Origin of the sequence: Pseudomonas sp. TCU-HL1 (assembly GCF_001708505.1) — a bacterium.
Lineage (GTDB): Bacteria > Pseudomonadota > Gammaproteobacteria > Pseudomonadales > Pseudomonadaceae > Metapseudomonas.
Map to the genome: position 1 here is coordinate 2,760,217 of NZ_CP015992.1, position 224,380 is coordinate 2,984,596.

The 224,380-nt window shown below is 63.4% G+C and carries 205 protein-coding genes and 3 pseudogenes (1 of these 208 cut by a window edge); 103 read left to right on the forward strand and 105 right to left on the reverse strand.

Annotation, left to right across the window (positions count from 1 at the left end):
- Positions 1 to 180 precede the first annotated feature (180 nt).
- Complete coding sequence (locus THL1_RS12795) at positions 181 to 381, reverse strand: co-regulatory protein PtrA N-terminal domain-containing protein (RefSeq protein WP_069083618.1); 201 nt, start codon at positions 379 to 381, stop codon at positions 181 to 183.
- A 292-nt stretch (positions 382 to 673) separates the two neighbouring features.
- Here THL1_RS12795 and THL1_RS12800 point away from each other — a divergent pair, with 292 nt between their 5' ends.
- Genes THL1_RS12800 through THL1_RS12815 form a run of 4 tightly spaced genes read left to right on the forward strand, consistent with a single transcriptional unit; the run spans position 674 to position 5,236 of the window.
- Positions 674 to 934 (forward strand): DUF2282 domain-containing protein, encoded by a 261-nt coding sequence (locus THL1_RS12800; RefSeq protein ID WP_028628378.1) that lies wholly within the window; start codon positions 674 to 676, stop codon positions 932 to 934.
- A gap of 47 nt (positions 935 to 981) precedes the next feature.
- Complete coding sequence (locus THL1_RS12805; RefSeq protein ID WP_069083619.1) at positions 982 to 1,821, forward strand: DUF692 domain-containing protein; 840 nt, start codon at positions 982 to 984, stop codon at positions 1,819 to 1,821.
- On the forward strand, positions 1,812 to 2,600 hold the full coding sequence (locus THL1_RS12810) for a DNA-binding domain-containing protein (protein WP_069083620.1): 789 nt from the start codon (positions 1,812 to 1,814) through the stop codon (positions 2,598 to 2,600). Before THL1_RS12805 ends, THL1_RS12810 begins: the two co-directional genes overlap by 10 nt.
- Positions 2,601 to 2,647: 47 nt before the next feature.
- On the forward strand, positions 2,648 to 5,236 hold the full coding sequence (locus THL1_RS12815) for a bifunctional diguanylate cyclase/phosphodiesterase (RefSeq protein WP_069083621.1): 2,589 nt from the start codon (positions 2,648 to 2,650) through the stop codon (positions 5,234 to 5,236).
- Between the two features lie 273 nt (positions 5,237 to 5,509).
- On the opposite strand, the gene THL1_RS12820 is transcribed toward THL1_RS12815, so the two are convergent.
- The 6 genes from THL1_RS12820 to THL1_RS12845 form a co-directional block, all read right to left on the reverse strand.
- A complete protein-coding gene (locus THL1_RS12820; RefSeq protein WP_069083622.1) occupies positions 5,510 to 5,710 on the reverse strand; it encodes a heavy-metal-associated domain-containing protein in 201 nt (66 codons plus the stop codon).
- An 88-nt stretch (positions 5,711 to 5,798) separates the two neighbouring features.
- On the reverse strand, positions 5,799 to 6,566 hold the full coding sequence (gene dsbG, locus THL1_RS12825; protein ID WP_069083623.1) for a thiol:disulfide interchange protein DsbG: 768 nt from the start codon (positions 6,564 to 6,566) through the stop codon (positions 5,799 to 5,801).
- A 136-nt stretch (positions 6,567 to 6,702) separates the two neighbouring features.
- Positions 6,703 to 9,087 (reverse strand): heavy metal translocating P-type ATPase, encoded by a 2,385-nt coding sequence (locus THL1_RS12830; RefSeq protein ID WP_069083624.1) that lies wholly within the window; start codon positions 9,085 to 9,087, stop codon positions 6,703 to 6,705.
- Between the two features lie 3 nt (positions 9,088 to 9,090).
- Complete coding sequence (locus tag THL1_RS12835; RefSeq protein ID WP_069083625.1) at positions 9,091 to 9,345, reverse strand: DUF2933 domain-containing protein; 255 nt, start codon at positions 9,343 to 9,345, stop codon at positions 9,091 to 9,093.
- A 98-nt stretch (positions 9,346 to 9,443) separates the two neighbouring features.
- The gene (locus THL1_RS12840) at positions 9,444 to 9,983 is read right to left on the reverse strand and encodes a cupredoxin domain-containing protein (protein WP_069083626.1); all 540 of its coding nucleotides are present in this window, start codon (positions 9,981 to 9,983) and stop codon (positions 9,444 to 9,446) included.
- Positions 9,984 to 10,241: 258 nt separating this feature from the next.
- Positions 10,242 to 10,601 (reverse strand): co-regulatory protein PtrA N-terminal domain-containing protein, encoded by a 360-nt coding sequence (locus tag THL1_RS12845; RefSeq protein ID WP_069083627.1) that lies wholly within the window; start codon positions 10,599 to 10,601, stop codon positions 10,242 to 10,244.
- 206 nt (positions 10,602 to 10,807) lie between these two features.
- Here THL1_RS12845 and THL1_RS12850 point away from each other — a divergent pair, with 206 nt between their 5' ends.
- The 5 genes from THL1_RS12850 to THL1_RS12870 all read left to right on the forward strand — a co-directional run bounded on the left by THL1_RS12850 (position 10,808) and on the right by THL1_RS12870 (position 14,775).
- A complete protein-coding gene (locus tag THL1_RS12850) occupies positions 10,808 to 11,491 on the forward strand; it encodes a heavy metal response regulator transcription factor (protein WP_069083628.1) in 684 nt (227 codons plus the stop codon).
- Positions 11,488 to 12,882 carry a heavy metal sensor histidine kinase gene (locus tag THL1_RS12855; RefSeq protein ID WP_069083629.1) on the forward strand — a complete coding sequence of 465 codons (1,395 nt, stop codon included), beginning with the start codon at positions 11,488 to 11,490 and terminating at the stop codon, positions 12,880 to 12,882. Before THL1_RS12850 ends, THL1_RS12855 begins: the two co-directional genes overlap by 4 nt.
- Complete coding sequence (locus THL1_RS12860) at positions 12,879 to 13,088, forward strand: hypothetical protein (protein WP_069083630.1); 210 nt, start codon at positions 12,879 to 12,881, stop codon at positions 13,086 to 13,088. The genes THL1_RS12855 and THL1_RS12860 overlap by 4 nt, the downstream gene beginning before the upstream one ends.
- Positions 13,085 to 13,819 (forward strand): helix-turn-helix domain-containing protein, encoded by a 735-nt coding sequence (locus THL1_RS12865; protein WP_069086504.1) that lies wholly within the window; start codon positions 13,085 to 13,087, stop codon positions 13,817 to 13,819. Before THL1_RS12860 ends, THL1_RS12865 begins: the two co-directional genes overlap by 4 nt.
- 74 nt (positions 13,820 to 13,893) lie before the next feature.
- Positions 13,894 to 14,775 (forward strand): sterol desaturase family protein, encoded by an 882-nt coding sequence (locus tag THL1_RS12870; protein WP_069083631.1) that lies wholly within the window; start codon positions 13,894 to 13,896, stop codon positions 14,773 to 14,775.
- A 106-nt stretch (positions 14,776 to 14,881) separates the two neighbouring features.
- On the opposite strand, the gene THL1_RS12875 is transcribed toward THL1_RS12870, so the two are convergent.
- Together THL1_RS12875 and THL1_RS12880 are read right to left on the reverse strand one after the other, a co-directional pair.
- Positions 14,882 to 15,571, reverse strand: coding sequence for an alpha/beta hydrolase (locus THL1_RS12875; protein WP_069083632.1), 690 nt, complete (start codon positions 15,569 to 15,571; stop codon positions 14,882 to 14,884).
- 99 nt (positions 15,572 to 15,670) lie between these two features.
- Positions 15,671 to 16,570, reverse strand: a complete 900-nt coding sequence (locus tag THL1_RS12880; RefSeq protein WP_069083633.1) for a bestrophin family protein — start codon at positions 16,568 to 16,570, stop codon at positions 15,671 to 15,673.
- A gap of 300 nt (positions 16,571 to 16,870) precedes the next feature.
- Here THL1_RS12880 and THL1_RS12885 point away from each other — a divergent pair, with 300 nt between their 5' ends.
- Genes THL1_RS12885 through THL1_RS12905 form a run of 5 tightly spaced genes read left to right on the forward strand, consistent with a single transcriptional unit; the run spans position 16,871 to position 21,817 of the window.
- Positions 16,871 to 18,301, forward strand: coding sequence for a c-type cytochrome (locus THL1_RS12885; protein ID WP_069083634.1), 1,431 nt, complete (start codon positions 16,871 to 16,873; stop codon positions 18,299 to 18,301).
- Positions 18,302 to 18,338: 37 nt separating this feature from the next.
- Complete coding sequence (gene ctaD / locus THL1_RS12890; RefSeq protein WP_069083635.1) at positions 18,339 to 20,114, forward strand: cytochrome c oxidase subunit I; 1,776 nt, start codon at positions 18,339 to 18,341, stop codon at positions 20,112 to 20,114.
- Entirely contained in the window at positions 20,111 to 20,800 is a 690-nt protein-coding gene (locus tag THL1_RS12895; protein ID WP_069083636.1) for a cytochrome c oxidase subunit 3, read from the forward strand. Before ctaD ends, THL1_RS12895 begins: the two co-directional genes overlap by 4 nt.
- A 4-nt stretch (positions 20,801 to 20,804) precedes the next feature.
- Positions 20,805 to 21,482, forward strand: a complete 678-nt coding sequence (locus THL1_RS12900; protein ID WP_069083637.1) for a heme-copper oxidase subunit III family protein — start codon at positions 20,805 to 20,807, stop codon at positions 21,480 to 21,482.
- A gap of 17 nt (positions 21,483 to 21,499) precedes the next feature.
- Positions 21,500 to 21,817 (forward strand): cytochrome C oxidase subunit IV family protein, encoded by a 318-nt coding sequence (locus THL1_RS12905; RefSeq protein WP_069083638.1) that lies wholly within the window; start codon positions 21,500 to 21,502, stop codon positions 21,815 to 21,817.
- A 76-nt stretch (positions 21,818 to 21,893) separates the two neighbouring features.
- Here the strand turns inward: THL1_RS12905 and THL1_RS12910 are convergent, their stop codons facing one another.
- Positions 21,894 to 22,448, reverse strand: a complete 555-nt coding sequence (locus THL1_RS12910) for an NAD/FAD-utilizing enzyme apparently involved in cell division (RefSeq protein WP_069083639.1) — start codon at positions 22,446 to 22,448, stop codon at positions 21,894 to 21,896.
- Between the two features lie 262 nt (positions 22,449 to 22,710).
- On the opposite strand from THL1_RS12910, the gene THL1_RS12915 reads away from it, so the two are divergent.
- Positions 22,711 to 23,052, forward strand: a complete 342-nt coding sequence (locus tag THL1_RS12915) for a hypothetical protein (RefSeq protein WP_069083640.1) — start codon at positions 22,711 to 22,713, stop codon at positions 23,050 to 23,052.
- A gap of 84 nt (positions 23,053 to 23,136) precedes the next feature.
- On the opposite strand, the gene THL1_RS12920 is transcribed toward THL1_RS12915, so the two are convergent.
- Together THL1_RS12920 and THL1_RS12925 are read right to left on the reverse strand one after the other, a co-directional pair.
- Positions 23,137 to 24,219 (reverse strand): flavin-containing monooxygenase, encoded by a 1,083-nt coding sequence (locus tag THL1_RS12920; protein WP_069083641.1) that lies wholly within the window; start codon positions 24,217 to 24,219, stop codon positions 23,137 to 23,139.
- Positions 24,220 to 24,260: 41 nt separating this feature from the next.
- Entirely contained in the window at positions 24,261 to 24,608 is a 348-nt protein-coding gene (locus THL1_RS12925; protein WP_069083642.1) for an ArsR/SmtB family transcription factor, read from the reverse strand.
- Between the two features lie 320 nt (positions 24,609 to 24,928).
- On the opposite strand from THL1_RS12925, the gene THL1_RS12930 reads away from it, so the two are divergent.
- From THL1_RS12930 to THL1_RS12975, 10 genes are all read left to right on the forward strand, one after another.
- Entirely contained in the window at positions 24,929 to 25,342 is a 414-nt protein-coding gene (locus THL1_RS12930) for an arsenate reductase ArsC (protein ID WP_069083643.1), read from the forward strand.
- A 7-nt stretch (positions 25,343 to 25,349) separates the two neighbouring features.
- Positions 25,350 to 25,706 carry a metalloregulator ArsR/SmtB family transcription factor gene (locus tag THL1_RS12935; RefSeq protein WP_069083644.1) on the forward strand — a complete coding sequence of 119 codons (357 nt, stop codon included), beginning with the start codon at positions 25,350 to 25,352 and terminating at the stop codon, positions 25,704 to 25,706.
- Between the two features lie 42 nt (positions 25,707 to 25,748).
- On the forward strand, positions 25,749 to 26,219 hold the full coding sequence (locus THL1_RS12940; RefSeq protein WP_069083645.1) for an arsenate reductase ArsC: 471 nt from the start codon (positions 25,749 to 25,751) through the stop codon (positions 26,217 to 26,219).
- 16 nt (positions 26,220 to 26,235) lie between these two features.
- The gene (arsB, locus tag THL1_RS12945; RefSeq protein WP_069083646.1) at positions 26,236 to 27,297 is read left to right on the forward strand and encodes an ACR3 family arsenite efflux transporter; all 1,062 of its coding nucleotides are present in this window, start codon (positions 26,236 to 26,238) and stop codon (positions 27,295 to 27,297) included.
- Positions 27,298 to 27,301: 4 nt separating this feature from the next.
- A complete protein-coding gene (arsH, locus tag THL1_RS12950; protein WP_069083647.1) occupies positions 27,302 to 28,018 on the forward strand; it encodes an arsenical resistance protein ArsH in 717 nt (238 codons plus the stop codon).
- A gap of 18 nt (positions 28,019 to 28,036) precedes the next feature.
- Positions 28,037 to 28,537: a cyclin-dependent kinase inhibitor 3 family protein gene (locus THL1_RS12955; protein ID WP_069083648.1), complete on the forward strand. Its 501-nt coding sequence runs from the start codon at positions 28,037 to 28,039 to the stop codon at positions 28,535 to 28,537.
- A gap of 27 nt (positions 28,538 to 28,564) precedes the next feature.
- Positions 28,565 to 29,569, forward strand: a complete 1,005-nt coding sequence (locus THL1_RS12960) for an ArsJ-associated glyceraldehyde-3-phosphate dehydrogenase (RefSeq protein ID WP_069083649.1) — start codon at positions 28,565 to 28,567, stop codon at positions 29,567 to 29,569.
- A gap of 17 nt (positions 29,570 to 29,586) precedes the next feature.
- Complete coding sequence (gene arsJ / locus THL1_RS12965; RefSeq protein ID WP_069086505.1) at positions 29,587 to 30,816, forward strand: organoarsenical effux MFS transporter ArsJ; 1,230 nt, start codon at positions 29,587 to 29,589, stop codon at positions 30,814 to 30,816.
- Between the two features lie 118 nt (positions 30,817 to 30,934).
- The gene (locus tag THL1_RS12970) at positions 30,935 to 31,363 is read left to right on the forward strand and encodes a DUF1801 domain-containing protein (RefSeq protein ID WP_145928294.1); all 429 of its coding nucleotides are present in this window, start codon (positions 30,935 to 30,937) and stop codon (positions 31,361 to 31,363) included.
- A gap of 118 nt (positions 31,364 to 31,481) precedes the next feature.
- The gene (locus THL1_RS12975; RefSeq protein WP_069083651.1) at positions 31,482 to 31,988 is read left to right on the forward strand and encodes a GNAT family N-acetyltransferase; all 507 of its coding nucleotides are present in this window, start codon (positions 31,482 to 31,484) and stop codon (positions 31,986 to 31,988) included.
- A gap of 83 nt (positions 31,989 to 32,071) precedes the next feature.
- Here the strand turns inward: THL1_RS12975 and THL1_RS12980 are convergent, their stop codons facing one another.
- Positions 32,072 to 33,046 carry an IS110 family transposase gene (locus THL1_RS12980; RefSeq protein ID WP_069081544.1) on the reverse strand — a complete coding sequence of 325 codons (975 nt, stop codon included), beginning with the start codon at positions 33,044 to 33,046 and terminating at the stop codon, positions 32,072 to 32,074.
- 392 nt (positions 33,047 to 33,438) lie between these two features.
- Between THL1_RS12980 and ampC the strand changes: the two genes are divergently transcribed.
- From ampC to THL1_RS30215, 4 genes are all read left to right on the forward strand, one after another.
- Positions 33,439 to 34,614 (forward strand): class C beta-lactamase, encoded by a 1,176-nt coding sequence (gene ampC / locus THL1_RS12985; protein WP_069083652.1) that lies wholly within the window; start codon positions 33,439 to 33,441, stop codon positions 34,612 to 34,614.
- A gap of 500 nt (positions 34,615 to 35,114) precedes the next feature.
- Complete coding sequence (gene katG / locus THL1_RS12990; RefSeq protein WP_069083653.1) at positions 35,115 to 37,298, forward strand: catalase/peroxidase HPI; 2,184 nt, start codon at positions 35,115 to 35,117, stop codon at positions 37,296 to 37,298.
- Positions 37,299 to 37,868: 570 nt separating this feature from the next.
- Positions 37,869 to 38,522, forward strand: a complete 654-nt coding sequence (nfsB, locus tag THL1_RS12995; protein ID WP_069083654.1) for an oxygen-insensitive NAD(P)H nitroreductase — start codon at positions 37,869 to 37,871, stop codon at positions 38,520 to 38,522.
- A gap of 162 nt (positions 38,523 to 38,684) precedes the next feature.
- Positions 38,685 to 38,825 (forward strand): hypothetical protein, encoded by a 141-nt coding sequence (locus THL1_RS30215; protein WP_162493730.1) that lies wholly within the window; start codon positions 38,685 to 38,687, stop codon positions 38,823 to 38,825.
- A gap of 37 nt (positions 38,826 to 38,862) precedes the next feature.
- On the opposite strand, the gene THL1_RS13000 is transcribed toward THL1_RS30215, so the two are convergent.
- Positions 38,863 to 40,764 carry a potassium transporter Kup gene (locus THL1_RS13000; protein WP_069083655.1) on the reverse strand — a complete coding sequence of 634 codons (1,902 nt, stop codon included), beginning with the start codon at positions 40,762 to 40,764 and terminating at the stop codon, positions 38,863 to 38,865.
- 257 nt (positions 40,765 to 41,021) lie between these two features.
- On the opposite strand from THL1_RS13000, the gene THL1_RS30105 reads away from it, so the two are divergent.
- A complete protein-coding gene (locus THL1_RS30105; RefSeq protein WP_161490968.1) occupies positions 41,022 to 41,159 on the forward strand; it encodes a hypothetical protein in 138 nt (45 codons plus the stop codon).
- Between the two features lie 111 nt (positions 41,160 to 41,270).
- Here THL1_RS30105 and THL1_RS13005 read toward each other — a convergent pair whose 3' ends face one another.
- Both THL1_RS13005 and THL1_RS13010 read right to left on the reverse strand, forming a co-directional pair.
- The gene (locus THL1_RS13005; protein ID WP_069086506.1) at positions 41,271 to 43,274 is read right to left on the reverse strand and encodes a peptidase U32 family protein; all 2,004 of its coding nucleotides are present in this window, start codon (positions 43,272 to 43,274) and stop codon (positions 41,271 to 41,273) included.
- Between the two features lie 91 nt (positions 43,275 to 43,365).
- The gene (locus THL1_RS13010) at positions 43,366 to 43,782 is read right to left on the reverse strand and encodes a PaaI family thioesterase (protein WP_069083656.1); all 417 of its coding nucleotides are present in this window, start codon (positions 43,780 to 43,782) and stop codon (positions 43,366 to 43,368) included.
- 167 nt (positions 43,783 to 43,949) lie between these two features.
- Between THL1_RS13010 and THL1_RS13015 the strand changes: the two genes are divergently transcribed.
- On the forward strand, positions 43,950 to 44,732 hold the full coding sequence (locus THL1_RS13015) for a CHAD domain-containing protein (protein WP_069083657.1): 783 nt from the start codon (positions 43,950 to 43,952) through the stop codon (positions 44,730 to 44,732).
- 70 nt (positions 44,733 to 44,802) lie between these two features.
- Here the strand turns inward: THL1_RS13015 and THL1_RS13020 are convergent, their stop codons facing one another.
- Both THL1_RS13020 and THL1_RS13025 read right to left on the reverse strand, forming a co-directional pair.
- A complete protein-coding gene (locus tag THL1_RS13020) occupies positions 44,803 to 46,026 on the reverse strand; it encodes a diaminopropionate ammonia-lyase (RefSeq protein WP_069086507.1) in 1,224 nt (407 codons plus the stop codon).
- Between the two features lie 34 nt (positions 46,027 to 46,060).
- A complete protein-coding gene (locus tag THL1_RS13025) occupies positions 46,061 to 47,308 on the reverse strand; it encodes a Zn-dependent hydrolase (RefSeq protein WP_069083658.1) in 1,248 nt (415 codons plus the stop codon).
- Between the two features lie 144 nt (positions 47,309 to 47,452).
- On the opposite strand from THL1_RS13025, the gene THL1_RS13030 reads away from it, so the two are divergent.
- Positions 47,453 to 47,929: an Lrp/AsnC family transcriptional regulator gene (locus THL1_RS13030; protein ID WP_069083659.1), complete on the forward strand. Its 477-nt coding sequence runs from the start codon at positions 47,453 to 47,455 to the stop codon at positions 47,927 to 47,929.
- Between the two features lie 165 nt (positions 47,930 to 48,094).
- Here THL1_RS13030 and nhaA read toward each other — a convergent pair whose 3' ends face one another.
- Positions 48,095 to 49,459, reverse strand: coding sequence for a Na+/H+ antiporter NhaA (gene nhaA, locus THL1_RS13035; RefSeq protein ID WP_177343829.1), 1,365 nt, complete (start codon positions 49,457 to 49,459; stop codon positions 48,095 to 48,097).
- A 333-nt stretch (positions 49,460 to 49,792) separates the two neighbouring features.
- On the opposite strand from nhaA, the gene THL1_RS13040 reads away from it, so the two are divergent.
- The 3 genes from THL1_RS13040 (at position 49,793) to THL1_RS30110 (ending at position 51,891) form a co-directional block, all read left to right on the forward strand.
- The gene (locus THL1_RS13040) at positions 49,793 to 49,990 is read left to right on the forward strand and encodes a hypothetical protein (RefSeq protein ID WP_069083660.1); all 198 of its coding nucleotides are present in this window, start codon (positions 49,793 to 49,795) and stop codon (positions 49,988 to 49,990) included.
- A gap of 219 nt (positions 49,991 to 50,209) precedes the next feature.
- Positions 50,210 to 51,709, forward strand: coding sequence for a sensor domain-containing diguanylate cyclase (locus THL1_RS13045; RefSeq protein WP_069083661.1), 1,500 nt, complete (start codon positions 50,210 to 50,212; stop codon positions 51,707 to 51,709).
- Positions 51,710 to 51,726: 17 nt separating this feature from the next.
- A complete protein-coding gene (locus THL1_RS30110; protein WP_161490969.1) occupies positions 51,727 to 51,891 on the forward strand; it encodes a hypothetical protein in 165 nt (54 codons plus the stop codon).
- 43 nt (positions 51,892 to 51,934) lie between these two features.
- Here THL1_RS30110 and THL1_RS13050 read toward each other — a convergent pair whose 3' ends face one another.
- Positions 51,935 to 52,615, reverse strand: a complete 681-nt coding sequence (locus THL1_RS13050; protein WP_069083662.1) for a TetR/AcrR family transcriptional regulator — start codon at positions 52,613 to 52,615, stop codon at positions 51,935 to 51,937.
- A 1,516-nt stretch (positions 52,616 to 54,131) separates the two neighbouring features.
- Between THL1_RS13050 and THL1_RS29630 the strand changes: the two genes are divergently transcribed.
- The 3 genes from THL1_RS29630 to THL1_RS13060 all read left to right on the forward strand — a co-directional run bounded on the left by THL1_RS29630 (position 54,132) and on the right by THL1_RS13060 (position 57,334).
- Positions 54,132 to 54,443: a c-type cytochrome gene (locus tag THL1_RS29630; protein WP_145928295.1), complete on the forward strand. Its 312-nt coding sequence runs from the start codon at positions 54,132 to 54,134 to the stop codon at positions 54,441 to 54,443.
- 33 nt (positions 54,444 to 54,476) lie between these two features.
- Positions 54,477 to 55,745, forward strand: a complete 1,269-nt coding sequence (locus THL1_RS13055) for an FAD-dependent oxidoreductase (RefSeq protein ID WP_069083663.1) — start codon at positions 54,477 to 54,479, stop codon at positions 55,743 to 55,745.
- Positions 55,746 to 56,380: 635 nt separating this feature from the next.
- Complete coding sequence (locus THL1_RS13060; RefSeq protein WP_083245875.1) at positions 56,381 to 57,334, forward strand: hypothetical protein; 954 nt, start codon at positions 56,381 to 56,383, stop codon at positions 57,332 to 57,334.
- A 256-nt stretch (positions 57,335 to 57,590) separates the two neighbouring features.
- On the opposite strand, the gene THL1_RS31195 is transcribed toward THL1_RS13060, so the two are convergent.
- Positions 57,591 to 58,283, reverse strand: a complete 693-nt coding sequence (locus THL1_RS31195; RefSeq protein WP_335721734.1) for a hypothetical protein — start codon at positions 58,281 to 58,283, stop codon at positions 57,591 to 57,593.
- 163 nt (positions 58,284 to 58,446) lie between these two features.
- Between THL1_RS31195 and THL1_RS13070 the strand changes: the two genes are divergently transcribed.
- The 3 genes from THL1_RS13070 (at position 58,447) to THL1_RS13080 (ending at position 61,659) form a co-directional block, all read left to right on the forward strand.
- Entirely contained in the window at positions 58,447 to 59,301 is an 855-nt protein-coding gene (locus THL1_RS13070) for a DUF6502 family protein (protein ID WP_069083665.1), read from the forward strand.
- On the forward strand, positions 59,298 to 60,716 hold the full coding sequence (locus tag THL1_RS13075; RefSeq protein WP_237234797.1) for a DUF5666 domain-containing protein: 1,419 nt from the start codon (positions 59,298 to 59,300) through the stop codon (positions 60,714 to 60,716). The genes THL1_RS13070 and THL1_RS13075 overlap by 4 nt, the downstream gene beginning before the upstream one ends.
- 190 nt (positions 60,717 to 60,906) lie before the next feature.
- Entirely contained in the window at positions 60,907 to 61,659 is a 753-nt protein-coding gene (locus THL1_RS13080) for a hypothetical protein (protein ID WP_069083666.1), read from the forward strand.
- A 29-nt stretch (positions 61,660 to 61,688) separates the two neighbouring features.
- Here the strand turns inward: THL1_RS13080 and THL1_RS13085 are convergent, their stop codons facing one another.
- From THL1_RS13085 to THL1_RS13115, 7 genes are all read right to left on the reverse strand, one after another.
- Positions 61,689 to 62,366 carry a hypothetical protein gene (locus THL1_RS13085; protein WP_237234798.1) on the reverse strand — a complete coding sequence of 226 codons (678 nt, stop codon included), beginning with the start codon at positions 62,364 to 62,366 and terminating at the stop codon, positions 61,689 to 61,691.
- A complete protein-coding gene (locus THL1_RS13090; RefSeq protein ID WP_083245876.1) occupies positions 62,363 to 63,556 on the reverse strand; it encodes a methyl-accepting chemotaxis protein in 1,194 nt (397 codons plus the stop codon). The genes THL1_RS13085 and THL1_RS13090 overlap by 4 nt, the downstream gene beginning before the upstream one ends.
- Positions 63,557 to 63,691: 135 nt before the next feature.
- Positions 63,692 to 64,939, reverse strand: a complete 1,248-nt coding sequence (locus tag THL1_RS13095) for an alginate export family protein (RefSeq protein ID WP_069083668.1) — start codon at positions 64,937 to 64,939, stop codon at positions 63,692 to 63,694.
- A gap of 541 nt (positions 64,940 to 65,480) precedes the next feature.
- A complete protein-coding gene (locus tag THL1_RS13100) occupies positions 65,481 to 66,272 on the reverse strand; it encodes an ABC transporter ATP-binding protein (protein WP_069083669.1) in 792 nt (263 codons plus the stop codon).
- Between the two features lie 79 nt (positions 66,273 to 66,351).
- Positions 66,352 to 67,209, reverse strand: a complete 858-nt coding sequence (gene ntrB, locus THL1_RS13105; RefSeq protein ID WP_069083670.1) for a nitrate ABC transporter permease — start codon at positions 67,207 to 67,209, stop codon at positions 66,352 to 66,354.
- A gap of 14 nt (positions 67,210 to 67,223) precedes the next feature.
- Positions 67,224 to 68,507 carry a CmpA/NrtA family ABC transporter substrate-binding protein gene (locus THL1_RS13110; RefSeq protein ID WP_069083671.1) on the reverse strand — a complete coding sequence of 428 codons (1,284 nt, stop codon included), beginning with the start codon at positions 68,505 to 68,507 and terminating at the stop codon, positions 67,224 to 67,226.
- A 629-nt stretch (positions 68,508 to 69,136) separates the two neighbouring features.
- On the reverse strand, positions 69,137 to 69,535 hold the full coding sequence (locus THL1_RS13115) for a MerR family transcriptional regulator (RefSeq protein ID WP_069083672.1): 399 nt from the start codon (positions 69,533 to 69,535) through the stop codon (positions 69,137 to 69,139).
- Positions 69,536 to 69,609: 74 nt separating this feature from the next.
- Between THL1_RS13115 and THL1_RS13120 the strand changes: the two genes are divergently transcribed.
- From THL1_RS13120 to THL1_RS13140, 6 genes are all read left to right on the forward strand, one after another.
- Positions 69,610 to 69,951 (forward strand): mercuric transporter MerT family protein, encoded by a 342-nt coding sequence (locus tag THL1_RS13120; RefSeq protein WP_069083673.1) that lies wholly within the window; start codon positions 69,610 to 69,612, stop codon positions 69,949 to 69,951.
- 42 nt (positions 69,952 to 69,993) lie between these two features.
- A complete protein-coding gene (locus tag THL1_RS30630; RefSeq protein WP_083245877.1) occupies positions 69,994 to 70,200 on the forward strand; it encodes a GDCCVxC domain-containing (seleno)protein in 207 nt (68 codons plus the stop codon).
- Between the two features lie 131 nt (positions 70,201 to 70,331).
- Positions 70,332 to 70,886, forward strand: a complete 555-nt coding sequence (locus THL1_RS13125) for a sigma-70 family RNA polymerase sigma factor (protein ID WP_069083674.1) — start codon at positions 70,332 to 70,334, stop codon at positions 70,884 to 70,886.
- Positions 70,883 to 71,620, forward strand: coding sequence for an anti-sigma factor (locus THL1_RS13130; RefSeq protein ID WP_069083675.1), 738 nt, complete (start codon positions 70,883 to 70,885; stop codon positions 71,618 to 71,620). The genes THL1_RS13125 and THL1_RS13130 overlap by 4 nt, the downstream gene beginning before the upstream one ends.
- A 77-nt stretch (positions 71,621 to 71,697) precedes the next feature.
- A complete protein-coding gene (locus THL1_RS13135) occupies positions 71,698 to 72,258 on the forward strand; it encodes a fasciclin domain-containing protein (RefSeq protein WP_069083676.1) in 561 nt (186 codons plus the stop codon).
- Positions 72,259 to 72,351: 93 nt separating this feature from the next.
- A complete protein-coding gene (locus THL1_RS13140; protein WP_069083677.1) occupies positions 72,352 to 73,242 on the forward strand; it encodes a hypothetical protein in 891 nt (296 codons plus the stop codon).
- A gap of 167 nt (positions 73,243 to 73,409) precedes the next feature.
- Here THL1_RS13140 and THL1_RS13145 read toward each other — a convergent pair whose 3' ends face one another.
- The 6 genes from THL1_RS13145 to THL1_RS13170 all read right to left on the reverse strand — a co-directional run bounded on the left by THL1_RS13145 (position 73,410) and on the right by THL1_RS13170 (position 81,188).
- Entirely contained in the window at positions 73,410 to 74,267 is an 858-nt protein-coding gene (locus THL1_RS13145) for a F510_1955 family glycosylhydrolase (RefSeq protein ID WP_237234799.1), read from the reverse strand.
- 112 nt (positions 74,268 to 74,379) lie between these two features.
- On the reverse strand, positions 74,380 to 77,538 hold the full coding sequence (locus tag THL1_RS13150; RefSeq protein ID WP_069083679.1) for an efflux RND transporter permease subunit: 3,159 nt from the start codon (positions 77,536 to 77,538) through the stop codon (positions 74,380 to 74,382).
- Positions 77,535 to 79,016 (reverse strand): efflux RND transporter periplasmic adaptor subunit, encoded by a 1,482-nt coding sequence (locus THL1_RS13155; protein WP_069083680.1) that lies wholly within the window; start codon positions 79,014 to 79,016, stop codon positions 77,535 to 77,537. The genes THL1_RS13150 and THL1_RS13155 overlap by 4 nt, the downstream gene beginning before the upstream one ends.
- A complete protein-coding gene (locus THL1_RS13160) occupies positions 79,013 to 80,269 on the reverse strand; it encodes a TolC family protein (RefSeq protein WP_069083681.1) in 1,257 nt (418 codons plus the stop codon). The genes THL1_RS13155 and THL1_RS13160 overlap by 4 nt, the downstream gene beginning before the upstream one ends.
- 98 nt (positions 80,270 to 80,367) lie before the next feature.
- Positions 80,368 to 80,712 carry a hypothetical protein gene (locus THL1_RS13165; protein ID WP_069083682.1) on the reverse strand — a complete coding sequence of 115 codons (345 nt, stop codon included), beginning with the start codon at positions 80,710 to 80,712 and terminating at the stop codon, positions 80,368 to 80,370.
- Between the two features lie 104 nt (positions 80,713 to 80,816).
- Positions 80,817 to 81,188: a MerR family transcriptional regulator gene (locus tag THL1_RS13170; RefSeq protein WP_069086512.1), complete on the reverse strand. Its 372-nt coding sequence runs from the start codon at positions 81,186 to 81,188 to the stop codon at positions 80,817 to 80,819.
- 484 nt (positions 81,189 to 81,672) lie between these two features.
- Between THL1_RS13170 and THL1_RS13175 the strand changes: the two genes are divergently transcribed.
- Positions 81,673 to 82,083 carry an RnfABCDGE type electron transport complex subunit D gene (locus THL1_RS13175; protein WP_237234800.1) on the forward strand — a complete coding sequence of 137 codons (411 nt, stop codon included), beginning with the start codon at positions 81,673 to 81,675 and terminating at the stop codon, positions 82,081 to 82,083.
- A 308-nt stretch (positions 82,084 to 82,391) separates the two neighbouring features.
- Here THL1_RS13175 and THL1_RS13180 read toward each other — a convergent pair.
- The 8 genes and pseudogenes from THL1_RS13180 to THL1_RS13215 all read right to left on the reverse strand — a co-directional run bounded on the left by THL1_RS13180 (position 82,392) and on the right by THL1_RS13215 (position 94,169).
- Positions 82,392 to 84,002 (reverse strand): annotated as a pseudogene (locus tag THL1_RS13180) (methyl-accepting chemotaxis protein).
- A 323-nt stretch (positions 84,003 to 84,325) separates the two neighbouring features.
- Positions 84,326 to 85,645, reverse strand: coding sequence for an outer membrane protein transport protein (locus THL1_RS13185; protein WP_069083683.1), 1,320 nt, complete (start codon positions 85,643 to 85,645; stop codon positions 84,326 to 84,328).
- 283 nt (positions 85,646 to 85,928) lie between these two features.
- The gene (locus THL1_RS13190; protein WP_069083684.1) at positions 85,929 to 87,287 is read right to left on the reverse strand and encodes a DUF1329 domain-containing protein; all 1,359 of its coding nucleotides are present in this window, start codon (positions 87,285 to 87,287) and stop codon (positions 85,929 to 85,931) included.
- Positions 87,288 to 87,302: 15 nt separating this feature from the next.
- Positions 87,303 to 89,186 carry a DUF1302 domain-containing protein gene (locus tag THL1_RS13195; protein ID WP_069083685.1) on the reverse strand — a complete coding sequence of 628 codons (1,884 nt, stop codon included), beginning with the start codon at positions 89,184 to 89,186 and terminating at the stop codon, positions 87,303 to 87,305.
- Between the two features lie 117 nt (positions 89,187 to 89,303).
- A complete protein-coding gene (locus THL1_RS13200) occupies positions 89,304 to 91,247 on the reverse strand; it encodes an acyl-CoA synthetase (protein ID WP_069083686.1) in 1,944 nt (647 codons plus the stop codon).
- A complete protein-coding gene (locus THL1_RS13205) occupies positions 91,247 to 92,203 on the reverse strand; it encodes a fumarylacetoacetate hydrolase family protein (protein ID WP_069083687.1) in 957 nt (318 codons plus the stop codon). Before THL1_RS13205 ends, THL1_RS13200 begins: the two co-directional genes overlap by 1 nt.
- Positions 92,204 to 92,378: 175 nt before the next feature.
- The gene (locus THL1_RS13210; protein WP_069083688.1) at positions 92,379 to 93,467 is read right to left on the reverse strand and encodes a VOC family protein; all 1,089 of its coding nucleotides are present in this window, start codon (positions 93,465 to 93,467) and stop codon (positions 92,379 to 92,381) included.
- 87 nt (positions 93,468 to 93,554) lie between these two features.
- Complete coding sequence (locus THL1_RS13215; RefSeq protein WP_069083689.1) at positions 93,555 to 94,169, reverse strand: TetR/AcrR family transcriptional regulator; 615 nt, start codon at positions 94,167 to 94,169, stop codon at positions 93,555 to 93,557.
- A 395-nt stretch (positions 94,170 to 94,564) separates the two neighbouring features.
- Here THL1_RS13215 and THL1_RS13220 point away from each other — a divergent pair, with 395 nt between their 5' ends.
- From THL1_RS13220 to THL1_RS13235, 4 genes are all read left to right on the forward strand, one after another.
- A complete protein-coding gene (locus THL1_RS13220) occupies positions 94,565 to 95,800 on the forward strand; it encodes an NADH:flavin oxidoreductase/NADH oxidase family protein (RefSeq protein WP_069083690.1) in 1,236 nt (411 codons plus the stop codon).
- A gap of 245 nt (positions 95,801 to 96,045) precedes the next feature.
- Positions 96,046 to 99,018, forward strand: coding sequence for a molybdopterin-dependent oxidoreductase (locus tag THL1_RS13225; protein WP_202969629.1), 2,973 nt, complete (start codon positions 96,046 to 96,048; stop codon positions 99,016 to 99,018).
- Positions 99,011 to 99,862: a 4Fe-4S dicluster domain-containing protein gene (locus THL1_RS13230; RefSeq protein ID WP_069083692.1), complete on the forward strand. Its 852-nt coding sequence runs from the start codon at positions 99,011 to 99,013 to the stop codon at positions 99,860 to 99,862. Before THL1_RS13225 ends, THL1_RS13230 begins: the two co-directional genes overlap by 8 nt.
- Before the next feature lie 273 nt (positions 99,863 to 100,135).
- Positions 100,136 to 100,504, forward strand: a complete 369-nt coding sequence (locus THL1_RS13235) for a DUF5064 family protein (RefSeq protein ID WP_069086513.1) — start codon at positions 100,136 to 100,138, stop codon at positions 100,502 to 100,504.
- A 73-nt stretch (positions 100,505 to 100,577) separates the two neighbouring features.
- On the opposite strand, the gene THL1_RS13240 is transcribed toward THL1_RS13235, so the two are convergent.
- Positions 100,578 to 101,231 carry a TetR/AcrR family transcriptional regulator gene (locus THL1_RS13240; RefSeq protein WP_069083693.1) on the reverse strand — a complete coding sequence of 218 codons (654 nt, stop codon included), beginning with the start codon at positions 101,229 to 101,231 and terminating at the stop codon, positions 100,578 to 100,580.
- A 2-nt stretch (positions 101,232 to 101,233) separates the two neighbouring features.
- Positions 101,234 to 102,889, reverse strand: coding sequence for a bifunctional 3-(3-hydroxy-phenyl)propionate/3-hydroxycinnamic acid hydroxylase (locus tag THL1_RS13245; protein ID WP_069083694.1), 1,656 nt, complete (start codon positions 102,887 to 102,889; stop codon positions 101,234 to 101,236).
- Positions 102,890 to 103,216: 327 nt separating this feature from the next.
- Here THL1_RS13245 and THL1_RS13250 point away from each other — a divergent pair, with 327 nt between their 5' ends.
- From THL1_RS13250 to THL1_RS13290, 9 genes are all read left to right on the forward strand, one after another.
- The gene (locus THL1_RS13250) at positions 103,217 to 106,111 is read left to right on the forward strand and encodes an AAA family ATPase (RefSeq protein ID WP_069083695.1); all 2,895 of its coding nucleotides are present in this window, start codon (positions 103,217 to 103,219) and stop codon (positions 106,109 to 106,111) included.
- Between the two features lie 234 nt (positions 106,112 to 106,345).
- A complete protein-coding gene (locus THL1_RS13255; protein ID WP_069083696.1) occupies positions 106,346 to 106,561 on the forward strand; it encodes a hypothetical protein in 216 nt (71 codons plus the stop codon).
- A gap of 117 nt (positions 106,562 to 106,678) precedes the next feature.
- Entirely contained in the window at positions 106,679 to 108,193 is a 1,515-nt protein-coding gene (locus THL1_RS13260) for an efflux transporter outer membrane subunit (RefSeq protein ID WP_069086514.1), read from the forward strand.
- A 29-nt stretch (positions 108,194 to 108,222) separates the two neighbouring features.
- Positions 108,223 to 109,341, forward strand: a complete 1,119-nt coding sequence (locus tag THL1_RS13265; protein ID WP_069083697.1) for an efflux RND transporter periplasmic adaptor subunit — start codon at positions 108,223 to 108,225, stop codon at positions 109,339 to 109,341.
- Positions 109,338 to 112,433 (forward strand): efflux RND transporter permease subunit, encoded by a 3,096-nt coding sequence (locus THL1_RS13270; RefSeq protein WP_069083698.1) that lies wholly within the window; start codon positions 109,338 to 109,340, stop codon positions 112,431 to 112,433. Before THL1_RS13265 ends, THL1_RS13270 begins: the two co-directional genes overlap by 4 nt.
- A gap of 270 nt (positions 112,434 to 112,703) precedes the next feature.
- On the forward strand, positions 112,704 to 113,612 hold the full coding sequence (locus THL1_RS13275) for a hypothetical protein (RefSeq protein WP_145928296.1): 909 nt from the start codon (positions 112,704 to 112,706) through the stop codon (positions 113,610 to 113,612).
- Positions 113,613 to 113,766: 154 nt separating this feature from the next.
- Positions 113,767 to 114,222, forward strand: a complete 456-nt coding sequence (locus THL1_RS13280; protein WP_069083700.1) for an Hsp20/alpha crystallin family protein — start codon at positions 113,767 to 113,769, stop codon at positions 114,220 to 114,222.
- Positions 114,223 to 114,249: 27 nt separating this feature from the next.
- On the forward strand, positions 114,250 to 114,621 hold the full coding sequence (locus THL1_RS13285) for an Hsp20/alpha crystallin family protein (RefSeq protein ID WP_069083701.1): 372 nt from the start codon (positions 114,250 to 114,252) through the stop codon (positions 114,619 to 114,621).
- Between the two features lie 27 nt (positions 114,622 to 114,648).
- Positions 114,649 to 115,152, forward strand: coding sequence for an Hsp20/alpha crystallin family protein (locus tag THL1_RS13290; RefSeq protein ID WP_069083702.1), 504 nt, complete (start codon positions 114,649 to 114,651; stop codon positions 115,150 to 115,152).
- A gap of 355 nt (positions 115,153 to 115,507) precedes the next feature.
- On the opposite strand, the gene THL1_RS13295 is transcribed toward THL1_RS13290, so the two are convergent.
- Entirely contained in the window at positions 115,508 to 116,080 is a 573-nt protein-coding gene (locus THL1_RS13295) for an aminotransferase class I/II-fold pyridoxal phosphate-dependent enzyme (RefSeq protein WP_069083703.1), read from the reverse strand.
- A gap of 677 nt (positions 116,081 to 116,757) precedes the next feature.
- Between THL1_RS13295 and THL1_RS13300 the strand changes: the two genes are divergently transcribed.
- The 6 genes and pseudogenes from THL1_RS13300 to THL1_RS30645 all read left to right on the forward strand — a co-directional run bounded on the left by THL1_RS13300 (position 116,758) and on the right by THL1_RS30645 (position 119,916).
- Complete coding sequence (locus THL1_RS13300) at positions 116,758 to 117,270, forward strand: hypothetical protein (RefSeq protein WP_069083704.1); 513 nt, start codon at positions 116,758 to 116,760, stop codon at positions 117,268 to 117,270.
- Between the two features lie 68 nt (positions 117,271 to 117,338).
- Positions 117,339 to 117,518 (forward strand): annotated as a pseudogene (locus THL1_RS30635) (DUF692 family multinuclear iron-containing protein); the annotation flags it as partial.
- On the forward strand, positions 117,516 to 117,662 hold the full coding sequence (locus tag THL1_RS30640; protein ID WP_257785031.1) for a DUF692 family multinuclear iron-containing protein: 147 nt from the start codon (positions 117,516 to 117,518) through the stop codon (positions 117,660 to 117,662). The pseudogene THL1_RS30635 and the gene THL1_RS30640, both read left to right, overlap by 3 nt.
- Positions 117,655 to 118,401: a DNA-binding domain-containing protein gene (locus THL1_RS13310; RefSeq protein WP_069083706.1), complete on the forward strand. Its 747-nt coding sequence runs from the start codon at positions 117,655 to 117,657 to the stop codon at positions 118,399 to 118,401. Before THL1_RS30640 ends, THL1_RS13310 begins: the two co-directional genes overlap by 8 nt.
- Positions 118,402 to 118,412: 11 nt before the next feature.
- On the forward strand, positions 118,413 to 118,874 hold the full coding sequence (locus tag THL1_RS28935; protein WP_083245878.1) for an Ohr family peroxiredoxin: 462 nt from the start codon (positions 118,413 to 118,415) through the stop codon (positions 118,872 to 118,874).
- A 676-nt stretch (positions 118,875 to 119,550) separates the two neighbouring features.
- A complete protein-coding gene (locus THL1_RS30645) occupies positions 119,551 to 119,916 on the forward strand; it encodes a hypothetical protein (protein ID WP_069083708.1) in 366 nt (121 codons plus the stop codon).
- Positions 119,917 to 120,219: 303 nt separating this feature from the next.
- Here the strand turns inward: THL1_RS30645 and THL1_RS13325 are convergent, their stop codons facing one another.
- Entirely contained in the window at positions 120,220 to 120,456 is a 237-nt protein-coding gene (locus THL1_RS13325) for a DUF2798 domain-containing protein (protein WP_069083709.1), read from the reverse strand.
- A 66-nt stretch (positions 120,457 to 120,522) separates the two neighbouring features.
- The gene (locus THL1_RS13330; protein WP_069083710.1) at positions 120,523 to 121,245 is read right to left on the reverse strand and encodes a cysteine hydrolase family protein; all 723 of its coding nucleotides are present in this window, start codon (positions 121,243 to 121,245) and stop codon (positions 120,523 to 120,525) included.
- Between the two features lie 151 nt (positions 121,246 to 121,396).
- On the opposite strand from THL1_RS13330, the gene THL1_RS13335 reads away from it, so the two are divergent.
- On the forward strand, positions 121,397 to 122,257 hold the full coding sequence (locus tag THL1_RS13335) for a helix-turn-helix transcriptional regulator (protein ID WP_069083711.1): 861 nt from the start codon (positions 121,397 to 121,399) through the stop codon (positions 122,255 to 122,257).
- A 188-nt stretch (positions 122,258 to 122,445) separates the two neighbouring features.
- Here the strand turns inward: THL1_RS13335 and THL1_RS30395 are convergent, their stop codons facing one another.
- The 5 genes from THL1_RS30395 to THL1_RS13360 all read right to left on the reverse strand — a co-directional run bounded on the left by THL1_RS30395 (position 122,446) and on the right by THL1_RS13360 (position 126,976).
- Positions 122,446 to 122,577 carry a LysR family transcriptional regulator gene (locus THL1_RS30395; RefSeq protein ID WP_202969630.1) on the reverse strand — a complete coding sequence of 44 codons (132 nt, stop codon included), beginning with the start codon at positions 122,575 to 122,577 and terminating at the stop codon, positions 122,446 to 122,448.
- Between the two features lie 287 nt (positions 122,578 to 122,864).
- Positions 122,865 to 124,505, reverse strand: coding sequence for a DHA2 family efflux MFS transporter permease subunit (locus THL1_RS13345; RefSeq protein WP_237234835.1), 1,641 nt, complete (start codon positions 124,503 to 124,505; stop codon positions 122,865 to 122,867).
- Positions 124,417 to 125,670, reverse strand: coding sequence for an HlyD family secretion protein (locus THL1_RS13350; protein WP_237234801.1), 1,254 nt, complete (start codon positions 125,668 to 125,670; stop codon positions 124,417 to 124,419). Before THL1_RS13350 ends, THL1_RS13345 begins: the two co-directional genes overlap by 89 nt.
- Before the next feature lie 93 nt (positions 125,671 to 125,763).
- Positions 125,764 to 126,177: a cupin domain-containing protein gene (locus THL1_RS13355; protein WP_069083712.1), complete on the reverse strand. Its 414-nt coding sequence runs from the start codon at positions 126,175 to 126,177 to the stop codon at positions 125,764 to 125,766.
- Between the two features lie 37 nt (positions 126,178 to 126,214).
- Positions 126,215 to 126,976 carry an SDR family oxidoreductase gene (locus THL1_RS13360; RefSeq protein WP_069083713.1) on the reverse strand — a complete coding sequence of 254 codons (762 nt, stop codon included), beginning with the start codon at positions 126,974 to 126,976 and terminating at the stop codon, positions 126,215 to 126,217.
- 259 nt (positions 126,977 to 127,235) lie between these two features.
- Here THL1_RS13360 and THL1_RS13365 point away from each other — a divergent pair, with 259 nt between their 5' ends.
- The 3 genes from THL1_RS13365 to THL1_RS13375 all read left to right on the forward strand — a co-directional run bounded on the left by THL1_RS13365 (position 127,236) and on the right by THL1_RS13375 (position 129,959).
- Entirely contained in the window at positions 127,236 to 128,810 is a 1,575-nt protein-coding gene (locus THL1_RS13365) for a winged helix-turn-helix domain-containing tetratricopeptide repeat protein (protein WP_069083714.1), read from the forward strand.
- A 39-nt stretch (positions 128,811 to 128,849) separates the two neighbouring features.
- Positions 128,850 to 129,089: a hypothetical protein gene (locus tag THL1_RS13370; RefSeq protein WP_237234802.1), complete on the forward strand. Its 240-nt coding sequence runs from the start codon at positions 128,850 to 128,852 to the stop codon at positions 129,087 to 129,089.
- 138 nt (positions 129,090 to 129,227) lie between these two features.
- Positions 129,228 to 129,959 carry a hypothetical protein gene (locus THL1_RS13375; protein ID WP_069083715.1) on the forward strand — a complete coding sequence of 244 codons (732 nt, stop codon included), beginning with the start codon at positions 129,228 to 129,230 and terminating at the stop codon, positions 129,957 to 129,959.
- 155 nt (positions 129,960 to 130,114) lie between these two features.
- On the opposite strand, the gene THL1_RS13380 is transcribed toward THL1_RS13375, so the two are convergent.
- Positions 130,115 to 131,119 (reverse strand): IS110 family transposase, encoded by a 1,005-nt coding sequence (locus tag THL1_RS13380; protein WP_237234745.1) that lies wholly within the window; start codon positions 131,117 to 131,119, stop codon positions 130,115 to 130,117.
- Positions 131,120 to 131,366: 247 nt separating this feature from the next.
- On the reverse strand, positions 131,367 to 131,783 hold the full coding sequence (locus THL1_RS13385; protein ID WP_069083717.1) for an organic hydroperoxide resistance protein: 417 nt from the start codon (positions 131,781 to 131,783) through the stop codon (positions 131,367 to 131,369).
- On the opposite strand from THL1_RS13385, the pseudogene THL1_RS28950 reads away from it, so the two are divergent.
- Both THL1_RS28950 and THL1_RS13390 read left to right on the forward strand, forming a co-directional pair.
- Positions 131,782 to 132,032 (forward strand): annotated as a pseudogene (locus THL1_RS28950) (acetamidase); the annotation flags it as partial. The gene THL1_RS13385 and the pseudogene THL1_RS28950 sit on opposite strands and share 2 nt — an antisense overlap.
- A 407-nt stretch (positions 132,033 to 132,439) precedes the next feature.
- Entirely contained in the window at positions 132,440 to 133,204 is a 765-nt protein-coding gene (locus THL1_RS13390) for an SDR family oxidoreductase (protein ID WP_069083718.1), read from the forward strand.
- Between the two features lie 429 nt (positions 133,205 to 133,633).
- Here the strand turns inward: THL1_RS13390 and THL1_RS13395 are convergent, their stop codons facing one another.
- The 3 genes from THL1_RS13395 to THL1_RS13405 all read right to left on the reverse strand — a co-directional run bounded on the left by THL1_RS13395 (position 133,634) and on the right by THL1_RS13405 (position 137,497).
- A complete protein-coding gene (locus tag THL1_RS13395; RefSeq protein WP_069083719.1) occupies positions 133,634 to 135,001 on the reverse strand; it encodes a DUF1329 domain-containing protein in 1,368 nt (455 codons plus the stop codon).
- 250 nt (positions 135,002 to 135,251) lie between these two features.
- Positions 135,252 to 136,433, reverse strand: a complete 1,182-nt coding sequence (locus THL1_RS13400) for an alkane 1-monooxygenase (protein WP_069083720.1) — start codon at positions 136,431 to 136,433, stop codon at positions 135,252 to 135,254.
- Between the two features lie 29 nt (positions 136,434 to 136,462).
- Positions 136,463 to 137,497: a 2Fe-2S iron-sulfur cluster-binding protein gene (locus THL1_RS13405; protein ID WP_069083721.1), complete on the reverse strand. Its 1,035-nt coding sequence runs from the start codon at positions 137,495 to 137,497 to the stop codon at positions 136,463 to 136,465.
- Between the two features lie 149 nt (positions 137,498 to 137,646).
- On the opposite strand from THL1_RS13405, the gene THL1_RS13410 reads away from it, so the two are divergent.
- Positions 137,647 to 138,657: an AraC family transcriptional regulator gene (locus THL1_RS13410; protein ID WP_069083722.1), complete on the forward strand. Its 1,011-nt coding sequence runs from the start codon at positions 137,647 to 137,649 to the stop codon at positions 138,655 to 138,657.
- Positions 138,658 to 138,845: 188 nt separating this feature from the next.
- On the opposite strand, the gene THL1_RS13415 is transcribed toward THL1_RS13410, so the two are convergent.
- The gene (locus tag THL1_RS13415; protein ID WP_069081451.1) at positions 138,846 to 139,985 is read right to left on the reverse strand and encodes an IS481 family transposase; all 1,140 of its coding nucleotides are present in this window, start codon (positions 139,983 to 139,985) and stop codon (positions 138,846 to 138,848) included.
- A 181-nt stretch (positions 139,986 to 140,166) separates the two neighbouring features.
- Positions 140,167 to 142,530 carry a DNA polymerase II gene (locus THL1_RS13420; RefSeq protein WP_069083723.1) on the reverse strand — a complete coding sequence of 788 codons (2,364 nt, stop codon included), beginning with the start codon at positions 142,528 to 142,530 and terminating at the stop codon, positions 140,167 to 140,169.
- A 224-nt stretch (positions 142,531 to 142,754) separates the two neighbouring features.
- On the opposite strand from THL1_RS13420, the gene THL1_RS13425 reads away from it, so the two are divergent.
- Together THL1_RS13425 and THL1_RS13430 are read left to right on the forward strand one after the other, a co-directional pair.
- Positions 142,755 to 142,985 carry a hypothetical protein gene (locus THL1_RS13425; RefSeq protein ID WP_069083724.1) on the forward strand — a complete coding sequence of 77 codons (231 nt, stop codon included), beginning with the start codon at positions 142,755 to 142,757 and terminating at the stop codon, positions 142,983 to 142,985.
- Entirely contained in the window at positions 142,982 to 143,281 is a 300-nt protein-coding gene (locus THL1_RS13430; protein ID WP_069083725.1) for a cell division protein ZapA, read from the forward strand. Before THL1_RS13425 ends, THL1_RS13430 begins: the two co-directional genes overlap by 4 nt.
- 182 nt (positions 143,282 to 143,463) lie before the next feature.
- On the opposite strand, the gene THL1_RS13435 is transcribed toward THL1_RS13430, so the two are convergent.
- On the reverse strand, positions 143,464 to 144,414 hold the full coding sequence (locus THL1_RS13435; RefSeq protein WP_069083726.1) for a phospholipase D family protein: 951 nt from the start codon (positions 144,412 to 144,414) through the stop codon (positions 143,464 to 143,466).
- Between the two features lie 162 nt (positions 144,415 to 144,576).
- Entirely contained in the window at positions 144,577 to 145,062 is a 486-nt protein-coding gene (locus THL1_RS13440) for a GNAT family N-acetyltransferase (RefSeq protein ID WP_069083727.1), read from the reverse strand.
- A gap of 118 nt (positions 145,063 to 145,180) precedes the next feature.
- On the opposite strand from THL1_RS13440, the gene THL1_RS13445 reads away from it, so the two are divergent.
- Positions 145,181 to 146,110 carry a YeeE/YedE thiosulfate transporter family protein gene (locus THL1_RS13445; protein WP_069086516.1) on the forward strand — a complete coding sequence of 310 codons (930 nt, stop codon included), beginning with the start codon at positions 145,181 to 145,183 and terminating at the stop codon, positions 146,108 to 146,110.
- Positions 146,111 to 146,254: 144 nt separating this feature from the next.
- On the opposite strand, the gene THL1_RS13450 is transcribed toward THL1_RS13445, so the two are convergent.
- Together THL1_RS13450 and THL1_RS13455 are read right to left on the reverse strand one after the other, a co-directional pair.
- Entirely contained in the window at positions 146,255 to 147,070 is an 816-nt protein-coding gene (locus THL1_RS13450; protein WP_069083728.1) for a gamma-glutamyl-gamma-aminobutyrate hydrolase family protein, read from the reverse strand.
- Positions 147,071 to 147,395: 325 nt separating this feature from the next.
- The gene (locus tag THL1_RS13455) at positions 147,396 to 148,310 is read right to left on the reverse strand and encodes a LysR family transcriptional regulator (protein WP_069083729.1); all 915 of its coding nucleotides are present in this window, start codon (positions 148,308 to 148,310) and stop codon (positions 147,396 to 147,398) included.
- A 159-nt stretch (positions 148,311 to 148,469) separates the two neighbouring features.
- Between THL1_RS13455 and THL1_RS13460 the strand changes: the two genes are divergently transcribed.
- From THL1_RS13460 to THL1_RS13470, 3 genes are all read left to right on the forward strand, one after another.
- Positions 148,470 to 149,795, forward strand: coding sequence for a nucleobase:cation symporter-2 family protein (locus tag THL1_RS13460; RefSeq protein WP_069083730.1), 1,326 nt, complete (start codon positions 148,470 to 148,472; stop codon positions 149,793 to 149,795).
- A 37-nt stretch (positions 149,796 to 149,832) separates the two neighbouring features.
- Entirely contained in the window at positions 149,833 to 150,339 is a 507-nt protein-coding gene (locus THL1_RS13465; protein WP_069083731.1) for a nucleoside deaminase, read from the forward strand.
- Between the two features lie 129 nt (positions 150,340 to 150,468).
- Complete coding sequence (locus tag THL1_RS13470; protein WP_069086517.1) at positions 150,469 to 151,566, forward strand: DUF1615 domain-containing protein; 1,098 nt, start codon at positions 150,469 to 150,471, stop codon at positions 151,564 to 151,566.
- Positions 151,567 to 151,687: 121 nt separating this feature from the next.
- Here the strand turns inward: THL1_RS13470 and THL1_RS13475 are convergent, their stop codons facing one another.
- Positions 151,688 to 152,629, reverse strand: coding sequence for a LysR family transcriptional regulator (locus THL1_RS13475; protein ID WP_069083732.1), 942 nt, complete (start codon positions 152,627 to 152,629; stop codon positions 151,688 to 151,690).
- Positions 152,630 to 152,734: 105 nt separating this feature from the next.
- Between THL1_RS13475 and araD1 the strand changes: the two genes are divergently transcribed.
- From araD1 to THL1_RS31340, 5 genes are all read left to right on the forward strand, one after another.
- Positions 152,735 to 153,730, forward strand: coding sequence for an AraD1 family protein (gene araD1 / locus THL1_RS13480; RefSeq protein WP_069083733.1), 996 nt, complete (start codon positions 152,735 to 152,737; stop codon positions 153,728 to 153,730).
- A gap of 300 nt (positions 153,731 to 154,030) precedes the next feature.
- Positions 154,031 to 155,611 (forward strand): aldehyde dehydrogenase (NADP(+)), encoded by a 1,581-nt coding sequence (locus THL1_RS13485; RefSeq protein ID WP_069083734.1) that lies wholly within the window; start codon positions 154,031 to 154,033, stop codon positions 155,609 to 155,611.
- Positions 155,612 to 155,912: 301 nt separating this feature from the next.
- On the forward strand, positions 155,913 to 156,947 hold the full coding sequence (locus THL1_RS13490; protein ID WP_069083735.1) for a GlxA family transcriptional regulator: 1,035 nt from the start codon (positions 155,913 to 155,915) through the stop codon (positions 156,945 to 156,947).
- Positions 156,948 to 157,185: 238 nt separating this feature from the next.
- Positions 157,186 to 158,895, forward strand: a complete 1,710-nt coding sequence (locus THL1_RS13495) for an amidase (RefSeq protein ID WP_069083736.1) — start codon at positions 157,186 to 157,188, stop codon at positions 158,893 to 158,895.
- 739 nt (positions 158,896 to 159,634) lie between these two features.
- Complete coding sequence (locus tag THL1_RS31340) at positions 159,635 to 160,396, forward strand: hypothetical protein (RefSeq protein WP_069083737.1); 762 nt, start codon at positions 159,635 to 159,637, stop codon at positions 160,394 to 160,396.
- 406 nt (positions 160,397 to 160,802) lie between these two features.
- Here the strand turns inward: THL1_RS31340 and dsbG (THL1_RS13505) are convergent, their stop codons facing one another.
- Genes dsbG (THL1_RS13505) through dsbD form a run of 3 tightly spaced genes read right to left on the reverse strand, consistent with a single transcriptional unit; the run spans position 160,803 to position 164,109 of the window.
- Positions 160,803 to 161,576, reverse strand: coding sequence for a thiol:disulfide interchange protein DsbG (dsbG, locus tag THL1_RS13505; protein ID WP_069083738.1), 774 nt, complete (start codon positions 161,574 to 161,576; stop codon positions 160,803 to 160,805).
- Positions 161,573 to 162,388: a TlpA family protein disulfide reductase gene (locus THL1_RS13510; RefSeq protein ID WP_069083739.1), complete on the reverse strand. Its 816-nt coding sequence runs from the start codon at positions 162,386 to 162,388 to the stop codon at positions 161,573 to 161,575. The genes dsbG (THL1_RS13505) and THL1_RS13510 overlap by 4 nt, the downstream gene beginning before the upstream one ends.
- Complete coding sequence (gene dsbD, locus THL1_RS13515; RefSeq protein ID WP_069083740.1) at positions 162,388 to 164,109, reverse strand: protein-disulfide reductase DsbD; 1,722 nt, start codon at positions 164,107 to 164,109, stop codon at positions 162,388 to 162,390. Before dsbD ends, THL1_RS13510 begins: the two co-directional genes overlap by 1 nt.
- 131 nt (positions 164,110 to 164,240) lie before the next feature.
- Here dsbD and THL1_RS13520 point away from each other — a divergent pair, with 131 nt between their 5' ends.
- Positions 164,241 to 164,930, forward strand: a complete 690-nt coding sequence (locus THL1_RS13520; RefSeq protein WP_069083741.1) for a response regulator — start codon at positions 164,241 to 164,243, stop codon at positions 164,928 to 164,930.
- On the forward strand, positions 164,927 to 166,249 hold the full coding sequence (locus THL1_RS13525; protein ID WP_069083742.1) for a sensor histidine kinase: 1,323 nt from the start codon (positions 164,927 to 164,929) through the stop codon (positions 166,247 to 166,249). Before THL1_RS13520 ends, THL1_RS13525 begins: the two co-directional genes overlap by 4 nt.
- Before the next feature lie 79 nt (positions 166,250 to 166,328).
- On the opposite strand, the gene THL1_RS13530 is transcribed toward THL1_RS13525, so the two are convergent.
- The 3 genes from THL1_RS13530 to THL1_RS13540 form a co-directional block, all read right to left on the reverse strand.
- Positions 166,329 to 168,254 (reverse strand): DEAD/DEAH box helicase, encoded by a 1,926-nt coding sequence (locus THL1_RS13530; protein ID WP_069083743.1) that lies wholly within the window; start codon positions 168,252 to 168,254, stop codon positions 166,329 to 166,331.
- Positions 168,255 to 168,530: 276 nt separating this feature from the next.
- Positions 168,531 to 169,052 carry a gluconokinase gene (locus tag THL1_RS13535; RefSeq protein WP_069083744.1) on the reverse strand — a complete coding sequence of 174 codons (522 nt, stop codon included), beginning with the start codon at positions 169,050 to 169,052 and terminating at the stop codon, positions 168,531 to 168,533.
- A 220-nt stretch (positions 169,053 to 169,272) separates the two neighbouring features.
- Positions 169,273 to 169,887, reverse strand: a complete 615-nt coding sequence (locus THL1_RS13540; protein ID WP_237234803.1) for a TetR/AcrR family transcriptional regulator — start codon at positions 169,885 to 169,887, stop codon at positions 169,273 to 169,275.
- Positions 169,888 to 170,078: 191 nt separating this feature from the next.
- Here THL1_RS13540 and THL1_RS13545 point away from each other — a divergent pair, with 191 nt between their 5' ends.
- The gene (locus THL1_RS13545; protein WP_069083746.1) at positions 170,079 to 170,480 is read left to right on the forward strand and encodes an MbcA/ParS/Xre antitoxin family protein; all 402 of its coding nucleotides are present in this window, start codon (positions 170,079 to 170,081) and stop codon (positions 170,478 to 170,480) included.
- Entirely contained in the window at positions 170,480 to 171,166 is a 687-nt protein-coding gene (locus THL1_RS13550) for an RES family NAD+ phosphorylase (RefSeq protein ID WP_069083747.1), read from the forward strand. Before THL1_RS13545 ends, THL1_RS13550 begins: the two co-directional genes overlap by 1 nt.
- Positions 171,167 to 171,207: 41 nt before the next feature.
- Here the strand turns inward: THL1_RS13550 and THL1_RS13555 are convergent, their stop codons facing one another.
- Positions 171,208 to 172,347, reverse strand: a complete 1,140-nt coding sequence (locus tag THL1_RS13555; RefSeq protein WP_069083748.1) for a YbdK family carboxylate-amine ligase — start codon at positions 172,345 to 172,347, stop codon at positions 171,208 to 171,210.
- A gap of 206 nt (positions 172,348 to 172,553) precedes the next feature.
- On the opposite strand from THL1_RS13555, the gene THL1_RS13560 reads away from it, so the two are divergent.
- Together THL1_RS13560 and THL1_RS13565 are read left to right on the forward strand one after the other, a co-directional pair.
- Positions 172,554 to 172,784: a hypothetical protein gene (locus THL1_RS13560; protein ID WP_069083749.1), complete on the forward strand. Its 231-nt coding sequence runs from the start codon at positions 172,554 to 172,556 to the stop codon at positions 172,782 to 172,784.
- A complete protein-coding gene (locus tag THL1_RS13565) occupies positions 172,784 to 173,086 on the forward strand; it encodes a hypothetical protein (protein ID WP_069083750.1) in 303 nt (100 codons plus the stop codon). The genes THL1_RS13560 and THL1_RS13565 overlap by 1 nt, the downstream gene beginning before the upstream one ends.
- Positions 173,087 to 173,223: 137 nt before the next feature.
- On the opposite strand, the gene THL1_RS13570 is transcribed toward THL1_RS13565, so the two are convergent.
- From THL1_RS13570 to THL1_RS13590, 5 genes are all read right to left on the reverse strand, one after another.
- The gene (locus tag THL1_RS13570) at positions 173,224 to 174,678 is read right to left on the reverse strand and encodes an amidase (protein WP_069083751.1); all 1,455 of its coding nucleotides are present in this window, start codon (positions 174,676 to 174,678) and stop codon (positions 173,224 to 173,226) included.
- Positions 174,679 to 174,742: 64 nt separating this feature from the next.
- Positions 174,743 to 175,777: an extracellular solute-binding protein gene (locus THL1_RS13575; RefSeq protein WP_069083752.1), complete on the reverse strand. Its 1,035-nt coding sequence runs from the start codon at positions 175,775 to 175,777 to the stop codon at positions 174,743 to 174,745.
- A 16-nt stretch (positions 175,778 to 175,793) separates the two neighbouring features.
- Positions 175,794 to 176,600 carry an ABC transporter permease gene (locus THL1_RS13580; protein ID WP_069083753.1) on the reverse strand — a complete coding sequence of 269 codons (807 nt, stop codon included), beginning with the start codon at positions 176,598 to 176,600 and terminating at the stop codon, positions 175,794 to 175,796.
- On the reverse strand, positions 176,600 to 177,526 hold the full coding sequence (locus THL1_RS13585) for an ABC transporter permease (RefSeq protein ID WP_069083754.1): 927 nt from the start codon (positions 177,524 to 177,526) through the stop codon (positions 176,600 to 176,602). Before THL1_RS13585 ends, THL1_RS13580 begins: the two co-directional genes overlap by 1 nt.
- Positions 177,527 to 177,554: 28 nt before the next feature.
- Positions 177,555 to 178,676, reverse strand: coding sequence for an ABC transporter ATP-binding protein (locus tag THL1_RS13590; protein ID WP_069083755.1), 1,122 nt, complete (start codon positions 178,674 to 178,676; stop codon positions 177,555 to 177,557).
- Between the two features lie 248 nt (positions 178,677 to 178,924).
- Here THL1_RS13590 and THL1_RS13595 point away from each other — a divergent pair, with 248 nt between their 5' ends.
- A complete protein-coding gene (locus THL1_RS13595) occupies positions 178,925 to 179,824 on the forward strand; it encodes a LysR substrate-binding domain-containing protein (protein WP_069083756.1) in 900 nt (299 codons plus the stop codon).
- 412 nt (positions 179,825 to 180,236) lie between these two features.
- On the opposite strand, the gene THL1_RS13600 is transcribed toward THL1_RS13595, so the two are convergent.
- The 4 genes from THL1_RS13600 to THL1_RS13615 all read right to left on the reverse strand — a co-directional run bounded on the left by THL1_RS13600 (position 180,237) and on the right by THL1_RS13615 (position 183,963).
- Positions 180,237 to 181,154: a biotin-dependent carboxyltransferase family protein gene (locus tag THL1_RS13600; protein WP_069083757.1), complete on the reverse strand. Its 918-nt coding sequence runs from the start codon at positions 181,152 to 181,154 to the stop codon at positions 180,237 to 180,239.
- Positions 181,151 to 181,864: a 5-oxoprolinase subunit B family protein gene (locus THL1_RS13605; protein ID WP_069083758.1), complete on the reverse strand. Its 714-nt coding sequence runs from the start codon at positions 181,862 to 181,864 to the stop codon at positions 181,151 to 181,153. The genes THL1_RS13600 and THL1_RS13605 overlap by 4 nt, the downstream gene beginning before the upstream one ends.
- On the reverse strand, positions 181,861 to 182,604 hold the full coding sequence (locus THL1_RS13610) for a 5-oxoprolinase subunit PxpA (protein WP_069083759.1): 744 nt from the start codon (positions 182,602 to 182,604) through the stop codon (positions 181,861 to 181,863). The genes THL1_RS13605 and THL1_RS13610 overlap by 4 nt, the downstream gene beginning before the upstream one ends.
- Before the next feature lie 75 nt (positions 182,605 to 182,679).
- Positions 182,680 to 183,963 (reverse strand): MFS transporter, encoded by a 1,284-nt coding sequence (locus THL1_RS13615; protein WP_069083760.1) that lies wholly within the window; start codon positions 183,961 to 183,963, stop codon positions 182,680 to 182,682.
- Positions 183,964 to 184,259: 296 nt separating this feature from the next.
- On the opposite strand from THL1_RS13615, the gene THL1_RS13620 reads away from it, so the two are divergent.
- Positions 184,260 to 185,213 (forward strand): LysR family transcriptional regulator, encoded by a 954-nt coding sequence (locus THL1_RS13620; RefSeq protein WP_069083761.1) that lies wholly within the window; start codon positions 184,260 to 184,262, stop codon positions 185,211 to 185,213.
- 230 nt (positions 185,214 to 185,443) lie between these two features.
- Positions 185,444 to 186,241 (forward strand): putative hydro-lyase, encoded by a 798-nt coding sequence (locus THL1_RS13625; RefSeq protein WP_069083762.1) that lies wholly within the window; start codon positions 185,444 to 185,446, stop codon positions 186,239 to 186,241.
- 63 nt (positions 186,242 to 186,304) lie between these two features.
- Here the strand turns inward: THL1_RS13625 and THL1_RS13630 are convergent, their stop codons facing one another.
- The 4 genes from THL1_RS13630 to THL1_RS13645 all read right to left on the reverse strand — a co-directional run bounded on the left by THL1_RS13630 (position 186,305) and on the right by THL1_RS13645 (position 189,172).
- Positions 186,305 to 187,279, reverse strand: coding sequence for an IS110 family transposase (locus tag THL1_RS13630; RefSeq protein WP_069081544.1), 975 nt, complete (start codon positions 187,277 to 187,279; stop codon positions 186,305 to 186,307).
- 387 nt (positions 187,280 to 187,666) lie between these two features.
- A complete protein-coding gene (locus tag THL1_RS13635) occupies positions 187,667 to 188,377 on the reverse strand; it encodes an rRNA pseudouridine synthase (RefSeq protein WP_069083763.1) in 711 nt (236 codons plus the stop codon).
- 120 nt (positions 188,378 to 188,497) lie between these two features.
- Positions 188,498 to 188,806 carry a YgaP family membrane protein gene (locus tag THL1_RS13640; protein WP_069083764.1) on the reverse strand — a complete coding sequence of 103 codons (309 nt, stop codon included), beginning with the start codon at positions 188,804 to 188,806 and terminating at the stop codon, positions 188,498 to 188,500.
- A gap of 81 nt (positions 188,807 to 188,887) precedes the next feature.
- Positions 188,888 to 189,172, reverse strand: a complete 285-nt coding sequence (locus THL1_RS13645) for a hypothetical protein (RefSeq protein ID WP_069083765.1) — start codon at positions 189,170 to 189,172, stop codon at positions 188,888 to 188,890.
- A 167-nt stretch (positions 189,173 to 189,339) separates the two neighbouring features.
- On the opposite strand from THL1_RS13645, the gene THL1_RS13650 reads away from it, so the two are divergent.
- A complete protein-coding gene (locus THL1_RS13650; protein WP_069083766.1) occupies positions 189,340 to 189,843 on the forward strand; it encodes a DUF1772 domain-containing protein in 504 nt (167 codons plus the stop codon).
- A gap of 202 nt (positions 189,844 to 190,045) precedes the next feature.
- On the opposite strand, the gene THL1_RS13655 is transcribed toward THL1_RS13650, so the two are convergent.
- Positions 190,046 to 191,728, reverse strand: a complete 1,683-nt coding sequence (locus THL1_RS13655) for a thiamine pyrophosphate-binding protein (protein WP_069083767.1) — start codon at positions 191,726 to 191,728, stop codon at positions 190,046 to 190,048.
- Between the two features lie 136 nt (positions 191,729 to 191,864).
- Positions 191,865 to 193,262: a 2-oxoadipate dioxygenase/decarboxylase HglS gene (hglS, locus tag THL1_RS13660; protein WP_069083768.1), complete on the reverse strand. Its 1,398-nt coding sequence runs from the start codon at positions 193,260 to 193,262 to the stop codon at positions 191,865 to 191,867.
- Positions 193,263 to 193,726: 464 nt separating this feature from the next.
- On the opposite strand from hglS, the gene THL1_RS13665 reads away from it, so the two are divergent.
- Positions 193,727 to 194,701 carry an IS110 family transposase gene (locus THL1_RS13665; RefSeq protein ID WP_069081544.1) on the forward strand — a complete coding sequence of 325 codons (975 nt, stop codon included), beginning with the start codon at positions 193,727 to 193,729 and terminating at the stop codon, positions 194,699 to 194,701.
- 68 nt (positions 194,702 to 194,769) lie between these two features.
- Here the strand turns inward: THL1_RS13665 and ydiJ are convergent, their stop codons facing one another.
- From ydiJ to THL1_RS13680, 3 genes are all read right to left on the reverse strand, one after another.
- The gene (ydiJ, locus tag THL1_RS13670) at positions 194,770 to 197,817 is read right to left on the reverse strand and encodes a D-2-hydroxyglutarate dehydrogenase YdiJ (RefSeq protein ID WP_069083769.1); all 3,048 of its coding nucleotides are present in this window, start codon (positions 197,815 to 197,817) and stop codon (positions 194,770 to 194,772) included.
- Between the two features lie 4 nt (positions 197,818 to 197,821).
- Positions 197,822 to 199,072 carry a 2-aminoadipate transaminase gene (locus tag THL1_RS13675; RefSeq protein WP_069083770.1) on the reverse strand — a complete coding sequence of 417 codons (1,251 nt, stop codon included), beginning with the start codon at positions 199,070 to 199,072 and terminating at the stop codon, positions 197,822 to 197,824.
- Positions 199,073 to 199,535: 463 nt separating this feature from the next.
- Positions 199,536 to 200,450: a LysR substrate-binding domain-containing protein gene (locus THL1_RS13680; RefSeq protein ID WP_069083771.1), complete on the reverse strand. Its 915-nt coding sequence runs from the start codon at positions 200,448 to 200,450 to the stop codon at positions 199,536 to 199,538.
- A 145-nt stretch (positions 200,451 to 200,595) separates the two neighbouring features.
- Here THL1_RS13680 and THL1_RS13685 point away from each other — a divergent pair, with 145 nt between their 5' ends.
- Together THL1_RS13685 and THL1_RS13690 are read left to right on the forward strand one after the other, a co-directional pair.
- Complete coding sequence (locus tag THL1_RS13685; RefSeq protein ID WP_069083772.1) at positions 200,596 to 202,086, forward strand: aldehyde dehydrogenase family protein; 1,491 nt, start codon at positions 200,596 to 200,598, stop codon at positions 202,084 to 202,086.
- 85 nt (positions 202,087 to 202,171) lie between these two features.
- Positions 202,172 to 203,458 carry an NAD(P)/FAD-dependent oxidoreductase gene (locus tag THL1_RS13690; RefSeq protein WP_069083773.1) on the forward strand — a complete coding sequence of 429 codons (1,287 nt, stop codon included), beginning with the start codon at positions 202,172 to 202,174 and terminating at the stop codon, positions 203,456 to 203,458.
- Between the two features lie 66 nt (positions 203,459 to 203,524).
- On the opposite strand, the gene hpaI is transcribed toward THL1_RS13690, so the two are convergent.
- The 7 genes from hpaI to THL1_RS13725 all read right to left on the reverse strand — a co-directional run bounded on the left by hpaI (position 203,525) and on the right by THL1_RS13725 (position 209,612).
- Entirely contained in the window at positions 203,525 to 204,331 is an 807-nt protein-coding gene (hpaI, locus tag THL1_RS13695) for a 4-hydroxy-2-oxoheptanedioate aldolase (RefSeq protein WP_069083774.1), read from the reverse strand.
- Between the two features lie 103 nt (positions 204,332 to 204,434).
- Positions 204,435 to 205,238: a 2-oxo-hept-4-ene-1,7-dioate hydratase gene (hpaH, locus tag THL1_RS13700; RefSeq protein WP_069083775.1), complete on the reverse strand. Its 804-nt coding sequence runs from the start codon at positions 205,236 to 205,238 to the stop codon at positions 204,435 to 204,437.
- Positions 205,239 to 205,245: 7 nt separating this feature from the next.
- The gene (locus THL1_RS13705; RefSeq protein WP_069083776.1) at positions 205,246 to 205,656 is read right to left on the reverse strand and encodes a 5-carboxymethyl-2-hydroxymuconate Delta-isomerase; all 411 of its coding nucleotides are present in this window, start codon (positions 205,654 to 205,656) and stop codon (positions 205,246 to 205,248) included.
- A gap of 11 nt (positions 205,657 to 205,667) precedes the next feature.
- Positions 205,668 to 206,591, reverse strand: coding sequence for a 3,4-dihydroxyphenylacetate 2,3-dioxygenase (hpaD, locus tag THL1_RS13710; protein WP_069083777.1), 924 nt, complete (start codon positions 206,589 to 206,591; stop codon positions 205,668 to 205,670).
- 111 nt (positions 206,592 to 206,702) lie between these two features.
- Positions 206,703 to 208,163 carry a 5-carboxymethyl-2-hydroxymuconate semialdehyde dehydrogenase gene (gene hpaE / locus THL1_RS13715; protein ID WP_069086518.1) on the reverse strand — a complete coding sequence of 487 codons (1,461 nt, stop codon included), beginning with the start codon at positions 208,161 to 208,163 and terminating at the stop codon, positions 206,703 to 206,705.
- A 5-nt stretch (positions 208,164 to 208,168) separates the two neighbouring features.
- The gene (locus THL1_RS13720) at positions 208,169 to 208,942 is read right to left on the reverse strand and encodes a fumarylacetoacetate hydrolase family protein (protein ID WP_069083778.1); all 774 of its coding nucleotides are present in this window, start codon (positions 208,940 to 208,942) and stop codon (positions 208,169 to 208,171) included.
- Positions 208,943 to 208,952: 10 nt separating this feature from the next.
- Positions 208,953 to 209,612: a fumarylacetoacetate hydrolase family protein gene (locus THL1_RS13725; RefSeq protein WP_069083779.1), complete on the reverse strand. Its 660-nt coding sequence runs from the start codon at positions 209,610 to 209,612 to the stop codon at positions 208,953 to 208,955.
- Positions 209,613 to 209,808: 196 nt separating this feature from the next.
- On the opposite strand from THL1_RS13725, the gene hpaA reads away from it, so the two are divergent.
- The 4 genes from hpaA to THL1_RS13745 all read left to right on the forward strand — a co-directional run bounded on the left by hpaA (position 209,809) and on the right by THL1_RS13745 (position 214,332).
- Entirely contained in the window at positions 209,809 to 210,726 is a 918-nt protein-coding gene (gene hpaA / locus THL1_RS13730; RefSeq protein WP_069083780.1) for a 4-hydroxyphenylacetate catabolism regulatory protein HpaA, read from the forward strand.
- A 727-nt stretch (positions 210,727 to 211,453) separates the two neighbouring features.
- Positions 211,454 to 212,476, forward strand: a complete 1,023-nt coding sequence (locus THL1_RS13735) for a TRAP transporter substrate-binding protein (protein ID WP_069083781.1) — start codon at positions 211,454 to 211,456, stop codon at positions 212,474 to 212,476.
- Positions 212,477 to 212,482: 6 nt separating this feature from the next.
- The gene (locus THL1_RS13740) at positions 212,483 to 213,013 is read left to right on the forward strand and encodes a TRAP transporter small permease (RefSeq protein ID WP_069083782.1); all 531 of its coding nucleotides are present in this window, start codon (positions 212,483 to 212,485) and stop codon (positions 213,011 to 213,013) included.
- Positions 213,010 to 214,332 (forward strand): TRAP transporter large permease, encoded by a 1,323-nt coding sequence (locus THL1_RS13745; protein ID WP_069083783.1) that lies wholly within the window; start codon positions 213,010 to 213,012, stop codon positions 214,330 to 214,332. Before THL1_RS13740 ends, THL1_RS13745 begins: the two co-directional genes overlap by 4 nt.
- A 151-nt stretch (positions 214,333 to 214,483) precedes the next feature.
- Here THL1_RS13745 and THL1_RS13750 read toward each other — a convergent pair whose 3' ends face one another.
- From THL1_RS13750 to THL1_RS13780, 7 genes are all read right to left on the reverse strand, one after another.
- Positions 214,484 to 215,602 (reverse strand): class II histone deacetylase, encoded by a 1,119-nt coding sequence (locus THL1_RS13750; protein ID WP_069083784.1) that lies wholly within the window; start codon positions 215,600 to 215,602, stop codon positions 214,484 to 214,486.
- Positions 215,599 to 216,771: an MFS transporter gene (locus THL1_RS13755; protein WP_069083785.1), complete on the reverse strand. Its 1,173-nt coding sequence runs from the start codon at positions 216,769 to 216,771 to the stop codon at positions 215,599 to 215,601. Before THL1_RS13755 ends, THL1_RS13750 begins: the two co-directional genes overlap by 4 nt.
- Positions 216,772 to 216,783: 12 nt before the next feature.
- Positions 216,784 to 217,653, reverse strand: coding sequence for a transporter (locus tag THL1_RS13760; RefSeq protein WP_069083786.1), 870 nt, complete (start codon positions 217,651 to 217,653; stop codon positions 216,784 to 216,786).
- Between the two features lie 99 nt (positions 217,654 to 217,752).
- Positions 217,753 to 218,736, reverse strand: a complete 984-nt coding sequence (locus THL1_RS13765) for a helix-turn-helix transcriptional regulator (protein ID WP_069083787.1) — start codon at positions 218,734 to 218,736, stop codon at positions 217,753 to 217,755.
- Between the two features lie 140 nt (positions 218,737 to 218,876).
- A complete protein-coding gene (locus THL1_RS13770) occupies positions 218,877 to 220,124 on the reverse strand; it encodes an MFS transporter (RefSeq protein WP_069083788.1) in 1,248 nt (415 codons plus the stop codon).
- Between the two features lie 259 nt (positions 220,125 to 220,383).
- The gene (locus THL1_RS13775) at positions 220,384 to 221,166 is read right to left on the reverse strand and encodes an SDR family NAD(P)-dependent oxidoreductase (RefSeq protein ID WP_069083789.1); all 783 of its coding nucleotides are present in this window, start codon (positions 221,164 to 221,166) and stop codon (positions 220,384 to 220,386) included.
- A complete protein-coding gene (locus tag THL1_RS13780) occupies positions 221,163 to 221,981 on the reverse strand; it encodes a molybdenum cofactor biosynthesis F family protein (RefSeq protein WP_069083790.1) in 819 nt (272 codons plus the stop codon). Before THL1_RS13780 ends, THL1_RS13775 begins: the two co-directional genes overlap by 4 nt.
- Positions 221,982 to 222,113: 132 nt before the next feature.
- On the opposite strand from THL1_RS13780, the gene THL1_RS13785 reads away from it, so the two are divergent.
- Positions 222,114 to 222,890, forward strand: a complete 777-nt coding sequence (locus tag THL1_RS13785) for an SDR family NAD(P)-dependent oxidoreductase (RefSeq protein WP_069083791.1) — start codon at positions 222,114 to 222,116, stop codon at positions 222,888 to 222,890.
- A 158-nt stretch (positions 222,891 to 223,048) separates the two neighbouring features.
- Here the strand turns inward: THL1_RS13785 and THL1_RS13790 are convergent, their stop codons facing one another.
- Positions 223,049 to 223,705 carry a helix-turn-helix transcriptional regulator gene (locus tag THL1_RS13790; protein ID WP_069083792.1) on the reverse strand — a complete coding sequence of 219 codons (657 nt, stop codon included), beginning with the start codon at positions 223,703 to 223,705 and terminating at the stop codon, positions 223,049 to 223,051.
- Between the two features lie 94 nt (positions 223,706 to 223,799).
- Positions 223,800 to 224,380, reverse strand: partial view of an aspartate aminotransferase family protein gene (locus tag THL1_RS13795; RefSeq protein ID WP_069083793.1) — the 3' portion only. 748 nt of this gene lie beyond the right edge of the window; only the last 581 of its 1,329 coding nucleotides appear in the window; its start codon lies beyond the right edge, outside the window; the stop codon is at positions 223,800 to 223,802.

The following is a 224,380-nucleotide window of genomic DNA, read 5'->3' on the forward strand; positions in this document are numbered from 1 at the left end:
CAAAGGAGCCAGCGCTGAACAACCAACGCGTTGAGGCTGCCGCACCAGGTGATTCCTACACCCTAGAGGGCTTGCCCGCGGTCGCCATCCTTGAGGCACGCGGCCGCGAGCATACAAGCTGCCACATCCCAACCTTTCAGATGATTACATTTCTGTAAGGTTGGCCAACGCGCCCCAGACTTAGCAGTTGGCATGCTCAGCCGATTTGGCCTTTTCAGCAACCGACGACTCGGCCTTTTGCTGTTCCAGGCGGTAGGCCTCCATCGACGCCTGGGCGAGCGTGTTGGCACGGGCGATGGTCCGATCACCACCACCAGCGGCCATGGCGAAGGACGAGGCAGTCAGGGTGGCAACAACAATCAGCGCTTTCATGGATTTCATAAGGGTATCCTCGAATAGGGATGGGTTAGCCCGGTATCTGCGGGCTGAGTGTCAGACTCGAAGTCACCTTAACCACCCCGTGCTGTCAGCAACCTGAGGTGAACATTACAGTTCTGTAAGGTTGGCATTTGCTACTTGTGAAGCCTCCCGCTCGCTCTGTAGTGTCCATGGCATGCCGGGTAGAGACTTCCCTTCCATGCTCTGGCCGCGTGTCAGACCCTCCAGTTGCCGCGTGCCAACCCCGCAATGAAAACCCGGCTGAACTTCGACCAACACCATGAGAGATAGCCTTATGTCGACCAAAACTACCGCCGCGACCGGTGCCGCGCTGGCCCTCGTTGCTGCAAGCTTGTTCGCGGCCCTGCCTGCACAAGCCGCTCAAGATGCCAAAACCGCTGACGTGAAGTGCTTCGGGGTGAATGCCTGCAAAGGCCAGAACGATTGCATGACCGCCAAGAACGCCTGCCAGGGGCAAGGCGCCTGTAAAGGCCAGGGCTTCAAGTTGATGCCCAAGGCCAAATGCGATGAGGCTGGTGGCCGGACCAGCGAGTGATGTCTTGCCGTGGGGAGTGCTCGTCACTCCCCCCTTGGGAGCCCTGAATGAACAAGCGCAGCACCCTTGGATTTGGACTGGGGCTCCGCAGCGAGTATTACCACCAGATACTCGAGCAAGACCCCGCCATCGACTGGTTCGAGATCATCTCGGAAAACTACCTGGTCGGCGGTGGCAAGGCGCTCTATTTCCTGGATGCCATCCGGGAGCGCTACCCGCTGGTCATGCATGGTGTTTCGCTGTCGATTGGCGGTCCCCACGCTATTGATCACGACTACCTTCGCCAACTGAAACTGCTCGCCGAGCGGGTAAACCCTCTCTGGATCTCTGATCACCTGTGCTGGAGTCGTGGCAACGCGCATCACCTTCACGACTTGCTGCCGCTGCCGTTCACTCGAGAAAGTCTGCTGCACGTTGCAGCCCGGGTTCACCTGGTACAGGACGTCATCCAGCGTCCCCTGGTGTTGGAGAATGTTTCGGCCTACGTGCAATGGGCAGAGTCGACGATGAGTGAGGCCGCGTTCCTCCACGAACTGAGTGAGCTGACGGGCTGCGAGCTGCTCCTGGACATCAACAATGTCTACGTGAGCGCCCGCAACCAGGGGTTTGACGCCTGGCAGTTCATCCAGGAACTTCCCCCGGAACGCATTCGCCAGATCCATCTGGCCGGTCACAGTGACTACGGCCACTACCTGATCGACACCCACGACCAACCGATTGCCGATCCGGTCTGGGACCTTTATGCGCGGACGATCGAGCACTTAGGCCCCCGGGCAACCTTGATTGAGCGCGACGACCTCTTCCCCCCGCTGAACGATCTGCTGGCCGAGCTGGAGAAAGCCCGGGCGATCGCGGCCACACGGTTGGAGGCTGCGCCATGCACCTGATTGCCTTGCAACAGGCGTTCGAACGCTACCTACTGGACGGCGACAGCACGGCGCCCGCTGAACTGCTGCAACAGCTGCGCGGGAGCGAGGCGCTCTCGGCAGAAGATGGCCTGCGGGTCTATCACCATGCCTACCGGGCTCGGCTGCTGTCCGTGCTACGCGAAGACTTTCCCGCCATCCACTACTGGTTGGGCACCGAGGCCTTCGAACAGTTGGCCCAAGCCTACATTGACGCCTGGCCGCCACGGCATTTCAGCTTGCGCTGGCTGGGTGAGCCGTTTCCCGGGTTCATCAGCGACTTCCTCGCCGAACCCCAGGCATCACAGCTACGAGAGCTGGCCGAACTGGAGTGGGCCTTCACACTGGCCTTCGATGCGGTTGACGAAACGCCTTTGTCGCTCCAGGACATGGCCACCTTCGGGCCCGAGGACTGGACTGGCCTGACGGTGCGACTGCACCCAAGTGCGCGCTGGCTCACGCTGAGTTCGAATGCGCTGGAAGTGTGGAAAGCGGCCAAGGCCTCGGCCGCCACACCAGAAAGCCAGCAACTTGATCAACCATTGGATTGCCTGGTCTGGCGCCAGGGCCTAACCTGCCAGTACCGAACCCTGGGCCAACTTGAAGCGTCTGCGCTTCAGCTAATGGTCAATAAGCAACTGTCGTTTGCTGAACTCTGCACTCATTATTTCGACACGCTAGGGGAGCGGGCCCCAATGCAAGCTGCGATCTGGCTCAAACAGTGGGTAACTGAAGAGCTATTACTTCGAATGAGTGAATAGGCGAGTAAGATCCACTTGTCCTCAGTCGGCTGGTCACAAGGATTTACATGACCTTCCCTAACCTCGCAAATCATCCCGGTATCGATCCGAGCTCCAATACTTGGTTTGCCCGCGAAACACTGGCGCGAGTCACCGCATTGCTCGTAATGGGCTTCATCCTGATTGCTGCTTTCTTGGTCAAGATTGCGCTCAGTCAGAATGAGCAGGCCCTGGAGCAGAGCGTGTTCTATGCCGAGAAAGCGCTGAAAGCGCGACAGGAATACCAGCTTAGGTCCATTGGTGACTACGCATTCTGGGGAGACGCATACCAGCATCTACACTCGCGGGTCGATATCGAGTGGGCCTTCACGCGACGCAACCTGGGGCCATCCCTCTACGAGGACTTTGGCTACGAAGGAGTCTTCGTCATTGGTCCTAACAATCAGACAGCCTACTCGGTGGTCAAGGGGCAATTGCAACAAACTCCTGCCCAGGATTGGCTGCAAGGGGACATATCAGCCCTGGTCAAGCGAGCAAGAGCTTCGGCAGATGAGCCCAGGCCCGTAATCGGCGCCTTCCAGGTTTCTGGAGAACCGGCCTTGGTAGCCGCGGCCGCATTCACCCAGGGCGGTGACCCCATGATTCCCGAGACTCCCGGAGCGCCCTCGGTTCTGCTTTTCGTCGATGTGCTTACGCCAGCAAAGCTGGAAGCGCTCGGGAGAGATTACGGATTGGTCCAGCTTCGCCGACCTCAAGACCGTCAAGATGTCGAGGAGCAGCCGCGCCTGATGCTTTCCTCTGAGGAAGGGTCACCTATCCTCCTGCGCTGGACACCGCTGAAACCTGGTGACGACCTCCTGATATTCGTGTTGCCGTTACTAGGAATGGCTGGACTAATCATTGCCGGGCTAGGTCGGCTGGTGATGCGTCATAGCCTCGCCTCTGCAAAGTTGCTGGATGATAGCTATGCCTCGCTACAAGCGAGCGAAGCACGGTTTCAGGACATTGCTGAAGCGACTTCCGACTGGCTCTGGGAGACTGATTCAGAGCAGCGCGTTACATTCCTTTCCAGTCGATTTGAGATCGTCACTGGGTACAATCCCGATACTTGGATCGGACGCCCCTTGAACGATCTGCTCAAATTCGGCGCAAACTCATTCGCCGACTGGCTTTCCAACCCGGAAGTGATGGAAAAGCCGTATCCGCCCCTGCAGTGCAACTATCTATCTGCCAATGGGAGGTACTGCCTCTGCAACCTCGTCGTGCGGGCAATTATGGGTCCCGACGGCGTAGCCGGTTATCGCGGAACCGCCTGCGATACCACCGCTCAGGCGGAGAGCCAACTGCGAATCCAGCATCTTCAGCATTTCGATGCACTAACCGGTCTGCCCAATCGCACCCGGCTCCTGGAAGTGCTCTCAACCCGCCTCGATTCTTTAAGGTCAGGAAGCGATTTGCTGGCCTTGATGACCATCAATGTTGAGCGGCTCAAGCGGCTCAATGACCGTTTGGGGCGAACCGGCGGTGATCAGATCCTGATTCAACTCGCGGAACGACTGGAGTGTTTTTTCCGTCCAGAGGATCTGGTTTTCCGCTACACCAACGATGAATTCGTTGTATTGCTTGATGGTGACCTGTCCCGTCACGAGCAAATTGAGGAGCTGTGCAAGCGTCTTGTCGGGTATGTGAAGCGTCCACTCTTCATCGCTCAGGAGGAGTTCAAGCTAGACATCCAGATCGGCATTGCAATAGCCCCGAGCGATGCGGATACAGCGCAGGAGCTTCTGCGCTGTGCAGAGATTGCGCTCTTTCAGACCCGTAGTCTGCAGCGGGGTCGTTGGTGTTACTTCAGTCGTGAGCTAGAACGCCGAATGACTTCTGAGTGGCGGCTGGAGTTGGAGCTGCGCCACGCTATTGCGAACGACGAATTACGATTGCACTTTCAGCCGCGTCACCGTGCTACTGATCTGAAGCTCAGTGGTGTTGAAGCCTTGGTGCGCTGGCAACATCCACAGCAAGGTCTCCTTAGCCCCGGCAACTTCATTCCAGTAGCCGAACAAAGTGGACTCATCGTTGAACTTGGCACCTGGGTTTTGCGCGAAGCCTGCGCCCAAGCCAGGCGTTTTTCGGCACCTATCTTCGTTTCGGTCAACCTTTCGGCCGAGCAGTTCCGCCGTCCTGGATTGGTGGCGCAGGTACAGTCCGTTCTGGACGAAGCAGGCTTGCCGGCCGACCGTCTGGAGCTGGAAATTACCGAGAGCATGATGCTGGATGATGCACAAGGCGCGTTGGAAACGCTGAAAGAGCTCAACGCACTGGGCATCCGTCTGTCCATGGATGACTTCGGGACGGGATACTCTTCTCTTAGTTACCTGGGTAGGTATCCTTTCGACACGCTGAAGATAGATCGCAGCTTTATCGCCCAACTCAAAGACAGCAGCAGCCTCGCGGTAGTGCGGGCGATTGTGCAACTCGGACACGCTCTGTCGATGACAGTAACCGCGGAGGGAGTGGAAAGCATCGAGCAACTGACGTTGCTACGCGACTTGAACTGCGATGAGGTCCAAGGTTTCCACTTGGGGCGGCCAGTTCCCGTTGAGCTATTGCATGACCTGCTCGCGAGTACGCAAGGGATGTCTGAACCTGCTGGCAGATGACACCAGAATGTCGCCCGGCGAATAGAAGGCTCCTCCGCGACGTGGCTGTCCGTATACCGGATCTCGCGTCAGATCATGATTTCCGGGCCGTTCAGGCTTGATTTTCAGGATGAACAGTACGGGAGATCTACGGCGCAAGAGCAAAGGTCGGTAGATGGCTGTCGCTGATTTCCCTGCTTTTCCTGTCCTGGCCTCCCGATGAATCCGAATCAGCCCTACTACACATGGCAGCACAGTGCGGAGTTCGCCCCTTCAGCTTTGGAATCACTACCACTAGGCACTGATTCTGGTGGGATAACCCAGCGCTTTCACCAGTTCACTAACGCGCTCGGCGCCAATGAGACTTTCAACGCTCACCTTGCCTGCAATGCGGTCGACGATGACCTTGGCCTGCGAATCAGCTGCCTGAATGGCCTTAGTGATCTTGCTGACACAACTGCCACACCCCATACCGGAAACTTCCAAGACAAACATAACGGGCCCCTCATGCTGAAACGGCATCTCTTGCCGCACATGCAGCTTCGACCTTGACACGATGGCAAGGTCAAGCCCCGCAGATGGCCTATTTCGGCCCCATGATCTCTGCGAGTCCCTGCGCCTGGGGCAACCCTTGTTGCATCTTCAACCGACCGTCGTCATCCCGGTAGAAGATCGCGGGCGTAGCAACCGCCCCAAGCTCGCTCATTAGCGCAAGGTTGGCGTCGAGTTGTTCCTGAACCTTCGTTGGCACCTTATCCAGAGCTTTGAGCATGCTCTTGTCGCCGGCGGTCTCATGTTCCATGAGGGCGACTTCCGGCTGCTTGGCTGTCAACAGTGCGGCGGCTTTGCCCGCGCTGTCGGAACTGAGCAGCCCAACCATGATGTGGCGCAGTTGGACCCTGCCGGATTCAATCCAAGGCCGCGCCTGGTGCCAGAACTGGTTGCAGTAGGGGCAGTTCGGGTCGTCGAACAGATAGACGATGCGGGCGGCATTCTTGTTGCCATCGGCGATCCAGGTACTGCCTTCCATGCGCGCCCACATTTCCTTGGCCATCGGCTCATAAACCAGTCGGTTCAGTGGCGCGCTCGTCAGGTCTTCGCCCTGGGCATCGAACAGGGTACCCACCAGGACGTGCTGGCCATCGGCCGTGAGGTAAAGAGCTAGCCCTTGGCCGTTATAGCGCGCGGCGTAGCCTCGCAGCCCCCCAGGTGCGGTGAACTCGCCCACGACGGTGGCGCCGCGAGCCTCAATCGCTTTGATGGGCGCTGGCAACGCCTCGGCCTGCGTAACCGGGACGAGCAGTGAGCTGACAAGGGCGAGCAACAGGGCAGGGCACTTGTGGCGCATCATGGCTAAGGCCTCTCTCGCGTAATCGCTAGGCCCCCCGCGAGTATCACGGGGGTTATCTCACCGATCAGGCACGACCTGGCGACGGGTCACACCCTGTATCTTCGCGCCGCTTGCAGGGCCTGGGTAGCCGATCGGTTTAGTCAATGTTCGTACGCCGTAGGCGCAGCGCGTTAAAGACCACCGAGGCCGAGCTGATGCTCATGGCCAGCGCGGCGATCATCGGTGACAGCAGATGACCTGTCAGCGGATAGAGCAAACCAGCCGCCAGCGGTATGCCCATCGCGTTGTAGAGGAAGGCAAAGCCCAGGTTCTGGCGCATGTTCTTCACGGTGGCCACGGAAAGCTTGCGTGCACGCAGAATGCCCATCAGATCACCTTTTACCAAGGTCACTTGAGCGCTGTTCATCGCCACGTCAGTGCCGGTCCCCATGGCGATGCCGACATCGGCACGCGCCAGTGCCGGGGCATCGTTGATCCCATCGCCAGCCATCGCGACGCGGCGGCCGTATGCCTGCAGGTCGGCCGCCAGCTTCTCCTTGTCCTGGGGTTTGACTTCGCCGTGGACTTCCTCGATCCCCAGCTGCTTCGCCACCGCACGAGCGGTGGTCAGACCATCCCCGGTGGCCATGATGACCTTCACATCGTCATCCTGGAGACGCTTCACCGCCTCCTTGGAGCTTGGCTTGATCGGGTCCGACACCGCCAGTAGGCCGGCCAGCACACCATCGACGGCCAGGTACATGATGCTCATGCCATCCAGGCGGAGCAGCTCAGCCCGATCTCTGAGCGGGGAAATATCAAGCCCGGCGTCTTCCATCAAAGCGGTATTGCCCAGCTGCAGCTGATGGTCCTCCACCTGGCCACGAACGCCAATGCCGGAGCCGGACTCGAACGCATCCGGCTTGCTCAGGACCACCCCGGCTGCCCGCGCATGGTCAACGATTGCATGGGCCAAGGGGTGTTCGCTGCCCTGGTCCAGGCTGGCTGCCAGGCGCAGGACCTCTGTCGGTGCGAACTGATTTGTGCCCACGACGCTGTGAAACACAGGGCGTCCTTCGGTCAGGGTGCCGGTTTTGTCCACGATCAAGGTGTCGATCTTGCACAGGTTTTCTATGGCGCTGGCGTCCCTGAACAGCACGCCACTACCGGCAGCCTTGCCGGTCGCCACCATGATCGACATCGGCGTGGCGAGGCCCAGTGCGCATGGGCAGGCGATGATCAGCACCGCGACCGCATTGATCAGGCCATAGACCCAACCAGGTTCTGGCCCGAAAAGCCCCCAGCCGACGAAGGTCAGGACCGCGATCAGCACTACCCCCACGACAAAGTAGCCGGCGACGATATCTGCCATTCGCTGCATGGGAGCCTTCGAGCGTTGGGCGTGGGCGACCATCTGCACGATCTGCGACAGCACGGTGTCCGCGCCGACTTTCTGCGCTTCCATCACCAGGCTGCCATGGGTGTTGAGAGTGGCCCCGATGAGCGCCTCACCGGCCTTTTTCATCACGGGTACGGGCTCGCCGGTCAGCATGGATTCATCGACGGCGCTCTCGCCCTCCAGTACGACTCCATCGACTGGGACCTTCTCTCCTGGGCGCACCCGCAGGTGGTCCCCCGTGTGAACGTGGGTCAGGGGAATGTCTTCCTCGCCGCCATCGGCGTTGATACGCCGCGCGGTCTTGGGGGCGAGCCCGAGGAGTGCCTTGATGGCCGCTGAGGTCTGCGAGCGCGCCTTCAGCTCAAGCATCTGCCCCAACAGGGTCAGCGAGATGATCACCGCGGCCGCTTCGAAGTAAACGCCGATGCGGCCGTCCTGCATGAAGGTCGCCGGAAAGACTTGAGGGACCAAGGTCGCGGCGACGCTGTAGAGGTAGGCGGCTGCCGTCCCGAGGCCAATGAGCGTCCACATGTTGGGGCTGCGGTGGCGGATCGAGGCGACCCCACGCACAAAGAAGGGCCAGCCGGCCCACAGGGTTACCGGCGTCGCCAATACGAGCTCCACCCAGTTCTGGGTCGCACCATGGAGCAGCTGCAGTTGGTGTGCGGTCATGGCCAGCAAGGTCACGATCACTGTCAATGGCAGGGTCCACCAGAACCGTCGAGTGAAGTCCTTGAGCTCCGGATTTTCCTCCTCTTCCAGCTCTGGGATTACCGGCTCCAGGGTCATTCCGCAGATCGGACAACTGCCAGGGCCGGACTGGCGGATCTGCGGGTGCATCGGACAGGTGTATTCGGCTACGCCTGCGTCAGGCACCTGCGCGACGGCAGGCTGACCATGGTTGGCGTGCCCGTGGCTCGCAGGCGCCTGGGCGCCGGTTGAACCGGCGTATCGCGCTGGTTCCGCCCGGAACTTGGTCAGGCACTTCTCGCTGCAGAAGCGATAGGTTTGTCCCTGGTACTGCTCGCGAAAGCGACTGTCCGGCTCCACTGCCATGCCGCACACCGGATCGTGCTGACGTCCATCCGGCTGCTCATGTTGGTGTGAGTGGTCATGGTCGTGCTGGCACGATGCGGTGGGCATGGACTAGTTCCCTCTGTTGTCCGGCTTGGTCGAATCTTCGCGGTTCTGGTGAGAATGGCCGCCGTGGTTATGCCCGAAGAGGTGCATCAGCGGGCAGAGCAGCAGGATCAAGTAAGGCAAAGCCAGAGAAAGGTGGCCGTAGTGTTCCCGTGCCACATAGAACAGGCCGATCACAACCAGCATGATCAGCGCGATGCCCCCTTTACTCCGCCAGAAGGGCGTGACCGGTTCGGTGCCATGGCGATGGGATTCCGTCATGATTCAACTCCTGAGCTGAGGTGGAGGTGTCGTCCGCTGCCGCGTACTCCAGCCTAGACGACACCCCGTGTTCACCTGTTGACGCCAATCAATATCGCTCACTTCACGTAAACCGGGCCGACCATGCCGAGTTGGTAGTGGCCGGGAACGTTGCAGGCAAACTGCAACCCGGTGGTTTTGCTGAAGGTCCAGATCAGCTCCTTAGTGGCCCCAGGTTCGACCAGCATGCTGTTGGGGTCGTCGTGTTCCATGCCGACCATCTTCATGCCACCCATCGTATGGTCCATTGCGCGCATTTCGTGATTGCGTCCCGTCGGGCTGAGGGTGCCGTTCTGGAACATGGCGGCCATTTCCTTCTGGTGCGCCGCGTGGGCGGCCGCTTTGCCGAGGTTGAACTCGTGCAGCATCGCACCGTCATTCTTCAGCACGAACCGGATGGTTTCGCCGTCTTTGACATCGATGCTTTCCGGAGCGAAGTAGACATCGCCCATTTTCACCTCGATGGTGCGGTCAACCTCAGCCAGGGTGCCGGGTCGCCCAACATCGTCTTTCGCGTGGCCAACATCGGCTTGAGCGATAGCACCGGTGAGCATGGAGACAATCGCAATCAGGGAGGAAGCGAGCTTGGCGTTATTCATTTTTAACCTCGCAAGATGGTGTGGTTTGAAACGCCTCTGATGCTAGCCAGGCGGAGCTGCCGGCAGGCTTACGCAAAAACTACATATCTGTAAGGTTCGGTGAGGCCTCATGTCCCTGTGAGTGGTCCAGGGAGCATGGGCCGTCGACTCAGCGCATCCTCAAACTACAAATGCGTCAGCAATAAAAAGTGCGGCGCCAAGGAGGCGCCGCTAGGCCAAAGGAGCAATCACGAAAGGCCTGGAAGATGGGGAAATTCGTTATGGATGAATTTCTTTGTCGGCCATCATCAGCTTGTGCTCGCGCATCATCTGCCCCAGGACGTCATCCACCAACTTGTCGTGCTGCTCCATCCAGGCGAGGTGTTCGTCGGCCGACAGGCCGGGCTTGGGATGCTCGTTGTGGAGCTGGGTCATGATGTCGTCCAGCATCTTCATGTGCTCTTTCATATGCACATGGCGCTCAGCGGCCGGCGCCTTTTCCGCCTGGATCAGCACGGCCTCGGCCTGATCCCGCATCTGCTCAATGCGTTGGAAGGTGCGATCGCTCCCGCCTTCGGCCCACACTGCGGACGACAGCAGGAGCGAACCGACCAGAAGCAGGGGTTTCAGTGATCTCATTGGGCAGTCTCCATACACGTAGTTGGGGCCGGCCCTTCTGGATTGTCGTTCGGGGGCCGGGAGAGCACACACTCATCGCTCATGCCTGAACCCTAGACAGCGCTCCCTGACAGAGGCCTGAAGCCAGGATTACATTTTTGTAAGCTTGTGGTTGGGGGGCGGGATTCACTGCAAACTGCGTCCATTCGCCACATGGATACTGCCCAATGAAATTACTGGTTGCCGAAGACGAGCCTAAAACCGGCACTTACTTGCAACAGGGGCTCAGTGAGGCTGGGTTCAATGTCGATCGGGTCATGACGGGGACTGATGCGCTTCAGCATGCCCTCAGCGAATCCTATGACTTGTTGATCCTGGACGTGATGATGCCGGGGCTCGACGGTTGGGAAGTGCTGCGGATGGTTCGCGCCGCCGGGAAAGACGTTCCCGTACTGTTCCTGACCGCCCGGGACGGGGTCGATGACCGTGTGAAGGGGCTTGAGCTAGGCGCCGATGACTATCTGATTAAACCCTTCGCGTTTTCCGAGCTTTTGGCACGGGTCAGGACACTCCTTCGCCGGGGCAACAGCGCTCCGACCCAGGCGATCTTGACGATTGCCGACCTGGAAGTGGATCTGCTGAAGCGCCGCGCCACGCGCGGTGGAAAGCGTATTGAGCTAACTGCCAAGGAGTTCTCCCTGCTGGAACTGCTGATGCGCCGACGTGGCGAAGTCCTGCCGAAGTCTCTGATCGCCTCGCAGGTCTGGGATATGAACTTTGACAGCGATACCAATGTGATCGAGGTGGCCGTCCGCCGTCTGCGAGCGAAGATCGATGATGACTTCGCGGTGAAGCTGATCCATACCGCCCGCGGCATGGGGTACATGCTTGATGGGCCGGACCCAGAATGAGGCACCTTTCGCTGACCGCTCGTATGAGCCTGATGTTCATGCTTGCCGTCACCGCGGTGCTGACTGTAGCCGGGCTTAGTTTCAACCACTTGAGTCAGCGTCATTTCAAGTCGCTGGACCGCCAGGTTCTGGTGGAAAAACTGGAGTCGGCTCAAAGCATCCTTCAGGGACTACCCGGTGTGACCAGCTTTGCCGAACTGAAGCCGCAGCTCAGCGCGCTGCTGGGCGCCCACCGGGACCTTGCTGCGATCATTCTGGACAGCGATGGCAAGGTGCTGTTCGCGGAACCGGCCATGGTGAATGTTCCCCAAGGGCTCCGCGTCAGGTCAGCCCCCACCATGTGGGAGTGGGAAGATCAGGAGTTTATGTACCGCGGCTTGACGGCCGAACTCAATGTCCCGGGTCTGGAGGCCCCATTGACCCTGTTGTTAGTGCTGGACGTGACCCACCACATGGCTTTTTTTGAGGCCTTGCAGCGCTGGTTCACCGTTGGGCTGATCATCAGCGCCCTGGTCAGTGCGGGGCTGGGCTGGGTCGTCGCCCGCAGTGGCCTGCGTCCATTGCGGCAAGTCACCCAGGTGGCGGCCTCGATGTCGGCCAGATCCCTCAAGGAACGCATTCCGATGGAGCCTGTTCCGTTGGAACTGCAGCAGCTGATGACGTCATTCAACGCGATGTTGGCTCGGCTGGATGAGGCCTTCGTGCGGCTCTCCAACTTCTCCGCCGATATCGCCCACGAGTTGCGGACTCCGGTGAGCAACCTGATGACTCATACGGAGGTCGTGCTGTCGAGGAAACGGGACATCGAGGCGTATGAAGAAAACTTGTACTCGAACCTCGACGATCTCAAGCGCATGTCACGGATGATCGACGACATGCTGTTCCTGGCCAAGGCGGACAACGGCTTGATTGTTCCGCAGCGTGAACAGGTCGAGTTGGAGAAGATCGTCGGCAAGCTCTTCGAGTACTACCAACTGATGGCGGATGATCGGGGGATATCGCTGAAGGTTTCCGGATGGGGCAGTGTCCGCGGTGATGTGCTGATGTTGGATCGTGCCGTTTCGAATCTGCTCTCCAATGCGCTGCGCTACACCCTGCCGGGCAAAGCCATTTCGGTGAGGATCGCCCAGACCAGCGCTTCGACCACCCTGAGCGTCGAAAACCCGGGCGACACCATTCCCGCCGAGCACCTCAAGCGCCTCTTTGACCGCTTCTATCGAGCTGACCCCGCGCGCCGAGAAGGCAGTCCCAGTAATGCCGGTCTGGGACTGGCAATCACCCGTTCAATCGTCGAAGCACATCGGGGGCGGATCTGGTGTACCTCAGCGAATGGGCGTACGGCCTTTCACATGGAGTTTCCCTGGTCAGACGATGCCAAGGAGCCCACGTGAAAAAAGCGCAACGTCGAGTGGAACTGCAAGCGTGCAACGTCGTCGAGCGGGAAGGTGGCAAGGTGGTGCTGTATGCCGCTCAGGGCAAGCCTGATCGACACCCCTGGCGCAAGAAACCCAGCCAGGTCGATGAGGCTCTCCACGCGGAGCTGCGCAAGATCGCAGATCAGCGGACGGTGGATACCTGGAAGAGGGCATGCGAGTGAACACAGCACAGGGTATCGGGTGGCGTGGTCAGGCCTGGATATCACCTGGGCTTGGCGTCTTTCTCGGGCAGGCTGGAAGCCACGATTGGCATTGCCACATGGCCCTCCAGATCACTATGGGCCTGGCCACCGAATTGACCGTAAATACCCCGGATTCAACAGTCAGAGCCCGAGCTGTCTGCATCCGCGCCGGCGTCATGCATCGGATCGAAACGGTCGAGATCCTGTCGATCTACCTCGATGCATTGTCCGAAGAGGCCTGTGCCCTACATGCCGGCGCAGACCTGGTGACCGTGGACATCGACGTGCAGGACATCGTCGCTCTGCAGGGCTTATTGGCCAAGGCAGACGCCTCAGCCCAGCAAATGCGCGATAAGGTTCGCCAAGTCCTTCACCTGGCCAACGCTCCTGCCCTTGATCCGCGGCTGCAGGCGGTACTCGCTGCCTTGCGTGAATCGACGCATAGCCGACAGTACCTGGCCAAACTGGTCCATCTGTCGCCGACCCGGTTTTCGCATTGGTTTGTTGAACAGACCGGCCTCCCGCTGCGCAGTTACCGGAAGTGGAGTCGATTGGTGGGCGCGTTGCAGCACATCGCGGCAGGACGGAGCCTGACCGAGGCCGCCCATGCCGCCGGCTTCGCGGATGTCGCACACTTTTCCCGGACCTTCCGCAACCTGTTTGGCGTCGATCCGTCTTCGGCCCTCGGCCAGGTCAGCCTGAGCAGCTGAAGTCAGCTTTTTCGTTCAAGCCTGTCCCCGCCCGAGAGGTTCACAGTGATGGTCATTGCAGGGAGTACTGTACGATGACCAACTACCTCAGGCTCATGGTCCGCTGGTTCAGCTATCCCGCCATCTTTGGCGGCACGGCCGCCTGGATGATCTGGCTGCTTTACGACGGCGTGCCTTACTGGCCGGCCACGCCCCTCATTGCCGCAGTGGGGATTGCGTCAGTGGCCATGCTGGAGCGCCTGCAGCCCTTCAGGGAACAGTGGCTGGAAGATCGCCAGGACACCCTGACCGACGTGCTGCATATGCTTGTAAACCTGTCGGTCATCCAGTTCACCGCCACGGTGCTGGCGCGGCTGGGCGATTGGGTGCCTGATGCAGTCCGCGCCTTTCCAACAGACCTGCCGCAGTGGTGCCAACTGCTTATCGTTGCGGTGGTCCTGGACCTCAGTTTCTACGCCATGCACCGGCTCAGCCATCACGTGCCGTGGCTGTGGCGCCTGCATGAACCCCACCACAGTGCCGAACGGCTCTACTGGATGAATGGCGAACGCCGGCATCCGCTGCACGCGGCGATCATGGCGGGCCCGGGGCTGTTGGTGCTGTTTGCGCTGGGAACCCCGTCCGCGGTCGTAGCAACCTGGTTTGGCATCCTGACCGTGCACCTGGCCTTTCAGCACTCCAACCTCGACTACTCACTCGGCTGGCTGCGCAACGTGATTGGGGTCGCGGAGACGCACCGCTGGCACCACAAGCGCGAGTTCGAGGATGCTCAGGTCAATTTCGGCGAGTATTTCCTGGTCTGGGATCACCTGTTCGGGACCTTCTTCGATAGTGCCGGCAGGCAAGGCACTGCCGAAGTGGGGTTACGAGAGCGTGACTACCCGACAGGGTATGCGGCACAACTGGTCGCCCCGTTCAGGCGCCGGAAGCAAGCGCAGACAGGGCGCAACAGCTGAACCGCCAGCTACTCCAGCTTCGAAGGCGACCACAGCCTGGCGGACTGCTATCTCTACGCGCTGAACAATCCGAATGCGCCAATGAATGGGTGAGGGGCGGCATTGACTACAGCGATTTCACCGCTTCTCCAATCAACTCGAATATTTCCCTCGGCCGCGACGCCAGCGACGCATGGCTGGCATCCAGGGTGATGGTCTTCCTCGTTCCGATGCGTTCGGCCATCCAGGCCTGGGTGGCAGGCGGGATCATGTGATCGCTCGATGAAACCTGATACCAACTGGGTTTGCCGCGCCAGGCCGGTGCTCCGGCCTTGTCTTCGAAGCAGCGCGCAGCAATGGGTTTCTGGGTGACCGCCATGACCTGGGCGTCCCGCTCGGGCAGGTCCGCGCAGAAGTTGGCATGGAAGCTGTCACCCTCCAGCCAGAGGAAGCCTTCCGCATCAGGACGAATACCGCTAGCACCTTGAGGGGGTTCGGCGCGGGCGAAGATGCCGCCCAGGCTATCGCCTTCATCCGGCGCGAAGGCGGCGACGAACACCAGCCCGACCACGTTGGCCGCGTGGCCGGCGCCCGAAATCACAGCGCCTCCATAGGAGTGGCCCACCAACAGCGTCGGTCCGCCAAGGGATTCGGCCAGCTTGCGGGTGCGCGCCACGTCGTCGGCCAGGGACGTGAGCGGGTTCTGCACCGCGCTGACCCGGTAGCCGGCATCCAGAAGCAGCGGAATCAGGTGACGCCAGTGTGAGGCATCGCCCCAGGCGCCGTGGACCAGCAGGATATTGGGGAGATTGGACATGGCCTGATTCCTCACGCGAATGGACGGGACGTCTACCAAGACTAGCCAGCCACGGACCGGCTGCCCGCGTAGTCGCCGCCGACCATCGGATGCCGGGCTTCAGGTCAGTACGTAATCGACAGGCTCCAGCGGCGGAGGCAGGCCACGCTGGCCGAGCGCATCGAGTATTTCACGCTCCAGGGTACGCACCATCGAGTCGGTGGCCAGGTCGTTCTCGTCGCGGCCGAAGGGGTCTTCCAACTGGTCGCCAATAGCATCCAGGCCGAAGAAGGTGTACGCGACGATGATGGTGAAGATCGGCGTCAGCCAGCCCAGGGCCCCGGCCATGGCGAATGGCAGCAGCAGGCAGAAGATGTAGCTGGTGCGGTGGAGCAGCAGGGTGTAGGGGAAGGGCAGTGGTGTGTTCTTGATCCGTTCGCACGTGGCCTGGGCGGTGCTCAGGCCAAGCAGGCGCGTTTCAAGGAGGGTGTATCGCCATTCGTTGATCGCGCCCCGGCTGGCCAGTTGGGCGCATTGGCTGCCAATCCGCCGCAGGATGCCGTCGCTGGTATTGAGACCATAGGCGTCGGGCGTGTCACTAAGCCACGGGTGTGCCGCGTGTTGTTCGTCCTCGCTACGCAGCCGCGCATTGAGTGCATGGACGAACCCGCACAGCTCGCGCAACACGGCTTCGCGCTTGGGCGGCTCGGCAATCGCCACGCTCTGCCGGATGAAGGAACGGACTTCGATGATGACCTGTCCCCAGGCCTTGCGGCCTTCCCACCAGCGGTCGTAGCAGGCGTTGTTGCGAAAGCTCAGGAAGATCGACAACGACAGCCCGAGCAGCGTGAATGGCATCGCGTTGACCTTGGTGAACCAGTCGGGATGCAGGTTCTCGACGACCACGATGAGGCAGGCCAGCAGGGTGATCATCAGCGTGCGCAGCGCAATGTGGCGTGCGATGGAGCCCTTGAGGGTGGTCAAGATGCTGAACAGGTTAGGTTTGGGGCGGACGATCATCGGGGCACCTGGCGCCAGGGAGTCGGTGGGGGAAATTCGTTCAGACCCTAAGGCGCGACGGGCGGTGCGTCCAATCGCTATTGATGACCGGGTTATCAGCCGCCTCTATCGGTAGCGTTGCGGACGATCGTCCGGACGGCGTTCAAGGGGGCAGCGACTATACTTGCCACGAACTTTGCCCTTGGGGGATAGAGGCCGAACTTCCGGTGTACCGGAAGGCGGTAGGCGCAACTGCTGGATTGCCGATGACCGTCGCACGCTCCATGGGCGCACGTGCATCAGGAACGAGGCGACGGAAACATGGCGTTTGCAATCATCCTTGTCATCATCGTTGTCGCGTCCGTGCTGTTCCATCTGCTGGCGCCCTGGCACCTGACCCCGGCTGCGTCCAACTGGGGCTCCATCGACACTACACTGCTCATCACGCTGCTCATCACCGGCGTGTTCTTCATCGCCATCGTCGGCTTCATGGTGGTGGCCATCATCCGCTTTCGCCATCGCGAAAGTTCACGTGCCAGATACGAACCGGAAAGCCGCAAGCTGGAGTGGTGGCTGATCGTAGTGACCTCGCTCGGCATCATGGGCATGCTGGCGCCGGGGTTGGTGGTCTACAGCGATTTCGTCCAGGTACCCAAGGATGCCTATCCGCTGGAGGTAATCGCCCAGCAATGGCAGTGGGCTTTCCGCTTTCCCGGCCAGGACGGCCAGCTCGGCCGCGCCGACGTGAAGTGGGTCAATGCGGGCAACCCGCTGGGGCTGGACCCGAACGACCCGGTCGGCCAGGACGATGTGCTGATCCGCGACAATGAGGTGCGCTTGCCCCTGGACCGTCCGGTAAAGGTGCTGCTGCGTTCCAAGGATGTGTTGCACAACTTCTACATCCCCCAGATGCGCGGAAAGATGGACATGGTCCCGGGCATGGTGTCGCACTTCTGGTTCACGCCAACGGTGGCTGGCAAGTACGAAATCCTCTGCGCGGAGTTCTGCGGGGTCGGGCACTTCAACATGCGTGGGATGATGTTTGTCGAACCTGGGCAGGCCTTTGACCAGTGGCTGGCCGCCCAGCCCACCTTCGCCCAGACCCTGGCCGTCACCAGCAAACCCAGCCAGGGCAACCTGGTCGAGACGGGCCGCCAGCTGGCGGAAACCCATGGTTGCCGTGCCTGCCACAGCCAGGACGGCAGCGCGAGCCTGGGGCCAGGCTGGAAGGACCTCTACGGGCGCGAAGAGAAACTGGCGGATGGCAGTAGCGTGAAGGTGGGCGACGCCTACCTGAAGGAGTCCATCCTCGATCCCAAGGCCCGCCTGGTGCAGGGCTTTCCTCCGGTGATGGTGCCCTATACTTTCAACCAGGATGAGCTGGCCGCCCTGGTCGCGTTCATCCAGTCGCTGAGTGCCGCCGGCCCGCCAGGCGCGGGCGCGGAGCAGGGGCAGCAGGTCGCCCAGTCCCTTGGCTGCCTGGCCTGCCACACGGTAGATGGCAGCACAGGTGTGGGGCCCGGCTGGCAGGGGTTGTACGGCAAGACCGAAACCCTTGCCGACGGTAGCCAGGTGAAGGTGGACGATGCCTACCTGAAGGAGTCCATCCTCAAGCCCGCTGCGCAGGTCGTCCAGGGGTTCGCGCCGGTGATGCCGGCTTTCACCCCCAGCGACGCAGAGCTGGACGCACTGATCGCTTTCATCAAATCCAGGGCGAATCCCGACGCCGTGAAACAGGAACAGGCGCCATAGAACCGGACGGACCCCGACGCGTTACGGAGGGTTTGCGATGGCTCACGTCGAGCAGGCCGAAGCCGATGTGCTGCACGAGCCCAAGAGCTTCTTTACCCGCTACATCTGGAGTCAGGACCACAAGGTCATTGCCATCCAGTACTCGCTGACCGCGATCTTCGTCGGCCTGATCGCCCTGGTGTTGTCTGGCCTGATGCGCATGCAGATCGGCTTCCCCGGCAGCCTGGAGTTCATGGACCCGGCCACCTATTACCAGGCCATGACCATGCACGGGATGATCATGGTGATCTACCTGCTGACGGCACTCTTCCTCGGCGGCTTCGGCAATTACCTGATCCCGCTGATGGTGGGCGCGCGGGACATGGTCTTTCCCTACGTCAACATGCTCAGCTACTGGTTCTACCTGCTCTCGGTGCTGGTCCTGCTGGGCAGCTTCTTCGTGCCGGGTGGGCCCACGGGGGCGGGCTGGACGCTTTATCCACCCCAGGCCATCACCCAGGGTACGCCGGGGGCGGAATGGGGCATCGTGCTGATGCTGGTGTCCCTGGCGATCTTCATCGTCGCCGCTACCATGGGCGGCCTGAACTACGTGACCACCGTTCTGCAGGCGCGCACCCACGGCATGACGCTGTTCCGCATGCCGCTCTCGGTATGGGGCATCTTCATGGCTTCTATCCTCGCGCTGCTGGCCTTCCCGGCGCTGTTCGTCAGCGCGGTGATGATGCTCTTCGACCGTTTGCTGGGCACCAGTTTCTTCATGCCGGCGCTGATCTCCATGGGCCAACCGCTGGACCACCAGGGCGGCAGTCCGATTCTCTTCCAGCACCTGTTCTGGTTCTTTGGCCATCCGGAGGTGTACATCGTGGCGCTGCCGGCCTTCGGCCTGGTGTCGGACCTGATCAGCACCCACGCGCGCAAGAACATCTTCGGCTACCGCATGATGGTCTGGGCCATCGTCGCCATCGGCGTGCTGAGCTTCGTGGTCTGGGCGCACCACATGTACGTCAGCGGGATGAACCCGTACTTCGGTTTCTTCTTCGCGATCACCACCCTGATCATTGCCGTACCCACCGCGCTCAAGGTCTACAACTGGACCCTGACCCTGTGGCACGGCGACATCCATCTGACGGTGCCGATGCTCTTCGCCCTGGCGTTCATCGTCACCTTCCTGGTGGGCGGCCTGACCGGGCTGTTCCTTGGCAACGTGATCGTCGACATCCCGCTCTCGGATACCTACTTCGTGGTGGCGCACTTCCACATGGTCATGGGGGTGGCGCCGATACTTGTAGTGTTCGGCTCGATCTACCACTGGTTCCCGAAAATTACCGGGCGGATGCTCAACGACACCCTCGGCAAGCTGCATTTCTGGATCACCTTCCTCGGCACCTACGCCATCTACTTCCCCATGCACTACCTCGGGTTCCTCGGAATGCCTCGTCGTTACTACGCCTACCCGAACTACGAGTTCATCCCGCATTCGGCCCAGGAACTGAATGCCTTCATCACGGTGGCGGCGCTGACCGTGGGCGTGGCGCAACTGCTGTTCCTCTTCAACCTGGCCTGGAGCACCTTCAAGGGCCGACCCGCGGGCGGCAACCCGTGGAAGGCCGTCAGCCTGGAATGGCAAACTCCGGATACGCCGCCGGTGCATGGCAACTGGCGGGAGAAACTGCCGGTGGTGCATCGCTGGGCCTATGACTACAGCGTGCCGGGTGTGGAGCAGGACTTCGTGCCACAGACGGTTTCGGAGGAAGAGTTGCAGCGCCTGCGCGAGGCGAACGGCAAGGCGACCCGTCTGGAGCAACGGCCATGAGCACGCAACTCTGGAAGCACGCGGGCGGTGCCGAGCCTGGAGGCTGGAACCCATCCGGGCAGCATGGGCCCGAAGCGCCGATCCAGGATCGCAGCAAGACCGCCAAGGTCGGCCTGGGTGTGTTCCTCGGCGTGGTGACCTCGCTCTTCCTGTTGTTCCTGCTGGCCTTCATCGCCCGCTCCCAGGTGTCGGACTGGCGCCCGCTGACCGACCCGCTGGCGCCGCTGGCCCACCCCTGGATGCTCTGGGTGAATACCCTGTTGCTGGCCCTCGGCAGCGCCTGCCTGCAGTGGGCCAAGATGTCGATGGAGCGGGCCCAGGCGGGCAGGGCGATACTGGCGTTCCTGCTGGGGGGGGCCTTCGCCGTCGCCTTCCTCGGTGGTCAGCTCTGGGTCTGGCAGCAGTTCGCCGCCTGGGGTTATTTCGTATCGGGCAACCCGGCCAACAGCTTCTTCTACCTGCTCACCGGCCTGCATGGCCTGCACCTGGCGGGTGGATTGGTGGCCTGGGCCGTGGTGGGGCTGCGCCTGTTACGGGTGGGGCCGAGCGAGCGGCTGCAAACCGGCATGGCGCTGTGCGCCTTCTACTGGCACTACCTGCTGGGATTGTGGCTGGTGCTCTTCGCGCTGCTCACCAGCACGCCGGAAACCTACCAGGCCATCGCGGCCTTCTGCGGGTTGAGGTAGCGCCATGGCCACGACACGGGAAACATCGGCCTACAGTGGCTGGCATGCCATAGCCCAGGATTGGTCGTCTGATCGCGACGCCTTCAAGCAGGTGCCCTGGGGCAAGGCGATGATGTGGATCTTCCTGCTCAGCGACACCTTTATCTTCACCTGCTTCCTCACCGGCTACATGTCGGTGCGCATCAGCACCACCGCCACCTGGCCCAACCCGAGTGAAGTCTTCGCCCTGACCATCGGCGGCACGAGTATTCCGTTGATCCTCATCGCCATCATGACCTTCGTGCTCATCAGCAGCAGCGGCACCATGGCCATGGCGGTGAACTTCGCCTACCGACGCGACCGTGTGCGCAGCGCCGCACTGATGCTGACCACCGCGGCTTGCGGCGCCACCTTCGTCGGCATGCAGGCCTTCGAGTGGAGCAAGCTGATCGCCGAAGGCGTGCGGCCCTGGGGCAACCCCATGGGCGCGGCGCAGTTCGGTGCAAGCTTCTTCATGATCACCGGCTTCCACGGGCTGCACGTGTCGGTGGGGGTGATCTATCTCTGCACCGTGGCCTTCAAGGTGCTGCGCGGGGATTACGAGCAACGCGGGAACTACCAGATCGTCGAGATTGCCGGACTCTACTGGCACTTCGTGGACCTGGTCTGGGTATTCATCTTCGCGTTCTTCTACCTGTGGTAGAGCAGGGGAGAGATGAAATGGAACACGCGCAAGGTCAACAACACCCCATCAGCCTGTACCTGAAAATCTGGGGGCTGCTGTTCATCCTCAGCACCCTGTCGTACCTGGTGGACTATTTCCACTTCGTCGGGTACTTCCGCTGGTCGATGATCCTGATCCTGATGCTGCTCAAGGCGGGGCTGATCGTCTCGATCTTCATGCACATGGCCTGGGAGCGCCTGGCGCTGGTCTACGCCATCCTGGTGCCGCCGATGTGCCTGCTGGTGCTGGTGGGATTGATGGCGGCCGAAGCGGACTATGTGCTCTTTACCCGTGGGACGTTCCTCGGCCAGTGAGGGATGCCCGTAGGAGCGAGCTCTGCTCGCGAAGCTGTTCGCGAGCAGAGCTCGCCCGTCCATGTTTGGGCGTGCGCTAGATCGTCCGCTTGAACTGGTGCCAGCGGTGCAGCCAGGAAACGATCCAGTGCGGTGAAGCCGACCCGGTTCCGGCCAGTCGCAGTTGCGGATGATGGTTGATAACCCGGTCCAGCGTGGATTCCTGCTCCGGCTCCACGTCCACGAAGAAGATGTGTTCGCCTTCCTTGACCTTCTCTTTCAGGTTGCGGAAGTGCGCGTTGGGCACCTGGATGCCAAAGAACCCGCCTTCCCAGATGCAGAAACCCAGCACTACCACCGCCAAGAACGCGAATGGCACCCAGCCTGCCGGTGTATCGGTCCAGCCTGCCAGCCAGGCGCCAACCAGAACCAGGGCGGCCAGCGGGATGCCAATCAGCGCGCCGATCTCACCGGAGTGGACGACGTCCTGCTTCATGAAGGAATTCACGTCATGGAGATGGTGTTGCTCGACATCGGCATCCCTGTCGCTGAGTACGTGGATCTGCTCGGTATTGATGCCGCTGGCCTCAAGCTCGGACTCAACGGTTTCCAGGTCATCGAGGTTGTTGCTGATGTAGTAGTGCCGATTCATGACTCACCTCCGGATTCTTGTTCGAATTGGTCTGCCGCCTCCCGCAACCGACGGTTTTATTCCTGTTGGTTATCGTCGAACCCTGAGTGAAAGTTCAGGGTTCTTTCACTGGAAAATTATAGCATCCGGTCCTTTTGTCGAACGCCTGTAGCCCTTGTGGTACGTGGCCTTTGGCGATGACTGACGCATTCCGGAGGCTGGGCTTGTCTAAACTGCTGATTGAGCATCTGGCGCGGCAACGCCCAAGTCAGGAGATTGTTAGATGAATACCTTGACCATCAAAAGCTGGTGCAAACCCCGTGGTGCGGAGAAGTCCATTGCCATGGGCGAACTGCATTTCCATGTGAATGATGCCGACCACCTGCGGCTTGAAGAAGCCGAAGAACGCCTGCAGAAAACCCACGAGCAGGAAATGCTGATCGCCGCCGATATGGAGCACATGGAACTGGTGACCCCGGTGGAGTGCGGCACGCTCTCCGACCTGCAGTTCCGCGTCTACCTCAGCAAGGGCGACGAACGCGGCCAGTTCCACCTGGTGGGGCACCGCGAAAGCGACGGCAGCCTGGTGTACACCAACTCGGTGATGATCGATCAGTTGGGCTGAGCCCGATCGACCTGGGTAACGATGTCTCCTGGCACAACCGGCGGGGAGTTCCTCCAGGGCTCCTTGCGGGGAGGGGAGTGGATGCTATTGAGTGGCCGCCAGGCGCATTGAGCTGGAGCTGCCCAGGTAATGCAGTAGCGACGGAAGTATGTGTGCGGCGTCTGGCCCGACGCCGCGGAGAGTGGCTGACGCAAAGTTGCGTTGTCGCGGCAGTCCCACGAAGTACAGGCCGGGGACTTGAAGCGCAATACCATGACGCTGGACGACATGACCGTCTTGATCCAGCGCCGGTAGGTCATCCAGAAACGGCACATTCGGGCGGAAGCCCGTGGCAAAAATCAGGCTGTCGACCGCCTCATGCTGTCCGTCCGCCCACACGACCCCGGACGGGGCAACGCGGGTGAACATGGGCTTGCGCTGTAGCACGCCCGTTTTCAAGGCCTTTCGGTAGGTGCCGTCATCCAGTACTGGCGTGCTCTGGTCGTTCAGCCAACGGGTCTTCTCCAGGCCTGTCCACTTCAACCAGGTGTGGAAATCGATCCCCAGGAATCGCTGGGGAACGAGGCGGATCGCCTCGCGTGTCGCTAGCGTGGTGTTGGTCACCTGAGCCAGCTCGTAGGCAATCTGGACCGCTGAATTGGCCGCACCGACTACCACCACCCGTTGCCCTCGGAATGTCTCGACGTTCCGATAATTGGCGCTGTGCAGCAGGCGGCCCTGAAAACCGCCTATTCCCGGAATCGCCGGTAGATACGGACGGCTGAATGCCCCCGAGGCGACGATGACGGCTTTCGCGCTAAAGCGTTGACGATCCGCCGTCCTGAGATCGAATCGGCCTTCCGAGTGCAGCACCCGGGTCACTTCGGTGTGCTGCCGGACGGGCAGTTGGAAGTGGCTCGCATACTGTTCCAGGTAATGCACGACCTCGTCCCGACGGGGGTAGTGCGCGGGCGTACCGGGAGAGGGCAGGCCAGGCAGGGACGAATAGGCCGCTGGCGAAAAGAGTTCCAGGCTGTCGTAGTAGTTGCGCCAGTTCCCTCCAGGAAGAGCCTGTTTATCCAGGATGAGGAAATTCAGGCCCTGGCGTTGAAGGTGCCAACCGCAAGCCAATCCTGCCTGCCCTGCACCGATGACAATCACATCCTGCACTGGAGTATTTGCGTTCATATGTGCGTACTCATGCATTTGTTTGGGCAAATGAAAAGGGCTCATCCCCCACCTGGGCAGCACAGTGCGGCAATGCTTCGGGTGTGTTGAAGGATGGATTCCAGGCGCGTGACGATGGCCGGGCCGTCGACCTCGTAGAACACCTGTCGTCCGGCCTTGGTTGCGCGCACGATGTTCGCCTCCAGGAGTACCTGGAGGTGGCGGGACACTACCGAGCGTTCTTGTGGAAGATCAGCAGCGATTTCGCTGACGTCCGCGCGGCCAAGCTGCATGACACGCTTGAGCACCGTCACGCGGGACGGCTCGCAGAGGGCCTTGAAAAACGTGCCATCCAGCGACTCGATGGCGGCTTCGATGGCTTGGGCGCGGGTGATGGCGGGCGTTGTCATGCTGGAAATATATGTGCATGTCTATGCACATGTAAAGCCGTTGAATCCAGGGGGGAATTCGCGTGGTCTCACTGGCGATAGCGTCCGCCTCAGGAAACACACCCGAAGGTGGCTGTCATGAGAGATTCATAACGACATACAAACATACGTTTAAACGGATATTAAGGGGATGCATGGAAGCATGGGGCATCGCGTTGATGCCGTCTGTTTGTCTTTCTGAAGGATGAAACCGCTTTGGGTAGAGTCAGCTAGATTGGATGGCTTTACCTAACATTCGGAAAATCATATATTCGATAAAACATATCTATCAGGGCATGGCTATGACTCCCAAGACCCGCGTGCTGTTCGTTTGCGTCGCCAATGCTGCCCGCTCCCAGTTTGCCGAAGCGCTGCTTCGCCATGCCGACTCGGAACACTTCGAGGCCTTTAGCGCCGGGACTGCGCCTGGAGGGATCGATCCACGCACCCTTGAAGAATTGCAGCATCTGGGCATCAGCACGGCGGGCCTGCGAAGCAAGTCCGTCGGCGAATTTGCCGGCGAGCGCTTCGACTACGTGATCACCCTTTGCGACAAGTCGGCGCTGGAGTGCCACGCGCTACCTGGTGCCGGCGAGGTTTTAGCTTGGCACTTCGAAGACCCTGTCATCAGCGCCAAGCCTGATGCCTTCCGGCACGCCGCCCATGAAATCAACGAACGCATCAAGATGTTCGTGCTGGTGAAAACCAAACGTTGAGAGCGCTATGACCGACCATCTGACCCCGACCACTGTTTTCAAATGCCTGGCCGACGAAACCCGCGTTCGCCTGATGCTGCTGATCACCCGCGAGGAAGAGCTGTGCGTCTGTGAACTCACCTGCGCCCTGAATGAGAGCCAGCCGAAGATTTCCCGCCACCTGGCGCAGTTGCGCACCTGTGGATTGTTGGCGGATCGCCGCCAGGGGCAGTGGGTGTACTACCGCCTGCACCCCAACCTGCCGGACTGGGTACACAGCGTGCTGACGACGGCGCTGGACGCCAACAAGCATTGGCTGAGTCCTGATTCGAAGCGGCTCAATGCCATGGGCGACCGCCCCGAACGCGCCGCCGCCTGCTGCTGAGTGCAAGCCTGAGATCCCGTTTTGGCCGAGATGGATAGTCCGATGAAAGTCCTGTTTCTCTGCACCGCCAACAGCTGCCGCAGCATTCTTTCCGAAGCTGTGTTCAACCACCTGGCTCCTGCCGGTATCCGGGCCTACAGCGCCGGTAGCCTGCCGAAGGGCGAGGTGCACCCGCTGAGCCTCAAGACCTTGCAGAAGGCCGGTATCTCCACTGCGGGGTTGAGCAGCAAATTCAGCGACGTGCATGAAGCTCTGGCACCGGATTTTGTCATTACCGTTTGCGACAAGGCCGCTGGCGAGGCCTGCCCGGTGTTCTTTGGCCCGGCCATGAAGGCGCACTGGGGGCTTGCCGACCCCTCCGAGTACATCGGCAGCCCTCAGGAGATCGAAGCCGCCTTCGACGCCACCCTGGAGCGAATCAAGACCCGCGTCCAGGCCTTCCTGGCGCTACCCCTCGAGCAATTGAGCGGCGAGCAGCTCAAGGCCGAACTGGCCTTGATCGGAACCCTCTGACTGTGGAGACCTGACCATGCGTAAAAGCCGCCTCGCCTTCCTGGATCGCTACCTGACGGTCTGGATTTTCTTCGCCATGGCGCTTGGCGTCGGCCTCGGCAGCCTGTTCGAGGGCCTGCCGGTCTGGCTGAACAACCTGTCCGTGGGCTCGACCAACCTCCCCATCGCCATCGGCCTGATCGTGATGATGTACCCGCCACTGGCCAAGGTGCGTTACGAAGAGCTGCCGCAGGTGTTCAAGGACAAGCGCATCCTGGCCCTGTCGCTGGTGCAGAACTGGGTCATTGGTCCGGTACTGATGTTTGTGCTGGCAGTGGTGTTCCTGGCGGACAAGCCCGAATACATGACCGGCCTGATCCTGATCGGCCTGGCCCGCTGCATCGCCATGGTGCTGGTGTGGAACCAGATCGCCGGGGGCAACAACCAGTACGTCGCGGGGCTAGTGGCTTTCAACAGCATCTTCCAGATCCTGTTCTTCAGCGTGTATGCCTGGATTTTCCTGGGCCTTTTGCCGCCGTTGTTCGGCCTGGAAGGCAGTGTGATCCAGACCAGCTTCGTCGACATCGCCGAGTCGGTGCTGATCTACCTGGGCATCCCGTTCCTGGCCGGCTTCCTGACCCGCAAGCTGCTGATCAACCGCAAGGGCGAGACCTGGTACCGCGAGCGCTTTATCCCCCGGATCAGTCCGCTGACTTTGGCGGCCCTGCTGCTGACCATCGTTGCGATGTTCAGCCTGAAAGGCGACATGGTGCTGCAACTGCCGCTGGATGTCCTGCGCATCGCCATCCCACTGACCATCTATTTCGTGGTGATGTTCTTCCTCAGCTTCTGGATGGGCAAGTTGCTGGAAGCCGACTACCCGCGCACCACGGCGCTGGCCTTTACCGCGGCCAGCAACAATTTCGAACTGGCCATTGCGGTGGCCATCGCGACCTTCGGTCTGGCATCCCCAGTGGCCTTCGCCACGGTGATCGGGCCGCTGGTGGAAGTTCCCGTACTGATCTCGCTGGTGGGCGTGGCCTGGTGGCTGAAGCGCCGCTGGTTCGATCTGCCGAAGGGCGCGCTTGCTGAGGAGTAGAACCATGACCGACGATCACATTCCCAACCTCGATGCCGACCTGATTGACCTGCCCACCCTGGACAAGCTGGGCAGTCCGCTGTCGGCCACCCACAAGCCGCGCATCCTGCTGCTCTACGGTTCGACCCGCGAGCGTTCGTTCAGCCGCCTGCTGGCCCATGAGGCTGCCCGCCTGCTGGAGCATTTCGGCGCCGAAACGCGGATCTTCGATCCTTCAGGGCTGCCGCTGCCGGATGACGCCCCCGACAGCCACCCCAAGGTTCAGGAGCTGCGCGAACTGGTGCTCTGGTCGGAAGGCCAGGTCTGGTGCTCGCCCGAGCGCCACGGCGCGATGTCGGCGGTGTTCAAGGCGCAGATCGACTGGATTCCGCTAGCCATGGGCGCGATCCGTCCGACTCAGGGCAAGACCCTGGCGGTGATGCAGGTTTGCGGTGGCTCCCAGTCCTTCAACGTGGTCAATCAGCTGCGCGTGCTGGGCCGCTGGATGCGCATGTTCACCATCCCCAATCAGTCTTCAGTGCCCAAGGCCTACCTGGAGTTCGATGAGGCCGGGCGAATGAAACCGTCCTCCTTCTACGACCGGGTCGTGGATGTCATGGAGGAACTGGTGAAGTTCACCCTGCTGCTTCGTGAGCGCTCGGACTACCTGGTCGACCGCTATTCCGAGCGCAAGGAATCGGCTGAAGAGCTCTCCAAGCGCGTCAATCAACGTTCCATCTGATCGCAGGATTTACGTTTCATGGCCCACCCCTTTGACGTACTGAGCGTTTCCCATCTGCCGGGCAAGCTGATCTTCACGCCGTGTCCTGGAACCCGAGATAGCTCGCTAGATGAAGCCTTGGAAACGCTCAAGCAAGCCGGCGCTTCGGCGGTCATCACCTTGATGCCGCTCTCCGAACTCAATGCCAACGGCGTCGACCGGATTGCCGAACACTGCGAGCAACTAGAACTGGCCTGGTTCCACCTGCCGGTCGCCGATGAGCAGGTACCACAGGATGATTTCAACCAGGCATGGGATGGATGGAAGCAACAGATCCTCGACCTCCTGAACAGTGGCAAACACCTCGCCATCCACTGCAAGGGCGGCTCGGGCCGTACCGGGTTGATCGCCGCGCGCATCCTGATCGAGACCGGCGTGCCTCGGGCCGAGGCCATCGCCCAGGTGCAGGCGCTGCGCCCCAAGGCTATTCAACACCCGGCGCATGTGGACTGGATCAACCAGTTCGACGCGGGCCACTGATTTCAGCATCCTCTAGAGAGCAAGAACATGAGCATCAAAGTCGGTATCAACGGTTTCGGTCGTATCGGTCGTCTGGCGCTGCGTGCCGCCTGGGACTGGCCGGAGCTGGAATTTGTTCGCATCAACGATCCGGCGGGCGATGCCGCCACCCACGCCCACCTGCTGAACTTCGATTCGGTGCACGGCCGCTGGCAGCACGAAGCCGGCGCCGAGGACGATTGCGTGGTGATCGGCGGCAAGCGCATCCAGGTCACCGCCAACAAGGCCATCGCCGACACCGACTGGTCGAATTGCGATCTGGTGATCGAGGCCAGCGGCAAGATGAAGACTGTCGCTGTGCTCCAGGCCTACCTGGATCAGGGCGTGAAGCGCGTGGTGGTCAGCGCGCCGGTGAAGGAGAAGGGCGCGCTGAACGTGGTCATGGGCGTCAACCAGCACCTGTTCGACCCTGCGCAGCATCGAATCGTCACCGCCGCGTCCTGCACCACCAACTGCCTGGCGCCGGTGGTCAAGGTGATTCACGAGAAGCTCGGCATCCGCCACGGCTCCATCACCACCATCCACGACCTGACCAACACCCAGAGCATCCTCGACCAGCCGCACAAGGACCTGCGTCGTGCCCGTGCCTCGGGCATGAGCCTGATTCCCACCACGACTGGCTCGGCCACCGCGATTTCGGAAATCTTCCCCGAGCTGCGCGGCAAGCTGAACGGCCACGCCGTGCGCGTGCCGCTGGCCAATGCCTCGCTGACCGACTGCGTGTTCGAGGTGGAGCGCGCCACCTCGGTGGAGGAGGTCAACCAACTGCTCAAGGCGGCAGCCGAGAACGAGCTGAAAGGCATCCTCGGCTATGAAGAGCGTCCGCTGGTATCCATCGACTACCGCACCGATCCGCGCTCGTCGATCATCGATGCACTGTCGACCCTGGTAGTCAACGGCACCCAGGTGAAGCTCTACGCCTGGTACGACAACGAATGGGGCTACGCCAACCGCACCGTTGAACTGGCCAGATTGGTCGGCCTGTCGGGCTGAGGGGGCGAGCGGTGATCATGAAAGCGATGCCAACCCTCTCCACGGAAGTCCGCCAGTACCTGCTGGTGACCGGCAACTACTGGGCCTTCACCCTCACCGACGGCGCCTTGCGCATGCTGGTGGTGCTGCACTTCCATACGTTGGGCTACACGCCGCTGCAGATCGCCGCACTGTTCCTGTTCTACGAGATTTTCGGCGTCATCACCAACTTGGTCGGCGGCTACCTGGGGGCGCGCCTGGGGCTGAACCGCACCATGAATATCGGCCTCGGGATGCAAGTCATCGCGTTGCTGATGCTCACGGTGCCGGCTGCCTGGCTGACCATCCCCTGGGTGATGGGCGCCCAGGCGCTGTCGGGCATCGCCAAGGACCTCAACAAGATGAGCGCCAAGAGCTCGATCAAGCTCCTGGTGCCGGACAGCCAACAGGGCACGCTATACACGTGGGTGGCCATCCTCACGGGCTCGAAGAATGCCCTGAAGGGCGTGGGCTTCTTCCTCGGTGGCGCTTTGCTCGCCCTGCTGGGCTTCAAGGGCGCGGTCTTCGCCTTGGCGGCGGTGCTCGCGCTGATCTGGCTCGGTAGCCTGGTGATGCTGAAGAAGGACCTGGGCAAGGCCAAGGCCAAGCCGAAGTTCCGCGACATCCTCTCCAAAAGCCGGGCGATCAATATTCTCTCGGCGGCGCGGCTGTTCCTCTTCGGTGCCCGAGACGTCTGGTTCGTGGTGGCCTTGCCGGTTTACTTGAGCACGGCGTTCGGCTGGGACTTCTGGCTGGTGGGTGGCTTTCTCGCCGCGTGGATCGTTGGCTACGGCATCGTCCAATCCTTCGCGCCGGCCATCACTGGCAAGCAGCGCGGCCATGTACCGGATGGGCGGGCGGCGTTCCTCTGGGCCAGCGCGCTTGCCGTGTTACCGGCGGCCATTGCCCTCGGCCTCATGGCGGGTTGGTCCGCCCACGTGGTCCTGCTGGGCGGGCTGATGCTGTTCGGCGCCTTGTTCGCCGTGAACTCCTCGCTGCACAGCTACCTGATCGTCAGCTACGCCCGGGAGGACGGGGTGTCGCTGGATGTGGGCTTCTATTACATGTCCAATGCACTGGGGAGGCTGATCGGGACGCTGTTGTCCGGCTGGGTCTTCCAGGCCCATGGACTGGAGGCATGCTTGTGGGTCTCGAGCGTTTTCGTGGCGCTGGCCGCTTTGATCTCCATTGCCTTGCCCAAGCATTCCCACGCCCCGCAATCGGCCTGATTGCCGTGCCCCAGCATTGCCCCTTGTGCGTTATAGCCTGCGCGTCACCACGACGAGGACGCGCCAGTCAGCGATACTCAAGCGGCGAGGGACAACCATGAAGAGGACGATAACCATCATGACGAAGGTGCCAATGGAAGGAGAGGCGGCGGGTACCGCCTCGCAGCTGATCGATGCGCGAATCCTTGATCTGGGCGATTGGCGGGGCGAGACGCTCGCGCGGGTGCGGACGCTCATCAGGCAGGCGGACCCCGACGTGGTCGAAGAATGGAAGTGGAGGGGCGTTCCGGTCTGGTCCCACGCCGGTATCATCTGCACTGGCGAGACATACAAGGCTGCGGTGAAGCTGACCTTCGCCAAGGGCGCTTCGCTGGAAGACCCGTCAGGCCTCTTCAACGCGAGCCTCGAAGGCAGCACCCGGCGTGCCATCGATATCCACGAGGATGAGCCGATCGATGAAGAAGCGCTGAAGGCGCTCATTCGCTCCGCCGTGGCACTCAACCTCGGTTCCCGGAAATCGACGGGCAGCCGTGCGGCGAGGGCATGAACCCGGCGCGTTGTCGCTACGGATTCACGCTGGCCTGCGGCAAGACCTACACATATTCAGATCCATTGCCCGAGGCTCTGCGGAGTGGCATCGAGCACGACACCCAAGAGAAATCCCCATGAACATCATCGTGCGCAATGAGCAGACCGACGACATCGACGCCATTGCCCAGCTCACCAAAGCTGCGTTCGAGCATGAACAGCACTCGAGCCACACGGAACAATTCATCGTCAACGCGCTGCGGCGTAGTGGTCGTTTGACGATCTCCCTGGTGGCCGTTGAGAGCGACGCCCTCGTCGGCCATGTGGCCATTTCGCCCGTCACCCTTTCCTGCGGTATTGCGGGTTGGTACGGGCTCGGACCCATCTCCGTATTGCCTGATCGCCAGGGGCGGGGCATCGGTTCGATGTTGATGGAGGCTTCGCTCGCCGAATTGCGGCGCCAGGGCGGCCTTGGCTGCGTCCTGTTGGGCGATCCGGGCTACTACGGACGCTTCGGGTTCAAGGCCCAGCCTGGCCTGGAACTGCCCGGAGTCCCGCCCGAGTACTTCCAGGCACTGTCCTTCGGCAGCGACCTGCCCAGGGGCAGCGTGCATTACCACGCGGCATTCGACGCCACCGAGTAAGTCTCCGGCGGAGACAACGGCCGGTTCCTTCTGCTACCGGCCGCTCCCGTCTCGCTCAGTCAGCCCCGTAGATACCGTCTTGTTTAGCCCCGGGCAAGGGCCAGTTGGGCATCGAATGGCTGGCCGGATTTCAGTACGCCATAGGCGATATGCAACAGCTTGCGCATGGCCGCGCAGACGATCTGCTTTCCGGCCTTACCGCGGGCGCGCAGGCGCTGTGCCAGGGCATTGATCGCGGGGTTGTGGGTCATCGAGGTGATCGCCGGCATGTACAGGCCCGCGCGTAGCCGCGCTGAGCCCACACGGGAAATGCGTACGTGCCCTTTATGCTTACCCGAATCCTGTAGCTTCGGATTCAGCCCGGCAAAGGCAGTGATCGCTCGCGCGCTCTCGAACTGCAGCGGATCACCCAGTTCCGCCAGGAGCAGGGCGGCAGTCTGCTCGCCGATACCATCGATGCTGGTCAGCAGATCGCGTTTACCCCGCAGGTCTGGATCATCATCGATATGGTCGCGGATGGTTTTCAGGGTCTCGGCAATCTGCTCTTCGACACGCTGCAGCACTGAGTGAATCGACTCTTGCACGCTGGCATCGGCCACCCCCAGACGATTGCGCTCCATCTGCTCGATCTCCTTGAGATCCTGCAGGCGCCGCACCAGGGCACGCAGACGGCGGATCGCGGCAGGCTCGGGTTGCCAGGCGCGCAGCTCATCTTGATGGTGCTCGCCGTAGCTGGCAATCAGCTTGGCGTCGACCTGATCCGTCTTGACCCGTTGCAACTGGCTTCGCGCGTAATAGGCAATCTGCGCAGGATTCATCACGCAAATCCGGTAGCCCAGCGCGTAAAAGTGCTCAGCCAGCGCCTCGTGGTAGGTACCCGTCGCCTCCATCACGATCCAGGCCCCAGGTTCGCTGTGCTTGTTCAACCACTCCTGCAACACCTGAAAGCCCTCTGCGGCGTTGATCAGCTTGGCCTTGCTGCGGTACTTGCCGTTGGCCTGCAGGGTGGCGATATCGAAACTGTGCTTGGCAATGTCAATGCCGACGATGCTGGACATGCAACCTCCTCAATCCATCCAGAGTGATCATCACTGCACCCGGCCCGGCCTTGTGAATGCGAGCTCTCACTTGAAGTGGGCTCTAGATACCGTTCGAGCTATCTGAGTGAGTGTGGAGGGCCAGGGCACTATCTACGGGTCGGGCTCGAGGCCTAAGGGTGGACACGGCTTCCTGGCTCTCCCCCGATGATCAGTCGGGGACTATCACCCCTTGAGAGGGTGGTAGTCGAGATACAAGGGTGGATGGCGCTTTTCCATCCACCAGCGGCGCTATGCCGGGCCTCGAATGGTGGACCGGTGAAGCGTGGTTCACCCGAAACTGAACCGCTTTTGGCACCCGGTGCCCCAGATGCTAGGTTCTCCACCCCGTTCATGATCGAAGGATGACCCCCATGCGCCTCCAGGGAATGCTACGTGCCCAGCTGCTGTTGCTGGCCTGCGCCGTTTCCGCCAGCAGCTTCGCCCTGGCTGACGTGCCGCGTAGCTTCGACGCCAACGTGCAAGGCGCCGCGCGCAGCGTCATGCAGCAGTACGGGATTCCAGGGTTGGCTATCGCCGTAAGCCTCAAGGGTGAACGGCGCTTCTACAACTTCGGCGTTGCGTCGAAGGACACCCGGCAGCCCGTCACGAGCGACACGCTCTTCGAAGTCGGTTCGATCAGCAAGACGCTGACGGTCACGCTGGCCGCCTATGCCGAGGCTACGGGACGGCTGTCGCTCAAGGACAGCCCAGGCCAGTACCTGCCCGAGTTGAAGGGCAGCCCGCTCGACCAGGTGACGCTGATCGATCTGGCAACCCACACGGCCGGCGGCTTCCCGTTGCAACTGCCTGAAAACGTCCGGAACCACCAGCAGCTCATGGACTACTACCGCGCCTGGCAGCCGCAATTCGCCCCCGGCACCTACCGCACCTACGCCAACCCGAGCGTCGGGTTGCTCGGCGTGGTTGCGGCCAAGAGCCTGGACATGCCGTTTGCCAAGGCAATGGAAGGCGAGCTCTTGCCGAAGCTCGGCTTGCGCAGTACCTATATCGACGTGCCGGCGGCTGCACAGTCGCGTTACGCCCAGGGCTACAACAAGGAAGATGCCCCAGTCAGGGTGACCCCCGCTGTGCTGGCCGCCGAGGCCTACGGTGTGAAGACCAGCAGCAAGGACTTGCTGCACTTCATCGAGGCCAACCTGGGGTTGACCGCTGCCGATGCCACACTGCAACGCGCCCTCGATGCCACTCGGACCGGCTACTACTCGCTGGGGCCTATGACCCAGGACCTGATCTGGGAGCAGTACAGCTACCCGGTAGCGCTGGATGCGCTTTTGCAAGGCAATAGCAGCCGCATGGCGCTGGAGAGCAAGGCCGTCGCCGCCATTACGCCACCCTTGCCGCCGCAGGATGCCGTCTGGGTCAACAAGACCGGCTCCACCAACGGTTTCGGCGGCTACGTGGCCTTCGTGCCGTCGAAGAAGATTGGCATCGTGCTACTGGCCAACAAGAACTACCCCAACGAAGAGCGGGTGAAGCTGGCGTATCACATTCTGGATGAGCTGGATAGCGGCACTCACAATCCGTAAGCCTGCGCGGTTGGGCTCGGCTGAAAGCCGGTGCGCATGGCACACCCTACGGTCGTGCGGAGCACTTGTAGGGTGCACCGTGCGCACCGATGAGATCGCGCGGTGCTATACCTGTGAGCGGAAGGGCCATGGTGCACCCTGCAGTGAATCGCGGCTCGGATGCCTCAGCTGACACCTGGTGTAATGAATCGTGGAACGCCATCGCCACCGGCTACCGCTCGACGAGCGAACGATTAAGTGCATCTATGAGCGAAAGATCGTTTCATCATCTTGCCGAGCCAGCTCAGCACTTTGCGTGATAAGCCCTGGAACCCATTGATATCCCGCGAGATATCGCCGCGCTGGCGGCGCCACCCGCGATGCGCGGATGGCCGCTGCAGGCATGGGCTTCACAATCCTTGACTACTATGAATGCCATTTCCAAAACCTATTGGCTGGGTCGGCACCTGGATTCCAAGCTGAATAGAGTGGTTGGCTGACGACAGAAAGAGGAGAGAAGCATGTCAAGCGAAGCAAAATGCCCGTTCTCTGGACAAAACGTGATAGCGGGTGTGACGCCATCAAACGCGGAGTGGTGGCCTAACCAACTGAATCTCAAAATCCTTCATCAGCACTCGGCTGAATCCAACCCGTTGGGCGGGGAGTTCAACTACGCCGAAGCCTTCAAGAGTCTGGACCTCGACGCGGTGGTCAAGGACCTCCACGCCCTGATGACCGATTCCCAGGACTGGTGGCCGGCCGACTACGGCCACTACGGTCCGCTCTTCATCCGCATGGCCTGGCACAGCGCCGGTACCTATCGCATCGCCGACGGCCGTGGCGGCGGCGGTACGGGCTCGCAGCGTTTCGCACCGGTCAACAGCTGGCCGGACAACGGCAACCTCGACAAGGCGCGCCGCCTGCTCTGGCCGGTCAAGCAGAAGTACGGCAACAAGCTGTCCTGGGGCGACCTGATGATCCTCGCCGGCAACGTCGCGCTGGAGTCCATGGGCTTCAAGACCTTCGGCTTCGGCGGCGGCCGCGCGGACGTCTGGGAGCCGGAGGACGACATCTACTGGGGCCCGGAAACCACCTGGCTGGGTGACAAGCGCTACAGCGGCGACCGCGAACTGGCCAACCCCTTCGGCGCGGTGCAGATGGGCCTGATCTACGTGAACCCAGAAGGGCCGAACGGAAATCCGGACCCGGTGGCCTCGGCGCGCGACGTTCGCGAGACCTTCGGCCGCATGGCCATGAACGACGAGGAGACCGTGGCGCTGATCGTCGGCGGTCACACCTTCGGCAAGTGCCACGGCGCTGGTGACCCAGCCAACGTCGGTCGCGAGCCGGAAGGCGCCCCAGTCGAGGAAATGGGCCTGGGCTGGAAAAACGCCCTCGGCACTGGCAAGGGCGACGACTCGATCACCAGTGGTATCGAGGGCGCCTGGAACGCCACGCCGACCCAGTGGGACAACGGCTACCTGGAAACCCTGTTCGGCTACGAGTGGGAACTGGCCAAGAGCCCGGCCGGTGCTCACCAGTGGAAGCCCAAGGGCGGGGCCGGGGACGGCACCGTGCCGGACGCCCACGACCCGAACAAGCGCCATGCGCCCATGATGACCACTGCCGACATAGGCGTGCGCATGGACCCGGTCTACGAGAAGATCGCCCGGCACTTCAAGGACAACCCGAAGGAACTCGAAGACGCCTTCGCCCGAGCCTGGTACAAGCTGACCCACCGGGACATGGGCCCGCGCAGCCGCTACCTCGGCTCGCTGGTGCCGAAGGAAGAACTGATCTGGCAGGACCCGGTCCCGGCCGTCGACCATCCGCTGGTCAATGACCAGGACGTGGCCGCATTGAAAGCCAAGGTTCTCGCGTCCGGGCTGTCGGTTTCGCAAGTAGTCAGTACCGCCTGGGCTTCTGCTGCTTCGTTCCGTGGCAGTGACAAACGCGGCGGCGCCAACGGTGCGCGCATTCGTCTGGCCCCGCAGAAGGACTGGGAGGTCAACCAGCCGGCTGAGGTGGCGAAGGTCATCGCGGCGCTGGAAACCATCCAGAAAGACTTCAACGCCCAACCCGGCAAGAAGGTTTCGCTCGCCGACCTGATCGTGCTGGCTGGCGGTGCTGGCATCGAAGCCGCCGCGAAGAAGGCCGGCGTCGATGTGACCGTACCCTTCGCCCCTGGCCGTACCGATGCGTCTCAGGCGCGGACCGACCTGGAGTCCTTCGCGGTGCTGGAACCGCTCGCAGACGGCTTCCGCAACTACGTCAGGAAGGAATTCGAGGATTCGACGGCCGAGATGCTGGTGGACAAGGCTCAATTGCTGAAGCTGAGCGCCCCCGAGATGACCGTCCTGGTGGGTGGCCTGCGTGTCCTGGGGGCCAACTTCGGCAAGTCCCCGCACGGTGTCTTCACCAAGCGTCCGGAAACGCTGACCAATGACTTCTTCGTGAACCTGCTGGACATGCGCACGAAGTGGCAGCGCTCCGCGTCCGATGCGCACGTGCTGGAAGGCCGTGACCGGGCCAGCGGCGACCTCAAGTGGACCGCCACCGTGGTCGACCTGGTCTTCGGTTCCAACTCCCAGCTCCGGGCGATTGCGGAAATCTACGCGAGCAGCGACTCGCCGCAGGCCTTCGTACGCGACTTCGTCGCCGCCTGGACGAAAGTCATGAACCTGGACCGCTATGACCTGAAGTAACGACAACCGGCGGGCCCTGACCGGTTCGTCTTTCCGACCCTTGACCCGCGCCGCCGGCAGGACCTCCCTGTCGGCGGCGCGGCCGTTTCGGGAGGATGACCTTCGCGTGTGGGGCCATGGAGGGAGGGCGCCCCCGGCGAGGTCGGTCCCGTGTGGGAGCGAATTCATTCGCAAAGGCGGCCACAGGCCTCCCGAAGGTTGGTGCGGGCCACGCTGGTCTGAGCCAGTGAAGCCCAACAGCGGACGTGACCGTGAATCGTTGGGTTTCGCTTCGCTCGAGGAACGCGGCCCGACCCAACCTACACTCGCTTGGGGAGGCGAAACCAGAAACATCCGCAGAACTCGGCAAGCAGCCGGGCTCAGGACGCTCTAGCAACACTCAATGCAGGCATAGCCAACCGGAACGCAGCGCTGCTGCCGTTTCCATCTACTGCACGAAAATATCCAGGAGGAGGCTTTTATTTTCGTGTTTTCTTTGAAAGTCCTTCGCCGCCTTGCCGCTGTTTGCACCGGCTTGCAATCGGCACACTCCCTGCCCATACCCACTCCCCGACCATCCGGAGTCTTTCCATGAATCCTGCTTCCCTTGCCAGCCAGCGATACACCACCAAGGCCTATGACCCGTCGCAGCGTGTTCCCCAGGCGACCATCGACGAGCTGCTGGTCCTGCTCCGTCAGGCACCCTCGTCGGTCAACTCCCAGCCCTGGCACTTCGTGGTTGCGCGCACCGACGAAGGCAAGGCCCGACTGGCCAAAGGCACTCAGGGCGCCTATGCCTACAACCAGCCGAAGGTGATGGACGCCTCCCACGTGATCCTCATCTGTGCGCGCACGGACATGACCGACGCGCACCTGACGCAGGTACTTAAGCAGGAGGAACAGGATGGTCGCTTCCGCGACGGCGAGGCACGCGCCGGGCAGGATCGCACTCGTCAGGGTTACGTGAACCTGCACCGTTATGAGCGCAAGGATTTGCAGCACTGGATGGAAAAGCAGGCCTACCTGGCCCTTGGCACCCTGTTGCTCGGTGCCGCCGCGCTGGGCGTGGATGCGACGCCGATGGAGGGCTTCGATCCGCAGCAGTTGGACGTTGAGCTGGGGCTGCGCGAGCAGGGCTACACCAGCGTGGTGCTGGTGGCGCTGGGGCGCCGCAGTGAAAAGGATTTCAACGCCGCATTACCCAAGTCGCGTTTGCCCGCCGAGTGCGTCATCACCACCCTCTGATCCTTAGGTGACAGGCCAGCGCCCCGCATGACGGGGCGCTGTGCGTTAGTGGCCGGTGGAGCAGGTCGCACGCAGGGTACCGGGCGTCAGCTCGGCCCTGGCCGAGCGACTGACTGGCGGGCGCTACACCGACCTCGATATCGATCGCAGGGTTGCGAGATCATGAGCCGCATCGCCGCGCCCATGATCGGCGGCATGGTCACCGCGCCACTGCTTTCGCTATTCATGATTCCGGCCGCTTATTGCCTGATGCGTCGGCGTCGGCTGCCAGGGACTTCCCGCGTGGTCGAAGGAAACAGCTGAGGCGACGAGGCTCCAGGATGATCAGGGGCCTCGCCCTTCAGATTTCCACCTGGGTTCCCAGTTCGATCACCCGATTCACCGGCAGCTGGAAGTAACGCATGCTGCTGTTGGCGTTCTTGTGCAGGAAGGCGAACAGGCCCTCGCGCCACAGGGCCATGCCCAGGCGCTTGGTGGGGATTACCGTTTCGCGGCTGAGGAAGTAGGTGGTACGCATGGGCGCAACGTTCAGCCCGTCGACCTGGCAGTGCTGCAGGGCCTCGGGCACGTTGGGTTCTTCCATGAAGCCGAAGTGCAGCAGCACACGGAAGAAACCGTCGCCGTACGGGGTCACTTCCAGGCGCTGGTGGTGCTCGATGCGCGGCGTATCGCGTGTCACCACGGTCAGCAGCACGATCTGCTCATGTAGCACCTGGTTGTGCAGCATGTTGTGCAGCAGCGCGTGCGGCACCGCGTCCGGGCTGGCGGTGAGGAACACGGCTGTGCCCTGGACACGGTGTGGCGGTTGCAGGCGGATGCTGTCGAGGAACACGCCCAAGGGCAGGGCGGTTTCGTCCAGGCGTTCGATCAGGATCTGTTTTCCGCCCTTCCAGGTCGTCATGAGCACGAAGAGGATCACCCCGGCGACCACCGGGAAAGCGCCACCCTGAAACACCTTCGGCACGTTCGCGGCGAAGAAGAGTCCGTCCACGATCAGGAAACCGAGCAGCAGTGGGATCGCCAGCCAGCGTGGGGCACGCCACAACAGCAGCATCACGGCAGACACCAGCAGGGTGTCGATCAGCATGGTGGTGGTCACCGCGACGCCATAGGCCGCCGCCAGCGCGCCGGAAGAGCCGAAGCCGATCACCAGCAGCACGACGCAGGTCATCAGCGCCCAGTTCACCACGCCGATGTAGATCTGCCCCTGGGCGGCACTGGAGGTGTGCTGGATCTGCATACGCGGGATGTAACCCAGCTGGATGGCCTGCTGGCTCAGAGAGAAGGCACCGGAAATCACCGCCTGGGAGGCAATGATGGTGGCCAGGGTGGACAGGCCGATCATCGGCAGCAGGGCCCATTCCGGAGCCAGCAGGTAGAAGGGGTTTCGCGCGGCAGCCGGGTTGGACAGCAACAGGGCACCCTGGCCGAAGTAGTTCAGCACCAGGCCGGGCAGGACCAGGCTGAACCAGGCCCGCGCAATCGGTTTGCGACCGAAGTGCCCCATGTCGGCGTAGAGCGCTTCGGCACCGGTCAGCGCCAGCACGACGGCGCCGAGAATGGTCACCCCGACGCCGGGATGGGCGATGAAGAAGTTGACGGCCCACCAGGGGTTGACCGCCTGGAGGACTTCCGGATGACGGGCGATGCCGTAGAGGCCGAGCACGCCCAACACCACGAACCAGAGCACCATGACCGGGCCGAACACGATACCGATGCGCGCCGTACCGTGCTTCTGCAACAGGAACAGGCCGATCAGCAACACCACGGTGACCGGAACCACCCAGTGGCTGAGGCCGGGGAGGGCGACGTCCAGCCCCTCGACCGCCGAAAGCACGGAGATGGCTGGAGTGATCATGCTGTCGCCATAGAACAGCGCCGTGCCGAACAGTCCCAGCAGGACCAGCGTGCCGCTGAGCCGTGGGTAAGCGGCCGTGGCACGACGTGCCAGGGCGGTCAGGGCCATGACGCCGCCTTCTCCGCCGTTATCGGCGCGCAGCATGAACAGCACGTACTTCAGCGAAACCACCCACAGCAACGACCACAGCACCAGGGACAGGACCCCGAACACACCTTCCGGGTTGACCTGCACGCCGTAATGTCCGGCGAAAACCTCCTTGAGGGTGTACAGGGGGCTGGTGCCGATGTCGCCGTACACCACGCCGGTGGCAGCCACCAGCAAACCGAACGAGGACGAATGGGCACGCGAATGGGCCTGTGGCTGCTGGGCGCCAGCGCTCATTGATACACTCCTGAAAAGCGGGCGTGGCGGGAGGGACGGTCAGATCGGACGTGGCGCCTGGGCGTTGGGCGCGGGTCGGACTGAGGCCTGCCACAAAAGGGCGTCAAGTATCCCGTCTGCCCGAAGAGCCCGGCGTAAAAAATGCGTAAAAAAGTAGCTCCGGCCTCACACCGGACCGGCCGGCAGCCGCAGCTTGCAGGCGGCTGGACCGCTTGTAAGCTTGAAGGTGTAAAGGGTCGAAAACTGGGAGGTGTGCAATGAGCGCTAACGCGATTGGCATGATCGTGGTCGGCTGCCTGTTCATCGGTTGCATCGGCATGGTGCTGTGGACCAACCGCCCGTTCCTTCGGGACTGGTTCGAGCACCACCATTGGCACTGGCCACGGTTCCACTGATAACCGCTTCCAGCCCCTCGCTTGAGGGGCTGTTCGTTTTCGGGGGCGCGCAATTCGGAGAGCGCTGCAACGGCTGCCCGGGCACCGCCTTACGGTGCCGGATCAGCCAGGTCAATGCGAAGCGCGGTGGCGAATGGTCTTGAGCAGGTCGTCCGGGGTGATCTGGCCGACCACCTGGCTGGCGGCGCTGCCGGGGACGGGCAGGTCGAGGATATGGCCCTTCATCTTGCCGACCACATGCATTTCGCAGGGTTTGCAGTCGAACTTCAGGGTCAGTACCTCATCGCCGTGGACCAGTTGCATGGGCGCAACCTTGGTCCGTACGCCGGTCACGCCTTTGGCCTGCTTAGGGCACAGGTTGAAGGAGAAACGCAGGCAGTGCTTGGTGATCATCACCGGCACTTCGCCTGTTTCTTCGTGTGCCTCGTAGGCGGCGTCGATCAACTGCACGCCGTAGCGATGGTAGAAGTCGCGCGCCTTCTGGTTGTAGACGTTGTAGAGGAACGACAGGTGCGCCTCGGGGTAAACCGGTGGCGGCACGCTGACCGCTTTGCGATAGCCATGGGGGTGAGCCTTGACGCGGGCCTCGCTCAGCGCCTCAATGGCTTCGCGGCGCAGCGCCTTGAGCTGGGACGCGGGGATGAAGTACGCCTGCGGGGCGTCCAGTTCGACGCCATTGGCGTGGTAATGGGTGGTGCCCAGCTGGCCCAGCAGGTCGTGCAACTGTTCCAGCGCCTGCTCCGGCTTGTTCGCCGTGCCGAAGGGGCCATCCAGGGCGACGCTGGCCATCACGCCTTCTTCGCTGGTGGCGACCAGTTCCAGACGCGCTTCACGGAGGGTGGCTTTCCAGCTGACGCCGATGCGCCGCTCTGCGGAGGTCTTCAGCAGTGCCTGTTGCCAGTTGTGGTCGAGGTTGCGGCTGAGCGGATGGTTGGGCCGCAGGCGGGAGAGGGCGGCCGGCATCTCGTTGGGCTCTACGCGGTAGCGCCAGCGCTTCTCGCCTTCTTCCTCGAACTCACCCTTGAGCTCGGCGATGTTGGCCCGGAAACCCACCACTTCACGCTTGACCAGCACGTTGAGGCCGTCGCCGTTGGACAGCGGCTCACGGGTGACGGCGATCAGGTCGCGCTTACCGACTTTCTCCACTTCCCCGACCAGCAGGCCGGTGAAGGTGGGGGAGTCGAAGGCGCCGATGTCGATCTTGCGCTCGGTGACGAAGTAGTCGGTGCTGCCGCGGTGGAAGGTCTTGTCCGGGTCGGGCACGAAAAAGTGGTCCGTGCGGCCGCTGGAGGCGCGGGCCAGGTCCGGGCGCCCTTCGAGGATGCCGTCCAGGCGCTGGCGGTAGTACGCAGTGATGTTCTTGACGTAGCTGGCATCCTTGTAGCGCCCTTCGATCTTGAAGGAGCGTACGCCGGCATCCACCAGGGCGCTCAGGTTGTCGCTCTGGTTGTTGTCTTTCATCGACAGCAGGTGCTTTTCGAAGGCCACCACGCGGCCCTGGTCGTCCTTCAGGGTGTAGGGCAGGCGGCAGGCCTGGGAGCAGTCGCCACGGTTGGCGCTGCGACCGGTCTGCGCGTGGGAGATGTTGCACTGGCCAGAGAAGGCCACGCACAGGGCGCCGTGGATGAAGAACTCGATGGCCGCGTCGGTTTCATCGGCGATGGCGCGAATCTGTTTAAGGTCCAGCTCACGGGCCAGGACCAATTGCGAAAAGCCCGCCTGGTCGAGGAACCTGGCCCGCTCCAGAGTGCGAATATCGGTCTGGGTGCTGGCATGCAGCTCGATGGGCGGGATGTCCAGTTCGAGGACGCCCATGTCCTGCACGATCAGCGCGTCGACGCCGGCGTCGTAGAGCTGGTGGATCAGCTTGCGCGCGGGCTCCAGTTCATCGTCATGCAGGATGGTGTTGAGGGTGACGAACACCCGCACATGGAACTGGTGGGCGAATTCGACCAGTCTGGCGATATCCGCCACTTCGTTGCAGGCGTTGTGGCGCGCGCCGAAGCTCGGGCCGCCGATGTACACGGCATCGGCCCCGTGCAGGATGGCCTCGCGGGCAATGTTGACGTCGCGGGCGGGGCTGAGAAGTTCTAACTGGTTTTTGGGTAAAGGCATGGCAATCAGGTCCGGCACGGGTGCAGGGGGCGCATTGTAGCGGTCGTGCGCCGCCTGGGCACCCATGGGCTGCCGGATGACTGGCCAGCTGTCAGCACGACCGGTTCGGCGGAATGGAGTAAGTGCCCACCACATGGGCCACCGGCTCCTCCAGCCCTTCCGAATAGAGCGAGACTTCCCCCACGGCCAGGGTCTTGCCCACCTTCATTAGCTGGCACTCGCCAATGAGGCGCTTGCGTGCCTCGGGCTTGCGCAGGAAGTTGATGGTCAGGCTGGTCGTGACGGCCAGGGGAACGATGCCGATTTCGCCCAGCAGCGCGACATAGAGCGCCACATCCGCGAGGGCCATCAGGGTCGGACCGGATACGGTCCCGCCGGGGCGCAGGTCCGTCTCGGCCACCGGTTGCGACACCGTGGCGCAGCGGTCACTGACGGACTCGACCACGACTCGGGCCTGGGGAAATTCCTCGCGGATGAATCGGGCAATCGCTTCTGTCTTGTCGGTCACGACGGGCTCCCTGCTTTTTGAAAATCCACCGGACGCTGCCACAAGCGCCGTTCCGCTGTCCACGCCAGCGGTTGTCGCGGGCGTCAAAGGGCGCGTTGACTTGGTGCAACATCATTCACATGTTTCTTGGCTACGCTCCCCGGACAGAACTTCGAAGGGTAGTCGGGATGTCATTCATCGATTCGATCATCGCCCAGGTGCTGGGGCTGGAAGTCAGCCTTCATCATGCCCATGCACGCCTGGCGTGCCGCACGGATAACGAGGCGCTGCACGACCTTCGGATCAACCTGCGCAAGTTGCGCAGCTTGCTGCGGCCGATGCGGCGACTGGAGGCGCCGCGCATGCTGGACGAAGCCGCCGCCGACGTGGGGCGCCTGACCACGCCCGTACGGGATCTGGAGGTACTGATCGTCGAGCTCGAACGGCAGGGCTTCCATGACCCGGCCATCCGCCGACGTCAGCTCCTGGAGTCGAGTTATTCGGCCATCGACGCGAGCGCCACGGTCCAGCGCTTCATGGCTGTGCTGGACGGCTGGCCAGCGCGAATGCGTGAAGCCCAGCGTGACGGTGAACTGGACAAACTCCACGAGCGCGTGAGGATTCGCCTCCAGCGCCAGTTGCAGCGCTTGCGCGAATCCCTGGCAGACTCCGCATTCGATCGCCATGAGCTGCGCCTGCTGGTCAAGCGCATGCGCTATGCCCACGAGGCCTACCCCAGGCTTTCTCCCCTCCCCGGTGAGGCCGTTCAGGCGCTGAGGGCTGTGCAATCCGCGCTGGGGGGCTGGCACGACCACTTCCAGTGGTGCCTGCGAGCCGAGCACGAGCGGGACCTGCTGGTGCTCAAGGACCGCTGGGAAATTGCCGGTGACGCGGAGCTGAAGGCCGCCGAAGTCGAGCTTTCGATCCTGGCTGAATGCCTGGCGAAGAAGGAACCCAGTCCGGTGGAGTAGGGCGTGGTTCCTCCGGCCGGATCACAGGACCTTGGCGAGTTCAGCCCGTAGGTCGGTGGCGAAAGTGCCGTTACCGCTGCTGCAGCCAACTGCGCTGACGTTCCAGCACAGAAGTTGCCGTCTCGCCCGCCAGCTCGGCATAGAGGCCTGGCGCAGTGGCCCCTTCGGTGCTGATCAACAGCACCCGCGACTGCCGGTCGAGGCCCATTTCGGCGGCCTGGGCCGGCGAGCCCATCACTCGCACGAGCGCCGCAAGCCCGGCCACGGCGGACTCACCAGCCACCAAGGGCAGGTCCCCTGCGCGTCCCTGGGCCAGCCGCCGCATCGCATCAACGGCCTCGCCGTCTTCGATGGTCATGAAGTAGTCGATGCAGCCTTCCAGGAGCCTCCACGCCAGGGGGGAGGTTTCGCCGCAGGCCAGACCGGCCATGACCGAATCCACTGAACCGCTGGCCTTCGCCGCGCGACCCGCCAGGGCGCTCTGGCAGAGGCAGTCGGCTTGCGCGGGTTCGACCACGATCAGGGTTGGCCGCGCCTCGCCGTAGCGTTCCCACAGGTAGCTCGCGATGCCGGCGGCCAGACCGCCAACGCCACCCTGAAGGAAGACGTGGCTGAACGGGCTGGTTGCCGGGGCGGCGTGCAAGGCTTCCAGTGCTTCCGCGGCAATGATCCCGTAGCCCTGCATCACATCGCGGGGAATCGCTTCATAGCCGTCATAGGAAGTGTCGGACACCACCGTCCAGCCGTGCTCGTCCGCCAGGCGGGCCGCTTCGTGCACCGAGTCGTCGTAGTTGCCGCTGATGCGGATGATCCGCGCGCCATAGGCGGCAATCGCCTGCTCGCGCTCGGCGCTGACGTTGGCATGGAGGACGATCACGCAACCGCAGCCGACACTCTGCGCCGCAGCCGCCAGGGCCCTGCCATGGTTGCCGTCGGTGGCGCTGATCACGGTGAAGTCGGCCAAGGCCTGTGCGTGCTCGCCTGCGAGCAGCGACCGTGGTTCGAAACCCCGTTCAGGGAAGCGCCGCAGGATCAGGCGAAGGAGGGCGATGGGCGCTCCCAGTACCTTGAAACTGCCCAGCGACGAGCGCACGGACTCGTCCTTGATCAGCACCTGCGCCAGACTCAGTTCATGGGCCAGGCCGGGCATCTCCCACAGCGGTGTGACGGTTCGCTCGAAGCGATTCCAGGTGGACAGCCAGGCGCGGCTTTCGGCGGCCTGCCGCATGTTCATGATGGCGCGCAGGGTGTCGGGATAAGGGCGGCGGGTGGCCGTGGGATTGACGATCAGCATCTTGAGCTCCAGACGGATGGCGAGGGCAGGGCGGTCAGGGCTGCGCGAGTCGGTGGCGGACGACATCGAGCAGCACCTCGGCGCCGGACAGCAGCAGATCGTCACCCGTGTGCTCGCGAGGGTTGTGACTGACACCGTCCTGGCTGGGCACGAAGATCATTGCCGCTGGCGCGATGCGCGCGATCATTTGCGCGTCATGGCCAGCACCCGAGGTCATGCGTCGGTGGCTGAGCCCCAGGCGACTGGCGGAGGCTTCGATGGCATCGGCCAGCCCGGCATCGAAGACCACCGGCTGGAACCGCACCCATTGTGCGCTCTGGATTTCGACGCCTTCCGCATCGGCGATGCGTGCGACGAGTTGAGCCAAGCGACGCTCGGCTGCTTGCAGGCGCGCTTCGTCGGGGTCGCGCAGATCCACGGTGAAGGTGGCCTTGCGAGGGATGACATTGATCAGGTTCGGCTCGAAGCGCATGCAACCGGCAGTCGCCAGGGTGCCATCGACCGCGATCTCGCGCAGCTGGCTGATTACGCTGCTGGCGACCCACCCGGCGTCATGGCGCAAGTGCATGGGCGTGGTGCCGGCATGGTTGGCACTGCCCTTGACGGTGACCTGCTGCCAGGAGATGCCTTGCAGGTTCTCCACCACCCCGATCTGGAGGCCTTCGGCCTCGAGAATCGGCCCTTGTTCGATATGCAGTTCCAGGTATTCGTGAGGGACCTGGGCACCCGGTTCGAGATCGCCGGCATAGCCGATGCGAGCCAGTTCTTCGCCCAGGCGGGTGCCATCGGTACCGACGGCGTTCAGCGCAGTTTCAACGTCCAGGCCCCCTGCATACACCAGCGAGCCCATCATGTCGGGCTGGTAGCGCACACCTTCTTCATTGGTGAAGGCGGCCACCGTGATCGGGCGGGACGGCGATAACCCTGCTTCGCGATACGCCCGCAACACGGCCAGGCCGGCGAGCACGCCATAGCAGCCATCCAGTGCACCGGCGTTGGCCACGCTGTCGATATGCGAGCCGATCATCAGTGGCGCCTGCTGGTCGTCTGCCGCGCGCAGGGTGCCGAAGATGTTGCCAATGCGGTCGATTTTTACCTCGAGGCCAAGTGCGTCCATCCAGCGCAACAACTGGTCGCGGCCGGCCTTGTCGGCATCGGTGAGCGCGATTCGTGTGCGGCCGTCCTGGTCGGGCTCGACGCCGATCTCGCCCAGGAGCCGGATCTGACACAGCAGCGTCTCACCGTCGAGGTTCAATGAGGTTGAAGCAGGACGTGGGCACATCAGCATGACTCCAGCAGAGCGAAACAGGCGATGGAGTAATAATATTTCCCTTGCCGCGTACTAATTCCTCTCCTTTCCTCGGCGGCGCGCACTTTTAGTTTTAAATATGCCCATCATAATCAATTTTATTGCGAGCCCCTGCCCATGAGTCTGGATGCCTACGACCTCAAGCTGATCAACGAAGTGCAGCAGGATGCCGGGCTGTCCCAGGCTGAACTGGGTAGCCGGGTCAATCTGTCCTCCGCGGCAGTCAACCGCCGGCTGAAGCGGTTGACCGACGACGGCGTCATCCGCAAGACCGTCGCGCTGGTCGATCCTCATCAGCTGGGCCACCCGCTGACCATCATTGCGGAGGTGGAGGTGGAGAGCGAACGGCTCGACCTGCTGGACGCCATGAAGCGCAGCTTCCTCGCTTGCCCGCAGGTGCAGCAGTGTTATTACGTCGCTGGCGAGTTCGATTTCGTGCTCGTCCTGGCGGTCAGGAGCATGGAGCAGTACACCGATCTGACCCGGCAGCTGTTCTTCGAGAGCAACAACGTCAAGCGCTTCCGCACGCTGGTGTCGATGAGCACGGTAAAAGCGGGATTGGAGGTGCCGGTCGAATTTGTCCCGGATGCCTGACGCCGCCCGGTATCACCGGGTGCGCCAGCAGGGTCAGCCCTTTCGCCTCGCCCAACCGCACAAGGGTGGACAGCGCTTTTCTGTCCACCAGGCGGTGCCCGGGAGTACGCAGGGTGGATCGATGAAGCGTGATCCACCCTGCGAAACTACCCATCAGGCCGCTGCTCAGGGATTGCCGGCGAGTGCCCGCCGCGCCCGGCCCACCAGCACGCTGCCGTAGGCCAGCCCGATGACACCGGCGATTGCCGAGGCGACCAGTACACCCAGTTTGGCGGCGCTGAGCAGGTCGGGCTGGGTGAAGGCAAGGTTGGCGATGAAGATCGACATGGTGAAGCCGATACCGGCCAGGCAGCCAATCAGCACCATCCACGACCACGTCATGCCTGGCGGCAGGCTGCACCAGCCCAGGCGCACCATCAGCCAGCTGCAGCACAGAACGCCCAGCGGCTTGCCGACTACCAGGGCAACCGCGACTCCCGTCAGCACAGCCAGCGAGCCGCCCTGGTCGAGGTTTACGCCATTGAGGCTGACACCGGCATTGGCCAGGGCGAACAGCGGCATCACCAGGTAGGCGACCCAGGGGTGCAGGGCCATCTGCACGCGCATGACTGGCGGCAGCAGTTCACGTTGCGCATGGCGAAGCTGCTTGATGGGTTCCATCAGCTCGGCGCTGCCATCGGCCGCCTGCTCGCGCTTGGCGAAATCACGGATGGCTTGTGAGGCCAGCTGCAACGGTGGGTCCATGGCCTTGACCGCACGAACCGGCGTCATCAGCCCCAGCACGACGCCAGCCAGTGTCGGGTGGGCACCGGTTTTCAGGAGGCCGAACCAGAGCAGGGCCCCCGGCAGCAGGTAGGCATAGGCCGAGCCGATGCCAATGCGCTGCAGGCCAAGCACCAGCAAGATGCCCACGCCCGCGACGGCAAAGCCCAGTGGGTCCAGGCCGCCTGAATAGAACAACGCGATGATCAGCACGGCGACAATGTCGTCGATGATTGCCAGGGCCAGCAGGAAAACACGGACCGAAGCGGGTACCGAGCGTCCCAGCAGGGCCAATACGCCGACCGCGAAGGCGATGTCGGTGGCCGTCGGGACCGCCCATCCCTGGCGCAATCCTTCGGTGCTGTTGAACGAGAGATACAGGAGGGCAGGGACGAGGACACCGCCGAACGCAGCCACCATGGGCAACGCCGCGAGCTTCAGGCTGGCCAGTGCGCCTTCGTGGATCTCCCGGCGAATTTCCATGCCCACCACCAGGAAGAACACCGTCATCAAGCCGTCGTTGATCCAGAAGTGCAGCGAGTTCGAGACGACGAAGTCACCGATGCCGAACGAAAGCGGCATGTGCCACAAATGCTCGTAGCTGTTGGCGTAGGGAGAGTTCGCCAGGATCAGCGCGGCCGCTGCCGCAATCAGCAGAACGATGCCACTGACGGCTTCGATGTGAAGGAACTTTTCGAACGCGGAGAATGCCTTGTCGGCAATACGCTGCGCAGCCGGCAGCGCCTTTGGGGAGGGGGCTTGGTTCATGGTCGCCAATACTCGTCAGCTTGTGCGGCGGCCCGACCAACACATGAAACCTGTCTGACTGCACGTACGCGGCCAGACACCCGGCACGTAAAGTACAGCGCCTTTTTCGATTTGACCAGCCACCTTTCACCCCATCGGGGTGACCTGCGGGGTGAGAAACGTCCCACTCAAAGCTCCAGGCTGCGGTTGAGTGCGGTCAACCCAGGGAACCAGCCGACGAACCGCCGGATCTCCAGGCGATGGCACCTGATTCGATTGCTGCAGATCAAAGTGAAGGCAGTTGCTCGGGCGCAGGCTGATTTCATCAACGTAATGTCCCCAGGAGGTGCCAGCATGGCCAGAATCATTCCCTTTCGTCCCGCCCCCGCGGCACCGAAGCGTCCTGCGGGTCTGCGTGGCTGGATCAGACGCTTGCGCAACAGCATCGACTGGCTGGTCTACCAATTGATCAGGATGCCCTCCCGGCGCGCACGCGGCGCGGGCAGCGAAGCTCGGGAGCCGAAAGACGCGAAGGCGCGCGACTGGCGCTAGACGCGTGGTGAAGGATGCTGAGCGGGTACTCGATCTCAGCGCGGGTATAGGGGCGGATGAAATTGAGTGGCCCTTCGGCCAATGCCGGCGCCAGCGCCACGCACTAAAATTTGCAGTTTCCCTGGACGGACCGCTCCAGGAGCCGGGTTCGTAGAACCGTCGTCGCCCTGAGCGGCAGGGCCTGCAGTCTGGAAATGGGACTTTCCGTGTGGTGCGTATGTGAAACGTGATATCCGCCTGGCCGTACTCCTGCTGTCCATCGTTTGCCTGTCGCTGTCACTGGCCACTGCCTGGCAGGTCTGGTCGGCGCGTGAGCGCACGCTGGCCGAAATAAACACCAACAACCTGAACCTGGCGCAAACGCTGGACACCTACGCTGAAGGCATCATCACCCAGTGCGCCATGCTGCTGCTCGGGCTGACTGAGCGCCTGGAGACTGATGGCAGCGGGCAGGCGCAGCTGCTGCGCCTGCAGAAACTGATCGATCGCCAGCAGCACTGGCTGAGCCAGCTCAACGGTCTGGTCATCTACGACGCCAGAGGTGACTGGCTGCTGTCCTCTACCGGGCCCATTCCGGCGGGCGCCAACAGCGCCGACCGGGCCTTCTTCATCCATCACCGGGACAACCCGTCCGCGGACATCTTCATTGGCCAGCCCATCCGCAGCCGCTCAACAGGCGATTGGGTGATCACTGTCAGCCGCCGTTTCGACGCTCCGCACGGGCACTTCGCCGGCGTCATCGCCATCACCCTGGGCGTCGAGAGCTTTCTGCGCCTGTTCGGCAAGATCGACATCGGTGACCAGGGCGCCATCAGCCTGGCTACCGCCAAGGGCCAGTTGCTGGTGCGCTATCCCTTCCGCGAGCAGGATATGGGCCATGATTTCTCCCGATCACCGAACTTCGTCCGCTACTTCACCGGTGCAATGTCCGGTACCGCTTCCTTCAGGTCGGGCCTTGACGGTACGGAGCGGCTCTATGCCTTCCGCAAGAACGACCGCTTCCCCCTGGTGACTACCGTGGCCCTGGGCAAGGACGAGGCACTGCAGCCCTGGCAGCGCCAGGCATGGCTGACTGTGGGCGTGGTACTGGCCCTGCAGGGGCTCGTCGTGGTGATTGGCTGCCTGCTGATCCTCGACATCAAGCGCCGCATCGGCGCCGAAGCCTCACTGCTGTCGGCGCGGGAAGACCTGCTGCAAGCCAATCGTCAGTTGGAGGTCCTGGCTGCGCAAGACCAGCTCACCGGCCTGGCCAACCGCCGCTGCTTCGACGACATGCTGAGGGTGGAATCCAGGCGAGCCGGGCGTCATGGCATGCCACTTTCGCTGTTGCTCATCGATATCGACCAGTTCAAGGGGTTCAACGATACCTACGGCCATATCGCTGGCGACGACTGCCTGCGCAGGGTCGGCCAGTTGTTGCAGCAATGCGTGAAACGCTCCGGGGACCTGGTGGCGCGATATGGCGGCGAAGAGCTGGCGGTGATCCTGCCCAATACCGATGCCTCCGGCGCACACGCAGTGGCGGAACTGCTGCTAGAACGCATCAACGCCCTGGCTATCGACCACCGTGCCAGCCCCTACGGCCGGGTTACCGCCAGCGTTGGCGTCGCCACCCGGCATGGCGCTCAGGCGCGGGACAGGGAGCTGGAGTTGCTCGAAAGCGCCGACCAGGCGTTGTACCGGGCCAAGGCTGCAGGGCGCAATCGCGTGGAAGCCTGAAGCCATGGAAAGTCATCGTGGTCAGCGGTGCCGAGAAACTTGCCGTGGAACGCCTGGCGATAGATGCCTTGCTGAAGAATCCCAAGGGCGAGGCGGGGGATCATCCCATCTACCCGGAGGCACCGACCGAACCTTATGGCTCCCGCCGCTACCGGGTCGGCGAAGACGTGCCAACGTGTTGACGATTCGTTGCCGACAGTAATGTCCGGGAGAGGTCACGACGGCTCAACTCAAGCCCGACGTTCTGAGGTCGGCGCAGAGCGGCATTGCTCTGCCGGTGGAGCAAGAGGCCGTTGGAGGACATGCTTGGACACGCGCCTCTGCGGCCGTGAGCCAGCATAATATCAAGGCAGTGAGGGTGACTACTGCCTCCACTCGCTCAATGTGGCCGCCGATCAATTCTTCAGCAATTGTCCTGGCTGCGCCGAGAAAGCCAATGCAGCGAAGGTGCAGTTGATCCGATGACAAGTGAGAGTAAGGCGCGAGGGCATCCTGGCAAATCGCGACATAGACTTCAGTCAGTTGGCGCAGAACTGCTGACATTTCTGCATTGCCTTTCAGGGCAGCCTGAAGTGCCTGCCACTCTACGCCAACTTCACACGCCCCAGTCACATAGGCATCGCTGACCGCGTAAGCAATTTGCTTCAAATGCGGCGTAGCTAGCTTGAGTTTTGCTAGCAGAATCTCAACCTGGTGCGCATCAACCCGCCCATACAACGCAATCAGCAGACCGGTCCGCGTTTTGAAGTGGCGGTAAACCACGGTATGCGTGATGCCAACTCGCTGGGCGAGTGAGCAAAGGGTCAGGTCTTCCGTCCCTTGCTCGCGGACCAGCATCAGAGCAGCGTTAAGCAGTTGCTCCCGACGCTGGTACTTGGGCAAGCGCTTTGTATGACTCAAATCCATATACGTACCCTCAGTATTGTCACCACCAAAGGGCGCACGACGTGCTTCAGTGTCGGCAGTAAGGATTCAAACACTTGTACGACAGAACATCTCAAGCCGAATCACGGCGTGGGAATTATTCCCACAAATTGAGGTTAGCTCGGTAGCCCCAAGTGTCAATGGCAGGTTTGGTCCTGCGCGACGACCGCCATTGAAGGCGAAGTGAAGCTGTCGGCTCACGGGGCCTGGTCGAGCCGCGGGGAGGCCGGTATTTCGGCACAGATCGATCAGACACAGATTTCCAGTGGCGCCGGCAGCGTAGCCTCCCTGGGTTGGAGTTCGCGCGGTTTCCCGCCGGAAGCTCATTTTCGCGATCCAATATTTGGCTCGCCCTGTTTCGAGTTGGATACCAACCAGGGATCGGCTGCGAATGATGGGAGCGAAAGTGATTGCCGAAAAGGTGGAGCAGCGTATTTCCAGTTTCGATAAATGTGGGACGCCACTGACAATGTCGCCAGAGAGCAAAAGAATAGACGACTAAATATTTATAAATTAGACCCCTGCCACGTCAGAACAGCCAGCCAAACTCTAATTTCAAAGCTAAATGAATCAGTAATCGTGGGCAGCTTGCTCCACATCAAGCGATTCGCACGAAGCTTATAGGCTGCGCTAATGAGCGCTGTCGCTCCAGACTTCTACTACACCATTATTTTATCAGGCAGGGGGATCAAAAAAGGGAGTTGGATTTTCAGTGAAAGCCCAATAATCGTAAACCTTGCCGAAATATCACAACTCATACCGGTGCCTATCTGGACATGCACGACTGGTGGAGTTGAGTGAAACGTCAAAAATCTCGAGTGTGAATGGGAGGGGTCTCTGATTGAACTGAACCTGAAACGGTCAGCGCGTGTGTCTTTTATGCCGCCGCTCGCCCGCTCCCAAGACACCACGCGCTGCCGGTCAAGGGTGAACTGCACCAGCAAGTTGTAACAAGTTGTGTGTAAATGCCCAGCCCAGACATTTCTTGCCCCACCTGTCTCCAACGGGGTAGACCATCCACTTCTACTTGGAGGAAAGGCAACTCCGTATTCAGGCTCCAGGCAGAATCAAGGAGTTCTTCGCTCTGCTTTACGAGTTCATGACCTCCTGTCAAAGCAGAGGTTTGCAGCATGGCAGTTCGCGGCTGCGCTCATCACCTACAGCACTGTATCTTTATCTGTGCGTCTGCACTAGCAATCGTCCCCAGAGAAAAGGCCTTCTTTTCCCGGGGAAGTAACAATATAGAACATGTTTTAGTGCGAGTGCTTCGCAACTGAAAATCACACACTTTCCCTTGTTAGGTTTTGTTTCCGACGAAAAGCACTTGCTAAAGAGTTATCAGCGGCCGAGCGTTGTAAGTTCGCAGACGAATGGTTCGTCTTGGACTCTAACCAAGGAGAGGGCGCTGTTTAAGCTGGTTTGCGTTCACAAATAAGAGCTTCATGGCGCTACGGTTCACCGTATTTCGATTTGAGCTGACGCTCAGGAGGGTTCGACGGTGAAATACCCAACCTTTCAACTCATTCCCTTGGCTGTAATTTTAGCCAGCGGTGCATCTGCTTGGGCTGCTGGATTGCCGGCCGATCCCCCGCCTGGTCGGTTGCTGGCGTCCCAGTGCTTTCAGTGCCACGGCACTAACGGGAAATCCCAAAGCAGTATCGACAGCATCAACGATATGAAGGCTGACGAACTGTTCAAGGAACTCCAGGAAATGAAAGCCTCCACCAAGGTCACGGTTATGAATCAACAGGCCAAGGTCTACACCGATGCCGAGTTGCGGCTGATCGCCGATTTCCTGGGACGCCGCTAATTGAACCGCCACCCACAGAGTGGAGGATTAACTATGAATAGTCTGAATCGTCGTCAGTTTATCCAGATTTGCGGCAGTAGCCTCGTTCTGGCTGCGCTGCCATTGTCGTCGCTCAAAGCTGCCGCGGGCGCACGCATCGTTGTTGTCGGCGGAGGTTTTGCTGGCGCGACAGCGGCCAAGTTCCTACGCCTGCTTGGCGGCGACCTCAGCGTGACCCTGGTCGATCCCGCAGCAGAACACGTTTCTTGTGTTGGTAGCAATCTGGTACTCACGGGCGAGACACCCATCGCGACCCTCACGAAACCGCTGGCCACCCTACGTGACCGCTATGGGGTTCAATTGGTGAGCGATCGGGCCGTCATAATCGACCCATTCACCCATCAGGTACGCCTCGCCAGCGGCGGCACGCTGCCCTATGAACATGTCATCCTGGCGCCGGGCATCGACTTTGAGACAGTGCCGGGTCATGACTTCAATGTGATGCCGCATGCATGGATTGCCGGTGCGCAAACGACTTTGCTGAAGAACCAGTTACTCGCCATGCCGAACGGCGGTACCTTCGTGATTTCCATCCCGAGAACACCGTTCCGGGCACACACGGCGCCCTATGAGCGTGCCACCGTGGTTGCGGACTTCTTCCGTCGTAACAGGCCGGCATCAAAAGTTCTTATCTTGGATGCCAACTCGGACATTGCCGCCATGCGGCGCACTTTCAATGCGGCCTTTACTGGCATCTACCGCAACATTGTGCAGTATGTGCCCAATGTCACGGTGAACTCAGCGGACGCAGCGAACCGTAGTCTCAACATTACTCGCAACGGCGTCACCTCGATCGTCTCGGGTAACGTGATCAATCTCATCCCCACGCAGCGCGCCGGAAAGCTGCTCTTCGACAGCGGACTGGTGCCAAGTGGCAGCAGATTCGCTCCGGTGAATCCGCTGAACTACGAAACGACCCAGGTGCCCGGTTCAAACGTGCACATTCTCGGTGATTCGCAAGCCACGGGGCAGGCAAAGTCCGGCCACATGGCCAACTCCCAAGCCAAGGTTTGCGTGGATGCGATTATTCGCGCGCTGGTCGGCTTGCCACCGGACAGCGCACCAAAGACCACCGCTGCGGCATTCCCCCCCATCACGCGAGACACGGCGAGTTGGACCACCACGACCTTCGAGTTTGACCCGGCCACTGGGACTATGCGGGCGGTTGCAGGTACACCTGCCGAAGCGCCTCAACCGACTGAGGAGATTCGCGAGGAAATGTCGGGTTGGGTGACAAATCTGCTTAGCGACAGCTTCACCTAGTTTAATAATCTGAAGGCGAAGGGCCCGGGCAATCCGGGCCCTCGTGGCTACCGCGCGGGACGCATGCCATTTTCAAGTGTGGCGATGTCGGGGGGCAGTGCTACTTCGGCACGAAGCGCCGCGTTGTTCGATAACCTGCGCCGTTCTCATCTCCGTCACGCGCTTGAAGGCTCTCGGCTACCCGACCGGAGAGCAATGGGTGGAACCAGGGAGCCTCTCCCACATGCCCAGTGGGACTCCATGGCCTCGGTTGATGTTCAGTCGAGCGATGGTGAAACCGCCTCTGCCAGTCAGTCGCCGTGAGGCGGATCTGCACGTCCTCTCAAATCCTATCCCTGTTTGCCCACGTCGTTTCGCTGTGCCCCCTCTTGCTGCTCTCGTGGCTCCAATCTGGTTACGAGGATGCAGCCCCCGCGAGTCCTGACAATCGGTCGTTGACACCGAGACTGACAGCACTAGCCTCAATGTGTGGGAAATATTCCCACGCCAAGATGCTGACTGGTTCGAAAGGATAGTGCGGGACCGCAGTGGCCATTTCATGCTGCAGGTATTGGTCGCGCTGGTTGGCTGGCCGCTTCAATGGGCGGACGGACATTAACTGGTTAGTGTTTTCCTGTTTGCATGAGGACTGCATCATGAACAGCCAATGGGTTTTACCTGCCTCTGCGACACTCCCCATCGCCAAGAAATCCGCGCTGATGGGCGCCGGCTTGACAGCGCTTGTAACGTTTTCGTTCGGCCTGCTCAGCGAACAGGCCGAAGCCGCAAAGTCCGCGGGCTGCGACGGGGGTGGATTCTCCGTTTTGCTTCCCGGCGGAACCGTAAGCGGCGTACCCGAAACAGTGGTACCCGCCGGTTCGGTTGGGACCAGCTTCCTGGTCCAGGGCAAGTTCGTGGAGTTCGAGGTTGACGCGGCCACACTGGGCATCCGCAACTACACCCTGACCGGTGCGCCGAATCCGCAAGACATGACGGGTGGTGTGCTGACCACCATCTTCTCGAGCAAGGCACCCGATCACAGAGGGCTGGTGTTGAACGGGGACCTGACGGTCTCGCTTGACGGGCAGGATATCCTTATCGAGCGGAGCGGCACCGGTTTGGGCATGAAAATCCAGGCCAAGGACTGCGCCCAGGGCGGGATCTTCCAGATGGAGCCGTCTCGCGCTGACGGCTCCACTACGGATATCACCCATGTGCTGGCACCCGGGGTGTTTTATTTCGATAACCCCAACTTCAGAAACGTTTCACTACCGCTGTGCACCCCTCCGAACTTCACCCCCAGCTGCGCCCCGGTGCCGGTCACGCCACGGGTGAATTTCGCTAACGATCTCTCGGCCAACTTCGTCGGCCGGGATAGCCCGCAGGTCGCCACCCGTATCAGCCAGTTCGGAGGCCTGACGGTGTGGCGCGTAGCCAGCGGCGGACGAATGGGCGGTGTACTCGGCGAAGACGCGGTTGAAGTGGCTCCGCCGGCCACGAATTGCATCAAGAACTGCCAGGCGCAGAACCGTGTGCGCGGCAAGTTTCCGGTACTGGGTTTTCCCTTCCCAGTCCCCGACGCGAGCCGACTGGCACCACGCCTGCCGTGACGTGACACGTCCGGTTTGAGTCCGGAGCACCACCTCGTCGGCGCAATAGCCTCGGCGAGGTGGTTCGCTTTCCTCACCGTCAGCCCATGCGTGGTGTGTCCTGATAGCCGGTCGTTGACACTCGGGGTGACAGCACTAATCTCAAGTTGTGGGAAAATTTCCCACGCAACAATGCCGACTGGTTCAGAAGGATCGTGCGGAAACCGCAGTTGCCTGTTCGCTGCAGAGAGTTGGCCGCACTGGTTGGCGGGCCGCCCTAATGGGCGACGAGGTATTTACTGTTCGGAAGCAACCACGCAACTCCAAGCGGAGGTTCATCATGCTCCTCAAGAAATGTTTGCTGGCTCTGGCAATTGGCGGAGTCCTGTCGGCATCGACGGTCCTGGTACCTGATTACATCGGTAGCTTCTCCAGTGTCTACGCCAAAGAAGGCGGTGGCGGCGGCGGTGGTGGTAGCGGCGGTGGTGGTGGCGGTCACGGCGGTGGCGGCAGTGGTAGCGGAGGCGGCGGAGGCGGCGGAGGCGGGCACGGAGGCGGCGGCAGTGGTGGTGGCGGAGGTGGCCACGGAGGCGGCCACGGCGGTGATGGAGGCGGTGATGGCGGCGGTCACAGTGGCGACGGAGACGGCGGAGGCCGCGGCAGCAATAGCGGACCTGGGAGCGCAAACAGCGGGCGTGGTCATGACAATGCCGCAGATCACGAGGCCGGTGGACCGCACGGCGTCGGTCACGGCGCGGATGACGGTGCCGACCACGATGTAGGTGAGGCCCATGGCGTCGGTCATGGGGCGGATGATGGAGCCGACCATGACGTAGGCGAGGCCCACGGAGTCGGCCAGGGCGCGGATGACGGCCCCGACCATGATGTCGGTGACGATCGTGGCGCGCACGCAGGTGGTGAGCCGGGCGACGACCGTTCCGGGACTTGAACTGTCGAGCCGGTCGTTCACAAAACCCGGAGTTCCTCCGGGTTTTGTGGCGCGGGGTTGATGGCGTAGCCGGTTGTTATGCTCTAAACGATGGAGGTGGATTTGCAGAGAATCTCGGGCGAAGCGCTGGGTGACCACTCAACGGCGCTTTCCCTCTCGGCACTGTTTTTGAGGAATGCCTTGAATGCAATTACCCACTTTGCCTCCCTCTTTACTGTCGGCGCTGCAACATGTCATGCGCCCTTTAGTCAGGCTGATGCTCAAAAAAGGGGTCACCTATAACAGCTTTGCCGAGCTGCTCAAGGAGGTATTCGTCGATGTCGCCGAGCGCGAGTTTCGCCTGGGCGACAAGCCTCCGACTGACAGCCGGATAAGCCTGCTGACGGGGGTGCATCGCAAGGATGTGAGGCGCCTGCGGGCCAAGGCGACCGAGCAGGAGGCCAGCTTGCCCAGGGTCATTTCGTTTGGGGCTCACCTGGTCAGTGTCTGGCTCAACAATTCGCCGTTCTGCGAGAAGCCCGGTAGCCCGCTGCCGCTGGCTCGCCTGGCCAGCAACGGTGGCGAGTGTTCGTTTGATTCACTGGTGGCTCAGGTCAGCACGGACATCCGCGCTCGTGTGGTGCTGGATGAATGGCTGCGCCTGGGCATCGCTCGCATGGACGAGCAGGACCAGGTCCACCTGGAAACGATGGCGTTCATTCCGCAGCGTGGATTTGACGAAAAGGCCGCCTATTTCCGGCACAACCTCCATGATCATGCCTGCGCCGCCGTGTTCAACCTGACCGAAGCCGGAGAGCCTTTCTTCGAGCGTAGTGTCCACTACGACAGCCTGTCTCCCGCCGCTGTTAGCCAACTGCGTGAAGCCGTGAAGGTTGAAGGCATGCAGGTGCTCATCGGCTTCAACCAGTTGGCTGCCGAGCTGGAGGAGCGAGACGTTCCGCCCCCCGAAGCGAGGCAACGCATCACCATCGGCCTTTACTTCTACGCTGAACCCAACCCACCCGCGATTTCCACCCCTCCCAAGGCCAGTTCGTCATGAACACTGCCTCTCGCTTCCTGTGCGCCTTAGCTCTCCTGTGCGGCCCATTCCTGCCGCTGAGTGCAGCTCCCGTTTGCCTTGAACCGGGCGGCATTGGCGGAACAGGGGCGGTTGCCACCGGCGGCATTGGCGGTACCGGTGCGCCCGCCGATAACGGCGGACTCGGTGGTACCGGCGCGCGCGCCGACAATGGCGGGATCGGCGGCACCGGGGCACCGGCCGACGACGGTGGAATCGGTGGTACGGGCATTGTCGGCACCATCACGGGCTTTGGTTCCATCTGTGTCAACGGCGTGGAAGTACATTTCGACAACAAAGTTGCGCTCAGCGAGAACGGCGTACCCGCCAGCAGTGACCAGCTGGCTATCGGTCAAGTCGTGGCGGTGGAAGCTGGGCCTTCGGCCCGCGGGCTACAGGCTCGCAGCATTGCGATCCTGCATGCCTATGAAGGTCCGATTACGAATGTGGCTGCTGGATCCGCCTCCATGCGCGTGATGGGGCAGCCTGTTCACTTCGCTTCGGGCGCTCGTGTGGCGGAAGGGCTGCGCATCGGTGAGCCGGTACGGGTCAGTGGATTGCGCAATGCACGCGGCGAAGTCGTTGCCAGTCGGATCGATCGCGCGCCGAACCTGGCGCAGGCCAGCGCCATTGGCGCCATCGAACGGGCCGGTGACCTGCAGGGGCTGGCCCTCAGCAAGCCGCTGGCACCCAGTAACGAGGTCCTGGTTCGCGGGACCTGGAATGGCAGGCAGCTGAATGTTGTCCAGACCCGTAGCGACCCCGGCATGCCCTTCGCCGGACGGGTGCGTAACGCGCTGGTGGAAGGCCTGGTGCGCGCCCAGCAGGGCAATCGCATTGAAGTTGGTGGATTTACTGCCTATGTGGATCGCAGTACGGCCTATTCCGGCGGGCTGGCCGCCGACCTTGCAGTCGATCGACGCGTCCGGGTGAGCGGGGTATTCGGCAAAGGGCGCGATATCCGGGCCGCGCGTATCGAGTTCGCCCAGGAGCAACCTCCATCCTCCCTTCGGCAGGGCTCGGGACACCACGGCTCGTCTACGACAGAAACGGAGCAGCATGAAGAAGGGGGCTCCGGCCAGGACGGCAATGAGTCACGCGAGCGGACCGAGGATGGCGAAACGAGGGAGAGGATCGAGCGTACACAGGAGTCCGCCTCCGGCGAGCTGGAGCGGCGTGAGAGGATAGAGACACGCGAGTCCGATGGCCGTCTTGAAATACGTGAGCGGATTGAAATCTTCGAGAACGGTGTGCGGGTCGAACGGATCGAGAGAATCGAGCGAATCGAACGACCGGACCGCGTTGATAAACCGGAGCGGGTTGAACGCATAGAGCGGGTCGAGCGACCAGAGCATGTTGAAAAGGTGGAGCGGGTCGACCGGTCCGGGCCCAACTAACGCCCGAACGTATCGCAGGCATAGACCCAAGCGCACAGCCAATAGCCGGCTAAGCTATGCAGGGCGAGCTGTCGCCCCAGCTCGTCTGGTCGGGGGAGTAGCGGTAACCGTGCGCTAGGGAGGTCCCATCGTCAGGCCAGTCAAGGATCGTCATGTGCATGTCGATGTCTGGATCGCAACGAGGTAAACAATGAGAACCGCTTGCGTGACCTTGCCAGGCCTCTTGGCGTTCCTGGCCACACCAATCCTGGCCGAAGAGTTCACGGTTTCGACAGGGGTTGATTACTCGCGGGGGAGGTATGGAACTCCGACGACCAGTGAGACCTGGTATGTCCCGGTGATCGCCAAGTACGAAACCGGCCCCATGATCTACAAATTGACCATCCCGTACCTGCGCATCACCAATCCCTCGGTGGGGCCGGATGGCGAACCTTTGTCGGGGGATTGCGGCAGCATTGAAAGCGGTCTGGGGGACACCGTGGCCAGTGCGGACTTTGCGTTGTTGGACGGCAGTCGGGGTGATGGGCTGATGGTGGACCTGATTGGCAAGGTCAAATTACCGACCGCCAATGAGGACCACTGCCTCGGAACCGGCAAGACCGATTACTCCGCCCAGATCGACCTCGTGCAGACCTTTGGCGTTATCAGCGGTTTTGCCACGCTCGGCTGGAAGAAATTCGGCGACCCCGCGGACTCTGATTTCCGCGATCCGATATTTACGTCGCTCGGACTGGTTAGCAGACTTGCGCCTGCAACGTCCGTGGGAGCGGTCTATGACTGGCGACAGAAGGTGAGCTCCGATGGCGATGAAACCCAGGAATTCACTCTGTTTCTGACCCAGAGGCTCAGCCCCACCTGGAAGGTCCAGCTCTATGCGCTCAAAGGTTTTTCCGATTCCAGCCCCGACTCCGGCGGTGGGTTATTGCTCAGCCATTCGTTCTGAATTGATTGCGATTGGAGGTGCCCAGGAAATCAGATACTGCTTTGTATGGCTTCGATTCGCGTGTCGATCAACGGAGTGAACAAGGCATAGAGTTCGGCAGGCTGAAGAGTGGTTCGCTTTACGTCCAGCAGGTCATCGGTCAGGCGTGCCAGCGCCGTGCGAAGGGCCACGTCCGCATTCATCAGAAGGCGATCGTGCAGGTACTGCAGCTGGATGCGAAGCTCCAATGGGCAGTGTTGTTGGGCGGCCGCACGAATCGACAGGCCCCGCAGCCGGCCGAGTTCTTCGACTTGCCAGCAGCGCTCGGCGACCACCGGCGTCAGTTTCAGCAGGTGGCAGCGTTGCAAATCCAGGTGCTGGATGTGGGCAAGCAGGTTCTCCAGCAGGCGGCAGTGTCCGTCGAAGTCCTCTGGAGTACGCAGCAGGACTTGCCAGGCCCGGTAGCCTCCAGCGTCTCCCCAGGCACGCCAGGAGTGTTCCAGCTGGGCTTCAAGCTTCCGACGATTGTGTGTGGCCTCGCTGCTGACCTGGCCACCTAGCGCACGATGACGCTGGACGCCCTGCATGAGCACCAGGCCCAACTGCAATATGGCGCTCAGCTCATCTCGCTTACGCTTGTGCCGGCGTCGATCGTCCAACTGCAGGGCCATGCACGCTGCGACCAGGGCGGCCAGAACGGCCAGTGCGGGCAGGGTCTGAATGATCATGGCGTCGCTCCGCCTGTGAGTCGGGTGAGGTAGCGGGTCAGGTCATGCAGGTCATGGGTTTGCCTGCTTTGCACCTGCAGGCTTGTGCTGATCTGCTGCAGTTGTTCACCGAGGGACTGGTTCGCCTGGTGATGTTCGACCAGCGCCTGTTGCATGTTGTCGAAGCGCTGCAGATTTTCCTGGCTCTTGCGGGCCAGCCGGTCAAGGCTCTCGGCGAGGCTGTTGCTCTGCCCACTGCCACGCTCCAGCAGTTCGCGGTGATGCTCGACCTCCTTGCTCACCTGGTTAACGGCCCCTGCGATGGCCGTGGCCGCCGAGATGATCTCGCGCGTGGTCTTGTCGGTAGCCGTTGCCATCTGCCGGACTTCATCCGCCACCACCGCGAAACCGCGACCTTGCTCGCCGGCACGGGCAGCCTCGATCGAGGCGTTCAGGGCCAGTAGCTGGGTTCGCCTGGCCAGATCCTGGATTCCTTGCACTGACTGCTCGACGAGTGCGGTGCCCTGCAGCAATTGCGTCACCGCGCGGGCGGTATCGCCCAGGCTGCTGCGTATGTCGGCCATCCCTGACCCCAGTTCCCGCGCCGCCCGGCATCCATCCTCTCCCTGGATATGCGCTGCGGCGAAATCCGACCGGGCGCTGTTGGCCATTTCGTCGACGCTGGCCAGGCTGCGTTCAATTTGTTCGCTGGCGGCCGCGATCATGTTCACCCGCTGGCTTTGCTCGCTGCCCTGGACATTGGCCTTTTGCGCCAGCTGCTCCAGCGCCTGGCTGGCAAAGCGCACCTCACTGTTCAGGCGATCCGTACCGCGCAGTCGTTCACTGCACGCGACCAAAAGCGCCGCCTCATCGTTGGCAGATCGGGACCGGAGCAGGCGCGCCAGTTCATCGAACCAGAATGCCTCGCTGCAGCGCTGGCGCACCTGATGCAGATGCAGGGAGAGGGCCAGGTAGAGCGTCCCCAGGACAAGCCCAAGGGCCATTACCGGCTGAGCTGCGTACGCGCAGGCCGCAGCGCCAAGTGCGGTACCGATGGGCAGCCACGCGCCGTCCTGAATGCGGGCAACCAGGGCGATACCTGGCTCGAATGGCAGACAGGGCATCCGTTGCCCAGGCGTTCGTTGGATGTCCCGAGTGAGTCGGGTCGCTCCATCGATAACAGGTTCACCGGAGTCTGCGAGATTGCTCATGGTCGGATTCCCAGGTGGAGTGAAGGCTGTCCTTCGTTCAGGGTCGTGCTGCGTCCTTGCAACCTGGCAGGCCAGGTCGGTGTGGGGCGCAGGAGCCCGCACACCGATGGCCCACCAGTTACGGGCCGGGGTTCGTCAGTAGGTGTATTGCACCTGCACCCAGAGCTTGTCGGTATCGACCGTGCGGGCTCGATCATTCGAGTCGTAGCTGGCGTACTTGACCAGTCCGGCCAGGCCTTTCACGCCCGGAATCGGATGGCCATAGGACAGGTCGATCTCGCTGCCGTAGTCGTCGCTACCCTGCTCGGTGTCGAAGTCGTGGTACCAGGCTTGCAGGCTGCCGCCAGCCAGTGGCGCGGTGAACCCCAGGTAAGCGTCCTCGATGCCGTCGGCCGGCGTGGTCAGGAACTGGTCGGCCCAGCCCTGGAAGATGTGCTTGGTCGCCAGTGGAGTCTGGAACGCACGGTTGCCTGGGCCGCTGTCGCCTCCCAGCACCTCGTAGCCGCCCTTTAACTGCACACCCTTGAAGACATACCCCAGTTCCGCCAGGTAGTACTCGCTGTCCAGGTCCAGCGGGTTGCCGGCGTAGTCCTGCTGACGCGCGTACTCCAGCACGTAGCTGAAACCGCCCCGCGCACCGTTCAGGCGCAGGCCGTGGGTTCTGCTGGACAGGCTGCCCAGCGGGGAGGCGGCGGTGGTCGCGATGTTGTCCAGGCCGAGCAGGTAGCTGTAGGCGGTTACCGCGAGTTCGGGCATCACCAGGTACTGGGCGTTGAACAGGTGGCTGTGGCCTTCGATGTTCGCCGGGTTGGTGCGGTTGTCGAAGCGACCGTTTTCCGGCCCGAAAATGGTGTTGATGTTGTCGAGGTAGGCGTAGGTCAGGGTCAGGCCGTCGAGGGGTTTGAGTTGGCCAAGGGCCGCGTCGTAGGTCTGCTCGTTCTGCCGCCAGGCGGAGCCGCCGACGAAGCGCTGGTTGTCCAGATTGATACGCTGGCGACCCAGCACGGCGCTGCCGAAGGCCTGGTCGTAGCGCAGCAGGGCCTGGTTGATTTCGGTGCCATCGGGGTCGGCGACCATGGTGTAGTGGGTCTGGCCGTTACGGGTGCTGTTGTAGGCGGCATCGCCCAGGCGGCTGACGTTGTCCACTTCCACCAGGCCCGACAGGCCGTACCACTTGCCGCTCTGGAAGCCGACGCGGGTGCGCAGGGTCTGGGCATTGGCGTCACGCAGGTTGTTGTTCTGATCGACGTTTTCAAAGCGATAGCGGGCATCGAGGATCGGCTTGCCCTGGGTGAACAGGTTGCTAATGTTTTCTGCGGCCAGGGCGGCGTGGCTGGTGCCGGCAACGGCCAGCGACAACAGGGCGGGTTTCAGCATGTGCATAGCGGTCTTCCTGAGTCTGTTAAGCGCAAAAAAAAACGCCACGGTGCCCGCGCTCCTGATGGGGAGGGGGTTCCGCGACGTCGTTGTCGGTTGAGTGGCAGACACGCCGTTGTGCTGACCGGGGAAGGTCTAAGCAGGCACTGTGCCAGTTTGCTCAAAGGGCTGATTTAAAAGGACTTTATTCAGCGGAAAGAACATTTCGCGATTAAGCCCTGCACATTCGTGGGCCAGGCTGCATTGGACGGGTGCGAGGTACGCTACCAGGGCCCCCGCATGGGGCATGTGAGCAGGCGGCAATGCGCAAGGGGCGTCCCGCCTTCGCAACAGGCTGGCACCTCGTAGCCCGGATGAAATCCGGGAGCGGCGGTTGGACTTTCCCCGGATTTCATCCGGGCTACCGGCTGTTCACAACCAAGAAAAAACGCCGCCTGTCCTTCAGCAGGACGGCGGCGCTTTTCGAGGTATGTCCCCCTCGTAGGAGCGAGCTCTGCTCGCGAACCAGCCTCCTTCGCGAGCAGAGCTCGCTCCTACAGGGCCTTCCCTAGGCGGCGGGGCGCTGCTGGCGTTGGTAGAGAAACTCCAGCACTGCCGTGCGGTACTCGTGATAGCGGGCATCGTTGGCCAGGGCGAGGCGCTCGCGGGGGCGATCCAGGTCGACCTTGACGATATCGCCGACGGTAGCCGCCGGGCCGTTGGTCATCATCACGATGCGGTCGGAGAGCAGCACGGCCTCGTCCACGTCATGGGTGACCATCACCACTGTGCTGTGCGTCTCGCCGACGATGCGCAGCAGCTCATCCTGCAGGTGGGCACGGGTGAGGGCGTCCAGCGCGCCGAAGGGCTCGTCCATCAGCAGTACCTTGGGTTCCATCGCCAACGCACGGGCGATGCCCACGCGCTGTTTCATGCCACCTGAGATCTCGTTGGGGTGCTTGTGCGCCGCATGGTCCAGACCGACCATCTGCAGCGCCGCCGCGGTGCGTTCCTTGAGCCGGGCCTTGCTTTCGCGAGCGCCAAAGACCCGTTCCACCGCCAGGTAGACGTTGCCGAAGCAGGTCATCCAGGGCAGCAGGCTATGGTTCTGGAACACCACCGCGCGCTCCGGGCCGGGGCCATCGATTTCCCGCCCGTTGCAGATCAACCCGCCTTCGCTGGCGTCCAGCAGGCCGGCGATGAGGTTGAGCACGGTGGACTTGCCGCAGCCGGAGTGGCCGATCAGCGAGACGAACTCGCCGCGGGCAATGCAGAGGTTGACGTTGCTGAGGGCCTGGAAGCGGCCCTTGCGGGTATCGAAATGCTTGCTGACACCGGTCAGCTCGACGAACTTGTCCATCAGGGTTCTCCTGCTCTTGGTAGGAGCGAGCTTGCTCGCGAATGCGGTTCGCGAGCAGAGCTCGCTCCTAGAGGAATGCTCAGTTGGTGTAGTCGAAGCGCTTGGCCAGCCACAGCAGGCTCTGCTCCAGGGCCAGGCCTACCAGGCCGACGATGATGATGGCGATGAGGATGTGCTCGACGTTCAGGTTGTTCCATTCGTCCCACACCCAGAAGCCCAGGCCAGTGCCGCCGGTGAGCATTTCCGCCGCCACTATCACCAGCCAGGCGACGCCGATGGCCAGGCGGATGCCGGTCATCAGGTGCGGCAGCACGGCGGGGAAGAGGATGTGGGTGAGTACCTTGAACTCGGAGAGCTTCAGCACCCGCGCCACGTTGAGGTAGTCCTGCGGCACGCTGGCCACCCCGGCGGCGGTGTTGAGGATGATCGGCCAGATGGAGCTGATGAAGATCACCCAGATCGACGCGGGGCCGGCGGCCTCGAACACCAGCAGCCCGATGGGCAGCCAGGCCAGCGGGGAAACCGGCCGCAGCAGGCTGATGATGGGCGACAGCATCCCGGCGAGGAAGGCGAAGCGGCCGATGGCAAAACCCAGCGGAATGCCCACCAGCGCGGCCATGCCGAAGCCCAGGCCGACCCGGCCCAGCGAGTGCAGGATATTCCAGCCGATGCCCATGTCGTTGGGGCCGTTGTCGTAGAAGGGATCGGCGAAGAGTTCCAGCGCCGAATGCCAGGTCGACAGTGGTCCCGGCAATCCCTCGCTGCGCGCCGCGACCAGGGCCCAGAGGCCGACGAACAACAGCAGGCCGAGCAGAGGCGGGACCAGTGCCCGCGCCAGGTTGCGGAAGGTCTCCGCGCCGGGCCAGGCCAGGCGCGGGGCGTTGCTGGGTACAGCCTTGGCTGCCGCCGGCAACGGCGTGTTCAAAGGAGCATTCATGGTGGCCTCCTGGTTCAGGCTTTGATGGCGAAGGATTGCGCGTAGGCGGCGGGGTTGGAGCCGTCCCACAGCTTGCCGTCCATCAGGGTGCTGCCGCGCATGGCGGTGGTCGGCACCGGAAGGCCGAGGGCGCTGGCCGCTTCGCTGAACAGCCTGGTCTGGTTGACTTGGGCGGCGACGGCCGCGTAATCCGGGTCCTGCTTGATCAGGCCCCAGCGCTTGAACTGGGTCATGAACCACATGCCGTCGGAGAGGTAGGGGAAGTTCACCTGGCAGTCCTTGCAGAAGGCCATGGCGTGCTTGTCATCCCATTTGTTGCCCAGGCCGTCCTCGTAGTGTCCGAGGAAGCGCTGTTCGATGACGTCCACCGGCGCGTTCACATAGGCCTTGCCGGCGATCAGTTTGGCGGTGGCTTTCTTGTTTTCCACGCTGGCCTCGATAAAGCGGCTTGCATCGAGCAGCGCCATCACCAGGGCCCGCGCCGTATTGGGGTTCTGCTCGACGAACTCGCGGGAGCAACCCAGCACCTTCTCCGGGTGGTCCGCCCAGATCTGCTGGGTGGTGGTGGCGGTGAAACCGATCTTGTCGAAGATGGCCCGCGCGCCCCAGGGTTCGCCCACGCAGAAACCGTCCATGTTGCCGACGCGCATGTTGGCGACCATCTGCGGCGGCGGCACGGTGATGGTCTTCACATCGGTCATGGGGTTGATGCCATAGCTGGCCAGCCAGTAGTAGAGCCACATGGCATGGGTGCCGGTAGGGAAGGTCTGGGCGAAGGTCAGCGGGTTGCCGCCTTTTTTGATATGAGCGGCGAGCTGTTCGCCGTTGGTCACGCCGGCTTCCTTCAACTGGCGGGAGAGGGTGATGGCCTGGCCGTTCTGGTTCAGCCCCATGAGCACCGCCATGTTCTTCTGCGGTCCGGCCACGCCGAGTTGGGAGCCGTACATCATGCCGTAGAGCACGTGGGAGGCATCCAGCTCGCCGGTGTTCAACTTGTCGCGCACACCCGCCCAGGAGGCTTCCTTGCTGGGCGTGATGGTGAGGCCGTACTTGGCGGCGAAACCCTGGGTGGCGGCGACCACCACCGAGGCGCAATCGGTCAGGGGAATGAAACCGACCTTCAGGGCGGCCTTTTCCGGGGCGTCCGAGCCAGCGGCCCAGGCCGCGCTGCGCAGGAAACCGGGGGCGGAAAGCCCCAGGGCGGCCACGCCGCCGACGGTGCCGGCGATGGCGATGGACTGCTTGAGGAAGTTACGGCGGCTGTTGTTCACCGGGTCTTTGGAATCACGTTCGCTCATGGTGTTGTCCTTGTCGGAAGGCAAAACAAAAACGGCGTACGCCAGAGCTCCCGAGAAGGGGAGGAGCTCTGACGGACGCCGTTGTCCGAGATCCGCGGCCCACCGCCGTTGGCGCGCTACGCAGGAATCTGTCGAGGGACGTGCAAAGGCCTTGCCAGATTCTCCTGTCATCAGGTGAACGACACCGATGCGTGCCTTGGTAGCCTACGATTACCTTGTAAATCAGCGACTTGCCCTTCATGTGCTACGGCAGAGCTGAGTGGCCAAGTGGTCCATTGACGTGCGAAGCCTGTGCAGCCTGAACAGTTTTGGTTCGTCCGGCGTATAGCGCCTAGTGCGGATTTTGTAGGTTGGTGGAGAGCGAAGCGAAGCCCAACAAAGAGTGCGCAGCGCTCTCGAGCTTGTTGCCAGGGAATGTTGGGCTTCGCAGGCTCAGACCAGCGTGGCCAATAATTACATTTCGGTGTTCCAGCATTTCATCCCGCCAGGCATCCGACTTGCTTACGTGTGTTCGTGGCAAATTTCCGCTACTTGAGAGGCTTTCCCGGTCCACCAAGCCAACTGACAAAGAACTTGGAGAAGTCCGGGTTAAGTAGGTCGAGGCCAGCGACCTTGCTCGTCGTCCTGGATCAATCCTGGATCAGGAGTTCGATGATCGGGCAGTTCACATCGCCTGTGTTCGCATCGCATTGGCGTATCAGCTCATTCAGAGCCCGATGCATCGCCGCCAGCGCAGTCAGCTTCGCTTCGATGAGTTGTGCCTTGTGAGCGGCCAGTGACCGGACATCCGCACAGCAGCGGCCATCGGCCAGCGCCAGGAGGCTGCTTACTTCTGCCAGGGTGAACCCGAGAGACTGGGCCCGCTTGATGAAGCGCAGGCGCTTGACCTGGTCGGGCGTATAGCGCCGCTGCCCGTCCACCGACTTGGCCGGCTGTTCCAGCAGGCCCTGGCGCTGGTAATAGCGCACTGTCTCGACCCCAACGCCGGCCAACGCCGCCACCCTGCCGATACTGAGTCGCTCGGTCATCGTCGCCCCTTGAATCCGTACCTGGGTACAGGCATTAGACTAGTTGAGAGGCAGGTCCTCCCCAGGCAAATGTCATGGCCTTCATCACGGTGACCCGCGCGTTGTTCGCCAGCGTGCTGACTGGGATGGGGGCGTCGTTGTGCTGCTACGGACCCGCAATCCTGATGGCGCTGGGGGTCGGAGCCTGGGCGCTGTACCTGACCACCGTGTCCTCTTATCGACCTTTGCTGGTCGGGTTAACTTTGCTTTGCCTGGGCTTTGCGCTTAATCGCCTTTATCTGTTGCCGGCCTATGCGGCGAACTGGTCGCGTGCCCAGCGATGCGCACTGGCACGCCAGCGGCGCTGGTTCTGGTGGACGGCAACCCTGGTGCTGGGCTTGCTTGCGGCGCCCTGGCTTGCGCCCCTGTTCCGTTGAGCGCAGCGTTTCACCCACCTCCTCGACAGACCGGAGGTCAGAATGCCTGGCATCACGCTCGATTCCGACCTTAGGTGTCCGAACTGTGGCTTCATCATGCGGATGACCATGCCCACGGACGCCTGTCAGTACTTCCATATATGCAGTCGCTGCCAGGCCGTCCTGCGGCCCAAACCCGGCGATTGCTGCGTCTTTTGCTCCTATGGTTCCGTGAAGTGTCCGCCACGCCAGCGACAGCAGGAACGTTAAGGCGCCCCTTGCTGGCTGGCGAGCTGCCACTGTGGGTAGAACAAGACCAGCCGCCCTGGAGGTTGACGCAGCCCCAAGGCTGGACTCAGCTTGGTGAAACTCGAGGTCTTTGAAGCGCCAGGAGCATCACGATGCGGGATACCGACGAAAGCGGACAACTCCTGGGAGGGCTACTGACTGCCGTCGCTCTGCAAGACCGTAATGCTTTCGCCGCGCTGTATCGGCTAACGTCGGCCAAGCTGTTCGGGATCTGCCTGCGCATGCTGCCGCAACGAAGCGACGCCGAAGATGTGCTCCAGGAGGTGTATGTCACCATCTGGCACAAGGCCGCGCAGTATGACCACCAACGGGCCAGTCCGATCACCTGGTTAGCGATGGTCGCCCGCAACAAGGCCATCGACCGACTGCGTGCTGCCACCCAACGGCATCACGAGCCGCTTGAGTTGCTCGAGCCCGTGTCGGGCGCCCAGCGTATCGAGGACGCCGTCGCGATGGATGTCGAGCGGCTGCGCCTTGACCGCTGCCTGGGCAGCCTGGAGGAAAAGCAACGCGCGGCGATCCGTACGGCGTTCTTCGACGGCTGCACCTATGAGGATTTGGCCCAACGTAGCGGCGTGCCTCTGGGAACCTTGAAGAGCTGGATTCGACGGGGCTTGCTACGCCTCAAGGAGTGTCTGGAACGATGACCCCCACCGACGCCCCCACCGACCGCGACGACGATTTACGGATCGCCGAATACGTCCTGGGCGTGCTGAACGCCCGGGAACGTGAAACCGTGGAAGCCCAGATCGCGAGCAGTGCGGAGTTCGCCCGACGCCACGCCGCCTGGCAGGAGCGTCTGGCGCCCCTGGTCGAAGAGATTGAGCCGATTCCTGTACCGAATGACCTGTGGTCGAGGATCGAGGCCCAGCTGGACCTGGCGACGGCACCGGCGCGCCAAAGGCCGGTGCCGGCAGAGAAACCGGCCACCTTCTGGGACAACCTCGCACTGTGGCGCTGGGCCGGTGTGGGCGGCCTGGCCCTGAGTCTGGTCCTGGGCAGCGTGATGCTGTGGTCCAGCCTACCCATCGGAATTACTTCGCAGCCGACTCTCGCCGCAACGCTGCAACTGGACAGTGGCCAAGCGGTATTCGCGGTCACAGTTGATCCGTCACGGGAGCGGCTCGTCATCATCCCCACCGCTCCCGTCGACCTGGTCGATAGGGCGGCGGAGCTCTGGCTGATTGCCCCGGGGCAACAACCCGTCTCCCTGGGCCTGCTCGCCAGCGACCGCGCGCTGAGTCTGGCGATACCGCCCAACCTGCAGGACAGCGCCCAGCCCAAGACCCTGTTCGCCGTCTCGCTAGAGCCCCCCGGTGGTTCGCCCACTGGACAACCCACCGGACCGGTCATCGCCAAGGGTGAAATCTTCAGTTTCTGAGTGCATCCAGCCAGCGAGTTGCTCCGTACCTTCTACGCGTCTCGATTGGACGCCTACTTGAACTACGGAGATGCACCATGAACCTGATTCGTCATAGCCTGGCTACCGTCTTTCTCGTCGTCGCCACGAGCAGCGCCTTGCCCGCCCTTGCTGCAGAGAGCGTGATGGTTGGCGGCGCCCCCATGTACCCCAGCAAGACCATCGTCGAGAACGCCATGCACTCCAAGGACCACACGACCCTGGTGGCCGCCGTGAAGGCCGCGGGGCTGGTCGACACGCTCAACAGCAAGGGCCCGTTCACCGTCTTTGCTCCCACCAACGAAGCCTTTGCCGCACTCCCGGCGGGGACCGTCGACGGCCTGCTGAAGCCTGCCAACAAGGCGACCCTGAGCAAGATCCTGACTTACCACGTGGTGCCCGGTAACTACAGCGCCCACGACTTGATGGCCGCGATCAGGAAAGGCGGTGGCTGGATCAAGCTGACCACCGTGGAAGGTGAGCCGCTGACCATCAAGGATGACGGGAAGATGCTGTGGATCACCGATGCCAAGGGGATCACATCCAGCGTCACCATTGCCGACGTCAAGCAGTCAAACGGCGTTATCCATGTGGTCGACAAGGTGCTGATGCCCAAGTAGCCCGGAGTTGTGGCGGAGCCGCCCAGCTTTGCGGCCCCGCCACAACCCACTGCCCCCTCGGTGCTAGCAGCACCCTCTGCGAGGAACTCCATCATGCGTACCTCCATCCGCCAAATGTTTCCCACCAGAGCGCCGCTCATTCTGCTAATGGCCTTGCTCGCCGCGGGCCTGCTCGCCAGTGAGTTGACCCTGGCCGCTTCGCTGTCCGATCCGCAGCGTCCCATTGCGGTTAACCAGACCGATGGCTTCGGCAACGAGCGCCTGGTTGCCTTTACCTATTTCCAGAACTTCGATTGCGTGCACGGCCCCTTCGACAATTTCGACAACAACACCGATGCCCAGGGCAACCCCAAGGTCGCCGCGATCGACCCGGACCAGTTCCAGACGGGTGATCCCCGTGCTGGGCAAACCTCGGGCTGCGTAGTGGGCGTTCAATCGGGTCTGGACCCGGCGGGCAAGCCCGTTGGGCAGACTGAGAAACTGTTCGTCATCGTGCCTTTTTTCGACAAGGGCGGTGAGGCGGCCACTCCCGAGTTGACGGCGGCGTTGCGCCAGTTGTTCGGCTTCGTCCCGGAAGCCTTCAACCCGACACCGCAGGTGGCGGTGCAATGTCCGGAGCCAGGCCAGCCGCTGACCCAGCACAAGGGGGACTTCGGCACCTGCACCATGCATCCCAAGCAGGTGGACCTGGGGCCGGTGCTGACGGCGCTGGGCAAGAACCCGGACAAGCACCCCGTCAACGTGCCGCTGCCCAATCACAGTCACATCATTCGCGGTGCCAACTTCGGCGCCGTGTGGTGGCAAATCGTGGTCGTATTGATCAATGACGCCAATTTCTGGCCGGATGTGAATGGGCTGACGCCTTCCGGGCAAATGCTCAACTCGGTCGAAGCGCTGCGTGCCGCACAGAGCGCCGGCAAGGCTTCGGCGGACGTGCCAAGCAACTTCTTCCTGTTCTTTGATTCACGGCAGTTCTCGCATTGAGGCAAGCCTTACCGGCGCCAGCTTGGTGCAGGCCGTCATCATCGCTTTGTACGCCGAGATGTATGGCTTCCCGCCTGCTGACGGGCTTCTCCGGTCATCTGTGGGCCACTTTGCTGGGCTACGCCAGAACTCTAATCTCAACCTGCTTGCCAAGGCCCGCTACGCGGTCATTTCAGCGTCTGACCGGCCTTGGCAATGGCGCTCCAGGATTTGCCGCCATCCTTCGACACGTAGACGTCACGCTTGAAGGTGGCCATCGCCCACTCCTGCGGCTGGGTCGGGTTTTGTGCCAGGTAGGCCACGGCATCTTTTTTCAGCTCGGGCACGCTGAGCGGGGTAACCTGGCCGGTCGCAAGCTCCAGCCTCGACAGCTTCGCGCCGTTACCGTAGCTACCGAACCACAGGCTGTTACCGTCCAGGCTGAAGGCGAGGCCCACGGTCTGTTCGCCCTGGCTGAGGGCCTGGAAGCTCTGGCCGGCATCGCGTGACACGTACAAGCCGGTGCTGGTCGTCAGTGCGACTACTTTGCTGTCGGTCGGATGCACCGCCAGGGCGACGGGCGCTTCAGATAGCCCCTGCGCGGCTGCGCGTTGCCAGTTGAGGCCGCCATTCAGGCTGAAGTACAGGCCGGGCGCGCTCATGCGCGAATTCGGCCGACCATTGAAAACATACAGCGCGCCGTTGTCGAAACCGGCGGCCAGCAGGTGGAAGTCCGCCTCGCCCTGCAGGCCCAGCTGTTGCCAGGTGCGGCCGTCATCGCTGCTCTTGATCAGGCCGAAGGGGTTGGTCAGGCCGCTGCCTTGGGCCGGATGACCGCTGCTGTAGATTGCCCGGCGGGTCACGGCATAGCCCATGTAGTCGTGTTCCGGTCCGGCGGCCTTGCGCCAGCGTCCGGCGCTGTAGATGGCCAGCCCGTGGTGGCTGGGAATCGATAGCCGTTGACCGTCCGGACTGTATGCCAGGCCATGCACATGCGTAAGGGTAACCGCCGCGTCACCGCACGCGGTGAGCAGCGCGAAGGCCATCAGACATCCGAGCGTCATCGCTCGGTGTAGTCGCTGTTTCAGTTGCATTGTCAGTCCTCCAGGATCATTCGTTGAAGCGCGTCTGCGTTCGTGACGGCAATCAAAGGCCTTTTCATATAGCGGCTCCGTTATGGGCGGTGGCTACAGTAGGGAGGTGCCGGCGACGCATCAGGCGGTAGGCGGCCGGCAGGACGAACAGGGACAGCAGGGGCGCGGTGACCATGCCGCCGACCATGGGCGCGGCGATACGACTCATGATTTCGCTGCCGGTACCGCTGCCCCAGAGGATCGGCAGCAAACCGGCGATGATCACCGCCACCGTCATGGCCTTGGGCCGCACGCGCTGCACGGCCCCTTCGCGAATCGCCGCAAGGAGCCCGCGCTCGCTGGCGTCGCCGGCATCCTCGCGTTCGGTCCAGGCATTCTTCAGGTAGAGCAGCATGATCACGCCGAACTCGGCGGCGACACCAGCCAGGGCGATGAAGCCCACGCCGGTGGCCACCGACAGGTTGTAGCCGAGCAGGTAGAGGAACCACACCCCACCGGTGAGGGCGAAGGGCAGGGTGGCCATGATCAGGAAGGCCTCGTCGAAACGGGCGAAGGTCAGGTAGAGCAAGACGAAGATGATCAGCAGCGTGGCTGGTACCACCAACTTGAGCCGCGCGTTGGCCCGTTCGAGGAATTCGAACTGCCCCGAGTAGGCCAGGCTCATGCCCGGCTGTAGCTTGACCTGTTCGCTAACGACCTGGCGCAGGTCCGCCACCACGGAGGCGATGTCCCGGCCACGCACGTCGATGTAGACCCAGCCGGACGGCCGCGCATTTTCGCTTTTCAGCATGGGCGGGCCGTCATTGACGCGAATGCGGGCCACGGTGCCCAAGGTGATCTGCAGGCCCTGCGGCGTGTAGATCGGCAGTTGCTCCAGGGCACCGGGCGAATCGCGCCACTCCCGTGGGTAGCGCACGCTGATAGGGAAGCGCGCCAGTCCCTCGACGGTTTCGCCAATGGTCTCACCGCCGATGGCACTGGCGACGATCGACTGCACGTCGGCGATGTTCAGCCCGTAGCGCGCCGCGGCTTGGCGGTCAATATCCACGTCGATGTAGCGCCCGCCGGTGAGGCGTTCGGCTAGCGCCGAACTGACGCCCGGCACCGTCTTGGCGGCGCGTTCGACTGCCTGGGTGGCGGCATCGATATCCGCGAGATTAGGGCCGGCGACCTTGACCCCGATCGGGCTCTTGATTCCGGTGGCGAGCATGTCGATGCGGTTGCGGATCGGCGGAATCCAGATATTGGTCAGTCCCGGCACCTTGACCACCCGATCCAACTCCTCCACCAGCTTTTCCGGGGTCATGCCGGGCCGCCACTGCTCGCGTGGCTTGAACTGGATGGTGGTCTCGAACATCTCCAGGGGCGCTGGGTCGGTCGCGGTCTCGGCGCGCCCGGCCTTGCCGAAGACGTGTTCGACTTCCGGGACCGTCTTGATCAGCCGATCAGTGATCTGCAGCAGCTGGCTGGCCTTCTGCGCCGACAGGCCGGGTAGCGCCGAGGGCATGTAGAGCAGGTCGCCCTCATCCAGCGGCGGGAGGAATTCGCCGCCCAGCCGCGAAACCGGCCACAGGGCGCTCAGGAAGATCAGGAAGGCCGCCGCCAGGGTGAGCTTGGGATGGCGCAGCACCTGGTCCAGGGCGGGCTGGTAGATCCGGATCAGCCAGCGGTTCAGCGGGTTCTGCTCCTCCTTGGGGATATGCCCACGAATCCAGTAGCCCATCAGCACCGGTACCAGGGTCACCGATAGCCCGGCGGCCGCCGCCATGGCGTAGGTCTTGGTGAAGGCCAGCGGGCCGAACAGCCGGCCTTCCTGGGCCTCCAGTGTGAACACCGGGATGAACGACAAGGTGATGATCAGCAGGCAGAAGAACAGCGCCGGCCCGACCTCTGCGGCGGCCTCGGTCATCACGTGCCAGTGATGCTCACCTTTCAGCGTCTCGCCGGGATGGGCGGAATGCCAGGCCTCGATCTTCTTATGGGCGTTCTCGATCATCACCACCGCGGCGTCCACCATGGCACCGATGGCGATGGCGATCCCGCCCAGGGACATGATGTTGGCGTTGATCCCCTGGTAGCGCATGACGGTGAAGGCGATCAGCACGCCGATCGGCAGGGAGATGATCGCCACCAGCGAGGAACGCAGGTGCCAGAGGAACACCGCACAGACCAGGGCGACCACGATGAATTCCTCCAGCAGCTTGTGGCTGAGGTTTTCCACGGCACGATCGATCAACTGGCTGCGGTCATAGGTGGTGACCAACTCCACCCCGGCCGGCAGGCTTTTCTGCAGTTCGTGCAGCTTGGCCTTGACCGCGGCGATGGTCTCGCGGGCGTTCTTGCCGCTGCGCAGGATCACCACGCCACCGACGGTCTCGCCCTCGCCGTCGAGCTCGGTGATGCCTCGGCGCATCTCCGGCCCTTGCTGAATGGTCGCCACGTCGCCGAGGGTGACCGGTATGCCGCCGGCGCTGAGTTTGAGCGGCACGGAGCGGAAGTCGTCCAGCGTTTTCAGGTAGCCGGAGGCGCGCACCATGAATTCGGCCTCGGCCATCGTCAGCACGGCGCCGCCGGTTTCCTGATTGGCCTTGCCGATGGCGTCGATCACCGCATCCTGAGTGAGCCCCTGACTGGCCAGGCGGATTGGGTCCAGTACCACCTGGTACTGCTTGACCATGCCGCCCACGGTGGCCACCTCGGCGACGTTGGGCAGTGTCTTCAGCTCGAACTTGAGGAACCAGTCCTGTAGGGCGCGCAGTTGCGCCAGGTCATGCCCGCCACTGCGGTCCACCAGGGCGTATTGGAAGATCCAGCCGACTCCGGTGGCGTCCGGCCCGAGTGCGGGCTTGGCGGTGGCGGGCAGGCGCCCCTGGATCTGACTGAGGTATTCCAGCACCCGCGAGCGCGCCCAATAGAGATCGGTACCGTTGTCGAAGATCACGTAGACGAAGCTGTCGCCAAAGAAGGAATACGCCCGCACGGTTTTTGCCCCCGGCACCGAGAGCATGGTGGTGGCCAGTGGATAGGTGACCTGGTTCTCGACGATCTGCGGCGCTTGGCCTGGGTACGGCGTGCGGATGATCACCTGGACGTCGGAGAGGTCCGGCAACGCGTCGATCGGCGTGGTCTGTACGGACCAGATGCCCCAGGCGGTGGCGAACAGCGTGGCCAGGATCACCAGAAAGCGGTTTGCTACCGACCAACGAATCAGCGTGGCAATCATGGCTGGCCTCCCTGTTTCTCCAGGCGCTCGACCAGCAGACCGCTGTCGCTTTGGCGCACGGCGACGCGCACCTTGTCGCCGGCCTTGATGCCGACCATCAGAGCCGGGTCAGCCAGCGGGAAGGTCATGGTCATGCCGGGCATGCCCAACGTCTTGAACGGCCCGTGGGCCAGGGTTACCCCGGCATTGTCGATGGCCATGACTTGCGCTTCAGCCTCGTGCAGCACGGGCGCTGCCGTGGTCGTGAGTTGTTCTGCAGTAGGGGCGGTCAGGCCTTTCAGGCTGGCTTCGGAATCCAGCAGGAATTGCCCGGAGGCGACCACCTGCTGGCCTTCCGTGAGCCCTTGGGTGACCACGGTCTGGCCGGCGCTTTCCGGCCCGAGTCGGACTTCCACCGGCCGGTAGCGCCCACCGTCTTCGGCGAGCATCACCAGGGCGCGGCGGCCGGTGCGGATGATGGCTTCGCTGGGCAGCCACAGCACGTTCTGTGCCGTGGACCGGTTCAGGCGGACCTGCGCGGTCATACCAGGCCGCAGGCGGCCGTCCGGATTGGGCAGTTCTACCCGCACCCGCAGCGTGCGGCTGTCCGGATTGGTCTCCGGCAGGATCGCATCGACAGTGCCCGCCAACACTTCGCCGGGAAACGCGGGCAAGCGCGCTTCAACTGCCTGGCCCTGGGCGATGGCCCCGGCCTCGGCTTCCGGAACCGCCAGGCTGAGCCAGACGCTGTCGAGGCCGTTGACCCGGGCCAGGGTGGCGCCTGCCGCTACGGTCATGCCGTTGCGTACGTCCAGTTCCTGCACTACACCGCCGATGGGGCTGTCCAGGGTCAGGACCGCTTGCGGCTTGCCGCTACGTTCCACCTGGTGAATCAGCGCCGCCGGCATGCCGGCGAGGCGCAGACGTTGGCGGGCCGCAGCCAGCAGGCCGGCATCACCGCTGTGCTTCAGGGCGAGGAACTCTTCCTGGGCGGCGGCCCAGTCCGGAATCAGAAGGTCGACCAGCGGCGCCCCAGCCTGGAGCACATCGCCCGGCGCCCGGGCATAGACCCGCTCGACGAAGCCATCGGCGCGGGCCTGGACTACCGCCACCTCGCGTTCGTTGAAAGCGAGTACGCCAATCACCTCCAAGCTGTTGGCGAGTGAGCCCCGGGTGACGGAGGCCAGTCGCAATCCGAGGTTCTGGGTCAGGCTGGGGTCAATGCGAATGGCAGAGGTCTCCGCAGCAGCATCGGCGTACTGCGGGATCATTTCCATGTCCATGAAGGGCGACTTCCCCGGCTTGTCGAACTTCTGCTGCGGGTACATGGGGTCGTACCAGTACAGCACCTTGCGGCCGTCCTGGGTCGCTGTGACGGGCTTGGCCGGCGAGCCCGAAACCTCTGCCATGCGGGAGTTGGCGTACCAGTAGCCGCCCGCCAACCCAAGGGCAATCGACAAGCCGCTCAGCAGCGCGCTTTTCCAAAGTCGTGCGCTCATGGATGGTTCTCCCCGTAGGTGAAATGGAGCCTGGCGCTGGTCAGGGCGCGCTGGCCCTCGACGTCGATCTGCTTCAGACGTGCCTCAATCAGTTCGCGGCGCGCCGCGATGACGGAGGACAGGTCGCCCGTGCCGGCGCGGTAGCTGGTCGTGGTCAGGTCGACTTTCTCCTGCGCCAGGGGCAGCAGGCTTTCTCGGCCGCGGAGGACAGCCCGTTCCAGGCGCTGGTAGTCCGCCAAATCCGCTTCCAGTTGCTCGGCATGCTCGCGGGTCAGGGCTTCGCGCTCGGCCTCCAGCTGGTTGAGTTCGGCGTGGCGGGCGGCAATCGTGGGGTTCTGCCGGGAGCCGGGGAACAACGGCAGGTCGAAGGTGAACTGCACGCTCACCATGTCGCCGAACTCGCGCCCCCGGCGCTGGTAATCGACCTCCCAGCTCCAGTCGGATTTCTTCTCCGCCTCGGCCTCTCGCACTTTGGCTTCCGCCTCGCGAGTGATGGGGGCGAAGGCCGTCAATTCGGGATGTTGTTGCAGTTTGTGGGTGAAGCCGGGAGCTTTGATCGGCCACACCGGGAGGTCGCCCATCAAGGGGGCGTCCGCCGCGGGGCCTATCCAACGCCGCAACCCGGCGCGAGCCTGGGCGTGCTGACTGTCCAGTTCATCCTGCCGTTCAGCCAGTTCGGCCGCCTCCTGTTTGGCGGTAACCGCGTCCGAAGCCGGTGCACGTCCCCCGGCGATCTGCGCGCGCACGGTGGTGGCCAGCAGGCGATTCTCACGGAAGAACTCTTCAAATAGGGCCTGCTTGCGCTCCACCGAATGGCGGGTGATCCATGCCTCAGCCGTAGCCTGGCGAACCTTCAGGCGCTCGACGCGGCCCTCCGCGGCGGCGCGTTCGATGGCCGCATTGGCGACTTCTCTACGCGCCCGACGTTTGTCGCGGTTGGGCATTTCCTGCATGACCCCGACCATCTGCATGGTCATGAAGTCCTGATCGAGGGTCCAGCGGTCAGGGCCGCCCACGGGATAGTTCTGCACGCCGAGCAGCAACTTCGGATCGGGCAACTCACCGGCGGGAATGGCGGCGCTGCTGGCAGCCTGCAGTTTGGAGGCCTGGGCGGTCAGTGATGGAGCGTTTTCCTCGGCCAGGCGCAACGCCTCGTCAAGGGTCAAGTCGGCGGCCAGGCCTGGCAGGGCCATTACGGACGCCACCAGGGCGGCCGCGATGGGCCAACCGGTGCAATAGCGTGTGCGGTTCATCGTCACGATTCCTGTGAGGTTCCACTGCGCGGCGCACGGACGCGCGCGCAGGTCAGCCGCAGCGCGTGAGCGGCGCGGCAGTCAGCGGGGAACAGGAATCAAACGCGGGGTGGGCGCCAAACCCCGGAAGGGGTTCGCTCGGGCAGGAATTCGCTGAGGGAGGTCGTTGCAATGGGGGAGGACAGGTCGACTACGGGCTTCACATACCGCACCTGCAGGATGCTGACCGTCTTGCATTCCAGACCAGGCTTGCAGGGTTTGTCGTGATCGGTAGTGCCACCCTCCATGTCGTGGCAGCAGCCCTGGCCCATGTCCAGCATTTTGGCCATGCCGGCGGTCTTCATCGGGCAGGGCTCCGACGGCGACTGAACGCCCGCCATCCCGCTGAGGGGAAGCGTGAAGCTGAGCAGGACGAGCAGACACAGTCGCAGGTAGCGTTTCATGCGGGGCAGTTTAGACCCTGCTCCGCGGGCGAACAATTACCGTTCTGTAAGGAAGTCAGATTTCACGGTGGCCTGCAGCAATCTCCGGCCAGCCGGTTAAGTTCTCAGGTCCCCGTCCCACTGGAAACGTCATCGCTGTCGCACGTGTTGGCGAGGTGCATGACGGCCGCGCGCATCGCTTGCAGAGCGGTGATGCGAGCGTTCAGGGCCTCTATGTAGATGAGGGCTAACGCTCGGACCTCATCATCTAGCCGAGAGCGGTCACGCCAGAGCGAGAGTAGAGTGCGCACTTGTTCAATAGAGAAACCCAAATCTCGGGCGTGGTGGATGAAACGTAACTGTTGGACATCCTGTTCCGCATAGACCCGATATCCGGCCCTGGACCGTGCTGGTCGAGAAATCAGTGCAATGCGCTCGTAATACCGGATGATCCTTGCGGAAAGGCCGCTCTCTTGTGCGGCAATGCCGATGTTCATGCCTGCCATCCCCGAGAGTCTCACGCATCAATCCAGCAGGCGTCCAATGTTTGCCTGCGGACTGCTTCTCTCTTCTTTCAGGGTGAGCTTTACTGCTAGGGGAAGGTCAAGCAACCGACTTGAGACTTGAATCCAGAGCGGACGTGGGCAGGGCCAAACGAGCTGTGCTGGATAGCACTCAGTGGTTCTCTGCCTTGGAAGGGGGGAGCCTTTGCGGTACGGACTCAATCGACCTGGTTACCGGGTGGAGGAGGGAACGGAAAATCTTCTCGATCCTTCACAACGGCAGCGAGCTTGTGCCGAGGTATGCACTGGATGAAAACGCCAGCTACCGCACCCTGGGGGTTATAGATCTTCTACAGCAGTTACAGCTGGCCCCCCACTCAGCCTCGATGCGTTCGCCGGCGCCACTCAGCTGGCTCGGAACCAGTTCACACCGATCACCCCCAATCTGCCGGGGTACGGCTATATTGCCGGCGGTTTGATGCTGGCTGTCCTGCGGGTAATCCGAATCGAGATTCCGCTGGCGATGCTTGCCAGCAGGGTATTGCTGTGCCTGGCAGCCGGCCATAGCCCACAGGAAAGCCTGTACAGCCTCAGCCTCGGCGGCTTGCTGTTCACCGCCTTTTTCATCGCCACCGATCCGGTCACCAGTCCCGATACGCGTGCCGGCCGCATCCTCTTCGGCGTGGCCATTGGCGCGCTGACCGAATTGATTCGCGAATTCGGGCTTTATGCCGATGGTCTCTGCTTCGCCGTGCTAGCCGCCAATCTGCTGGTGCCGCAGATCGACCGGTTGGTGCTGCGCATACAACGCCCCTGGTACACGCGAACACCTTGCACTGAGAGCGTGCGCAGCGACGTAGGTGGCGCGCCGGGTGAGCGCAGCGAGTAGCCCGCGAGTGGAGCAACGGTTGCAATGACTTCCACTTCGCGCCATAGCATGGACAAGGTTCTCGAAGTGGCTGGGCAGCGCGGGGGGAGGGGAACGCCATGCGGTACTGGTGGCACCGATAGCGGCATGCGCTCCATTCGCATGACAAATACGAAGCCCAAATGGTAGTTCCGGCTTCGTTTGCCGACGTCCTGCCAACGACACTGCAGCGGCTCAACAGCTCCTGATTCCTAAGAAATCCTGGTTGAGCATCTCTGTTTTTAATGTCCTAACTGCGGTGGCGTTTCTCGAGCTGCGGCGTTATGTAACTACTTTTTCGTTGCCCGCTCGCTCACGCTGAATTGCCCAACCAGCTGAGGAAGCTGGTTTTCCGTATGCCGCACTAGTTCTGAACTGCTGCGCAGGACGTCGACCGACTGGCTCATTTCGCGGGAGGCCAGGTCCACGCTGCGGACGGTCTGGCCGTAATCGAGACTCTGCTGGTTGAGCTGCTTGATGATCTCGAACATGCGCTCCACGGTGCGGTGCAAGTGCAGGTTCTCGCTGGACGCCTCTTCGGTGAGGCGCAAGCCGTCATCTACGTTGCGCACGTCCGACTCCATGAATTCCACCGCCTGGCGCGTGGCGGACTGCAGGCCCTCGACCCGGTTGCGGATGTCCTCGGCGGCGCTGGCGGTGCGTTGCGCCAGATTGCCCTCGCCCTCGGCGATGGTGCGCACTAAGTCCGTCATCTCCTGCATGCGCGCGGCCAGACGGCGCGGGCCAAAGCTACGGAAGCAAAGGGCGCCAGCGGCCAGCAGCAGCACCTGCAGCAGATACAGCCAGTTCTGCGGCAGGCCGCTGAAGCGCTGCAGCAGGAAGCCGGCGCCGGTCACCACGATCAGAGTCAACAGGGAAGTCTTCATCAGCTCGAAGCTGAGCGAGCGGCGGCGATAGACCTCCTTCAGGTCGGCCTCGCACATCATCCCCCAGCGGTCTGGCGAGCCCGGCAGCTGGAAGGTCACGCCCTTGCCGATAACAGGGATGTGGCGGTAGTCGGAATAGCCCGGGTAGCAGACGAAGAGGTTGGAGCCCTTGTGGATGGTTTCTCGCACGCCGGGGTGGAGCTGGCCGGTGGACGGATCGGTGAAGCGCAGCTCCAGTTCGGTGTGGCGGCTGACTCACACGGTGCCGAAGGCGATATGCACGCCCTGCTTGAGGTTCTCGCCATGGGTGAAGGTGGCGTCCTCGAAGCGCGAGCGCGACAAGGCGGTGCCGGCCTGGATCGACGCATCGAAGCGTGAATCCACCATGAACAGGTAGTTGTCCCCGGATTCGGGATAGATGTGCCCAGCCTCGCGCTGGATCAGGTCGCCCAGCACGTCATTGGGAACACGCCCGCAAAGGCAACCGACCACCCGCCCTTCGAACTTCAGCGGCTGGTAGAACATCAGGGGCACGGCATCGTGGAAGCGCGAAGTGCTGGGGCCGATGGCGAGGGTCTGGGCATCGCTGTAGGGTCCATGCAGAAAGGGCCCAAGCAGCCCACGGGCCACAGCCTCGGGCGTCTGGTCGCGAGCGCCGCAGCGCGGGGCCCAGGTAGAGGTGGTGATGCAGCCCTGGGTGTCCACCAGGAACAGCTCGGAAAGATCCAGCATTTGCTCCAGACGGGCCTTGAGCAGCTGGGGATCCGGGGGGAGGTCCTGGCCGAGGCTTTCGGCCAGCTCGGCGAGGTGCTGCCACTGGCTGGCGGTCCAGTCTTGCAGCAGCTTCGCACGGGTATCTGCGATGCTCTCGAAGATCTGCTCCACCTGCGGATAAAGCGCGCGGTTGAGCCAGCAGGACCAAGCCATGGCGAGCTTCCCGGTCCGACCCAGCCATGGTAGCCAAGCTCGCTCGCGTGAGGACAAGGGCATAAAGCTGCTTTGAAGCACAGTCATAGTGAACCCCTATTCACTAACAGCGACAAGTGCCGGCACGGGTGAGTAATCAAGATCAGAGCGTCCTCGGCTAACATCAAACCGATAATGGCGATGCTCTACTTTTCCGCTCGTCCAACGCCGAATTGTCTTTACCTGCGGGGCGTAGTTGTGCCCCGTTGGCGTAGTCCTGCAAACCAGACAGTGCCTCTATGCAATGTTTGGTGTCGTGCGTGTATCGATGCGCTGAATTGATAAGAGTTGAAAGTTTCTTGGCGGTTGAGAGCGGCTGAAAGAATATTTTCTAATTCAAGATTTTCGAATATGAGCGTGAGAATTATTGATTAAAATTGATATGTGAATTGTACGGCCAGTCCATTAGCACTATTGTCGAAATTCGCGCTGTATGCTGGTTGGAGCGCAGCGTCCCCTGGTTGATTCACTGACGCCTTGGAGTCCCAGAGATAACCGTAGGCGAAGTCCACCGTCAGGTCGGGGCTTGGCGAATAGCCGGCGCCAATTGTCACGGCCTTTCGATTGCCAACGGGAATTCGCACACTGCGGTCGGCATTTCGAACCGGGGAAGGGTCATACGCGTAACCGGCCCTCAATACCCACTGCGGATTAAGTTGGTAGGACACTCCGATCGCAGTGGTCCAGGTGTCGTGCCAGTTCAGTGTCTCGCCGACCCGATTCAGTCCCACAATTTGGCCGATGGCGGAAACATTGCTATTGACCGCCTCGAATTTTTGAAGTCGACTCCAGCGAGTCCAGGTGGCACCAAGGTATCCGGTCCAGCGGCTATTGAAACTATGAGTAATAGACGTATCTACTGATTCGGGCATTTCAAGATCCACCTTGGCGTCGTAGTTTCCGTCAAGAGAGAGAAAGGCCGGGGAATCGGAAACCGTGGTATGTCCTTTTAGGTGATAGCTCCGCTTGGAGTGATAGGTAATGCCCCAGGTGGTTGCGTCGCTCAAATCAACCAAGAGCCCGATGTTGTAGCCAAGTGCTGTGTCGTCGCCCTTGATGGTGACCAGCGTCTCCGTACCGTTGTTCAGGTCGCCGGTGGCCAGATAGTTTTGCAGCTCCGCATCAAAGCGGTTCAGGGTCAGGCCGCCGCCGATGGATAGAAAGTCATTGACCCGGTAGGCAATGGTCGGTTGCAGGGTGATTTCCCTTGTCTCGCTGTAAGAGCCGTAGTGGCGGCCTTGGAAAGTGCTTTCGTAATCATTGATGAGACCACTCGGGGCATAAAGGCCAAGACCAATCGAAAAGCGATCATCAAGCGGTGTCGACATATAGGCGAAAGGCATTAGCCCCATCGGCACCGAGTCTCCTTTGTTCGTTCCAGTGGCGCTACCTTGCGCATCACTGATGTCGTTGCTGACCGATATTAGCGCTGCTCCGCCGCTGATCTGAGTGCGCCGCAGTTTGGTCAGGCCGGCAGGGTTTCCATATATGGTGCTGGCATCCAACGCGGATGACGACCTTCCCGCATAGGCGGTTCCAGCACTGCTGGCGCTTTGTTCGTTAAGGGCGATGCCGTTGGCACTTGTGGTTGTTGAAAGGCTGAATATTGCGGCGGCAAAGGTGAGCTTGGTCCATAGGGGGAGTTCTTGGGCGTTGGAAGTGTATTGAGTTGCATGGCTATTGAGTTTCATCTTTCATCTCTTGTTGCTTTTGTTTGTCGCACACAGACCAAACTTTTGGGCAGGGCTTCACTTTTCCGAGCACTTTTCAGTGTCAGTTGGAGTGGGCCGAAGTTGCGTAATGTGCCTTGGCCGGCCAAAGCCAGGGCGGGGTATTCAGGTTTACGGAGTTGATTTGCTACTTACTTGAACCAGTTACCCTGGAAGCTCTAACGACCGAGAACGATAAAAAAGGCCGCCAGTCGTGGTGGCGGCCTAGGTCTCGGGCTTGTGGCCTTCAACTAAGTAACGTTGTTTAACGGACCCCGGCGTTGCGCAAGGCGGCAGGGGTGTAGTCGGCGGCAAGGGCTTTGACCCCGAACTCGACACCCTTACTTTCCTCGTTCTTCATGCCTGAAACGATGTAGCGACCGTTCAGCAGGTCATACACGATTTCCACGGCCAACCAGGGCACCTGGACGTTGTAATAGGGTTGTAGATGGCCTTCGCCAACCCTCCAGAGAGTACCGCGCGCGTCGTAGTGGTCGGCCAGGACTATTTGCCAGGAGTCCTCATCAATGAAGAACACTCGCTTGGCATAGACATGCCGCTCGCCGGGCTTCAGGGTGGCCTCCACTTCCCAGACCCGGTGCAGCTCATAACGGGCGAACTCCGGGTTAAGGTGCCCGGCCTTGACGATGTCATCGTATTTCAGCTTGGGTGAGTCCAGCTTGAAGCTGTTGTAGGGGATATACAGCTCGCGCTTGCCGATCAGCTTCCAGTCGTAACGGTCCTGCGCGCCGTTGTACATGTCGAAGTTGTCGCCCACGCGCAGCCCCTCGGAGGCGGGGTAGGGGCCGTCGTAGGCCACTTGGGGGGCACGTCGCACGCGACGCTGGCCCGCGTTGTAGAGCCAGGCCAGGCGTGGCTCCTTCACCTGGTCGAGGGTCTCGTGTACCAGCAATACACTACCGGCCAGGCGCGCGGGGGATACGACTTCCTCCTTGTAGTAGAACAGCACATTGCCCGGATTAGCCGGATCGAAGTCCTTTAGCTGATCGCGGTAGGTGAACTCCATCTTGAATGTCACCGGCGTGAAGGCACCGCTTTTCTCCGGCGTAGCCTGTACGCTGATGCGTTTCATGCTGCCGCCGCGGTAGCGAGTAAGGTGGTTCCAGACGACTTCCTGGCCATTCTGCGGGATGGGGAAGGGGTAGGCGGTCTGGAAGTTGGTCAGGCCATTGCCACCTGCCACGAGTTGGGTGTTCTGCGCATTGGACCGTGCTGCGGCGTAGACGGAGTCCGGGAGTGCGACGCTGCGGTGGCTGGGGTAGACCGGCAGCCGATACGAGTCGGGATAACGCTTGAGCATGGCCAACTGGCCGGGGCTCAGCTTGTCCTTATATTGCTCCGCGTTCTGTGCAGTGATGGTGAAGAGCGGCTGTTCACTGGCGTATGGGTCGTCGAGAAAGCCTTGGGGGTTCTGCTTGCCACTGTTCTTGCCGAGGCCACCAGTCCAGGCCGGAATGCTGCCGTCGGCATTGCCCGCTTGCTCTGCACCGAGCGGGGTCAGGTTCTTGCCGAGCTGAGCGGCTTGCTCCGGGGTGACGGCGGCCAGCGCCGCGCCAGTCAGCAGCGAGAGACTCAGGGTCGTGCTTTGTATCAAGAGTTTCATGGTCTGCTCTCCTGCTCAGAAGGACAAGCCGACGCTGAGCGCGATGAAATCGCGATCGACGCTGGTGTTGTAATCGCCGCCGAAGAAATCGGTGTATGACAGGCTGGCGTTGTAGGTGTTGCGGTACTCGGCATCCACGCCCAGGCTGATGGCCTTGCTGCCTTCGTTGAAGCCCGGCTCGGGACCATAACCGTCAACATCGTGGGACCAGGCCAGGTTCGGCTTGAGCGTCACCGCCGGAATCAGGTCGGTGTATTCCCAGATCGCGCGTGCGCGATAGCCCCAGGAGGTGGTGGTGAGGAAGCCATCGTCGTTGCAGTTCTGCGGCGTGGCGGAGCTGGTGAGGCACAGGCTGTTGTCCGGGAGCAGCTCGCCCTGGCCGAACACCGCATCGCGGCCATAGCGCAGGCCGCCTCGGCCTTCCAGATCACCGATATGCACCATGCCGATTTCGCCGACCAGGGTCAGGCGGTCGGCGCCCATGATTTGATCGAAGAAGTGCACGGCGGTGATCTGCGCCTGGGTCACGGGTTTGCGTTGATAACCCTGCACTAGCGCGTTGTTGGTCGCCTGATAAGCCCCCGAGGAGAGCAGCGGAGAGATGGCGGCGACGCCCGTGCCGGCGAGGACCTGATCGTTACCGTTGAGTTGCAGTGGCAGGTTGGGTCGGTAGCTGATTTCCCCGGATAAGGCAGTGCCGGTCGGCAGGGTGGTGGCGAAGCTCAGGCCATAGAGGCGGATATCCTCCGGGTAAGTCACCTGATACTTCGAGGTGCCGAGGCGATATGCCCCGATCAACTGCTGGCCAATGGCAGAGCTGGCGACTCCGGCACAGACCGCAGGGTCGGTGATGCCGACGTTGGCGCAGAGCTGCGGTACGAAGGACAGGTCGGCGACGTTCGGGCTGGAGATCGAGCTAACGTAGGGCTGACGACTGTGATAGTTGAGGAAGTAGGCGCCGAATTCGGTATCCAGGCTGGGCACGAACCAGCGTAGGGCGGTCCCCCACTGGCCGCCATCGCGCGCATCGTCATCGCCGGCGCGCGGCACCTCGATGCTTTCCGCGCCCAGGCTGATGCCGAAGGGGCTCAGGGCGGCCTGGGCCAGCGGGTTGGCGCTGAGATCCGGGCCGACCGGGAGGGGCTGGCAGCCATCGGCGACGAAATCGTTTTGCGAGAAGAAGGTGCCGCAGTTGTCCACCACCGTCTGCTGCCAATCCAACTGGTAGAAGGCTTCGGCCGTCAGGTTCTCGGTCAGGTTCTGCGACAGATAGAACATATTGACCGGGATCAAGCCTTCCTTGATCTCGGCGCCGGGGCGGCGGAAGGCGGACACGTCCACCGGGTTGATGCTGTTGATCCCGCCCTGGATAAAGGTGCTCTCGCCCCAGCTGACCACCTGCTTGCCCAGACGCACGATGCCGGGTAGTTCGCCGATCACATAGTTGTGATAGATAAAGGCATCCAGCAACTCGGCGCCAGAAGACTTGGCGCCTTCTTTGCGGCCGCTGTCGGAGATGTCCTTGAACGGACGACTCTCGTCCTTCAGCTCGAAGTCGTACCAGTATTTGCCACGCACGAACACCCCGGTCTCGCCGTACTTCAGCTCGAGGTCGTGGATGCCCTTGAATATCTTCGAGAAGGTCTCACCCCTCTTGAAGTTCAGCCGGCCGTCGTCCGTGACGCTGGCATCGCCCTTGCCACCGTTGGTCGCGCCGATCAGTTCGGGGTCGGCGCCTCGCTGCGCCCAGCTGGCTCCGACGCTGAGCGAGGAATCAAATTGCCCTTCGATCTCGCCGAGGTTGAAGTTCAAGCCAAACGCTGGCGTGGTCAGACTGCCGGCCAGGGCGATGGCCAGCGGTAGGCGGGCGCGCCGCCAGGGAAATCGCGTGTTGCTCATGTTCACTACCTCTTGTTGTTGTTTTGCACGCTGTTCGACTGGGATTTGCGGTACTGACTCCGGCGCTAAAAGTGGAACTGACGGGTTTGCATAAGGTCTGCGTCGACCTTGGTAACGCTACTGGCTACGGGAATGACAGAGAGTGGAGGTCGATGCGGTTGATGGCAGCCACTCGACTTGAAAGCTGTACCGCCCTAGACGAGAGGCCAAGGTTTCCTGGTTGGTGCAACCTCGGATGCATGCGACCAGGCCGCGGCGACTATCCTGGATGACCTCCACCGCAACGCCCGACAGCGCCAGGTGTTCGACTTCCTGAAGGACCACTCTGGCAACCTCCTGCTGCTGCAAGGCAGGCTTGAAAATCTTGCCCACGGCAGTCAGTGGCAGGGCATCGAGTATTTCGATGCGCTTGGGAACGGCGGCTCGCTCGCTGATGTTGAGATTGGCGAACTCCTGCAGTTCTTCCACCGTGCAAACCTGCCCCTGACGCAGTTGGGCATAGGCCACAGGAACCTCGCCCGAGTACGCATCGGGGCTGCCGATGGCAGCGACCAAGGCAACCGCAGGATGAGCCTGTAGGGCCTCCTCAATCTGCTTGGGATCGATATTGTGACCGCCGCGGATGATCAGTTCCTTTTTGCGCCCGGTCAGCCAGAAGTAACCCTGCTGGTCCTGGCGACCCAGATCGCCCGTATTCAGCCAGCGCTCACCGTTGATATCGATCCACAGGCCCCGGTTATGGCTCTCCTCCAGATAACCGTCGAATAGGTTCGGACCGCTGATCGTGATCAGACCGATCTCATCCACGGTGGCGTCGCGCAGGTACTCTCCAGAGTCATTGAGCAAGACCGCGCGCATGTTCTGGTAGGCGATCCGTATGCCGATGGAGCCAATGTGGCGCTCGCCTTGGGGCGGGTTGACCGAGGAAACGCAGGCGCCTTCCGTGAGGCCGTAGCCTTCAAGGATCTTCACCCCGGTGCGTAGTTCGAACTCGCGGAAAAGCTCGACCGGCATCGGCGCGGCGCCACAGAGCGCATAGCGCAGGCTAGAAAGATCGCGGCCCTTCAGCTCGGTCTGCAGGAGCGCTGCATAGACGGTGGGAACGCCGGAGAAGAAGTTGATACCGAAGTGTTCCACCATCTCCCAGAAGCGGGCGATCACGCCCTCGCCGCGGTAGCCTTGCGGTGTGCCGAGGATCACATGGTCGCCCTGGGTCCAGGGCATCAGGCCCGTTACCAGTTGTCCGTTGACGTGGAACAGCGGCAATCCGCAGAAAATGACCTGGCTGCTGTTGCGCGGCGCCAGGTGGGCAGCCATGGCCCAGGCGTTGAACACTTCAGAACCATGAGTGCGGGCGGCGATCTTGGGCAGCCCGGTCGTGCCGCCGGTGCAGAAGAAAGAGGAACGCTCCTCGGTGCGGATTTGCCGGCCGCTCTTGAGGTGCGTGCCGGGCTGCGCGTCCATCAGCGCGCGCAATTCGTGAATCGCGGCACCGCTGTGCAGTTCACGTTCCTTCTGTGCCAGGGATCCAAGGGACTCACGCGTGGCTACGTCGATATAGGGGCCCATGCTGACCCAAACGATGTGCTTGATCGAGGGCAACTGATCCAGTTGCGAGGCCAGCTTGGGCCACAGGTCGCTGCCTGGCATCGGCGCGAGCGTAAGCACCACACTCGCCTTGGCGGCATGTAGCAAGCCTGCCATCTGCTTTGCGTCCAGCAGCGGATTGATCGCCATGACGATGCCCGCCGCCTCGCCACCCCAGATGGTGAAGTGGGTCTCCGGCAGGTTGGGCAGGATGAAGGCGATGACTTTGCCGGGCGTAATGCCCAGGTCATGGAAGGCATTCGCTGCGCGAGTGATATCCGCGAACAGCTCGGAATAGCTCCAGTCGTGGGTGTTCTTGAAGTATGTGGCGTCGGCGAAGAAGCTCAGCGCGGGCGCATCCGGGGTGCGCTCGGCGGTGCGTCTCAGTGCTTCATAAGTACTGGAAGCCAGATCACGCTCCGATAAGGGGACCAGCTCGAGCTCCTTGATGTCGTTCAGGCACTGCACGGTCATCAGGCTTCCTCCACGACTCGGTTACGTTGCACACCCAGGTCGATCACGCCATCCGCACTGCGAATGCGCGCTTCGACCACGTCGCCAGGCTTGAGGTATTGCGGCCGGCTCTCCTGGGCCTTGAGGAACATTTGCCATTTGGTGGCTTCCGGCAGCAGGGCCGCGATACGTTGTTTGGCGGGGGAGGGGATCGTCAGGGCACAACCCGCCGGAGTGCCTGTGGCGATCAGGTCACCGGGGGCGAGATCTTGTACGGAGGAGAGTTCGGTCAGTGTTTCAGCGGGGCCATAAACCAGGTTGGCCGTGCTGTCGCTCTGACGCACCTGGCCATTGACCGTCAGGCGCAGCTGAAGGTCTTTCAAGTAATGTACGTGCTTGGCATCCAGCAGGCAGAGGTAAGGGCCGACCGGGCCGAACGTGCGGAAGCTCTTGCCCTTGTAGAACTGCATCTGGGGAATCTGGATGTCGCGCGCCGAGTAGTCGTTCACGATGACGACGCCGGCGATGAACTCATGCAGGTTGGCGTCGGTGACGGCAACGGCGCCGCTGATCGCGCGCTTCATCACCAGTCCCAGTTCGATCTCGTAGTCCAGGAAACGCACGTTGCGCGGCTTGATCAGGTCGCTGTCCGCTGCCACCAGGCAGCTCGTCGCCTTGGTGAAGATCATGTTGTACTTCTTCGCGTCAGGGTCCATGCCCGACTCGATCATGTGCTGGCGGTAGTTGGCGCCCTGGCAGACGAACTGTTGGTTACGGGTCAGAGGCGACAGCAGTTTCACCTCGCCCTCATCCAACTCCGTACCTCTAACTTGAGCGAGGTCGTCGATACCGTTCTGGCGAATGAAGTCACCGGTGGTTTCAAAGGTACCGGGGACGACCGTGATGCGGCCCTGACGTATCACGCCCCAGTGGATACCGTTCTGATATTCAAAGCGGACTACATGTACAGCAGACATTGAAGGCACTCCTGGAGCAGCGTCTATTCCGCGCTCGGTGGCGCGAGGACTTTGGTGTTGTTCTGAATTGGGGCCGGCAACGCTGTAGACCAGTGAGCCGCCGGCGATCAAGGCGCCGGCTTTGAGCACATCCCGCCGGCCTAACTTGGTTGAACTGCCCGACATGGCGGTAGCTCTACCCGAACATCCGCATGAGCGTTATCAACTTGCGCAGCGTCAGGTCCGGGCTGCGTCGCAGGTTACGGACCAGCGTGCGCAGATTGGCCAGGCTCAGCTTGGGCTGCGTGAAGCTCTTGGGCATGCGTTGCCCCCACTGCGCCATGGCCTCGGGGCTCACGGGATGAATGCCCGTGGGCAGTGCGGCGGTGAAGATATCCCCGTCGCAGTAGTGTTCGTGCTTGTCACCCCAGGGGTCCTGCCAGTAATCGAAGATCTGGCTGCCCAGAATGTGCCGGCCGATTCCCCACGCGTGCTTCCAGCCGCGCTCCCGCATGACGCGCTGCCCCATGCCCACTGCATCGGCATCCACGAGCTCATAAGCGCTGTGGCTGTAGGTCGCCATAAAGCTCTGGGCGATGGCGAGGGTATGGTGATCCGCCGGCGTGTCGCCGCGGTCCAGGCGCATGAACGTGACGATGGGCGAGCCATCCGGGAGCACCTGCACGTCGCTGGGAATGAAACCGAGGTGCTGGGTATACCAGGCGCAAGTCGCCTGGTAGTCAGCGACTTCCATGACGACATGGCCGAGCCTCAGGACTTCCGGCGGCGCTACCGGCGGTCGCTGAGTGCTGTTGACTCGCGGATGCTCGACCAGATTCAGCAGAAGCGCGGCTCTGTGCGGGAGCGGCTCACTGGGGGCCTGCCCGTAGATGGCTTCCACAATGAATCCGGAGGGGTCAAGCAGCCTGACTTGTTTGCCGCCGCCCGGACGACTGATGTCTTCGATGCCGGACGCTCCGTCGAGTTGGCTGAGCTCTCTCAGGTCATCCAGGTTGCGAACCTCCAGGCCGAAACCGAGAAAACGCGCCTGCGCCGCGCGATGGATGCGGTAGCAGTAGGGCGAAGGCTCTGCCGCACGGAGATAGAGCGTATCGGCATCCTGATGGCTGACCGTCAGACCGAAGTCGGTCAGGAAGCGTGCCGCCTCATCGAGGTCAGGTCGCTCGAAGATCAGGTGGGCAAGGCGTTGTGCCTTGACCGTGGGAGCCGGGTGCCTGGCAGGTTGTGGTGTCGCCAACTGGGGCATTTCATTTCTGCTGTTCATTGTTTTTCTTTTCCGGTTTTTTGGAGCAAAGCCGACCCCGCACCCCTGAAATGGCAGGGGTGTTGTTTGGTTGAGTCGGTTACGAGATCAGTCGAGGGTAGGAAGTGCCGGTAACTCTTCGGTCGCCAACGCACGAGCCTCCTCTGGCGGCACACCCAGCGCTCGGAGCACTAGCTCGGCTGTGTCAGAACCGGATTCGCGCCACGTCTTGTGCCCTTCCAGCACCAGGAAAATCGAGCCCAGGACGCTGCTCGAAATCAGCGTCATGACTGAGAGCAATTGCTCCTGTCGGAACTTGTATCGCCCACTGGAGAGTCCGCTCAGAAGGTCTGTAGTCGCTTGGCTGGTGAACATTTCGCGCAACGACGTATTGCTCATGGCGAACTTGTGGATGAACGCCCCCCACTGGGAGTCCTCGTGAGCGCGACGAATGAAGAATCGGATTCCATTGGCAAGGCGTTGAGCCGGATCGGAGAGGGAGTCGAAGCTCTTCTTGACGCGCTCATGCATCTCCCTTGCGAGGTGACCGGCGACTGTCTCGAACAGACTCTCCATGCTCTCGACGTTGCTATAGATCGTTCCGCGCGCGACTCCCGCCTCTTGCGCAAGGTCGAGGATGTTCACCTGGGAGGTGCCTTTTTCTGCGAACAGGCGAAAAGCGGCCTGATGAATGCGGCGCTGTGTCGGATTCAGGGATTCCACGCTTCTTTCTCCAGGATTGTTCATGGCTTGATTGAACACGCGTGTTCTATTTCCGTCAACAAAGATTTTGAATAGAGAGCCCGTCATGCAATGCGCAAAACGCTATAAGCCAATATGGCTGGGGATTTTCTGCTTCGCGGCGGGCTAATTGAGACCGTCCGATATTCTGCATATTGACTAGACTGGACACGCGTGTTCAGCTTTTGGCGTTTCTGGCTCACACCTCGACCGGGGCATCAAGCCGTCGGGGTGATGTGAACCATCCCGACCTCCAGGCTGCAGGCTGGCCGTGCCTCAGGAATTTGAGAAGTCCGCAGGAGCACCGTGCTTGCCGACCTGTTGCTCAAAAGGCTTCGCTATGGCGGGCCGATTTTTCATCAGTTGAAGGACAGAACATGACCAGCTCAAAGCTCTTCGAACCGCTGCGATTGCCCAATGGCGCGGTGATTCCAAACCGAATTGCCAAGGCAGCGATGGAGGAGAACCTGGCCGATGCGGATCACGCACCCGGACAAGCACTGGTCAGGCTCTACCAGTGTTGGGCGGAAGGCGGGGCAGGCTTGATCATCACTGGGAATGTCATGGTCGATCGCCATGCCTTGACCGGACCGGCCGGGGTGGTGCTCGAGGACGATAGGCACCTCGGCCGATTCAGGCTGTGGGCGGATGCTTGCCGCAGTCGTGGAGCCCAGGCCTGGATGCAAATCAATCATCCGGGGCGGCAGGTTCTGGCCGCCCTGGGACAGCCGGCGCGGGGACCTTCCGCAGTTGCCGTCGACATTCCCGGGCTGTCCAAGGCTTTTGCGCAGCCCAGGGCCTTGGGCGAGCAGGAGATCGAGGCGCTGATCCAGCGCTATGCCCATACGGCGGCACTGGCCGAGCGTGCCGGGTTCACCGGCGTTGAAGTTCATGCTGCCCACGGCTACCTGTTCAGCCAGTTCCTATCGCCCTTGACCAACCGGCGCAGCGACCGCTGGGGCGGCAGCCTGGAAAACCGAGCACAGATCCTCCTGCGAGCCGTCGACGCTATACGTCAGCGAGTGGCGTCGACCTTTTGCGTCGCTGTGAAGCTCAACTCGGCGGACTTTCAGCGTGGTGGTTTCGATGCCGAGGATGCGGCTCGGGTGGTGGAAATGCTCAACGCCAAGGCCGTCGACCTGGTCGAGCTGTCAGGTGGCAGCTACGAAAGCCCAGCCATGCAGGGGCAAACCCGCGACGGCAGCCGCTTGGCTCGAGAGGCCTATTTTCTTGAGTTCGCGGAAAGAATCGGGGAAGTCGCGCACATGCCGCTGATGGTCACCGGCGGCGTGCGCCGAAAGGAGGTCGCGGAGCGAGTGGTGAGCGATTCGGTGTCGGTGGTGGGCCTCGCCACTGCGCTGGCTATCGAACCGACCCTGCCCAGCCAGTGGAAGGAGGGGCAAGACACCGAAGTGAAGCCCATAGTCGTCCCCTGGAAGAACAGGGCGCTGGCATCGCTTGCCGTGGCGTCGGTGGTCAAGAAGCAACTCGGGTTACTGAGCCAGGGGAAGCGATCAAGGCCAAGGGTGTCGCCACTCATGGCATTGATCGGCAACCAGCTGAAGTCCCGTCGTCAGGCGAAACGCTACAGGCGATGGATTGGCCAAGCCTAGTGGGCACTCGAAACACTCGGTTCCATCAGTCCCAACCCGTCGGGAGGTGATGCGTTCTCAAGCAATCAACCAAGGGAGCCGGCCTTCCCCGGCTTGTGAGCCCAGCGGGCGGACGGCAATCGCCGGATGCAGGGAGTCGATCCGGAAACTGGACGCACTCACGCCGAGAAGTCGTCCCGCTGCAGTGCCTCGAAACCCCAACACCAGTGGCAACCTGAATGAAAAAAATACTTCTAAAAACAATATTGTTCGCCTTACCGAAGGTACTTGGCTTCACTGCCCGCAAACATCCGCAATTTCACGCGCGGCTCAAGCAGAAGAACTGCACCGCCTATATCGGCCTTCAGGACGGCAGCATCGGTCGCTTCCTCGAAATCCGCGGTGGCAAGGTGTTTTCGCGTGCCGGCAAAGCGGCAGAAGCGGATGTCAGCATGCTGTTCAAAGACCTGCCCACGGCCCTGAAATTCCTATCGCCCAATCTGGACATGGGCGAGATCGTCCACGCCGCCAAGAACTTCAAGGTCGTCGCCAAGGGGCCGGACCCTCTGGTGGTGTGGTTCACCCAGACGCTCAACCTCAGCCAGACGGTCGGGCTGGAGATGGGTCTGCCGATGCGCGACGGCACCCGGCGCTACACGACCTGCACCAACGGCGGACCACTGTTCGTCTATGTGAAGGGCGGCCTCATCCAGCGCGTCACGCCGCTGGAGCTGGATGAGAAAGATGCGCCGAGCTGGGAGTTGCAGGCGCGTGGCAAGACCTTCCGCCCCAAACGCCGCGCCCTGGTAGCGCCGCATGCCCTGTCGCTTAAATCCCTGGTTTATTCGGACAAGCGCATTCTGCACCCGATGAAGCGGGTCGATTTCGACCCGGACGGCGAGCGCAACCCGCAGAACCGCGGCAAGTCAGGCTATGTGCCCATAAGCTGGGACGAAGCGCTGAGCATCGTCGCCAAGGAAATCAACCGGCAGAAGCGCGTCCACGGCCCCGGCTCGATTACCTTCCCGATGTCGTCCCACCACCAGTGGGGCAATGTCGGCTATTACCTCAGCTCGCTGATGCGCTTCGCCAACCTGATCGGTTTCACCCGCGTCGCCGCCAACCCGGACAGTTGGGAGGGCTGGTACTGGGGCGCCATGCACCATTTCGGCAACTCCATGCGTGTCGGCGTGCCGGCCGGCTATGGCGCCGTCGAGGACTGCCTGAAGGAAGCCGAGATGATGGTCTTCTGGTCCTGCGATCCGGAGAGCACCAACGGCGCCTACGCCGGTTTCGAGGGGACGACCCGCCGCCTGTGGGCCAAGGAGCTCGGCATCGAGTTCGTCCATATCGATCCGCACAACAATCCTACCGCACAGCTCCTCGGCGGGCGCTGGATTCCGATCCGCCCGCAGACTGATGCGGCCCTGGCCACCGCGATCATGTACGTGTGGGCCGTCGAAGGCCTTTACGACAAGGATTACGTGGCGAACCGCACCACCGGCTTCGACGAGTGGAAGCGCTACCTGCTGGGCGAAATCGACGGTATTGCCAAAACGCCTGAGTGGCAGGAAGGCGAGACCGGTGTGCCGGCCAAGGACGTACGCGCCCTGGCCCGCAAGTGGGGTAACCGCAAGGTCTATCTGGCGACCGGCATGACTGGCGCCGGCTTTGGTGGCGCCGGCCGCGGTGCGACCGGACAACAGTGGGCACGTTGCATGATCATGATGATGGCCATGCAGGGCTGGGGAAAGCCCGGCGTCAATTTCGGCTGCCTGCAGATCGGGTCGCCGGTAGACCATCATTTCTACTTCCCCGGCTATGCCGACGGCGGCATCTCGGGCGAACTGATGTGGACCGGCAACGCCGTAAACAACTACCAGCGCATGCCACACATCCTGACCATGAACCCGGTCAAGCAACTGGTGCCGCGGCAGCAGTTGCCCGATGCCATCATCAATGGCCATGCCACCGGCTATCTCTGGGATGGCATGTCGCAGGAGGCGCAGTTCGCCCCCTTCACCTATCCGATGGCCGGCTATTCGCCCATCCACATGATCTACCGCTACGGCGGCTCGTCCTTCAGTACCGTCACCCGCTCCGGGCGCTGGGTCGAAGCCTACCGCCACGACAGCATCGAGTTCGTGGTCAACCAGTCGATCTGGATGGAGGGCGAGGCCCAGTTCGCTGATATCATCCTGCCGGCCTGCACCCAACTCGAGCGCTGGGACATCGGAGAATGGTGCAACTCAGGCGGTTACGCCCACCATGGCTACACCCTGGTCAATCATCGCGTGGTGTCGCTGCAGCACAAGTGCATCGAACCGCTCGGCGAGTCGCGTTCGGACTATGACATCTTCGCGGCCATCCTCGAGCGCCTGGGCTTGGGCGGGGTATTCACCGAAGGTTGCAGCGAGCTCGACTGGGTCAAGCGGGTATTCGACTCCTCTGACCTGCCGGATCACATCTCCTGGCGCGAGTTCTGCCGCAAAGGCTATTACGTCGTGCCGCCGGAAAGGCCCGAACTGCGACCGCCGGTGGACATGCGCTGGTTCGCCGAAGGCCGTCAGAAGGACCTGCCGGAGCCGTTTCCGCTGCCGTCGCAGTGGGCGGAAGAGTTCGGCAAGGGTTTGCAGACGCCCAGCGGCAAGCTGGAGTTCGTTCCCGAAACTCTCAAACGCCACACCAGGGACAATCCCGAACGGCCGGCGCTCAACCGCTACATCCCGTCCTGGGAAGGCCTGGGGACGACCGAGCTGATCGGCAAGTATCCGCTGCAGATGATCGCGACCCATTCGCGCTACAGCTTCCACACCTCCAGCGATGGCAAGAACGGCGTGACCAGTCGAGTGGCGGATCATCGTGCCCGCATCCTTGGCCACGATTTCTGGCTCTTGCGCATCAGCCCTGGCGACGCGGCTGCCCGAGGCATCGCCCATCGTGACCTGGTCAAGGTTTACAACGACCGCGGGGCGGTGATCTGCGCTGCCGACGTGTCGGCCCTGGTGGTGCCAGGGGTGGTCAAGTCCTATGAAGCGAGCGCCGAGTTCCAGATGCTGGAAGTGGCCGGCGAAACGGTGGAGATCGGCGGCTGCTTGAACATTCTCACCCCGGACCGGCCGCAAACCCAGGGTACCAGCAGCATGAGTCCGAACTCATGCCTGGTCCAGATCGAAAAATGGCAAGGCGCCGACGCGTTCAAGCGCCTGCGCGCCGTGGTGGGAGTCGCCCATGAGTAAGTGGAATCTGATCATCAACGTGGGGCGTTGCGAGAACTGCTACAACTGCGTGCTCGCCGAGCGGGACGAGCACGTTGGCAACGACTATCCGGGTTATGCGGCCCCGGCCTCCCTCGCCGACGAGGCACCGATCCGCATCCTGCGGCGAGTGCAGGGGGCGGCGCCGATGGTCGAGACGACCTACCTGCCGGTGATGTGCAACCACTGCGACGATGCGCCGTGCATGAAGGTCGGCGGCGACGCGATCAGCAAGCGTGCCGATGGCATCGTCGTGATTGATCCGGTGAAGGCCAAGGGGCGCAAGGACATCGTCCGCTCCTGCCCCTATAGGGCCATCGTCTGGAACGAGGAGCAGCAGCTGCCGCAGACCTGGATCTTCGACGCCCATCTGCTCGACGACGGCTGGAAAGGCCCGCGTTGCCAGCAGGTGTGTCCGACGGACGTGTTCGAAGCGGTGAAGCTCGACGACGAGGCGATGCAGGAAAAGGCGGGCAAGGAAGGACTGCGGGTGCTGCTGCCCAAACTGAACGCGAAGCCGAGGGTCTATTACCGGGGCCTGGATCGCTGGGACACGTGCTTTATCGGCGGCAGCGTCAGCGTAAACCTTGACGGCGTGGTCGATTGCGTTGCCAGTGCCGAAATCTCGCTCTTTCAGAGCGACAAGCGCATCGCGGTTACGTACAGCGATGCGTTCGGCGACTTCCGCTTCGGCGGCCTGGCCAAGAAAAGCGGCTGCTATCGCATCGAAGTCCGTCATGACCTGGACGAGGCGCAGCGTGAGTGCGAGCTCGACGAAAGCCTCTATCTTGGCGAGATCCGGCTGACGACCAGCCATCCGCGTTAGTGGGGGGTGCAGACGGCATGGATCACCCCAAGGAACTGAGCACATCACCTAGGAAAAACGCTCGAAGCACAACCGAGGAACTGCAACGCTTTCGCCAGCGAGGAGGCGGGGGGCTGCCCGACGCAATCCAGCCTCCTTTGAGCGCTTGCTTACTGGCGATTGCACACTAGAGCCTTCGGACCAGGGACGGCCTGCTTGACCAAAATATGGCAAGAGATGTCCCCCACCCAAGAAACCATCGTCCAACCGTTCTGCCGTACCATAGGGGATAGCATGTTCAAACCAGGTCATCTGCACCGCGCCAATCCACTCGATCTGCTGCACCTGCCGAAGTTCGACATCGACGTGTTCTACGAGGTCCGCCGCGACCCGGTCGAAGGCGTGCTGATGCATTTCAAAGTGGTCGGTACTATCGGGGGCCGCGAGTTCTGCGAAGAATTCGACATGCATCGCGATACCGCCTTCAACTTTGCCAGCCCGATCACCAAGGCAGTGGCCAAACACGGCCTGCCGCTCAACGCTGGTCCGATCATGCCCGAGCACACCGAATACGACGCTATGTTCGAGGACATCCGCCTGCAGCTCGGCGCTCGAACGGGCGAGCCCGTCGACTTCGATCACCTCGACAAGGACGGCCTGTGAACCCGCAGTAGTTCGCAGGAACGGCCATTCTTGGTCAGTCACGCCGGCGACAGGAAATCACCCTTGGCTGGGCTCAGGAAGTGGTGGGTATCGGCAGGCCGGCAATTTTCTTGGCTTTGGCGGGAGTAACGCCCAGAGCCTTGAGAATCATCTCGGCGACCCGCACATCGTGCTCCGCCACCGCACGCCCCTCGACAACCGAGCGCATTGCCCCAGTTGTGCAAGACACCACCATGTCCATGGCGATGCCTTCGTCCTCGAAAGTGAAAGCACCCTCGCGTAGGCCTTCGCGCAGGTCGCCAAGCACATGGGTGGCCAATCGTGAGCGCATGGCCTGGTCGAAATGGATGATGCGTAGCAGTGCGTTGGCCCATTGGTGGTCATCGGCGGCCCGGCGAATGAACATGCGCACGCCAATCGAAAGCCGCTGTGCACCGCTGCGCACGTCCGAGCTCAGGGCGGAGATGGCATCGGAGAACTCAGTCGCCAAAGTGATGCCCACCGCCTCTAGCACTTCTTCGCGAGTGCGGAAGTAGTTGTAAATGGTGCCGTTGGATACCTCCGCTTCTGCGGCCACCTCGAGCAGAGCGATCTCCCCTACCTCCTTGCGTGCAACAAGGCGCAGAGCTGCGTCCACCAAGCCGCGACGGGTACGCTCACGCTTTTTGTGTCCTCGCGTGAGCGGCGGGAGGGCGGCCAATTCTGGCGGTGGGGTAGGGGTGGGCATACTCAAGCTCGCATTCGAGAGGGCTCGCCGATGGTAAATGAAACGCTGTCGGCAGTGGAGTCGTCGCTGGCCAGCAGGTCAATGCAGGTTTGAATCAGCTTCGCTGCCTCTGTGCTGGGGGCATGGTGCATGATTTGGCGATCGGGGCGTACCACGACCAGCGTGCCCTTGGGCGCCAGCGGCAGAATGGCATGGTTGAGATCCTCGATGAGGGTAAAGCTGCCGGCAGGGCGCTGACCAGATGGCCCGATGTGCAGGAAGTTACCCCCTATCTTTACCCAGGAAACGACCTGGGCGGGGGAGAGCAGCGACAGCGGGTCGACACCGAATCCGACCAGCGTGAGGTGGTCTCCCAGGGCCTCGTCACTCCGATGCACCTGCTGCTGAGCATTGCGAACCCAGGCTTGAGGAAACAGTCCCCCGCGAACCAGCTTGTCGCCGCGGCGATGGGGCGCGAACAGGCCGTGCCTGAAGATGTTCTTGGGTTTGATCTCCAACTCCTCGAAGTACTTTCGGGTAGCCGGCGTCAACGCCAACGTGCGCATCAGCCCATGTATGAGGAAGGCTGCCAGTCTGTTCCTGGGCATTACCAGGCGGCCCATCAGCTTGGCCATATCGATCATGGCTTTGGCGTGGGGGCGGCGCTCCTCGTCATAGGAGTTCAGCACCGAGGCCGAGGCTTGGCCCCGCAGGACCCAAGCGAGTTTCCAGGCCAGGTTGGCGACATCGCGAAGCCCGGCGACAAGTCCCTGTCCTACGAAGGGGGGCGTAATGTGGGCCGCATCGCCTACAAGGAAGATGCGGCCTTTGCTGAAGCTGTTGCAGCAGCGGGCGTGGAATCGGTATACCGCTTTGCGCTCGATCTGCAGCTCGCGCGAATCGACCCAGGGCGCGACGAGTTGGGCGATGCTTTCCGGGCTTTCCATTGTGTCTCGCGTCTCACCCGGGTGCAGCATGAACTCCCAGCGCTCCCGGCCTCCCGGCGCGGGCATATGCGGAGCGGGGCGCTTCGGGTCGCAGAGGAACTCGACATGATCGATGGCAGATTGGCGCCGGTGGCCTGCGTCGACGATCAGCCAATCTTCGGCATAGGTCTCTCCTTCGAAGTCCTGGCCGATCAGGGTTCTGACCCTGGAGCTGGCACCATCGGCACCTACCAGGTATCGGGCGCGAACGAAGTGCGTATGGCCCTTCTGGTCCCGTACGGAGGCGACGACACAATCCGACTCTGCGGCCAGATTTTCGAGCTCGAGTCCGCTCATGCTGGTCACTGAATCGAACCGCGAGACCTGGTCTCGCATCGCGTGCTCGAGGTCGGGTTGGTAGAAGGTCACCAGCTTGGGATGGCCGTCGATACACCCCGCCGTGTTGGCCCGTGCGAACTGACCGAGCACCGGGGAGTGCATGCGTACTTCTGGAATCACGATCTTCTCGAAAGCGTCTTCGGTCAACCCGGCAAGTTGCAGGATGCGGAGCGCTTCGTTGTCCAGGGCAATGGCTCGGGGCATCAGGAGGACCTCGTGGGTCTTGTCCAGAACCAGTGTCTTTACGCCATAGCGACCCAGTAGTGCGGCGAGCGTCGCCCCTGCGGGGCCGTAGCCCACTACCAATACATCGACAGTTTCTGGAAGCAGTTCGGAGCAATTCTTGTTGTTCATACCGAGCCCTTGTTGTGATTGAGATCGTGAGACGCGAGGTCCCATCGTCAGGCAGATTGAAGGTATGTAAAATTGAGATATTTTTCAATATTGATGTTTTTGTCATTTGTTGCTGGGATCATTCCTGCGCCAAGCTGAGGCCGCGTGGGCTCTCCCCAGGACGGCCTGAGCAGGGAAGTCGTGCGCGGCTGCCCGCCTGCCGCCTGGAAGGTTTCCGACCGGTGAGGCTTGGCTCGCGCATCAATCAGCGTTGTCATCGGAGCAACGGAGCCCGTTCCAGTCCCCCGACGCATAACTGTGTTTTGTTTTAGATTTCAGGAATCAAACGTGGCGCGTCCGCAGCCCCATCCGAGCCCAGTCCAGATCCGCTTCGTCGACTTCGAACTCGACGAGGCCAACGCTTGTTTGTTGCGCAACGGAAAGGCCGTGGCGCTGGCGCCTACGCCCTTCACACTCCTGTGCGAGCTCGCACGTCAGCCGGGGTCGTTGCTGACCAAGGATGCCTTGCTCGATGCTGTGTGGGGCCATCGGTTCGTCAGCGATTCGGTGCTGAAGACCGCCATCAGCGAACTCCGCACAGCGCTTGGCGACGACCCCAAGCGGCCTCGCTTCATCGAGACTGTGTCGCGGCGGGGCTATCGCTTCATCGCCGCGCCGTCGCCTGCGCCTTCGATGCCGCCTGCACTCGAGGCCGTGCCGACGGCCGGCGCGCAACTGTCGTCGCCATTCATCGGTCGCGCCAACGCGATCTCAAGGCTGCAACGGGCGTGGGAGCGGGCGCATGGTGGCCAGCGCGCAGTGGTCTGGCTCGCCGGCGAACCGGGGATTGGCAAGACCGCACTGATCGAGCATTTCGTCGCCAGCCTTGGCGGCATCGCCTGCGCACGCGGCCATTGCATGGAGCACTACGGCACCGGCGAGCCCTACCTGCCGGTGCTGGAGGCGATGGCCGATCTGTGCCGCAGCGACCCCGCCCTGCCGGTACTGCTGCGCGCCGTGGCGCCGACCTGGCTGCTGCAACTGCCTTGGTTGAGCAGTACGGAGGAGCGAGATTCATTGCGGCGCGAGCTTGCCGGCGTCGGTCCGGACCGCATGCTGCGGGAAATGGGCGAACTACTGGACCGTTACACGGAGCAGCGGCCGCTCTTGCTGGTGACCGAAGACCTGCACTGGAGCGATCGGGCGACCGTCCAGCTCATCGACTACATCGCGCGCCGACGGGGCCGCTCGCGGCTGATGTGGCTGGCGAGCTTCCGCGTCGCCGAGGTGGTGGCGCTCGATCATCCGCTCAGTTCGTTGCGCCACGAACTGCGCGTGCACCGGTTGTGTGAGGAAGTGGTACTCGACCCGTTCTCGGAAACCGAGGTCGCCGACTATGTTGCGCAGCGTTCGGCCTCGCTGGCCCGCGATGAAGCCTTCGTGCGTGCCCTGCACGAGCGAACCGACGGTGTGCCGCTGTTCGTGTCGTCAGTCATCAGTGAAGTGATGGACCGGGCGGACGACGACGCCACCATCGAGGCTCGACTGGCGAATGTGGCGGTCCCCGAGAATCTTGCGGCCATCATCGATCACTACATCGCCAAGCTCGGGCAGGAGCAGCGTGCCCTGCTCTCGGCGGCGGCGGTTTGCGGGGGCGAATTCCGGATTGAGACGGTTTCGCTGGCCCTCGAACGCGACCTCGCTTCGCTGGCCCACGCCTGCGAGGAGCTGGTGCGCGAGCAGGTGTGGCTCAAGCCGTCGCGAGCCTCCGATGGTGATGAGGCGGAGATGCACTACTCATTCCGGCATGCTCTCTTCCGCCAGGTGTTGTACGACCGCACACCGCGCCCACTGCGCACCTACTTCCATAGCCAGGTTGGCGCTGCTCTGGAAGGCGAGCGTGCGGTCGGCGTGACGGTTGCTGCCTCGGAGTTAGCGATGCACTTCGACCGGGGGCGGCAGCCGATGATCGCGCTGCTCTATTACGCCGAGGCAGCGGAAGCCGCGCTGCTGCACTTCAGCCCGGCCTCGTGCATCGGTCTCACCCAGCGCGCGTTGGTCCTGCTGCAGCAGGCGCCGGAAGGGCCGGAGCGCGACTCACTCGAAATTACCTTGGCCACGCTGCAGGGGGTGTCGGCTTTCCACACACTTGGCGTCGGCAGCGAAGCCAGGAACGCGTTCGAACGCGCGTACACGCTGCTGGCGGATGCCCCCGAGCATCCGATGCGCTGCCGCTTGCTGCATGGATTCGGCCATCTGCTGAGTCTGCGCGGTGACTATGAGCTGGCGCTGGCGGTAGCGGAACGCGCCGAAGCCCTCTCGTCCAGGACGAACGATCCAGCGCTCATGCTGGCGGCGTGCATCGTGCACGGCGAGGTGCACCATCTCCAGGGGCGCACGCAGGCGACCCGCAGTTGGCTAGAGCGCGCCCTCGCGATCGCCGAGCCGCTGGACATCGGGGCGAACGAGGTCTTCGCGGCCGACCCCCAGGCCATGCTGCACGGCATGCTGGCCATCGAGCTGGTTCGTTCCGGTCTGGTTGAACAGGGCCGGGCCTACATGCAGCGGGCGCGGACCCGCGCACAGGCGCTGCGCCAGCCCATGACCTGGCAGGTTGTCGCCTGGCAGGAGGTGTTGATCGAAGTGCGGATGGGGAACCACGTGCGCGTGGCAGCGTTGGCCGACGACATGCAGGCGCTGGTCGATGAGTACTCACTCGCACTGGGGCGTACGGCTTGTCGCTGGTGGCGCGGCTGGGCCGACGCGCGCAACGGCGCGCCGTACGACGGCTACCGCTGCATCCGCGAGGCCTACGAAGAACATACCTGGCTCGGCATGCGCTCCGGTGCCAGCGAGGTACTCGGCTACGCCACCGAGGCGCTGCTGCTGGCGGGCGATCTCGACGGCGCGATGGCTGAGTTGCAGGAAGCATTGAGGGTAGGGGAGGAACTGGGCGAGCGCGTGTACCTGCCGCAGCTGTTGCTGCTGGAGGCTGCGATCGCGCGGGCGCAGGACCGGCCTGACGCCGGAAACGCCGCAGCGCGGCGCGCGATTGAAGAGGCGCGCGCCCAGGAAGCACCGTGGCTGGAGCTGCTCGCGCTGGTCGAGCTGTGCGGGCACCACAACGCTGCAGTCGAGGAACGCCAGGCCCTGGCGGCGCTGGTTGACAGGTTGCCTGAAACTGAGGGAACCGAGCTGGTGCAGCGCGCTCGCTCGCTGCTTCAGGCGGCAAAGTCCGCTTGAGACGATAAGGGCGCCCCCTTCATTTGCTGGCGCAGTTACATCGTGCCCGCCACGCCGTTTCTCCGCAGCGGGCACGGCAGCGGGGCCCCGTCCTTGGGATGAGCTCAAGTGCAAGCGCCAGGCCCTTTTTGCGGTGGCGCGTGCGGTTACGACCGAACTCTGACCTTTCGCTTACGACTCGATCTGGGGACCGGCCTACGCTGTCGTCGAACTTCCTTGATCCCCTGGTCTGCAATGAACCTGAACCCTGAATCCAAGTACCCGAGTCGCCGCTCCTACGTAGTGAAGCTGCGTAGCGACGCCACTCCGGGGGTCCTCGTGGGCCGCCTCGAAAACCTGGTCTCCGGGCGTCAGCGCGAGTTTTCCTCCGCCGAAGAGCTGCTGGTATCGATTGCCGCCGACCTCGTATCGGCGGCCGGTGAGCACGCGGAGGACGTCACCGATGAGTGACGTTTCCAGCTTGAATGAGCGCTCGAAATGGCGACCGAACTGCGACGCTTCGCTGACAACTCTGCGTGCGTCGTGCCCTACGCTGCTGCAACCTCGAATCTGCACGAGTCCAATCCGATGCCGCGACTTCCAACCCTACATCCGTTGACCTGCCTCGTCGGGAAGACGCCCCTGCAACATGCCGAGCGCCTGGCCGGCGTCGTCGCTGGTGCGGCACTCGCCGCGTCCATCGCCCTGGCCTTGACCGGTTGCTCCACGGAGGTCGCCAAACCGTCGGTGGACCTGCCTACCGGGTTCGCTGCAAGCACGGCCTCCGAGATGGAGCCCGAAGCTGCATGGTGGGAGGTTTTCCACGATCCGGTGTTGTCTGATCTGGTGCGCCGCGCGATGCGCGAGAACCGCGATGTCAAGATCGCCGCAGAGCGCGTTCGCGCCGCACGCGCTGGTGAGACGATCAGCCGCTCCTGGCTGTTCCCGAGTGTCGGCCTGTCAGCCTTAGGCACTGACCGCAGCACGGGCTACGACACCGCCAAGAAGAAGGGCTTTCCAGACGCCGAGGCTGTCGGCGCGGGCCTGGACGTTTCTTGGGAGCTTGACCTGAGTGGCCGCCTGCGCGCTGGCGCGGCCGCCGCTGAAGCCGAGGCACTGGCTGCGGAGCATGGCGTGCGCGGTGTACGCCTGCTGGTGATGAGCGACGTCGCCAGCAACTACTTCACGCTGGTCGGTGCGCTGCGCCAGGTCGAGACATTGCGTGCAATCTCGGCGGCGCAGGATGAGACGCTGCGTCTGGTTACCGCGCGACACCGTGTAGGGCTGGCAACCGCCTTCGACGTCGAGCGCGCACAGACCGATGCCGCTTCGGCGCATGCGCAGATCCCGCCGCTGGAGACGCTGGCTGCCGTGGCGCGGCACCGCATCGCGGTGCTGATCGGCGACCAGGCCTTCAATGCTGCGAGCATCCAACCCTCACGCGGCGATATGCCGGTGCCCGAGGCCCAGCCGGGCCAGCCCGCCGAGCTGCTGCAGCGCCGGCCTGATGTGTTGGCGCTGATGGCGCAGCTCGATGCGGCCAATGCACGTCGCCAGCAGGCGGCGGCCGAGTGGTTCCCGCGGTTGTTCCTCGGAGCATCCTTCGGGCGCCAGAACTTGGAGTTGAACGGTCTGGACCTCGGCGCCGCCCGCTTCACCAACGTGGCCGGCCTGCTCACGATGCCGATCTTCAACGCCGGGCGTACGCGCGCGATCAACGAGGTCGCCGAGAGCGGTCAGCGTGAGGCGCTGCTACGCGCCGAGGACGGCATTGTGCGCGCGCTCGAGGACGTGGAGAACGCCCTCGTCACCCTGGCGCAAGAACGCCACCGCGTCGAGTCGTTGCAGTCGGCCTCCGAGTCCGCGGAGGCCGCGCTGAGCCATGCGCAGTCGCTTTACGACCGAGGGCAGATCGACCTGCTGCCGCTCCTGGATGCGCAACGGGCGCGCCTGGCGGTGCGCCTCTCCGCAAACGACAGCAATACCCGTTTGCAGCTCGACAGCGTGCAGCTCTACAAGTCGCTGGGTGGTGGCTGGCAGGTGTTCGAACAACCCGCCAACCCTACCGCAACCACCGCTGCCGACCGTCCGCCACTTTCCTAAGAATCCGTCGTCTTCAAAGAGGAACCGCCTTGAAGAAATCCCTTACTGCGGCCGGCGCCCTGGCCGTAGCCGCCATGCTCTGCGCGTGTAGCCCGGACCAACTGGCCGTGCAGGCGCCACGTCCGGTACGCGTCGTCGAAATCAGCTATGACAATGCCCGTGAAACCAATCGCTACGTGGGTACCGTGCAGTCGCGGCATGAAGTCGACCAGGCCTTCCGCGTGGGCGGCAAGATAGCCCAGCGCAAGGTCGATGTAGGCCAGATCGTGCGCGAAGGCGACGTGCTGGCTGTACTGGATGACAGCGACTACCGCCTCGCCGAGGAAGCCTCGCGGCAGCAGTGGGCGGCTGCCGTCGAGCAGGCGCGCCAGGCCGAGTCGGACCGCCAGCGCCTGACCGCACTGAAGACTGATGGCTCGGTCAGTGCGGCCGACGACGAGCGTGCACACACAAGTGCTCAGACCGCGCTTGCAACTGCCGAGGCCGAGGCGCGAAAGCTCGAGCTTGCGCGCAACCGGCTCAAGTACACCGTGCTGCGCGCCTCGCGCAGCGGCGTCGTCACATCTGTCCGCTTCGAAACAGGGCAGGTCGTGGCGGAGGGCCAACCGGTCGTCTCGATTGCAGACCCGGGCGTGCCCGAGATCGTTGTCGATGTGCCCGAGGATCACCTGTCCGCCTTCAAGGAGGCGCGCTTCAAGGCCTCGCTGGCCAGCGCGCCGAACGAGACGTTCGATGTTGCGCTGCGCGAGCTGTCGCCGCAGGCGGCAGCGCAAACGCGCACCTACCGCGCGCGACTGAAGCCGGTCAGCGCACGTTCGCTGCCGCTGGGCGCCACCGCCACCCTGATTGTCGAGCGCGAGATGGCGGGAATTCCGGTAGCAGCGGTGCCGGCCACGGCGCTAACCCAAAGCCACGGCCAGCCAGCGCTGTGGGTGATCAAGCCCGAGGACTTTAAGCCGGTGGGCATTGTCAGGCTGGAACCTGTGGCGGTTTTGGGGTACCGCAATGACGAGGTACTCGTCTCCGGGCCTTCTCCCCGAGCACTGGTAATTACTGCCGGGGTGCAGAAAATGGCGCCTGGGCTGAGGGTCGCGTTACCGCGCTTCGGGGGCACTGAAGCGAACATCGTGCAGCAGGCCTCCCGATGAACAACTTCAACCTTACCGATTGGGCGCTGCGCAACCGCGCCGTCGTCCTGTTCATGCTCATCCTCGTCGCGGTGACCGGCGCCTTTAGCTTCACCAGGCTCGGTCAGCTCGAGGACCCGAACTTCTCCGTGCCCTCGATGACCGCCATCGTCATCTGGCCGGGCGCCACCGCCCAGCAGTTGCAGGATCAGGTCCTCAACCGCATGGAGAAGAAGTTCGAGCAGATCGACAACTTCGAGAAGGTGGTCACCTACGCGCGGCAAGGCTACGCGGGTATGACGCTCACCGTGCGCGGCGGCACCTCCATGGCCGACCAGCGCGAGGCCTGGTACCAGGCACGCAAGAAGCTCGACGACTTGAGCCTCGATCTGCCCGACGGCGTGATCGGCCCGATCGTCAACGACGAGTACGGCGACGTGTACGGTCTGATGTACGCCGTCAAGGGCGACGGCATCGGCCACGCCGATCTGTCCGATGCGGCCGAGGACATCAAGCGCCGCATGCTCAAGGTGCCGATGGTCAAGAAGATCGATGTCGTCGGGAAGCAGGCCGAGCGCGTGTATGTGGAGTTCTCGCAGGAGCGCCTGGCTGCCTTGGGTATCACCCCGCTGGCTATCGCCGAGAGCCTCAAAAGCCAGAACGCCATGCTGCCAGCCGGCCAGATCGACACCCGTGGCGACCGCGTTATGGTCCGCGTGAGCGGCCAGTTCTCCAGCGAAGACGCCATTCGCAACGTGCCCATCTCCGCAGGCGGCCGGCTGATCAAACTCGGCGACATCGCGACCGTCCAGCGTGGCTTCGAGGATCCGCCGACCTACACGGTGCGCCATAACGGCCAGCCGGTGCTGATGCTCGGCGTCACAATGACCAGCGACGGCAACATCGTGGACCTGGGCAAGGCGATGGAATCGGCAGTCGCCAAAATCCAGTCGGAACTTCCATACGGCGTGGAGCTGGAACTCGTGGCTGACCAGCCCACCACTGTGAAAGACGCGATCCATGACTTTGTACACGCGCTGGCCGAAGCGCTGATAATCGTGATTGTGGTCAGTCTTGTCAGCCTGGGCTGGCGCGCCGGCCTGGTGGTCGCGACCACGGTGCCGCTGGTGCTTGGGGGCGTGGCGCTGGTAATGCTGGCGATGGGCTGGAACCTCGAACGCATCTCGCTCGGTTCGCTGATCATCGCGTTGGGCCTGCTGGTGGACGACGCCATCATCGCCATCGAGATGATGGTGGCGAAAATGGAAACCGGCTGGGACCGTGTGAGAGCGGCTGCCTTCTCGTATTCGGCGACTGCCATGCCGCGCCTGACCGGCGCACTGATCACCGTCGTGGGCTTCCTGCCGATCGGCCTGTCGCAGTCCACCACGGGCGAATACGCGGGCGGCATCTTCTGGATTGTCGGCGCCGCAGTATTGTTCTCATGGATCTGCTCCGGCATTTTCACGCCGTATCTCGCGGTCAAGATGCTGCCCAACGACCTGGGCAAGCACCAGCATGGCGATGATCCGTACGACTCGAAGTTCTACCGTAGGCTACGTGGCCTGATCGACGCCGCCATCGAGCGTCGCTGGGTGATGATCGGTGCAACGTTTGGCGCGCTGGCGCTTGCTCTGGCCTGCATGAACCTGGTGCCGCAGCAGTTCTTCCCCAACAGTTCGCGCCCTGAGTTGGTCATCGACCTGCGCGTCAAGGAAGGTGCGTCGTTTGCCGCGACCACCGAGCAGGTCAAGCGCATGGAGGCGATCCTGGCGAAGGACGAAGACGTACGTTTCTTCACCGCCTACACCGGCGCCGGCGCACCGCGCTTCTATCTCTCGCTCAACCCCGAGCTGCCGAATCCGGGCTATTCCCAGTTCGTCGTGATGACCAAGGACTTGGAGGCGCGCGAACGAGTACGTGCGCGGCTCATGACCTTGGCGGAACAGCAGTTCCCGCAGGCGTGGTTGCGCGTGACTCGGCTGGAGCTGGGGCCGCCCGTTGGCTATCCGGTGCAGTTCCGCGTCGTCGGCCCCGACACTCAAGTGGTGCGCCAGATCGCCCGCGAGGTAGAACACGTGGTCGCGTCCAGCCCGAAAGTGCGCGACGTCCAGCTCGACTGGAACGACCCTGTGCGAACGCTGAAGGTGCAGTTGGACCAGGACAAGGCGACTGCGCTGGGCCTGACACCGGCCGACGTGTCCCTGGTGACCCAGACCGTGATGAACGGAGCGACCCTGTCGCAGCTACGCGAGCGTGAGGACCTGATCGACATCGTGGCCCGTGCCGTGCCGGAGGAGCGCCTTAGCCTCGACACAATAAAGGACATCAGCCTCTATACGCGCCAGGGTACCGTGGTGTCGTTGTCGCAAGTGGCACAGGTGAGCTACGAGCTGGAAGAGCCGGTGCTATGGCGCCGCAATCGCGACATGGCAATCACCGTGCGCGCCGACGTCAAGGATGGCGAGCAGGGTGTGTCAGTGACGCAGGAGATCCAGCCGTTGCTGAAGGACATCGAGGCGAAGCTGCCATCGGGTTACCGCATCGATGTCGGCGGCGCGGTGGAGGAAAGCGACAAGGCCAACCAGGCGCTGCTGGCGGTGGCCCCGCTGATGATGATCACCATCCTGTTGCTGCTGATGCTGCAACTCCGGGACTTCTCCCGCATGTGGATGGTGGTGCTGACCGCGCCGCTGGGCCTGATCGGCGTGGTGCCGGCGCTGCTGGTGTTCCAGTCGCCGCTGGGCTTCGTCGCGATCCTGGGCATCATCGCCCTCGGCGGCATGATCATGCGCAATTCGGTGATCCTGATCGACCAGGTGCAGATCGAGATATCGCAGGGCCGCGCCCCGTGGAATGCGGTGCTGGATGCCGCCATTCACCGGGCCCGCCCGGTGATGCTGACGGCCTTGGCCACCGTGCTCGCGATGATCCCGCTGACCCGCAGCGTGTTCTGGGGGCCGATGGCGATTGCGATCATGGGCGGCCTCACCGTGGCGACATTGCTGACGATCTTCTTTGTCCCGGCGCTGTACGCAGCATGGTTCAAAGTGCGCCGCCAGCAGTCCGATGGTGACCAGCAGGTGACGGTCGATGCCGCGTTCGCTTCCTGAGTGAGGAGCGCGGTGGTTTAGCGCTTCGTCTTCACGCCGAAGGTTGATCGTGCTCGATCAGCCTTCGGCGAATCGGGAAGCCACGCCAGGCTTAACGGCACCGTCAGGCTCCCGTTGAGGGCGGGCGAGACGCATCGAGCAGCCCCGGCCTGGTGCGCGACTCTTCCTGTTTTTTCACTTCCAAGCCCCTTCTGTCGCCGATATTTGCGACAGCGGATTGGCACGGCATGCGTCTGGACTGCCGCCGTCTTTCATGGAACGCCTAATACCATGCTAAAAAACTTCAGGCTTGTACTTGCTGCCCTTTTTGCCGTCGTCGCTATTGCGCTGTGGAACCTGCTTGGCCGGTTCGAACCATCCATGAAATCCGCCATCGAGACCGAGGGAGGGCTTGCCACCCAGACGCAGGTGCTCGTGGGTAGCGTGGAATTCTCGCCCTTCACTGGCGTGGGAGCGCTTGATGGACTGACTGTGGGCAACCCCACTGGATTCTCTTCGCCCTACGCCGTAGTGGTGGACCGTATCGCCCTGCAGGTGGAACGCGGCTCGCTTCTCGGTGGCGGCCCAATCATTGTCGATTCCGCCACCGTCATCGCCCCGCAGGTTACTTACACGGCGAAAAGTCCCAACGCCATTAGCAACCTGGAGACCATCAAGAACACGGCACAGGCCTATTCCGTCACACCGGTCGCCATCCGGGCCGGCAGCAATGCACGTAAGCTCATCATTCGGGAACTCACTGTGATGGGCGGCTCGATTTCACTTGATGTACCCCTGCCCGGAGGCCCGATAACGGTGCCGCTGCCGCCGCTGCATCTCGCCAACATCGGCGCGACCACGGACGGCGCCGCGCTGTCCGCCATCATCCGCGCTGTATGCGAGGCGCTCGCGGACGAAGCCAACAAGGTGGTCACCGCGGCGATCGCCCGGAAGGTCAAATCCGTTGTCGACCTGATCAAACCGCCTGCGCATGCGTTGCCAAAGCCCCCTCCGCCGCCGACACCGCCGACCTTACCGTCCACGCTGACTCAGCCGCCCCAGCCGCCCCAGCCGCCCCAGCCGGATCTTCCGGATCTGCCGTCGCCACCGGCCAAGCCGGCTCTGCCTAACCTGCCGCCCCCACCACACCTGCCAGGCCTTCCCAGCCTGAAGCACTTGCCGCCTCCGCCCGGCTTTTAGGGCCTGACCTGGAAATATCCTCATTCCATATTCGTTTAAACCGGGGCTTGAAAGTCGCGAAATCGCTTACATATTTCCTGTCGTCAGAGGCAGGAGCTGGGAGTTTCCTGGCTTCTGTTCAAGATCATGTCCGTCAGCCGGGAGGAGGTTTGTCATGTACGAGTCCCTTCTTAATCTGTCGAGCGATCCTATTGCCGAGTTCGAGAGGCTGCAGCGCGAACTGCAACAAGTCCTGGGACCAGGTCTTGGGCGTCCAGGCAGCATTCGCGCGCTGGCCAGCGGTGCTTTCCCGGCGATCAATGTGGGCAGCACGCCGTCCAGCATGGAGGTCTATGCCTTCGTTCCCGGTGTCGATCCGAGCAGTCTTGATCTACAGATCCATCGAGGTCTGCTCTCGATATCCGGCGAGCGCCGGCCGGCGCGCAGCACGGAGGAGGGCAACTGCTCCGTGTACGCCAACGAGCGATATTCCGGACGCTTCAAGCGCACCGTGAGCCTCAACGATGAGGTCGATACCGACAAGGTCGAGGCTCGCTATCGCGACGGTGTTCTTCGCATCTCGCTACCTCGGCGGGAAGCTGCGCAACCCAGGCGCATAGCCATTCAGTAACAGCATCGGTTTGAAGGAGGAATCACCATGAGCGACAAGCAAGCGGTCGTGCGCGGCGAGACTGAAATCCAAGCGCTGCTGCCGCGTGTCGATGTATTCGAAGATGACAACGGAATCCAATTGTTCGCGGACCTTCCGGGCGTGCCCAAGGAGCGTCTCGTGGTCAATGTGGAAGGTGACACGCTTTTGCTGGAAGGGGAGATCATGCCTGCGATGTCCGAACAGCTGGAGGCCGTCTATGCCGAGGTCCAGCTGTCGCGATTCCGGCGAGCCTTCACCTTGAGTTCCGAGCTGGATACAACACAGATCGACGCTGAGCTACGGGACGGCGTGCTGAACCTGCGTGTTCCCAAGCATGCGCATGCCCAGCCGCAGAAGATCGCCGTGAAAAGCGAGTAGAGCCTTGAGCGTGCGGAGGTCGACCCCATGGACAAACTAGCTGAACTCAAGCATGGCCTGGAGGAAACCTGGCATTCGCTGGGCGAGGGCTGGCGCCAGCTTCGCGATCGTGCGAGCGAGGCCCTGACGCGCTTCACACCCGATAATCGAAGCAGGAACTCACTGGAAGATGCCTCCTCGCCACCGGCACTTGCCTCGAGCTGGGGATTGCTGGCCGGCGATCTCTACGAGAATGGCGAACAGATCGTCATTCGCCTCGAGGTACCAGGAATGGTGAAGGAGGATCTGGATCTGGAGGTGCGGGGAGATGCTCTGATCATCCGCGGTGAAAAGCGGGTCGAGCAGGAACAGGGCAATGGGCGCTACCGTGTCCGGCAGTGCACCTTCGGCAGTTTCCGGCGCAGCTTCCAGCTTCCCGCACCGGTCATTGCCGAGAAGGCCAGAGCCAGATGCAGCAATGGCGTGCTGCGTGTCGAACTGCCCAAAGAAGAACGCGTGCGTGGCCGACGCATCGAGGTTCGCTCGGGCTGACATTGCGACGGCTGGCGTTCGTCCTGCCAGTCACCGTCAAGGGAAATTGCCTCGTCACCGAGGCAGCCCGCCCGCGACAAACTCGCGGGCGGGCAGTTGTTAAACCGAGGAAGTAGAAGGCGCCAGAACTCACCACTCCGGAATACAGCAGCGTGATGAGGCAGTAGCCCATGATCCTGGCTTGAGATGGTGTCAGTGGGGCGACTTCGCCGATGCTGGGGCTGCCCTCGTTCAACGTATGTTTCTATCCAACCGCAACCTAGGGCTGGCAAGCGGTGATCTAATCTTCGCTCCGTGAATGGAATAGTCTCGGTGGGCGACGGCATTCAATGTCCGTAAGCGCGAAAAAAGAAACTTATCCGACCCTAGCTCCAGGATCACCAATAAGGTCCCGAATCACTACGGCGAGAATACGAATCCCTTCATGAATCTCCTGTGTCGTCAGACCTGCATAGCCCAAAATAGGCCCTGCGGGTCGCTCGTACCCCGCCAGATGCTGTCCAACGGCTTCCAGCAGCGCTCTTCGCCGCCGTTCGTTCTCCCGGCGCAGGCGGCGAACGTGGCGCTCATAGGTACCACTTTCGATCAACGAGGCGAGCACATTTTGCTCCCAGCGTGCCGAGTGACGATCCGTCATCCGTTTGGCTTCCCGGAACAGGTGAACCAACTCGTGCGGAAGAACCAGATACCCCAGTCTGAGCTGCGGTGAGAGTGCCTTAGAGAAAGTTCCGACATAAATGACGCGAGCATCCGCGTCCATGGATTGCAGTGCGTCGATGGGGCGCTGGCCATAACGAAACTCGCCGCCGTAATCATCCTCGATGATCCACGCGCGATGTCGACTCGCCCACCTCAGCAGTTCCAGGCGGCGTGCGATGGGAAGCACCGCGCCCATGGGAAACTGGTGTGACGGCGTCACATAGGCCATGCAGATTCTTCAGTCTCTTCAGCAAGCACCGAACGCCAAAGGGTTGAGGCCTGAGTGTATGCAAGCGTCACTGGTGGAGCCTTTGTAAATACGCAGACCTGATGCAGGCAGGAATAGATGCACCGATGACAGGATGCATCTCCTGTCTGCATCCAGGCCAAGGGCGCTTTTTGTGGCTGCCAGCACGAGTTGTCGTCACGCCGGAGCCCTGTCGAATAACACCTTGAAGCTGCGCCTGGCCGCGTTGGCGCAATGGCATATCAGTCGGGCCTTTCCCGCCCCAACACAGATTCCCTTGGTGCGTCAGGTGATGAAGGGCATCCACTCGTTGCACTCGAATCCGGAGAAACAGGCCGAGCCTTGCAATTGTGCGAGCTGGGGCAGTGCGTGGGCTGGCTGGAACGGTGAGCGGAAGCAGCGCGTGCGGCCAGCGACGACCTGCGCCTGCCGCACCGGAAAATAACGTCGTTCGGACTCTACCGTATCCCTTTGTATCCGGACGACTTGCCCTGTGACTCGCTTACAAATGCTCCTCCCCCCGGATACACCGCGGATACACGACTACGGCGAAATGGCCACACCCGAACGAGGAAGCCCAGGCGCCTCGATCCAGGGTTACAACGCCCTTGTGGCATGACCCGCGCGGCCTGGCCGCGCCCAGTGTCCGGAGAAACACCATGTCCCGTTCCCAAATCTCGAACAAGACCCGTATTGGCCTGATTGCCGTCGCCCTGGCTGGCGGCATCAACCTGGCGTCGTCCACCGCCTTCGCCGTGGAGGCGCTGCCCCAGGGCTACCTGCTGGCCGCTGCCGACAAGGCCGGTGAAGGCAAGTGCGGAGAAGGCAAATGTGGGGCCGCCGAGGCCAGCGACAAGGCAACCAACGCCGAAGGCAAGCGCGGTGCCGCCGAAGCCGGTAGCGCCAAGGCGGCCGAGGGCAAATGCGGTGAAGGCAAGTGTGGCGATGCCTCCTTCGCCCGCACCGACACCGACGACGACGGCCTGGTTTCCCGCAAGGAACTGCTGACCGTGGCGCCGAAAGGCGAAGCGGAATTCGTTGCCATGGACACCAACAAGGACGGATTCCTATCCGAGGGCGAGGTCTACAAGTTCCGCAGCAACCAGTACACCTCCAATGGCAAGAAAGTGCCCACCGAGCTGTTCACCAAGCTGAGCCAGGCCAAGAACTGATTCGACGTCGATGTTCCGTCCTCCCTGCGCCCGTGGACAGGGAGGGTCCCACCCCCTGGAGAATGCCCATGACCACTGCTTCTCTCCCGCATGGTGCTGGCCTCGGCTTGCGCCGCGCACTGCTGCCCGAGCTGCTGGCGATGGAGGCCGGTGCCGTGGATTTCCTGGAGTGCACACCGGATAACTGGATCAAGGTCGGTGGCCGCCACGGTGACGGCCTGGCGCGCCTGGCCGAGCGCTTCCCGCTGGCCTACCAGCGCTTCGGTGCGCTGCCGACCCTGCTGGAGCGTGACTTCAACTTCCCGCCCCTGGCGGAACTGCTGGGCGAGGTCCAGCAGATCCGCGTGCGGCAGCAGGCTGCCATTGCCTGGCCGGAGGTGCGCCGTGCATGAAGTCCTGCATGACCAGCTGATGAGTATGGCCCGCTATGTGCGCGACCCGCAGCACAACCGGCCGCCTCCCGGTATCGAGGCACAGCGCCTGGCGGTGTACCGGCAGCTGTTCTTCGGCAATGTGGAGTCGCTGCTGTCCGGTGGCTTCCCGGTGCTTCGCACCAGCCTCGGGCCGAAGAAATGGCAGGCGGTGATCGAGACTTTCTACGCCGACTACCGCTGCCAGACGCCTTTGTTCACCGAGATTTCCGGGGAATTCGTCGACTATCTGGCAGAAGGAGGGGGCGATGCCCTGGACCTGCCGCCGTGGGTTGTGGAGCTGGCCCATTACGAGTGGGTGGAGACCGCGCTGCTGCTGAGTGATACGCGCGAGCCGGCCCACGACCCCGAGGGCAATCTGCCCGAGGGAGTTCCACTGTTATCGAACCTGGCCTGGCCGCTGGCCTACCAGTGGCCGGTGAGCGAAATCGGCCCCAAATACATGCCGCATGAGGCTCCGGAGCAACCGACCCTGGTGCTGGCGCGGCGCGGAGCGGACCTGAAGGTGCATTTCTCGCTCCTGGCGCCCCTGGCCCATGCGCTTCTCGCTTCATTGCAGGAGCGGAGCTGCTCCGGCCGCGAGCACCTGGAAGGGCTGGCGAAAGTCATCGGTATGGATGGCGCCTCCATCCTGCCGCAAGGTCTGGCCCTGCTGGAGAACCTGCGCGTGCAGGGCGTGGTGCTCGGCACCCGCGCCTGACGCGTGAGTCGATGGCGGTTCCCTCCAGCATAACTCTCTACTCCCTGAGGAGATTCTTCGATGACGGCAATACTGGAAAAACCATCTATACCGCCCAGACCCGGGCCACCGGTGGCCGCGACGGCCGGGGCACATCCGCTGACGGCGAGTTGAATGTGCGCCTCAGCCCGCCCGGCTCCGGGTGGCCGGGCAGCAATCCCGAGCAGCTCCTGGGCGTTGGCTGGTCGGCCTGCTTCATCGGTGCACTGCGTCGCGCTGGGCAGAACTTCGCGATCCGCCTGCCGGAGGATGCGGCAGTGGCCGCAGAGGTTTCGCTGGGCACCACTGACGGCGGTGCCGGCTTCGCCCTGTCCGCCAGGTTGATCGTGGAGCTGCCGGGGCTTGCGGCCGAGGAAAAGGCTCGGCTGGTGGCATCCGCCGCGGCGGAGAGTTCGCGCAGGGTGGCGGGAACCGCATCGCCGGAGGCGCCGTAGGGATAGGCGCGGGCCGTGTGGCTGGCCAGGGCGCGCTGGGTTTCTGGGATGTCGATCACCGCTTCGCGCGCGCCGTCGTGGGCCTGGCGCAGCTCGGCTTCGGCGGCGCTGACGCGGTTGCGCGTGGCACGCAGGGCCACCACACCGGTATAGAGGGCGTCCTGCTGGGGGGGCGGCCTGCACCTCCGTTGTCAGGACCGCGCGTGGTTGGGGTGCGGTGACGCTGCTGTCGGCTTGGCTGTTGCAACCGCTCAGGGCCAACAGAGCGACGGGGATCAGGGCGAGCAGGGCAAGGTGTGGGCGATTCATGGCGCGATCCTCGAATAGGGCGGCGGCAGGGCGGCAGTACCGCAGGTCGAAAATATGATATGCATAATCTAAATTTGTATATATGTCACTCTTCATCTATTTCGTCCGCCCAAGGGCGAAGCGACCAACGGAGGTTCCTGCCATGAATGGAGAACAAGAGGTGCTGGACAGTGGGCTGCGCTGCGCAGTCCGGTTTCAGCAGTGAGGGCTGGCAGCCCTGGAATGGCAGCTGATGGCCCTGGCGCTGGACGCCGATGAAGAAGGAGCCGGAGCATGAACCCGTCGCGCCTGCTGCTGGCCATCCTCATGGTGCTGACCGCCCTGGGGGAAATCTCCACCCAACTGATCATTCCCGCACTCGGCTCCCTTGAGCATTTCCGGGCTGATCGGCGGTGCCCTGTTCACCCGGCGCAAGATCATGCAGCTGGGTCCGCAGCGTATCGTCGGGATCGGCGTCAGCCTGGTGGTCGCCGGTGCGGCCGCCACCCTGCTGGTGCATGCCACGCTTGGCCTGCCGGTGCTCGGCCTCTCGCTGCCGCAGGTGCTGGTGACCCTGGGCGGCGGCATGCTGATCCCGGCCTCGGAGGCCTGGGCGCTCACCAGCAGGGCGCGGGCGTCCTTCGGTGCCAGGGTTTCCAGCGGCTGGCCGTCGCCGGCGGCCAGGGTTTCGAGGAAGGTCTGGGTGTTGCGCTCGACGCCGGGGCCGCCGATGGCTTCGGCAGAGGCGCGGTAGAGGAGGTTTTCGATGCTCATGGTGAAGCTCCATTTCAGGGGGGTGAAGTGTGTGAGCGGGTTTGCGAATCAGCCGTCGTGGTTGATCAGCCAGGCCGTGTAGAGGGCTTCGACGCGCTTACTGGTATCGGCCCGCTTGGCCTCGCTTTCCTCCAAGGCGGCCTGGGAGAGGACAAGGGCGGTGACTGCGGCCAGGATCTGGTGGTGGACAACGGGCTACACGCTGAGCTGAAGTGCGGAGTGCCGAGCGGATCAGTCAAGCGAGGGGTATTCGGCTGAAGGGTAGGGAAGCGTGCAGGTCGCTTCATGGCAGATCGTCCTGCACGAAAATGGATGTCATACGCTTGATCCAGGGCGTGGCCAGAAGTACGACGGGTGCCATGGTGAGCCAGGACAGCAACCAGCTATCGACCCAGTACGACAGCAGCGGGGCGATCGGCAGGTGCATCGGGCTGGCAATGGCCGTGGCTACGGCGCAGGTAATTGCCGATTGGATGAAAGCCGCTGTGTGCTGGCGATAGCGGTAAGAGATCTTGCGCATGTTCGCTGGCTCTCACGAATGGGGTTGCGCCCTGCGGGGCAGGGCGCGGCCCTGCTACATCGACTTTTAGTTGCCTTTGAGGCGCTCGAGGGTTTCCGCGGTGGTCCACAGCGCGTTGGCGATGAAGCGGTAGTTGATCAGCGCCGCCAGATATCCATCGCCTTCCGGCGCAGTCGGTCCCGCGGTCGCATCACGCACCACGGCTACTTCGAAGCCCTGTTCCAGAAACTCGCGCAGGTGTGATTCCACGCACAGGTTCGCCGCCATACCGGCGAGGATGATCTGCGATACACCGTGCTTGCGCAGTTGCAGCGCCAGATCGTTGGTTTCCGGGCCGTAGACCTTATGCGGCGAGGCGATGATGGTCTTGCCGTCGAGGATGTATGGCTTGTACTCGGGCATGAAATCGGCGCCTGAGTTCTCGAACCCTTCGAGGGTCAGCGGGCCCTTGCGATCGAACATGCAGATGCCGTGCATGACCATTTCCAGCGGGCCGCCGAATTTCCACTCGTGGTCACAGGGGTAGTAGTAATGAGGGGACACGGCAACGGTGATTCCCGCATCCTTGGCAGCGGCGAAGAGCTGGCCGATGTGCTTGACCGTATCGTGTTCGATGATGCTCTTGCCGAATACGCTCCAGCTCACACCTTCAGGGCTAAGGAAGTCGATTTGCGGATCGATGACCACCAGCGCGGCCTTGGCGAGGTCGAGCTGCATGCCTGGATCGGGCAGGGCGGGCTCTGCGGGGTCGGTGTATTGAGGGGCGATGGGACGTGGCTCGTGGCTCATGACGGGGACTCCGGTCGGCAATAGGACAATTCACTCTCGCCGTGGCGGGTTGGAAGGCTCGCGGTTACCATCGGCGACCGTTGAATCCTATTCCTGCGTCGAGCCGGGCTTTTGCCAGGACGTACCGAATCTTTTGCGGATTGTCCCTTTTATGGATGTCCTTTCAGAATTCTTCGACCGAACCAACCTGCAAGGCAGATTGTTCTTCTCTGGCCCAGTAGACGGGACACTGGTGCTGGATAAGCCGCCAGGCATGGCGTTCATCCATGTCATTCAGCGGGGAGGCATCGATATGGTTCAGCCCGGAGTGCCGAATATCTCGATCAACGAGCCGGCGCTGCTGTTCTGTCCGAGCAGTTGCCGTTACCAATTGCGGTCCAGCTCGGAGCAGCCGGCGGAACTGATCTGCGCCTCGTTTCAGTTCGGCCGGAACTCCCCAGGGCCGTTCCACCTAGGGCTGCAGGAAACGCTGGTGTTTCCGCTGGACACGCTGGAACACCTGGCGCCGGCGATCGGGTCGCTGGTGTCCGAGTTTCATGGGCAGGCCGCGGGTCGCTCGAAGGCCTTGAACCTGCTGTTCGAATACCTATTCGTGCTGCTGGTCAGGCGTGCGGTGGGTGACGGGAGGATCTCCAGCGGTTTGCTGTTCGCGCTGCAGGATGGACGTCTGGCGACGGTGCTCAGCCGAATCCATGAAGCACCAGAAGTGCCCTGGACTGTCGATGGGCTGGCGCGACTGGCGAACATGTCCAGGTCCAGGTTTTCGGCTTACTTCGCCGAAATCATGGGCAGCTCCCCGATGGGTTACGTCACCCACTGGCGGATGAAGGTCGCCCAGGACCTTTTGCGTGACGGCGTGCAGATCAAGGTGATCGCTTCATCGGTCGGATACAGCTCCCAGGCGTCTTTCTCCAGGGTTTTCGCCAATGTGGTGGGTTGTCCGCCCGCCGAGTGGATCAAGCGAGCTTCCCGCAACGAGCCACCCGTCATCACCGCCAGGGTGTGCCGCTGAGCGCCTGAGGCACGACCTAACCCGATATTTCATCCTGCATCGTCCGCGAAGCGATCACTCCCTGCACCATTAACAACGCTGGTTCCAGGCATTCCAAGATCTGAGTGGCCACGAGCGTAACGTGAATCTTTCCGCCACCGGGTACAAAAAGAGGATCGCCAAATCGTCTGCGCAGTTTGCACAACAGGTTACTCACCAGCCGGCTGAGTTACATTCAGCTTGCGCGCCGCGCGCGATACGCCCAATTCTCGATAGACGCCCATGAAGGTCACGAGCGTATTCAGGTCAATGGTGCGGAACAGCCGCTCATCGAAGTTCATGACTGGACTCCCCTCAGCTTTTCCCTGCGAAGCTACCGAAGCGAATACTCGCGACGCCGGCCCCCAGGGAACGCACCAGCTCGTCCAGTTCCACCGTTGAAAAGTGGTGGACCATCTCTTCCCGGCTGCTCCAGTAGCCGCTGAACACCCATAGCCGCGGCTGGCATATGCTCCGAGTGACTCCATAGCCTGGCAACCCGGTAGATCCCGAAGGCGCGTGGCGAACTGCGCCAGATATTGCTCCAGCATTGCCTCCGCTCCTGGCCGGATGCTGATCTCCAGGGTACTCACGGCATTGATGGACATGGCGATAACCCCATGGGACAGAGGTCGGTGGGGAGCACCGGTCGAGTGGCAGCATCAGAGGGAGAATCCGATCCAGTGCTGGTTGGCGTGGGCTGTTTCACGCAACCGGTTCGCGCAGCGCGCACTTTCGCGTATCGCAAGAGCCCGATCTTGATGCCGACTAGCATCGGGGCGGCGAATACAAAAAGCAGGGCAACTGCGATGAACGCCGTGTCGAAGGCAATCACAGTGGACTGACCTGTCACGACCCGACCTAGAAGGCTCGTCGCTGCCCGGCTAGCGGCCGCTGCATCCATCCCTTTCACCGTCAGCATGGCTGTCGTGGTTGTCAGCCGTTCGATGACCGCGGCCCCTCCTGGGGTGACGTTAGCGCCGAGGACCACGACATTGGCGAGGAGGTTATGGTCGATCAGGGTCTGGAGTCCTGCGACCCCCATAAGGCCACCCAGCTGGCGACCCGAATTGAAGAGACCTATTCCGCAGGCGAGGTTTCGCCTGTTGAGGTTGCTGAAAGCGATCAGCGTGATCGATAGAAACAGGAAGCCAAGGCCCAAGCCGCGCAACAGGATGGCTGCCATCATGTCGTCCGTGCCGCTTTCGCTGGTCGAACCGGACAGCATCCACATCGCCACCATGATCATCAGGATGCCGAAGGGCACGGTGGCGAACGGCGGAACGCGGCGCACCTGCATGAGATAGGCAGAAATGAGGAGCGCGCCAATAAAAAATGCGCCACCGGGCAACAGGAGCTGACCGGCATCGGTAGGCGTGAACGCAAGGACCGACAGCGCGAACGCTGGAATCAGGTACGCGCTGCCGAACAAGGCGGCGCCGGCGACAAAGCTTACGATAAAGGCGAAGGAAAAATCGCTCGATTTGAACAGGGTGAAGTCGAGCAGACCCGGGCCTTTGACCAAAACTTGTTGGCCGAGAAATGCCAGCAGGGCGGCTGCGCCAATCACGGTCAGCCACAGGATGCGAGGCGCCTCGAACCAGTCCCATCGGCTGCCTTGGCTGAGTACGTAGGTGAAACAGAGCAGGGTGGCAGAGAGCAGCGCAAAGCCGATCCAGTCAAACGAGCGGTGCCGGATCTTGGCGGGCATCGAGCTGTCTGCGATCAGCAAAAGTCCGGTAGCCGCCAAGGCAAACGGAACAACGCTGAAGAAGATCCATGTCCAGGATTGGCTATCGATCAACCACCCTTGAAGGGCCGGGGCGAGGGTTGCGGGCGCGACAACGGAACCCATGGCAAACAGAGCTTGAAGGCTGGGTTGGAGGGATCGCGGATAGGATCGAAATATGATCACCTGGCCCCCGACCAGCAGGGTGCCGCCGACGAAACCCTGGATAACACGAAGCGCAACCAGCAGGTCCAGCCGAGCGGTGATGGCTGCAATGGTGCACGCCAGGCCCATGACCAGGGTTGAGCCGATTACCACGTTACGCGGATAGAAGCGCTTCATCAGCCAAGGGGCGGTCATGAACCCGATCAGCTTGAGCGTGGTATAGCGAATATCCAACCAGGCAAATTCATCAGGCGTTGCGTAGGTATCGCCGATGATGTCGCTGCGCCCGAGCGACAGAACGGTGCTGGCGATCGCTTCCGTCAGCGTGGCAACCACGATGCCCGTAATCAGTAGGACACCGGCCGTAGCGCTGGCGTTGCTGGGCGTGGCGGTGGCAGCCGCGTTCATGATCCCCCCCATGCGCAACCTCTACGCGGGCGGACAGGCCAGGCACGATGCGACCCGGCAACGGATTGTGGGCAAGCCGGATCTTTACCGGAACGCGCTGCACGACACGAACGAAGTTGCCGGTCGCATTGTCGGTGGGGAGCAAGCTGAACGCCGACCCGCTACCCGGAGCAAAGCTGTCGACCACGCCTTCAAGTGCGTCGTTGGAGTAGCCGTCGATCGTGATGCGCACGCGCTGACCAGGGTGGATATGCTCGAGCTGGGTTTCCTTGAAATTCGCCACGACCCACACATCATTGACCGGCGAGATATCGAGCAAGGCAACGCCCGGCGTAACGAATCGGCCGACGCGGACCTGGCGGTTACCGACAACGCCATCAACCGGCGCGCGTACCACGGTGCTCTCCAGATCGATCTGGGCCAGGTCGCGCGCGGCCTGTACCTGCGCCACGGCGGCCACGGCAGCTTCGCGCTGGGCCACCAGCACGGCGATGCGTTGCTGCTCCGCCTCCACCGTTGCCGAAGCGGCTGATACCGTCGCCTCGGCTTTTGATCGTGCCGCGCCGGTTTCATCCACCAGGGCCTGGCTGACCGCGTGGCTGACGATAAGTTTGCGGCTGCGGTCGTGGGTCTTGGTCGCCAGGTTCATCCCGGCCCCGGCTGAACGTCGCTGGGCTTCTGCCTGCCGGATCAGGGCTCGCTGGAGCTGGGTCTCGGCATCGACGTTGGTCAGGCGCGCCTGGGCAGCTTTGATACTGGCCTCGGCTTGCGCAAGGTGTGCGCGATAGTCCTGATCGTCGATGCGGAACAGTACGTCACCCGCCCGGACGCTCTGGTTGTCCTTGACCTCTAGCGCAGTGACATAGCCGCCCACCTTGGCGGCGAGCGAGGTGACGTCGCCACGAACATAAGCGTTGTCGGTCGAGGTTGTGCCGCTCGAAAACGCCACGGCCCATCCGGCTGCCACAACCACCACGGCGCTGACGCACAGCAGTATGCCGACCATCTTTCTGTTGCTTCGCCGCGCCACTGCGACAGCAATCTCGGCGCTTGCGTCGGTGGCAATAGCGGCCTTGTCCTGGAGCGAGTTCATGTTTTCATGTCCTGTGAAAGGCCAATGACCCCAACAGCCGGCGGCAGTCGCCTGCCGCCGGGCTATCGAGCGTCGATCAGCGCATTGATCGGCTTACTTTTTGGCGGGTGTGACGAGCTCCTTTTCGTTGCTGTCGAGGACGAAAACGGCCTGCAGGCGTGCAGATTCCGTATCGCTGGCATTGGCGCTTACCGCGTGAAAAGAGCCGGGTTCCTCAATGAAATTTTCGCCGGCCTTGTAGACCTTTTCCGGCCCGCCATTGACGCGGCTGCGCACCGCGCCCTCAAGGACCGTTGCATAGATGAAGGCCGACTTCGGATGGGTGTGGGACGGCGACGCGGCGCCCGGCGCGTACTCGACCAGCACGCCTTTCATGCTCTTGCCGGGCACGTTCGGCAGGGGGTGATCGAATACCACCGTCACCTTGCCTGGAACCGGGTTGCCGGCCGACGCTGTGGCGATCGACAGCGCTGCGAAGGCAGCGGCCAAAAGAATTCGAGTAAACATTGCAGTACTCCTTTGAGTGTTGGTGTGGTGAAGCGCCTCAGCGCCCCGCCTGGGCCGTCGACTGGGCGAGCCAGTCCTCGAAGTGGATCGCGCCCAGGCGCGGATTCTTGCCGGGGGTCAGCGATTGATCGTCGAGAACGTCGCCGAAATAGCGCGCGTGCACGTCAGGCACGACCTTGCGGGTGTCCTGGGTGGCCCGCAGGAAGCGCCTGACCAGCTCGTCGAGCGGCATGGCCTCGGGTCCGGCGACTTCCAGCGTGCCATTGACCGGTGCTGCCAGCGCCACATCGGTGAGCGCCGCCGCTACGTCGTCGGACGCCATCGGCTGGATCAGCGCCGGCGATAGGCGAATCTCCTCGCCGACGGTGGCCGCCTGCGCAATGCCGCCGACAAACTCGAAGAACTGCGTGGCACGCAGGATGGTGTAAGGCATGCCGGACGCCTTGATGAGGTTTTCCTGCGCGACCTTCGCCCGGAAATAGCCGTTGTCAGGAAGCCGTTCGCTACCGACGATCGAGAGGGCAACGTGATGGCGAACGCCAGCGGCCGCTTCGGCAGCCAGCAGGTTACGGCTCGACGTTTCAAAAAACTCGAGGACGGCGTTGTCCTCCCACGACGGCGCGTTCGCCACGTCGACCACGACATCAGCACCATCCATCGCTTGGGCCAGGCCCTCGCGGGTGATGCTGTTCACGCCTGTGCTGGGGGCGGCTGCAAACGCGTCATGGCCGCGCTCACGCAGGTTCTTCACAAGCTTCGATCCGATGAGGCCGGTGCCTCCAATGACGACAATCTTCATGGCTTCTCTCCGCTTCCCGACGGCACCATTACCGTCGACGTAGTACGAGAGTGCGTTTGCGCGTCAGAGAAGTCCTTGTACCGGCCATGAGTTCCCCTTCGGGGAAGCCTGGTTTTTCGTCCAAAGAAACAGTTGTTCGGCTGGCATCCCTTGCCGAGGACGGTGCAGCGGGTAGCACGCTGCCGTATCCTCAATCAGGTACTAATCGCCAGTCGCCTCGGACACGGAGCCTAGGGCGCTCAACCAGGGGATACTGACGTTGCAATTCGTGTTTGAAGACTACGTGCTCGACCAGGAACGCCGGGAATTGACCTTGCGCGGACAAGTCGTGCCCATCGGGCCGCAGGTCTTCGATCTGTTGCTGCAACTGGTCACGAGCCGCGATCGCGTCGTCAGCAAGGACGACCTGCTCAAGGCGGTGTGGAGCGGCCGGATCGTCTCGGAGTCGACGATCACCAGCCACATCAATGCGGTTCGCAAGGCCATCGGCGATACCGGCGTGGAGCAGCGCCTTGTTCGGACAGTCGCCCGTAAGGGATACCGCTTCGTCGGGGAGATCAGGGTCGTTGAGATCGGGGAAGCAGGACAGCCCGACTGGCCCGGCATCGGCGAACACGTGCCCGTTGAGCCGAAGGAAATACCACCCTCTGCACTCGTCCTTCCGGGCAAGCCCTCCATCACCGTCTTGCCTTTCCAGAACCTGAGCGGCGATCCGGAGCAGGATTACTTCGCCGACGGCATGGTGGAAGACATCATCGCCGCCCTGTCACGCATCCGCTGGCTGTTCGTCATCGCGCGCAATTCGAGCTTCACCTACAAGGGCCGGGCGGTGGGTGCCAAGGAAGTCGGCCAGGAGCTCGGCGTGCGCTATGTGCTGGAAGGCAGCGTACGCAAGTACGGCAACAAGGTCCGCATCACCGGGCAGTTGATCGACGCGACGACCGGGACGCATATCTGGGCGGAGCGCTTCGAAGGCCTGCTCGACGACATCTTCGAACTGCAGGACCAGATCGCCGAAAGCGTCGTCGGCTCGATCGCACCGCAGCTCGAACGGGTGGAAATCGAGCGCGCCAAGCGCAAACCCACCGAAAGCCTGGACGCCTACGACTATTACCTGCGCGGTACGGCGAAATTGCACAACGGCACCCGGGACGCCATCGAGGAGGCTCTGCGGTTGTTCTACAAGGCCATTGAACTCGATCCGGAGTTTGCCTCGGCCTATGGCATGGCCGCCTGGTGCCACTTCTGGCGCAAGTTGAATGGTTGGATGAGCGACCGAACGCTAGAGATCGCCGAAGGCGCTCGGCTTGCGCGTCTGGCGGTGGCGCTGACTCGCGGTGGACATGCATTGGGTCATCTTGCTGGCGATATCGATGGCGGCATAGCGCTGCTCGACAGGGCACGTCTGCTTAACCCTAACCTCGCCCCGGCCTGGTACCTGGGCGGCATCCTGCGCGCCTTGCGCGGTGAAACAGACGCCGCGATCGAAAACTTGACCCATGCCATGCGCTTGAGTCCGCTGGATCCGGAAATGTTCAGGATGCAGGTGGGGATGGCGCTCGCGCACTTCTTCGCAGGGCGCTTTGATTGCGCTGCGGACTGGGCGGAAAAGGCGTTGGGGAACCTGCCCAGTTTTCTGCCTCCAGTTGCGCTGGTGGCGGCCAGTCATGCGCTCAGCGGACGAATGGACAAAGCGAAACAGGCGATGCAGCACCTACACGAGCTGGATCCATCTTTGCGCGTCTCCAACCTGAAGGACTGGCTGCCAATCCAACGGCCTGAGGATCTTGCGCGGCTCGCGGATGGACTGCGGCTGGCCGGGTTGCCCGAGTGACCGCACCCGATCACCGCTGGCGACCGTGAAGGTGCGGGCATGAAGGTGGTCATTGCTGATGCCTACAACCTGACCGGGATGAATTCGATAAAAAACCTGAAGAGCTTCCTGACCTCCATCGCTTTCTCGTTGACCGGTATTGCCGTACACGCAAATGCCGCCACTGAAAACCACCGGAGCGCAAGCGGCATCTGTTTCCAACTGACACCGCTTGGCAGCAAGAGAGCTTTACCACAGTCGGCTCAGGAGGGTTCCAGCAGCGATCCGCTCGGCAACTGACTTCGAGTTGCCGACCCCTGAGCCGCTAGCGTGACAGCTGCAGGTTCGCCGACGATCGCATGTGAATCCGGCACTGAAGGCCGCGAGCTATAACTGACTTCAAGAGCGTCTCGAACCCGGGCGTAGAGGACTACCTCCATGAATGAACAGAACTGCGACCTGCTGGACCAGGTATTGATCGCGCACGGCGGCCTGGAACGCTGGAACAGGTTCAACATCGTGCACGCCAGCATTGTGACCGGCGGCTCGCTCTGGGGCATGAAGGGCCTGACCCAGGACAGCGCGCCACGCGAGATGACCGTCTGGCTGCATGAGCAGCGGGCCTCGGTCATGCCTTTCGGGGCGCCGGACAAGCGCACCGCCTACACGCCTGGTCGGATCACGATCGAAACCACGAGTGGGCAGGTCGTGGCTGAGCGCTCGAGCCCGAGGGAGTCATTCCTCGACCACGGGGAAACGACGCCCTGGGATCCGCTTCACCGGGCGTACTTCAACGGCTACGCGCTCTGGTCCTACCTGACCATGCCATTCCTGTTCACCCTGCCCGGTGTGAAGGTTGAAGAGGTGGCTCCGTGGGAGGAGGGCGACCAGAGCTGGCGCCGGCTGCGGGTGCATTTTCCGGAAAGCGTGGCGACGCATTGTCCGGTGCAGGACTTCTTCTTCGGTGAGGATTTTCTGTTGCGCCGGCACGACTATCGCGTGGACGTCAGCGGAGGCATACCCGCCGCGCAGTACGTTCACGACTATATAGAAGCCGAGGGGTTGCGCATGCCCGGCAAACGGCGGGCGTATCGGCGTGACGAGAAGGATCGGGCGATCGAAGGGCAACTGCTGGTATCCATCGATATCAGCGACCTACGCTACGCATGAGTCATTGGCATGACTGGTGGTGGCGAAAGAAATGACGGTCGACACTGGGCGGCTCGGGACTCACCTCGCTATTGCCAACCACAAGAAGATCCCAGCCAACCGACTGGGATTCTTCATTCGTTCGACTAGCTGGTCAGTAGATACCGTCTTGTTTTTTACTTCGCAATAGCCAGTTTGGGATCAAACGGCTCGCCTGATTTAAGCACGCCATAAGCGATGCATAGCAGCTTGCGCATGGCTGCGCAGACGATCTGTTTGCCGGCCTTACCGGCGCCGCGCATGCGCTCGGCCAGCGCGCGGATAGCTGGGTTGTAGGTCAGGGATACGACGGCTGGCAGATAGAGTCCTGCGCGCAACCTGGCAGAGCCCATCCGCGAGATACGAACATGGCCCTTGAGCGTGCCTGAGTCTTGCAACTTCGGGTTCAGTCCTGCAAAGGCGGTGACCGCTCGACTGTCCTCAAAGCGCTGGATATCGCCAAGCTCGGCCAGCAAGAGTCCCGCGGTTCGGTCTGCAATGCCATCGATGCTCTTGAGCAGGTTCCGCTGCCCCTTGAGATCATCGTTGTCGTCGAAGTGTTTTTCGATCGCCGCCAGCGTGTCCTGGATCTGTTGGCGGATGTGCTTGAGCATCGACTGAATCAATTCAATAGCTTTGTCATCATGCGTCACATCCAGACGGTTTTGCTCCATCTGCTCCAGCTCCTGAAGATCTTTCAGGCGGTGCGTAAGTGCTCTGAGGCGGCGAATCTTCGGCTTTTCAGGCTCCCAGGCACGCAGCTTGTCCTGATGCCTGCGGCCGTACTCTGCAATCATCTTGGCATCGACCTTGTCGGTCTTCACGCGCTGCAACTGGCTACTGGCGTAACGCGCCGTCTGGCTAGGGTTTAGCACGCAGACCTTGTAACCCCGTCCGTACAGCCATTGGGCAAGGGCCTCGTGGTAAATACCTGTCGCTTCCATCACGACCCAGGCCTGCGGCTCTGCGTACTTGCTCAACCACTGCTGCAAAACTTCGAAGCCGCCCTGGTCATTGCCCAGCTTGGCCTTGGTGCGGTACTTGCCGTTGGCTTGCAAGGTGGCGATATCGAATGTGTGCTTGGCAATATCAATGCCGACAACAACTCCCATCATGTTCTCCTGTGAAGGGCTGATCGTCACTGCATCCGTCCTACCTTGTTGATGCGAGCTCAAAGCTCTGGATACCGTTCGGACTTACTGGATGAGTGCGGAGGAGCGCAGCGCAATCTACGTTACAAGCTCGAGGCTTTAGGGTGGACACGGCTTGCGGTTCCTCCCCCGATGATCAGTCGGGGACTATCGCCTCTGAGGAGGCTCAAGTCGAGATACAAGGGTGGGCCAGGTCCCGGGTCGGGTCGGGTCGGGTCGCCGGCGTCGATGGCCTGGCTCAGACCAGCTTCACTTCGGCGTGGATGTTGCCTCGCGTGGCCTTGGAGTATGGGCAAGCCTGGTGCGCGGCTTCCACCACGGCCAGTGCCGTTTCGCGATCCATCCCGGGCAGACTGACATTGAGGCGTGCCTGGATGAAGTAGTCGTTGCCGGTTGTGCCGAGGTCCACTTCGGCATCGACTGCAACGTCTTTCGGGACGGTAACCTTCATCCTGCTAGCCACGACACCAATCGCCCCGATGAAACAGGCCGACCAGCCTGCGGCGAAGAGCTGTTCCGGATTGGTCCCGTTGCCTGGGCCGCCGGGAGATGAATGCTTGATGTCCAGGCGCTTGTCAGAGCTGACGGACGCACCGTCGCGACCGCCCGTCGTATGGACTTTGGCGGTGTACAGGACTTTTTCGATCTTGGTCATGATGAGCACCTCACGGGTCCAGACCTACACCAATGGCATCATCGGCCCAAGCCAGTCGATGCTGGGGCCGCTGGCCAATGGCGGCACCCTGATCACCGGCACGCCACCGGGGTGCAGGGGCCGATGATCACGCCGTCATTCCAGGGTGGCCAGGAGGTGACGCAAGCGGTGGCGATCGAGGGTGCCGAAGTTGGCGACGCTGTTGCGTTGAAGATCCAGCGTATGCGCGTCACCTCGCTGGCCACCACGATCTACCGTTGGGCCAATGTCTGACGAGCGTAGCCCAAGTACGTGTGAGGGGGGCGTTGGAGCAATGCCTGATCGACCTCACATCCTGCTGGCGGCACTTTTCCATTTCCTTGCTTGGCAGCGCATTTCGGCTTGCTAGCCTTCGCCGATGGACTACCGTCAAAGGGTCCATGCTGAGGACCAACTTTGGAGGTCGTCACGATCTGGTATTCCGCCAGATTCGCATGCCGTGACGACTATCCCTTTCCCGCGCCCACCCGCCAGCTTGTCGAGTCCTGCATCTCGACAGGCGCGTGCTGCCGTCGCGCTGATGCAGCAGGCGGCGACGGGACTGGCCTATCTACTCGCGGGAGAACTCAACCTGAGGCTGGCCCCGACAGGGAGGGCGTCGGCTGTGGAGGTGCACGATGGGACGTTTGAGCGGAAAGGTCGCGATAGTGACGGGGGCGAGCTCCGGAATCGGCCGCGCAACGGCGCTGTTGTTCGCGCAGGAGGGGGCCAAGGTCGTGGTGGCAGCGCGTCGCGAGGCCGAGTTGAAGCAACTCGTCAGTGAGATCGAGGCTTCTGGTGGAGAAGCGGTGGCGCTGGCAGGGGACGTGCAGTCGGAGTCGTTTGCCGAGAAGCTGGTGGAACTGGCGGTCGGCCGGTTTGGTCGACTGGACATCGCGTTCAACAATGCCGGTACGCTGGGCGAACAGGGAGCTACCACCAACGTGAGTAAGAAGGGCTGGGATGAAGCCCTGGCCATCAACCTGACCAGTGCCTTCCTTGGCGCGAAGTATCAGGTGCCCGAGATGATCAAGCAGCGTGGCGGATCGATCATTTTTACCTCCACCTTCGTCGGCTATTCCTTCGCGTTTCCAGGCGTGGCGGCGTACGCCGCGAGCAAGGCGGGCCTGATCGGACTGACCCAGGCTCTGGCCGCCGAATTCGGCCCCCAGGGTGTTCGCGTCAACGCGATTCTGCCGGGCGCGGTGGATACGCCTATGTACCGCGACATGAATGACAGCGAGCAGGCCCAACAGTTCGTCACCAACCTGCATGCGCTGAAGCGTGTGGCGACGCCTGAAGAGCTGGCACGCTCAGTCCTTTATCTCGCCTCGGACGACTCGGCATTCGTGACGGGGACAGCGTCCCTGGTTGATGGCGGAGCGTCCATCACTCGATCCTGATGCTGGACATCCGGGAAGTGGTCGCAAGGCAGTCCCTGGAAACTGCCCCCCACGGTGGACATGGTTACGGGCAGAAGCAGGTGGCGTCATCCATAAGCGTCACAAAGTAATGCGACTGCCATTCAGCCGTGCCAGGCAGACCGTCATCGAAGTGTCATGAAATTAACTGGTGTAACCGTCCGGGTATATCTTTTTGATAGAGCCATGGTGGCTGGAACCTTACCTGTGTCCTCAAGTGATCGGCGCACCGTTACACAGAAAACACCTACTATGCCACGAAGCCCGTGCTCCAAGCGCTCGGTCAACGTGGACTAATTGTCCCGGTCGCCGCAGGTGACGCGGCCACGTTCCCACGCAACCCGTTCCCGAACAATATTGGGATGCCCGAGGCTCAAACAGTGTCAACCGCTTGAGCCTATTCGGAATGGACTAACGGACTCCTGAATTCCTCAGTGCGGCAGGAGTGAACTCGGTTGCTGACAGGTCAATCCCGAATTCAACCCCATGTTTCTCTTCGTTCTTCATACCGATAGCCAGGTAGCGTCCGGCGGTCAGGTCGTTGAGTGTCTCGAAGGCGTACAGAGGGACTTGCGCCTTGTACTGCTGAACCAGCATGGCCTGTCCCACTCGCCACAATTGACCTCGCGCGTCGTACTGTTCCGATACCGCAATCTGCCATGAGTCTTCATCCAGGAAGAATCGACGCTTGGCATAAATGTGACGTTCTCCGGGTTTCAAGGTTGCCTCGACTTCCCAGACTCGGTGAAGTTCGTAGCGGGCCAGGTCCTGGTTGGTGTGGCCCGGTTTGACGATGTCGCTGTACTTCAGGCTTTGCGAGTCGAGCTTGTAGTTGTTGTAGGGAATATAGAGTTCCCGCTTTCCGACCAGACGCCACTCGTAGCGGTCCGGGGCGCCGTTGTACATATCGAAGTTGTCGACGGTGGCCAGGCCGTCCGCAGCTGTACCGGGGCCGTCATAGGCAACCTGGGGCGCGCGGCGTACTCGCCGCTGGCCGGCATTGTAGAGCCAGGCCATGCGTGGCTGACTGACCTGGTCGATGGACTCATGCACTAACAGGACATTGCCCGCCAGTCGGGATGGTGCAGTCACCCGCTGTGTGTAATACAACAGCGCGTTGGATGATTTGCTGGCGTCCAGGTCCTTTAGGCCATCAGGGAATCCCACCTTGTCTTCGAAGCGGACAAGGGTGTAGTCGCCGGATACCTGGGGTGTCACTTGTACGATGCTGCGGTGCAGGGTGCGGCCGCGATAGCGGGTGATGTGGTTCCAGATGACTTCCAGCCCATTGCGTGGGATTGGAAAGGCATAGTAGCGGCTCTCGGAGAAGTTCCTTAAGCCGTTGCCACTCTCGATTGCCTCGGTTTTCAGGGCACTTGTCTTGATGGCCGCATAGATATCGTCAGGCAGGGAGACGGTGCGATGGCTCGGGTAGACGACCATCCGGTAGCTGCCGGGATAGCGCTTGAACATCGCGATCTGGCCCTCGGACAGGTTCTCTTTGTATTGCTCCACGTTCTCAGCTGTGATGGTGAACAGGGGCTTTTCGTTGGCGAAGGGGTCATCGAGAAAACCGTCGCTGTTCTCTTGCCCTGCATCTTTTGGCAAACCGCCGGCCCACGGGGGAATGGTGCCTGCACTATTACCGGCCCGCTCGCCACCCACCGGGGTCAGGTCCTTCCCCAGGGAAAGGGCTTCCTCGCTGGAAACGGCGGCATTTGCACTCAAGCTCAGGAGGTTGATCAATAAGGCACAAAGCCAGCTTGTTCCTGTTTTCATCTATTGGATTCTCCTTGGTTATTGTTTTTCTCGAAGCCGCCGCTGGTTGCGGGCAACCGGACTCCGCTGACGAATTCGCGGTTGATCCCGTTCCTCGGCTTTTGCGCTTTCCAGTGTCGTGTTGATTGGTGGGGGGGCTTTGGCGGACTCCAGGCTGTTGTTGGCCTTTGTCGTCCTTCCTTTCACGGATTCCAGGGGGGAAATGTTCCTAAGAGGACCTGGCCGCTCGATCCCCGCCTCCGGCTGTGCCTCAGCCCCTGCCGCTTTTCTGCGAGGCCGCCATCAGCGCCCATATACCACTACGCGCATTCGCCTGTGTGGCTAGCACGCGTTCTTCTGCGCTGGCGTGGTCGCGATCCCAGGCCAGAACCTTCGGGGTCATCAGCTTGTGCCATAGCGGTGGGATCATCGCCACGATGATGGTGGTGAGGTAGCCACCCACCATCATCGGAGCCTCCGGGAACGGTTTGAGGTCCTGATAGGGCACCTCGCCCTGGGCATGGTGGTGCGAGTGGCGAGTCAGGTTGAACATGGCCCAGGAACTGATACGCCTGTTGGTGTTCCAGGAGTGCCGCGGCTGCACCGGGGTCGCCGGGTTGCGCACCATGCCGTAGTGCTCCATGTAGTTGACGATTTCCAGCAGGGCCTTGCCCCACAGCGCGCAGGCGATGAAGAACAACGCGGCTTTCAGGTCTCCGATGGCATAGCTGGCGGCGACCAGTAGCGCACTCATCAGGTGGCCGCGGATTACTGCGTTGTGCCAGCCGAACAGACTCTGGCCCTTGCGCGCCAGGCGCTTCTTCTCGATCTTCCAGGCGCTGATGTTGCCCTTGAGCGTCGAAGCAAGAATGTGCCAGTAGACGTTGCGGCCACGCGGCGCGGTGGCTGGGTCCTCGGTGGTGGAAACATAGCGGTGATGGCCGTAGACGTGCTCGATGGAAAACACGGTATCGAAGCTGAAGGCCAGCAGCCAGCGCCCGATCAGCATGGAAACCGGGTCCCAGGTGCGGTGGGTCAGTTCGTGGGCGGAAATAGTACCGGTCATGCCAATCATCAGCCCGGTAATAATCCAGGTGGAGATGTAATGGTCGGCGTAGGTGGCTTCACGGGCGGCGATCAGGTCGTAGCCAGTCAGCCGGCTCGTGGTAGCGCCGAAGCCGAGGAAGTCACCACTGCTGACGCTCCAAACCGCCGAGAAGACGATGAAGGCGAGTAGCGGCAGGGCTAACCAGAGCTGGACGGTGAGAATGCCAGGGTGGTTGAACTGTGGCGTGCTAGTGTCGTCGCCACAGATCGCGTCTCCGAGGACGTAGATCACCACAATTGCGAGCAGGCCGTAGCTGATCCAGGCGCCACCGGCGAGGATGGCGCCGGCAGCCAGCAGGCCTACAGCATGGAAGAGGAAGTATTTGAGGTAGTGCAGGGCGTTCATGGTTCTCTCTCTTGTTGTTGTGGCTAGGCTCAGGACAGAGCTGTTGCCATGTCCCGAAAGGTGGTGAAACGATCGGCGTGGATGTGCGCGCGGGCCACACCCGCGTCGCGCAGCAGGGCGCTGGCGTTGTCGATCATGGCCGGCGGCCCGCACAGGTAGGCGTGCGCCCCAGGTTGGAGGAGAGTGGGGATCTGTGCGGTCACCAAGCCTCGTTCGCCCTGCCAGGAGCTGTCGGCAGCGACTTCGGACAGCACCGGCACGAAGCGGAAGGACCCACGCCATTGCGCGGCGATGGCGCTGATTTCCTCCAGCGCATAGAGATCACGCGCTTCCCGGGCGCCGAACAACAATGTGGCCGGGCGTTGCACTCCGCCGGCCAGTGCGTCCTGCAGCATCGCCAATAGTGGTGCCAGGCCACTGCCGCCAGCCACCAGGAGCAGCGGTGCGCTGGCCGGGCGCAGATGAAACTCGCCCAGTGGCCCTTCCAACGTGACGCCGTGGCCTATCAACGAGCACTCCCCGACTTGGCTGGTGAACACACCGCCCGATACTTGGCGTATGAAGAAGCTCACCTGGGCATCCGGTCGTACCGGTGTGGCGAAGGAGAAGCTGCGGCGCAGTTGCGGCAGGCAGTCGAGGCGGAGGTTCGCATACTGGCCAGCGCGGTAGTTCAGGCCTTCTTCCAGCTGGATGACCAGCCGAGTGATGTCGTGGGTCAGCCGGCTTTGCGCGACCACCCGGCCGCGCACCTGCCGTGTCGCCTGGTGGCGCGCCAGGTCCACTTCGATGCATACGTCTCCTTTGGGCACGCTCTGGCAGGCCAGGATGTAGCCGGCATCAAGATCCTGGTCGGAGAGGATGTAGCCTGTTTCGGTCAGCTCCCTGACCTGGCCCGAGACCAGCTTGCACTTGCAACTGGCACAGCCGCCCACACGGCAACTATGAGGAAAATCGATGCCGTGGCGCAGTGCGGCCTGAAGCAAGGTTTCCTTTGCGTTCACGCTGATTCTGACGCCGTTGATCAACGCAGTGGTTGGGCGCTGTCTGGCAAGAAAAGAAAACATGCGTCGTCCTTTTCAGTGAGTGGTGAAGAGGTTCTGGACGCTGAAATGTTAGGGAGGGGGGAGGAGGGGAGAGAGGGTACGGATTGACATTAGCGGGTCATTAATTGACATTTTGGCACTTTGCCAGCCTGCCGGAGGCAACAGCGCCCATGTCCGAGTTCCTGCTCCCCGTGCAATATCTGCGGCAGATTGCTGAACAGCTGCGAACCATGAGAGCAGACCCGGACGATTGGCTGAGCCACTGCGGTGTCGAGCCACGACAACTGGATAACCCGGGTTATCAGCCTAACCTGGCGCAGTTCCGCCAGCTTATCGAGCACGCGGTGCAGCTCACCGATGAGCCGGCGCTCGGCTTGCTGCTGGGGGAGCGACTGATCATCAATACCCACGGCGTACTGGGATTTGCGGCGCAACAGAGTGAGTCCTTGCGCCAGGCCATCCAGCTCGTGGAGCGCTACCTGGCGGTGCGCACGACGCTGGTCACCATTCGCCAAAAGCATGACGACGCGGCAGGAGTCGAACACATCCAGTTCGTGCCCAGCTACTCACTGGGCCCCATCCAGCGAACCGTGTTGGAGGCTGTGATGCTGGCCATCAAGAACATTTTCGACGCCATCACGCCGAGTCATGTCCGTCTGAACCAGGTCAGCTTCCCCTTCCCGGCACCTTGCTATGTCGGCCTGGCCAACGACATGTTCAATTGTCAGGTGACCTACCAGCAGAGCTGGGCGGGCTTCACGTTCGACTCGGCGTTGCTCGACCTGCCCCTGCGCATGGCCGACCCGGCCGCCTTCCGAGAAGCGGAACTGATCTGCCAACGCGAACTGCTGAAACTCAGTGAGAACATTACCCTCAGCGATCGCATCCGCCGGCTCATGCTGGAAAAGCAGAACGGTTTCCCAAGCCTAGTGGTTACGGCGCGCCTAGTTCACATGACGCCACGTACTCTGCATCGCCACCTGCTGGACGAGGGCACCAGCTTCAAGGAAATACTCAGGGAGGTACGCCATTCGCTTGCCGTAGAGCACATCAAGTCCGGACGTCTCACTATCCAGGAGATCGCCTATTCTCTCGGCTACAACGACGTCGCCAACTTCAGGCGCGCCTTCAAACAGTGGGAGGGAGTGCCTCCTTCTGAATATTGCTCTGAGCTTTTGTAATGAATTGAAGCGACTATCCTCATCTTCGTATGGGCTCTCAGCTACGTTTAGCCAGAACTTTTCACTCCCAGTGGTTATGTCGAAATCGGACTTGATTGCGTCCGCTGGCAGGATGGCAATCTCTCCACGCTGTTCAGCCGGGATAGATGGGTAACGCTTGTCGGGAGACATGGGTAACGGGTTGATGATCATGTCTTGCCCGGTCTCAAGTCGACTTGGCGCAGGGTCTTGTGGATGAACACCACATCGTAGACGCCATCGACGGCGGTGGGGCGGAGAGCGACGCGTTCCCCGTACAGCCCCCCGCCGACGAACAGGCTGCGTCCCTGGAAACTGACCTGGCCGACGCGGCCGACCTTGAGCACCCGGTCGCCCGGTTCGTAGTCCAGTTCAGGCAATTGCTCCGGGTAGCTGCGCCGGCTTGGCTGGTAGCGCGTGATCGGTGGCAGTTGGCCCAGCGCCTCATGCGGGCGGTCGTGGTTGTACTGCTCCCGCCAGTGCGCCATCGCCTGCTGGCAGTGCGCCAAGTCGCGAAACGAGCGCTGCAGTAACTCGCGCTTGAGTGTCTGGTGGAAGCGTTCCAGCTTGCCCTGGGTCTGCGGATGATGAGGGCGGCTGTGGCTGACCTCGATGCCGAGCCGCATCAGCCAGACCTCCAGGGCGGACAGGCCGCCCGCGATGTTCGAGCCCCAGGGCGGACCGTTGTCGGCGGTGATCCGGCGCGGTAGGCCATAGCGGCGAAAGACCTGGATCAGGTGCGGTCGAACCAGTTCGAGGCGCTCGCCCTCGCAGGCCTCCAGGCAGAGGGCAAAGCGTGAGTGATCATCCAACAGCGTCAACGGGTGGCAGCGCGACGAGCGGCCGTCGGCGAGCGGGAAGTGGCCCTTGAAGTCCATCTGCCAGAGCTCGTTCGGCTGGCAGTGCTCGAAGCGCTGCGTGGCCGGAGCTTCGGCCTCCTCGGCGTGGTAGCGCACCCGGCAACCATGGCGGCGGAGGATGGCGTCGAGGGTGCTGTGGTGGGGACGCTCGAACGCGGCCGGCAGCAGGCCGCGCAGCTTGCGGGCGCCCCAATACGGGAAACGGTGGTGCAACTGCACCACCGCCTGTTCCAAGTCCGGGTCGCTGCGCCCAGGGCTGTGCAACGGCCGGCGTGAGCGCTCCTGCAACCCCGCATCGCCGTGCTCGCGGTGGCGCTGTAACCATTTGTAGGCGGTTTTCGGGCTGATGCCGTAGCGCCGACACAGCTCCCGCACGTTGCTCTGCGGTTGTTCGGCCAACCGCACAAACTCGCGTCGAATCGACATGGTGGTGCACTCCTGCCACGGCATCGCTCGAACTCCAGAGTCGAAGGATTCCGTAAGCCTAAATGCGTTACCCATGTCTCCCGACACCCGTTACCTATGTCCCCCGGCTGAACACTGCGCGCACCACGATCCCAGCGTGGGGCGGCCGGTGCGCACGGCGCACCCTACGGTCGGCTTTGAACCAGGGAATGGCAAGGCCGTTCGGCTAGAACAACGCCATCTGCTTGTCGATCAGCGAGGCGAAGTCGTCCCCCACGAAGGGCAGGATGGCGTCCGCAACTGGCTGAAGCTGGCGTGTCAGGTAATGGTCGTAGTCGATGGCCGAGCAGCGGGTTTCCAGCGGCTCGGGGCCGTTCACCGTGATCAGGTAGCTGATCCAGCCGCCGTTCTGGTACTGGCGCGGGCGGCCCTGGCGGTCGTTGAATTCATCGGCCATGCGTGCCGCGCGGACATGGGGCGGCACATTGCGGGTGTAGTCGTCCAACTGGCGGCGCAAGCGCTTGCGGTAGACCAGCAGCTCATCCAGTTCGCCGGCCAGGGTCTGCTGCACGTAGTCGCGCACGTAGTCCTGATAGGGCTGGCGGTTGAAGATGCGCTGGTAAAGCGCCTGCTGGAATTGCTGGGCCAGGGGTGACCAGTCGGTGCGTACCGTCTCCAGGCCCTTGAAGACCATCTCCCGGCGGCCATCCGCGCGTACGACCAGGCCGGCATAACGCTTCTTGCTACCTTCCTCGGCGCCACGAATGGTGGGCATCAGGAAACGCTGGTAGTGGGTTTCGTACTGCAATTCCAGCGCACTCGTCAGGCCGTATTCCTGCATCAGGTGCTCGCGCCACCACTGGTTGACCTTCTGTACCAGGCTGCGGCCGATGCGCGCTGCGTCTTCCTCGCCCTGGGGACGCTTGAGCCAGACGAAGGTGGAGTCGGTATCGCCGTAGATCACGCTGTAGCCTTCGGCCTCGATCAGCTCGCGGGTGCGGCGCATGATCTCGTGCCCACGCATGGTGATGGAGGAAGCCAGGCGCGTATCGAAAAAGCGGCAGCCGCTGGAACCGAGCACGCCGTAGAAGGCGTTCATGATGATCTTCAAGGCCTGCGACAGCGCCTGGTTGCCCTCGCGCTTGGCCGCCTCGCGACCCTGCCAGACCCGTTCGACGATGGCGGGCAGGCAGTGCCGGGTACGGGAGAAACGCCCGCCGCGAAAACCGGGCACCGAGTGCTCGTCGTCCGGCTGGCGCAGCCCTTCGATCAGCCCCACCGGGTCGATCAGGAAGCTGCGGATGATTGAGGGATACAGGCTCTTGTAGTCCAGTACCAGCACCGACTCGTAGAGGCCGGGGCGCGAGTCCATGACGAAGCCGCCGGGGCTGGCCTCGGGGCGTTTGTCGCCGAGGTTGGGCGCGACGAAGCCCTGGCGGTGCATCAGCGGCATGTAGAGGTGGGTGAAGGCCGCCACCGAGCCACCGCTGCGGTCGGTTGCGAGGCCCGTGACGGTGGCGCGTTCCAGGAGGAAGCCGAGCAGCCCGGTCTTGGCGAAGATGCGTGTCACCAGCTCGCAATCCTTGAGGTTGTAGCGCGCCAGGGCGGGCTTGTCCTCGGCGAACATGCGGTTGATCTCATCCATGCGCTGGTACGGCGTGTCGATCGCCTTGCCTTCGCCGAGCAGCGTCTGGGCGACGTTCTCCAGGCTGAAGGAGGGGAAGCTCCAGGTGGCCGAGCGCAGCGCTTCGATGCCGTCGATGATCAGCCGGCCGGCGGCCTCGGCGAAGAAGTGGTTGTTGCCGCTGCCGTGTTCGCGCCAGTTCATGGGCTCGCCGCCCCGACCCAGGCGCAGCGGTACGTTCAGTTTCCCGGCATGGGCTTGCAACACGCGCAGGTCGAACTGCACCAGGTTCCAGCCGATGATGGCGTCCGGGTCATGCTCGGCCAGCCACTGGTTCAGGGCCTCCAGCAGTTCGGCGCGGCTGTCGCGGTACTCCAGCTGGAAGTCGACTTCGCTGGCGTCGCCGTTGGCCGGGCCGAGCATGTAGACCTGGCGCTGGCCGCAGCCCTCCAGGGCGATGGAGTAGAGCTCACCACGCTCGGTGGTTTCGATATCCAGCGACACTAGCTTCAGGCGCGGGCGGAAATCGGGGGCGGGCTTGAGCTGGGTCTCCAGCAGCAGGCCGCTGCCATCTGGCGTGCCATCGAACTGCACCGGTGCGGTGATGAATCGCTCCATCAGGTAGCGTTCCGGTGGTCGGATGTCGGCCTCGTAAACGTCCACGCCCGCCTTGCGCAAGGCCTTGTCCAGGCGCATCAGCTGGCGGTGTTGCTTGCAGTAAAGGCCCAGCACCGGGCGGTGCTGGAAGTCGCAGAGGGCGAGGGCGCGCAGCTCGACGTCTTTCTCTACGCGCAGCAGGGGTTCGGCACGGTCGCGCTGCTCGGCGGGGATGAAGGCTACGGACGCCTGGACAGGCAGGCGCACCCGTTGCGGGCCAGCGTCGGTGGCCAGCCAGAATTCGACTTCCGTCCCCTCGGGTGTGTCCTGCCAATGCCGGGTCAGGACAAACCCCTGCTGTAACGCCACGACTGAAACCTCGGAACCTTTTCTCACCGCGGGATTCTACTCGTCATCGTTCCGGCGTGCGCGGCGGACGAGGGCGGCTCATGGTTTCTGATTGACATGAGGATTGTGAGCTAAGCCATTGAATTGACAGCACACATTCTGTCTGAACTTGTCTATTTTATCTGGCCAGCAAGGGGGCTTTTCTTTATGCTCCGCGGCCTTTTTCATCCGTCCGGGAGACGATCATGCTGGACAACACCCTCGTACAACTCGAACAGCTCGTCAGCGAGCTGCTGCAGCAGAACCAGGCCATCGCTGACGACAATGCGCGCATTCGTGCCGAACTGCGCAAGGCACGCGAAGAGAACGACAGCCTGCAACTGGCGGTGATGGAGCAGGAAGAGAAGCACAGCGCCACTGCCGAGCGCCTGCAGGCCCTGGTCCGCCGCGTCAGCGAGAGCCGCACCAGCGCATGAACAGAGACGGCATCCGCGTACTGCGCATCCTGGGGCGCGAATACAGCATCAAGGCACCGCCCGGTGAGGAGCAGGTGCTGCGCGATGCGGCGGCGATGCTGCAAGCGGAGATCGCCGCCAACAACAAGAAATTCCCCTACGTCACCGGCAGCGAACTGGTGGTGCTTTCCGCACTCAACCTGTGCGCGCGCCAGTTGAACGCCGGTGACAGGCCCCAGGAAGAGGCCGACGTTACCCAGCGACTGGCCGTGCTCAACCGGCGCATTCGCGAGCAACTGGACAGCGTCTCTTCGTAGGGGCGAATTCATTCGCCAAGGGCGGCGTAGCTGCCCCACGAGCCTTTATGGCGAACCTGCGGTCCGCTTGGCGATTGAAATCGCCCCCACAGGGATTGGGCCGGGGCTTGGCCTTTCCTTGTGGGAGCGAATTCATTCGCGATTGAAATCGCTCCCACGACTGGCGATGCCAGGCAACGGGATCAACCGATGACGCGCAGGATGTCGGCGCGGTTGATCTCGGTGCGGCCGTCTTCGTACCACTCCGGAATGGCTTCCTTGAGTAGCTCCTTGTCGCCATCGAGCTTGAACGGCTGGGTATAGCGCTTCTTGCGGTAGGCGTAGATGTAGTAGGTGCCTTCGCGATAGAGGATGCGGTCGAAGGTGTAGAAGCCGATGTGCGAGCCGTTGCAGCGCGCCGTCAGCACCACGTCGCCTTCCTCGTAGGGCAGGGCGCCTTCGGCGCATTCGTAGGTGAAGAACTCACGGACATCGTCCCAGGCCACGCCATCGCTGCTGGACTTGAGGTGATCGCGCGCCTCGTCTTCGGACTGCTGCGAGTGGTCGCTGTACCAGATGAACAGCGGGATGCTCTGGTTGATGTCGTCGCCCAGCCAGCCTTCGCTGTCCAGGTACTCGGCGGTGCGCGCCAGTCCGGCCTGCATGCGGCGGTGGCTCAGCTTGTAGCTGTCGAGTGCGTCTTCGAAGGCCTGGACATGGGTGCAGGCCATCACGCCGTCGAGGCCCTTGAGCGCCTGGACGCGGGCCAGGTAGGCGTCATACAGGGCCGCGTCGGTAATCACGGTGCAGGTATCGCGCACCAGGCTGACACCCACCTGGGTCAGGTTGGCGCTGCCCACGATGACGACATCCGGCTCGATCAGGTAAAGCTTCCAGTTCACGCTCGCCTGGCAACGGAAGTCCACCGACAGGGCCAGGTCGGGATTGGACTCGTTGAGGCAGTGTTCGATGAAGTCGGGGGACGTCAGCGAGCTGATGGTGCCAACCAGGATATCCAGCTGGTTGCCATTCTCGATCAACTGGTCGATCAAGGGCTCGGTGCCGCTGGCGAAGGCGGAAACCATCGTGATCTTCTTTCCGCTCAGTTCGCCCAGATAGGTTTCGAGGCTGTCTTCGTAATCCAGAATTTCCATACCGTCTCCAGCGACATCTTTTTTGCAGTTTCGCCATTTTCGCACAGGCGATGCCATTAGCCAGAGCCCGAAATGCTTCGCGGGCCCGCTGAATGGTTCTGACGCAGGGTGCGCACTCCGAAGCACGAGGGTTCGGGGCCGGAGACGCTGAATTTCGTGGCCTCAGCCGTTGCTTTCGGCGAATTCGCGCAGGGCATCGCCGTCCAGGCGGTAACGCACCCATTCGTCTTGGGGCAGCGCGCCGATGGAACGATAGAAGTCGATGGCCGGCTGGTTCCAGTCCAGCACACTCCACTCCAGGCGCCCGCAGTCATTGGCGCGGGCTTCGCGGGCGATTTCCCGCAGCAGGCGGCGGCCGGCACCGGTGCCGCGCTGTTCCGGGGTGATGTAGAGGTCTTCCAGGTAGATGCCGTTGCGCCCCAGCCAGGTGGAGTAGCTGTAGAAATACACCGCGTAGCCGATGGGGCGACCGTCGCGCAGGCAGATCAGGGAGCGGGAGGGCGCGTTTTCGGCGAACAGGGTGCGGCGGATGTCCTCGACGCTGGCGATGACTTCGTGGCCGGCCCGCTCGTAGACCGCCAGTTCGATGATGAAGTCGAGGATCTGTTGGGCGTCGTCGGGATGGGCGGGGCGGATCGAGAGTGTCACGTGAATCTCCATGGGCAGTTGAGGCGGTCATGCTAGTGCCTTTGACGGTCCGCATGAAGCGTCTGCCGGATCGCTCGCTAAGCTTTGAAGGAAGACCCGGCCTATGGAGGGTAAGGGCGTGATACTGCTGGCGAGCGTGCTCCTGGCCCTGTTGATGGGCTTTGCGGTGCAACGCGGTGGCACCTGTCTGGTGGCCGCGCTGGAGGAGGCCGTGAGCAAGCGCCGCTGGTCTCGTTTCCGGGCGCTGCTGGAAACCTCCCTCTGGGTACTCGGTGGCTTCGTCCTGCTGCGCGCCTTCGATCGCCTGCCCATGGTGCCCATGGGCTATCCGTTGCACTGGCACGCCGCGTTGGGTGGCGCTTTGCTAGGCGTTGGAGCCTTCATCAATGGTGGCTGCGCCTTCGGGGTGGTGGCTCGGATCGGTTCCGGGCAGTGGGCCTGGCTGGCAACGCCGCTGGGCTTTCTCGCGGGTTTTGCGTTGGCGGGGCGTGGCCTCGGCACGACCTCGGCCATGCCAGTGGCGATTCCGGACTGGTTGCAGCAAGTGCCCATCGGCCTGGTGCCCATGATCATTGCCGCGCTGGTGGCCCGCCTGGGCTGGCTGGCCTGGAACCGGCGCAATGGTTCGACGGCTGCGTCCATCTGGTCGCCGCACCACGCCACCATCGTCCTGGGCGTCGCCTTCCTGCTGCTGTTCGTTTGCGTCGGAGCCTGGGCCTACACCGACATCCTTGCCGAACTGGCTACCGGGCGCTTCATGGAACTGGGCTTGCGTGGGCTGCTGTTGCCCGCGCTGTTCGCCGGCGCGCTGCTGGGTGGCTGGAGCGCCGGGTTGTGGGAACACCGCTGGCCGACGCCGTGGGCACTGGTGAAATGCCTGTGTGGCGGCGTGCTGATGGGTGTTGGCGCCACCCTGGTGCCTGGCGGCAACGACAGCCTGATCCTGTTCGGCATGCCGCTGCTCTGGCCGAACGCCTGGCTGGCCTTCGCCTGCATGTGCGCGGTGGTGGTGCTGACACTCTGGCTGGCGAGGTTGGGAAGAGGTTGATAGTGGTTCTGCTCGAGCCTCGGCACAAGTTTTTTGTAGGGTGCGCCATGCGCACCGGTTTTGCGTCATGACCAGATTCGAGCCGTTTGCCAGACATGAAAAAACCCGGCGATTGCCGGGTTATTTCATTCAGCAGTTACAGGCTCAGGCAGCGTGGTCGAATGCCTTGCCCTTGGCCTTGCGCTCTACCTGCTGGCGGCAGGCTTCACCGAAGGCTTCGAAGATCTTCACCGAGTCGGGGTTCTTCGCGGCCTGCCATTCCGGGTGCCACTGCACCGCGAAGAGGAAGGGCGAAAGGCTCGGTGCGTGGATGGCTTCCACCAGGCCATCTTCGGCGCGGGCAATCGCCTCGATGCCCTTGCCAAGGGTTTTCAGGCCCTGGCCGTGCAGCGAGTTCACCTGGATGGTGTCGGTACCCAAAACCTTGTGCAGCCAACTGTTCTGCTCCACACGCACGCTGTGCGCAGGAGCGTACTGGACATCCACCGGGTCTTCGGTGTTTTCGCGGTGGTCATTGAAGCCGGGTTCGGCGTAGACCTTCTGGTACATGTCGCCGCCTAGGGCGACGTTGATTTCCTGCATGCCACGGCAGATGCCGAAGATCGGCAGGCCGCGCTTGATGGCAGCATGAATCAGGGGCAGGTCGAAGAGGTCGCGATCCTTGTCCTGACCTTTCTCCGGCGTCAGGTTTTCCTGGCCGTATAGGGTCGGGTCGATGTTGCTGCCGGCACCGGTGAGGTAAACGCCGTCAGCCATATCGAGGTACTGCTCGAGGTCTTCGGTGCCGCAGCAGGTGGGCACGAGGACGGGTACACATTCGGAGATATCTACCAGTGGGACGATGTACTTGTGAGTCATCACCTGGTAGTCGTGGCCCTTGCGTTCCTGGGCGCCCATGGACATCAGGACGACCGGTTTACGAGTGGTCTGTTTCTTATTGCCAATGTTGCTGTTGGACATATTTCACCTTGGGACAGGCTCAGCCTATCGTTGCTGTGCAGGCGCGCCATTTAAGGGTTGGTGCTACCTGAGATCCCGAGCACTGCCGGCAATCGGCGGAGCGATTTCCGGTCGAGACCTGCCATATAGCCTGCCAGAGCCGTTTAATATGTCAAACGAAGGTGACGAAAAACGTAAAAAATAATGGCCGATTTTTATCGGTTTTTCACGATTAAGTATATGATTTATAACAATAATTTTCTTTATGAGAAAATATTTTCAGGTTCAGTATCCAGAACGACTGTTCGGAATGCTGGACTTTCATGCCTCGCAGGGATGCCCCGGCCTAGAGCGTAGTCGGCTTGCCCTGGCTATCCAGCTCGAACACCTTGTTGCGCATCAGTCGTTCCCTGAGCCAGCGCTTGGCCTTGCCGCGCCCCTGCCGGCGTGGCCAGAGCAGGTCGACACCCACCAGCCAGTCCGTATGCGGATAGGCCGCCAGTTGCAGTTCCATCAGGTCGCCGCAGGCCAGCTCCTGGTGGATCAACTGGCGGGGCAGGGTGGCCCAGCCCAGACCCGCGCGCACCATTTCCAGCAGCGCCATGTAGCTCTCCGCTTGCCATAGCTGCGTGGCACGCAGGTATTCGCTGCTGGGCAGCTTGCTGGCGTGGGCGCTGAAGGCGAGGCGGCGGTGGGCGTGCAGGTCGGCGAAGCTGACCTGGGCGAGCTGCGCCAGCGGGTGTGACGGATGGGTGACGTGCACCATGATCAGCTTGCCCAACTGCTGGAACTCCAGTTCCCGTGGGTATTCCGGCTGGGAGAAGGCAATGCCCATCTCGACTTCGCCCTTTTGCACCATGCCGGCCACATCGCCATACACCGGATGGCGAACGATCAGGTCGACATAGGGAAAGGCCTGCTCGAACTCGCGCAGTACCGGCATCACGGTGTTGTAAGGCACCTCGATGGCCAGGGTCAGGCTGGGCTCGGTTTTCTCCGTCAGGCTGTCGGCATGGCCTTCCAGCGCCAGGCAACGTTCCAGCACCGCTTCGGCCTCCAGCAGAAGCTTCTGACCGGCAGCGGTCAGTGCGGGAATGCGTGTGGATCGGTCGAACAGTTCCACCCCCAGGTCGGTTTCCAGGTTGGCGATGGCGGCGCTGACCGTGGACTGCGTACGTCCCAGCCGGCGCGCGGCTGCGGAGAAGGAACCCGCCTGGGCAACGGTGACCAGCACCTGCAACTGATCCAGCGAAAATCTCATGCTGCTGTCCTTATGAACCATCGATGAAAACGATGGTTATTCATTTTGTCCATCGCCATCAAGCAGGGAAGATCGCCCCTAACCAGCACTGCCTCCTCGAATCGCTGGGCAACCCAGACCTCATAACAAGAACACGTTGCTTCCCAGGAGAGTCCCCCGATGAACCATCCGCATCCCGTGGACCAGCTGCTTCCCGTCCGTCAACTCGTTACCTACGGCCTGCAACACGTACTGGTGCTTTATGCCGGCGCGGTGGCCGTGCCCCTGATCCTCGGCAGCGCCCTGGGGCTTTCCAGCGCCGAAGTGGTGTTGCTGATCAACGCCAACCTGCTCACTTCCGGCATTGCCACGCTGATCCAGACGCTCGGCTTCTGGCGCTTCGGTGCGCGCCTGCCACTGGTGCAGGCCTGCTCCTTCATCGCACTGGCGCCGATGATCATGATCGGCAAGGCCTACGGGTTGACCCAGGTGTTCGGTGCAGTGATCGCCGCCGGGGTCATCACTATTGCGCTGGCGCCGGTGTTCAGCCGCCTGTTGAGGTTCTTCCCGCCGGTAGTGATCGGCAGCCTGATCACCATCATCGGCATTTCCCTCATGCCGGCGGCGGCCATCTGGCTCGGTGGCGGCAACCCCGGTGCGGAAGATTTTGGCAGGCCCGCCAACTTGCTGCTGGGCCTGGCGACGGTGGCCATCACCCTGGTGATTCACGCGCGCTTTTCGGGTTTCGTCGGCAATCTCAGCGTATTGATCGGGCTGTTCGCCGGCAGCCTGATCGCCGCAGCCTGCGGCATGACCGACTTCGGCCGGGTAGGGGAAGCGGCCTGGTTCGAGCTGTCCATGCCGATGGCCTTCGGCGCGCCGCAGTTCTCCCTTACCCCCATCCTGATCATGACCCTGGCGATGCTGGTGATCATGGCCGAGACCACCGGCAACTGCCTGGCCATCGGCAAGCTCACCGGCCGCGACATCACCCAGCGCACCCTGGGCGATGCCTTCCGTGCCGATGGCCTGTCCACCATGATCGGTGGTCTGTTCAACAGCTTCCCCTACAACGCTTTCACCCAGAACACCGGTCTGATCGCCCTCTCCAATATCAAGAGCCGCTTCGTGGTGGCCGCCGCCGGCGGGCTGATGATCCTCATGGGACTGTTCCCCAAGCTCGGCGCGCTGATCGCCGCCGTACCCACGCCAGTGCTCGGCGGCTGCGCCATCGTGATGTTCGGCATGACCACGGTTGCTGGCATCCAGGAGCTGTCGCGAGTGCGCTTCGAGGGCACCCGTAATGCCCTGGTGGTGGCGGTATCGGTGAGCGTCGGCGTGCTGCCCATGTCCTTTCCGGCCCTGTTCGAGCACTTCCACGGCGCACTGCGCCTGGTGCTGGAGAGCGGCATCTTCCTCGGCGCGCTGAGCGCCATCGTCCTCAACCTCCTGCTGAACCGGGAGGAGCCCGCCAGCCAGGGCGAAACCGCCGAGCTGGCCGACTGATTCGCGCACTCGCGCCTTTACTGCCAAGGAGCCATCCATGACTTTCAGCAACCTCGTTCCCGCCGGCGTCAACGAACTCGACCTGGAACTGCTGCGCCTGTCCATCCGCTTGTCCGAGGAATCCCGCGAGCGCGGCCGGCATCCGTTCGCCGCAGTTGTGGCCGACCGCAACGGCAAGGTAATCGCCCAGGCCGGCAACAACTCCATGCCGCCGGAAGGCGACCCGACCCAGCACGCCGAACTGGTGGCAGTCGCCCAGGCCGCCAAGGTGCTCAGCCCGGAGGCGCTGGCCGAGTGCACCCTCTACACCAGTGCCGAACCCTGCTGCATGTGCGCAGGCGCTGTTTACTGGACCGGCATCGGGCGAGTGGTCTATGCGCTGTCGGAACACGCGCTGCTGGGCCTGACCGGCGCTCACCCGGAGAACCCGACCTTCTCCTTGCCGTGCCGCGAAGTGTTTTCCCGTGGCCAGCGTGAAGTGGCCGTGCTGGGGCCGATGCTGGAGTCCGAAGCCGCCGCCGCCCATGAGGGTTTCTGGTCGTGAGTAGACGGGTTGACCATCGACGTTGGGCCGCGCTGCGCTAGGCGCCGCTCTTTCGCGAATGAATTCGCTCCCACTGGGGCTGTCTTTCATGCCATGTTTTCCCGGCATGAACCGCAAGGCAGCCCCTTCATGATCAACCCCGTCCTACGCTTCGTTACCTTCGCATCGCTGCTGACCCTGGTCGCCTGCGGCACCCAACGCCCACCGGAGCCGGTGCTGCGACCGGCCGAGGTACGCGCAAAAGTCGTCAAGCTGATACCGGCCAAGGTGCCGGACCGCCAGGGTTGGGCCGCCGATATCCAGGCCGCCTTCGCCGCCCAGGACATTTCGCCCAGCGACAGCAACCTCTGCGCCGTACTGGCGGTCACCGAGCAGGAGTCCACCTATCAGGTCGACCCGCAGGTGCCGGGGCTGGCGAAGATCGCCCGGCAGGAAATCCAGCGGCGCGCCGGAAGCCTGCATGTGCCGGCCTTCCTGGTGAACTCCGCGTTGAAGCTGGACTCGCCCATGGGCAAGACCTACGACCAGCGTCTGTCCTCGGCGCGTACGGAGAAGGAGCTGAGCGCAATCTTCGATGACTTCATCGGCATGGTGCCCCTCGGCCAGAAGCTGTTCGGCAACTTCAACCCGGTGCACACCGGCGGCCCGATGCAGGTGAGCATCGCCTTTGCCGAAGCCAACGCGGAGCGTTACCCCTACCCGGTCAAGGGCTCCGTTCGCCAGGAAGTCTTCACCCGGCGCGGCGGCCTGTACTTCGGCATTGGCCATTTGCTGGGTTACCCGGCCCATTACCCGAAGCCGCTGTACCGTTTCGCCGACTTCAACGCCGGTTGGTACGCCAGCCGCAATGCCGCCTTCCAGAACGCCGTGAGCCTGGCCTCGGGCATTCCGCTGGCGCTGGACGGCGACCTGGTCATCCACGGCTCCAGCAAGGCCGGCGCCACCGAGCTGGCAGTGCGCGCCTTGCAGAAGCAACTGGACCTCAGCGACTCGGCCATCCGCCGTGCATTGCTCAAGGGGGACAGCCTGGAATTCGAGGAAACCGACCTTTACGAGCGCGTCTTCGCCCTGGCCGAGAAGGTCGAACGGCGCAAGCTGCCCCGCGAAGTGATGCCAGGCATCGACCTGAAGAGCCCGAAGATCACCCGCAAGCTCACCACCGAGTGGTTCGCCAAGCGGGTGGACGGGCGCTACCAGGGCTGCATGAAGCGCGCTTCGGGGCTTTGAGGCTTAGAGGGAAGCCTTGGAATAGGTGCTGCGCTCTATGTCGCGCATCTGCACGATTCGATGACGAGATGGGGCATGGGGCTGTCCTGTTCGTGAGGTTGAAATGATGTTCCGAAGCGCCTCAGACGACCGGCTGTGAAGTGCTCTCGGCCTCCAGCGCCTGCCACAGCAGCCGGGCTGGCGCGGACAACGGCGCACCCCGACGCATCACCACCGAGAACGGCTCGCTACGGGAGCGCAGTTGCAGGGGCAGGCAGGCGAGGCTGCCAAGGTGGATGGCTTCGTCCGCCACTTCCCGGGGCATCAGGGCGATCAATTGCGGGTTCTGCCGCAGCAGCATCAGCGTGGTCAGGGTAGACGCGGTTTCCAGCGGGTAGCGCGGAAACTCCAGGCCCGCCTGGCTGAATTCCCGCTCCAGCACCAGGCGCATGGGCATGTTGGCGGGGTACACCACCCAGGGATAGCCGGCCAGTTCCGCCAGCTCCAGCGCCCCGGCGCCCGCCAGCGGGTGCGCGGGGTTGGCCATCACCCGCAGGGTTTCCCCATAGAGCACCTGGGCATCATAGGCATCCGGCCTGGGGCTGACGCTGGTGCGGCAAACGGCCAGGTCCAGGCGGCCCTGGTCGATCAGCCCCAGCAGGCGCGCGCTGGTGTCTTCCACCACCTCCACCGACAGCTCCGGCTGGGTTTCCCGCAGTCGCTCCAGGCTGCGGGCCAGTAGTGGCACCGCGCCCATCACCGCGCCCACCGAAAGTCGCCCGCCCTGGCCCTGGAGGATGCCGACCATTTCTTCGCGCAGGTGCGCCAGGTCGGTGTGGATCAGCCGTGCGTAGCGAATGGCGCAGCGGCCCAGGTCGTTGGCCTCCAGCCCCTGGCTGGTGCGGTTGAACAGGCGCATGCCGAAGGCGGCTTCGATCTCGTTCAGGGCCTTGGTGGCGCCGGGCTGGGTAATGGCCACCTGTTCGGCAGCCTTGTGCAGCGAGCCCTGTTCGTCGAGGGCGATGAGCAGGCGCAGCTGCTTCAGGCGCAGGCGGGAAACCAGGGCGGGGAGGGAAGCGATCATGGGGGAATGACCAAAAGTTATCACGGGATCAGAAGCTCTCATTAGGCAGGCCCACGGGGGATTCGTAAAGTCCCGGCCAACATCCCTGCAACGAGAGTCATCGCGATGAGACTGATCCAGTTCGAGACCGCAGAAGGCCTGCGCCATGTGGGCGTGATCGAGGGCGAACAGGTACAGCGGGTGCGCGGCGCCGTCACCACTCGCGCCCTGGCCCTGGCCGCCATCGCCGCCCGCCGCAGCCTGCAGGACGAAGTCCAGGCTCGTGGCACCGAGCCTGGTCCGAACTACCGCGAACTGCTGGAAAGTGGCCGCGTACTGCCACCGCTTGACCATGAAGATCCGGCCCATTGCCTGGTCAGCGGCACCGGCCTGACCCACCTGGGCAGCGCCTCCACCCGCGACAAGATGCACCAGCAGAAGGCCCAGGACGAGGCCACCATGACCGACACCATGCGCATGTTCAAATGGGGCGTGGATGGCGGTAAACCCGGCGCCGGCAAGGTCGGTGCGCAGCCAGAATGGTTCTACAAGGGCGATGGCGGCATCGTCGTGCGCCCCGGCGCCGACTTTCCCGTGCCGGCCTTCGCCGAGGATGCGGGCGAAGAGCCCGAACTGGTGGGGCTATACGTAGTAGGCGAGGACGGCCAGCCCTATCGCCTGGGTTACGCCCTGGGCAACGAGTTCTCCGACCACGTGCTGGAGCGCCGCAGCTACCTCTACCTGGCCCATTCCAAGCTGCGCTTCTGCGCCTACGGCCCGGAACTGCGCGTGGGCGAACTGCCGGCGCACCTGGCGGGGACAAGCCGCATCCGCCGCAATGGCGAGGTGATCTGGGAGAAGGAATTCCTATCCGGCGAAGACAACATGTGCCACAGCCTGGAGAACCTCGAATACCACCACTTCAAATACGCGCAGTTCCTGCGTCCGGGCGATGTGCACGTGCATTACTTCGGCACCGCCACCCTGTCCTTTGCCGACGGCATCAAGGCCCGGCCGGGCGACCACTTCGAAATCGAGATGGCCGAGTTCGGCGCACCCCTGGTCAACGGCATTGCCCGCGAAGAAGAGCACCTGGCGCCTGGCGCCGTGCGCTCCCTGTAAGACACCGTCACCGGCTCTGCCTGTGACGATTCAAGTTGTCTGGATAAGGCAACGGAACCGAGCTGGTAGGGTGCGCCGAGCGCACCAACGGTTGGGCGAGGGCAGGGGTCGATCTCGTGATCGGTGCGCATGGCGCACCCTACGGAGGGGCAAGTGCAGGCGTCTAGCTCCTGTCACGTAGGTAGGCCCTGCTCCCTTAGCAGGAGGCAAACACAAGTCCACGTTCTACGAACGTAGATCTTTACTTCCGGCCACCGTTCGCGGCGGCCACCCTCAACCCACAAGGTCAGGGAGACGAGCATGACCGTCATCACCGGTTTCAACTTCATCGCCGGCGGCCGTAGCGCCGCCGGCAGCGTTAGCGTGCAAAGCTTCGATGCCACCAGCGGCGAAGCGCTGCCCTACAACTTCCGCCAGGCCTCCGAGGCCGAAGTGGACGCCGCCGCCCGCGCCGCCGAGGCGGCCTATCCCGACTACCGCAACCTGTCCTCCAGCCGCCGCGCCGAATTCCTCGACGCCATCGCCGACGAACTGGACGGCCTGGGCGACGACTTCATCGCCACTGTCTACCGCGAAACCGCGCTGCCCGCAGCCCGCATCCAGGGTGAGCGCGGCCGCACCAGCGGCCAGATGCGTCTGTTCGCCAACGTGCTGCGCCGTGGCGATTTCTACGGCGCTCGCATCGACCGCGCCCTGCCCGAGCGCAAGCCGCTGCCGCGCCCGGACTTGCGCCAGTACCGCATCGGTGTCGGCCCGGTTGCCGTGTTCGGCGCCAGCAACTTCCCCCTGGCGTTCTCCACGGCCGGTGGCGACACCGCCGCCGCCCTGGCCGCAGGCTGTCCGGTGGTGTTCAAGGCCCACAGCGGCCATATGGCCACTGCCGAGTGGGTGGCCGATGCCATCATTCGCGCGGCGGAGAAAACCGCGATGCCGGTGGGCGTGTTCAACATGATCTACGGCGGCGGAGTAGGCGAGTGGCTGGTCAAGCACCCGGCGATCCAGGCCGTGGGTTTCACTGGTTCCCTGCGCGGCGGTCGTGCCCTTTGCGACATGGCGGCGGCTCGTCCGCAGCCGATCCCGGTGTTCGCCGAAATGAGCAGTATCAACCCCGTCCTGCTGCTGCCCGAGGCGCTCAAGGCCCGTGGTGAGCAAGTCGCCGCCGAACTGGCCGCCTCCGTCGTACTGGGGGCAGGGCAGTTCTGCACCAACCCGGGCCTGGTGATCGGCATCCGCTCGCCGGAGTTCAGCGCTTTCCTCGAGCGTTTCGCCGCCCTCATGGGCGACCAGCCGGCCCAGACGATGCTCAACGCCGGTGGTCTGAAGAGTTACTTCCAAGGCTTGGAGCATCTGCACCAGCACCCCGGCGTCAACCACCTGGCCGGCGCACGCCAGCAAGGCAATCAGGCCCGCGCCCAACTGTTCAAGGCCGACGTGAGCCTGCTGCTGGAGGGGGATGAACTGCTGCAGGAAGAAGTCTTTGGCCCCACCACCGTGGTCGTCGAAGTGGCCGGCAAGGCCGAGCTCGCCCGCGCCCTTCAGGGCCTTCGCGGCCAGCTCACCGCCACCCTCATAGGCGAACCCGCGGACCTCGCCACTTTCGGCGAACTGACCAGCCTGCTGGAGCAGAAGGCTGGCCGCCTGCTGCTCAACGGCTACCCGACCGGCGTGGAAGTCTGCGACGCCATGGTCCACGGCGGCCCGTACCCGGCTACCTCCGATGCTCGCGGCACCTCGGTCGGGACGCTGGCCATCGACCGCTTCCTGCGCCCTGTGTGCTACCAGAACTACCCCGATGCGCTGCTGCCCGATGCACTGAAGGATGCGAATCCGCTGGGTATTCAGCGGTTGGTGGATGGAGTAAATACGCGGGACGCGGTTTAACCGCAGGCTGCAAATAGAACCTCCATCTGGGCAGGCGGCTGCGCTGGGTGGAGGTTTTTGCATTTGCCTTGATCGGCGATGGAGGAGGGCGCTGCAGTAGGCTGACGCTATTGAAAAAGCCGGATTAGCCGCGATAGGACCTTCCCCGGTCTCGCCGGGACGGTCTGTTGCGGCACGGTGGGGTTGTTCCCGCCGTGAGAACAGGTCAGCCTGAGTGCCATCGCCGGGTGCTGTTCCCCGGCAGTATCGTCAGTGGCGAGATGGTCTTTGAATTGAATCCTCCTTGCGTTGGAGTTGGGAGATGAGAGCCTCCTTCGAAAGCGTTCTGAAGAGCAAGAACCTCGCGCATCTGGACAAAGCCAGCCGCGCGGGATTGACGACTCCGGTGCGCCGCGTGTCCTTCATCCTGCGTGAGCACTTCTCGATGATGGCCTTCACCGGCGCGGTGGATGCCCTGGTAACGGCCAACCTCATGAGCTCGATGCCGGTATTCGAGGTTCAGGTGGTCGGGGCGGACAACCTGGTCGTGAGCGACCTGGGAATATCCATTTCCACCGATTGCCCCCTGGTCGACCTGGAGGAAAAGCGCCAGGACATCATTGTGGTGTGCGGCGGCTATCGCGTTCGCCTCGAAGGCGAGCCTTTACTGCGGGCCAAGATGCGTTCGGCTGACGCGGCCGGCGCGGTGCTGGGTGGCCTCTGGAACGGTGCCTACTTCCTTGCCGAGGCCGGGTTGCTGGATGGTTACGACTGCGCGTTTCATCCCGATGGCCGGGCGATGATGTCCGAGCTCTTCCCCAAGGTGAATGTGACCAACCACTCTCATGTACTCGACCGCAAGCGGATCAGCTGTGCCGGCGCGAACAGTTCGTTGGGGATGATGCTGGAGGTGGTGCGCCATAGCGGCGGGCAAGAGTTGCTGAACGCTGTAGAAGAGGTACTGAGCTGCGACAAGAAGCAAGACATCATCGATGTTTCAGCCGTGTCGATCGACTTCGACCCGACCTTGCCGCAAACCCTCAAGCTCGCGCTGGAACTGATGCACAGCAATATTGAAGATCCGATCGGGATAGACGAAATCGCCGGTTATGTGGGGATTTCCAGGCGCCACCTGGAGCGCCTGTTCCGTCGCCACGTGAAGGCGACGCCGCCGCGCTATTACCTGGAACTGCGGCTCACCCGTGCGCGCCAATTACTGCAGCACACCAATAAATCCCTGATCGAAATAGCCGTGGCGAGCGGATTCGTTACCCTCCCGCATTTTCAGCGCTGCTTCCGTGAAATGTTCGATATCGCCCCCGGCATGTTCCGCAAGCGCAGTCATTTCAAGGTCTGAGGGTGCATGATCCGAAGGTAGTCATCCACGTGTTGGAAAGGGTGCAGAAGGCGTTCTGATGCGGGCTGCCGAACCGCTACACTGATGCCCCTGCTACCCGCTGGGTGCTAAATGGAACGCCGGGGATCTTGGCTAGTCGAGATCCCGTCGCGTATCACCGTGTAACGAGAACAACTATGAAAACCCATTTTGAGATAACTGCCGACCGCATCACCCACCCGCAGCCGACGGTGACAGCATGATCGAGGTAACCGAAGTTCCCATTGCCGAACTGCGTGCCGCGCTCGAGTCTGGCCAGACAACGGCGGTTGAACTCGTCCAGGCCTATTTCGCCAGGATCGATGCCTACGATGTGCCCGGCACACCCACCGCCCTCAACGCGGTGGTGGTTCGGAACCCGGATGCATTCAAGGAGGCGGAGGCTTCCGACGCCCGTCGCGCCCGCGGCGAAACCCTCGGCCCGCTGGATGGCATCCCCTACACGGCCAAGGACAGTTATCTGGTAAAAGGGCTCACCGCAGCCTCCGGTAGCCCCGCGTTCAAGGACCTGATCGCCTACCGTGATGCGTTCACCATCGAACGGCTGCGCGCTGCCGGGGCGATCTGCCTGGGCAAGACCAACATGCCGCCCATGGCCAACGGCGGGATGCAGCGCGGGGTCTATGGTCGTGCCGAGAGCCCGTACAACGCGGACTACCTCACCGCGCCCTTCGCCTCGGGATCATCGAACGGCGCCGGTACGGCAACCGCAGCCAGCTTCTCTGCATTCGGCCTCGCGGAAGAAACCTGGTCGAGCGGTCGAGGCCCGGCATCGAACAATGGCCTGTGCGCCTACACGCCCTCGCGCGGAGTGATTTCGGTGCGCGGGAACTGGCCGCTGACGCCGACGATGGATGTCGTGGTGCCCTATGCCAGAACCATGGCGGACCTGCTCGAAGTGCTTGACGTGGTGGTGGCGGACGATCCCGACACCCGTGGCGACCTGTGGCGCATGCAGCCCTGGGTACCCATTCCGAGCGTCGCCTCGGTCCGTCCCGCCTCCTATCTGGAACTCGCCGCGCAAGCCGATGCGCTTGCCGGCAAGCGCCTGGGCGTGCCCCGCATGTTCATCAACAAGGACCCGGAAGCAGGCACCAGTGAAGCACCGGGTATCGGCGGTCCGACCGGGCAGCGAATCAACACCCGACCCTCCGTGATCGGCCTCTGGGAAGAAGCCCGCAAGGTTCTCGAAGCCGCTGGCGCCGAAGTGATCGAGGTCGATTTCCCGCTGGTTTCGAATTGCGAGGGTGATCGCCCTGGTGCGCCGAGTGTGTTCACGCGCGGCCTGGTGTCCAAGGAATTCCTGCATCACGAGTTGTGGGACCTTTCGGCCTGGGCGTTCGATGACTTTCTGCGGGCCAACGGCGATCCGAAACTGAATCGCCTGGTCGACGTGAACGGACCGCAGATCTTCCCGCACGATCCGGGGACCCTGCCCAACCGCGAAGGCGACCTGGCCGCGGGCATGGACGAGTACGTGAGGATGGCCGAGCGCGGCATCACGCCGTGGGACCAGATCGCCACGGTCCCTGACGGACTGCGGGGGCTCGAAGAGACGCGTCGCATCGATCTCGAAGACTGGATGGATCGGCTGGGCCTCGACGCAGTGCTCTTCCCGACCGTAGCCGATGTGGGGCCGGCGAACGCCGACGTTGATCCGAAGTCTGCGGATATCGCCTGGAGCAACGGCGTCTGGGTCGCCAACGGCAATCTGGCCATCCGCCACCTGGGCGTGCCCACCGTGACCGTGCCAATGGGCGTGATGCCGGACATCGGCATGCCCGTGGGGCTGACCTTTGCCGGTCGTGCCTACGACGATTCGGCACTGCTCCGCTTCGCTTCCGCGTTCGAGTCGACCGGGTCGAAACGATTGATTCCTCCGCGTACTCCACCCTTGTTGCGCGGCTAGAAACAGGGCTGGCGGGATTGGGGCGATGAAAGTCCCAATTCCGCCCAGGCTTCGAAAGTTCGGGCGATTGGCGTTTGAAAACAATCGAGCCCCTTCACACTTTTCTCTTGCTCCTTTTTTTGTTCTTGCCGTGGTGTTCTTATATTCGCGAAAGTTACCGCCGGTCACCTGCATGACTGAACGTAAGTTCGCCAAAGGTTTTTAAGTTGGCAGGGAAATAGCGCTGTTTGTTACTTGACTGAAACATCCAGGTAAATATTTCGTATAGTTTTCCGCCCATTAAGCCATCCCGCTCTAAGCCGGCTTGTTCGTCATGCCTAAAACTTCAATTACATCGCTGATGTACGCGTGCGGCTGGAATTAAACGCGCCTTAGCAGGCGGCGAGTCCTGATGTTCGGTCGTTGACACTCGAGCTGACAGGTTTAGTTTGTGTGTGTGGGAAATTTTCCCGCGCTATGAAGTCAACTGGCCAAGAGGGATCATGCGGGGATCACAGTACGAGTTAGTGCTGCAGGTAGATGGCCGCGCCGGTTGGCTGGTCGCTCCAATGGGCGGCCGGAAATTACCGGTCATTGCGTTCGATAAGGAAATGACTACGCAACTCCAAGTGGAGGTGCATCATGCTGTTCAAGAAATGTTTGTTGGCTCTCGCAATTGGTGGAGTCCTGTCGGCATCCACTGTCCTGATACCCGATTACGTCAGTAGTTTCTCCAGCGTCTATGCCAAAGAGGGCGGTAGTGGAGGCGGTGGTGGTAGCGGTAGTGGCGGTGGTGGAGGTGGAGGTGGTCACGGTGGTGGCGGCAGCGGCGGTGGTGGCAGCGGCGGTGGCGGTGGCAGCGGCAGCGGCGGTGGCGGTGGCGGTGGCGGTGGCAGCGGTGGCGGAGGCGGTCACGGCGGTGACGGAGGCGGCCACGGTGCAGCAGGTCACGGTGGCGACGGTCATGGAGGTCCTGGACGCGGCGACGCTGACCATGATGGTGGTGTGGCTGGGAACAGAGGCCCAGGCAATGCCCATGACAACGACGCGGATAATGATGCGGATAATGATGCGGCAGACGCCGCTCGAGACGCCGCCAGGAATGATGCAGATGCCGCCAGAGATGCGGCCAGAGCTGAGGCGGATGCCACCAGAGACGCTGCCAGGGCTGCCGCAGATGCAGCAAGGGATGCAGCCAGGGCGGCTGGCGATCCAAACGCGGATGCAGATCGGGACGCTGCCCGGGCAGCCGCAGATGCCGCCAGAGATGCGGCCCGAGCCGCGGCGGATGCCACCCGGGATGCCGCCAAGAATGACGCGGATGCAGCAAGGGATGCAGCAAGGGATGCTGCTGACGATGCCAATGACGCTCCCGACGCTGCGGATGCTCCCGACGCTCCCGACGCTCCTGACGCTCCTGACGCTCCTGACGCTGCGGATGCTCCTGATGCTCCCGATGCGCCTGACATCGATGTCGTCGAAGTGGAACATCGTGCGGCTCAGTAGCCACTCAGGAGTTTGAAAAGTCGTGTCCAGCGGAGCCACCAGGTTGGCGGGATGCCGGCCTGGGGCTCTGTCTATTGCGACTCAGTTTGTTTGGCCGGATCGATGAGGCTGGTCCGGGCAGGTGCCCTCAAGTGACCGTGTGGTGCTCGAGGACTTGAAGCCGCTGGCCTTCAGCGCTCCATCACGTAGGTGCCGACCACATAGGCGCCTACCTCCACCTGGGTCATGTCGATCGGCTCGCCGGCACTGCCGGAAGCAGATGGGAAAGGGACGGTTGTCCCCGGATAACCGCGTTCGCCTGGTCGCAGACAGTACGCTTCAGGGCCTGCCAGGCACAGGCCCTCACGGGCGAATCCAGGCCAAGGTTCGGGCGCAGGTTTGAAAACGCCCGGCGCGAGCGTTCCCGCCAGCGCCCGCCGGTGTCACTCGGGCTGCGAGCCCATGATCCTCGCCAGGGCTTCGGGCTGCGGCACGCCCTGCTGTTGCTGCAGGCGGCCCTTGTCATCCAGGTAGAACACGGTAGGCGTCGCCTGGGCGCCCATTTCACCCATCAGGTCGAGGTTCTCCGCCAGATGTTTGCGGACCTCACCCGGCACCTTGTCCTGCGGCTTCAAGGTACTGGCCTTGCCGGCCGCTTCGTGCGCGTTGAGGGCGGCCTGGGGATCCTTGGCGCCGAGTAGGGCGGCGGCCTTGCCGGCGCTGTCCGGGCGCAGCATGCCGACCATGATGTGGCGCAACTGCACCTTGCCGGACTCGACCCAGGGCCGCGCCTGTTGCCAGAACAGGTTGCAGTAGGGGCAGTTCGGGTCGCTGAACAGATAGACGATGCGCGTGGCCTTGGGGCTGCCGTCGGCGATCCAGGCGCTCTTTTCCATCCGCTCCCACATTTCCTTGCCCATGGGCTGGTACACGAGCTGTTCCAGCGGTTCCTGGCTCAGGTCCGAGCCCTTGGCGTCGAGCAGGCTGCCCACCAGCACATGCTCGCCATCGGGCGTGAGATAGAGTGCCAGGCCTTGGCCGTTGTACCTGGCGGCGTAGCCCTTGAGCCCGCCTGGCGCTTCGAAGGTACCGACCACTCTGGCACCACGGGCCTCCACGACCTTGATCGGCGCCGGCCATTCGGTAGCGTGGGCGGCAGTGATGGTGGAGAGGCCGATGCCGGCCAGTACACAGGTCAGATGTTTGAGTCGCGTCACTTCTGTTTGTCCTCATCAAGGGATTCCAGGGCGCGCGCCAGGCTCGCCCGCGAAAGTTCGCCCAGGTGGCTACCGATCTGGCGGCCCCTGGCGTCGTAGAACAGGGTGGTGGGCAGTGCCGTCGAGCCTACCCTCTGGCCCAGCCCGTTGCCGCTGTCGAGCAGGACGTTGTCCAGGGCCAGGCCTTCGCTATCCAGGAAACGGCTGACGGCTTCGGCCGCCTCGCCCTGGTTGACGAAGAGGAACAGGGTGTCGGGATGGCTGGCCTGGGCAGCCGCCAGCACCGGCATCTCGCGCCGGCAGGGTGGGCACCAGGTGGCCCAGAGATTGATCACCAGTGGCTTGCCGGCAAGGCTCTGCAGCGTCACGGAGCGACCCTCGATATCCAGCAGGGCCAGCTCGGGCAGGCGTGTGCCGCGATCGAGTGCGTGCCAGGTGAGGGTGCCGAGCCCCCAGCTGAGCACGCCGACAGCCATGGCGATGCCCAGTGGTTTGCGCAAGGCGGACATGCGCCAGAGCAACCAGCCACCCAGCAGCAGGGCTGCGAGCACACCCGGCCAGGCGATGAAGCCGCCGTCGCGGATGTCGATCACCCGCCAGGGCTCGTCGCGGAAGTGCTCGAAATAGGCGATCACGAAGGCCAGACGCGCCACCAGCAAGGCCACCAGCAGCAGGCGGAACAGCCAGCGCTCCGGGTTGTGGCCATTACGCCGGCCGATCCACCAGCCGCTGAGGGTGGCCAGCAACAGGCAGCCAAGGATCAGCACATGGGGCAACGCGAGGGCGAAGGGGCCAATGTTCAGGGTCAGCATCAGCCGCGCTCCCGTACCGCGTTCCAGCGCTTCAGGAATGCCTGGGCGTCCACTTCTCCAGTGATGCGACTGTCACGACGTTCCTGGCCGTCGGGGCCGATCCACAGCAGCGTCGGCGGGCCGAGCACCTGGTAGCGGTCGAGCAGGGCACGGCTGTTGGCGTCACTGCGGGTCACGTCCGGACGCACGACTCGCACGCCGGTCAGGCTCGCCTGCACCTCGGCGTTGCCGAACACCTCCTTCTCCATGACCTTGCAGGACACGCACCAGTCCGCGTAGTAGTCCACCAGTACCCATTGCCCCTGGGCCCTGGCAGTCGCCAGTGCGCGGTCCAGGGTAGCGGGGTCGCTGAAGTGGGTATTGCTGCTTGCTACGGCGACCGGAGCAATGGCGCCGGCGGTGTAAACCGCCAGCGGTCGTCGGATATCCGTCGCGCCGCCTGCGGCGCCAATCAGCATGCTCATGCCCCACAGGCCCAGCACCATACCGGCGGCGCGAGCGGGTGCTTGCCGGGAGGAGTGGAAGAGGGCGGTGGCCAGGCTGACCAACCAGACACCCCAGAGGGTCAGCCACAGGCCGTCGGCCAGCAGCGGTCTGGCGACGAACAGCGCCGCCGCGAGGAAGAGGAACCCGAACACGCCCTTGACCCGCTCCATCCAGGCACCGGGCTTGGGCAGGAAGCGATTGCCAAGCGTCACCAGCAACAGCAGCGGCGTGCCGATGCCCAGGCCCAGGGCGAACAGCACCAGGCCGCCCTGCACGGCGCTGCCGCTCTGGGCGATGAACAGCAGTGCGGCGGCCAGCGGCGCGGTCATGCAGGGGCCAACCAGCAGGCCGGACAGCAAGCCGAGTAGGCCGGCACCCAGTAGGCTGCCGCCTTTCTGCTTGCGTCCGGCATGCTCCAGTCGATCACGCAGGGCTGTCGGCAGTTGCAGCTCGAACACCCCGAACATGGGCAGGGCGAGCAGCACGAACACCCCGGCGAAACTCGCCAGCAGCCAGGGTTGCTGCAGCGCCGCCTGCAGGTTGGCACCCAGCAGCGCGGCCACCACGCCCAGGCCGGCGTAGACCAGCGCCATGGCCACCACGTAAGTGCCAGCAAGCGCGAAACCGCGATGCGGAGAGGCGCCGCCGCCCACCACTATGCCGGCGAGGATCGGTAGCATCGGCAAAGAACAGGGGGTGAAAGCCAGCAACAGCCCCAGGCCGAAGAACAGCAGCAGGCTCAAGGCCAGCGACCGCTGTTGCAGGCCGTTGGCCAGGGCCTGGTCTTCGGCCTGCATGGCGCCTGGTTCGGCGGCGCTGCTGGCTCTCAGTACAACATCGCGGCTTTGTGGCGGATAGCAGAGGCCGGCATCGGCGCAGCCCTGCCAGCCCAAACGCATGCGCTCACCAGCTCCTGGTGGGACCTCCAGAGTCAGGCTGTGGCGATAGACCTCGGTGTCGCCAAAGAACTCGTCGCTATGGGGTTCGCCCGTCGGCAGGCTGGGGCGGCTTGTCTCGGCCAGCCCCTGGAGTTGCAGGCGCTGCTTGTACAGGTAGTAGCCGGGTGCTATCTGCCAGTGCAGCCGGGTGGCACCGTTCTCCAGCGCTGTGACGCTGAGGGCGAAGGCCCGGTCCACCGGGAGGAAGTCGGGTTGCGCGCCATTGCCCAGCAGCCCGCCGGCCGACGAGGCCAGTCCGGGCAATAGCAGGAACAGCGCAAGCATCAGGACTCGCATGAAGGCTCCATTGCGGTTTCAGGTGTACGGAATATTGTGCGGGTGGCATTAACGGGGCGTTAACAGGCTGCATTAATGTCGCCTTAATCGGTAAGGTCGACCATCGACACCCTTTCAGCGGACGTGACCCCATGCATGTGCTCCTCGCCGAAGACGACGCCCTGATCGCCAGCGGCATCGTTGCCGGCCTCCTGGCCCAGGGCCTGACCGTCGACCACGCCGCCACGGCGGTCAGCGCCGAGGCAATGCTGCGCACGGCACGCTTCGATGTGCTGATCCTCGATCTCGGTCTGCCCGACGAAGACGGCATCGACCTGCTGCGGCGGCTGCGCCAGCGGGGGCTCGAACTGCCGGTGCTGATCCTCACTGCACGGGATGCAGTGAGCGACCGGGTAATCGGCCTGCAGGCCGGCGCCGACGATTACCTGCTCAAACCCTTCGACCTGCGCGAACTGGCGGCGCGCCTGCATACCCTGATGCGTCGGGTGTCCGGGCGCAGCGTGAACCTCATCGAACACGGCCCGCTGCGCTACGACCCGAGCAGTTGCGAAGCGCGGCTGGATGGCCGCCCCGTGGAGCTCTCGCGGCGCGAGCTGGCGCTGTTGCAGGCGCTGCTGAACAATCCTGGGCGCGTGCTCAGTGCCGATCAACTCAAGGACGCGGTCTACGGCTTTGCCGAGGACGTGGAGAGCAATGCCCTGAACGTGCATATCCATCACCTGCGCCGCAAGCTCGGCAGCGGCATCGTCGAGACTGTACGTGGCCTGGGTTACCGCCTGGGACCGGCCAGCAGCGATACCGGACAGGAGACGACGCCATGAGCCTGCGCCTGCGCCTGACCCTGATGCTCGGCTCCGCCTTCGTGCTGCTCTGGACCCTGGCCGCCACCTGGATGCTCTACGACTTGCGCAACGAGATGATGCGTTCCCTGGACGAGCGGCTGGGGGCTTCCGCACGGATGGTGGCCGGCCTGCTCGAACAGTTGCCGCAACCCGTGGCCAGCGATGGCACACGCAAGCCCATCAGCGCCGAGCGGCTGGGTATTCCCAATGGGCTGGCCTGCCAGGTCAGCTCCTTGCGGGGCGAGGTACTGGCCCGCAGCCACACGGCGCCGGGCCAGCAACTGGACGCCGAGCGCGCGGGATTTCATGACCAGATGATCGAAGGCGTGCCCTGGCGCAGCTTCACCCTGTTGGACGGCGAACTGCGCGTCACCACGGCCGATCGCCTGGACGAGCGCGCCACCCTGGGGCGCTCGGTGCTGCTGGCGGCCGCGGTGCCGGTAGCGGTAGCCCTGCTGGGCAGCCTTGGCCTGCTCTGGCTTGGCCTGGGTCGCGGGCTGGCACCGCTGCAGCGCATCCGCGAAGCGCTTACCTGGCGCAGCGCGGACTCCCTCCAGCCCTTGCAGGTGGGCGCCTTGCCCGGCGAGTTGCAGCCCCTGGTGGAAACGCAGAACCAGCTGTTCCAGCGCATCGCCCAGGCGCTGGAGCGCGAGCGGCGTTTCACCGGCGATGCGGCCCATGAACTGCGCAGCCCTCTCACCGCCATCAAGACCCACCTGCAGGTGGCACGCATGACCCAGGGCGCCGCGGTGGACCAGGCGCTGGCGAATGCCGAGGCCGGGGCTGATCGTCTGCAACGGACCCTGGAGCAGTTGCTGCTGCTGGCGCGGGTGGAGGGCAGCCTGGATTTCGATGACGGCCTGCAATGCACCGCCCTCGAAGGGGCCAGGCTGGCCATCGAGGACGCCGGACCGGGAGGGCGGGAGCGCATCGAGCTGGAGCTGCCGGCGGACCTGCCTGCCGCGCCTCTGGATATACCCACTGCGCTGGTGGTGGCGGCCCTGCGCAACCTGCTGGAGAACGCCCTGCGCCACAGCGATGCGCACGTGAAGCTGGCGCTTGAGCAGCACGGCGACCTGGTGTGCTTCAGCGTGCGCGACCGGGGCCCCGGCTTGCCGGCGGAAAAGCTGGCGTGCATGGGCCAGCGCTTCTGGCGCAGCGCCGACAGCGGCGGCAGTGGCCTGGGGCTGTCCATCGTCCAGGCCATCGCCGAGCGCTGCGGTTGCAACCTGGAATTCGCCAATTCCGAGGATGGCCTGGAGGTGAAGCTGGCGGTGCGGTTGCAGCCAGCGGGTTGAGGGCGATTCGTGCGGCTGACCTGTCTGCACAAAGCTGGAGAAGCAGGCCGTCGCCCCCTGCGCGTTGCTCGCGCGCGGCTCAGCCCCGCCGCGCCAGTACTTCGACCGCTCCCTGCACCTTGTTCGAGTACCAGATCACCCGGCTAACGCCCCGCGTGATGGCCACGTAAGCCAGGCGCAGGCTTTCGTCCTGCATGGCCTGGTCGTAGCTGTTGCGGAAGAACCCCGAGTAGGCATAGAGCGCATTGCGCAGCGGGTGTTTCTCGGGCGGTGCGCAGTCGTCGACGATGACCGCCACCTCACCTTGCAGGCCCTTGGCGCGATGGATGCTGTAGGCCCGCACGGGCAGCGCCGAATCGAGTTGGGCCTGGATCTGCCGGAGCGGCTCGTTGCGCCGGGAGAGCAGCAGCACGGGATTGCGGTCGGCGTTCGCGCGGCTCGCTACATGCGCGCACTGCGCCTGGATTTCCTGGACCAGTTCCGGCAGGCGTGACTTGAGATCGAAGCGGCTCACCAGCTTTACCCCGTGATCGCAGGGCTGCATGGCCTTGAAGGCCTTGCACACCTTGGCCTGCTTGAACGCCACGCCCTCCAGCACCGCCTCGCCATCACGCAGGATCGGCTCGATGGAGCGGTAGTTGGTTTCCAGCATCAGGACGGCGCTTTTCCGGGTCTTGCCCTTGCTGGGAAAGTGTTTGTCGAAGTCCATGAACAACTCCGGCGAGCTGCCGCGCCAGCCGTAGATGGACTGCCAGTCGTCGCCGATGGCCATCAGGCTTACCGCTTCGCCCTGGCGCGACAGGGCCCGATGCAGGGCCTGTAGCCATTGGACGATCTGCGGCGAGATGTCCTGGAATTCATCGATCAGCAGATGGCTGAAGGGCGCCAGGGCCTGGACCGGTACACCCTCGCCCCTGGCCAGCACTTCGCCCAGGCGCTGGAAGGCGGCGTTGAAGGTCATCAGGCCTTGCTGCTGCAACAGGGCGTCGAAGTGCTTCCAGAACTGCACCAGGGCTTCGACGAAGGTGCGCTCCCGTGCCGAGCAGGCCAGTTCGCGGCCTTTCAGCTTATCGGGGCGGATGCCGATGCTCTCCATGAAGCCTGCCTGCACATAAAACGCCTCGAACAGCGGCAGCGGGGTGAATTCGCCGGTCAGCGTGAAGCCGTCCAGCGGCGCCTTGGGTATACGCGCGGGCTGGCCTTCGGCGGGGGCGGGCAGGGGTGGGAGGTCCAGCAGGCCATGCACCCGCTCGCGGAAGTCCACCTCCGCTGCGTAGCACGCCTGATAGGCCTGTTGCAGCAGGCGTTGCTGGGCCGGGCGCAGGCGGCCGGCAAGCAGCGGGTTGTCCGGCTCGCCGGCGACGGCATCGTCCAGTTGCTCGAACCAGCGCGGATTACCCAGCAGGTCCTTGGCCAGGGTGCCCATGGCCGAGTGGAAGGTGCGCACGCACTGGCGCGCCTGGGCGCCATCGAAGGGGAACTGCCAGAAGGCCAGGACCTTCAGCAATTGCTCGCGGAGCTGGGCGCAGGAGGCGTTGGTGAAGGAAATGACGGTGAGCCGCTCCGGCGCCACGCCCATGTGGCAGAGCATGAACACCACCCGTAGCACCAGGGTGGTGGACTTGCCGGAACCGGCGCCAGCGAAGATGCGGGTGAGCGGGGCGCGGCCGAGGATCATCGCCCATTGCTCGTCGGAGGGCGGGCTGACCACGCCAGCCGCCACGGCCTGGGCCACGCGCTCACGCATGGCATCCGCCTGCGCGTCGGTCTGCTTCATCCGGGCGCCGCTGTAGATACCCTCGTCGGGCGTCTTGCGCGGTTTGGCGGGGCCATCGCCTGCGGCGGCTTTCTTCGTGCCAGCGGCCTTGGCCTTGCCGGTGTTGGCAGACTTCTTCGCCCGTGGCGTGGGTTTGCGGAGCTGCGCGGCCGCTTCGCTTTCGGCGCGCAAGTACTCGGTGGTTCGCGGGAAGTAACGCGCCAGGGCGCGTTTCATGGCAGACAGCATTGGATCGATCCCTGTAACCACGACAAAGCGCGGGATTCTAAGCGCTTTTCCCCGAAGACTGGATGGTGGCGGATTGGCTTCAGATAGAGGCGGAGGTTGGCCTTTCCTTGTGGGGGCGATTTCAATCGCCAAGGATGGCGAAGCCGCCCCGCGAAGTTCGGCTGGCGAACCCGCGGTCCGCTTGGCGCCCACAGTTGCCCGTAGGGTGCGCCGTGCGCACAAACCCCAATGCCCGGTGCGCGCGGCGCACCCTACCATCGGATACGGTTTCGTTCTTCACGCCGGCGCGTGGTGCTGCCACCACTGGTGGATGGCGCTGGCCAGTTCGCCAACCGACTGGGTGGCGTCGAGGATCAGGGTCAACGGCTCGTCCAGCGGCTCTTCCAGGTCGGCGAACTGGCTGTCCAGCAGGCTGGCCGGCATGAAGTGCCCGCGCCGTCGCTCCATGCGCTCGGCGGCGGCGGTGGGAGAGAGTTGCAGATAAGCGAATCCCACCCCCGGAAAGGCATGGCGCAGGCCATCGCGGTAGGAACGCTTCAAGGCGGAACACGTAAGGATGGGATGCTCGCCTGCGCGGTAGGTCTGCTTAAGCTGTTTTTCGAGCGCATGCAGCCAGTTGGCTCTGTCCTTGTCGGTCAAGGGCTGGCCAGCGCTCATCTTCTGGATGTTGCGGTCGGGGTGGAAGGCATCCCCCTCGATCAACCGCGCCCCGCTGCGCACCTCCAGCGCCCGTGCCACGGCAGACTTCCCGCTACCGGCAACACCCATGATCACCACTGCGTTTATGGGCTCGTACATCGCGTCATCTCTGCTGCTGGTACTTAAACAGTAGGCAATGTGAGCGAAAAGAGGGGTTCAGGAAGCTAACTCAGTGCAATCCGTAGGATGGGTTGAGGGACGAAACCCATCGATTGGACTGCCTGATGGGTTTCGCTGCGCTCTACCACATCCTACGGGGCTGCTTCGTTGTGGGGGCGATTTCAATCGCGAATGAATTCCGTCCCGCAAGTTCCTTTGGTCACGGCAGGCGCAATGCCCCGTGTACTGTCCCCAGGATCATTCGCTTCATCAGCTCCTGTCCCTGTTTCGACGGCAGGCCGCCGGCGTCAAGCCAGGCCGGCAGTTGGTTGAGCAGGGACACGATGCTCGCCACAGCGCCGCGCCCGGCGCTATCCAGGGGCTGGCCAGCCAGTTGCTGCAGGGGCTCCAGCAGGGCGAGCTCGTAGGCCTGGCGCAGGTCGCGGAGCTGTTCCAGGCGCTCGCCGGAGAGGCAGCGGCATTCCAGTTCAGCCAGGCGGAAATGCAGGCCCATCGCTTCATGCAGGGCCAGGTGCCCGTCGATCAACGTGGACAGCCGCGTAGCCGGATCAACGTGGCGGCGGGCCAGCGCGGCGTTATCCAGCAACTGTTCGTACAGCTCTTCGATGAACTCGAACAGCAGCGCTTCCTTGCTTTCCACGTGGTGGTAGATGGAGCCGGCCTTGATGCCGAGATGCGCCGCGAGGTCGCGCATGCTCACCTGGCCGTATCCCTGCTCGGCGAACAGGGCCAGCGCCAGGTGGCGATTCTCCAGATAGCGGGAGCTGCGGGCGGTGGTGGCGTCGAGCATGGCGTTGGACCTTGCGAATGGCATGCGTTGGCACTCTAGCCAGCGCAGCCAGCGTGGCCTAGGTCGAAAGCGCTCCGGTACTTTGGCGTTTTTTTCCATTGATCGGCCTGGAGGCTGGTGGATGGGGCGTGAACGGCTACTGATATGAATGAAACTATTGAAATAGTTCGGATCAGGAGTAGAGTTGAAGTCAGAGCCGTGAACCAGGAGACGCCATGAACATTCCCGCCAGTCATGCCAGCCCCGATATCCAGAGCGGCGAAGCCGGTCGTGTCGCCCTGAAGTTCTTCTTCAACCTGATGGACAAGTGGGGGTGCACCAAGGAGCAGCAACGCACCTTGCTCGGCTCCATCGGCAACACCACCTATTTCAGCTACAAGAAGCTGCCCAGCGTGCGTCTGCCCCACGACACCCTGGAACGCATTTCCTACCTGATGGGGATTCACAAGTCCTTGCGCATCCTCTTCAGCAACCAGGAAGCGCGCGCCTACGAGTGGGTGCGCAAGCCCAACAGCGCGGCCCCGTTCAACGGTCGCAGCGCGCTGGACTACATGCTGGGTGGCCAGGTGGTGGACGTGGCCGATGTTCGTCGCTACCTCGATGGAGTGCGTGGCTGATGACCCAGGAACTGCTGGTGGAACGGATTCCCGAGTGGACCAAGGCCTACCGCCTGGTCAACAGCGCCTTCCCGCCCATCTCCGTCTTCGAAGACACCCTCGACCCCGCTGACCTGGAACTGGCCTATGCCATCGAGGCGATGACCAATGACCGCCTGCGTGACCAGGTCGGCGAGATCGTCCGCGTCACCCCCGAGGACCGCGTGAGCGGAACCGGCGCTACGGTGGTGATGGCCGTGTTCACGCACATCGGGCGCGCCAGCCGCTTCACCGACGGCTCCTTTGGTGTCTACTACTGCGCCAGCTCCATCGATGCCGCCATCTCCGAAACCCGCTACCACCAGGAGAGTTTCTGGCGCGCGACCCAGGAGGCGAGCATCGAGATCACCCTGCGTGCCTACGTGAACAAGGTGGTCAGCCCGATGCTCGACGTGCGTGACCGCGCCGAACTGCACGACCCGGACCCGGCGAACTACGGCACCAGCCAGGCCTTCGCCGGCCTGCACCGCAACGCGGGGCGATGGGGATTGCTGTACAGCAGCGTGCGGCTACCGGGCCATGAATGCGTGGCAGCGTTTCGCCCGCCTGCAGTGACCCTCCCGGTGCAGGGGCCGCATTTCCGCTACATCTGGGACGGCCGCACGCAGAGCATGTCCTGCGTGTTGAAAATGAGCCCCGTGGCCTGACCTTCGCTCGCGACGTTTTCACACGGTCTGTGATCCGGCGTTTACCCTCCACAGGTTTCCGTTATCAACTCGTCGACCACGGCGACCAGCGCCTGCTGCCGGGGCAGGCCGGCCTGCAGCGCTTCGCGGTAGCGCTGCAATTGGCGGTCGGCACTGCTGCCATAGCGCAGCACATGCCGGCCACGCACGAAGGCCTGGCTGTCGCCTTCGGACTCGGCGAGCGCGCCGAAACAGGCGTGGGCCCGCGCCAGCCAGGCGCCCGCTGAGAGACTGGCCTCGCCCGATGCGTCGAGGTACATCCCGTGGATGCCGAAACGCATGGCACGCCAGTGGTTTTCCTTCAGCACCAGGCGCTGTAGCAGTGAATCCTGCGGGTCGTCGTCATCCTGGCTCATGGCCCAGCTGACCAGGGCACGAAACAGGGCAACGACGCAGAGGGCATCCTCCACCGAGGGGCAGGCGTCGGCGGCCAGCAGCTCCAGGGTAGGGAAGCGCGGCGACGGACGAATGCACCAGGCGAGGTCGCTTTCGCGGCGAGTCGCCCCCGAGGCGATCAGCCACTGCACGTAGGCCGCGAAGGCCGGTTCATCCGGGAAGTGCTCGGGAATGCCCCGGTGCGGCCATTCGGCGTTGACGGCCTGGCGATAGCTCATCAGCCCGGTGGGACGGCCGTTCCACAGGGGCGATGACGTGCTCAGGGCCAGCAGCAGCGGGAGCCAGCCGAGCACCCGGTTCATCACCCGGATGCGGTCAACGTCCGGGGGCACCCGCACATGTACCCGCATGCCGCAGACCAGGCTGCGGTGGGCGATCATCCGGTGGTCTTCGAAGAGCGGCTGGAAATACGGGTCCTCGGAGGGCACTTGCACGTGCCAGTCGGCGAAGGGGTGCGACCCCACGCAGATCGGCGCCAGTTGATGCTCCTCGGCAATGCCTGCCAGCCGGGTGCGACGCTCCAGCAACCAGGCTCGGGCCTCGGCGATTTCCAGCAGGTTGGGCTGGATCATGTCCAGCTGCACCAGGCTCTGGAACATACCCTGGCTGAAGCCGTCCCTGAATGCGTTGTGGGCGGACTGGAGGAAACCTTCGGGCAGGTGCGGCGGCAGGTTGCGGCTGCGTGTGTCGACCAGGAAGAAGGTTTCTTCGACGCCGAACGCGGGTGCAACAGGATCGTTGGGCATGCGGGTCGCCTCGAACTTGCCTTAAGGCAAGTGACGTACCCGCTGGCGTAGGTTTCAAGGACCGTTGGTCTGCAAGGGCTCTGCAACGGGGGTGTCATCGATCCGGGGGATGCTTTCCGATGAATAGCCGCCCAATGACATTTACGTGGCGTATTTCCCTGCTAGGTTTTCCAGTCCGGCCACTCGATTGGTGGGGAGGACTGAGAATGAATAATTTGATGCTTCGCCAGGTTGAGGACACCTTGAACAAGATGAGCGTTACCTTTCAGTTCGAATGCCTGTGGGAGGCCGATGGAAGCTGTTCCATTACTCTCAGCAATCACCATCTCGCCATACCCCGGACTACCGTTGCCGGCATCAGCCAGCGGGACATTCGGGATGAATCCAGCACCCAGCGCCTGGGCCTGGAATTGATGGACCGGCTACTGGTCGACTGATGAAGCACGATGCCAGCCAGCCGAAGTTGCAGGTCCTGCACCAGCCTTCCGGCAAAAGCCCCCGATCGGTCGAACGTGTCGCCATCTTCATGGTGATCAGCATGTTCATGCTGGGTGTTTACGGCCAGTACGCCGGCCGTGGCCCCGGCACCGTCGCCCTCCAGGGCAAGCCGGCGAAGCCCCCGGTATTCGAGTTCCAGCGCTTGAGCGGCAACCCCGCCGAGCGAACCGCCGATTCCGGGCAGCGTCCGCGGCAGGACAACCGGGCTGCGCAGGGCCAGCAGGCGCGGGTGCAGTTGTAACCGACGGTGCAGGGTCTCCCTGTAGGAGCGACTTCAGTCGCGAAGCAGGCCAGAAGTCTGCCTGTCAGGCTTGCAGGCCGCTGCGCGGCCAATCGCGAATGAATTCACTCCCACAAGGACGAGTGCCTTAATACCCCTCAAACCACCAGGCACCCCGGTACACGCTGGGTCCAGCCGCTGGCCTGCTCAAAGGCATGGGCCAGTTGCAGCACGGCGAGGTCGGCCTGGTGCGGGCCGATGATCTGCAGGCCCATGGGCAGGCCACGGCTGTCGAAGCCGACCGGGACGTTGGCCGCCGGGCAGCCGGAAAGGGTGCAGGGGATCACCACTTCCATCCAGCGGTGGTAGGTGTCCATGGCGCGGCCCGCGATTTCCTTCGGCCAGTGTTGGTTCTTGTCGAACGGGAAGACCTGGGCGCTGGGCAGCAGCAGGTAGTCGTAGCGCTCGAACAACTGGCAGACGACGCGGTACCAGTCGGTACGGGCGGCGGAGGCGCGCGATATGTCCATGGCCGATAGCTGCAGACCGTTCTCCACCTCCCAGATGGCTTCCGGCTTGAGCAGCTCGCGCCTGGCCGGGTCGGCGTAATGCCCCCCCAGTGAACTGGCCACCTGCCAGTGGCGCAGGGTGCGCCAGGTGTCCCAGAGTTGCGCCATGGCGTAGTCGGGCCGGGCATTGTCTATCGTGCAGCCGAGGGCTTCGAAGTCCTTGAAGGCCCTGTGGCAGAGCTCCAGCACGCCGCGCTCCATCGGCAGGTAGCCGTCGAAGTCGCCCAGCCAGCCGAGCCGGGCGCCTTTGAATTCACGGTCCAGGGCGCCGGCGAAGTCCTGGCCACCGGCGGCGATGGACAGCGGGGAGCGGGCATCGACGCCGGCCTGTACCGACAGCAGCAGGGCAACGTCGCGGGTATTGCGGCCCATGGGGCCTTCGTAGCCGAGCTGGTCGAGGAAGAGGTCGGCGGCGTCGTCGAAGGGCACTCGGCCTTGGGACGGGCGCAAGCCAATGATGTTGTTGAATGCTGCCGGGTTGCGCAGCGAGCCCATCATGTCGCTGCCGTCGGCCACCGGAACCAGGCGCATGGCCAGGGCCGCCGCCGCGCCGCCGCTGCTGCCACCAGCCGTGCGGGTCGGATCGTAGGCGCAGCCGGTGGCACCGAACAGCGGATTGTAGGTCTGCGAGCCGAGGCCGAACTCCGGGGTGTTGCTCTTGCCGATGATGATGGCGCCCGCAGCCTTCAGGCGCTCGACCATGATGCCGTCGCGCTCGGGGATATGGTCCTTGTACAGCGGCGAGCCGAGGGTGGTGCGGATGCCTTTGGTGAGGGACAGGTCCTTCACTGCATGGGGCAGGCCGTGCATCCAGCCCTTGTAGTCGCCACGGGCGAGTTCGGCGTCACGCTGGTCGGCTTCGGCCAGCAGCTGTTCGGCCGGTTGCAGGCTGACCAGGGCATTCACCCGAGGGTTGAAACGCTCGATATGGGCCAGGTAGTCCTGCATCACCTCGCGGCAGGACACCTGGCGCTGGCGGATGTGCAGGGAAAGCTGGTGGGCTGGCAGTTGCACCAGCTCACTGATGGGTTCGTTCTTGCTCATGGTTCTGCCTTGGGTAAACGGCGGATTGCGTAAGGCCCCGCCCTGGCGGGCGGGGCCGGGCGGCTCAGCGCATCAGGTTGGTCCAGACGCGGTCGGCCAGGCGGATGGCGCCTTCGCCACAGGTCTTGCTGAAGAGCACCTTGGTGCCGTCGGGGATGTGCAGCTCCGGGGCATCCTTCAGGCTGGCGTCCAGGAAGGGCTCCACGCCCTTGACCGGGCTCTGGTGCTTGAGGAAGTTCTGCGTCAGCGCGGCGTTTTCCGGCTGGCTCAGGAAGGCGATGAAGCGCTTCGCGTTATCCGGGTTGCGCGCGCCCTTGGGGATCACCAGGTTGTCCACCCAGGCCATCACGCCTTCCTTCGGGTAGAGGTAGCGCAGGCTCGGCTTCATTTCGCGGGCACGCATGGAGGAGCCGCCCCAGAACAGCGACATGTCGATCTCGCCCGAGGCCAGGTTCTCGCGGATGGAGCCGGCCTTGGAGCTGTAGGTCTTCACGAAGGGCTTCTGTGCTTTCAGCAGATTCAGTACCTGCTGCATCTGCTTGGGGTCTTCGCTGCACAGCGGGATGTCCAGATAGACGCTGGCGGCATCGATCACCTCGCTGGATGAGTCGAACATGTTGATCTTGCCCTGCAGCTCGGCCGGCGGCTGGAACAGCAGCGCCAGGCTGTCGGTCGGGCCCTTGTAGGTGCCGGTGTCCACGACGACGCTGGTGGTGCCCCAGATGAAGGGGACGGAATAGGCGCCTTGCGGGTCCCAGGTGGGCTTCTTCAGGTTATCGACGATGCCCGCGTAGTAGGGCTGCTGGATCGGGTCGAAGCGCTCCAGCAGGTTCTCCTGCACCAGGATCGGCACGAACTGGTGCGACGGAATGGCCACGTCGTAGCCGGTGCCGCCCTGTTTGAGCTTGGCCAGCAGGGTTTCGTTGGAGTCGTAGGAATCCACCGTGACCTTGATGCCGGTTTCCTTCTGGAACTTCTCGAGGATCTGCGGCGAGAAGTAGCCGCTCCAGCTCACTACGTTGAGTTGGCCATCGGCCTGGGCGGACAGGCTCAGGCCCAGCGCCAGGCCGGCGCCGAGGGTTTTCATCACTGCATGCATGGGTTGGCTCTCCGGTTCAGTGTTTTTTCTTGCCGAGCAGGTAGGACAGGGTCACGAACAGCACGGAGACCCCGAGGATCAAGGTGGAAACCGCATTCACGTCGGGCGTCACGCCCATTCGCAGCAGGCCGAAGATGAAGATCGGCAGGGTGGTGGTGCCGGCCTGGGAGACCATCATCGAAATCACGAAGTTATCCAGCGAGACGATGAAGGCCAGCATCAGCCCGGAGACGATCCCCGGCATCAGCAGGGGCAGGGTGACTTTGTGGAAGGTCCGCCACTGGCCGGCGTAGAGGTCGGCGGCGGCCTCTTCCAGGGACAGGTCCATGTCGTCGAGACGGGCACGGATTGGCAGGTAGGCGAAGGGGATGCAGAACACCGTGTGGGCGATGATCAGGTTGCCGTAGCCGAGCGACAGGCCAAGGGTGGAGAACAGCGCCAGGGTGGCGACGCCGACGACGATTTCCGGCAGCACCAGCGGCAGCATGATGGCGCCGATGGACAGGCGCATCCCCTTGAACTTCGCCCCCCGCGAGGTACCCAGCGCCGCCAGGGTGGCGATGGCGGTGGCCGCCAGACTGGCACACACGGCGATCAGCAGGCTGTTGCCAGCGGCCTGGCGCAACGCCTGATTGGCGAAGGCCGCGCGGTACCAGTCGAGGCTGAAACCGGTCCAGATGGTGGCCGACTGGTTGGCGTTGAACGAGAGCACCACCAGCACCAGGATCGGCGCATAGAGGTAGAGATAGAACAGGAAGCTGAAGCCGCCGAAGCCGGGGAAGTCCTGGACGCCCAGGCGGCGATTTCTCATCAGGCGCAACATCACACACCTCCGCGGGCGAGGCGCTGGCGTTCGGCGCGCAGCGCATAGACGGTCAGGACCAGCATCACGGCGGCCATCAGCACCAGCGACAGGGCGGCGCCGAAGGGCCAGTTACGGGCATCGCTGAACTGCCGGAAGATCAGGTTGCCGAGCATCATCTTGGTCCCGCCGCCCAACAGTTCCGGAGCGATCATGGCGCCCAGGCAGGGCACGAAGGTGAGGATGGCGCCGGCGAGGATGCCCGGTTTGGCAATGGGCAGTACCACCTTGCGCAGGGTACGCACGCGACCGGCGTAGAGGTCCTGGGCGGCCTCCAGCAGGCGCATGTCCATCTTCTCCAGGCAGGCGTAGATGGGCAGTACCACGAAGGGCGCATAGGTGTAGACCAGCCCCAGCAGCACGGCGCCGTCGGTGTAGAGCAGTTGCAGCGGCTGGTCGATCAGGCCCAGGCCCATCAGGCTGCCGTTGATTACGCCGCTGCCGCGCAGCAGCAGGATCCAGGCATAGGTGCGGATCAGCAGGTTGGCCCAGAACGGCACAGTGATCAGGAAGATCAGCAGGCCGCGACGATGGGGCGGCTGCATGGACAGCCAGACCGCCACCGGGAAACCCACCAGCAGGGTGACGAGCGTGGTGGCGGCGGCGATGCCCACCGAGCGCAGGGCGATCATCAGGTAGGAGTCGGCGAAGGCGAGGCTGTCGTCCAGCTGTCGCTCGAACAGCAGCGACAGGTAGGACTCGGTGCTGAACACGCGGTTGACCCCACCGTAGGGGTTGGCCTCCATCAGCGAATAGGCGACCACGATCAGGATCGGCAGGATCAGGAACAGGCCGATGGCGACCAGGGCGGGTGACACGCCGAGGACGCTCTGCAAGGTCTGTTGGCGCGCAAGCCGGGCGCCGGGCGCAAGAGTTGTCGGGTTCATAGCGGTTGGCCGTTGGCGAGTGGCGGGTTCAATCCAGCAGTACGCTGGCGCTGTCCGGGTCGAGCAGCAGGGCGGCGGCTTCGCCGGGGCGAAAGCGCAGGCCCTGGCCACCACGGTTCGGCGTGCGCACCGTCAGGCGGCTGCCATCGTCGAGGCTGACGTGGTAGTGCAGGTCGGTGCCGAGATAGACCTGGCTGTCGACGCGACAGGGGATGGCGCCGCCCTGGGCGGGTTCCACCAGGTGCAGGCGCTCCGGGCGGATCGACAGGCAGACGTCCTGACCCGGCTTGACGCCGTCGCGAGCGGACGCGCGGAACGGCTTGCCGCCCGGCCCCTGGTAAATCGCCTGACCGCTTTCTTCTTTCAGCAGGCGCGCTTCGATGAAATTGGTTTCGCCGATGAAGTCCGCCACGAAGCGATTGCGTGGCTGCTCGTAGATCTCGTCCGGGCGTCCCACTTGCTGCACCTGGCCTTCGGAGAGCACGGCGATGCGGTCGGACATCGCCAGGGCCTCTTCCTGGTCGTGGGTGACGAAGATGAAGGTGATGCCGGTGCGCGCCTGGATGCTTTTCAGCTCCTCGCGCATGGCCTGGCGCAGCTTGAGGTCGAGGGCCGAGAGCGGCTCGTCCAGCAGCAGGACCTTGGGGTGCGGTGCCAGGGCACGGGCCAGGGCCACGCGCTGTTGCTGGCCACCGGACAACTGGCTCGGGCGGCGCTCGGCGAAGCGTTCCATCTGCACCATCGCCAGCATCTCGCGGACCCGTTCGGCCACCTGGGCGCGGCTCATGCGCTGGCCCATCGGGTCCGACTCCAGGCCGAAGGCCAGGTTCTCCGCAATGGTCATGTGGGGGAACAGCGCGTAGTGCTGGAACACGGTGTTGACCGGGCGCTTGAACGGCGGCAGGTCGGCGATGTTTTCGCCGTAGAGGAGGATTTCCCCGGCGGTGGGGAATTCGAAGCCGGCGATCATGCGCAGCAGGGTGGTCTTGCCGCAGCCGGAGGGGCCGAGGAGGGTGAAGAACTCGTTGTCGCGGATATCGAGATCGACGCTCTTCAGGGCTACCGGCCCGTTCTGCGGATCGCCATAGACCTTGCGGACCGAACGAATCGACACCGCTGCCGTGGGCAACGGAACATGCACCGCATTCATCACTGCTTCTCCTGTTCCCCGTGGTTCGGGTGGCCGCGTATGCTGGCGGCCGGGCCTGGAGCCACGGGCTTTCGATTGTTGTTCTAGGCAGTCCCGGCAGTACCGGGGCAACAGGGAGTTGATCGGGCGAGGTTGTTGTTATTCGTGCCTCGGGACCGATCATCTGGCAGGGGATGCGGGCTATAAAGCTCAATTTTCTTACATGTGATATTAAAAAAACTAACAGCCAGACAGGTGCCGCGTTTTCCATGTCCATCCGCCGCTTGCCACCCCTCAATGCCGTGCGTGCCTTCGAGGCCGCCGCCCAACTGGGCAGCTATGTCGCCGCGTCCAGGGCCCTGCACGTCACTCAGCCGGCCATCGGCCGCCATGTGAAGCTGCTGGAGGAGTGGCTGGGCGTGCAACTGTTCGACCGCACATCCCGTGGCGTGGAGTTGACCCCGACCGGGCGGCAGTACTACGCGCGGATCAGCGCGGCGCTGGCGCAGATCGCCGATGCCGGCGATGAAGTGGCGAAGCAGGGCAACGTGCGCTGGCTGAAGATCCTTGCCGTCCCGGCCTTCGCCAAGCGCTGGCTGACGCCCAAGCTGGAAGCCGTGAGCCGCATGCGGCCGGGGTTGAAGATCGTCATCGAGCCCAATTCCACCTTCACCGAAGTGGACGGCAAGAGCGCCGACCTGGGCATCGTCTACGGCATGCCGGGGGACTACAGCGGCACCCTCGCCATCCTCATGCAGCCGCGGGTGTTCCCGGTGTGCTCACCGGAGTACCTGGCCCGCCGCGGTCCGATCGAGCGCGCGGAAGACCTCGCCCGGCACGACCTCATCCACTACGACAGCGAATGGTGGAACCTCTGGTTCGCCCGAGTGGGCGTGGCGGTGCAGGTGAGTGCCGACGTGCTCTACGTGAGCAACGACTACGTGCTGTCCCTGGCCGAGGGCGGTCGCGGCATCGCCCTCGCCAACGAGGTGCTGGTGCGCCGCGAGCTGGAGAACGGCCAACTGGTGAAGGCCGTGGAGGTGGACGTGCCGCTGGAGAGCTACCAGTTGCTGACCCCTCCGGGGCCGGTGTCGGCCGATGTGCAGTGGTTCAGTGACTGGATTGCCGGGGCGCTGAAGGAAGACTTTCCGGAGGCGTTTTCGGGATAGGCCGGTGTGGCCCGTTTTGCTGTGGGAGCGACTTCAGTCGCGGAACAGGCCGAAGGCCAGCCTGTCAGGCTTACAGGCCGGTGCGCGGCCATTCGCGAGTAAAGATCCACGTTCGTAGAACGTGGACTTGTGTTTGCCCCCTATAAGGGGGCCATCCTCACACGCAGCACCCAGCTGATCTCCGCCACCGTGCCCAACAGTAGGGTGCGCCATGCGCACCGCGGCGATGGTGGCGACTCCGAGTCCATCTCCCGGTGCGCGCGGCGCACCCTACGGGACTGGCAGCATCCTGCTGGTTCGCTGACTCGAATCGTCACAGGCAGAGCCGGTGACTCAGGACCACGTCCGCAGGACGTGGTTTCCCGAGTTCAAATGAATTCGCTCCCCCAAAGAGAAGCGGACTGCCCTCCAATCAGTCCCACCAATCCGCCAGGGCTTGCCGATGAGCCTGATGTGCCGCTTCCTGCACGGTCGGTATGAAGTGCAGCGTGGTGCCGGGCAGGCACTGGGCCAGGCGCGCCACCGCCAGCGGGGTAAGGGCGCCCAGGCGGGGGTAGCCGCCGATGGTCTGGCGGTCGTTGAGCAGGGCGATGGGCTGGCCGTCCGGCGGAACCTGCACGGCGCCCAGGGCAATGCCCTCGGAGATCATCGATGGGCGTTTGCACACCAGTGCAGGACCGAGCAGGCGCACGCCCATGCGATCGGCGCGGGTGTCCACCGTCCATTCGCTGTTGAAGGCGTCGAACAGGCTCTGGCCGGAGAAGTCGCCGGCCTGGGCGCCCAGGATCAGCTCCAGCCGGGGGTGGCCGCTGAAGTCGGGAATCTGCTTTCGCGACATGTCCCGCAGCTGCCGGGCCTCGCCTCGCCAGTGCAGCAGGTCGCCGCTGGCCAGGGCCTTGCCGTTGGCGTGCAGGCCACCCAGTTCTTCCCGCGCCACTGTCGACAGGCTGCCGAGCTGGCGTTCGCCGAGGAAGCCGCCCGGTGCTGCCAGGTAGGCGCGGGCGCCCTGGCGTGGATGGGCGAAGACCAGGCGCTGGCCGCTGCGCACCGTGAAGGCACCCCAGGCGGGCAGCGGCTGGCCGTCGAGCGTGGCACCCAGGTCGGCGCCGGCGATGGCCAGGCTGCCGTCCCGCTGGCAGGTGAGGCTGAAGGCGCCAAGGCCGACTTCCACCACCGCCGCATCCAGCGGATTGCCCAGCAGCCAGTTGGCCCAGCCCATGGACACCCAGTCCAGTGCGCCGCCCTGGGTCACGCCCAGATGACGGCAGCCAAAGCGGCCCCGGTCCTGAAGGAGGATGAAGGGTGTGCTGCTGTCGACGGCCAGGCTCATGGCTGATTCTCCAACGGGGTGTCGTCGCCGCCCAGGCGGATGAATTCGGCGTGCTCGATGGGTTCGAAGCGCACGCGGTCGCCGGCCTGCAGCAGGCTGTAGCCATCCAGCCCGAGGTCGAACAGGCGCACCGGCGTGCGTCCGAGGATGTTCCAGCCACCGGGGCTTTCCACCGGGTAAACGGCCGTCTGCCGTTCGGCGATGCCGACGCTTCCGGGTGCGATGCGCTTGCGCGGCGTGGTCAGGCGCGGGGCGGCCAGGGCCTCTTCGACCAGCCCCATGAAGGCGAAGCCCGGGGTGAAGCCGAGGGCAAAGACCTGGTACTCGCGCTGGCTGTGGCGTCGCACCAGCTCGGCGACGCTCATGTGCTTGCGTTGCGCCAGGGCCTCCAGGTCCGGCCCCACGCGCGGGTCGTACCAGGTGGGGATGACGTGGGCACGGCCGCTGGCGCGGGTTTCCGGGCTCAGGTCGGCGAGGGCGCCAGCGATCCGCTCGCGGGCCTGGCGCGGGTCCAACTGCTGCAGGTCGTAGTGCAGCAGGAGGGTGGTGTAGGAGGGCACCAGGTCCACCAGGGCCGGGCCGAAGGCGTCGCGCAGGCGGGTGCCGGCGGCCAGCATCCAGGGCATGTTGGCTTCGTCGATGCGGTCGAACAGGCGCAGGATGAAGGCGTCGATGGCCGCCACTTCGATGCACAGTTGCGGGGTGCTCATTGGGCCTCCAGCGCTTCACGTATGCGTTTGACCGCGGCCACCGAGCCCGGGTTGTCGCCATGCACGCAGAGGGTGTGGGCTTTCAGCGTCAGGTCGCTGCCATCGCTGGCGCGCAGGGATTCGCCACGGGCGAGGGTGATGGCCTGGGCCACCACCTGCTCCGGGTCGTGATGCACCGCGCCGGGCAGGTTGCGCGACACCAGGTAGCCGTTGCCGTCGTAGGCGCGGTCGGCAAAGGCCTCGAACCAGAGGGTCACGCCGTGCTCGTCACCGATGGCCTGGGCGGCGGCGTTGTCGCGGGTGCTCATCAGCATCAGCGGCAGTTGCGCATCGTAGGCCGCCAGGGCACGCATCACCGCGGCGAGGATGGCCGGGTCGCGCATCATGTCCTGGTACAGCGCGCCATGGGGCTTCACGTAGCTGACGCGGGCGCCCTGGGCACGGCAGAGGCCGTCGAGGGCGCCGATCTGGTAGAGCATCAGGTTTTCTACTTCGGTGGGCGAGCAGGCCAGGGAGCGGCGGCCGAAACCCACCAGGTCCGGGTAGCCGGGGTGAGCGCCGATGCTGACCCGGTGCTGCACCGCCAGGGCGATGGTGCGGCGCATGGTGCCGGGGTCGCCGGCGTGGAAGCCACAGGCGATGTTGGCGCAGTCGATCAGCGGCATCACCTCGGCATCCAGGCCCAGGGTCCAGGCGCCGAAGCTTTCGCCGATATCGCAATTCAACAGCAGTCTGCTCATGGTCAGTCCTACAGGGTAAGAGACGGCCGGCTGCCGGAGCAGGGCTCGGCAGCGGGAGGATTCAGGAGGGCGGAGTCAGATTTCCAGTTGCTTGCCGCGGGTTTCCGGCAGGCTGAGGGCGGCGAGGATGACCACCCCGTAGGACACTGCGGCGAAACCGCCGATGCCCACGCCGAGCGAGACGTGCTGGCTGAGGATGCCGATCAGCATCGGGAATAGCGCAGCGACCGCGCGGCCGATGTTGTAGCAGAAGCCCTGGCCCGAGCCGCGGATGCGGGTGGGGAACAGCTCGGTGAGGAAGGAGCCCATGCCGCTGAAAATGCCTGAGGCGAAGAAGCCCAGGGGGAAGCCCAGCCAGAGCATGGCGGCGTTGCTTACCGTCAGTTGGGTGTAGAGCAGCACCACGATGAAGGAGCCGACGGCGAAGAGGATGAAGTTCTTCTTGCGGCCGATCAGGTCGGTGAGGAAGGCGCTGATCACGTAGCCCACGTAGGAACCGAAGATCACCATTGCCAGGTAGCCGCCGGTGCCGAGCACCGTCAGGCCGCGCTCGGCCTTGAGGAAAGTGGGCAGCCAGGAGGTGATGGCGTAGTAACCGCCCAGGGCGCCGGTGGTCAGCAGCGAGGCGCGCAGGGTGATGCTGAGCATGCCGGGGGCGAAGATCTCGTAGAAGTTGACCTTCTCCGCGCCCTGGTTGTGCTTCTGCGCTTCCTTGTAGATTTCCGGCTCCTTGACCAGGCGGCGGACGATGATCACGAAGATCGCCGGCAGCAGGCCGAGCATGAACAGCGCGCGCCAGGCGTCTTCCGGCGGCAGGAGGCTGAACATCAGGGCGTAGAGCAGGGCGGTCATGCCCCAGCCCAGGGCCCAGCCGGACTGCACCAGGCCCACGGCCTTGCCACGGTCCTTGGCCTTGATGACTTCACCGATCAGCACCGCGCCGGCGGTCCACTCGCCGCCGAAGCCGAAGCCCATCAGGGTGCGGGCGACCAGCAGCTGTTCGTAGTTCTGCGCGAGGCCGCAGAGGAAGGTGAAGAAGGCGAACCAGAGCACCGTCAGTTGCAGGGTCAGCACGCGGCCGATGCGGTCGGAAAGAATGCCGGCCACCCAGCCGCCAGCGGCGGAGGCGAGCAGGGTGAGGGTGTGGATCAGGCCGGCTTCACCGGTGGAGATACCCCAGATGGCGATCAGCGTGGGGATGACGAAGCTGAGCATCTGGGTGTCCATGCCGTCCAGTCCGTAGCCTATCTTGCAGCTCCAGAAGGTACGTCGCTCCTGTTTGCTGAGGGCCCGGTACCAGCCAAAGTGGCCGCCCTGGTCGACGTCCAGGCCGCCCACGTGGGTCGCTTGTTTTTCCATGGGAATCTCCGATCGCTGTTCTTGGCGTTGTATGAGCATTCGGCGGCAGCGGAGTCGGCGCCCGTTGCCAGTGGGCGGATTCTTGAGCTCATCTCTCGGGGGCGTCCAACTAATTAAAGCGGCCGCCGGGGATAAGAATTTCCGATACCCGACTGGCGGCGTCAGGATGGATGATGCGGCGGCCCGGCCGAGGGCGGCGTTCGTCGTCCAGGGTCCCGTCTGGCACAGGAAGTGCTTGAATCTACTGTATCTTTTTGCCCTTGCTGCGTTTGATCCCTTGCTTGCCGGTAACCGCCATGAACCTGAAGTTCCTCGAAACCTTCGTCTGGGTCGCCCGCCTGAAAAGCTTTCGCCTGACGGCCGAGAAGCTGTTCAGCACCCAGGCGTCCATCTCCAGCCGCATCGCCGTACTGGAAGGCGAGCTGGGTGTGAAGCTGTTCGTGCGCGACTCCCGTGGCGTGACCCTGACGCCCGAGGGGCACAAGGTGCTGGAGTACGCCGAGCAGATGATGGGCACCATGCATGCCCTGAAGCAGTCCATCGATACCAGCGCCGCCACCCAGGGGCGCATCCGCATCGGCGCCATGGATACCGTGATCCACACCTGGCTGAGCCCGCTGGTATCGCGAGTGACGGATGAGTTCCCGGCGGTGGAGATCGAGCTGATGGCCGACACCGCGCGCAACCTCTCCGAGCAATTACAGAAGGGTTACCTGGACCTGATCTTCCAGACCGATCCGTTGCGCCACGAGTCGGTGCTGAACCTGGAACTGGGCAGCTACCCGCTGTGCTGGGTCGTGTCTACCGGCTCCATCTATCACCGCGACTACGCCAGCCTGGCGGAGCTGGCCAGCGAGCGGGTGGTGACCTTCTCCAAGCATTCGCGGCCGCACCAGGACGTGCTCAGCCTGCTGCACGCCAATGGCGTGGCGGCGCCGCGCCTGAGCTGCGTGAACTCGGTGGCGGCGATGACCCGCCTGCTGCGTGACGGCTTCGGCATCGGCGCCTTGCCGCCGGCCCTGGTCAGCCAGGAACTGGAGCGCGGCGAGCTGACCATGCTACGCATCGGCCCGCCACCGCCGGGTTTGCCGCTGGTGATGTCCTGGCGCGGCGGCACCGGCCTGGAGCTGGTGGACCAGGTGGTGGAACTGAGCAAGGCGGTGGTGGCGGACTATGCCGAGAACGTGGGCAAGGAGCGCTTCGTGCTGGCACAGCTGAAGAAGGGCGAAGGTCGCCTGCGCAGCCTCTGACATGAGTGACTCGTGGTAGGGTGCGCCGCGCGCACCGGCGGCTGCACGTGGCGCAGGGGCTGATCCTGCGAGCGGTGCGCATGGCGCACCCTACGATGGGCCCCGCCAAGTTGTGTTCTTCTAACGTGGACGTTCAATTTTTCCGATGCCCGGTCCCGGAAAAATCTTGTTGGACGGCCCAGATGCCGTGCCCCTAAAAAACGCCCAGAGCAACAACCGGAGACGGCCCCATGACCTCGCCTGACCTGCAGCAACTTGCCCAACTCTCTCCCCGCGAACTGCGTCGGCTGATCCGCCGTGGCGACTACAGTGGCCACACCAGCGGCACGGGCCAGCGCCACCTGCAGGCCAATATCGTGATCCTGCAGAAGTCCTGGGCGGACGAATTCCTGCGTTTCTGTGTGCTCAATCCCCGTTCCTGCCCGCTGCTGGACGTGACTGAGCCCGGCTCGCCGTACTTCGAGAAGCTGGGGGTGGACATCGACGTACGCAGCGACGTACCGCGCTACCGCATCCATCGACGCGGTCAGGGCTACGTGGAGGTGACGGACATCGGCGAATACTGGGAGGCGGATTTCGTTGCCTTCGCCATCGGCTGCTCCTTCTCCTTCGAGCAGGCCTTGCTGGATGCCGGCATCCCGCTTCGCCACATCGAGCTGGGGCGCAATGTCGCCATGTATCGCACCGCCATCGACACCCACCCGGCTGGGCGGCTGGCGGGCAAGACCGTGGTATCGATGCGCCCGATGAAGGCCGCCGACGCCGTGCGCGCCATCGAGATCACCGCGCGCTTCCCCATGACTCACGGCGCGCCGGTGCATATTGGCGACCCGGTGCTGATCGGCATCCGCGACCTTGCGAGCCCGGACTATGGCGACCCGGTGCCGGTGGCTGAAGAGGAAATCCCGCTGTTCTGGGCCTGCGGCGTCACCCCCCAGGCAGTGCTGGCCGAAGCCGAGCCGGAGCTCTACATCACCCACGCGCCAGGGCACATGCTGGTGAGCGACAAGCTGTACGGCGAGGTGTGAGGGGCCACCTCGCCCTGTGGGAGATGCCATGTCAACGCCGTAGCCCTGTAGATACCGTCTTGTTTAGCCCCGGGCAAGGGCCAGTTGGGCATCGAATGGCTGGCCGGATTTCAGTACGCCATAGGCGATATGCAACAGCTTGCGCATGGCCGCGCAGACGATCTGCTTTCCGGCCTTACCGCGGGCGCGCAGGCGCTGTGCCAGGGCATTGATCGCGGGGTTGTGGGTCATCGAGGTGATCGCCGGCATGTACAGGCCCGCGCGTAGCCGCGCTGAGCCCACACGGGAAATGCGTACGTGCCCTTTATGCTTACCCGAATCCTGTAGCTTCGGATTCAGCCCGGCAAAGGCAGTGATCGCTCGCGCGCTCTCGAACTGCAGCGGATCACCCAGTTCCGCCAGGAGCAGGGCGGCAGTCTGCTCGCCGATACCATCGATGCTGGTCAGCAGATCGCGTTTACCCCGCAGGTCTGGATCATCATCGATATGGTCGCGGATGGTTTTCAGGGTCTCGGCAATCTGCTCTTCGACACGCTGCAGCACTGAGTGAATCGACTCTTGCACGCTGGCATCGGCCACCCCCAGACGATTGCGCTCCATCTGCTCGATCTCCTTGAGATCCTGCAGGCGCCGCACCAGGGCACGCAGACGGCGGATCGCGGCAGGCTCGGGTTGCCAGGCGCGCAGCTCATCTTGATGGTGCTCGCCGTAGCTGGCAATCAGCTTGGCGTCGACCTGATCCGTCTTGACCCGTTGCAACTGGCTTCGCGCGTAATAGGCAATCTGCGCAGGATTCATCACGCAAATCCGGTAGCCCAGCGCGTAAAAGTGCTCAGCCAGCGCCTCGTGGTAGGTACCCGTCGCCTCCATCACGATCCAGGCCCCAGGTTCGCTGTGCTTGTTCAACCACTCCTGCAACACCTGAAAGCCCTCTGCGGCGTTGATCAGCTTGGCCTTGCTGCGGTACTTGCCGTTGGCCTGCAGGGTGGCGATATCGAAACTGTGCTTGGCAATGTCAATGCCGACGATGCTGGACATGCAACCTCCTCAATCCATCCAGAGTGATCATCACTGCACCCGGCCCGGCCTTGTGAATGCGAGCTCTCACTTGAAGTGGGCTCTAGATACCGTTCGAGCTATCTGAGTGAGTGTGGAGGGCCAGGGCACTATCTACGGGTCGGGCTCGAGGCCTAAGGGTGGACACGGCTTCCTGGCTCTCCCCCGATGATCAGTCGGGGACTATCACCCCTTGAGAGGGTGGTAGTCGAGATACAAGGGTGGATGGCGCTTTACCATCCACCAACAGCGCTATGCCGGGCCTCGAATGGTGGACCGGTGAAGCGTGGCACCCTACGGCTGAAGCCAGTCCTAGGCCGTGGAGGCCCTGTGGGAGCTGATGTGCTGGGGCCTGCCCAGGGGCGCGGCTCAGAACCGTTCGGCAGCCCCCAGGTAGCGCCACTGCCCAACCGGCACCTTGCCCATGGGTACGCCACCGATGCGGATGCGCTTCATGCTGGCGACGTTGAGGCCGACCGCAGCGCAGTAAGCGGCGATCAGCCCCGGGCGGGGGTTCTTCAGGGCGAAGCGCAGGTGGGTTTCGTTCTGCCAGCTGGCCTTGACCGGCGGCAGCTCCTCGCCCTTGACCTTGATGCCGCGCTTCAGGCGCTCCAGCCCGTTGGCCGCCGGGGTGCCGGTGACTTCCACCACGTATTCCTGCTCCAGCTTGGTGGCGTCTTCATTGAGCTTGCGCAGGGTGCGCCAGTCCTGGGTGAGCACCAGCAGGCCGCTGGCCTTTGGCTGCAAGGGCAGGGTGCTGGTCAGGCGGGCGAAGTGGCTCCGCAGCAGGCGCACGTCGGCACGGTCGTCGGCCCAGCGGCTTTCCGGCGAGAGCAGGCGCACGGCCGCTTCCAGGGTCAGGCCGGGGGGCGGATTGAGCAGCAGCGTTACCGGCTCCAGCGGCTCGGGCGTGGCGCCGGGCAGCAACGCGACGGCCTGGTCCGTCACCTTGCACTGCGGCTGTTCCATCACCTCACCGTCCACCGTGACCCAGCCACCTTCGATGTAAAGCTCCGCTTCCCGGCGCGAACAGCCGGTCAGCTCGATAACACGTTTGGACAAGCGAATTGGATCGGTCATGGGGAACAGCCGCGAGAGGAGGAAGGGCGCAATGGTAAACCTATTGCGGTGCCGGCCGCTGCTGGGACATGCGCCCTGGACCGCCAGCCGTCACCTGCAAGGCTCCGGGCTGAGGGCGACTCAGGTTGCCGGGGGCTTGCTCGACGCCTTGGCCAGTTTGTCCGCGGCGTGCTGCAGGCGCTCCAGGTCGGCACGCAACTGGCGCAGGGCCTCGCGGCGGTCGTGGAGCACTTCCTTCACATAGCAGTGGCCGGTCAGCCCGCGCAGCAGCAGGACCGCGCCCAGCCCGATGTCCCAGGCGCCCATCACGCCGCCCCGGTGGAAGCCATGCCGCGCCATCAACAGGCCGGAAACGATGGAACCGGCACGCTCCAGGCCGTGGACGTTCTGCTCGTACGCCGGGCCGTTGATCTGCCAGTGGTTATCCATGGTGCGAAACCTCCCGTGTTGGTTTGAACCTTGACCGGCCACGGTTGCCAGATGTTCAGCCTCGGGGATGAGCGGCCGGAGTCAGGCATGGCCGGTGGGCGATCTCTTCTTGCCTTTCTTGTCGGGGCTCATTGGATACACGGTGAGTATGAATCGGGCCGGCACCAGGGACAGCAACCCGAGCATGCCGAACACCGCGATCAGGGTGACGCCGCCCGGCGTGCCCGTTACTTCGGTGAACAGCGCCAGGCCGATGGCCAACAGGAACATCACCACGCCGAACCATTGCAGCCCCTGGGCCCAGCGAAAGATCGGCGATTGCCGGACCTCGCGCAGGTGCCGGTTGGATTCGTTTTCGTCGGCCATGTTCGTCTCTTCGAAATTTCCGTTGAAGACCGGACGGCAGAATTTCCCGGTTGGTCCAGAATGCATGAAGTTCATGGGAGGGTTGGTCAATGAGTGACAAACGGATGGTCGCGCTTTCCGGGGCGCGGAGCATAGAACCGGCCAGATTGACCTGGAAGTGACCGACCATGCCCTTTATCGATGACCTGGCTTTCGTGCTCGCCTTCCTGGCCACCCTTACCTGCGGGCTGATGGGTGGGCTGTTCTTCGCCTTCTCCAACTTCGTGATGCAGGCGCTGGCGCGCATTTCGCCGGAGGCCGGCATCGCCGCGATGCAGACCATCAACAAGACCGTGCTCAACCGCATCTTCCTCGCGACCTTCCTGGGCACCGCGGGTGCCTGTGCATTGCTCGTGCTCTACGCCTTCGTGCACTGGGAAGTGCCTGGCACCTTCTTCCTGCTGCTCGGCAGTCTGCTGTACCTGCTGGGCAACGTCGGCGTGACGCTGGTGTGCAATGTCCCGCGCAACAACGCCCTGGCGAAGCTGGATGCAGGCAGCCCGGAGTCGGTCGCGCCGTGGCGCACCTATGTCGAGCAATGGACTCACTGGAACCATGTGCGCACCGGCACAGCCCTGGCCGCGTCGGCGATGTTGATGATCGGGTTGTTCCTGATGCTCACGATGGACTAGGGGCGAGATCATCGTGCTCGCCTTGCTGCCCGAGTACGAAGGCAAGGGGCTGGGTTTCCACGGGCGAGCTGGATGATGCCGGGGATGAAATTCTCGAGCTCCGGCTCAAGGCCGACTGAGTGCCGGCCATCACCGCTCCCTGGTATTTCTGCTTGTAATCGAGAGCCCCCCTATGGGTTCCTCGTCTTCATCGGCGAACGCTTCACCGACGCTTTTCGGCTTCGCTTCGGATCTGGCTGAGGGATTGCCGGGGAGTGATGGCTTCCGGGTCGATTCGAATCTCGATCAAGGACGGCACGCCGGCCGTCCGGCAGCGTTCGAAGGCGGAAGGGAAGTCTTCGGTGCGCTCAACCGTCTCCCCATGCAGGCCATAGGCCCGAGCCAGGGCGGCGAAGTCAGGGTTGTGCAGGTCGGTGCCACTGACCCGCCCTGGATAGTGACGTTCCTGGTGCATGCGGATGGTGCCATACATCCCGTTGTTGACCACGACGAAGATCACGTTCGCGCCGTAGTTCGCCGCGGTGGCGATTTCCTGCCCGTTCATGAGGAAGCAGCCGTCGCCGGCAAAGGCGACCACGGTGCGCTCCGGGCAGGTGAGCTTGGCCGCCACGGCCGCTGGCACGCCGTAGCCCATCGAGCCGTTGGTGGGGCCCAACTGGGTGCGGAACGTCCGGTACTGGTAGAAGCGTTGCACCCACACGGCGTAGTTACCCGCGCCGTTGGTGAGGATGGCGTCGGCGGGCAGGTGATGGTTCAGCCAGCCGATGACTTCGGCCATCTGCACCGGGCCGGGCGAGGGGAGGGCCACGAGATTCTCCCGGTAGTTGCGATTCAATGCGGCTCGCCAGTCCGGGCAGCGGTTCCCGTCTATCGCCGGCAGTTCCGCCGCCAGCGCGGCGAAGGTGGCCATACCGCTGTTGATGCCCAGGGTGGGCTGATAGACCCTGCCAAGCTCCTCGATTCCGGGATGGACATGCACCAGCGTCTGCCGGGGCGTCGGGATCTCTACGGTCGTGTAGCCGTTGGTGGAGACTTCGCCGAGCCTGGCGCCGACCACCAGCAGCAGATCGGCATCTTTAACCGCCTGGACCAGTTTCGCTCCTGCGGCGAAGCCCAGGTCGCCGGCGTAATGGGGGTGAGTGTTATCGAACAGATCCTGGCAGCGGAAGGACGCGGCCACCGGCAGGTCATGGCATTCGGCAAAACGGCGGATGTCCGCGACTGCGCGAGCATTCCAGCCGCCACCGCCGAGAATCATCAGGGGACGTTCGGCCCGGTGCAGCAGGTGGCGGAGCGCCTGCATGTCCGAGGCGTTGGCGTGGGGTTCGATGCTTCGGGCAGGGCCGGCATCGGCGACGCTTGCCAGCTCGGTCAGCATGTCTTCGGGAAGGGATACCACCACCGGACCCGGCCGGCCGTTCATGGCGCGGTGGAACGCCTGGCTGACCAGCTCCGGAATCCGGCGCGCATCGTCGATCTGCACCACCCACTTGGCCAGGGGGCCGAACATGGCGCGAAAGTCGATTTCCTGGAAGGCCTCGCGGTCTCTCTGATCACGCGCCACCTGTCCAATGAAGAGGATCATCGGCGTCGAGTCCTGATAGGCCGTATGCACGCCTACCGAGGCATTGGTGGCGCCCGGGCCGCGCGTCACGAAACAGATGCCGGGCTTGCCGGTCAACTTGCCGTAGGCTTCGGCCATGTACGCCGCGCCGCCTTCCTGCCGGCAGACCACCAGGTCGATCTGGTCCTGTGCGTCGTAGAGCGCGTCGAGGACGGCCAGGTAGCTTTCACCCGGAACGCAGAATGCCCGTTCGACGCCGTTGATGCGTAGAGCGTCGACCAGGATCTGGCCGCCGCTGCGACTGTTGAGTGTCTGGTTCATCGGTCATTCCTCGAACGGGGCAGGGGCGAATGTTCGGGCTCGAAGCAGTTCTTCGCGAACCCGCAAGGTGTTTATAGACGGCTATCGGGCCCTGTCGGCAGGCCCATCGGCTGCCGACAGCGTGGCGTGCCTACTGCTAGACCAGCGGCGGCAGGTTCAGCGTGGCGGAGCATTCGAGAATGGAGCGGCGCTGGGTTGCGGCGTACAGGTCCAGCTCGTTGAGTACCGTACCTCCCAGGGCGTCGTGGAAGTCCGTCTGGTTGGAGGTGATCTCGTAGTTCACCTGGGCGTTGTCGCCGAGGTTGGACTGGAAGATTCCGGCGGCGCTGACGGGCAGGAAGTCCTCGTACACCAGGGGCTCGTAATGCACATGGCCGGCCTGGACGAGGTCGTCCAGCGTGCGCGGTCGTACCTCATTGCTGCGTGCCGCAATGCCTTTTTCGGTGACGAAATAGCGGAAGTAGGCCAGGCCCTGGATACGCATTTCGTCATGGCTGTCCGGGAACGCCTGGAAGTGCTTTTCCAGCAGCTCGTTGTAGCGCCGGGCATTCTGTTCGCTGGGGAACTCCTTCAATTCGGCGCGGGTGGCGTTCAGCAGCTTGTCGTACAGCGCCCGGCCTTTTGGGGTCAGGGCTGCACCACGTTGCTCGATTTCGCCGAAGCGTGCGGTATGGCTGCCCTCGGCGCTGCCCTGACCGACGAAGGCGACTTTTTCCTGCAGGGCCTTGAAGCTGGTCTGGCGCAGCAGGATCGGGCAGTTGCGGCGGGGCGGGCCTTCCACCACGGCCTTGGGGGTGATGCCGCGCCTGGGCATGCCGTCCTGGATCTGATCGATGTCCAGCGTGCGCGGTGTCAGGTGGTTGATATGGGGACCCTTGAAGGCGACCACATCGGCGATGAGGCGGTGCTGTTCATGAAGCTGGTCGTACTCGGCAGCGGTTACGGTTGCCTCGGTGTGCCAGCGGAAGGTTTCCAGGGCTTCTCGCACGAACTCACCGGCGTCGGCTTCGTTCAGTCCGCCCTCGGCTTCGCATTGGTCGATCAGCGCCTTCACCCGTGGGGTGAAGATAGTGCGCTTGGCGAGGATGCCGGAGGCGAGCGCGCGCAGTTCCGGGTTGTCGATCAGCTCCAGGCGCAGCAGCGAGGTGAACACCCGGAACGGGCTGATCTGCAGGGCATTCTCGTGCACGGCCCGGAAGGCGGTGGAGTGAACCGGAACGCCCGCCGGACTGAGGTCGTAGTAGCCGACCGGTTGCATGCCCATGACCGCGAACAGGCGGCGGATGGTGGACAGCTCTTGCGCCGTGCCTACCCGGATCGCGCCGTGGCGTTCCATCGCCAGGCGGTCGAGTTCGCCGGTCCAGCGCAGTTGTTCGGCGACCTCAGGGGATTGCTCCATCACGTTGCGATTGGTTTCCGCGACCAGGTCCAGTAGATCGCCGTAGAGCGGGACTTCGGCTTTGTACATATCGGACATGGCGCGAGAGAACTGCGCACGAATCTCGGACGGGTCGATGAACCCCTGGTTGTTCATGATGAAGAAATCTCCTGGAGGCGTTGTGTAATTCTGCGAGCCGGGGCCATCGGCCCTGAAGGCATGGTTCGGATTCTGATGAGCTTCAACATCCCGTACAAACGACATCTTCTCAGCACTTCATTCTCCAGAGGAATGAAGTACGACCGGGGGCATGGCGGGCCTGCACGGTGCCTGCCGGACGGTGCGCGGGTGTTGTGCCGGTTCGCGGTGCGCACGGCGCACCCTTGTATCTCGACTACCACCCTCTCAAGGGGTGATAGTCCCCGACTGATCATCGGGGGAGAGCCAGGAAGCCGTGTCCACCCTTAGGCCTCGAGCCCGACCCGTAGATAGTGCCCTGGCCCTCCACACTCACTCAGATAGCTCGAACGGTATCTAGAGCCCACTTCAAGTGAGAGCTCGCATTCACAAGGCCGGGCCGGGTGCAGTGATGATCACTCTGGATGGATTGAGGAGGTTGCATGTCCAGCATCGTCGGCATTGACATTGCCAAGCACAGTTTCGATATCGCCACCCTGCAGGCCAACGGCAAGTACCGCAGCAAGGCCAAGCTGATCAACGCCGCAGAGGGCTTTCAGGTGTTGCAGGAGTGGTTGAACAAGCACAGCGAACCTGGGGCCTGGATCGTGATGGAGGCGACGGGTACCTACCACGAGGCGCTGGCTGAGCACTTTTACGCGCTGGGCTACCGGATTTGCGTGATGAATCCTGCGCAGATTGCCTATTACGCGCGAAGCCAGTTGCAACGGGTCAAGACGGATCAGGTCGACGCCAAGCTGATTGCCAGCTACGGCGAGCACCATCAAGATGAGCTGCGCGCCTGGCAACCCGAGCCTGCCGCGATCCGCCGTCTGCGTGCCCTGGTGCGGCGCCTGCAGGATCTCAAGGAGATCGAGCAGATGGAGCGCAATCGTCTGGGGGTGGCCGATGCCAGCGTGCAAGAGTCGATTCACTCAGTGCTGCAGCGTGTCGAAGAGCAGATTGCCGAGACCCTGAAAACCATCCGCGACCATATCGATGATGATCCAGACCTGCGGGGTAAACGCGATCTGCTGACCAGCATCGATGGTATCGGCGAGCAGACTGCCGCCCTGCTCCTGGCGGAACTGGGTGATCCGCTGCAGTTCGAGAGCGCGCGAGCGATCACTGCCTTTGCCGGGCTGAATCCGAAGCTACAGGATTCGGGTAAGCATAAAGGGCACGTACGCATTTCCCGTGTGGGCTCAGCGCGGCTACGCGCGGGCCTGTACATGCCGGCGATCACCTCGATGACCCACAACCCCGCGATCAATGCCCTGGCACAGCGCCTGCGCGCCCGCGGTAAGGCCGGAAAGCAGATCGTCTGCGCGGCCATGCGCAAGCTGTTGCATATCGCCTATGGCGTACTGAAATCCGGCCAGCCATTCGATGCCCAACTGGCCCTTGCCCGGGGCTAAACAAGACGGTATCTACGGGGCAACAGGATGCGGTGCGATTCGGTAGGGTGCGCTGTGCGCACCAGCGATCAGGTGGCGGCTATTCGCTTCAGGAGGGCTTGGATCGGGTGTGAAAGTTCTATCCCGCTCAGGCGTTCGGCCTGGCTGCGGCAGGAGTAGCCGTTTGCAAGCAGCCGCGGGTTGCCAGCCGGGCCTTCGACGATCCCACGCCAGGACAGGTCGTAGATCTTCTCGGACGTATCCCGGTTGGCCGCCTCGTGGCCGTAGGTACCGGACATGCCGCAGCAGCCCACCGACACGATCCTGAGATTCAGGCCCAATCGCCGGAAGACCTCCGGCCAGAGCGCGGTTGCCGCTGGCGCGTTGGTCTTCTCGGTGCAGTGGCCCAGCAGGTAGTAGTCGTCGCCTGCGGCAGGAGCCGGGTGGGGGGAAACGTCCAACGCCTGTATCAGCCATTCCTGCGGCAGCAGCACGTCGGGCGCCTGGTCGCCCAGCAGCTTGCGGTACTCCTGGCGGTAGACCAGGGTCATGGCCGGGTCCAGGCCCACCAGCTTCACGCCCTGGCCGCCAAGCCCATTGAGCATGCTGGCGTTCTTTCGCGCCGCCTTCTCGAAGGCGCCGATGAAGCCCAGTACCTGAAGCGGCTTGCCATTGGGCAGGTAGGGCGCGAGCAGGACCTTGAAGCCCAGGCGTGAGAGAACTTCGATCAGATCGGCAAGTACCTCGGTTTCGAAATAGCGGGTGAACGCGTCCTGCACGAGGATGACGCTGCGGGCGCGCTGCTGGTCCGAGAGTCCACGGAGCTTTTCCGGGCTCGCGGCCTCGACGTTCCAGCGCTTGAGTGTGGGCGCCAGGTCAGTTCGGCTGAGCAGGGGGCTGTCGACCATTCCGGCGTAGTGCTTCAGGAATGCCCGCGTCGCCCCGAGTCGCATGAGCCCGTTGTAGACCGACGGAGTTTTCGCGAAGTAGGGAATGCTGAACTCGAGCGACCCGATCAGGTAGTCCTTGAGCGGGCGCAGGTAGCGGCTGTGATAGAGCTCCAGGAAGCGTGAGCGGAACTCGGGCACGTTGACCTTCACCGGGCACTGGCCGGCGCAGGACTTGCACGCCAGACAGCCGGACATCGCCTCGAACACCTCGTGGGAGAAGTCCTGCTCGCCCCAGCGCTTGCCGAGGGTGTTGCTGACCTTGGCCAGCAGTCCCCGGAGAGGCGAAGCCGTCCGGATGTCGCGGGTGGCCTGGAGCACGTCGACCCCGGACTGCCCCTGCAGGCGCAACCACTCGCGAATCAGCGACGCCCGGCCCTTGGGCGACTGGGTACGTTCGCGGGTGGCCTTCCAGGAAGGGCACATCGCATCGTTGGGGTCGTAGTTGTAGCAGGCGCCGTTGCCGTTGCAGTGCACGGCCGACTCGTAGCTGCGCCAGACACGCTCATCGATCTGCCGGTCCAGATCGCCGCGCAGGGTCACTTCGTCGATCTTCAGCAGCTCGTCACGCGAACCCAGCGGGGTGGCGATCTTGCCCGGATTGAGTTGATTGAAGGGGTCGAAGGCGGACTTGATCGCCTGCAGTGCCGGATACAGCTCACCGAAGAACGTCGGTGCATATTCCGAGCGCAGGCCTTTGCCGTGCTCGCCCCAGAGCAGGCCGCCATATTTTTGGGTCAGCCGGGCCACGCCGTCGGTGATGGGGCGCACCAGGGCTGCCTGGGCAGGGTCCTTCATGTCGAGGGCCGGGCGCACGTGCAGCACGCCCGCGTCGACATGGCCGAACATGCCGTACTGCAGGTTGAAACCATCCAGCAGGGCGCGGAATTCGGCGATGAAGTCCGCCAGCGCCTCGGGGGGCACCGCCGTGTCTTCGACGAACGGCTGCGGCCGGACCTCGCCCTGCACGTTACCCAGCAGCCCGACGGCGCGTTTGCGCATGGCGTTGACCTTCGCAATCGCGGCGGAGCCTCGTGCGAGGGTGTGGCAAATCCGCCGGACACCGGCATCCCGTTTCAGGTGCTCGACGAAGGAGGCCACCTGCGCATCCAGCGTATCGGCGTCGTCGCCGCTGAATTCCACCAGGTTGATACCCAATGTCGGCACGCTCGGATCGGCCGGAAAGTAGTCCGCCACGTCGTGCCAGACGATGTCCTTCATGGCCAGGCCCAGCACCTTCGAATCCACCGTTTCGATGGACAGCGGGGCCATCGCCATCAGCGCCTGGGCGTCGCGCAGGGCGTCCATGAAACTGGTGTAGGACACGTTCACCAGCACCGAGTGCTTCGGGATCGGCAGGACGTTGAGTTTCGCCTCGACGATGAAGCCGAGCGAGCCTTCGGACCCACAGAGTATGTTGTTGAGGTTGAAGCGCCCGTCGGTGCCGCGGATGTGTGCCAAGTCATAACCGGTCAGGCAGCGATTCAGCTTGGGGAAGCGGGCCTCGATCAGCCCGGCATGCTCCCGCTGGACGTCCCGAACGGTCCTGTGGACCTCACCCAGGCGCCCGGCGCTTGCGGCCAGCACCGCCAGTTCCTGATCCGAAACAGGCCCGCTTTTCAGCCGTTGGCCGCCGAGCAGGATGCTGTCCAGGGTTAGCACGTGGTCGCGGGTCTTGCCGTAGGTGCAACTGCCCTGGCCGCTGGCATCGGTATTGATCATGCCGCCGAGGGTGGCGCGATTGGAGGTGGACAGCTCGGGGGCGAAGAACAGGCCATGGGGCTTCAGGGCGGCATTGAGCTGGTCCTTCACCACGCCAGCCTGTACCCGCACCCAGCGTTCTTCGGCGTTGATTTCGAGGATGCGGTTCATGTGCCGCGAGAGGTCGACCACCAGGCCGTGGGTGAGGGACTGGCCGTTGGTTCCTGTTCCGCCTCCCCGTGGGGTGAGGACGATGTCCCGGTACTCCGGTTGCGCAGCGAGCGTGGCGATGCGCTGGACATCCTCGTCATGCAGGGGAAACAGCGCCGCTTGTGGCAGGCGCTGGTAGATCGAGTTGTCGGTCGCCAGCACGGTGCGGTTGCCGTAGTCAGGGGAAATTTCCCCTTGGAAACCACAGGCGGTGAGCGAGTCCAGGAAGGAACGGTAGAGCCTTGTGAGCGCTGCCGATGCAGCAAGTCGGGCAATCATGGTTTCAGCGGATACCTGCCAGGCACTCTTCGAAAATGTCCAAGCCTCTTTCGAACAGCTCGGGCTCGATGGTCAGCGGGGCTAGCAGCCGCACCACATGGCGGTTCTTGCCGCTGGGCATCAACAGCAGGCCCTTGCGGCGGGTGGCCTCCAGGAGCTCGGCCAGTTGCTGGGAAGCGGGTTTGCCCTCCGGCGTGACCAGCTCGATGCCGCGCATGGCCCCGGTGCCGGTCAGGCGGCCGAGGTAGGGTGAAATGGCCTGTTGGCGCCAGCGCTCGTAGCGGCGCAGGATCGCCTGTTCTTGCGCCTCGCCCCAGGATGCGAGGTTCGCGTCCGTCATCAGTTTCAGGCTGGCCAGGGCCGCTGCGCAGGCCAGCGGATTGCCCGAGTAGGTGCCACCCAGGCCGCCCTTGGGCAAGGCGTTCATCAGCGCCTCGCGGCCGACCACCGCGCCTAGCGGCAAGCCGCCGGCGATGCTTTTGCCGAGGAGCAGCAGATCCGGCTCGATGCCAAGGCGGGGAAAGGCGAACCGCTGCCCGGTGCGGCCGAAGCCGGACTGGATTTCATCGATGATCAGGAAGATGCCATTGGCGTCGCAGAACCTGCGCAGGCCCTGCGCAAAGGCCGGGTCCATGGCCAGGAAACCACCTTCGCCTTGCACGGGTTCGAAGATGAAGCAGGCCACTTCGTTGATATCCACCTCGACGCTGAACAGGCGATCGATGGCCCTGAAGGCCTCTTCAGCGGTGACGCCGGTGTCCGGGCTGGGGTAGGGAACGTGGTAGACCGGACCGGGCAGGGTGCCCACGCGCTGCTTGTAAGGGGCGACCTTGCCGTTGAGATTGAGGGTCGCGAGGGTGCGGCCGTGAAAGCCGCCGTCAAAAGCGATCACCACGGTGCGGCCAGTGGCTGCGCGCACGATCTTCAGCGCATTCTCCGCAGCTTCGGCGCCGCTGTTGGTCAGCATGCCGGCCAAGGGGTAGTCCACCGGAATGAAGTCCGTCAGGGCCTTCATCAGGTCGCGGTAGCCCTGGTGCGGGACGGCGTTGAAGGCCGAGTGGGTGAGGCGCTGGGCCTGTTCGGTGATGGCGGCGACCACCGCGGGGTTGCAGTGGCCGAGGTTGAGGACGCCGATTCCCCCGACGAAATCGATGTAGCTGTTGCCTTCGGTATCCCAGACCTGGGCGTTCTGGCCATGGCTCAGGGTGATCGGATGCACGACCGACAGCGAAGCACTGATGGTGGACGGGGTCATGGGCGCGCCTCCGCCTGAAGTTCCAGTGGGGCGGGGCAGCGGGCACGCAGCGGCATTTCGGCATTCCTCTTCGAGGGGGATTTCCCTTTATCAGAGCGAGGAATGCGGGCCTGTCACAAGCGAAAAGAAATTATCGGGTCATTCCTGGAATTCGGGATGTCTGCTCGAGTGGGCGTCGTTGTGGGGGAGATTTCAATCGCTGAGCAGACCGCAGGTCTGCCTTGCGAGGGGCGAAGGGCGCGAGTCCGTCCCTTGCACAAGGTCGATCCCTATAGCTCGGTCTGGACCGTAGGGTGCGCTGTGCGCACCGATTCCAGGATCCGTCTCGGCACCCGGTCAAACCGCCGGTGCGCACGGCGCATCCTACCCGATCGGCCTCATCCTGCTAGCCCGTGCATTCGTATCGTCACAGGGAGAGCCCGTGACTCATGACCACGTCCGAATGAATTCGCCCCCAACAGATTCACTGAGCGGCCTCGTACGGACTATCCCTGCCCACTTTCCCCAGAATCCACTCCACGAAGGCGCGTACCTTGGGGATGTCGAGGGACTGCTCGGCGTAGGCGATGAAGTGGGAGCCCTGGCTCACCTTGTGGTGTTCCCACGGGATCACCAGCTTGGCCTCCGCGAGCTCGTCTTCGACCAGGAAGCGTGGTACCAGGGCCACGCCACAGCCGGACTGGGCCGCCCGGATGCACATGTAGAAGGTGTCGAAGCGTGGGCCGTGGTAGCTGTGTTCGGTGTTGATGCCTTGTTCCTCGAACCACTCGTGCCAGGCCTCGGGGCGCGAGGCGCACTGCAGCAGCACGAGGTCCGCCAGTTCGCCCGGGTTGGAGAAGGGGCGGTCGGGAAGCATATCGGGCACGCACACGGGCACCACATCCTCGCCGAACAGCTCTATGCACGTCGCTCCCGGCCAGGTGCCCTGGCCGTAGAAGAAGGCCACGTCCGCCTTGGCTTGCACCAGGTCGAAGGGTTCCAGTTCGTTGCGGATGTCCAGGTGGATATTGGGGTGGCGACGGGTGAAGCCCTTGAGGTTCGGGATCAGCCAGCGGGCGCCGAAGGTTGGCTGCGTGGCAACCCGCAGCACCTCGGCTTCGCCGCCATAGGAGAGGATGTAGCGGCTCGAAATGTCCACCTGGGTCAGGATCTTGTTGACCTCTGCCAGATACAGCTCGCCCGCCGGGGTGAGCTGCAGGCGCCGGCGTACGCGGTGGAACAGGAGGTGCTGGAGCATCTCTTCGAGCTGCGCGACCTGCTTGCTCACGGCGCTTTGCGTCAGATGCAGCTCTTCAGCGGCGCGGGTGAAGCTCATGTGCCGGGCCGCGGACTCGAAGCACTGAAGGGCGGCCATGGTGGGAAGCAATCGTTTGGACATGGAAATCTCGGCGGCGGATATCGGGGGTTATCATTCCCAGCGGGAATGATGTGGTGCTTAAAGGTCGTTTGTTGGTCTGGGGGATTCGGATTAATACTGACCCTCGTCAATGATTTCAACCACTCACCCGATGCAGGAGAAAAACATGGTTGACGAGCTGCTCAAGAGCCTTGGTGTCAGCGCCAGTGCATACCAGGGGGGCAACCATGCCGTATACACCCCCATCGACGGTAGCCAGATCGGTCAGGTGACCCTGGAGACCCCTGAGGCCGTTCGCGGCAAGATCGATGTCGCCCATAAGGCCTTCCTGGCCTGGCGCAACGTGCCGGCCCCGCGTCGTGGTGAGCTGGTCCGGCTGTTTGGCGAGGTACTGCGCAAGAACAAGGCCGCACTGGGCGAGCTGGTCTCCATCGAAGCCGGCAAGATCACCCAGGAGGGGCTGGGCGAAGTGCAGGAGATGATCGACATCTGCGACTTCGCCGTCGGCCTGTCCCGCCAGCTCTACGGCCTGACCATCGCCTCCGAGCGCCCCGGCCACCACATGCGTGAAAGCTGGCATCCGCTGGGTGTGGTCGGCGTCATCAGCGCGTTCAACTTCCCGGTTGCGGTCTGGGCCTGGAACACCAGCCTGGCGCTGGTTTGCGGCAACTCGGTGATCTGGAAACCCTCCGAGAAAACCCCGTTGACCGCGCTGGCCTGCCAGGCCCTGTTCGAAGAGGCCCTGAAGCAGTTCGGCGAGGCTCCGCAAGGCCTGAGCCAGCTGCTCATCGGTGACCGCCACGCCGGCGAAGTGCTGGTGGACGATCCGCGCGTGCCGCTGATCAGCGCCACCGGCAGCACCCGCATGGGGCGCGAAGTCGGCCCCCGCGTCGCGGCCCGCTTCGGCCGCAGCATCCTTGAACTGGGCGGCAACAACGCCATGATCCTGACGCCCAGCGCCGACCTGGACCTGGCCGTGCGCGGCATCCTGTTCTCCGCCGTGGGCACTGCCGGCCAGCGCTGCACCACCCTGCGTCGCCTGATCGTGCATCGCTCGATCAAGGACGACGTCGTGGCGCGCGTGAAGGCAGCCTATGGCAAGGTTCGTATCGGTGATCCGCGCAAGGACAACCTGGTCGGGCCGCTGATGGACAAGCAGGCCTTCCAGGCCATGCAGGATGCGTTGGTGAAGGCGCGTGACGAGGGTGGCGCGGTGTTCGGCGGCGAACGCCAGCTGCAGGACCAGTACCCGAATGCCTACTACGCCGCGCCGGCCATCGTCGAGATGCCGGGGCAGACCGATGTGGTGCGGCATGAAACCTTCGCGCCGATCCTCTACGTCATCGCCTACGACGATTTCGAAGAGGCGCTGCAGATGAACAACGACGTACCCCAGGGCCTGTCGTCCTGCATCTTCACCACTGATGTACGTGAGGCGGAGCGCTTCCAGAGTGCATCGGGCAGCGATTGCGGCATTGCCAACGTCAACATCGGCACCAGTGGCGCGGAAATCGGCGGCGCCTTCGGTGGCGAGAAGGAAACCGGTGGCGGTCGCGAGTCCGGCTCGGACTCCTGGAAAGCCTACATGCGTCGCCAGACCAATACCGTCAACTACTCCCGTGAGCTGCCCCTGGCCCAGGGGATCGTGTTCGACTGACCACGCGCTTCTCCATGCCGGGCACCGCGCCCGGCATGGAGCTTTTCGGCGAAGGATATGGCTGGAGTTTGAAGAGGTAGGTTTCATGAGCGGTTTTCGCCAAGCGTGTCTCTGGGAGAAGGTGACGCCCACCCAAGTCAGGAACGGTGCCCTGGCAAGCCACATCAAGGTGGATGTGTGCGTGATCGGCGGCGGTATCACCGGCTTGTCCACGGCGCTGAATCTCGTGGAACAGGGCAAGAAAGTCTGCGTGCTCGAAGCGCATCTGGTCGGGCACGGCGGTTCCGGGCGTAACGTCGGCCTGGTCAACGCGGGCACCTGGATCAAGCCCGACGATGTGGAGGCGACCCTGGGCGAGAAGCGCGGCAAGCGCCTGAACGAGGTGCTCGGCCAGGCTCCGGCGGAGGTGTTCGCGGCGATCAGGCGCTATGGCATCGATTGCCAGGCGCTGAATAACGGCACCCTGCACATGGCCCACAACGACGCCGGGATGGCGGATCTGCGGTCGCGGGAGGAGCAGTGGCGGCGGCGTGGCGCCGATGTCGAGCTGCTGACGGGCGCCGCCTGCGAAGACTATTGCGGTACCGACAAGATCACCGGGGCCTTGCTGGATCGTCGCGCCGGCACCATCAACCCGATGGGGTACACCCTGGGCCTGGCTTCGGCGCTGGTCCGACTGGGTGGCGCCCTGTACCAGCATTCGCCGGTGCGGGAGCTTCACCGCCAGGCGGACGACTGGCTGGTACGCACCGAGCGCGGCAGCGTGGCTGCGGAAAAGGTGGTGATCTCGACGGGCGCGTACACCGAGGGCGAGTGGACTGCGCTACAGCGCAACTATTTCCGCGGTTATTACTACCAGGTGGCGTCCGTTCCGCTGCACGGGCCTGCCGCGGACAAAGTCCTCAAGCATGGCCAGGGTTCGTGGGACACCCGGACCGTTCTCAGCAGCATCCGTCGCGATAAAGAAGGCCGGCTGCTGCTCGGAAGCCTGGGCAAGGCCAGCAATAAGCCGGACTGGTTCATCCGCAGCTGGGCCGACCGTATCCAGAACCACTATTTCCCCGAACTCGGCAAGGTGGAGTGGGAAGTGCACTGGACCGGCTGCATCGACTTCACCCCCGATCACCTGATGCGAATCTTCGAGCCCGCTCCGGGCGTGGTGGCGGTCGCGGGGTACAACGGTCGCGGCAATACCACCGGGACGGTGATCGGCCGCGCGTTCGCCGAATTCCTGTTGAAGGACGATCCGGACAGGCTGCCGATTCCCGTCGAGCCCATGAAGGTACTGCACACGGCAGGACTTCGAAGCTGCTTCTACGAGGCGGGCTTCTCGCTCTATCACGCGGGCCAGTGCCTGCGGGTAGTGCTCTGATCTGAACTGAAAAATCGGGCGGGCACTTTCAAGTGCCCGAACGCGCACCTTTGACCTTCGCGTCGCTCAGTACACGCCGCCGCCCGAAGTCGGGAGCGGAGCCGACGATGCCTTGAACGCGCCGGCCAGGCTCTGCAACCCGCGCATCAGCACCGTGGTATCCACGCCCACGGCGACGAAGGCGGCGCCCAGCGAGAGGTAGCGGTGCGCCAGCTTCTGGTCGGCGGAGAGGATACCGGCGGCTTTGCCGGCGTTGCGGATGCGGACGATGGCGTCCTCGATGGCGGCCTGGACCTCCGGGTGGCCGGGGTTGCCGCGATGGCCCATGGCGGCCGAGAGGTCGGCCGGGCCGATGAATACGCCGTCGACGCCTTCCACGGCGGCGATCACATCCAGGTTGGCGAGGCCGTCGAGGTTCTCGATCTGTACCAGCAGGCACATCTGCTCATCGGCGTGATCCAGATAGCCGGGAATGCTGTTCCAGCGCGAAGCGCGCGCCAGGGCGCTGCCAACGCCCCGGATGCCGAAGGGTGGGTAGCGCATGGCGCGGACGAATTCGGCCGCTTGCTCGGCGGATTCCACCATGGGTACCAGCAGGGTCTGGGCGCCGATGTCCAGCAGTTGCTTGATCAGTACCGCGTCGCCGATGGGGGGGCGGATGATCGGCTGGGACGGGTAGGGCGCAATGGCCTGCAGTTGCGCCAGCAGGCTGCGCAGGTCGTTGGGCGCGTGTTCGCCGTCCAGCAGCAGCCAGTCGAAGCCGGCGTTGGCTGCCAGTTCCGCGCAGTAGGCATCGGCCAGACCGAGCCAGAGGCCGATCTGCGGCTGGTCGGATTGAAGGCGCTGTTTGAAGCTGTTGATGGGCAGGTTCATGGGCACTCCTTGAGTCACTGCCTGTAGGAGCCAGCTCTGCTGGCGAACGCTTTTCTTGCAAGCGCTTCGCGAGCAGAGCTCGCTCCTACAGTGGTTGCGTGGCTTAGACAAAGCGGCAGGCGATGGAGCCCAGCTGGTCGTAGTCGACGTGGAAGGTGTCGCCGGGATTGGCCGCCACCGGGCGGGTGAAGGAGCCGCCGAGGATGATCTGGCCGGCTTCCAGGGTGACGTCGTAGGGGGCCAGCTTGTTGGCCAGCCAGGCCACGCCCTTGGCTGGGTGGTTGAGCACGGCGGCGGACACGCCGGATTCCTCGATCACGCCGTTGCGGTAGAGAATCGCCGGTACGCGGCGCAGGTCGATCTCGGTGGGGCGTACGGCGCGGCCGCCCATCACCACGCCGGCATTGGCGGCGTTGTCGGAGATGGTGTCGAACACCTTGCGGGTGACCCTGGTGTCCGGGTCCACCTGCTGGATGCGCGCGTCGATGATCTCCAGCGCCGGGATCACCCACTCGGTGGCGTCCAGCACGTCGAACACTGTGCAGTTCGGCCCGCGCAGGGGCTTGCCGAGGATGAAGGCCAGCTCCACTTCCACGCGCGGGACGATGAAGCGCTCGAAGGGGATGTCGCTGCCTTCGTCGAAGAGCATGTCGTCCAGCAGCGCACCGTAATCCGGCTCGGTGATGTTGGAGGACACCTGCATGGCGCGCGAGGTGAGGCCGATCTTGTGGCCCACCAGCTTGCGGCCGTCCTTGATCTTCTGCGCCACCCAGGCGCGCTGGATGGCGTAGGCGTCTTCGATGCCGATCTGCGGGTAGTCGAGGGAGAACTGGCGCACCTGCTCGCGGGAACGCTCGGCGGCGTCGAGGCGGGCGGCGGCTTGCTGGATGATGCTGGCGTCAAGCATGGAAACCTCAGGAATTCCGGGTGAACAGGGGGTGCAGGCTACTGTGCTTGGCATCGAACACCTGGCCGGGGCTCTCATCGATCTGCAGGGTGATGCCGATGGGGCGGCGTTCCAGCAGCTCATCGAGCTGGCTGCGCAGCACCGCCAGCAGGGCGTCGCCGACCTGCTGGTGCACGGCCGGGCTGCGCCCGGCGCCCATGCGCAGGTTGGCGTAGAGGAAGCCGTAATCACCTTTGCCGTCGGCTATCGCGGCGTGGGCCGCCGGGTAGGCCAGCACGCGGGTGCCGCCGGTGGGGAACACCTGGCGGCCGCTTTCGTCGCGCTGCTCCAGCATGCGGTCGGCCAGCGCACGGCACAGGCCGCCGATGTCCGCCTCGCGTTCCAGGTCGGGGGTGTAGAGCAGGACCAGATGGGGCATGGCGATGCTCCTCAGAGGCGGCTGGTGGAGGCGACACCGGCCGGGTTGGAGGCCTGGGCGGCGGGGATGGCGGAGCCGTCCTGCGGGGTGACCGGGAAGATGGCATTGATCTGGCCGGTGCCGGAGGAGCCGAAGTAGGGGGTGACCACTTCCGCCTTGCCGTCGTACTTCGACCAGCCCAGCGCGCCCAGCAGCATGGCGGTGTCGTGCATGAAGCCTTCGCCGTGGCCCTTCACCGCGTACTCCGGGAGCATGCCGCAGAAGTCTTCCCACTCGCCGTCTTCCCACATCTGCACCACGCGGTGGTCGAGGGTTTCCAGGAAGGGGCTCCAGACCCTGGTGGCGAACTCCGGCGCCTGGCCGTTCTGGGCGAAGCGGTGGGACAGCGAGCCGCTGGCGAGGAAGGCGACGGTGCCGTCGTAGTGCTCTTCCACCGCCTTGCGCATGGCCCAGCCGAGGCGGGCGCTGTCGTTCAGGTAATGGGAGGTGCACAGTGCGGACACCGAGACGACCTTGAAGTGGCGGTCCGTGTTCATGTAGCGCATGGGCACCAGGGTGCCGTATTCCGGGCCGAGGGTGGTGGCGTCGTGGGCCATGGTTTCCACGCCCAGGCGGTTGCATTCTTCGGCCAGCAGGCGGCCCAGTTCGGGGTTGCCCGGGAAGCCGTATTCCATGTTGGCGATGAAGTGCGGCAACTCGTTGCTGGTGTACAGGCCTTCGAAATTCGGCGCGCAGTTGATGTGGTAGTTGGCGTTGACCAGCCAGTGGGTGTCGAACACGACGATGGTATCGACGTTCAGCTCACGGCAACGGCGGCTGATCTCGATGTGCCCGTCGATGGCGGCCTGGCGGAAGCCCTGGCGCGGGCCCGGCAGTTCGGACAGGTACATGGAGGGGACGTGGGTGATCTTGGCAGCCAGAGCAAGTTTGCCCATGACGGTAACTCCTCGTGTCATTCCCCTCTTGGGGAATCTTGTTGTCGGGTCGGTTGCACGCCGGCACGGGGAGGGGAGTCGTACTCCCCTCTTTATGGAGTAGCAGTTATCTCACACACCCCAACGCGGGATGTGATGGCTCCCCATGGAAATGCATACGTTCTTGATCTCGGCGAAGACCTCGAAGCTGTACTGGCCGCCTTCACGGCCGGTGCCCGAACCCTTCACGCCGCCGAACGGCTGGCGCAGGTCGCGCACGTTCTGGCTGTTGATGAAGACCATGCCGGCCTCGATGCCACGGGCCAGGCGATGGGCCTTGCCGATGTCCTGGGTCCAGATGTACGAGGCCAGGCCGTATTCGGTGTCGTTGGCGAGTTGCAGCGCTTCGGCCTCGTCCTTGAACTTCATCAGGCAGACCACCGGGCCGAAGATCTCTTCCTGGGCGATGCGCATGCGGTTGTCCACATCGGCGAACACCGTGGGCTGGATGAACTGCCCGCGGGCAAGGTGCGCCGGCAGGTTGGCCGGGCGCTCCAGGCCGCCCGCGAGCAAGGTGGCGCCTTCCTCGATGCCGATGCGGATGTAGCCGGTGACCTTGTCGTAGTGGGCCTGGGTGATCATCGAGCCGACCTGGGTTTTCGGGTCCTGCGGATCACCTACGATCAGGCGCTTGGCGCGGGTGGCGAATTCGGCGACGAACTGGTCGTAGACCGACTCCTGGATGAAGATGCGGCTGCCGGCGGTGCAGCGCTCGCCGTTCAGAGAGAAGATGGTGAACAGCGCGGCGTCGAGGGCGCGGTCGAGGTCGGCGTCGTCGAAGATCAGCACCGGCGACTTGCCGCCCAGTTCCATGGAGTACTTCTTCAGGCCGGCGGTCTGCATGATCTTGCGCCCAGTGGCGGTGCCGCCGGTGAAGGAAATGGCGCGCACGTCCGGGTGACGAACCAGGGCGTCGCCAGCGGTGGCGCCGTAGCCCTGCACCACGTTCAGCACGCCTTTCGGGATGCCGGCTTCCAGCGCCAGACGGCCCAGTTCGTTGGCGGTCAGCGGCGACAGCTCGCTCATCTTCAGCACCGCGGTGTTGCCCAGCGCGAGGCAAGGTGCGGTCTTCCAGGTGGCGGTCATGAACGGCACGTTCCAGGGGGATACCAGGCCACACACGCCCACCGGCTGGTACAGGGTGTAGTTGAGCATCTGGTCGTCCACCGGGTAGCTGTGGCCATCCATGCGGGTGCAGACCTCGGCGAAGAACTCGAAGTTGTGCGAGGCGCGGGGGATCAGCACGTTCTTCGTCTGGTGGATCGGCAGGCCGGTGTCCAGGGTCTCCAGCTCGGCCAGGTGCGGCACGTTCGCATCGATCAGTTCACCCAGCTTGCGCATCAGCTTCGCGCGCTCTTTCGCCGGGGTGTTGGCCCACTTGGGGAAAGCATCCTTGGCGGCGGCCACGGCGGCGGCGATCTCTTCGGCACCGCCACTGGCGACTTCGCCGATGGGCTCCATGGTGGCCGGGTTGTAGTTGACGAAAACCTCTTTGCTTTCGACTTCCTGGCCGTTGATCCAGTGCTTGATCATGCTGCTCATGCCTCTTGTTGTGTGCGGGCGAAGAAGGCCTCTTCGCTGACGATGCGGTTGACCAGGCGGCCCACGCCTTCCACCTCCACCACTACTTCATCGCCGGGCACCACGTCGGCCAGGCCCTCCGGCGTGCCGGTGGCGATCATGTCGCCCGGTTGCAGGGTCATGAAGCTGGAGAAGTATTCGATCAGGTAGGGGATGTCGAAGATCATGTCCGCGGTGGTGCCTTCCTGTTTCAGCTCGCCGTTCACCCAGGTGCGCAGCTTCAGTTTCGAGGGATCGGGCACGTCGGCGGCATCGACCATCCAGGGGCCGACTGGGGTGGTGGCGTCGCGGTTCTTCACCCGCAGGTTGGGCCGGTAGTAGTTCTCCAGGTAGTCGCGGATGGCGTAGTCGTTGCAGACGGTGTAGCCGGCGAGGTAGGTGAGGGCGTCCTCGCGCTTGACGTTGCGCGCCGGCTTGCCGATCACCGCCACCAGCTCGCACTCGTAGTGCATGTAGGCGACGTTGTCCGGGCGCCAGGTGACCTGGTTGTGGCCGGTGTAGGTACCCGGCGACTTGATGAAGGCCAGCGGCTCGGTGGGCGCCTTGAAGGCCAGCTCGGCGGCGTGGTCGGCATAGTTCAGGCCCAGGGCGAACATGCTGCCGGTAGCGGGTGGCAGCCACTCGACCTGGTCTTCGCCGAGCAGACGACCATCGGCGAGGCGGACGGCGTTGTCGCCTTCCACGGTGACGGCGTGGACTTCACCCTGGTGGCGGATGCGTGCGTGTTTCATCTCGGGCTCCTTATTCCGCAACCACGGTGTTGGCGAGGCGACCGAGGCCGCTGATTTCCACTTCCACGAGGTCACCGGGCTGCACGTCGACGCGGCCTTCCGGGGTGCCGGTGATCAGCACGTCGCCTTCGTGCAGGGTCATGAATTCGCTGATCTCCTCGATCAGTTGCGGGATACCGCGTACGAGATTCGCCGTGGTGTTTTCCTGGCGCAGCTGGCCGTTGACGAAGAGCTTGAGCGTTAGGGCGTGCGGGTTCTGAATCTGCGCGGCGGGGACGAATTCCGGGCCGAGGGGGCAGAAGCCGTCGCGGCACTTGGCCTTCACCGCCGGGCGGTAATAGCTCTCTTCCGGCAGGCTGAATTCGTTGACGGTCACATAGCCGGCGACATGCGCCATGGCGTTGGCGGCGCTTACGCGGCTGGCGCGCTTGCCGATCACGACGCCGAGGGCCGGGCCCGGCTGCAGACGCTCCACCCCCTGCGGGTAGACGACAGGCTGGCCGTGGCCGTTGCGGGTATTCGGGGTCTTGATGAACAGCACCGGCTTGACCGGCGGCTGCTGGTAGGGTGGCTGCTGGAACTCGTCCAGACGGCTCTCCAGCAGGCCCCGGTAGTTCAGCGCAACGCCGAACAGGGTGCCGGCAGCGACGTCTTCAAGGGCACGGCTCATGGTGGTTCGCTCCTGGATCGTGCCGGGTCGCCCCGGCGGGATAAAAGTCGGGCCGGTTCGCAAAGGAGAACGTGCGGGCCCGTAACGAGGGTTCGTTAATGTGTTAACGTTATATTTAACATGTTAATAAACGTCAAGTCTTGCCGCTTCGCCATTCGTCATCGAAGCTGTGCAAAGACAGCGGAGAAAGGTCGCCATGGCAGAGCGCCAGCCCATCCCCAACATCAACATCGGCCAGGTCTACGACCAGCGCTACGCCGACGCCGAGGTGCACTACGAGGCTCTGGGCAAGCTGGCGGACTTCTTCGGCCGCAACATGCCGGTACACCGCCACGACCGTTTCTTTCAGGTGCACTACGTGAAGAGCGGGGCGGTGCGCGTCTACCTCGACGAACAGCAGTACCGCCAGGAAGGGCCGTTGTTTTTCCTCACGCCGCCGACCATTCCCCATGCCTTCGTCACCGAGCAGGACGCCGACGGCCATGTGCTGACCGTGCGCCAGCAACTGGTCTGGTCACTGCTGGAAGCCGAACCGGACCTGGCCGATGGCGCGCAGATCGTGCCGGTGTGCGTGGCCTTCGCCGAGCTGGGGGAGGACTTGCGCGAGGAGGTGCAGCGCCTGGACCTGCTGTTCGGACAGTTGCGCAGTGAATTCGCCGCCAGCCGTCCAGGGCGCGACGCCAGCCTGTCGGCACTGACCCGGCTGATCTTCATCAGCCTGCTGCGCCTGTCGGCCCGTTCGCTGAAGGCGCAGCCGGCACGCCACGAGGATTTGCAGGTGTTCCACCGCTTCAACGGGCTGATCGAGGCGCATTACCGCGAGCACTGGCCCCTGGGGCAGTACGCGAGCCAGATGGGCGTGACCGAGGCGCGCCTGAACGACATCTGCCGGCGCATCGCCGACCTGCCATCCAAGCGCCTGATCCACGACCGGGTGATGCAGGAGGCCAAGCGCCTCTTGCTGTTCACCGGCAGCTCGGCCAACGAGATCTGCTACCTGCTGGGCTTCAAGGACCCGGCCTACTTCAGCCGCTTCTTCGCCCGCAACGCCGGCATGAGCCCCGGCGAATACCGCCAGCGCAGGGCGGCAGACAAGGAAGACGCGTGGCGGTAGCTCGGATGTAATTCGGGGAAAGGGTGGGGTCGCGCTCCCGGATTTCATCCGGGTACGGCTGCATATCGAGTAAAGATCCACGTTCGTGGAACCTGGACTTGCCTTTGGCCCCCAGGAAGTGGGCCAGCACCCGCCTGATCTCCGCCCCCGTGCCCAGCAGTAGGGTGCGCCATGCGCACCGAGGCGACGGTGGCGACTCCGAGTCTGTCTCACGGTGCGCGCGGCGCACCCTACGGGACCGGTGTCATCCTGCTGGTTCGCTGACTCGAATCGTCACAGGCAGAGCCGGTGACTCATGACCACGTCCTCAGGACGTGGTTTCCCACGTTCAAATGAATTCGCCCCCACAGGAGAGCCCCCAAGCTGACATGGCGGGTCATGAAACCCATCCCTGGAATGCACAGGCGGACGGCTTTTTGGTTAAAAATTAATATTTTAATGATTTGTTTTTTGTCTATCCGTGCCAGCGATGAAGCAATTTGTCGTCTTCCGACGGTTGTCACGATTTTTCTCTAATGCACGACGTAAAGGGCTTTGTTCAGGTTCTTCGTGACGGATGGAAACCCGGCAGGGGGCTGGAAAAATTGTCTGTGGTTGACAGCATCGTTCAGAAAGTTAATTTATTAACGAGATATTGAATGTGTTAACGATGTTCCAGGCTGCCGATGCTGCCGTAAAGGGTTGGCGGCCTCCCATGCAACTACAAGAACAACGAGGCTCATCCCGTATGACGATGTCCAAGCTCGCCGTCCTTTTAACTGCCGCCTGCTCGGCCTCGCTGGCCCTGGCGGAGCCGGTCTACACGCTGAAGGTCGCGCACTTCCTGCCTGCCAATTCCAACGCCCAGCACAACATCATCGAACCCTGGTGCCAGCAGCTCAGCGACGAGTCCGCCGGGCGCATCAAGTGCCAGCTCTACCCCTCGATGCAGTTGGGCGGCACCCCGGCCAAGCTGGCCGATATGGCGCGCAACGGCGTCGCCGATATCGTCTGGACCGCGCCGGCCTACTCGGCGGGCAAGTTCCCGCGCATCGAGGCGATGGAGCTGCCGTTCATGCTTCCGGCCGGCGCCAGGGCGAGCAACCCGATCATCTGGCAGTACTACGAGCAGTACGCCAGGGACGACTTCAAGGGCTACAAGGTGCTGTCGGTCCACGGTGACGGCGGCATGGACATCCACACCCGTGGCAAGGCCGTGGCCCGTCTGGAAGACCTCAAGGACCTCAAGCTGCGCGCCTCCAGCCGCACCGCCGCCAAGCTGGTGGAGGCCCTGGGTGCGACCCCGGTGAGCATGCCGCCGGCGCAGATGACCGAGGCCATCTCCAAGGGCGTGGTGGATGGCGCGCTGGCGTCCTGGGAGGTGGTGCCGCCGACCAAGCTGGACGAAGTCACCGATCACCACTCGGCCATCCCGGCCGGCCAGCCGGCCTTTTCCTACACCGTGCTGGCGATGCTGATGAACGAGCGCAAGTTCAACAGCCTGCCCGAGGACCTGCGCGTCATTCTCGAGCGCAACAGCGGCCCGGCTCTGAACGAGCGCTTCGCCAGCGCCTGGGACCTCTTCCTCGACAAGGCCCGTGCCGCGACGCCGACCGAGCAGATGGTCACCATCGACGCCAGCGCCTACGGCGCCATGAAACAGGCTGCGGCGCCGGTAGCGGATGCCTGGGCCGCCGCAGTGACCGAGAAAGGGCTTAATGGGCAAGCCCTGCTGGACGGGGCGCGGGCGCTCTCCAGTCAGGCACGGTGATCGGCCATGAACGAGTCCCTGTCCTTCGATACCGCCCCCGCAGAGGGGGAGGGCCTGGCCAGCCGCGCCCTGCTGTACACCGCCCAGGGTTTCGCCCTGGGTGGCGGTTTCATCCTCCTCGCACTGGTCGGCCTGTCCCTGGTGTCCATCATCGGCCGCAAGCTGTTCGCCACGCCCGTCCAGGGCGATATCGAGCTGATGGAAATCGGCGCGGCGGTGGCCATCGCCGCCTTCCTGCCGCTTTGCGAGTTGCGCGGCCAGCACATCAAGGTGGATGCCTTCACCCTGAAGCTGCCGCTTCGCCTGCAGGCCTGGCTGGACGCCTTCGCCCATCTGCTGTGCCTGCTGGCGGCGCTGCTGCTGGCCTGGCGCACCGGCCTGCAGGTGCTGGAAAGCCGCGAGTACGGCGAGGTCTCCACGCTGCTCTCGGTGCCGCTGTGGCTCCCCCTGCTGGGCATCGTGCCGAGCCTCCTGTTGCTGGCGGCCACCGCCGGCGCCCGAACCTACTATTGTCTGACCCGGGAGCCACGCCCATGAGCGGTCTCAGTCTCGGCCTGCTGGCGCTGGCTGCCACCTTCTTCCTGCTGGTGCTGCGCGTGCATATCGGCCTGACCATGATGGTGGGCGGCGCGCTGTGCTTCCTCGCGGTGAATGACGGCGATTTTTCCGCGCTGTTGTTCAGCCTCAACAACCTGGCCTGGTCGCGCCTGTCCAACTACGACCTGGCGGTGATCCCGCTGTTCGTGCTGATGGGCCAGTTCGCCACTCACGGCGGCCTGTCCAAGGCCATCTTCGGTTGTGCGGCGGCCTTCGTCGGCCACTGGCGTGGCGGCCTCGGCATGTCCGCCATCGGTGCCTGCGCCGGCTTCGGCGCCATCTGCGGTTCTTCGCTGGCCACCTCGGCCACCATGAGCCAGGTAGCGCTGCCGGAACTGCGCCGGCACAACTACTCCGGCCGATTGGCTACCGCCACCGTGGCGGCGGGAGGGACCCTGGGCATCCTCATCCCGCCGTCGGTACCACTGATCATCTACGCCGTGTTGACCCAGGAATCCATCGCCAAGCTGTTCGTCGCCGCCGTGGTGCCGGGCCTGCTGGCCGCGCTGGGCTACCTGGTCGTGGTGCGCCTGATGGTGTCGCGGGAGGCGGAGGGCCATAGCCGTAGCGAACCGGCCAGTGCCGCCGAACGATTCAAGGCGCTCCTCCAGGTGCTGCCCGTATTGGGCGTATTCCTCGTGGTGATCGTCGGCATCTACGGCGGTTGGGCCAACCCCACCGAAGCGGCTTCCATCGGCGCCGCGGCCTGCGGCCTGCTGTCGGTGTTCCAGGGCGGCCTGCGCGGCGAGGGCCTGCGCCAGAGCCTTCTGGGCACCGCCGAAACCACGGCGATGATCTTTCTCGTGCTGCTCGGTGCGGACCTGCTCAACTCGGGCCTGGCGCTGACCCAGATGCCCACCGAACTGGCCGAGTGGGTCAAGGCCAGTGGCCTTGCACCGATCCTGGTGCTCTGCGCCATCCTGCTGCTCTACCTGTTGCTGGGCTGCGTGATGGATTCGCTGGCGATGATCCTGCTGACCATCCCGATCTTCTACCCGGTGATCATGGGCCTGGATTTCTACGGCATGACCGAGGTTCAGAAGTCCATCTGGTTCGGCATCCTCGCGCTGATGGTGGTGGAGATCGGCCTGATCCACCCGCCGCTGGGCATGAACCTGTTCATCGTCAACAAGGTGGCGCGCGACGTGCCCTACCTGGAAACGGCCAAGGGGGTACTGCCGTTCCTGGCCTCCGACCTGGTGCGCATCGTCCTGCTGGTTGCCTTCCCCGGCATCTGCCTCTGGCTGCTCAGCCTGTGACCCTTCGCGCTGTTGTCCGGAGCTCGCGGGGCTTGGCCCAACCTACGGCCGGTCGGGCTGGTAGGTTGAGCTGAGTTCGACGAAGCCCAACGACCGAAGCCAGGACCAACACGGCTGGTGGGTCGATGAAGCCTGACCCACCCAGCCCGGACTACGGATTGAGGCCAAACGCCTCCGCCATCTCGCCGATCAGCGCCTTCTGGAGCCGGCGTTGGGCTTCGCCCGGTTGCTGCAGGACGATGAAGTCGCGCAGCGGGTCCTCGACCGGGGTGCGTATGCCGGACAGCTCCTCCATGACTGCGAGGCCGCAGAAAGGCACATAGGCTTCGGCGTAGCCGCCTTCATGGACCAGTACCAGGCGGCCCTGGCACAGGCGCTCGGCGGTTTCGCGCACCAGGCGGGTCATGCTGCGGAAGCTGTCGCTGTGCAGCAGCATCCGCGCCAGCGGGTCCACCGCGTTGGCGTCGTAACCACAGGCGACGATGATCAGCTCCGGCTCGAAGCGCTCCAGCGCCGGAATGACGATGCGCTGCATCGCATCCAGGTAGGCCTCGTGGCCGCTGCCGGGCAGCAGCGGGATATTGAGGTTGGCGCCCAGGCCCGCGCCTTCGCCGCGATCCTCCGTGCCGCTGTAGCCAGGCGGGAAGCAGCCGTCCTGATGCAGGGAAATGGTCAGCACGTCCGGACGCTGGTAGTAGATCGCCTGGGTGCCGTTGCCGTGGTGAACGTCCCAGTCGATCACCGCCACCTTGCCCAGACCGTGACGCGCCTTGGCCGCCTCGATGGCCACCGGGATGTTGGCGAGCATGCAGAAGCCCATGGCCTGGTCGGCGAGGCAGTGGTGGCCCGGCGGGCGCGACAGGGCGTAGGCGTTGTCCGCCTCGCCCGTTAGCACGGCGTCCACCGCTGCCATCGCCAGGCCAGCGGAAAGCTTGGCGATCTCGTAGCTGCCGGGCCCGATCGGGGCGTGATCGCCCAGTTCGCCGCCGCCGGCGTCGCTCAGCGCCTTGAAACGTTCCAGGTAGTGCGCCGGGTGGACCCGCAACAGGTCCTCCTCGCTGGCGGGCGCGGCGCTGCTGATTTGCAGCTGGCGGGTCAGGCCTGAGACATCCATGAGGTTCTTCAGGCGCCGCTTGGTTTCCGGCGACTCGGCGTGGCCGGCGCTGGACGGGGGCTGCACCCAGCCGCCCACGGGCAGGATCAGGGCGTGCTGGCTGGCGCTGTGCCAGAGGGACAGTTCATCGAAGAGGAAGGCGGTACGGCGATTCATGCTTGGGACTCCGAGGTGGAGAGGGCGGTGCGGGCGGCCGGGCGCAACCGGCTGCCGAGGATGGCGAACAGGGAGAGGAGGGTGATGGCGGTGGCGCCCATCAGGACGCCGTGGAAGCCGCCCTGATGTTCGATCAGGCGGCCGGCCAGGGCCGGGCCTAGGGCGAGGCCGCCACCGATGACCAGGTTGCTGGCGTTCATGAGGCGGCCCGAGGCATCCAGTTCGGCGAGACAGGCGAGGATGAATGGCAGCACGTAGGTCCAAGTGAACTTGAAGGCCAGCGCGGCCAGGGTGAAGCGAGCCAGTTGCGGGGCGTCGAGCAGCAGCAGGGTGGCGATGGCCATCAGGGCGAAGCCGGAGCACAGCGCCAGGTTGCGGGGCAGGCGCTCCCCCATGACGGCGGCCAGGCCGGCGCCGGCGATGCCCATGAGGGTGGCGATGGCGAGGATGTTGCCACTGGCCCCGGCATCCAGGCCGGACTTGCCGCCGATGGCGCCGATGAAGGTCCAGACACCGGATAGGGCGATGTAGAAGCCGAGCAATCCGAGGATACCCAGTACCTGCTTGCCGCGCGGCGCGTCCCGGCCATTTCTGGCCTGCGCGCGAGGCGACCCATGGCCGCTGGGGAAGGCCCAGGCCAGCGGCAGCACCAGTAGGCTCAGGGCTGCCAGCACCCGATAGCCGCCAGCCAGGCCATGGTGCTCGAACAGGCCGGGCAACAGGGCCAGGCCGACGGCGCCGAGCACCAACTGGCCCATGACCCAGATACCGTAGACGCGGCTGGGGTTGGCGGTGGTGGCGGCGCTGGACAGGCAGAGGATCATCAGCGAGCCGCCGGCCAGCGCGGTGGCCACGCGCAGGACGAGGAGGGTGGTGTAGTCGCTGGCCCAGGCCGAGGCCAGGTTGCCGGCGATGAACAGCACACCCGCGAGCAGCGCCGCGCGGCGCCAGTCGACGCGGCCCAGCCACCAGAACGCGGGCAGGGTGGCCAGGCTCATGGCGCCCAGCTCGGCAGAGAACAGGTCGCCGATCTGCGCAGGGCTGAGTTGCCATTGGGTGGCGAGCTGGGCTGCCACGGCCGGGGCGGTCATCAGTACAGCCGGGGTCATGGCGGCGAACAGGACGATGGCGGCGAGGCGCAGCCAGGGGGTATTGGAAGTGTGGTCCATGGCGGGCCTCCGTCAGAACACGTGGACCAGGCGCAGCAGGGCCTGGTTGGCGTGGTAGCCGTTGTCGGTGGCGACGTTGCGCGAGAGGGCGAACATCAGCTGGTTCTGGCCGTCCAGCCAGTGGCCGACCTCGAAACCGAGCTGGGTGTAGCGCTGGTGGGTGTCGTCGAGGCGGCGGTCGTTCAGGCGCAGCTCACCGCCATCGGCGTGGACCAGGCGCAGGGCACCGTAGGTGGCGGGGGTGAAGTCGTAGGAAGCGAAGGCTTGCAGGCGGTAGAGCGGGTCCTGTTCCAGGTCCGCCCCGTAGTAGTCGTCGTTCTTGCCGTAGAGCTGGGCTTCGAGGTTGGCTTCCAGGACCCACTTCTCGCCGATGCCCTGGGTGTAGTTGTAGTTGAAGGTCAGTCCCCAGCGGTTGGCGCCGGGGGATACATCCGGGTTGTTGCCGTGGTACTCGCCGACCGGCACGGTGAGCAGGGTCAGCAGGCCGCTGTAGGTGCGGGTTTCCGGCTCGTTGATGAAGAACAGGGTGCCGCCCAGTTGTGGGTCGCCAATGCCACGTTCGCCAGTGTGGGCGGCAGCGCCGGGCAGACGGGCGTCGAGGTCGACGTAGGGCACGATGAACTGCGGGGTGCAGAGGGTGCCGCAGATGTCGCTGAAGAACACATGGCGATACGCCAGGGCGTTGACCGAGAGTTCTGCCTTGCCGGTGCTGTCCGCCGGGCCGTGGAAGTCGTTTGCGCGAGTGGTGGGCAGGTAGAGCACGCCAAGCTGGGTGCCCACCGGCGCGGAGAAGAAGTCGCGGGCGTTCATGTCTGCAGCCGGTGCGGCGAGCGGCAGCAGGGCGCAGCCGAAGAGTGCATTGCGGAGCGGTGTCATGGGCATGGTTTCTCGTTCTTTTGGGTGCAGGTGGTTGTTTCAGGCAAAGGCCGCCCGTGCCGCCCGGGAAGGCGGCTGTGAGTCAGGCGATGTGGTGCGCGGGGATCAGTCGGGTGGCGCGTGCAGCAGGTGGGCGATGCTCGCCTTGTCCTTCACGCCGAGCTTGGCGTAGATGCTGCGGATGTGATGGCGCACGGTGTTTGGCGCCAGGCCCAGTTCACGGGCGATTTCCTTGTAGGTCCTGCCTTCGCCAAAGCGCTGGGCGACGTCGTTTTCGCGGGCGCTGAGCTGCTGCAGAGAGTTCAGGTTGCGGGCGGCGAGCAGCAGCAGGTCGCCCACGGCGGAAACCTCGATCTGCAGCCGGGCGCCCTGATAGCCGTCGTGACCGATGGCTTCGGGCAGCTGCGGGCCGGTCCACTGCGGCCATTCGCCGAGCAGCAGGTCAACGAAGCCGCGCTCGGCGCAATGCAGGGTGCCGCGTGCGTCGCACACCGCGAGGGCGAGGTTGCGCGGGTTGGAGAGACTCTCGCGCTTGGCCACCAGGGTGCGGATCTGGTTGGCAGACACCGCCGCCACCAGGTGGCGCATCAGGTTGTCCAGCAGCCAGCGTTCCTGCTCGGTGAAGGGCGGCGCAGTGGGCGCGCGGTAGAGCGTCAGGTGATCGCTGAGGCGGGTTTGCGGGTCGATGTGGATGACGCAGAGGAATTCGCGGAAGCCATGGCGCTCGCCCAGCCATTTCAGCCCCGGGGTGCTCTGGGCACTGTCGACGATCACCGCCTTGCCCGGCTCGGCGTTGACCAGCGGCACGGTGATGTCGTCATGGCGGATCGACTGCCAGTCATCCAGGTAAGCGGGCGGCAGGTTGAACAGGTGGGCGCTGTGTTCTTCGGGCAAGCCGTCGATCATCGCGGCGCGGCCCCACCAGGCCTGGTCGAATGGCAGCAGGCGTTTCAGCTCGGCAAGGGCCAGGGCGTGAAAGCGTTCGATGGACTTGTCCCGGGCCAGGCGCTGCAACTCCAGCGTGGTGCTGCTGAAGGCCTCCAGTACGGAGGCGGCGATCGACTGACCGCCCGGATCGTTCCTGCTCATGTGCTATCCCCTGTGCGACGTTGTTGTTGTTCTGTCACGGGTTCGGGTATGGGCCATTCATCGTCGAGATGGGGCAGGGCCATGGGACGAGTATCCGGCGGGCCGGGAGGTGTCGCCATCCTACAGATGCAGGATGGGGCTCAATGATCCTCCCTCTGCGCACTGGCAATATCCCGGCTCAGCTGGCGCTGGCGCGGCAGTAGCCAGGCGCAGTAGCCGAGCAGCAGGAAGCCGGCGCAGGTCATGGCCCAGGGTGCACCGAGGCGTTCGGCGAGCAGGCCTACGAGCAGGCCGCCGATGGCGTCGAAGCCGAAGCGCGTCGAGGTGTAGAACGATACCACGCGGCCGCGCAGGCGCTCCGGGGCGAGGCTTTGCAGAAGGATGTTGGTGCCGACGTTGCAGGTGGAGATGCCGAAGCCCAGTGCTGCCATGGCCAGTAGCGACAGCGCCAGGTGGCTGCTGGCGGCGAAGCCGAGCAGGGCCGCGCCGCAGGTCAGGACACAGGCCATGATGGCGCCAGTGAGGCCAGTCAGCGCATGGCGGTTGGCGAGGAACAGGGTACTGGCCAGTGAGCCGAGGCCGGCGGCGCCCCAGAGCCAGCCGAGGGTGCGCGCATCGCCAGCGAAGATGTCCTTGGCGAATACCGGCAGCAGCACGGCATAGCTGGAGGCGGTGAGGTTGACTACGAGTACGCTGAGCATCATCAGGCGGATGGTCGGGCGGCCGGCGACGTAGGCCAGTCCCTCGCGGAACACGTCTCCGGTGGAGCCGGCGGCGCGGGGCGTGGGGGCCATGCGGATGACCAGCAGGCCGGCGGCCAGCCCCAGGTAGGAGAGGGCGTTGACGGCGAAGCAGGCCGCCTCGCTGGTGAAGCCCAGCAGCAGGCCGGCCAGCGGCGGACCGATGAAGCGCGAGCTGTTGAACAGCATGGCGTTGAGCGCCAGGGCGTTGGGCAGGTCTTCCTTGCCGCTGACGAACTGGCTGAGCAGTGACTGCCGCAGCGGCGTGTCGAAGGCGTTGAGCACGCCCAGTAGCGCGGCCATGGCGACGATCAGCGTGGGGCCGATCAACCCGGTGACGGTGAGCACGGCCAGGGTGATGGCCTGCAGGCCGAGCAGCCCCTGTACGCCGATCAGCAGGCGGCGCTTGTCGTGGCGGTCGATCCAGGCGCCGGCCAGCGGGCCTACCAGCAATTGCGGCAGCAGCGAGGCGAAGGTGGTGACGCCGAGCAGCGCCGCCGACCCGGTGAGGCGATAGATCAGCCAGGCCAGCGCCACCTGCTGCAACCAACTGCCCAGGGTGGAGACTGCCTGCCCAGCGAAATACAGGCGGAAATTGGGATGACGCAGAGCCCGGATAGCAGCGGGCCAGGAGCGGGAGTCGGGCATCGGGGAGGGCACGCGGAAGCGGGGTGGGCGACGGTTAATATCTTAACGTATTTCTCGGGTTGCCCGATGCCTTGATGGCCGCATTTCAGCCTTGTGCGAGATGGGTTATGCGGTCCGAGTCTTGTGGGAGCACGCGCTCTTGTGGGGGCGATTTCAATGGCTCTGCGGGCCGGAGGCTCGCCAAAGGGGGCCGCTGTGCGGCCCTTGTTCGAATGAGTTCGAACCCACAAAAAAGCGGGGTCTGTGCCTGTGGGGGCGGCTAGTGCCGCCCGAAGGCCAGGGTGGGGACGTCGACGATGCTCGACCCGCCATCGGCCACCAGGCTGGCGCCGGTGATGATGGAGGCTTCCTCCGAGAGCAGGAAGCGGCAGATGCTGGCGATTTCCTCGGGGCTGGCCGGGCGGCGCAGCGGCACTTCGGCGGTGACGCGGGCATAAGCGGCGTCCAGGTTTTCGCCGTAATGCTTCATCAGCGGCTGCATCTCCGCGTCGGCCATGGGGGTGCGAACCCAACCCGGGCAGACGGCGTTGACCCGCACGCCCTGCGGACCGTAATCCCGTGCCAGGGAGCGGGTCAGGCCAATCAGCGCGTGTTTGGCGGTGGTGTAGCCGCACACGTCTTCGCCCGCCGCCAGTGCGGCGATGGAGGCCATCAGCACCAGCGACCCACGCCGCTCCGCCAGCAGCGGCAGGCACGCGCGGGCGGTGTAGAAGGCGCTGTCGAGGTTGGCCCGCATGGCGGCCTGCCAGTCTTCATCGCGGGTGTCGGTGGCACGGCCCATTCCATGGCCGCCGGCATTGGCCAGCACGCCATCCAGGCCGCCGAAGCGCTCGACGATGGCAGGGATGAAATGGGCCCAGTCGCTGCTGCTGGCGGCATCGCCTGCCAGCACCAGCCCACTGGTTTCCCCGGCCACGACTTCCAGCGGCTCGCGGCGACGGCCCACCAGTACCAGGTTGGCGCCTTCGCTGGCCAGGCGCCGCGCGCAGGCGGCGCCGATGCCGGTGCCGGCGCCGGTGATGAGGACGGTGCGGCCCTTCACAGTGGGTACTCCGTGCGGTTGAGCACGCTGCAGTGGGAGCTGACCGGGAAGTTCGACAGCTGGCCGAAATCGCCGCCGGCATAGCCGCAGATCTTGCCGTCGCTGCGGTGGTTCTTCAGGTCGATCAGCACCAGGCCGAGGGTGGGGACGATCTTTTCGCGCCAGACGAAGAGGTAGAGTTCCTCGGCGATCTTCAGCGTGTGGCAGCGGTCGGTGTCGGCCAGGCCTTGCTCGACGCCCTTCAGGCACTGCCAGCTGTAGAAGTTCTCGTTGAGGTAGAGGTGCTCGTAGACCTCGGTGGGGCTGTAGCGATAGAGGTTGCGCAGGCCCACCAGTTCGCGGGTCGGGGCGTGCGGGCAGGCACCGTCGCGCCAGGGGCGGTCGAGGCTGCCATGGAGGAATTCGGCCTTGACCGAAGTCAGCTCGCCGCCGGAGAGCGCCTTGCTGAACAGGTCGCCCCGGCTTTCCGTTTCGCTGGGCATGCGGCCGAGCACGGCGGTGAAGGCGGCGTTGGCGATATCCAGCACCAGGCTGACGGACACCGTGCCGCCGTTTTCCTTCTTGAGAAAGTCCACCAGGTACAGGCCCTCGCGTACCGAGGTGGCTCGGTAGTCCGCCTCGCCGCTGGCGCTGCCGTCGGCCAGGGACCAGGCCAGTTGCCCGGCGCTGAAGTGGTGCTCGATCTGCCAGCCATTGGCAAAGTGCAGGGTGAAGCTCTGGCCGGCCAGGTCCGCCAGGTTGGGCAGGATGAAGGCGTCGGGGGCGAATCCATCGGCCAGGGCGCCGACAGTGATCCATTCGGGTTGGGTGGTCATGGGGTATCTCCGGTTGGTTGGGATGAGCCATGGTGGGCTGGACGGAGGAGGGACGGTATCAACCGGAAGGTGGAGCGGGAGTCGGCTGGACTACGCTGGTCTGACTATCCCGATGCAAACGAGGTGTACGCCATGCACGCAGCAAGACCCCGGCTGCTGGACAAGGTCGCAATCATCAGCGGTGGTGCTGGCGGCTGCGGTGAAGCCGCCAGCCGCCTGTTCGCCGCAGAGGGCGCGAAGGTGGTGATCGTCGATCGCAATGGTGATGCCGCCCAGGAGTTGGCCAGGCAGATCAAGGCTGCCGGCGGCGAGGCACTGGGAGTGGGCGCTGATGTTTCCCGCGCCGACCAGGTGAAGGCGGCGGTAGTGGCAGGGGAGGCTGCGTTCGGTGGCGCGGACATCCTGTTCAATCACGCTGGCACCCTGATCGTGAAACCTTTCCTCGATGTGGAGGAAGATGAGTGGGACTGGCTGATGGCGGTCAACGTCAAGAGCATGTACCTGATGACCCGCGCCGTGTTGCCGCAGATGTTGGCCAAGGGCAAGGGCAGCATTGTCTGCACCTCATCCATTTCCGCCGAGTACGCCACGCCGGGCGAGGTGGTCTACAACGCCACCAAGGGCGCCTGCCAGATGTTCGCCAGGGCCATTGCCGTCGAGTTCCGTGATCGCGGCATCCGCTGCAACGCCGTGGCGCCGGGCTTCATCCGCACCGCCCATGGCGTTCGCGAGATGAAGGAGCTGCAGGCCATGGGTGTGGACGCCAGCGAAGCCGCCATCTCGTTGCAGCAGGGGCGTTTGTGCGAGCCGGAGGAAGTGGCCCGCGCCGCGTTGTTCCTGGCATCTGACGAGGCGTCCTTCGTCAGTGGGGCGCACCTCTTCGTGGATAACTGCTTCTCGTCGGTCTGAGCCGACAAGCGCAGGTCCGGCGCGAGGGGCAGGTGTATCGACTGGAAGGTCGTTGGGGGCGTGTTGGGCTTCGCGGGCTCAGCGCCAACCTACATCAGGGCTTGCCGGCACGCTCCGTCGTAGGTGGGGGCTGAGCGAAGTGAAGCCCAACGATCCCGTCAGAGAAATAGCTGGCGGACCAGCTCCGTGCGGCTGCGCGCGCCGGTTTTGCGGAACAGGTGGATGAGGTGGGTCTTCACCGTGGCCAGGCCGAGGTCGAGCTGGCGGGCGAGGTCCTTGTTGCCGAGGCCTTCGCGCAGCAGCAGGGCGATTTCCCGTTCCCTCGGAGTGAGGTAGGCGAGGGCGTCGATTTCCGCAGGCGCTTCCGGCAACTGGCGCACGGCAAGGTCCAGCAGGCTGCGCAGGCCATCGAGGCGTTGCAGTTCTTCGGTTGTGAACGACGCAAGGCCGCCGGTGCGCAGCACGGATATGCCCACCACCGGGTGCTGGCGGTCATGGGCGATCACTTCCACCACATCGCTGATGCCATGGCGGGCGAGAAAGCCCTGGTAGATGCGTCGCGCATCGCCGCTCTGGCGCGCCATGGCTTCGTGCAGGCGCACGACAGGGCGGTGCTCGTCGACGCAGAGTGCCGGTTGCAGCGGGTCGAAGTCGCGGTAGTGGTCGAGGTAGTCGCGATGGGTGCGGGCGTCCATGCGCAGCAGCTGGAAGTCGCGGGCGCGTAGCTGCGGGTCGACCCGGTAGAAGGCGAAGCAGGAGGCCGGGATTACCCGGCTGAAAGCCTGCAGGCAGTGCAGGCCGAAGTCGTGTTCCATGGTGCATTCCCCTAATGAGGGAGCGCGGCAAGCGCCGCGCTCCACCAGGGCTGCAAGAGCCGAAGTCGGCAGTATCGCCGACGCGCAGCTATCCCTACACGCGGGCTTCCTGGAAGCCGATGGCCAGTGCATTGACGATCGTATCGAGCTGTTCCTGCTCGATCACCAGCGGCGGCGAGAGGATGATCTTGGTGCCCACCGGACGCACCATCACGCCATTGGCGCGGGCGATCTCTGCCACGCGGTTGGCGTAGCCGCCCATGGGGTCGATGGGCTCGCGGGTGGTCTTGTCGCTCACCAGGTCCAGAGCCACCATCAGGCCCTTGCCGCGCACTTCGCCCACGGCAGCGAAGCGCTCGGGGAAGGCGGCCAGGCTTTTGAGCAGGTAGTCACCCTGTTTCGCGGCATTGGCCGGCAGGTTTTCCTTCACGACGATATCCAGATTAGCCAGGCCGGCGGCGCAGGCCACCGGGTGCCCGGAGTAGGTGTAGCCGTGCATGATCGCGCCGGTGAAGTTGCCGTTGTTGGCGAAGGCCTGCTCGATGCGCTCGTTGACCACGGTGGCACCCAGCGGGATGTAACCCGAGGAGATGCCCTTGGCCAGGCACATGATGTCGGGCTTAACGCCCCACAGGCGGCTGCCGAACAGGGAGCCGGAACGGCCGAAGCCGGTGA

What these genes read in the sequence shown, in the direction of transcription:
- THL1_RS12795 (WP_069083618.1), bottom strand. Translation starts at nt 381, where the DNA reads ATGAAATCCATGAAAGCGCTGATTGTTGTTGCCACCCTGACTGCCTCG.
- THL1_RS12800 (WP_028628378.1), top strand. Translation starts at nt 674, where the DNA reads ATGTCGACCAAAACTACCGCCGCGACCGGTGCCGCGCTGGCCCTCGTT.
- THL1_RS12805 (WP_069083619.1), top strand. Translation starts at nt 982, where the DNA reads ATGAACAAGCGCAGCACCCTTGGATTTGGACTGGGGCTCCGCAGCGAG.
- THL1_RS12810 (WP_069083620.1), top strand. Translation starts at nt 1,812, where the DNA reads ATGCACCTGATTGCCTTGCAACAGGCGTTCGAACGCTACCTACTGGAC.
- THL1_RS12815 (WP_069083621.1), top strand. Translation starts at nt 2,648, where the DNA reads ATGACCTTCCCTAACCTCGCAAATCATCCCGGTATCGATCCGAGCTCC.
- THL1_RS12820 (WP_069083622.1), bottom strand. Translation starts at nt 5,710, where the DNA reads ATGTTTGTCTTGGAAGTTTCCGGTATGGGGTGTGGCAGTTGTGTCAGC.
- dsbG (WP_069083623.1), bottom strand. Translation starts at nt 6,566, where the DNA reads ATGATGCGCCACAAGTGCCCTGCCCTGTTGCTCGCCCTTGTCAGCTCA.
- THL1_RS12830 (WP_069083624.1), bottom strand. Translation starts at nt 9,087, where the DNA reads ATGCCCACCGCATCGTGCCAGCACGACCATGACCACTCACACCAACAT.
- THL1_RS12835 (WP_069083625.1), bottom strand. Translation starts at nt 9,345, where the DNA reads ATGACGGAATCCCATCGCCATGGCACCGAACCGGTCACGCCCTTCTGG.
- THL1_RS12840 (WP_069083626.1), bottom strand. Translation starts at nt 9,983, where the DNA reads ATGAATAACGCCAAGCTCGCTTCCTCCCTGATTGCGATTGTCTCCATG.
- THL1_RS12845 (WP_069083627.1), bottom strand. Translation starts at nt 10,601, where the DNA reads ATGAGATCACTGAAACCCCTGCTTCTGGTCGGTTCGCTCCTGCTGTCG.
- THL1_RS12850 (WP_069083628.1), top strand. Translation starts at nt 10,808, where the DNA reads ATGAAATTACTGGTTGCCGAAGACGAGCCTAAAACCGGCACTTACTTG.
- THL1_RS12855 (WP_069083629.1), top strand. Translation starts at nt 11,488, where the DNA reads ATGAGGCACCTTTCGCTGACCGCTCGTATGAGCCTGATGTTCATGCTT.
- THL1_RS12870 (WP_069083631.1), top strand. Translation starts at nt 13,894, where the DNA reads ATGACCAACTACCTCAGGCTCATGGTCCGCTGGTTCAGCTATCCCGCC.
- THL1_RS12875 (WP_069083632.1), bottom strand. Translation starts at nt 15,571, where the DNA reads ATGTCCAATCTCCCCAATATCCTGCTGGTCCACGGCGCCTGGGGCGAT.
- THL1_RS12880 (WP_069083633.1), bottom strand. Translation starts at nt 16,570, where the DNA reads ATGATCGTCCGCCCCAAACCTAACCTGTTCAGCATCTTGACCACCCTC.
- THL1_RS12885 (WP_069083634.1), top strand. Translation starts at nt 16,871, where the DNA reads ATGGCGTTTGCAATCATCCTTGTCATCATCGTTGTCGCGTCCGTGCTG.
- ctaD (WP_069083635.1), top strand. Translation starts at nt 18,339, where the DNA reads ATGGCTCACGTCGAGCAGGCCGAAGCCGATGTGCTGCACGAGCCCAAG.
- THL1_RS12895 (WP_069083636.1), top strand. Translation starts at nt 20,111, where the DNA reads ATGAGCACGCAACTCTGGAAGCACGCGGGCGGTGCCGAGCCTGGAGGC.
- THL1_RS12900 (WP_069083637.1), top strand. Translation starts at nt 20,805, where the DNA reads ATGGCCACGACACGGGAAACATCGGCCTACAGTGGCTGGCATGCCATA.
- THL1_RS12905 (WP_069083638.1), top strand. Translation starts at nt 21,500, where the DNA reads ATGGAACACGCGCAAGGTCAACAACACCCCATCAGCCTGTACCTGAAA.
- THL1_RS12910 (WP_069083639.1), bottom strand. Translation starts at nt 22,448, where the DNA reads ATGAATCGGCACTACTACATCAGCAACAACCTCGATGACCTGGAAACC.
- THL1_RS12915 (WP_069083640.1), top strand. Translation starts at nt 22,711, where the DNA reads ATGAATACCTTGACCATCAAAAGCTGGTGCAAACCCCGTGGTGCGGAG.
- THL1_RS12920 (WP_069083641.1), bottom strand. Translation starts at nt 24,219, where the DNA reads ATGAACGCAAATACTCCAGTGCAGGATGTGATTGTCATCGGTGCAGGG.
- THL1_RS12925 (WP_069083642.1), bottom strand. Translation starts at nt 24,608, where the DNA reads ATGACAACGCCCGCCATCACCCGCGCCCAAGCCATCGAAGCCGCCATC.
- THL1_RS12930 (WP_069083643.1), top strand. Translation starts at nt 24,929, where the DNA reads ATGACTCCCAAGACCCGCGTGCTGTTCGTTTGCGTCGCCAATGCTGCC.
- THL1_RS12935 (WP_069083644.1), top strand. Translation starts at nt 25,350, where the DNA reads ATGACCGACCATCTGACCCCGACCACTGTTTTCAAATGCCTGGCCGAC.
- THL1_RS12940 (WP_069083645.1), top strand. Translation starts at nt 25,749, where the DNA reads ATGAAAGTCCTGTTTCTCTGCACCGCCAACAGCTGCCGCAGCATTCTT.
- arsB (WP_069083646.1), top strand. Translation starts at nt 26,236, where the DNA reads ATGCGTAAAAGCCGCCTCGCCTTCCTGGATCGCTACCTGACGGTCTGG.
- arsH (WP_069083647.1), top strand. Translation starts at nt 27,302, where the DNA reads ATGACCGACGATCACATTCCCAACCTCGATGCCGACCTGATTGACCTG.
- THL1_RS12955 (WP_069083648.1), top strand. Translation starts at nt 28,037, where the DNA reads ATGGCCCACCCCTTTGACGTACTGAGCGTTTCCCATCTGCCGGGCAAG.
- THL1_RS12960 (WP_069083649.1), top strand. Translation starts at nt 28,565, where the DNA reads ATGAGCATCAAAGTCGGTATCAACGGTTTCGGTCGTATCGGTCGTCTG.
- arsJ (WP_069086505.1), top strand. Translation starts at nt 29,587, where the DNA reads ATGAAAGCGATGCCAACCCTCTCCACGGAAGTCCGCCAGTACCTGCTG.
- THL1_RS12970 (WP_145928294.1), top strand. Translation starts at nt 30,935, where the DNA reads ATGACGAAGGTGCCAATGGAAGGAGAGGCGGCGGGTACCGCCTCGCAG.
- THL1_RS12975 (WP_069083651.1), top strand. Translation starts at nt 31,482, where the DNA reads ATGAACATCATCGTGCGCAATGAGCAGACCGACGACATCGACGCCATT.
- THL1_RS12980 (WP_069081544.1), bottom strand. Translation starts at nt 33,046, where the DNA reads ATGTCCAGCATCGTCGGCATTGACATTGCCAAGCACAGTTTCGATATC.
- ampC (WP_069083652.1), top strand. Translation starts at nt 33,439, where the DNA reads ATGCGCCTCCAGGGAATGCTACGTGCCCAGCTGCTGTTGCTGGCCTGC.
- katG (WP_069083653.1), top strand. Translation starts at nt 35,115, where the DNA reads ATGTCAAGCGAAGCAAAATGCCCGTTCTCTGGACAAAACGTGATAGCG.
- nfsB (WP_069083654.1), top strand. Translation starts at nt 37,869, where the DNA reads ATGAATCCTGCTTCCCTTGCCAGCCAGCGATACACCACCAAGGCCTAT.
- THL1_RS30215 (WP_162493730.1), top strand. Translation starts at nt 38,685, where the DNA reads ATGAGCCGCATCGCCGCGCCCATGATCGGCGGCATGGTCACCGCGCCA.
- THL1_RS13000 (WP_069083655.1), bottom strand. Translation starts at nt 40,764, where the DNA reads ATGAGCGCTGGCGCCCAGCAGCCACAGGCCCATTCGCGTGCCCATTCG.
- THL1_RS30105 (WP_161490968.1), top strand. Translation starts at nt 41,022, where the DNA reads ATGAGCGCTAACGCGATTGGCATGATCGTGGTCGGCTGCCTGTTCATC.
- THL1_RS13005 (WP_069086506.1), bottom strand. Translation starts at nt 43,274, where the DNA reads ATGCCTTTACCCAAAAACCAGTTAGAACTTCTCAGCCCCGCCCGCGAC.
- THL1_RS13015 (WP_069083657.1), top strand. Translation starts at nt 43,950, where the DNA reads ATGTCATTCATCGATTCGATCATCGCCCAGGTGCTGGGGCTGGAAGTC.
- THL1_RS13020 (WP_069086507.1), bottom strand. Translation starts at nt 46,026, where the DNA reads ATGCTGATCGTCAATCCCACGGCCACCCGCCGCCCTTATCCCGACACC.
- THL1_RS13025 (WP_069083658.1), bottom strand. Translation starts at nt 47,308, where the DNA reads ATGTGCCCACGTCCTGCTTCAACCTCATTGAACCTCGACGGTGAGACG.
- THL1_RS13030 (WP_069083659.1), top strand. Translation starts at nt 47,453, where the DNA reads ATGAGTCTGGATGCCTACGACCTCAAGCTGATCAACGAAGTGCAGCAG.
- nhaA (WP_177343829.1), bottom strand. Translation starts at nt 49,459, where the DNA reads ATGAACCAAGCCCCCTCCCCAAAGGCGCTGCCGGCTGCGCAGCGTATT.
- THL1_RS13040 (WP_069083660.1), top strand. Translation starts at nt 49,793, where the DNA reads ATGGCCAGAATCATTCCCTTTCGTCCCGCCCCCGCGGCACCGAAGCGT.
- THL1_RS13050 (WP_069083662.1), bottom strand. Translation starts at nt 52,615, where the DNA reads ATGGATTTGAGTCATACAAAGCGCTTGCCCAAGTACCAGCGTCGGGAG.
- THL1_RS13055 (WP_069083663.1), top strand. Translation starts at nt 54,477, where the DNA reads ATGAATAGTCTGAATCGTCGTCAGTTTATCCAGATTTGCGGCAGTAGC.
- THL1_RS13060 (WP_083245875.1), top strand. Translation starts at nt 56,381, where the DNA reads ATGAACAGCCAATGGGTTTTACCTGCCTCTGCGACACTCCCCATCGCC.
- THL1_RS13070 (WP_069083665.1), top strand. Translation starts at nt 58,447, where the DNA reads ATGCAATTACCCACTTTGCCTCCCTCTTTACTGTCGGCGCTGCAACAT.
- THL1_RS13075 (WP_237234797.1), top strand. Translation starts at nt 59,298, where the DNA reads ATGAACACTGCCTCTCGCTTCCTGTGCGCCTTAGCTCTCCTGTGCGGC.
- THL1_RS13080 (WP_069083666.1), top strand. Translation starts at nt 60,907, where the DNA reads ATGAGAACCGCTTGCGTGACCTTGCCAGGCCTCTTGGCGTTCCTGGCC.
- THL1_RS13085 (WP_237234798.1), bottom strand. Translation starts at nt 62,366, where the DNA reads ATGATCATTCAGACCCTGCCCGCACTGGCCGTTCTGGCCGCCCTGGTC.
- THL1_RS13090 (WP_083245876.1), bottom strand. Translation starts at nt 63,556, where the DNA reads ATGAGCAATCTCGCAGACTCCGGTGAACCTGTTATCGATGGAGCGACC.
- THL1_RS13095 (WP_069083668.1), bottom strand. Translation starts at nt 64,939, where the DNA reads ATGCACATGCTGAAACCCGCCCTGTTGTCGCTGGCCGTTGCCGGCACC.
- THL1_RS13100 (WP_069083669.1), bottom strand. Translation starts at nt 66,272, where the DNA reads ATGGACAAGTTCGTCGAGCTGACCGGTGTCAGCAAGCATTTCGATACC.
- ntrB (WP_069083670.1), bottom strand. Translation starts at nt 67,209, where the DNA reads ATGAATGCTCCTTTGAACACGCCGTTGCCGGCGGCAGCCAAGGCTGTA.
- THL1_RS13110 (WP_069083671.1), bottom strand. Translation starts at nt 68,507, where the DNA reads ATGAGCGAACGTGATTCCAAAGACCCGGTGAACAACAGCCGCCGTAAC.
- THL1_RS13115 (WP_069083672.1), bottom strand. Translation starts at nt 69,535, where the DNA reads ATGACCGAGCGACTCAGTATCGGCAGGGTGGCGGCGTTGGCCGGCGTT.
- THL1_RS13120 (WP_069083673.1), top strand. Translation starts at nt 69,610, where the DNA reads ATGGCCTTCATCACGGTGACCCGCGCGTTGTTCGCCAGCGTGCTGACT.
- THL1_RS30630 (WP_083245877.1), top strand. Translation starts at nt 69,994, where the DNA reads ATGCCTGGCATCACGCTCGATTCCGACCTTAGGTGTCCGAACTGTGGC.
- THL1_RS13125 (WP_069083674.1), top strand. Translation starts at nt 70,332, where the DNA reads ATGCGGGATACCGACGAAAGCGGACAACTCCTGGGAGGGCTACTGACT.
- THL1_RS13130 (WP_069083675.1), top strand. Translation starts at nt 70,883, where the DNA reads ATGACCCCCACCGACGCCCCCACCGACCGCGACGACGATTTACGGATC.
- THL1_RS13135 (WP_069083676.1), top strand. Translation starts at nt 71,698, where the DNA reads ATGAACCTGATTCGTCATAGCCTGGCTACCGTCTTTCTCGTCGTCGCC.
- THL1_RS13140 (WP_069083677.1), top strand. Translation starts at nt 72,352, where the DNA reads ATGCGTACCTCCATCCGCCAAATGTTTCCCACCAGAGCGCCGCTCATT.
- THL1_RS13145 (WP_237234799.1), bottom strand. Translation starts at nt 74,267, where the DNA reads ATGGCCTTCGCGCTGCTCACCGCGTGCGGTGACGCGGCGGTTACCCTT.
- THL1_RS13150 (WP_069083679.1), bottom strand. Translation starts at nt 77,538, where the DNA reads ATGATTGCCACGCTGATTCGTTGGTCGGTAGCAAACCGCTTTCTGGTG.
- THL1_RS13155 (WP_069083680.1), bottom strand. Translation starts at nt 79,016, where the DNA reads ATGAGCGCACGACTTTGGAAAAGCGCGCTGCTGAGCGGCTTGTCGATT.
- THL1_RS13160 (WP_069083681.1), bottom strand. Translation starts at nt 80,269, where the DNA reads ATGAACCGCACACGCTATTGCACCGGTTGGCCCATCGCGGCCGCCCTG.
- THL1_RS13165 (WP_069083682.1), bottom strand. Translation starts at nt 80,712, where the DNA reads ATGAAACGCTACCTGCGACTGTGTCTGCTCGTCCTGCTCAGCTTCACG.
- THL1_RS13170 (WP_069086512.1), bottom strand. Translation starts at nt 81,188, where the DNA reads ATGAACATCGGCATTGCCGCACAAGAGAGCGGCCTTTCCGCAAGGATC.
- THL1_RS13175 (WP_237234800.1), top strand. Translation starts at nt 81,673, where the DNA reads ATGCTGGCTGTCCTGCGGGTAATCCGAATCGAGATTCCGCTGGCGATG.
- THL1_RS13185 (WP_069083683.1), bottom strand. Translation starts at nt 85,645, where the DNA reads ATGAAACTCAATAGCCATGCAACTCAATACACTTCCAACGCCCAAGAA.
- THL1_RS13190 (WP_069083684.1), bottom strand. Translation starts at nt 87,287, where the DNA reads ATGAAACTCTTGATACAAAGCACGACCCTGAGTCTCTCGCTGCTGACT.
- THL1_RS13195 (WP_069083685.1), bottom strand. Translation starts at nt 89,186, where the DNA reads ATGAGCAACACGCGATTTCCCTGGCGGCGCGCCCGCCTACCGCTGGCC.
- THL1_RS13200 (WP_069083686.1), bottom strand. Translation starts at nt 91,247, where the DNA reads ATGACCGTGCAGTGCCTGAACGACATCAAGGAGCTCGAGCTGGTCCCC.
- THL1_RS13205 (WP_069083687.1), bottom strand. Translation starts at nt 92,203, where the DNA reads ATGTCTGCTGTACATGTAGTCCGCTTTGAATATCAGAACGGTATCCAC.
- THL1_RS13210 (WP_069083688.1), bottom strand. Translation starts at nt 93,467, where the DNA reads ATGAACAGCAGAAATGAAATGCCCCAGTTGGCGACACCACAACCTGCC.
- THL1_RS13220 (WP_069083690.1), top strand. Translation starts at nt 94,565, where the DNA reads ATGACCAGCTCAAAGCTCTTCGAACCGCTGCGATTGCCCAATGGCGCG.
- THL1_RS13230 (WP_069083692.1), top strand. Translation starts at nt 99,011, where the DNA reads ATGAGTAAGTGGAATCTGATCATCAACGTGGGGCGTTGCGAGAACTGC.
- THL1_RS13235 (WP_069086513.1), top strand. Translation starts at nt 100,136, where the DNA reads ATGTTCAAACCAGGTCATCTGCACCGCGCCAATCCACTCGATCTGCTG.
- THL1_RS13240 (WP_069083693.1), bottom strand. Translation starts at nt 101,231, where the DNA reads ATGCCCACCCCTACCCCACCGCCAGAATTGGCCGCCCTCCCGCCGCTC.
- THL1_RS13245 (WP_069083694.1), bottom strand. Translation starts at nt 102,889, where the DNA reads ATGAACAACAAGAATTGCTCCGAACTGCTTCCAGAAACTGTCGATGTA.
- THL1_RS13255 (WP_069083696.1), top strand. Translation starts at nt 106,346, where the DNA reads ATGAACCTGAACCCTGAATCCAAGTACCCGAGTCGCCGCTCCTACGTA.
- THL1_RS13260 (WP_069086514.1), top strand. Translation starts at nt 106,679, where the DNA reads ATGCCGCGACTTCCAACCCTACATCCGTTGACCTGCCTCGTCGGGAAG.
- THL1_RS13270 (WP_069083698.1), top strand. Translation starts at nt 109,338, where the DNA reads ATGAACAACTTCAACCTTACCGATTGGGCGCTGCGCAACCGCGCCGTC.
- THL1_RS13275 (WP_145928296.1), top strand. Translation starts at nt 112,704, where the DNA reads ATGCTAAAAAACTTCAGGCTTGTACTTGCTGCCCTTTTTGCCGTCGTC.
- THL1_RS13280 (WP_069083700.1), top strand. Translation starts at nt 113,767, where the DNA reads ATGTACGAGTCCCTTCTTAATCTGTCGAGCGATCCTATTGCCGAGTTC.
- THL1_RS13285 (WP_069083701.1), top strand. Translation starts at nt 114,250, where the DNA reads ATGAGCGACAAGCAAGCGGTCGTGCGCGGCGAGACTGAAATCCAAGCG.
- THL1_RS13290 (WP_069083702.1), top strand. Translation starts at nt 114,649, where the DNA reads ATGGACAAACTAGCTGAACTCAAGCATGGCCTGGAGGAAACCTGGCAT.
- THL1_RS13295 (WP_069083703.1), bottom strand. Translation starts at nt 116,080, where the DNA reads ATGGCCTATGTGACGCCGTCACACCAGTTTCCCATGGGCGCGGTGCTT.
- THL1_RS13300 (WP_069083704.1), top strand. Translation starts at nt 116,758, where the DNA reads ATGTCCCGTTCCCAAATCTCGAACAAGACCCGTATTGGCCTGATTGCC.
- THL1_RS28935 (WP_083245878.1), top strand. Translation starts at nt 118,413, where the DNA reads ATGGCGGTTCCCTCCAGCATAACTCTCTACTCCCTGAGGAGATTCTTC.
- THL1_RS13325 (WP_069083709.1), bottom strand. Translation starts at nt 120,456, where the DNA reads ATGCGCAAGATCTCTTACCGCTATCGCCAGCACACAGCGGCTTTCATC.
- THL1_RS13330 (WP_069083710.1), bottom strand. Translation starts at nt 121,245, where the DNA reads ATGAGCCACGAGCCACGTCCCATCGCCCCTCAATACACCGACCCCGCA.
- THL1_RS13335 (WP_069083711.1), top strand. Translation starts at nt 121,397, where the DNA reads ATGGATGTCCTTTCAGAATTCTTCGACCGAACCAACCTGCAAGGCAGA.
- THL1_RS30395 (WP_202969630.1), bottom strand. Translation starts at nt 122,577, where the DNA reads ATGAACTTCGATGAGCGGCTGTTCCGCACCATTGACCTGAATACGCTC.
- THL1_RS13350 (WP_237234801.1), bottom strand. Translation starts at nt 125,670, where the DNA reads ATGAACTCGCTCCAGGACAAGGCCGCTATTGCCACCGACGCAAGCGCC.
- THL1_RS13355 (WP_069083712.1), bottom strand. Translation starts at nt 126,177, where the DNA reads ATGTTTACTCGAATTCTTTTGGCCGCTGCCTTCGCAGCGCTGTCGATC.
- THL1_RS13360 (WP_069083713.1), bottom strand. Translation starts at nt 126,976, where the DNA reads ATGAAGATTGTCGTCATTGGAGGCACCGGCCTCATCGGATCGAAGCTT.
- THL1_RS13370 (WP_237234802.1), top strand. Translation starts at nt 128,850, where the DNA reads ATGAAGGTGGTCATTGCTGATGCCTACAACCTGACCGGGATGAATTCG.
- THL1_RS13375 (WP_069083715.1), top strand. Translation starts at nt 129,228, where the DNA reads ATGAATGAACAGAACTGCGACCTGCTGGACCAGGTATTGATCGCGCAC.
- THL1_RS13385 (WP_069083717.1), bottom strand. Translation starts at nt 131,783, where the DNA reads ATGACCAAGATCGAAAAAGTCCTGTACACCGCCAAAGTCCATACGACG.
- THL1_RS13390 (WP_069083718.1), top strand. Translation starts at nt 132,440, where the DNA reads ATGGGACGTTTGAGCGGAAAGGTCGCGATAGTGACGGGGGCGAGCTCC.
- THL1_RS13395 (WP_069083719.1), bottom strand. Translation starts at nt 135,001, where the DNA reads ATGAAAACAGGAACAAGCTGGCTTTGTGCCTTATTGATCAACCTCCTG.
- THL1_RS13400 (WP_069083720.1), bottom strand. Translation starts at nt 136,433, where the DNA reads ATGAACGCCCTGCACTACCTCAAATACTTCCTCTTCCATGCTGTAGGC.
- THL1_RS13405 (WP_069083721.1), bottom strand. Translation starts at nt 137,497, where the DNA reads ATGTTTTCTTTTCTTGCCAGACAGCGCCCAACCACTGCGTTGATCAAC.
- THL1_RS13410 (WP_069083722.1), top strand. Translation starts at nt 137,647, where the DNA reads ATGTCCGAGTTCCTGCTCCCCGTGCAATATCTGCGGCAGATTGCTGAA.
- THL1_RS13415 (WP_069081451.1), bottom strand. Translation starts at nt 139,985, where the DNA reads ATGCCGTGGCAGGAGTGCACCACCATGTCGATTCGACGCGAGTTTGTG.
- THL1_RS13425 (WP_069083724.1), top strand. Translation starts at nt 142,755, where the DNA reads ATGCTGGACAACACCCTCGTACAACTCGAACAGCTCGTCAGCGAGCTG.
- THL1_RS13430 (WP_069083725.1), top strand. Translation starts at nt 142,982, where the DNA reads ATGAACAGAGACGGCATCCGCGTACTGCGCATCCTGGGGCGCGAATAC.
- THL1_RS13435 (WP_069083726.1), bottom strand. Translation starts at nt 144,414, where the DNA reads ATGGAAATTCTGGATTACGAAGACAGCCTCGAAACCTATCTGGGCGAA.
- THL1_RS13450 (WP_069083728.1), bottom strand. Translation starts at nt 147,070, where the DNA reads ATGTCCAACAGCAACATTGGCAATAAGAAACAGACCACTCGTAAACCG.
- THL1_RS13455 (WP_069083729.1), bottom strand. Translation starts at nt 148,310, where the DNA reads ATGAGATTTTCGCTGGATCAGTTGCAGGTGCTGGTCACCGTTGCCCAG.
- THL1_RS13460 (WP_069083730.1), top strand. Translation starts at nt 148,470, where the DNA reads ATGAACCATCCGCATCCCGTGGACCAGCTGCTTCCCGTCCGTCAACTC.
- THL1_RS13465 (WP_069083731.1), top strand. Translation starts at nt 149,833, where the DNA reads ATGACTTTCAGCAACCTCGTTCCCGCCGGCGTCAACGAACTCGACCTG.
- THL1_RS13470 (WP_069086517.1), top strand. Translation starts at nt 150,469, where the DNA reads ATGATCAACCCCGTCCTACGCTTCGTTACCTTCGCATCGCTGCTGACC.
- THL1_RS13475 (WP_069083732.1), bottom strand. Translation starts at nt 152,629, where the DNA reads ATGATCGCTTCCCTCCCCGCCCTGGTTTCCCGCCTGCGCCTGAAGCAG.
- araD1 (WP_069083733.1), top strand. Translation starts at nt 152,735, where the DNA reads ATGAGACTGATCCAGTTCGAGACCGCAGAAGGCCTGCGCCATGTGGGC.
- THL1_RS13485 (WP_069083734.1), top strand. Translation starts at nt 154,031, where the DNA reads ATGACCGTCATCACCGGTTTCAACTTCATCGCCGGCGGCCGTAGCGCC.
- THL1_RS13490 (WP_069083735.1), top strand. Translation starts at nt 155,913, where the DNA reads ATGAGAGCCTCCTTCGAAAGCGTTCTGAAGAGCAAGAACCTCGCGCAT.
- THL1_RS13495 (WP_069083736.1), top strand. Translation starts at nt 157,186, where the DNA reads ATGATCGAGGTAACCGAAGTTCCCATTGCCGAACTGCGTGCCGCGCTC.
- THL1_RS13510 (WP_069083739.1), bottom strand. Translation starts at nt 162,388, where the DNA reads ATGCTGACCCTGAACATTGGCCCCTTCGCCCTCGCGTTGCCCCATGTG.
- dsbD (WP_069083740.1), bottom strand. Translation starts at nt 164,109, where the DNA reads ATGCGAGTCCTGATGCTTGCGCTGTTCCTGCTATTGCCCGGACTGGCC.
- THL1_RS13520 (WP_069083741.1), top strand. Translation starts at nt 164,241, where the DNA reads ATGCATGTGCTCCTCGCCGAAGACGACGCCCTGATCGCCAGCGGCATC.
- THL1_RS13525 (WP_069083742.1), top strand. Translation starts at nt 164,927, where the DNA reads ATGAGCCTGCGCCTGCGCCTGACCCTGATGCTCGGCTCCGCCTTCGTG.
- THL1_RS13530 (WP_069083743.1), bottom strand. Translation starts at nt 168,254, where the DNA reads ATGCTGTCTGCCATGAAACGCGCCCTGGCGCGTTACTTCCCGCGAACC.
- THL1_RS13535 (WP_069083744.1), bottom strand. Translation starts at nt 169,052, where the DNA reads ATGTACGAGCCCATAAACGCAGTGGTGATCATGGGTGTTGCCGGTAGC.
- THL1_RS13540 (WP_237234803.1), bottom strand. Translation starts at nt 169,887, where the DNA reads ATGCCATTCGCAAGGTCCAACGCCATGCTCGACGCCACCACCGCCCGC.
- THL1_RS13545 (WP_069083746.1), top strand. Translation starts at nt 170,079, where the DNA reads ATGAACATTCCCGCCAGTCATGCCAGCCCCGATATCCAGAGCGGCGAA.
- THL1_RS13550 (WP_069083747.1), top strand. Translation starts at nt 170,480, where the DNA reads ATGACCCAGGAACTGCTGGTGGAACGGATTCCCGAGTGGACCAAGGCC.
- THL1_RS13555 (WP_069083748.1), bottom strand. Translation starts at nt 172,347, where the DNA reads ATGCCCAACGATCCTGTTGCACCCGCGTTCGGCGTCGAAGAAACCTTC.
- THL1_RS13560 (WP_069083749.1), top strand. Translation starts at nt 172,554, where the DNA reads ATGAATAATTTGATGCTTCGCCAGGTTGAGGACACCTTGAACAAGATG.
- THL1_RS13565 (WP_069083750.1), top strand. Translation starts at nt 172,784, where the DNA reads ATGAAGCACGATGCCAGCCAGCCGAAGTTGCAGGTCCTGCACCAGCCT.
- THL1_RS13570 (WP_069083751.1), bottom strand. Translation starts at nt 174,678, where the DNA reads ATGAGCAAGAACGAACCCATCAGTGAGCTGGTGCAACTGCCAGCCCAC.
- THL1_RS13575 (WP_069083752.1), bottom strand. Translation starts at nt 175,777, where the DNA reads ATGCATGCAGTGATGAAAACCCTCGGCGCCGGCCTGGCGCTGGGCCTG.
- THL1_RS13580 (WP_069083753.1), bottom strand. Translation starts at nt 176,600, where the DNA reads ATGTTGCGCCTGATGAGAAATCGCCGCCTGGGCGTCCAGGACTTCCCC.
- THL1_RS13585 (WP_069083754.1), bottom strand. Translation starts at nt 177,526, where the DNA reads ATGAACCCGACAACTCTTGCGCCCGGCGCCCGGCTTGCGCGCCAACAG.
- THL1_RS13590 (WP_069083755.1), bottom strand. Translation starts at nt 178,676, where the DNA reads ATGAATGCGGTGCATGTTCCGTTGCCCACGGCAGCGGTGTCGATTCGT.
- THL1_RS13595 (WP_069083756.1), top strand. Translation starts at nt 178,925, where the DNA reads ATGTCCATCCGCCGCTTGCCACCCCTCAATGCCGTGCGTGCCTTCGAG.
- THL1_RS13600 (WP_069083757.1), bottom strand. Translation starts at nt 181,154, where the DNA reads ATGAGCCTGGCCGTCGACAGCAGCACACCCTTCATCCTCCTTCAGGAC.
- THL1_RS13605 (WP_069083758.1), bottom strand. Translation starts at nt 181,864, where the DNA reads ATGAGCACCCCGCAACTGTGCATCGAAGTGGCGGCCATCGACGCCTTC.
- THL1_RS13610 (WP_069083759.1), bottom strand. Translation starts at nt 182,604, where the DNA reads ATGAGCAGACTGCTGTTGAATTGCGATATCGGCGAAAGCTTCGGCGCC.
- THL1_RS13615 (WP_069083760.1), bottom strand. Translation starts at nt 183,963, where the DNA reads ATGGAAAAACAAGCGACCCACGTGGGCGGCCTGGACGTCGACCAGGGC.
- THL1_RS13620 (WP_069083761.1), top strand. Translation starts at nt 184,260, where the DNA reads ATGAACCTGAAGTTCCTCGAAACCTTCGTCTGGGTCGCCCGCCTGAAA.
- THL1_RS13625 (WP_069083762.1), top strand. Translation starts at nt 185,444, where the DNA reads ATGACCTCGCCTGACCTGCAGCAACTTGCCCAACTCTCTCCCCGCGAA.
- THL1_RS13630 (WP_069081544.1), bottom strand. Translation starts at nt 187,279, where the DNA reads ATGTCCAGCATCGTCGGCATTGACATTGCCAAGCACAGTTTCGATATC.
- THL1_RS13635 (WP_069083763.1), bottom strand. Translation starts at nt 188,377, where the DNA reads ATGACCGATCCAATTCGCTTGTCCAAACGTGTTATCGAGCTGACCGGC.
- THL1_RS13640 (WP_069083764.1), bottom strand. Translation starts at nt 188,806, where the DNA reads ATGGATAACCACTGGCAGATCAACGGCCCGGCGTACGAGCAGAACGTC.
- THL1_RS13645 (WP_069083765.1), bottom strand. Translation starts at nt 189,172, where the DNA reads ATGGCCGACGAAAACGAATCCAACCGGCACCTGCGCGAGGTCCGGCAA.
- THL1_RS13650 (WP_069083766.1), top strand. Translation starts at nt 189,340, where the DNA reads ATGCCCTTTATCGATGACCTGGCTTTCGTGCTCGCCTTCCTGGCCACC.
- THL1_RS13655 (WP_069083767.1), bottom strand. Translation starts at nt 191,728, where the DNA reads ATGAACCAGACACTCAACAGTCGCAGCGGCGGCCAGATCCTGGTCGAC.
- hglS (WP_069083768.1), bottom strand. Translation starts at nt 193,262, where the DNA reads ATGAACAACCAGGGGTTCATCGACCCGTCCGAGATTCGTGCGCAGTTC.
- THL1_RS13665 (WP_069081544.1), top strand. Translation starts at nt 193,727, where the DNA reads ATGTCCAGCATCGTCGGCATTGACATTGCCAAGCACAGTTTCGATATC.
- ydiJ (WP_069083769.1), bottom strand. Translation starts at nt 197,817, where the DNA reads ATGATTGCCCGACTTGCTGCATCGGCAGCGCTCACAAGGCTCTACCGT.
- THL1_RS13675 (WP_069083770.1), bottom strand. Translation starts at nt 199,072, where the DNA reads ATGACCCCGTCCACCATCAGTGCTTCGCTGTCGGTCGTGCATCCGATC.
- THL1_RS13680 (WP_069083771.1), bottom strand. Translation starts at nt 200,450, where the DNA reads ATGTCCAAACGATTGCTTCCCACCATGGCCGCCCTTCAGTGCTTCGAG.
- THL1_RS13685 (WP_069083772.1), top strand. Translation starts at nt 200,596, where the DNA reads ATGGTTGACGAGCTGCTCAAGAGCCTTGGTGTCAGCGCCAGTGCATAC.
- THL1_RS13690 (WP_069083773.1), top strand. Translation starts at nt 202,172, where the DNA reads ATGAGCGGTTTTCGCCAAGCGTGTCTCTGGGAGAAGGTGACGCCCACC.
- hpaI (WP_069083774.1), bottom strand. Translation starts at nt 204,331, where the DNA reads ATGAACCTGCCCATCAACAGCTTCAAACAGCGCCTTCAATCCGACCAG.
- hpaH (WP_069083775.1), bottom strand. Translation starts at nt 205,238, where the DNA reads ATGCTTGACGCCAGCATCATCCAGCAAGCCGCCGCCCGCCTCGACGCC.
- THL1_RS13705 (WP_069083776.1), bottom strand. Translation starts at nt 205,656, where the DNA reads ATGCCCCATCTGGTCCTGCTCTACACCCCCGACCTGGAACGCGAGGCG.
- hpaD (WP_069083777.1), bottom strand. Translation starts at nt 206,591, where the DNA reads ATGGGCAAACTTGCTCTGGCTGCCAAGATCACCCACGTCCCCTCCATG.
- hpaE (WP_069086518.1), bottom strand. Translation starts at nt 208,163, where the DNA reads ATGATCAAGCACTGGATCAACGGCCAGGAAGTCGAAAGCAAAGAGGTT.
- THL1_RS13720 (WP_069083778.1), bottom strand. Translation starts at nt 208,942, where the DNA reads ATGAAACACGCACGCATCCGCCACCAGGGTGAAGTCCACGCCGTCACC.
- THL1_RS13725 (WP_069083779.1), bottom strand. Translation starts at nt 209,612, where the DNA reads ATGAGCCGTGCCCTTGAAGACGTCGCTGCCGGCACCCTGTTCGGCGTT.
- hpaA (WP_069083780.1), top strand. Translation starts at nt 209,809, where the DNA reads ATGGCAGAGCGCCAGCCCATCCCCAACATCAACATCGGCCAGGTCTAC.
- THL1_RS13735 (WP_069083781.1), top strand. Translation starts at nt 211,454, where the DNA reads ATGACGATGTCCAAGCTCGCCGTCCTTTTAACTGCCGCCTGCTCGGCC.
- THL1_RS13740 (WP_069083782.1), top strand. Translation starts at nt 212,483, where the DNA reads ATGAACGAGTCCCTGTCCTTCGATACCGCCCCCGCAGAGGGGGAGGGC.
- THL1_RS13745 (WP_069083783.1), top strand. Translation starts at nt 213,010, where the DNA reads ATGAGCGGTCTCAGTCTCGGCCTGCTGGCGCTGGCTGCCACCTTCTTC.
- THL1_RS13750 (WP_069083784.1), bottom strand. Translation starts at nt 215,602, where the DNA reads ATGAATCGCCGTACCGCCTTCCTCTTCGATGAACTGTCCCTCTGGCAC.
- THL1_RS13755 (WP_069083785.1), bottom strand. Translation starts at nt 216,771, where the DNA reads ATGGACCACACTTCCAATACCCCCTGGCTGCGCCTCGCCGCCATCGTC.
- THL1_RS13760 (WP_069083786.1), bottom strand. Translation starts at nt 217,653, where the DNA reads ATGCCCATGACACCGCTCCGCAATGCACTCTTCGGCTGCGCCCTGCTG.
- THL1_RS13765 (WP_069083787.1), bottom strand. Translation starts at nt 218,736, where the DNA reads ATGAGCAGGAACGATCCGGGCGGTCAGTCGATCGCCGCCTCCGTACTG.
- THL1_RS13770 (WP_069083788.1), bottom strand. Translation starts at nt 220,124, where the DNA reads ATGCCCGACTCCCGCTCCTGGCCCGCTGCTATCCGGGCTCTGCGTCAT.
- THL1_RS13780 (WP_069083790.1), bottom strand. Translation starts at nt 221,981, where the DNA reads ATGACCACCCAACCCGAATGGATCACTGTCGGCGCCCTGGCCGATGGA.
- THL1_RS13785 (WP_069083791.1), top strand. Translation starts at nt 222,114, where the DNA reads ATGCACGCAGCAAGACCCCGGCTGCTGGACAAGGTCGCAATCATCAGC.
- THL1_RS13790 (WP_069083792.1), bottom strand. Translation starts at nt 223,705, where the DNA reads ATGGAACACGACTTCGGCCTGCACTGCCTGCAGGCTTTCAGCCGGGTA.